A 230686-nucleotide genomic window follows, 5' to 3' on the forward strand; every position below is an offset into this window, starting at 1 on the left:
TCCGGGGCATGACAGCGTGATTGCAGCACAAGGAATTGCAAAATTTTTATATAACCTCAGTACAAAAAATCTACTTATATAACTATTGTGACAATCCATTGTTATTTGTGCAAAACACGCAGCCGTATCCTTATGCCGCTGCAGAAAACCACAGGCGCTTTAAGGCATTGCCCTTTAACGAAGGATATTAAACAAGCAGTGGTCCTATTGGTCTGTGAGTTTTCAGTAACTTAAGACGCGGTAAACCACCTGCAGGGGGGATAGCTGCGACAATTTGGCGTATTTTTTTTCATTTCACCGGAAAAATTAGATCCACGTTGGGTGTGAACACAGATTCTGCGTTGACTGCCAGTATCTGATTTTAGGGCTGAGCCGGGACATGAGGTAACGGTGGGCATGTGCTGTGATGGGATTTTTTGAGAAAGCTGATTTCTTACAAGGGTATTTCCGATACTCAGGATGCCGAATGCGTGTGGTATGGATATTTTTCTGTTTTTGACAGCGAGTGTAAGAGTAAGTAGTTACTTATTCCGATACTTTCCGGGGTGGTTATTGTCCAAAGAACGCCAATAAAGTCAGGTAAGTTCTTTCAGTTTCCCTGGTGTGCAGTGCGTATTGCTTCGATATCTATAGTTAATAGAAATCACACAGCTGAGTGACACAAAGAGTAGTTCCGCTTGGCTGGCCTATCGCAATACCATTACCTGCGGCCAGCCCGGTGTGATTTGTGAAAACAATTTCTACCAGCGCAGTGATTTGTTGTTAGCCGCTGATAATACCCTGAGTGATGCTGGCACTTTTACGGGAGCGCCCATTCCGGGGCCGGAAACTGCCAGACATTTTGTACAGCCATCTGGAAGAGGTTATTGCCGTTATCGAGAGCAACAAATTCCTGTCTGCCGATGGCAGCACCGATAATTTCGCCCTGTTCATCTAATAAAACACAATTGAATTTTATATCTCCCGAAGCGGCGTTAAAAATTGGATCGACGCTTTGAAAGCGAAGATATAGATTCCTGGGGTGATTGATACGAAAGTGATTGGTGCCCTGAACGAGGTAATCGCCGTCCACGGCAACGGTGCCCGGTGGTACTGATATCCCCATGGCCCCACCCCAGGACCCGGTTAAGGTGGAGCTGAGCCCCTGCGCCCCAACAAACATCACAAACTGCCGGTCATATACGATCTGGCCATTCTTTGCGATTTTCCGGTTGTCTCTGCCACTGATCGGTAAGTGGTAGGCACGGTAGTTATTTCTTGGGTCAAATACAGATTCCATCAGCAGGATGTTGCCGAAATCCGCAGAGCCGCTGGTTAAATCGATACCATAGCGCGCCTGAAAATAGTCAATGGCCAATTGCCTGCGCTCAAGTTTTTCTGTTTCACTGCGGCCCATGATCAGAGTGTCAAATTCATCCGGGGTCGGCGGGGTAAAGGATGGGTCGTCCGGGTCATAGATCCCGTTTGCCATCAGTAAAGCCGTGCCACCGGTAGGTGGATTGGGGTTTTCGTCGTTCTTTCCCGGAATGCCGTCGGCGACCGCCAGGGGAGAGAACCCGGTCAGATACAGCGCAAGTGCCAGTGAAGGCAGCAATGGCATGAGAAACTTCTTCATGGTGCACCCCTATCGTTGTTTGTGGTGATTGTGCAGAGGCGGGGGGCTGCCTCATCAACTGGAAAAGCGCATTCATATAGCACTTAGGTGGGGCTTTGTGCAGGCCCACTGTAACATTTTGGTGATGCCTTATGCGACTACTTTAGTCAATTGGAAGTGCATTTTGACGTATGTTCAGTCGTAAACTGACCAGGTTCCGGTTGGAGTTGAGTGGTCGGGCCAGAAGTGATTGCTGGAGATCTTTTGAGGATTATTACCCACCTTTATGTTTGCTGCTCAAAGAAATACATTGATCGTCAATATGGTGCAAATTGATTTTTAGTGGAATGGGGATTTGTTGACATTGGCCACATGGGGAAACACTGGATTTATTGAACACGGATTTACAGGGAGGATTGGCCTGGACACCATGGTTAGGTTCTGAGGTATTTCTGGTCCAGGGGCCTGCTTAGCGGGCTTCTTTACCCGATAATTTACAGGTGCAATAATAGTGCCTAGCAATCACTATTGGGAAATAGTTGTAGTGAGCACTGCTCCACCAAGATTCTAAAGTAGCAGTTTTCCACTCCATTCAATGCCTGTTCGGAGGCACTATGAAAACCGGGTCCCCTGAAATCATTCCCCTCAAGAGGGGGTTGCTCTACGTGGTTCTGGCCACAGCCCTTATCGTGTTAATCCCTTTAATCGCCATGCAGCTCATCCAGGAAATGCAGTGGGATATTGCCGATTTCATGATCCTGGGAGGGATAACCTTTGCCTTGGGCAGTTTATTCATTCTTGTTGCCAGGAAAATGCCGCGCAAAAAGTTGCTTATCGGTGTCATTTTCCTTTTGATTCTCTGCTATCTATGGGCTGAACTGGCAGTTGGGATTTTTACCCGCCTGGGCAGTTAGCGGGTGGTTTTTTACCAGGAGGAATCTGAATATCTGTGTGCCTCACTGAGACTGCGGGGAAAAGTGCTGGAAGAGCATTGAGGAAGATTGGGGTGCCACTCTATCCCAGTAGTGCCCAGTGCGAATTTGCAGGGTACTGTGAACGGCAGCCTGGTATTCTGTGGGTGCTGTGTAATAGCTGTTCCCGGAAAAAAGTAACGGAAACAGAAAACGCCCAAGCTGATGGACATACTGTAGTATTACTCATCGAGTACTCATCAATACAATGCCTGGGTAAGTTTTTCTATCCTGCAGAACACGCACTATTTCCTGCAGATGAAATCAACCTGCTTGCAGGATCGAAAGAAAAAAATTCCTCATGGCTATGCGTTCACATCTGAGCGCCAAAGCCTAGTGCCTGCGGCGCGAATATGCGCTTATTCTTCATCAAGACTTCACAGCCAGTGCTTGTGTTGCCGATCGCGGCTGTTAATATGACGCACGGGGACCGTCCCCCGCTTTTGATGGTAAGTGTCTGGATCCATATCTGGGAATTATTTTCGGAATACATTGTTGAGTAGTTTGAAAGTATAGGCTCTTTATTGTGTTTACCGATATCTGGCTTGTTCGGTTGGTTTTACAGTATTGACCGTTTCTGATTTATATCAATTCTGAAATCAATACATGCCGGAAAATTACTGTGCAGTGTAATACAGGTACCGGTTGCCAGCCCCTGGAGAAGACATAGCTGGCATTGCGGTCGTATTTTCGGAATAACAGCGCAATAACTACCGGAAGTTTTGATTGATAACCCAATAAATACCAAATGCCTGTTTATGCAGCATGGGCTTGATTTGTCCCGGCGTCGGTCCAGCGCTGATCACTCTATGGATTTTTGAGTCACCAATTGACCTACTATAAGGAGATAGTAATGAGGATATTGCGTTTTCTTTCAACAATTGCCACGGGGTTGTTATTGAGCCTGAGTGGTACTTGTATTCTGGCACAGACCTTTCACGCCACCATGGTGATTGACCGCAGTGGCTCCATGACAGCCACAACAATGCGTAATGGTATCGCCAGTACTCGCTGCAAAGATGCCCTGTCTGCTGCCAAGGACAAAATCAACAACAGTCTTGTGGGAGGTACACAGATTAGCGTATGGACCTTCCAAAACAGTACCTATACCAATCGTACCGGTGGCTTTGTTTCCAAGACCAATGCCATACAGGCCATAGACCTGTTGGCCGCACAGAGCTGCTCGGGTACCACGCCACTGGCACACACGGTCTGCTCTGCCATCGATGACCTGGCGCTGGCCACACCGCTGCTCTACCGCACACTGTGGGTCCTCACCGATGGCGAGGAAAATTCCAGCGCGGGGCTCAGTTGTGGGGGATCGAGTGACGCTGACGGTGTGGAGCCCTGGGAGACCCTGAGTTGGCAGGGCAGGGTTTGGCATGAATTATTCCCTTCAGATACACCGCCCTATCAGACCGCGGGAGCCGGCGTAGCGACTGTGCCTATCTATTTCGGGGTTTTTGGCGATTATATCGGCCTGTCCCGTTACAGTGAGCCTGTGGCCCTGGCCGGTGATACACCGGCGGTCTCCTTCAGTCATCAATTCGCACCCGGTGATGCGGGTGGCCTGTTCAACACCATGGCCGCGGCCTCTGGCGGTTACGTTGCACTTATTGATGACTCGGCCAGCATCCCCACGACTTCCCGTTTTGATGTGAATGGGGATGGATGCGTGGACCAGAATGACCTGATAAAAATGCTGCCCTACCTGGGCAAGCGGGTGCCCGATGCTCCCGCATCGCTGGATGTGAATGGGGATTTTGTCGTAAACACCCGCGATTACAATCTGGTCACTGCTAATTCCGGGTTGGGCTGCAAATAGCATGGGTGGCTCACGGGTGTATTCCTGAGCCTGGTTGTGCACCCGGCAGCCAAGCCTGACCGGTTTGGCTGCCGCTTTTCCGCCGGTGCAACTGTGGGTTTGCCCGCTGTTCAGGGGTGTGCGCAGACCGGCGACAGGCATTGCCGTTTCGGGTGTCGTTTAACCCCAGCGTCTATCGGCGTGCGGATAAAGAGTGCCGATTGAAGGCCCACTTTGAGCTTGCGAAAAGCGAAAGACAGTCGGTTGGACTTGTCAGGTTTCCTGCCTGGGCTGCGTTTCCTGCGGCAGATCATTGCAAACAGTACAGTGCATCCCTTTTCGGAAATAGTAAACGCGAATCACGGCAAAGAGTGCGACTGAGGCCAGTGACCACAGGATGCCAAACTCCACTGCATATGCCAGCCCTCTTCCCTTCCAGTATTGAATACCGGCGAGCATAAGAAAGGTCATTGGGATTGCAAAAGCATATTGCACACTCCATTTTTTTACAGGCATGTAACCCCCTGATAGGAATTGATGCATAAAAGCCACAGTGGCAGGTAACCACTAGGCTGCCCAGGGGTGCTTCTGAGCGTGTAGAATGACTGCACCGGTTGGGGTAATCCTACCACACCACTCAAATCACGCCAGTTAACCCGGTTGCGCTGAAAGGGGTGATTGGGCTATAGGTGCAGTCTGTGGGGTATCCTCGAGGGCCATCCATCCGGTCTTTAAACCTGTCTCCTCCCGCCAGTAAAATACCGCCTATCAGAAGGAGTATTTTCTCGGCCGGAGCGGGGATTTGAATACCTGCTCCAGCCCTTTATCGTAGCCGGGATTCACCACTGTGCCGTGGTTCTCACGGTCGAAAATGCGCTTGTGCAGGCTAAGGCTGTTATAGTTGCGGGATTCAAGACGCTGGAGCATATCCCCGAAATCCCGCACGCCACACACGGACATGTCGTCCACGCAAGTCTCTTCGCCGCCGATAAAGAGATACACACTTTTGGGCAGATCAGAATGCCGCTCCGCATACGCCACTTCACTCTCCAGGATTTGCTTCCCGGCCCACCAGATACTGGGACTGCCAATGACATAGCGATCAAAACTGTCGGTGTGATTGAACAGGGTGTGCAGGGCGAACAGCCCCCCCAGGGCATGGCCGGCGACTGTCTCGTCGTTTTCATCCCCCATAAACGCATTATTGATAAAGGGTTTTAACTCTTTCTGGATAAATTCCAGGAAGCGGTCTGCGCCACCACCTAACAGGGCACCCTGAATTTCCCCCGGTACGGGGGTGAAATCGGTCAGGCGCATCCTGAGGCTGCTACTGTCGATTGGGTGGGAAATGCCAACGAGAATCACTGGCGGTATTTTTGCCTTTCCCCGTGCATCCGGTATCTGCTCCTGAATCAGGTTGGGGGCGGTCATCGGGAAGTGCATAAAGCCATCGGTCATATAGATGACCGGGTATCGGGTATTGGCTTCGGGATTATAGGTTAGAGGCAGTAACACATCGATCACGAACCCCCGCTCCAGAAGTTCGGAATGAAAGTGGTAAGACAGGATGCCCTGACGTGTAAACGGGGTGGGTTCGGCAGTACCCGCCTGAACTAATTGTGCTGCCAGGGCCATCAGGACCAGTATCCATAAGCCAATTATTTTCATTTTTATCCCACCATCAGTCAGCATGATGACCTTGGTAATCAGTATGCCGGCCGGGTTTATCCGTGTGCCTACCTGCCTTAGAGGGCTGTCAAGACTCATAAGCCTATCAGATGGACTATGACAACGGCTACCTGGCAGTGTGTTTCCTGTCGCAAAGATGTGTAAATACGTCTCAAGTGGAGAAAAGCCATGTATCGGTGGGCTAAAGGCAGGCTTATGCCTACTTTAATATATGCGGTACCAGCAGGGGGGTACGTTGGTAACTCAGCCATCAGTGTCAAGTCGGGGTGGGGGGCAACAGTAATCCTGTTGCCCGACCAGTCAATACGCGGGGTTTGCACTTTTGCGGCATGCCTTCTTTTTGAAAGGAAACTATTATGGCAGTCACACTGGCTCTCGATGTTTACGGCACGCTGATCAATACCCACGGCGTTGTCGCTATCCTTGCGGAATGGATAGGTCCCAAGGCCAATACGTTTAGCGGTACATGGCGGGAGAAGCAGCTTGAATATGCTTTTCGCCGCGGGCTAATGCAGATCTACGAACCTTTTTCCCGATGTACAAGCGATGCATTGGAATATACCTGCCGGTTTTACCGTATCCAGCTGACAAAAGAACAGAAAAAGAGAATCATCGACAGTTACCTGATGCTGCCCGCCTTTGAGGATGTAGCGCCCGCCCTGGCAGCGCTGGATAAAAGGGGAGTACAGATGACTGCTTTTTCAAATGGAGAGGAAAAAGCAGTGGAATCGCTGCTCAGGCACGCCGGCCTGCGCGATTATTTTCAAGCTATTGTGAGCTGCGATTGTATCAGGACCTTTAAACCCGATCCGGCAGTTTACAGTTACCTTATGCGCAAAACCCGCGTGCTGGCGAAAAATCTCTGGCTGGTCTCTAGCAATCCTTTTGATGTTATTGGAGCTATGTCTGCGGGTCTGCAAGCGGTATGGGTCAAGCGCTCGCCGGAGGCCGTTTTTGATCCCTGGGGATTAGCGCCCACAAAAGTGGTCACGGATTTGTGCGGTCTTGAATCAATCGTTTGAGGTAGTGATTGCCGATTGCAACGCGCTTTCCCTGTCATGATCTCACCGGGGCCGGGGTTTCCCATTTACCCAGAATTCAGTCCCTCTCGCCGACAATGTGTCTGTCGCTTGTTGCAGCTTTGCCGCGAAGGCTGCATTTTCTCGTACTGGCGCTGGTGCTGAAGGTCACAATCCCATGCCCGCCGCATCGACTCGTGGATTGTTGTTTCTGTAACGGAGGCATGCAGTGAGCCCAGCGGCCGAACACCTGAAAGCCTGCCCGTAAGCCGCGTGCTGCCGGTGTCTTGCACTGAGAGAAACGGTTGTTGTGTCGGTGGTAAAAAAACAGTTAGGAGAGACGCGATGCCATTGCCCAGGCGCAAACTTTTGGGGGTATTGTTTTGCAGTGTGATTTTGGCCGGTTGCAAGCACGAAGGGCTGAACCGGACTGAGACGACGACTGCAGCAAATGGCACTGCGTCGGAGATCTCCGTATGGCCTGCGCTGCCACCGGCACTGCCTGCTGACCCGGCGCTGGAGGCGCGCATTTCCGGGTTGATGGCGCAGATGTCCATCGAAGAAAAGGTGGGCCAGCTGATCCAGGCCGAGATCAAATACACCACCCCCGAAGATGTCAGGAAGTACCATCTGGGATCGGTGCTCAATGGCGGCGGCACCTACCCGGACAATAATAAATTCGCTACACCGCAGGACTGGCTCGCATTATCCGCGGCTTTTTTCGCGGCTTCCATGGATACCAGTGATGGCGGGGTTGCTATCCCCATTATTTGGGGCAGCGATGCGGTACACGGGCACAACAATATCGTCGGTGCGACTCTCTTTCCCCACAATATCGGCCTGGGCGCGGCCCGAGATCCGGACCTGATCCGTCGCATCGGTGTGGCCACTGCCCGTGAGGTGGCGGTAACCGGTATCGGCTGGACATTTGCCCCTACGGTTGCGGTGGTGCGCGATGACCGCTGGGGCCGCACTTATGAAAGTTATTCCGAGGATCCGGCGGTGGTGCAGGCTTACGCAGAGGCCATGGTCAAGGGCCTGCAGGGTGAGAAAAGTGATAGCGACTTCCTGCGGGGTGAGCATCTCGTTGCCACCGCCAAACATTTTGTAGGTGACGGCGGTACCATGCGGGGTATTGACCGCGGAGACAACCAGGTGTCCGAGAGCGAGCTGGCCAAGGTGCATGGGGCAGGGTATCTGGGTGCGCTTCCAGCAGGGGTACAGACAGTAATGGCCTCCTTCAACAGCTGGCGAGGCGAGCCTTTGCATGGCCACAGTTACCTGTTGACCGATGTACTGAAAGGACAGCTCGGATTTGATGGATTTGTCGTGGGTGACTGGAATGGCCATCGCTTCGTGCCCGGCTGTACTGTAGACAGTTGCGCGGCAGCGATCAATGCGGGCCTGGATATGTTCATGGTGCCGTCGGATTGGAAAACGCTCTATGAGAACACCCTGGCGCAGGCCAGGCGCGGTGAGATTCGCCCCGAGCGCCTCGATGATGCCGTGCGGCGTATCCTGCGGGTAAAAATCCGCGCAGGCCTGTTCGAGCGCCAGCGACCGTTGGCTGGCAGGAGCGGTGTTCTGGGCAGTGCAGAACATCGCGCAGTGGCCCGCGAGGCGGTGCGCAAATCGCTGGTGCTGTTAAAAAACAACAACAACCTGTTACCACTCTCACCCGCACAGAGCGTGCTGGTAGCCGGTGATGGAGCGCACAACCTGTCCAAACAGACCGGTGGCTGGACTATTTCCTGGCAGGGCACCGGCAATACCCGTGAAGACTTCCCCGGCGCGACCACAATTTTTGAGGGCATCCAGGCACTGGTCAAAGCTGCCGGTGGTGAAGTGGTGCTGAGTGCGCGTGGCGAATTCGACAGCACTACTTTTACCCATGGTGGCAGGCCCGATGTGGCCATTGTCGTATTCGGTGAAGAGCCCTATGCGGAATGGCACGGCGACCTGGCCAGCCTGGAGTATCAGCTCGGCAGCAACAGCGATCTGGCGCTGTTGCAAGCCCTGCGTAAACAGGGGATTCCTGTGGTTAGTATCTTCCTGTCCGGCCGCCCGCTCTGGGTCAATAGGGAGTTGAATGCTTCGGATGCCTTTGTCGCCGCCTGGCTGCCGGGTTCCGAGGGCGCGGGAGTGGCCGATGTGCTGTTCACCGGCCCCGAAGGCGGAAGACCATACGGCTTCAGCGGTACATTGCCGTTCAGCTGGCCGCACTATGTGCACCAGACAGTGCTGAATCCCTATCACCCGGACTACGAGCCGCTGTTCCCATTGGGCTACGGATTGCGGGATGGTGCAGAGTCCCTGGTGAGTAACACCCTCACAGAAGAAGGGGATACCTATCCCGACGGGGCACTGGAAGATGCCTGGCTGATGGTGTCGCGCCCGCGCGCGCCCTGGAAACTGCTGATTGTCGAAGAGCAGCAGGTACCGGTGGCCGTTGCCGGTAACCGGTCCAGCAGTGGCCCTGACACCAATATTACTGTGGCCGCTATCGACCGTGAGTCTCAGGAGGATGCGCGCCAGATTCGCTGGAAAGGCCTGCGCCCGGGGGCGGTATGGCTCGCTGCCGAGAGGCCCCAGGACCTGAGTCATTATCTAAAGGAGCGCGCGGCGCTGATACTGGATGTCCGTGTCGACCGCAAGCCCGAGCACCCGGTGCGCGCTGGTATCGCTTGTGGTCCGGACTGCGCGGCTGAACTGCCATTGCAAACCGCACTGGCAAAACTGCAACCTGGCAGCTGGTCAACGCTCTCCATCGACCTGCAGTGCTTTGCTGCCGAGGGAGCGGATTTCAGCCGGGTTTCGGGTGCTTTATCGATCGCCAGTGAGGGCGCTCTCGAGTTGGCGGTTGCCAACGTCAAATATGTGCCGGGCGCCGCCGACCGTGCAGTGATCTCTTGCGGAGGTTGAAGGTGCTGAGATGCCGGTGTGCCGCTGGCTGTGAACTGGTACGAACTTCTTATAACGCGGCGATGCCTTATCGCGGTGGTAAGGGTGGCAACGATCCGCGGGATGGATTGCCGGGTAAAGAAAAAACGGTTTTGCAGGAAGAAAGTATGAAACAGTCCCGATTGGCCAGCACAACCATCTCGGCCACAGCATTGGCTCTGGCTTTCGCCACAGCGCAGGCGGCGACGTCTGTGGAGGAGAGAGTCCGCGGGCTTGTGCACAAGATGACGCTGGCGGAAAAGATCGGTCAAATGACCCAGGCCGAACGTCAGCACGCCACTCCGGAGGACGTCAAAACCTATTATCTCGGTGCGATTCTCAACGGCGGCGGTTCCATTCCCAAGGAAAACCGTCGCAGTGACTGGGTTGAGATGATCCGGGACTACCAGGCGGCAGCTGGTGGCACCCGCCTTGGCATTCCGATCCTGTATGGTGCCGATGCAGTGCACGGTCATAACAATGTGTTGGGAGCCACCATCTTTCCCCACAATGTTGCCCTGGGTGCAACCCGCAATCCGCAGTTGGCGCGTGCTATTGCCGCGGCCACGGCAAGGGAAGTGGCGGCCACCGGTATTCACTGGACTTTTGCCCCCACCCTGTGTGTGGCCCGTGATGACCGCTGGGGGCGCGCCTATGAGTGCTTTGGTGAGGATCCGGAGCTGGTGTCAGCCTTCGCGGGGCCTTTCATCCGGGGATTACAGGGGGAGCGGCTCGACGGCAACAACCTGGCGGCCGACAAAGTACTCGCCACCGCCAAGCACTGGGTCGCCGATGGCGGTACCACTTACGGTACCGGTGATGAGGGCTATGCGATTGACCGCGGCGATACGCGACTGGGCGCGGACAGTCTGCGCGCAGTGCATATCGCCCCCTACCTGCCGGCACTTAAGGCCGATGTGGGCAGCGTGATGGTGTCTTACAGTAGTGTCAATGGCACCAAGATGCATGAGCACAAGGCGCTGGTAACCGGTACCCTCAAGAGAGAGCTCGGCTTTGCCGGTATCACACTCTCCGACTGGTCGGCACTCGGCGAGATTCCCGCCGAGACCAACCGCGCGCGTATTGTTCGCGCTGTTAATGCCGGCCTGGATATGGTGATGGAGCCGGAGAAATGGCGGGACTTTATCACCGACCTCACCGCAGCGGTCGAAGCCGGTGAAGTGTCCATGGCGCGTATCGACGAGGCGGTAACGCGCATCCTGACCACCAAATTTCGGGCCGGACTGTTCGAATGGCCGCTACCGCCACTGGCCACGGCGCCGGATGCAGACCATCTGATCGGGCATCCGGCACATCGCGACCTGGCGCGACAGGCGGTGCGCGAGTCTCTGGTATTGCTGAAAAATGCAGGCGGGTTGTTGCCGCTGGACAAAAAGGCAAAGATTTTTGTCGCGGGGGATCATGCCGACAACATAGGCCTGCAATCCGGTGGCTGGACCATTGAATGGCAGGGTAAGCGCGGCAGTATCACCCGCGGCACGACTATCCTCGATGGTATCCGCGCGCTGGCGGAGCGGGAAGTCACCTACAGTCCCACGGGGGAGGGGGCTGCCGGGCACGATGTCGCCCTTATTGTAGTGGGGGAGGAGCCCTATGCAGAGGGTATGGGGGATTACCGCCCGCTGCCCTGCAGTAAATGCCAACCCATCACACTCGCGAAATCCCAACGCGAAATGCTTGCGCGGGTGCAGGTCAGTGGGGTTCCCATGGCGGTTGTGATTCTTTCCGGGCGGCCGCTGATGATTGCCGAGGATATTGGGTCCTGGCAGGCTGCGGTTGCCGCCTGGTTACCCGGCAGTGAGGGCGCGGGGGTGGCCGATGTACTCTTTGGCGAGCAGGCGCCATCCGGCAAGCTGCCGGTGACCTGGCCGAAAAGTCTGGCACAGTTGCCCATCAATACCGGGGATGCGAAGTACGATCCGCTGTTTCCCTACGGCTTCGGTCTGACTTACGGCGCCCCAAGCAGTATCCGCTAAGCGGGGGATGCCCGGCAAAAAAATCCTGTGGACTGAAACCCGCACCACCTCCGGAGGCAGGGTTTTGCGGCCGGGTAAACTCGCTTCTTTTGGTTGTAAACACCTTTTGCCTTTGCGAAAAGCTGTCATTGAGTGGATAATTTCTGGGTGTCTGCAGAAGAAGCCACCTGTAGTCTGGAATGGGCAGGCAGAACTATTCTCCGTGGTTAAAACGGGATTCTCGTTTTCAGTAATCGGCTGTATCCTGTGTGGCCACCGGGCAAGTATAAGCCGCATCATTTATCCAAAGAAGAAAGCAAATGCTCCACTCTTTTTCCTGTACAGATTTTACTCTTGGCCATCTTTTTGGTTTCAACTTTTTCTTTCAGTGCTGAAAATCATAAAGATAAAATCATCATAGGGGAAAGTGCCCGTTTACATTCAGATATATTAGGTGAAGAAAGAACAGTATACATTTCTCTGCCATCAAATTATCACCGAAACATACACAGTTATCCTGTGATTATTGTTATGGATGCCGAATATTTGTTTGAAGCTGCAAACGCAATCGTAAAACCCAAAACTAACCACTGGCATTATTGCGGATTCAAACGACACTTTGGGCCAAAATTTTATACCCAGTCTATTTTGTCAATACGCAAGCAGTAGCCAGAAAGTCGCCTCTTACATAATTCTAACGCTTCAATCAATCGGTGCTTTAGCGTTTAACTGCATGGAATTGTTATACCCTTTTATACATATGAAATATGCCCGTACAATTAATATAATTTGTAATGGGCCGCGCGCTAATAGATAAATAGGTCCCCATTGATGCCCGCCAAGACCAGTACCATTTAGTGCTGTATAAATATTTGCTGGAAAAAAACCAACAAAAATTACAATTGCAAGCCTTGCAGCAAGGATTTGATATTTTGGCATAAAAAGAGCAACACCTATCAATAACTCAATCAACCCAGTGAGATAGACTGTCGCTAAACGAAAAGGAACCCAAGACGGTAACATTTCCACCATTCCTTCCGTTTTGACAAGATGCCCTACGAAGAAGAATATAAAGGCTATTCCTAACCTCCAATAGGCATACTTTTTAAAATTTAGAGAATTGTTTCTGGAGTTTGAATAAACAAAGGCTAAACCAAACGGGCTGAACAACTGTAATAGAATGATTGTTGGAGTTACCATGGCTCCCCCATGAGATCATAAATTAAATATTCTCAACTAATGCGCTCAAAATTTCGAAGTGTGGTGAAATGAGGTGTTCAGAGAGTAATTTTTAGAAATGCTCTTTTCTCTATTTGCTATACTTCAAGATTGTTATCAGCACATTCCAGAATGGAGATAAGAATGAGAGAGTATGAGATGATTGTCGACGGTGATATCATGAATTCAGGCATGGCCGGCGCCCTTTATGATGGCGCTTTTCGCATGGCATCCGGGGAGCCGATTCCTATTACAGATAAGGCCACTGGTGACGTACTTTTTGAAGGCGGCATCGCAACGCCAGAAGACGTAACAATTGCCTGTGAAAAAGCCGCAAACGCACAGGAGGCATGGGCGGAAGTACTGCCTGTTAAACGTGGTGACATACTGCGTCGGTTTGCTCAGCTCTGTGAAGAACATGCGGATGAAATCAGCAAATGGATTATCCGTGAAAGCGGAGCGACCCAGGTCAAAGCTCAGTTCGAAGTAACGGCAACGGTGCGTGAAGCGGTCGAAGTCGCTTCATTCACCGGGCAGCCTTCGGGCTATATTCTGGCAAGTGAACATTCCCAGTCCAGTTATGCCCGCCGTGTGCCTTTGGGTGTGGTTGCGGCAATTACACCGTGGAATTCACCGTTCATTTTGGCCGCCCGCGTTGTGCTGCCCGCACTTGCGATGGGCAATGCCTGTGTCTTGAAACCTGACCATCAAACCCCGGTTTGTGGGGGATATCTGATGGCCAAACTGCTCGAAATGGCCGGCGTCCCCCAAGGGGTGCTGGCAGTTTTACCGGGTGGTGGAGATATTGGCGCTGCGATTGTTGAAAACCCCCATGTAAAAATGGTTTCTTTTACAGGCTCTACCGAAACCGGACGTAAGGTTGGCGCAGCGGCCGGGCAGAATCTTAAACGCGTGGCGCTGGAACTGGGTGGTGACAACGCGGCAATTATCTTCGAAGACGCGGATCTTGACGCAGTGGCTTCGGCGGTGGCTTTCGGCGCATTTTTCCATCAGGGTCAGATTTGTTTCACTATCGGGCGTCTGTTTGTGCAGGACACGATTGCAGCAGAATACATCCGCAAACTGACAGAAAAGACCAAAATGCTGAATGTTGGTAATCCCGCCATTGATCGCTGTGATCTCGGCCCGGTCTTCAACGAAACCCAAGCTGCCCGCGCCGAAACCATTATGAATGCGTCGATCAAAATGGGCGCGACAGTGCTTGCAGGCGGTAAACGCGATGGGCTCAATTTCACACCGACAGTGCTGGGCAATGTAACCAGGGATATGCCCATCTACAAGGAAGAGACCTTCGGCCCGATTGCCCCTGTCCTGACGTTTAAAACCGAAGAGGAAGCCATCGCTTTGGCCAATGACTCGGAGTACGGATTGGTCGCATCCATCTTTACCGCAAACCAGGCCCGCGCCATGAACATGAGTAAAAAGCTGAAAACCGGCATTGTTCATATCAACAACCAGACCGTAAATCATGAAGTGTTCGGCCCGATCGGCGGTATGGGTGCTTCGGGTAATGGCGCTCGCTCTGGTGGCCCCGGTGCAATGGAGGAGTTTAGCCAGTGGCAATGGGTAACCGTCCACGACAAGGTGCCGGAATATTCGTTCTTATCGCAGGAAAAACAGGGTAGCTGATATGCAGATAACCGCCGCTGTTGTGCGCAAAAAAAACGGCCCGTTCACCCTTGAACCGTTGGAGCTCGATCCGCCCTCGGAAGGGGAAGTTCTGGTTCGAATCGCAGCCTGCGGTATCTGTCGTGCAGACCTGAGTGTTCGTGATCAGCACTACCCAACCCCTTTGCCGGTTGTACTAGGGCACGAGGGGGCCGGTGTGGTCGAGGGGGTTGGCAAGGGCGTTAAGACGGTTTCTGTGGGAGACCATGTTTTGATGACATTTGCCTTCTGTGGACAATGTCCAAGCTGTGCTCTCGGGGTGATCGCTACGTGCTGGCACCATATGGAAATGAACTTTTCCGGCAAGCGCTATTCCGGCCATGACTGGAGCATCCCTGCCCCATTGTTTCAGTACGATGCGAATGGGGGTGTACGCGAACAAATTAATGGTGCCTTCTTTAATCAGTCGGCTTTTGCCACCCATGCCATTGCAACAGAAGCCAACGTGGTGGTTATAGACAAGAGCGCTGACCTGCAAACACTGGCGCCTTTAGGTTGCGGGTTCCAGACCGGGGCGGGTGCAATCATGAATGTATTGCGTCCGGAAGTCGGTGCATCGCTGCTGGTTACTGGAGCGGGAAGTGCTGGCCTCGCGGCTGTAATGGCTGCAAAAATTATTGGCTGTGACCCGATCATTATTCTGGATACGGTGGATAGCAAACTGAGGCTTGCGCTGGACCTTGGGGCAACGCATGTTATCAATGGGTCCAAAACAAAGGATGCTGTGTCTGCCGTCAAGACGATTTGCCCCCATGGTGTTGCCTATGCAATTGAGGGCACAGGCAATCCCGCTGTATTCAGAAATACTGTGGATGTGTTGCAGCCCACAGGGGTTTGTGGGCTGATAGGCGGTGCGCCACAAGGCACAGAAGTTGCCTTCGATATGACCCATCTGCTCTTCGGACGAACAGTTAAGGGCATTCTTCAAGGTGGCAGCCGACCCAAGTCGTTCTTACCAAAGTTGACCAAATTGCATCAACAGGGTCGCTTTCCGATTGAGAAATTAATTGCGCACTATGAGTTTAGTAATATCGAGGCTGCAGTTGATGCTTTGAGTACAGGGCACGTGATCAAGCCCGTGCTCACCATGCAGTAGGGGGAGTATTTTAAGCATGCGTTATGCGTAAAAACTTAAATGGTGATGGCTGTGTATATCCAGGGGCCTATTCGGCTATCTTTGCCAAGATTGCATGCCGTGAACTCTACACAGCCAAAACGCCAAATATGGAGGCTGGCCTATTGAATGACCGTATGCTCGCATTCTTCACAGATACACCGTTTTCAATATCTTAGGTATTAAAAGTTACTTTCCGAAATAGTTATTAAACAATTTTTAGGTCAGAGTTGATATGAAAGACAAAATTGCGTTGGAAGAGCATATTTCAACAATCGAGAACAATCGTTATTGGGACTCTGAGAGTGAGGGCATACGTAATGGCAAGGAGTATATGGAGTATATAGAAAGGCATTTGCTAGATCCTTTTCTGCGCTTGGATCTTATGGATCAATATGGGATTGAATTGATGATTCTTTCCCTGACGTCACCTGGGGTTCAGTCATTTCTTAATGCAAATGAAGCTACGGAATTTGCAAAGCGTACTAACGATCTTATGGCAAAACAGTTATTAGCTGGTCAATCTCGGTTTATGGGATTTGCGACAGTAGCCTTACAAGATCCTACAGCTGCTGCAGATGAACTTGAACGTGCTGTTACCCAATTAAATATGAAAGGTGCGTTAATTAATGGTTATACCAATGTTGAGGATGATAATACAGGCCAGTATTTAGATGAACCGCCTATTTGGGAGTTTTGGGAGCGCGCCAGCAAGCTTAATGTTCCTATTTATCTTCACCCACGTGAGCCATTACCAACACAAATACGTAACTATGAAAATTACGGATCTTTGATCGGATCTGCGTGGGGTTTTGCTCATGAAACTGCAACTCATGCGATCCGTTTAATGTTAAGTGGTTTATTTGATAAGTATCCACAACTAACTGTGATTCTTGGTCACTTGGGAGAAGGTCTACCTTTTCTTTTGCCTCGGCTACAACACCGTTTACATAAACAGCGTAATGGTGCAGGTCTTGGCCAGGCAACGAAAACGGTAAGTGAATATTTCAGCCAAAATTTCTATATAACGACGAGTGGTCATTTTCATACAAAAGCACTTGTAGATTCCATAGCCGAAATTGGAATAGATAGAGTCATGTTTTCAGTAGATACACCTTATGAGGATGTAGAGGAGGCTGCTACTTGGTTTGATGATGCTGATATTAGCGATAATGATCGGCAAAAAATTGGACGTGAAAATGCTGTTAGACTTTTTTCTCTCTAAGCAGAGCAATTGATCTAACCTTTTCTATTTAGAATTCGGATTTTGAACAGTTTGGCAATTTTATAATGCTCGTGGAGGGTAATGATAGTTGCAGGGCTTCTGGGTGTTATAAAAATATGTAATGATCAATATTAACTCTTGGGTTATCAATGAACTTGAGTTTATGCCCAATGAGACGTCTAACGTTTTTGATCACCATGGGTGATTGCCCTGTCCAATATTCGTGGAACTTGTGCAGAAACAAGTGTGCTATTCGAAGTAGCACAGTACATCCCTAAAGGGAATATATTGGTAATAAATACACTGTCTTTTGAAAAGGGTGAGGCAGTCTGATTTATTATGATTGACAGCCCGCCTGTGGTAGCTGGCGAGAAGTTGTCAGAGCAAATCGGTGTATGCGCGCATTCCGGATGCTTGAGGTACGTCGACAGGATGGGCCGCTTGGCTCGTCAGGACTTGATCACCACCGGGTATGTGTTTCCCCACCTGGCCTCCAACTCTTCCAATGGAGAGTTCCATGCCGTAGGTTTCGGCAAAGGGAGTCCAGTAGTTGAGGCGGAGCGGTTTCAAATTAAGATTCCCTGCTCCGCTGATGAAAACAGTGCAATTCACGCTCTTACCCTTAAGGATAAAAAGCAAAAAACCGGCGCTTCTGGGCGCCGCCATTTTTTGATAAACCACCGAAACCGTCGTACCTGAGTGCTGGATTCTGAAAATATCCAAGCAGGCGTCACCGCGTCTTTGAATTGATCAGAGGTGCGTGCAGTGAATAGTGTGTTTCTCGGTGCCGCTTTTGCCGTGCAACACCAGGTTGAAACTCTGCTCACATGTGGCGCTGAATCGCAGCGCAGCATCGCTGTGTTTGCGGGCTGCGGCGACCAGACTGATCTTATTCCAGCGTCCGCTGGCTGTGCGATAGCGCAGATTTTCAATGCCGTGTCTGCCCAGTTCCCGAGGCCACCAGTGGATGGTATTGTTGGGTGCATCGATGCGGATGCCGATGGCGTATTCGATCAGGTAGGTGATGGGGGCGAGTCCGGACCAGCCGATGAAATCCGGTTTGGCCTTGCGGCCACGGAGGGGTTTTTCCGGGAAGTAGTTTTCCCATGCGGTGCCCGTCTGCTTGTACACCTCAGTAGTGGCATTCAAGTGGTTGAGAGCGATTTCGTGAGCCAGGTCCCTGTGCCCGTATTTTTCCAGCCCCGAGATGACCATGGTATTGGTGGGCGCCCAGACGGCGCCGGCCCAGTAGTCGCCGCTGTAACCCGCTTCATCCTTTGGGTGGGTGGGCACCCGGTGTGCGGTTTTGAAGCTTTTCTCGTCGTTCAGATGCCGGATCAGCCGCTCGACCTGGGTTGCACTGGAAATGCCGCCCAGCATGGGCCAAAAAGCGGCAATGGTGCGCATGGTCATGCGTTTGCCGTTTTTGCCCCAGTCGTAGTAAAAACCGCTCTGTGCATCCCATAGTTTTTTGTTCAGGAATTCACTATAGCGGGCTGCGCGCCGGAGGTAGAAGAGGGCTTCAGAAGGTTTCTCGAGTATGTCTGCCATCTCTGCCAACCAGCGATCAAAGATGGCCATTTGTGCAGAGACATCTACACCTGCCAACAGGGTATCGTTGCGCGGTGAATCATCCATGGCAGCCTTGTCGGTGAGATACAGTCCGGTAGCGGGATGGTAGATCTGCTGGTAACTCTCGCGATAAGCCCGTAATGCCGGATAGATGCGTGCCAGGCGCGTCCGGTCGGCGGTAATGCGGTAGGCACGTAGTTCGGCCCAGGCGAGCATGGGGTGATTCAAGTTACCGGGGGTGCCGGGCTCCGACCAGCCTTTCACACCGAGCCGGCCGTTGCTCTCGCCGATTTCCCGGACGATTTCACCGTTTGGCATCTGAAGGGCATAAAAGTTGTCCAGTCCTTCAATGGCCGGAAACAGATGGTGGGCATAATTACCCCACATGGTGGAAAAACTCATATCCCACAAAAAGATATTTTCGTTAAAGGCCTCGTCGATAAAGTTTTTCACAAGCGGGCTGCCTGTTACTGGTTGGGTGAAATGCCCAAAGCCGATTTCCCAGGCACGGTAATAAAATTCGATATAGTCCGGCCTGCGTGCAAACACGGGGCGGGGTAGCTGATCCCGCACCTGGGAAAATACTGGTAACGGTTTCGGTCTGTAGGGTTCGGTGGGGAAAAAGTGACCACCGTTTTCCAGTCGGGTGCGATAGATCGCCAGGTAGTGATCCAACCCTACTTTGGAAGCGCGTACTGCTGCCAGAGGGCGCATTCCATCGGGGTAGGTTTCCTGTTCAAGGATAATCCAGCGCGTGCCTCCTTTGGAGACATTTGCATGGATAAGCGACAGCCAGTCGATCACATCTTCACCAATAATGGAGCGGGCATTGGGAATATCATCGGGGCAGTGTGCCTTGTAGTGGGTTGTCAGTGTGCGCCCCGGATACTGCATTACCCGGGCTACAGGATCATCCCCGGCGGCAGTTGTCCAGCCCACATCCTGTTGCAGCACGAGCGTGTCGGAGGTATTGGTCGCGATATGATCCCAGAAAGTGGCGTCCCGAAAGGGGGACAGTTCACCCGCGTGGTTGTGGTACCCGAAGCGCAAACCCCGTGCTTCCAGCTGCCGATGAGTGCGATTGAGGTCTGTGACGAGCGCATTGATGCCAACGGTGTCCCAGCCGCGGGTATCCCAGCCGACAATCAGGTATTCGGCACCCAATTCGCGGTAAAAGCCTGCGGTTTGTTCGATGGTGTCTGCAGTGACATCGTTAAAACCAATATGTGCGCCGCTCACCTTCAGGCCCAGCTGATCGAGCAGGCTGCGCAATTCGGGCCCGCGACCGGCATAGGGGCCGAACTCTCCCGCGAACTCCACCGCAGCAAAGCCCATATCAGCCAGTGCTGAAAGGGTACCTTCGAAGTCGCGGTTGAGATCTTCACGCACGGACCAAAGCTGTATACCTATGACGGGCAGATCAGGCGAGCGCAATGTCTCCTTGCTGGGAGGGTTCGCCGCCAGAGTGCCGGTATAGAAAAAAGTCAAAAGACAGAGTGTAATCATTCGCATGGGCTCTTCCTGCAGATAGTTCCGCTGCGGCGGTATGTGCCGGGTACGCTCCTTGGCCCTGCATCACTCTGCAGTTATCAGAAGTTGATGCGGATAACGGCCGCGATGCGACGGTCGTTGATAAACCAGGAGCGATTGAACCTGGTGCCGTCGTCGTTAACCTGCATTTGCGTTTCGGTGACCTGATCCAGAATATTGGTGGCTTCAAGGCCCAGCTTCACATGGTCGTTAACGTTGTAGAAGACAGAGCCGTCCAGCTGGCCACTGTCACCGTTATAGATGGGCAACTTGGTGATCACGTCGCGGGTGGTCAGCAGATACTCGGAGCGCCAGTTCCAGGCCAGCCGTGCACTGACATCAGCGTATTCGTACAGCCCTACCAGGTTGTAGGTGTGTTCGGACATGCCCTGCAATGGCAGGTTTTCAAAAGCGACTGCGACTTCGTTGCCATCATTGGTGCTGATGTTTGGGTTGGGTACACTCTTGGCGTCTACATAGGTGTAGTTGGTCTGAAGACCGAGGCCGCTCCAGGCACCGGGCAGTTGCTCAAAGAACTGCTGATAAGCCAGCTCGAATCCGCGTACAGTGCCGTCGCCGAGATTGACCGGCCCATCCACTTCCACGGTCTTGGTAACGCCGTTGTTGGTCACTGCTCTGGGGAAAGCGCCACTGACAAAGAAATCAGAAATATCCTTGTAGAACAGTGAGGCGGAGAGCGCGCCCACGTCGTTGAAATACCATTCCAGAGACACGTCGTAGTTGTGTGCCGTCATGGGCTTGAGGAAAGGATTGCCGGTACCGGCGCGGTAATCGGAGACCCGCGCGGCGTCGTCAATGCCATCTCCGTCGGTATCCACCTCGGTGACAATGGCGTAAACCCCCATGCTATCGCGCAACATACCCATATCCGGAAAGGCGATCGCCCGGGAGGCCCCAAACCGCATCAGCCATTCATCATTGATCGTGTATTTCACATTCAGGCTGGGCAGCCACTGGGAATGGCTGGCCGCACTGCTGGTCAGGTAGCTGTCGCCGTTGAAGAAGGCGAGGTCATCTGCGGGTAGGGGCAGGCTGGCGTTGATGCTGGAGTAGGAGACGCCACCGGATGTGGTGTAATCCAGGGTGACATAGCGCAGGCCAACATTCCCTGTAAGGGCATCGTCCAGGCTCGTAACCGTTGCCATCACATACGCGGACTGGCGCTCTTCCCTGACCGGGTTGTATTCCGGCTGAGTGAAGATCCCATCCACCAGATCGTTGCGATCTTTCAGACTGTTAAAACCGAAAATACGCCCCAATTCTGAGCGGAATGTGTGGTGATCTGCCAGGAGGTGAGCGCCCGGTGTCAGGATAGTGCCACCTGCAATGCCGGGTGTGTTGCCGCGGAAAAAGTCATTAAAGTGGAAAACATCGTGGGCCGGGGCGGGGTAGGTTCCGGTTCCCGGCTGACCGTCCCAGGGGGTGGAATCGTGAACACCGTTAAAAAACTTCTGGCCGCCGGCCCAGGTTTCCGACAACACCCCCCAATTATAAGTGGACCAGCGGGTAGTCTGTTTCCGCTCCGAGGCACGCAGCCCCCCTTTGAGGGATTGAAACCAACCCCGGTCGATATCGTATTCCATATCCAGTTGCAGCGCTTTTGCTTCTCCTTCACTGTCTTCGATATGATCCATTGCGGCGCGGTAGAAATAATTGGCGGGATCGGTGAAATACGCTGCACTGGATTGTGGTACACCCGCGGGCGCAATAAAGTTCACCTCGGGCAAATCTCCGGAGAAATCCACTTCTACGTCTGCGCGCGTATTACCAAAGATGGACAGGTCCAGCACCTGGGTTTGTGCCTGTACAAACTGGGCATCAAACGCCATCTGAAGTCGGTCGGTGGGGTGCAGTGCCAGATTCAGGGAAAGATCCTCTACCAGTGTGCCTGTTACCGAACGGCGGGCGAAGCTGTTGTAGCGGTCGGCGCCCTGTAGGGTTCCTGAGACGAAACGGTCGTCAGTGTACACACTGTCCGCACTGGGGTTTCCCACAGTGTCGTCTGACTGGAAGGCGTTTTCGTACCAGGTCGTGGATGCATCGGAACGCACATATTCCAGGGTGGCCAGGGTAGTATCGGCCGGATTGGCCCATTGCAAGACCAGGCTGCCGCCGGTGCGGTGACGATCCTGATTTACCATGCGTGCGCCGGCATTGATGGGCACCCAGCGCTCGCCAACGTCGGGAATATCCAGTAATTGAGGTGCACCCTGGCCCACGGAGTTATTGCTGACGCGCAATTCTGAGTCGGCAGCACTGATCAGAAAGCCGAGGCCCCCCACATCGGTTTGCCAGCGGTTACTGTACAGAGCGGAGAAATCCGGCGAGGATTCGCCGCGCATGTCCGTATAGTTCAAGGCTCCACTGAAGGCAATCTGTTGTCCGTCGCTATCGAAAGGCTTGCGGGTTTGCAGATTGATAGTACCGGCGATGCCGCCTTCAATCATGTCTGCCGTCTGATTTTTGTACACAATTACAGACCCCATCAACTCCGGAGGTACATCCTGGAAATTGAGTCCGCTACCGTTGTTGGCAGAGAAACTGTCCCTGCCGTTGAACTCGCTTCGACTCTGAGCCATGCCGCGCAGAGCCGCACCACTGCCTTCTATGGAGAAATGATCCGGGTCTTCCACGGCGGCAAAGCGTTCGATGGAAATGCCGGGCACCCGCTGCAGGGCTTCGAGAACACTTTTGTCCGGCAGGGCATTGATATCCGAAGCGGAGATGGCGTCGGCAACGGTGGCCGCATCCCGTTTGATATCCCGGGCATTTTTCAGTGACCCCCTGACACCCTCTACGGTGACTTCCTCCAAGGGCCCCGCTGTTTGCGTTTCTTGCGCATTGGCACCGAGGGTGGCGGCAGCAATACAGACTGCCAATAGCGTGTGGTTAAAGGAGGTGTCGCTTTTGTTGCTCGAATAATTGGAGCCAGAATCTCTCATCTCACAAATCTCATCAATGACTGTCATTATTGTGTTCGCCCCTCGGGCACCTGGTGAGGCCGGTGCCACTGGACTTTGCGGGCAGCGTACCCACCCTGTCAGATTGGAATCTGTTTTTACCAGGGGGAGCAAGCCTGCCGCTACTTTCTACGATAAGGGGGGCTGAATAAGCGGTAGCAGGGAAGCATCGATCTGACCTGAGGGTGGTTTTGATTTCCGTGTGCCGGAGCGAAGACAACCGGTGGTGTTGGCCCATCCAGTATTGAACAATGTACCGCGACTCATACAAAGCGTTTTTGCACCTGGGGGGTGATGGACTGTGAAAACGCTCTTTTACATCGGCAAATCGCAAAAATACAAATAAGATTGCCCTGCCTATACTGGCTCAAAAGTACGATTTTAGAATGATGCTCAATCAAGCGATTAAACTAACTGTATAGATGGGCGAGCCGCTAGGTTTTCAAGTTTAAATCCCTGCAGCACTTTTGAAAGGCTACCGTTTGTGATGAAAAGAAGGCAAATGCGGAAGTGTCGCGTAAAGGTTCGACAAAAACCCATTTGAAGGAACTTTAGAGTCTGCAATTCGAGTATTTGTATAGTCAACCGACAGTTTTTAATTTTTAATCAAAACAATAATCCCCAGAATTGCACGCACCCGAGCCTGTTGTTGGTCGCCTTTCTGGCATTGCCCGGGCAGTGTCTTTCACACCAGCGGCGCCTGCAGTGGTTTGGGCAGTTATGGCGTTATCCAATTGGCAAGCTAGAGAGCCGCCCTTCCTGTAAAACCCCTGTCAGCTTTTCCGGTCCCGACAGACAACGGCTGCCGGCATGTGCGAGAGTCGATGCTACTGTACTGAAGGTTAGATAATGGCATGGTGAATGACAATAAAAAGAAGACACTTAAGAAGTCGATACCATTTTGATGCCAACAAAAGATAAACGGTCTCTTAGCCAAGTGATTCGTTAAAGAGGGGCGCTGTCGCGTGAAATCCTCTATTAGTCGCAACCCCGGCAGTCAAAGGCGATAACATTGGCCTGTTACGGCCAACTGGGGTTAAACTCTGGCCCCTAAAACTATGACAAGGTACCAATTAGAGGGGTGGCAAATGCGTCAGGCACTGATTGTACTATCCGCAGCCGTGGGTCTGGCGACCCTGGGAGGTTGTGGTGAAAAGGCAGCACAGGAAGGGGTTGCTAAAAATATTGTGAAAGCGGAACACTCTCAAGCTGCAAACGCCCAGCAGGCGGACAATATCCTGTTGGCGGAGTGGGTGGGTCCTTACGGTGGGGTACCCGCGTTCAATAAGATGCGTCTCGAGGATCTCAAACCCGCGATCGAGAAGGGCATTGAGATGAACCTGGCAGAGATCGATGCGATTACTGCCGACCCGGCTGCGCCGACCTTCGCCAATACCATTGTGCCACTGGAGCGTGGCGGTGCCGAGTTGGGGCGTGTGTTCTCCTACTATGGTATCTGGAGTGGCAACCTGTCCTCCCCGGAATTTCGCAAGATCCAGCAGGAATTGGCTCCCCAGTTGGCTGAGTTCGAATCCAAGATCACCCAGAACGCGCAACTGTTCAAGCGTGTTAAGGCGATTTATGACCAGCGCGAATCCATGGATCTGGACGCTGAACAGAAACGCGTTGTCGAGTTGATCTACAACCAGTTTGCCATTAATGGGGCGACCCTGAAAGGTGCATCAAAAGAGCGTTACGCCGAAATCAACCAGCGCCTGGCGGAGCTGTATACCAAGTTTGCCAACAATGTATTGGCGGATGAGGAGGGCTACGATATTTTCCTGAGCAAGGATCAACTTGCTGGTTTGCCCGAGTCCTATATTGCTGCAGCGGCCGCCCTGGCTGAAGAGAAGGGCGAGAAGGGCAAATACGCGATCACCAATACGCGCTCTTCCATGGACCCTTTCCTGACTTATTCCGATAACCGTGCACTGCGTAAGCAGGTATGGACCAACTATTACAGCCGCGGTGATAACGGTGATCTACATGACAATAATGCCATCATTGCCGAAATTCTGAAGCTGCGTGATGAACGGGTCAGCCTGTTGGGCTTTGACAATTATGCCCAATGGCGTTTGCAGGACCGTATGGCCAAATCACCCGAACGCGCTTTGACCCTGATGGAAGCCGTGTGGCCGGCGGCAGTAGCCCGCGTGGAAGAGGAAGTGGCGGATATGCAGGCGGTTGCGGATGCCGAAAAAGCCGGCATTACCATTGAACCCTGGGATTACCGTTACTATGCGGAAAAAGTCCGCAAAGCCAAATACGACCTGGATTCCGATGAAGTGAAACAGTACCTTCAGTTGGACAAGCTGCGCGAAGCCATGTTCTACGTGGCCGGCGAGCTGTTCAATTTCGAGTTTACGCCAGTGGCAGCGGATACCGTACCGGTTTTTCACGAAGATGTGAAAGTCTGGGAAGTAACTGACAAGACCACTGGTGAGCATATCGGGCTCTGGTACCTGGACCCGTTTGCCCGTGCCGGCAAGCGCTCCGGCGCCTGGGCCACCATGTACCGCGATCACTCTACCTTTGACGGCAAAAAGACCGTACTGTCTTCCAACAACTCCAATTTTATCAAAGGGGCGCCCGGCGAGCCGGTGTTGGTGAGCTGGGACGATGCGGAAACCTTCTTCCACGAGTTTGGCCACGCATTGCATTTTCTCGCCTCCAATGTGACATACCCAACCCTCAACAGCGGCGTGCGTGACTATACCGAGTTCCAATCTCAGTTACTGGAGCGCTGGCTGTCTACCGATGCGGTGATCGATAATTATCTGGTGCACTATAAAACCGGAGAGCCGATTCCTGCGGATCTGGTTGCCAAGATCAAAAAGGCAGCCAGGTTTAACCAGGGCTTTGCCACAACGGAGTATCTGGCTTCCGCGCTGATGGATATGAAGCTGCATACGGCCGATCCGGAAGATATGGACCCGGATGTATTCGAACGCGAAACACTGGCAGAGCTGGGCATGCCGAAGGAGCTGGTTATGCGTCACCGCACACCACATTTTGGCCATATCTTTTCCGGTGAGGGCTATTCCGCAGGCTATTACGGCTATATGTGGGCCGACGTCTTGACTTCAGATGCCGCTGAGGCGTTTGCTGAATCCGAGGGGGGATTTTACGACAAGGAAGTGGCCAGCAGGCTGGTGAAGTACCTGTTTGCGCCGCGCAATGCCTTGGACCCCGCCGAGGCCTACCGCGCTTTCCGTGGTCGTGATGCCCATATTGAAGCGCTGATGCGTGATCGCGGCTTTCCGCCACCGGAGAAGAAAGACGCTGCTGCCGCAACCAAAAGCTGATTAACTGATTTATACAGTCACAATAAAAAAGCCGCAGCAGTATCAGCGGCTTTTTTGTCGCGGCCTCTGAAACAGTGATGCTGGCGCACTGATTCTGCCTCAGGGGTAAGCGGGCAGGCTCTGGTGCGCAACTTTGCCGCTTCAGGAGGCGGGATCTTACAGTGGGATACGGATAACAACACCGCCCATGGTCTGCCCGAGTTCAAAGTCATTGCGCGGGCTGTCCACATGATCGTTGTGGCAGCTGATGCAGGCGGGGGAAACACCCACGTCGGCGTACACTGCAGTAAAGTATTCCGTGTCCCCCAGCTTCTCGCGTCCGTAGAAGTTTTTACCGGGATTGTCGATCACATATTGCAGGCCTTGTTTCTCCATTTCGGTGCGCGGCTTGTTCTGTTTGTTGACCGGCCACAGGGATAGGAGGGCGTAGTTGAAACCGGAGTTTCTTTCCGCTACACGCTCCGCCCCCATACGCATCATCTGTGCGGGCAGAGGCAGCAGCTTCTTATCCTGCCAGTGCTCATCAGCATCGAGAATTTTTTCTTCATTTTGCAGACGGTTGACCACCTGGTTGGTGTAGTTGGCCCTGTCTGCTTCGATTACGGCAAAGATGGCATCCGCCATTCGCTCGGGTGCAATTCCCTGATGCTTTTCACAGCCAGTGAGCAGGGCCAGACCGGCGACAAAACAAGCGGCAATACGCATAGTGTTCCCCTCCTATTGGGATTTGGTTTGCTGTTTTTTGTTGTTGGACTTTCTCGCAATGCGGTCGCGAATCAGATCAAAGGTCTGGTGCTTCTTCGCGGGCTTGTGCTTGAAATTCTGTGTTATCAATTTTTTATCAGCCAGGGCGGCCAGGGAAAACTCCGCTCCGTGGCAGTTCAGGCAGACAGGTAACATTTTTTCATTGGGACGCAGATTGTGGTTTTGATTGTGGTTAACAACGATCTGGTTGGCATGGGTTTCCCGTGGAAGGTGGCAGCTGGCACAACTGGGACCGCTTTTGGGATTGTTTTCCCAGATATTGAAATGGGGGGAATCCCGGTAAGCCAGACTGTGTTCGTCGCTGTGACAGCCAAGGCAGGATTCCACTGCGGCATAGTGCACATTGACTGAATGGGCGTCGTGGCAGCTGGTGCAGTTCAATTCCCCCGATGCATCCGCTTGCATGGGGATTCTTGCCTGCAGCGGTGACATGGCACCGATGCGCTCAACAAGCCCGTGTGAAAGTTTGGAGGATAGGCGCATCCCGTGTTTGCCCTGAGTAAAGGATTTTTTTTGTTCGCTGTGACAGCTCGCACACTGTTCCACCACTTCCAGGCTGCTGAACTGCTGTTGGTTGTCGATATGGCACTGACTGCAGTTGACAGTGGCTCTGGCGTGAGCACTTTGCGCCCATGCTGTACGGATCTCTAAAGTTGAATTCAGGTCCAGGTCGGCTTGTTCCGGCTGCAGGGGCTGTTTGTGCGGGTGTTCCCGCAGCCACATCTGCATCGCGGTTCGGGCGGGCAAATGGGCATTCTCCAACAAATCCGGTTGCCCTTCATGGTCAGTCAGAAAATCTTCGTAGAGCGTGCCATTGTCGTGATAGTTATGGCAGCCGGCACTGGCACAGGTTTCGAAACCAAAGTCTCTATGGCTACTGCGCTCCTGTGCAATATCGCTGTGGCAGTGAAAACAGAAGTCCCCGGCCAGGCTGACCCCCATCTCGCGGGTAATTTCCGGTTTGTGCTCGGTGTGACAGCTGACGCACTGGCGCGCATCGAGTGTCTCCAACAGCGGCGCGTTTCTCGGGTCGAGAAATTTTTTTCGCGGGTGGGAGTCGTCTGCCAGTTCCAGTTCCTCGGCATGGCAATTCAGGCACGATTGCTGCATGGCCTCCTCGCCCGCAAAACCATCGGTATGACACGACATACAGTCCAGTTCTATCTGGTGGTGCCCGTGGCTCGTTTCCCCGGTGATGAACAGGGATTTGTCGGCAACCTCCAGGTTATACGCAGCCAGCGACCCCACGGCCAAGGTCAGCAGCAGGCCATAATGCCAGAATTTAAATTGATAGGATTTCATTTAAAAATAGTAAACCGCAAGAATATGGTAGGCGAGCAGTACCGGCAGCGCCCAGAGCAGGGCATAGTGGACACGGGACCACCATTTGCGATGCTCGCGCAGTTTCAGGTCTGTCCAGTGGTGGTTGCGTGCCATAAACACACCGACAAGTGAACCGGTTGCAGTCGCGGTGAGAAAAACAAGCATCAGTGCCAGGTTCAGATTTTCTCCCAGGCGAAACCCCGTGTGCACTACAAGGGCAAGGAGCGATATCAGACCAATCACACTGTGCGCATAGCGCCAGTGATCCATATGGCCAATGGTGAATTTCTTCCACCGCTTTCGTACGCTGAGTGCTGCTGTGAGCAGGCACAGCACGAGAATGGTGTAGCCGGTGACCTGCTTCCAGAAGTTGTCGTACCAGAGTTTTTGCCAGGAAAAGGCTGTTTGCACCGTGTCGGAAACCGGTGCAGCCGGCATCAAAAATGCCAGCGCAATAAGGAGCAGGGACAGTGCGGATGTGATCAATATTCCCCTGGCGTGACGCATCACCAGATTGGGCGCGGGAGCATCCAGTAACTCCGCCATCAGTGGGCGGCAGCTGCCGCATATAGAGCCGGCAGTTGTGGCCTGCTGCAATTCATTCAAGGTACGCTTGCCCTCGGATATGGCCTTGCACAGGTCTCCTTTACTCACGGAGTTGCACTGGCATACCAGGTAGCTATCGGGGAAATGCTTAATAGTGGTGGCCGTCTGTTTTGCAAACAGACGACCTGTAGTTTCAAAGCTCCTGAGGGTGCGCTGGTTGACTTTTTCCTGCCCAGCCACAGCCTGGCGCAGGCCGTTGGCTTCATTCCAGCTGCCAATATAGACTGCGCCGAGGATACGTCCATCCCCGATAAACAGTTTGCGATACACCCCGTTGAAACGATTGCGGTAAGCGTACCTTTGTACATTGTGCTGGTAGTGGATACTGTCCGAAGTAACGTCGCCGATAATGGCACAGGGGATGTGGGCAATCTTGAGCTGGATGTCGGTATAGCTCCCGGTATAGGGGCGCTGTAACCGGGGGGCACCGTGATTGCGACGGATATGGGAGCAGCAGCTCTCCACCTGCTCATATCCGGGACGTACCAATTGGTAAATTTTTTGATCAAATTCGGCACATTCCCCCACTGCGTATATATCGGGGTCGGAAGTTTGCATCCATTCATTGACAACAACGCCGCGCTGTGTTTTCAGCCCGCTCTGTTGCGCAAGCGTCACTTCGGGCTGAATCCCGGTACACAGCACTATAGCGTCGACACTCAGGGTTTTGCCACTGACAAATCGCAGCCTGGATTTTTTGCCATCCGCTTCGATTGCCTGCAACGAGTCGCCGATTTCGAGATTGACACCGAGTGCCGAGAGCGAGGATTTCAGGAACGCTTCGCCCTCTTCCCCAAGCAGACCACTGAGCAAATATCCCCGCGACTGTAAAGTGACTGTGTTCTTTGGAGTTTTTAATGCGGTTGCGGCTTCAAGACCCAATGCACCGGCGCCTACGATACAAATATCGGCGTGCCGCTCGCGCAAGTTGATCAAATCGTGGGTATTGCGCAGGCTGCGAAAGGGGTACACAGTGGGCAGTTCGGTACCTGCGATCTGGGGAATGGCCGGATTGGAGCCAGTGGCCAGAATCAGTTTGGTGTAAGGCTGTGTATTTCCCGCTGCATCAGTCACCGTTTTGTGCGTGCGGTCAATGGAGAGAATTTTTCGGTCGATATACTCGGCCAGCCTGTGGTCACGCTGGCCAAGGATTGGGTTGTCCAGCTCTGCCCGTTCCACATGGCGGGACAGATACTGTGAAAGTTTTACCCGGTTATAGGGTGATTCCGTTTCGGCCCCATAGATAACAACCTGCGCCTCATCACAAAACTCCAACAGCTTTTGGGCACAGCGGACACCAACCGGCCCTGTGCCCACAACAACGTAAATTGGATAGCTGTCATTGCTTGTGTACGTGTTATCTGGTGAATATTGCTGAACAGGTGAACTGTCTAGTTCAGTCATACACCTCCCCCCAAGTCCTTCGGCTTTGCCACCGGCCCGATGGTTATTCTTATTGTTAAGCTACAAATCCCTGAATACCAATTAGACCGACATCCCACAGAAAGATTTTTTTTTAAACTCTACTTCCTCTATATTTAAACAAAATTAAATAAACGTCTAGTGTTGAATGACAACGATGCAGAAAAGGCTGTTGAGGGAGTTTGGTGTGGTCAGTAACGCTATCTGTGGCTGTCACAGCACGCATTGGGGGAAATGGGGATGTCAAGCTGGAGAAAAATATAATCGATTTATTTTGTATAGCGGGATTTTTCGGTTAGTTTGTGAGCGATTCTGAATGGATTTCGCAGGGTGTTGGCAAGGGACTTGAAGGCATGCGGCCCCATCCCTGTGGGCTGCACAAGTTTTAGTGGTCGGGCCCTATATTACACATTGTTGCGTGGCGGCCAGGTTTTGCCTGATTCCAAAAGAGGGTCGGGTGTCCGTTACGGCTCGTCCCGGATTTTGTCACGGACAATCCTCAGGCTGGTTGGTAAAGCACGTAGAGCTCCTTTTCTTCCAGGGCAGTGCGGCGGGTCAGTGCCTCTCCAATTTTCTGGTAGTCCATTTTAAAATCTCGAACCATTTCCGGTGTAAAGGCTTCGTGATTGTACTGTTTGCAGAACTGCACAACCGTATTGGCGATTTCATTCATATCGGAACGAAAATCCTTGATCACCTGCAGTGTGTGGGTATCGCCGGCGAGAGTCTGCTCCAGGTAAACATAGAAGCGCACGTTTTCCTTGATCAGGTGGGCCTGGAAGGTGGATTTGAACTGGGTGAGCAACTGGGACAGCTGGCGATAATTTTGCTGCTCATACCCCTCTGACCAGATGCGCTGGAAAATGCCGACCAGGTTCCGATGGTCGTCTTCCAGGGCCTTGATGAGTGTGGGGTCGTAGGAAATGGTCCGGTTTCCCTTGGCACTGGAGTAGGCGCTGCGTGTGTATCTCTCTTCGAGATCTGCGCTGTCTCTCGACTTGTCACTGCGGAACATACCGGAAAGAAAGCTAAGCATGTGTCATACCCTTGGTGGAGATTATGGATTGGTGAGTTGTGCAAGTGTGTTGTTCCGCGGATCGGGAGAGTACCCTGTGGGCTTGGCACTGTTCCCCCTGGCCGGGAGTGGCGGATTTTACATTGGATGACAGGGGCTTTAAGGTTGAATGGAGACCGGATTTTACTCAGTTGTGAAAGATGAGAGGTGTATCACAACTTCTGCTTGGGAGGTGATTGCTTTCGCAAAAGAGGGCTGGAACCATGGTACTCAGTATTGGCGAAAAAAGAAGAAACCCGGCTCTGCCGGGTTTCTTCTCTGCTTATCTAGCGTTGATCCAGGGGGATATAGTCGCGCTGGGTATAGCCGGTGTAAAGCTGGCGCGGGCGGCCAATCCTGTATGGGTTGGAGATCATTTCATTCCAGTGGGCAATCCAGCCTGCAGTGCGGCCGGTAGCAAAAATAACCGTAAACATATCGGTGGGAATGCCGATCGCTTTCATAATAATGCCGGAGTAGAAATCCACGTTCGGGTAGAGTTTCTTTTCCACAAAGTAGTCGTCCTCAAGGGCGATCTTCTCGAGTTTTCTGGCGATCTTCAGCAATGGGTCATGCTCGACACCCATAGCACCCAGAACCTCGTCACAGATACCCTGCATGACACGGGAGCGCGGGTCGAAATTTTTATAGACACGGTGGCCGAAGCCCATCAGGCGGAAAGGGTCATTCTTGTCTTTGGCGCGTTTCACAAACTCATCGATACGGCTTTCGTCACCGATCTCCTGCAGCATGTTCAGTACCGCTTCGTTGGCACCACCGTGCGCGGGCCCCCACAGGGCGGCAATGCCGGAGGAGATACAGGCGAAGGGGTTGGCGCCGGAGGAGCCGGCCAGGCGCACGGTAGAGGTGGAGGCGTTCTGCTCGTGGTCAGCGTGCAACAGGAAGATGATATCCATCGCCTTGGCCACAATTGGATCGATTCTGCTGGATTCACAGGGATTGCCAAACATCATGTGCAGAAAGTTCTCGGAGTAGCTGCGGCTGTTGTCCGGGTACATGAAGGGCTGACCGTTGGAGTGCTTGAAGCACATGGCAGCCAGTGTGGGCATTTTGGCGATCAGGCGGTGTGCAGAAATTTCTCGGTGCTCCGGATTATTGATATCCAGGGAGTCGTGGTAGAAGGAAGCGAGGGCGCCAACCACACCGCACATCATGGCCATGGGATGGGCATCGTAGCGGAAACCCTTAAAAAAGCTCACCAGGGATTCATGCACCATGGTGTGTGACAAGATGGTGTCAACATATTCTTTTTTCTGCTTGGCGTCGGGCAGTTCTCCATTCATCAGCAGGTAGCAGGTCTCCAGATAATCGGACTGCTCTGCCAGTTGCTCAATAGGGTAACCACGGTGTAGGAGCTGGCCCTTGGCGCCATCGATAAATGTGATTTTGGATTCGCAGGCAGCGGTGGATACGAAACCCGGGTCGTAAGTGAACAGGCCCTTGCCGGTCAGGCTGCTGACATCCACCACCTCGGGGCCGAGGGTGCCGGAGAGAACGGGCATCTCAATAGCGCCGTCAATACCATCAACTGTGAGTAGCGCTTTTTTATCGGACATTGCGGACTCCTAAAAACTGTTCCTTTGGCGGCCTTTGCCCAGGATTCTAGTGTGCTGGCAGCCTTTTGAGCGGGGCCAAACTTAAGTGTCGGGCCGTAAATTGTCAAACCAAAAGGGGTGGACGGCCAGTCTGATTGTGGCAGGATATCCGGTAGCAGGGTGGGCTCCCTGGAGCTTTTATCTAGAGGGAGGCATAAAAGTCTACGGAAATCCTGCGATCCCGGATGGGTGCCTGCAAGGACTCCGAAAGCGGGCCTGTTCCCGGACATTCGTTGTGTTTTGACTATTGAATGCCTATAATCCGCGCGGCTTGCGCCACGGTACAGCTACTTTTGTATAAGACTCACCCGGGTCGAGTGCCAAGTGATCAGCAAGCGGCTCGTCCCTTCTTTGAAAAGCTAACGGGCGCCCGGTCGTTCAGGGCAACAAGGTGTTTTTCCTGTGAACAAAAACAGACCTGTCAATCTAGATCTTTCCACTATTCAGCTTCCCGCTGCCGCTTTGGCTTCCTTTTTGCACCGCGTTTCCGGCGTTGTGCTTTTTGCTGTTGTCGCGCTGTTGCTCTATATGCTCGATGTCAGCCTGAAATCGGAACAGGGCTTTGCCGATGTGGCGGCAGTATTTAACAGCCTCCCTGCCAAGCTCGTGCTGTGGGCCTCACTGGCCGCGCTTATTTACCATCTGCTGGCCGGGGTGCGCCACCTGTTGATGGATATGGGCATTGGTGAAAGCCTGGAAGGTGGCCGCCGCAGCGCTGTCACAGTACTGGTGCTGAGTGTCATCCTGATTCTACTGGCGGGGGTATGGTTGTGGTAAGAACAGTTACAAGTTTTGGCCGTAGCGGCACTTTCGACTGGTTGTACCAGCGCGTTACCGCGGTGGTGCTGATCGTCTATCTCCTGTTTATTGTCGGCTTTATTTTCCTTACAAAAGACTTTGGCTACCAGGCCTGGTCAGAGTTGTTCGCCCAGCGCTGGATGCGTGTGTTCAGTCTGGTGGCCCTGCTGTCGGTCATTATTCACGCCTGGATCGGACTCTGGTCTGTTGTCACCGATTACATCACCAACCGGGTGATGGGGGGCAAAGCCACGGTGCTGCGCCTGTTTGTGGAAGCCGCTCTGGCGGTAGTTGCCGTGTTGTACACGGTGTGGGGCATCGAAATTCTCTGGGGTGTATAAGTGATGGCGAACATGCGTACTATTTCCTTTGACGGGGTTGTCATCGGTGGCGGCGGCTCCGGCATGCGCGCGGCACTGCAGATGGCCCGCTCCGGCTACAAAACCGCAGTCATCAGCAAGGTCTTCCCGACCCGTTCACACACGGTGTCCGCCCAGGGCGGTATCACCTGTGCCATCGCCAGTGCCGACCCGAATGACGACTGGCGCTGGCACATGTACGACACGGTGAAGGGATCCGATTACATCGGTGACCAGGATGCCATCGAATATATGTGCTCTGTGGGCCCCGAGGCGGTGTTTGAACTGGAGCATATGGGACTTCCTTTCTCCCGTACCGAAACGGGCCGTATTTACCAGCGTCCGTTCGGCGGTCAGTCAAAGGACTACGGCCGCGGTGGTCAGGCCGCGCGCACCTGTGCGGCGGCAGACCGCACCGGACACGCCCTGCTGCACACCCTTTACCAGAACAACATCAGGCACGACACGGAGTTCCTGAATGAATGGTTTGCCATTGACCTGGTGAAGAACCAGGACGGCGCGGTTGTGGGTGTGATCGCTTTGTGTATCGAAGATGGCGAGATCGTCTTTATCAAGTCCAGGGCGACGGTGTTCGCCACCGGTGGCGCCGGTCGAATCTACGCCTCCACCACCAATGCCCATATCAATAGCGGTGACGGTGTGGGGATGGCCCTGCGCGCGGGTATGCCGGTGCAGGACATTGAGATGTGGCAGTTTCACCCCACCGGTATCTATGGTGCCGGCGTACTGGTGACCGAAGGCTGTCGCGGCGAGGGCGGTTACCTGATCAACAAGGATGGCGAGCGCTTTATGGAGCGCTACGCACCCAATGCCAAGGATCTCGCCGGCCGCGATGTCGTGGCCCGCTCCATGGTGCTCGAAACGCTCGATGGCCGCGGCTGTGGGCCCGAGGGCGACCACGTACTGTTGAAAATTGACCACCTGGGGGAAGAATTGCTCAACAGCCGCCTGCCGGGTATCTGCGAGCTGTCCAAAACATTTGCCCATGTGGACCCGGTGAAGGAACCGATACCCGTGGCACCCACCTGCCACTATATGATGGGCGGTATCCCCACCAATGTGCACGGCCAGGCCCTGACCCAGGACGCGGCCGGCAATGACCATATCATCGACGGCTTCTACGCTTGTGGTGAGGTGGCCTGTGTCTCGGTGCACGGCGCCAACCGCCTCGGTGGCAACTCCCTGCTGGACCTGGTGGTCTTTGGCCGCGCTTCGGGCCTGTTTATCGAGAAGGCCCTGCGCGAGGGAATTGAGCACCGCGAGGCCTCCGAGTCGGATATCGAAGCGGCCATGGCGCGCCTGAACCGCCTGGAAACCTGCGAGACTGGCGAAAAGGCCGCCGGTCTGCGCAAGGAGCTGCAGGGTGTGATGCAGAACCATTTTGGCGTATTCCGCCGCGGCGACTATATGGCGGAAGGTGTGAAGAAGCTGGCGGGTCTGCGCGAGCGTATCGAGAACGTGCGTCTGGACGACAGGAGCCGCGCCTTCAATACCGCCCGTATCGAAGCGCTGGAACTGCAGAATCTGCTCGAGGTTGCCGAGGCCACTGCGATTGCCGCCGAAGCCCGCACCGAGAGCCGCGGGGCCCATGCGCGCGAAGACTTCCAGGAGCGCGACGACGAGAACTGGCTGTGTCACTCCCTGTATTTCCCGGTGGAAAAACGGGTTGGCAAGCGTGCGGTAAACTTTGCGCCAACCACCATGGAAGCCTTTGAACCAAAAGCTCGCACCTACTGATTCGGGAGCGGAATAGAGTATGTTGAAAGTCAGTATTTACCGTTACAACCCGGAAACCGACAAAGCGCCCTATATGCAGGACTACGAGCTGGATACCCAGGGCAAGGACCTGATGGTTCTGGATGTGCTGGAGCTGCTCAAGGCCGAAGACTCCACTCTGTCCTTTCGCCGTTCCTGTCGCGAGGGTGTGTGCGGTTCCGACGGCATGAATATCTCCGGGCGCAACGGCCTCGCCTGCACCACGCCTCTGTCGGAAGCGGCACCGAAAGGCAAGCTGGTGCTGCGGCCACTGCCGGGCATGCCGGTGATCCGCGATTTGGTGGTGGATATGGAACAGTTTTACGAGCAGTACAGGAAGATCGAGCCATACCTGCAAAATGATACCCCTGCGCCCGCTATTGAGCGCCTGCAGTCCCCGCAAGACCGTGAAAAACTCGATGGCCTGTACGAGTGTATTCTGTGCGCCTGCTGCTCCACTGCCTGTCCATCCTATTGGTGGAACCCCGACAAGTTTATCGGGCCCGCCGGGCTGCTGCAGTCCTACCGCTTTCTGGCGGACAGCCGCGATCTGGCTACTGAGGAGCGGCTCTCCAACCTGGACGACCCCTTCAGCGTGTTCCGTTGCCACAGCATTCAGAACTGTGTGAATGTATGCCCGAAGGGATTGAATCCCACCCGCGCCATCGGCCATATTCGCAACATGTTATTGACTCGTGCGGTATAGGGGGTGCAGGGTCGCCCTGCCAGTACCCGCCCGCTTTAGACCCGGGCCGGGTAATGCACTGATCCAGTGACAGCAAGCCGATAAACCGGCATTCAATTGAAAAGGGGAGGTGGCTTTAGGCGCCTCCCTTTTTGTGACTGAAAGGAAAGGCAGTGATTCACGCGATGAGAAGCCCACTGCAACTGAGGTAGGCATTAACATGCATGAAAGTACCATGGAGCAGCTGTGGCGCAGCTCTCATATCTCCGGGGGCAATGCCACCTATGTGGAGGCGCTGTACGAGACCTATTTGCACGATGCCAACGGGGTGCCGGAGGAGTGGCGCAATTATTTTGACAGTCTCCCCCGTGTGGGGGGGAGTAATGATGTTTCTCACGCCGCAGTGCGCCAGCACTTTGAATTGCTCAGCAGGCACCGCGCGCGCCCGGTTGCGGCGCCCGGCTCCGGTTCCGCCAATATGGAGCACGAGCGCAAACAGATCAAAGTGCTGCAATTGATCGATTCCTACCGCCACCGCGGTCATAAAAAAGCCACTCTGGACCCACTTGGTCTGATGGCCCGTGAGCAGGTGCCCGACCTGCAGCTGAATTACCACGGTCTTACCGAAGGGGATTTCGACACCACCTACAATACCGGCAGCCTCTTTATTGGCAAGGAAGAGGCCACCCTGAGGGAAATTGTCGAGAGCCTGGAGCGTACTTACTGCGGCAACCTGGGTGCTGAGATTATGCACCTGTCCAACCTCGAAGAGCAGCAGTGGCTCCAGCAGCGCCTGGAGCGCAGCCAGTCCAGAGCCAATTTCGGCAATGATATTCGCATCGAAATCCTGCAGCGCCTCTCTGCAGCGGAGGGTCTGGAGCGCCATCTGGACTCCAAGTATCCAGGCACCAAGCGCTTTGGCGTGGAGGGTGGGGAAAGCCTGATTCCCATGATGGATGCGTTGATCCGCCGCTCCGGTACCTATGGTGTGAAGGAAATCGTCATCGGTATGGCCCACCGCGGACGCTTGAATACCCTGGTCAATATTCTCGGCAAGAACCCTGCGGATCTGTTTCAGGAGTTTGAAGGCAAGAAGACCCTGGATACTTCCGGGGATGTCAAGTATCACCAGGGCTTTTCCTCCAACGTGATGACTCCCGGTGGCGAAGTGCATCTGGCACTGGCTTTTAATCCCTCGCATCTGGAAATCTGCGCCCCGGTCGTTGTCGGTTCGGTGCGCGCTCGCCAGGACCGCCGCAAGGATGCCACTGGCGAGAAGGTCATGCCCATCAATATCCACGGTGATGCGGCGTTTGCCGGACAGGGTGTTGTGCAGGAAACCCTGCAGATGTCCCAGACCCGCGGTTTCTACACCGGTGGCACGGTACATATCGTGCTGAATAATCAGGTGGGTTTTACCACCAGCAAGCGCGAGGACGCTCGCTCCACCGAGTACTGTACAGACCCGGCCAAGATGATTGATGCCCCGGTGCTGCACGTTAACGGCGACGACCCGGAAATGGTGGTGTTGGCGGCATTGCTGGCGGTGGATTACCGCTATGAGTTCAAGAAAGACATTGTCATCGACCTGGTGTGCTATCGCCGTCGGGGGCACAATGAAACCGATGATCCCTCCGGCACTCAGCCGCTGATGTATCAGGCGATTCGCAAGCACAAGACCACCCGCACGCTGTTTGCGGAAAAGCTGGTCAGCCAGGGTGTCCTGGACAAACCGACGGCAGACAAGCTGGCCAATGATTACCGCGATAAACTGGACGCGGGCGAAGATGTGGCCACCGGTTTGGTAAAGCAGCCGGATGCTTCCATGTTTGTGGATTGGGGCCCCTACCTGGGTCACGACTGGCAGGAGCCTGCCGATACCGGCTTTGCCCTGCCGAAACTGCAGGATGTGGCCAACCGTATGACCACGGTGCCCGACGGTATCGTGATGCAGCGCCAGGTCTCCAAAATTTACGATGATCGACGCAGAATGGCCGGTGGCGCTCTGCCGTTGAACTGGGGTATGGCGGAAACTTTGGCTTACGGCACCCTGCTGGAGCAGGGCTATATGATCCGCTTTACCGGGGAGGACGTGGGGCGCGGCACCTTCTCCCACCGCCATGCGGTGATTCACAGCCAGAAAGACGGCCAGTGCTATGTGCCATTGCAGCACATGTTTGAAGACCAGCCACCCTTTTATATTTATGACTCCCTGCTGTCGGAAGAGGCGGTACTGGCCTTTGAATACGGCTATTCCACCACCACGCCGAAATCCCTGGTGGTATGGGAAGCGCAGTTCGGGGACTTTGCCAACGGTGCCCAGGTCGTGATCGACCAGTTCATCACCTCCGGTGAGCACAAGTGGGGGCGTATGTGCGGCCTGGTGTTGATGCTGCCACACGGTTACGAGGGCCAGGGTCCGGAACACTCCTCGGCGCGCCTTGAACGCTTTATGCAACTGTGTGCCGAGCACAATATCCAAGTGTGTAATGCCACTACGCCAGCGCAGATCTTCCACCTGTTGCGCCGGCAGGCTATCCGCCCGATGCGCCGTCCATTGGTTATTATGAGTCCGAAGTGGATTTTGCGTCACAAACTGGCCACTTCCAGTCTGGAAGCCCTGGCGGAGGGGCATTTCCACACAGTGATCCAGGATCAGGGCGTTGACCCGGCCAAGGTCAAGCGCCTGGTCCTGTGTTCCGGCAAGGTGTACTACCACCTGCTGGAGGCGCGTCTGGAGCGTACCCAGGAAGACGTGGCCCTGGTGCGTATCGAGCAGCTGTACCCCTTCCCCGACGCAGCATTCGTGGAAGCGGTTTCCGTGTACAAAAATATCAAGAGTGCCGCCTGGTGCCAGGAAGAGCCCATGAACCAGGGCGCCTGGTACCACAGCCAGCACCATCTGCGCCGCCTGCTGGCGGAGACGCACCCCAAGCTGGACCTGGAATATGTAGGGCGTGTGCCCTCAGCGGCACCTGCGGCGGGCTATATGTCCACGCATCTGGAGGAACAGAATAAGTTCATCAACGAGGCGCTGACCGTCAAACAACGGCGGCAGTCAGTAAAGCAGAGTCAATCTCAGGAAACAGGAAAATGACGATCGAGATTAAAGCGCCAACTTTCCCGGAATCCGTCCAGGACGGCACTGTTGCCACCTGGCATAAAAAACCCGGCGAAGCCGTGTCCCGCGATGAACTGATCGTGGATATTGAAACCGATAAGGTAGTACTGGAAGTGGTTGCACCGGCAGATGGCGCCCTTTCCGAGATCCTCAAGAACGAGGGCGACACGGTGCTCTCCAATGAAGTGATCGCCAGGTTTGAGCCGGGAGCCGGCGCCGCAGCTGCTCCGGCGGAGGAGCAGGCCGAGGCGCCTGCCGCCAAAGACGCGGTGCCCGTTACCGATGAAAAAATCACTATGCCCTCTGCCCGCAAGATGGCAGCGGAAAAGGGCCTTGATCTGAGTGGTGTGGAGGGCACCGGCAAAGGCGGGCGGGTCCTCAAGGAAGATGTGATGAAGGCGGGCTCCACACCCGCCGAAGCGGCGCCGGTTGCTGCTGTTGAAGTCGCCGTTGCTGCGGGTGAGCGCGTAGAGAAGCGTGTACCCATGAACCGTATGCGCAAACGTATCGCCGAACGCTTGCTGGACGCGAGTCAGTCCACCGCCATGCTCACGACTTTCAATGAAGTCAATATGCAGCCGGTCATGGACCTGCGCAAAAATTACAAAGTGCTGTTTGAGAAGGTCCACAACGGCACCCGCCTGGGTTTTATGGGCTTTTTTGTCAAGGCGGCAGTGGAGTCGCTGAAGCGCTACCCGGCGGTAAACGCCTCTATCGATGGTGACGATATCGTCTACCACGGCTACCAGGATATCGGTGTGGCAGTCTCCTCCCCAAAAGGGCTGGTGGTTCCTATTCTGCGCAATGCCGGCAACATGGGCCTTGCGGATATGGAAAACAGCATCCGCGATATGGGGACGCGCGCCCGCGACGGCAAGCTGTCCATCGAAGAGATGACCGGGGGCACCTTCACCATTACCAATGGCGGTGTGTTCGGCTCTCTGCTTTCCACCCCGATCCTGAACCCGCCGCAAACTGCAATCCTGGGTATGCATAAAATCCAGGAGCGCCCCATGGCAGTCGATGGTAAGGTGGAAATCCTGCCGATGATGTACTTGGCACTGTCTTACGATCACCGCCTGATCGATGGTAAGGAAGCGGTTGGCTTTCTGGTGGCAATTAAAGAGATGATCGAAGATCCGGCGCGCATTCTGCTGGAAATCTGAGTGCCCTTGTTCAGGGGCCGCTCCGGCGCTTCCCTCGATCACACTGAAATTAGAAAAATCTGGAACTGATCATGTCGGAAAAATTTGACGTAATCGTAATTGGCTCTGGTCCCGGTGGTTATGTCGCTGCCATCCGTGCCGCTCAACTGGGTCTGAAAACCGCCTGTATTGAGAAGTGGAAGAACAGGGAGGGGAAAAACGTAAACGGGGGCACCTGCCTGAATGTGGGGTGTATCCCGTCAAAGGCACTGCTGGACAGCTCGTGGAAATATCACGAGGCCAAGGATGCGCTCGGTGTGCACGGCATTTCGGTTGGCAAGGTCGAGATGGATGTCAGCAAGATGATCGAGCGCAAGGAAGAGATCGTCAAAAAGCTGACCGGTGGTGTGGCCGGCCTGTTTACCGCCAACAAGGTGACCTCTATCTTTGGTACCGGTAAACTGCTGGCCAACAAAAAAGTGGAAGTGACCGACGACGAAGGCAACACCAATGTCTACGAAGCCGAAAACGTCATTTTGGCTTCCGGTTCTGTACCGGTCAATATTCCGCCCGCCCCGGTAGACAACACAATCATAGTCGACTCCACCGGCGCTTTGGAATTCACTGAGGTGCCCAAGCGCCTGGGTGTCATCGGTTCCGGTGTGATCGGTCTGGAGCTGGGTTCCGTCTGGAGCCGTCTGGGTTCCGACGTTGTGGTTCTGGAGGCGCTAGACACATTCCTGCCAATCATGGACCAGCAGATTGCGAAAGAATCCCACAAGATTCTCAAGCGGCAGGGCCTGGATATCCGTCTTGCCTGCCGTGTTACCGGCTCCGAGGTGCAGGGCGGTGCAGTGACTGTTACTTACCAGGATAAAGACGGTAAGGAGCACCGCGAAACCTTCGACAAACTGATTGTTTGCGTCGGTCGTCGCCCCTATACCGAAGGCCTGCTGGCCGAAGATGCCGGTGTAAAGATGGACGAACGTGGATCTATCTACGTCAACGATCTGTGCATGACTTCCGCACCGGGCGTCTGGGCGGTTGGCGATGTGGTGCGCGGCCCCATGCTTGCACACAAGGCCTCTGAGGAAGGGGTTGTGGTTGCCGAGCGCATCGCCGGCCAGAAGCCCATGATGAACTATGATGTGATCCCCAATGTAATTTATACCCACCCGGAAATCGCCTCGGTTGGCCGTACTGAAGAGCAGGTGAAGGCCGATGGCGAACCCTACAACGTGGGCAGCTTCCCGTTTGTGATCAACGGCCGTGCCATGGCAGCCAATGACGCTCAGGGCCTGGTAAAAATCATCGCTCACGGGGAAACTGATCGCGTATTGGGTGCCCATATTGTCGGCCCGTCCGCTGCGGATCTGGTGCAGCAGGTGGCAATTGCGATGGAATTCGGTTCCAGTGCCGAGGATATCGGCATGACCGTATTTGCGCACCCGACCCTTTCCGAGGCCGTGAAGGAAGCGGCCCTTGGTGTGAATGGCCATGCGATTCACGCCGTAAACCGCAAAAGGCGCAAGTAAGCGCAATGTTCGATCGCGGGGCAGCCAATTAAAAGTTAAGAGGCTGCCCCGGTTTCATTTGCGGAATTCAAAATTTGCAGCGATGTAAAGGTTGAATTTTGTCTTCAGGTGCAGAGTAATCTGCAATTAATAAACACATGTGAAATGTGAATTGGTATTGACTATGAACTTGCATGAGTATCAGGGCAAACAACTGTTTGCGGCATACGGATTGCCGGTTTCCAAAGGCATTGCGGCGGAAACCCCGGCAGCGGCTGTAGCGGCGGCTGACGAGATTGGCGGTGATAAGTGGGTGGTTAAGGCCCAGGTACACGCGGGGGGCCGCGGCAAAGCGGGCGGTGTAAAGCTGGTGGACTCCAAGGCGGAAATCGAGGCGTTTGCCCAACAGTGGCTGGGCAAACGCCTGGTCACTTACCAGACGGACGAAAACGGCCAGCCGGTATCCCGCATTCTGGTTGAGAGCTGCACCGATATCGATCAAGAACTGTACCTGGGCGCTGTTGTGGATCGCTCCACCCGGCGCATTGTTTTTATGGCGTCCACCGAAGGCGGCGTTGAAATTGAGAAGGTCGCGGAAGAGACTCCGGAAAAAATCCTGAAAGCAACTATTGATCCGCTGGTGGGCGCCCAGCCGTACCAGGCGCGGGAGCTGGCTTTTAAACTGGGCCTGAACCCGACCCAGGTCAAGCAGTTCACCAAGATTTTCCTGGGTCTGGCGAAAATGTTCCAGGAAAAAGATCTGGCCCTGCTGGAAATCAATCCGCTGGTGATTATCACCGAAGGCAACCTGCACTGCCTGGACGCCAAGGTGGTGATCGACGGAAACGCCCTGTACCGCCACGAGGATTTGCGCGAAATGCACGATCCGTCTCAGGACGATCCACGTGAAGCGCACGCGGCCAAGTGGGACCTGAACTATGTGGCCCTCGATGGCAATATCGGCTGTATGGTCAACGGTGCGGGTCTGGCCATGGGCACCATGGATATTGTCAATCTGTACGGCGGCAGACCGGCCAATTTCCTCGATGTTGGCGGTGGTGCCACCAAAGAGCGGGTTGTCGAGGCGTTCAAGATCATTCTGTCCGACGAGAATGTAAAAGCGGTGCTGATCAATATCTTCGGCGGTATCGTTCGCTGTGACATGATCGCCGAAGGCGTGGTTGGTGCAGTGAAAGAAGTCGGCGTACAGGTACCGGTGGTAGTGCGTTTGGAAGGGAACAACGCAGACCTGGGTGCCAAGGTGTTGAGCGACAGTGGCCTGAATATTATCGCGGCCACCAGCCTGACCGATGCGGCTCAACAAGTGGTCAACGCTGCGGAGGGTAAATAATCATGTCAGTACTGATTAACAAAGATACCAAAGTCATCTGCCAGGGCTTCACCGGTTCCCAGGGGACTTTCCACTCCGAGCAGGCGATTGCGTACGGCACCAAAATGGTGGGTGGTGTGACTCCGGGTAAGGGTGGCCAGACTCACCTGGGCCTGCCGGTATTCAACACCGTGAAAGAAGCGGTGGCAGAGACCGGTGCCGAAGCTTCCGTGATCTACGTCCCTGCGCCTTTCTGTAAGGATTCCATCCTGGAAGCCGCCAACGCTGGAATCAAACTGATTGTCTGTATCACCGAAGGCATCCCGACGCTGGATATGCTCGATGCCAAAGTGAAGTGCGACGAGCTGGGTGTGCGCCTGATCGGCCCCAACTGCCCGGGTGTCATCACGCCGGGCGAGTGCAAGATCGGCATTATGCCGGGCCATATCCACAAGCCCGGCAAGGTGGGTATTGTTTCCCGCTCCGGAACCCTGACCTATGAAGCGGTCAAGCAAACCACCGACTACGGATTCGGCCAGTCCACCTGTGTGGGCATCGGCGGCGATCCCATCCCCGGCTCCAACTTTATCGACATCCTGGAGATGTTCCAGAATGACCCGCAGACCGAAGCGATTGTGATGATCGGTGAGATCGGAGGCACCGCTGAAGAGGAAGCGGCGGCTTACATCAAGGACAATGTCAGCAAGCCGGTGGTTTCCTACATCGCCGGGGTAACCGCGCCTCCGGGCAAGCGCATGGGCCACGCCGGTGCGATTATCTCCGGGGGCAAAGGCACTGCGGATGAGAAGTTTGCCGCTCTGGAAGATGCCGGTGTAAAAACCGTGCGCTCCCTGGCGGATATTGGCAGCGCTCTGAAGGAAATTGCTGGCTGGTAATAACCACCGGGTAATTCCCCACCAGCGAAAAAGCCGTTTCATCCGAAGCGGCTTTTTTTTGCGAAGTCACCGGAACCGGAGGATAAGCGCTTTATTCAATCGGGCCTGACAAAGGCAGCCGGATGCTGGTTACACTCCTGTATTCACAGGGGCCCATCTTCAAATCACCGACTGGAATTTTTGCTTATAAGCATACGTTATTTATTACTGATTCAGGGAATGGAAGAATTTTACTGTTTAAATCCCGTTAATTTCTCATTCGCTGCTGGGCTGCCTGTGGCGGTCTTCAGGATCTGCCTGAGCAAGGGTATAAAACGCCCTCTCAGTCATATGGCCGTATAGATTTCTCCCGGCGATCTGGGCAGTGGATCGTCAGTTGTGACAGTGTCAGGTTTCGGTTTTGAATCGGATTCGGCGGTCTGTCTCTCTATGCGGCAGGGCCTTCTATTAAAAAATGCCGGGCTGCTTATACCAGGTGGGGTGCTGAAGAGTCGAAGAACATGCACCATCGCGCTTACCGCCCCGCAGGGATAGTACGAGAAGGTAAGCGCTGGTGGGGCTTCTTGAGACCGCACAGACCTTTGGGGCGCCCGCTGCGCCTTGCAACGCTACGTCTTTTTATTGGGTGGCGGTTTGAATGGCCTGATGATGGCTGGAGGCTGATCGATTGGGCCCTCCTCCAGTGCAGGGGCTTCGTCCAGCCCCCAGGTCTCATCCAACCATTGCAGGAGGCGCACGGCGCGCATCACCCGGTTGCCCCTGCCGGGCGCAATATGCAGGTCAACCGCGTTCTCTTTGATGGCGACCAGTGTAAAGGTAAAATAATCCCCCAGCTCCACTGGCTGAAATAATCGACAGGGTAATATAGGCATCTTGAATAGGCTCCTTATGTTGCCTGTGACAGAAACGCCGGGCAAAAGCCCATAGCGCTGTTTCTCTCGCCGCAGGCGTGATCCTTGTGGGAAAAAAGTAAAGGGAAAATTGCAGGGTGCGCAACCAGGGAGGCGGTGCGCGGCTGAAGTAAAAGACCACACCAATCATCACGCAACGCCACAGCACACTCCGCCGCCAGGTGCCGGAGTGACTCGGAAAATGCGCCTTCAGGGAGACCTTTATTGAAGACGAACGAGTGTATGGCGTATCATTCAAGACAGCCTCGCTAGATAGGTTATTTATCTATTGGGGTTAGCCATTCCTCGGTGTTCCTGCACCGGGGGGTGGCGTTTTTCTCTCATTTACGCGGTCATGATGCGGTCCTTCTTTGTTCGTTTATTTGTGTCTAGAATACCTGCGGACGCCCCCGATATGGGGTGCCTCGCGGGGAGAAGCATGATGGTTGCGGTATTGCTTATTTATTCTTCTTTTCTTGTACCGTTGAGGCCTTGCGCCATTGAGGCGGCTGGGCGCTAGAGTAGCAGGCCTACGGTATGCGCTTTTTGCAAGGAATTCAATCGAGTAGAAGTTTTAGGCGACACTTAATGCAGTTTTCTACTGGCTGGAGAGTCCCTTTGCCATACATCTGGGTATCAGCAATCCATTTCCGGGCAATCCAGGGGGTGTTTTAGAGAATCGCCGTAGGCCGACCCACTTTTACCCGCCTAGGCTTTTTGCACAATCAGGTAGGTGTGTGATTCAGGATGCTGGCTGTACTCCAGGTGCCTGCAGAGGCAACCCAGGCTGATTAATACTGTAAGGAAGCCATTTGTTCCCAGGGTCGCGTAGTAAACTTCTGGTCCCATAGAGTCATCGGTGTGGTCACTTTTCTCATCTGTACCGCCGAAAGTGAAAATCAGCACGCCACCTTTGTTCAGGCTGAAAACCAGTTTAGCCAAAACAGTTGCCTGCTGTTGCAGGGGGATGTGCCAAATACTATCCCAGGCCGTGATAAAGTCATATTTGTCTTCTATACACCATTCACAGATATCCCGGTGATGAAAAACCACTCCCGGATGGCGACGCCTGGCCAAGCGAATCATTTCCGCAGAGACATCGACGCCCTCTGGCGTAAACCCCTCACTTAACAGAAGATCAATGAATCGGCCAGTAGAGCCGCAGCCAACGTCAAGGGCTTTGCCCTTATTGTTGACGAATGCCAAGGCTCTTTTATGCGCATCGATTCCATTTTTCCTATTGAAGTTCCCGTTCTCCCAAAGGTGGGTAATTTTGTCGTACGCTCTACCAATGTCTTTCGGGTGCATGGTCATTGAGCCTATCGCTTTAAGCCAGACGCAGCCGTCTGGAAGAAAACCGGCAGCAAGGCACCGCTCACAAAAATATTGCCGGGTTGTTGAGTCATGGTAAATCTGTTTTATAAATTACCGCTGTGCATTTCCGCGATTTCGTTAAATTTGGCTAGCAAAATCTGTTTGAGGTCATCCGGCCAGGAATGGATGGCTTTTTCAAAACTGATTTTGCTGTTTCTGACCAGGGCGCGGCTGGCCTCCTCGAAGCCAGGAGCATCTCCTGCAACCAACAGCATCAATCCATCCAGTTGTTGTTGTTTTGTGGTGATACGTTCTTCGAGGGAAACCTGTTTTTGCGCCTGCTCCACCAGCCTGCGAAGAGTGACAGAGGCACCGCCGGGCTGCTGGCCCAGCCACTCCCAATGGCGGGGAAGCAGTGTAACCTCTTTGGGGATAACCCCTAATTTGGGCCGTCCGCGCCTGGTTTTTGGGGTGTGCGTATCAGCTGTTAGCCTGGCCAGTACTTCCTCTGTATCACCGTGCCAATCCACCTCAACCCGTTTACAACTTTCAGATTCAAAGACAATGGGTTCATGAGCCGCCCCCATGTCTTTTACTTGGTGCGCAATCGCCTCCAGTGTTCCCCGCGCGATGACCCTTAGCTGGTCGATAGCGATATAGTCGGTGGCCATCGTATTTCTCCATATTTACCCAGGCTAAATATTTTTATCCGGGTAAATATAGCTGATGCATCAGTCTGTATACAATAGATAATTATCTGATTGGCTCTGGCTTCTTGAGTGTCCTCATTGGGAAGGATTGGGTAGCCCAACACCTTGATCCCCAGGATTGCCACCTTGCCAGATATCTGTGAGGGCCTGATTTTTGTTTACCTGTCAGTGATATACACGGCGTGCGGCTACTCCTATACTGCGGAAAAACCAACTGTTTAGGAGCGGATATGGCCAGAGCACTGATTGGCGTTATCGGGGGCAGCGGTCTTTACGAGATGCCGGGGCTGAGTGAGGTAGAGGCGCTGCGGATAGATACCCCTTTCGGCGCGCCTTCGGACACGATTGTCTGGGGAAAACTACAGGGCATCCCCGTTGCCTTCCTGGCCCGCCATGGGCGCGGCCACCGCCTGATCCCCGGCGAAGTGCCCTACAGGGCCAATATTCACGCCCTGCGCCAGTTGGGTGTGCGCTATATCCTGTCGCTCTCCGCTGTGGGCTCCCTGCGCGAGGAAGTGCGACCGCTGGATATGCTGATTCCGGATCAGTTTATCGATATGACGCGCAAGCGTGACAGCACCTTTTTCGGTGGTGGTGCCGTGGCCCATGTCGCCATGGCGGACCCGGTGTGCCCGTCAGTGGCACGCTGTCTGGCACAAGCTTTTGAGCGCACGCAGGCGGATCAGCCCATCCGCCTGCACAGACAGGGCAGCTATGTCTGTATCGAGGGTCCCCAATTCTCCAGCCGCGCGGAATCCCATTGGTATCGCAGTATGGGGGCCTCCGTGATCGGTATGACCAATATGCCGGAGGCGAAGCTGGCAAGAGAGGCGCAGATTGCCTATGCCACCCTGGCCATGGCCACCGACTATGATTGCTGGCATCCCCGTGAAGCAGCGGTAACTGCAGCGGTGGCCATTGCCAATCTGCAGCAAAATGCCGCCCGTGCCCAGCAGATCGCTGCAGAGGCGATCCGCCTGCTGGGTGAGGAACAGCCACACTCTTTTGCACACTCCGCGCTGGAAAGTGGTCTGGTGACGCCCCTGGAGGCTCTGCCCAAAGACACCCTCGCTGTAATAAAGCCATTGCTTGCTCCGACAGAACCGGTGCCTGAAGAAGTGGAGCGCTGAGGCGTATGCACGAAACACTACCGCTGTTGGAATTATCGGATTTCCCGGCCATTCGTCGCGAAAAAATACAAACCCTGCAGGTGAATATCGGTTATCGCTGCAACCAGAGCTGTGTGCACTGTCATGTGAATGCGGGCCCCAAGCGCACAGAGATGATGTCTGAAGAAAACCTGGCCCTGTTGCTGGAGGTGATGCAAGTGCGGGGTGTCAGCACCCTGGATATCACCGGTGGCGCGCCGGAGCTGCACCGGGGCTTCAGGCCACTGGTGCAGGCTGCCCGCGGGCAGGATGTACAGGTGATAGACCGCTGTAACCTCACGGTGCTGTTCGAGCCGGGTCAGGAGGATACCGCAGAATTTCTCGCGCAACACCAGGTGGAGGTGGTCGCTTCACTGCCGTGCTACTCCATGGAGAATGTGGATAAGCAACGGGGCAAGGGGGTTTTCGATAAAAGCATTCGCGCATTGCAGCAACTGAATGCACTGGGGTACGGCAAGCCGGAAACCGGCCTGCGGCTCAATCTGGTTTACAACCCGCAGGGAGCCTCTTTGCCTCCGGAACAGACCGCCCTGGAAGCGGACTACCGCAGGGAACTGGCCGCGCATTTTGATATCGCGTTTAACAACCTGTTTGCCCTGGCCAATATGCCGATCAAGCGTTTTGGCTCTATGCTGGTGTCCAAGGGCCAGTTTCAGAAGTATATGGCGCTGCTCAAGGACAGTTACAGTTCCGCCAACCTCGAGGGCGTTATGTGTCGCACCCTGGTCAGCGTCGATTGGCAGGGCAATTTATACGACTGCGATTTTAACCAGCAATTGAATATCCCGGTACCGGGCCGTTTACACCTGCGCGATTTGCTCAGGCACGATTTGCAGGATCTTTCCATTTGTGTGGCCGATCACTGTTACGGTTGCACGGCGGGGCAGGGCAGCAGTTGTGGTGGTGCCCTCTAGGGGGCTTGCGGAAACTGAAAGAGACAGGGAAATCGAACCCTGAACAGAGGAGCGAAGGGTTATGGGCAAAAGAATCCTGCTGGTGTCTGCGATACTGGTGCTGGTGATTGCCTTTTATGCGTTCGATCTGGACCAGTGGCTGATGCTGGATAAGCTGCAGGAGGGAACGGATAAATTCATGCAGTGGAAAGACGCCTCGCCACTGCTGGTGGGGCTACTGTTTGCGCTGTTTTATATTCTGGTAACCGGTTTGTCTCTCCCCGGCGCTGCCATTCTCACCATTGCCGCGGGCGCGGTATTCGGTTTGTATTGGGGCACGATCATTGTTTCTTTCTCTTCCAGTATCGGCGCAACCCTGGCTTTCCTGGTGGCCCGTTATCTGCTGCGTGACTATGTGCAGGAGCGTTTTGCCATGCGGCTGAAAATGGTGAATGAGGGTATAGAGCGCGAAGGGGCTTTTTACCTGTTCGCGCTGCGCCTGGTACCGGTTTTCCCCTTTGTCCTGATCAATATCCTGATGGGCCTTACCCATATCCGGGTATGGACCTTTTACTGGGTGAGCCAGCTGGGCATGCTGGCCGCCACTATTGTCTATGTGAATGCAGGTACCCAGTTGGCAAGGATTGATAACCTGAAGGATATTGCCTCCCCGGCACTGTTGCTGTCCTTTGCCCTGCTGGGGGTATTTCCACTGCTGGCAAAATATATCCTCAACTGGGTGAAGCGCCGCCGCGCTGCCAAATGAGTCTTTGCAATGAGTAAACCCAAGAAATTCGACCGCAATCTAATTGTTATTGGTGCCGGTGCTGCGGGGCTGGTTAGCGCCTATATCTCGGCTGCGGTAAAGGCCGAAGTGACTTTAATAGAAGCGGGGAATATGGGGGGTGACTGCCTGAATACCGGCTGTGTGCCCAGCAAGGCGCTTATCCAGTGTGCCCGTATCGCCCACTGGACGCGCCGGGCCGATCAATTCGGGATCTGTGTCGCCGAGCCGGGAGTCGACTTTCCCGGCGTTATGCGCCATGTGCGCGCCTCTATTGAGCGGATTGCCCCTCACGACAGTGTGGAGCGATACACCGAGTTGGGGGTGGAGGTTGTCCAGGGGCAGGCGCGCCTTGTGGATCCCTGGACAGTCACCATTGCGCTGAACAGCGGCGGGGAGCGAACGCTCAGCGCACGGGCAATTGTACTCGCTACCGGTGCCGAACCCATAGTGCCGCCATTGCCCGGTCTGGAAAATGTGCACTACCTGACCAGTGAAACCCTTTGGGACCGGTGCGCAAAGCTGGACCAGGTGCCGCGCAGGCTGTTGCTGCTGGGTGGGGGCAGCATTGGCTGCGAGTTGGCCCAGGCATTTGTGAGACTGGGATCGGATGTCACACTGGTGGAGAAAGAGAGCCGCCTGCTGCCACGAGAGGATCAGGAGGTATCCGAAGCCCTTTCACGCGCCCTTGAGTCCGAGGGCGTAAACCTGCTCACCGGGCACGAGGCCCTGGCTTTTATCGGTAAGCCAAACCGCATAGGCGGCGCCCTGCGTCTGCGCAATGCAGAGGGTGAAACACAGGTCACATTTGACGAGGTGATCCTGGCTCTGGGCAGGCGTGCCCGGACCCAGGGATTTGGGCTTGAGTCATTGGGCCTGGTGCAGGGCGGTAAGTTGGAGGCGGATGCCTACCTGCGTACCCGCTATCCCCATATTCTCGCCGCCGGCGATGTTGTGGGTCCCTACCAGTTTACCCATATGGCCTCGCACCAGGCCTGGTATGCCGCCGTGAATGGCCTCTTTGGGGATATAAAAAAATTCCCGGTGGATTACTCCCTGGTTCCCCGTGCAACCTTCATCGATCCGGAGGTGGCCAGTGTGGGGCTCAGCGAGGGCATGGCCAGTGAACAGGGTATCGCCTATGAGGTTACCCGCTACGCTCTCGACGACCTGGATCGCGCCATAGTCGACGGTGCCGCACAGGGCTTTGTGAAAGTACTCACGGTACCGGGCAAGGATACAATTCTCGGCGTTTCCATTGTGGGCGAAAATGCGGCGGAGCTGATCGCGGAGTTTATTATTGCGATGAAGCATGGACTGGGCCTGAACAAAATTTTATCCACTATTCATACCTACCCCACGATGGCAGAGGCGAATAAATTTGTCGCCGGGAACTGGAAACGGGCGCATGCCCCGGAGTGGGCGTTGCGCTGGCTGAAACTGTTTCACCGGTGGAGGCGGGGTTAGTGCAGTACAGTGTTGTTGTTCCGCTGCTGAATGAACGGGAGCAGCTGCCGGAACTCGCGGTGCAGTTGCGGGAGCTGCAAACCCCCGGCAGTTGCGAAATTATTCTGGTCGATGGCGGCAGTAGCGACAACAGTGTGGAGATTGCCACTGCCGCGGGCTTTCCGGTAATTGTGTCAGAGCGCGGCCGGGCCGCACAGATGAACGCCGGTGCGGCTGCGGCATGCGGGCACTGGCTGCTGTTTCTGCACGCGGATACCCGTTTGCCCCGGGGGGCTCTGGATGCGATTGCTGCGGCTGCGCTACAGGGGGCACAGTGGGGGCGCTTCGATATCCGTATTCGCGGCGACAGTGTCTGGTTTCCCTTGATTGCCACCTTGATCAACTGGCGTTCGCGTCTGAGCGGCATTGCCACAGGCGATCAGGCAATCTTTGTACGCCGCGCACTGTTCGAGCGCCTGGGCAGCTATGCCCGGCAGCCTCTGATGGAGGATATCGAATTGAGCCGGCGGCTGCTGAAGGTGGCGCGGCCGTTTTGTCTGCACCAGCGCAGCACCACCTCCGGGCGTCGCTGGCAGAAGTTTGGTGTTCTGCGCACTGTGCTGCTGATGTGGCGTTTGCGCTTTGACTACTGGCGCGGTGTGCCTGCGGCCTCTTTGGCGAAGCGTTATGAGTAGTGTTACCCACCACACACTGCGCCTGGTTGTGATGGCCAAGGCGCCATTAAGCGGCTATGCCAAAACCCGTTTGATTCCCGCACTGGGTGAGCGCGGTGCTGCTGCACTGGCGGAGAGACTGCTGCACCATACTCTGGAAGCCTGTGTGCGGGCGGACCTGGGGCCTGTGGAATTGCATGTGGTGCCGGACCCCTCGCACGCCTACTGGCGGGATTTCCCGCTGTCGCCCGGTATCAGTCTTTACGGGCAGTCGCAGGGGGATCTCGGCCAGCGCCTGTGGCATGCCAGCAGAAACGCGCGGGCGCTGGGGCAGGGGCTTTTGCTGCTGGGCACCGACTGCCCGGCACTCACCGCGCAGCGTCTGCATACCGCGGCGGAGGTCCTGCAGAGATCCGATGCGGTAATGTACCCGGCAAAAGATGGCGGTTACGCATTACTGGGACTCAAAGAGGTACAGGCGCGGCTGTTTGAAGACATCCACTGGAGTACCGCAGAGGTGGCGCAGCAGACGCTGGACCGATTGTGGGAGTGTGGAATGCACTGCCAGCGCCTGGAGGCACTGACGGATATCGATGAGCCCGGGGATTTAACCGCACTGCCGCAGGCCTGGCGGGAATCTGTCGATGTAGGCTAGAGTGCCGGGGCTGTACCGCTCTCGGCCTCTACCGCGCTGCCATCGGCGAGCACCGTGGGGTTTTCATCGCCAGCGGCCGCCAGGCGCTGCTCCTCGATACGGCTGCTCCAGTTCAGCAGTGCCTGGTAGTGGCGGATATTCTGTACATAGGTCACCGGCTCCCAGCCCCGGGCATAGCCGTGCCTGGTGGTTTTGTAGTACTGGCGCTTGGCCAGCAGGGGCAGGTGATCGCGCACATCGGGCCAGCGGTCCGGGTTGCCGCCCATGCGCTCGGTGAGCACACGGGCATCTTCCAGGTGGCCGTAGCCAACGTTATAGGCCGCCAGTGCCATCCAGGTTCTATCGGGTTCACGAATACGTTCTGGCAGCTTGTTGCGGATCTGTACGATATAGCGGGCGCCACCTTCAATACTCTCCGCCGGATTGAGGCGGTTGACCCCCAGTTCCTTTGCCGTATCCAGGGTCAGCATCATCAGTCCACGCACACCGGTGCGGGAACGGGCACGGGGGTTCCAGTAGGACTCCTGGTAACTGAGTGCCGCCAGCAGATGCCAGTCCAACTGGTACTGATCGGCAACTTTCTGCATGGTGCCCTGCCACTGGGGCAGGCGCTCGCGGCTGCGCCTGGCGAATGCCTGGGCGCCGCCGACATTCAAGCCGCTGACGTGCCCGAAGAATTCCTCGCGCAGTTGTGCAACCATGCCATTGGTATTGGCGCGCAGCATAAACAGGCGCGCGAGGTGATACAGGCTGTCGTCGCTGCTCTTGGGAAACGCCCAGGCCACCGGTTGGAACTGGGTGAGATTGAACGCGACCGCGGTATTCGGGTAGAGGCCGCGGTGCACCGCGTAGGCGTTGGAATCCACTACGGCGTAGTTGTACTTGCCCTGCTGAACCATTTCCACCAGTTCCATGGTGTCCACATCGGAGATGGCCTCCCAGTGCAGCTCTGGATAACGCTTGGAGAGCTTGTTCAATTCCTCCGCGTGGGCACTGCCGGCGATCACCGCGACAGTCTTGTCAGCGAGGTCGCTGATTTTGCGCGGACGCGCCTCGCCCACGCGGTAAATAATCTGTTGGCGGATCTCAAAATAGGACGGGGAGAAGCGTACCTGTTCGCGGCGCTGGGGAGTCACGGTGAGGCCGGCGGCGGCAAAGTGGGCGCCCTCGGCGGGATCGCGCAGGCGCTCGAACAACTCGTCCAGGTCGTGTACATCGCGGATGACCAGCTTGACACCGATTTCCTCGGCAAAAGCGCGCAGCATGCCGTGCTCAAAACCGGTGGGGTTGCCGGAGGCATCCTCGTAATAGGTGGTGGGCCCGTTCTGGGAAAGCACAACCAGCTCCCCTGAGGTCCGGATGCGCTCCAGGGTATCCGGCGCCTTGCTGGCGACCAGCAGTGCGGCACAGCAAAAGAGGGCCAGCCCTTTCAACAGGCGGCGGACATAGCGCAGCAGGCGGCTTGTCATCATCATAGGCTGTCCCCTCTAGCTCGTCCGTTGGTGTTATCGCTGTTATGCCCGGGATCTGATGCCAGTGTTGCGGCCAGGACTTGTGTGGCCAACGCTGTCTCATGCCATCAATTTTACATGATTTGGCGACAGGCTGACCAATTTGGCTTTTGAGCCCTGTGATCTGTGCGCTTGAAAGCCTGCGAAGACTTGTGTACGCAATGCTTGCCCCCGATGCAAAAAAGAAGACTCTGGCGAAAAATGCTATCTACCTTTTGAATACCTTGATGGCGAATTAGTTCATGTGTCTCCAGGTGTCGGACAGGTGTGTTGGAGCGGCGATGCTTCAGGTACAATTGCGCCTCTCAAATTTCCGGGGCCTTGTGCGCTCTTTCTTTCACGCTATTTTTCTCATACAGACAAGAGGCAAACTCCCGCATGCTAGTTCTGCGTGGTGCTCCCGCACTGTCGACATTCCGCCGAAAAAAACTGCTCAATCAGCTCCGTGCACTGCAACCTACGATTGAGGATCTCTACGCCGAGTTTGTGCACTTTGCCGATAGTGAATCACTGGATAACAGGGAGAGCGCGCTGCTCGAGCGGCTGCTCCAGTATGGTCCGACAGAGGAAAAGCGCGAACCTACTGGCGAGTTGATCCTGGTGCTGCCGCGCCTGGGCACGATCTCCCCCTGGTCCTCCAAGGCCACCGATATCGCCCACAATACCGGTCTGGCAAAAATCCACCGCCTGGAGCGGGGGATCGCCTATTACCTTAGCGGCGTGGCATTAACCGAAGCTGAACGCCAGGCCCTGGCATCGCAATTGTACGACCGCATGGTTGAGGTGGCGTTTACGGATTTTGAACAGGCGGAGCAGCTGTTTGTAGAAGAGGCACCCCGTCCGCTACGCGGTGTGGATATCCTCGATGGTGGCCGCGAGGCGCTGGAGGATGCCAACGTCACCCTGGGTCTGGCCCTTGCCGAGGACGAAATGGATTACCTGCTCGCCAGTTTCCAGACGCTGGAGCGCAATCCCACCGATGTGGAGTTGATGATGTTTGCCCAGGCGAACTCCGAGCACTGCCGCCATAAGATCTTCAATGCCTCCTGGACCATCGACGGCGAGGAGATGCCGCACTCCCTGTTTGGCATGATCAAGAACACCTATCAAAAGGGCGGTGACAATGTATTGTCGGCCTATGCGGACAACGCCGCGGTTGTGACTGGCAGTGTGGGCGGACGCTTTTACCCGGACCCGGTCAGTAGGGAATACAGCTTCAGTCACGAAGCCATCCATCTGTTGATGAAGGTGGAGACCCACAACCATCCCACTGCGATCGCGCCGTTTCCCGGCGCCGGCACCGGTGCCGGTGGGGAAATCCGTGATGAGGGCGCGGTGGGTCGCGGCTCCAAGCCAAAAGTGGGCCTGACCGGCTTCACAGTTTCCAATCTGCAGATCCCCGGTTGGGAGCAGCCCTGGGAATCCAATTACGGCAAGCCCGAGCGTATCGTGACCGCTCTGGATATTATGATCGAAGGCCCCATTGGTGGCGCTGCGTTCAACAACGAGTTTGGACGCCCAAATATCTGTGGTTACTTCCGCACCTTTGAGGAGCACTTTGGCGGTGAGCGCCGCGGCTACCACAAGCCGATTATGCTCGCCGGTGGCTACGGGAATATCCGCGCAGAGCATATCGACAAGCCCGAGTTTTCCCCAGGTGCCAAGCTGGTTGTGCTGGGTGGTCCGGCCATGTTGATCGGCCTCGGTGGCGGTGCCGCCTCCAGTATGGCCAGTGGTTCCAGCTCCGAGGATCTGGATTTTGCTTCTGTACAGCGTCAAAACCCAGAAATCGAGCGCCGCTGCCAGGAGGTGATCGACCAGTGCTGGCAGTTGGGTGAGAAAAATCCCATTGCTTTTATTCACGATGTGGGCGCGGGCGGCCTGTCCAATGCCTTCCCCGAACTGGTTAAAGACGGCGGCACCGGCGGTAATTTTGAGTTGCGCAAGATTCCTTGTGATGAGCCGGGCATGAGCCCGCTGGAAATCTGGTGCAATGAGTCCCAGGAGCGCTATGTACTGGCTGTGATGCCGGAAGACCTGCTGTGCTTTAAAGAAATCTGTGTGCGCGAACGCGCACCTTTTGCCGTTGTGGGTGAGGCGACTGCAGACAAGCACCTGCTGCTGAACGACACCAGGTTTGAGTCCAGGCCGGTGGACCTGCCGATGTCTGTGCTGTTCGGCAAACCGCCGCGCATGCACCGCAAGGCGGAAACACATGCGGTTGACACCAGGGCGTTTTCCACTGCGGATATCGACCTCAAGACAGCCGCCGAACGGGTGCTGCGCCTGCCCACTGTGGCGAGCAAGAGTTTTCTGATCACCATTGGCGACCGCTCTGTCACCGGCCAGGTATCCCGCGATCAGATGGTCGGCCCCTGGCAGGTGCCGGTAGCGGATTGTGCCGTGACCACCGTCGCCTACGACAGCTATGCCGGTGAGGCCATGTCCATGGGGGAGCGCACACCTGTGGCCCTGTTGGATGCCCCCGCTTCCGGTCGCCTGGCGGTGGGGGAAGCGATCACCAATATCGCCTGTACCCCGGTGAGGCAGCTCTCCGATATCAAACTCTCCGCCAACTGGATGTGTGCCGCGGGCCACCCGGGCGAAGAGGAAAAACTCTACCGCACCGTGGAGGCGGTGGGCATGGAGCTGTGCCCGGTGCTGGGCATTACCATTCCGGTGGGCAAGGATTCCATGTCCATGCGCACCGCCTGGGAGGACGAAGGCGAGCAGAAAGCGGTGACTGCACCGCTGTCTCTGGTAATCTCCGCCTTTACCCCGGTGACCGATGTGCGCAAAACGGTGACGCCACAGCTGCGCACTGACAAGGGCGATAGCGAGCTACTGTTGATCGACCTGGGGGCGGGTAAAAACCGCCTGGGCGGCTCCTGCCTGGCGCAGGTCTATAACGAACTGGGTGACGAACCTGCCGATCTGGACGACGCCGGAAAACTGAAAAGTTTCTTCGAGGTGGTACAGCAGGCTCTGCAGGAAGGCCTGATCATGGCCTACCACGACCGCGCCGATGGGGGTCTTTTCACCACCCTGGCGGAAATGGGCTTTGCCGGCCGGGTGGGTATGGATGTGGAAATCTACGAACTGGGTGAAGATCCGGTAGCCGCACTGTTCAGTGAAGAGCTGGGTGCCGTGTTACAGGTTCCCGCCTGTGAGGCGGATATGCTGGTGCAGCGCTTTGCCGCTGTCGGTGTGCCCGCCCACCAGATCGGTTACCTGAATCACAGCGAGCACCTGTGTATCACCAATAACGGGGTTGAAATCTTCAGGCGCGCCCGTGCCGAGCTGCAACAGATCTGGTCGGAAACCAGTTTCCGTATCCAGTCCCTGCGTGATAACGCCCACTGCGCTGAGCAGGAATTTGCCGCAATTACCCAGCAAGATCCGGGCCTGTCAGTCAATCTTACCTTTGATATCAACGAAGATATCAGCGCGCCTTATATAGCCAAAGGTGTTCGCCCGAAAGTCGCAATACTGCGCGAGCAGGGGGTAAACAGCCAGGTGGAGATGGCGCACGCTTTCCACCGCGCCGGCTTCAGTGCGGTCGATGTGCATATGAGCGACATCCTCTCTGGTCGTGTAGCGCTGGATGCGTTCAAGGGCCTGGTGGGCTGTGGTGGGTTCTCTTACGGTGACGTACTCGGTGCCGGTGAGGGCTGGGGCAAAACCATCCTGTTTAACGACCGTGCCCGCGACCAGTTTGCAGGTTTTTTCAACCGCACGGATACCTTCGGCCTGGGGGTGTGTAACGGCTGCCAGATGTTCTCCGTGATCAAGGCATTGATCCCCGGAGCAGGCCACTGGCCGCGCTTTGTACGCAACCTGTCCGAGCAGTATGAGGCGCGCTTTGCCCTGGTGGGAATTGAAGACTCTCCTTCAGTACTGTTTAAAGGCATGGCGGGCACTTACATGCCGGTAGCTGTTGCCCACGGCGAAGGCCGTGTGGAATTTGCCAACCAGCAGGCGCTGGAACTGTGTGAAGCTTCCGACACCATCGCCATGCGTTACCTGAATAACAACGGCGAGATTGCCCAGACTTATCCGGCCAACCCCAATGGCTCGGTCAATGGTATTACCGCCCTGTGTTCAGAGGATGGTCGCGTCACCATTATGATGCCACATCCGGAACGCGTTGCCCGTACGGTCAGTAACAGCTGGCATCGGGATGAATGGCAGGAAGATTCCGGTTGGATGCGCCTGTTCCGCAATGCGCGGGTATTTGTCGATTGAGGCGTATCGGTTTGCACCCCAGGCCCAGAGCCAGGGATTTGTGACAGTATTGACAGGAGCTTACCGTTGTTCGGCCATGCCCCTTGCAATGGTCGGTAGTCCTGCGGAATTGTTTGGTGTTTCCGGGGCTTACTATGGCCGGTAACCGGTGCTGGCTTCTGTCCATTATTTCTGGGCCTCTGCCGGGCTCATACTATCAGCTTATGCGAAATCCGTAATTGGAACCGATAAGAATTGACGATCAAGAATACAGAGCAGCTGATTGATTATGTCAATCGCGGAAATAAGGTGAAGTACCTATTCTTCTGGGGACACAGGAAACCGAAGAAAGGCATATCGAAGTCTTGTTTGAGTCAGTGGTATGAATCACCTTTTGAATCTGACGGCAACAGGTTTCACACTGCCGAACATTTCATGATGTATGAAAAAGCAAAACTGTTTGGCGATAATTCCGCTGCAGAAAATTCCCTTGCCGTGGCTGATCCAGGTGCCGCTAAAGCAATTGGCCGTCAGGTTGAAGGATTTGATCAAGAGCTTTGGGATAAGAAAAAATTCGATATCGTTGTGCAGGCAAATTTGGCGAAATTTAAAGGTAACCAAGCGCTGAAAGAATTTTTATTGAATACTGGTGATCGGGTGCTGGTTGAAGCGAGCCCTGTGGATAAGGTTTGGGGCGTAGGTCTGGCTGAAGATGATGACAAATGTCAAAATCCCAAAAAATGGAAAGGCTTAAATCTATTGGGCTTTGCCTTAATGGCCGTTCGCAGCAAACTGAGAGAGAGTGATACATAACAAGTGCCTGCACGATCGCAAATGCTGTGTATCTGCTGGATTTGCACCGCTTTGTGGCTTCGGCCCGTACCGCAGGCGCCTGACTTGCCTATTGGAAAAACCACGCTATGAGCAACCACGACAAGCGTCCGCTTTATATTCCCCACGCAGGGCCCTCCCTGCTGGAGATGCCGCTGTTGAACAAAGGCAGTGCATTCACGCTTGAAGAGCGCCTTGAGTTCAACCTGGCGGGACTTCTGCCGAACACCGTGGAGACCATCGAAGAGCAGGCGCGCCGGGCTTATCACCAGTATCAGCATTGCAAGACAGACCTCGACAAGCATATTTACCTGAGGGCCATTCAGGATGACAACGAAACCCTGTTTTTTTACCTGATTGAGCACCATATCAAGGAAATGCTGCCGATCATTTATACCCCCACGGTTGGTGCCGCCTGTGAGGAGTTTTCCAATATTTACCGCGACCACCGCGGCCTGTTCATCTCCTACCCGGATCGCGAGTATATGGACGATATGCTGCGCAGCGCCACCAAGGAGAACGTCAAGGTGATTGTTGTGACCGATGGCGAACGCATTTTGGGCCTCGGTGACCAGGGTATCGGTGGGATGGGTATTCCTATCGGCAAGTTGTCCCTGTATACCGCCTGTGCCGGCATCAGCCCCGCCTATACCCTGCCTGTGGCGCTGGATGTGGGCACCAACAACCGCAACTTGCTGAGTGATCCCATGTATATGGGATGGCGACATGAACGGGTTTGCCAGGAGGATTACGATGCATTCCTCGAGCAGTTTATCGCTGCGGTAAAACGCCGGTGGCCAAAAGTACTGGTGCAGTTTGAGGACTTTGCCCAGACCAATGCCATGCCGCTGCTGCACCGTTATCGCGAACAGCTGTGCTGTTTTAATGATGATATACAGGGTACTGCATCGGTGGCGCTGGGCACCATTTTGGCGGCTTGCAAGGTCTGGCAGGAATCCGTTGCGGCCCAGCGCGCCGTTATTGTCGGTGCCGGTTCCGCGGGCTGTGGTATTGCCGAGCAGATCGTGCGTGCCATGGTGCAGGCGGGCCTCAGCGATGCGCAAGCGCGCGCGCGTATTTTTATGTACGACCGCTACGGACTGGTGACTGCGGACATGCAGGGGTTGCACGACTTTCAGGCGGCGTTGGCTCAGGACCCGAAAGCCTATGCGGAGGCCCGGGAGTGGGATCTGCAGACCCTGATCGGCAAAGTGGGCCCAAGTATCCTGATAGGCGTCTCGGGACAGGGAGGGCTGTTTACCCAGCAGGTGGTCGAAGCTTTGCACGGGAGTTGTCCCCGCCCCCTGGTGATGCCGTTATCCAACCCCACTTCCCGGGCCGAAGCGACGCCCGCGGAGATTTATACCTGGACCAATGGCGAGGCCCTGGTGGCAACCGGCAGCCCTTTCGCGGCGGTGGAAATAGGGGGGCATTCTATCGCTGTGGCCCAATGCAATAACGTCTATATTTTCCCTGGCATTGGTCTCGGCGTGATTGCCGCCGGTGCAACGCAGGTGACCGACGGCATGTTGATGGCGGCATCCAACGCCCTGGCCGAGCAGGCGCCGGTGGTCAAACACGGCGAGGGTGCGCTGCTGCCGCATTTGAGTACTATCCGCGCGCTGAGCAAGCATATTGCCCGGGCTGTTGCGGCTCAGGCCCAGTTGGATGGGGTTGCGCCAAAAGTCAGTGGAGAAAACCTGGAACGGTCCCTGGCACGCAATTTCTGGCGGGCCGATTACCGCAATTATCGTCGCCGCTCTTTCTAACGAACTTTTTCCACGGTTCACAAACAAGCTGCGCTATGGTGTCCGCTGATGAACAGACGACACGCAGCCGATTTGCTTCTCCTAGGGTTGTTTCTCGCCGGTTTTTGCTGTCTCCCGTTGCCGTAACTGCAGGTAATCCGCCCAAGCAAAGCCCCCGCCCAGGAATTCAGTAGCCGCTTTTGCGCCGGATAAAAACAGGTGCTCACAGTGGTTTTCGGGCATGGAGAAGTCGAGCCAGTGGGGAGACTCGCCACTCGCCATTGGCCCGATGGCAATCTCTTTGACCAGGGTATGATACTCCGCATTGAGATGGGCGCGCATATGGCTGTCGAGGATATTGCGGCAGGTATTGATCAGCCCCATGGTAAAGCGGCCGGCTCGGCTGGATTTTGGCTGGTAGTGATCCACTTCCAGTTTGATGCCGAAGGTGGGCAGTTTCGGTATGCCGCTGGGCTTGTGGAAGATGTCAAAGGGAAAATTGGATACCAGACCGCCGTCCACAAACTGGACATCCCTGGGAAAGCCGTTTTTGAAGAACCGCTCAGGAATACCTTTAATTTTGTGCCAGTTTTCCGCCACGGAAGTGCACTCATGCAACTGCGGGATGTTTTTTACCGTGTGGGGCTGGAAGAAACCGGGCACAGACATGGAGGCGCGCACATATTCGGCAGGGTTGACGGCGCCGGGATTGGCATAATAGAGGGGGGCTTTGGCCGGAAATACCGCCCGCGTTTCTGTTGTGATATCTGCTGCCACCAGTGCTACTTCGGCACTGGCCACCTCGCTGTCGGGATGGCCCCGGTAGTACAGAGCCGGGAACTGGTTGATGCGCTGGGAGAGCTGCGCGGTGTTGGTGATGCCCAACTGACGCAACGCTTCCTGCAGCCAGCGGGTAAAGGCGTCGCCGGGGTTGAGCCCCTTGTGGCGCAGCAGCTGCCTACAGGTGCGCAGGGAATCCAACGGATGCAGGACCAGGCTGCCGAACAGGCCCTTGCCCCTGAGCAGGCGCTGTATGGTTTTACAGGCAAAGGGTTCGCCATCCTCGAAACTGGCAAAATCCGCGCTGCCCATAATGTCCAGCAGCGCTGCACTCTTGCTGACATCGGGTGTGCCGGCGGCGGCCAGAAACAGTGTATTGATGGCACCTGCAGAAGTCCCGGCGATTTTGCGAAAGCGAATACCGGCCCTCTCCAGAATGTAGGTATAGCCTACCAGGACAATCCCCAGCATGCCCCCGCCCTCCATCACCAGATCCACATACTGGAGTCCCTCGTTATCGTACACATCGCTAAATTGTTTGCCTTCGATGTCGGCCCTGGCGTTTTGCCAGTAGGTGTCTGCCTGGGAGATTGCGCTATTGACCCATCCTGTTTTTTCCATGGGAGTTTTCCATATCAGATAATTGTTATTTCACATCCGGAGATTGAGCGTCTGTTTGTAGGGTGGAGACAGGGTACCACCCCGGATCGGCTTCGCCAGCCCTTGCGAGCGGCTTTCTGTGCCCTGGTAAAGCAATTTACACAAAATGCTGGACAATCGCGGCTGAAAAGCGGTCAGTGGGCTATGCGTAAGGTCTGCGCAGGTGGTACCCGGCAAACTGTATTGGATTTTAGCATGGAAGCCGTGATGTCTTTTCCAACTACCCGTCTAGGTATTTTTCGGTGCGATCAAGAAATGAACAAATGCTGGGAAGGGAGAGTGTACTTGCTTTAGCTTCTAGTAGGTTTCAAATATCTGTGCGTGGGTATTGGCGATCAGAAACGACGGTTCATACTCTTTTAGCATAGATAACGGTATCTTGATTGAGGACTCAAGCATCAATGGAGTTTTGGTTTCCCGGACAAGTTGAATTCGTTGTCTGGCGCTTTCACATGCCTGGGTCAGCTCGGCGAATACTGATACAGAGCATAGGCCCAATGCCCCAAACCTTTCCTGAGGACTTAACTTTCGGTGTCGATGATAATTTTTCAGATCAATGAACAACCGCAGTACACACTCCAGAGACTCTTTCGAAGTGAACTGTCCGTTCAAACGCGGAATTTCCAGGGATTTTTTTAGTATTACTGTTGGCGTGGTTTATACACAGAGGCAGTGTGTGCATTCGATGCTCTCGCTACTGTTCGTCTCAATCTTTGGGAAGAATTTCACGCGAAGAATTCGTACAACCCGGTTTGAATCTTTAGAATTAGCGATGGTTTTAACAATAGAGAACCCGATGCATCACTCACTGGGGATCATCGCATGATTTTGCTATCCTCCGGATTTCGAGCGAATATCTTCTCTGCTGCTTCTACTAGCATCTTTACACCGGGGTGCTTGACTTTGCGTTCTGGTGAAATAGCATAAAAACGTTCTGTAACCTGTGTTGTTCTTCCGATAACAGACACGCCATACTGTCTGGAAACATGCTTTTCGATGATCCTTGGCGTACAAAAAACCCCGTAGCCAGATTGACCAAAGTATTTCATCATGGCACTGTCATCGAATTCTGCTGTGATGGCGGGATGAATCTGTTTCTGGTTAAACCAGGATTGCAGGTTGATTTTTTGATTGGATTTATCGCCACATATCAGAAAAGGGTGCTGGTGTAGTGACTCAGGGAAGCCTTTGCGCAGCTTTCTTGCGGACTGTGTATCGGCATAAAAGCTCAGGCCACACTCTCCCAGAAGATGGTTATAAGCTCGAATGGGGACTCCGGGTGCCAGCGGTCGATCCGATAGCACTAGATCCAACTGGTTGAGAGCCAACTCTGACAACAGTGAGTCAAAATCCCCCTCGCGACAGACAAGCTTGATTGGTCCTTCCAGGTCAAAGCTGTTTTTTAAAATGTCCACAGCCAGTATCTTGGGAATGACATCAGTAACGCCCACATTGAATACAAATGGTTGGCTGGAATCGACAGCGTTGATCCTTTGCTGTAACTCAGCGCCCAGGGAAAAAATGTCTTCTGCATAGCCATAGACCATCTTTCCCGATTGATTCATCACCAGCCGCTTACCTTTACGCTCAAATAACTGTACGCCCAGATAGTTTTCAAACACTGTGAGCTGACCGCTGATGGTCTGTGGTGAAAGGTGCAGTACTTTGGCCGCTTTTACGATACTACCCTCGCTGGCAATGGTGTAAAAATAGCGTAAATGATTGTAATTCAACTGCTGGGCCATGGAATGTCCTCCGCTTTCAGAGGTTTTTAATGATACGATTTTTTCGATGAATATGTAAGATATCATCGACTTTTATTGATTCACGGGTAGGTTATAGTGCTGCCCTGTGGTCCCGGGGAAAAGCAACTGTGAGGGGAGTTTTTGATGACTAAGGCATTCAGGGCAATGGTGCACCACGATGCAGCAGGCGGTATTTTATTGGTTGTTGCGGCCGCTCTGGCTATTGTGGTGGCCAACTCCCCGTTAGCCGGTGTCTACGAGCAGTTTCTCGGTGTGCCTGTGCGTATTGTTATAGGGAGCTTTTCCATCGATAAACCGCTATTACTCTGGATAAATGACGGTTTAATGGCCCTGTTCTTCTTTTTGATAGGTCTGGAAGTGAAGCGCGAGCTGGTTGAAGGGCATTTATCCTCCCGCGATCAAATTATTTTGCCCGCCATAGGCGCTGCAGCTGGTGTAATAACACCAGCCATCATCTATTCATTGATCAATAGTGGGGATCTTATTGCTGAGCGGGGTTGGGCGGTGCCCGCTGCAACCGATATTGCCTTTGCACTCGGCGTGTTAAGTCTGTTTGGGCGCAGAGTGCCAGCCAGCCTGAAACTTTTTTTACTGTCTGTTGCTATTTTTGATGATATTGCCGCGATTATCATTATTGCGCTATTTTATTTTGCTGAAGTATCAATGCTCTCCCTGACAGTGGCAGTCACTGGGCTGGCGATTCTCTTTGTACTCAATCGAATGGGTGTTCGCTATCAAAGTGTGTACGTTCTGATTGGCATTGTTGTTTGGGCGTCGGTATTAAAATCCGGTGTGCACGCCACACTGGCTGGTTTTGCTGTCGCTTTGCTGGTGCCGCTGAAAGCTAGAAATGAACACGGGCAACCGATACTGAAAGCCATGGAGCACGGTCTGCAACCATGGGTGGCATTTTTTATTCTGCCGGTATTTGCCTTCAGTAATGCTGGCGTCAATTTGGCGGGCACGACCGTGAATGACTTTTTAAATCCCATTTCTTTAGGTATCGCACTGGGGCTGTTTTTGGGGAACCAGCTAGGTATCTTCACTGTCTGCTGGACCGCAGTCAAGCTGGGGATTTCTAAATTGCCCATGGGGGCAACCTGGCCACAGCTTTACGGGGTGGCCTCCCTTTGCGGCATTGGTTTTACCATGAGCCTGTTCATCGGCTCGCTGGCCTTTGAAGGATTGAGTGAATCCTACCTGCACAGTGTCAAGATCGGCGTGCTAAGTGGTTCTATTTTATCTGTACTGTTTGGCTCTTATATTATTTATAAAGCTACGCAGGAAAACTTGAAAAATACACGCTTTAAATTGGCCAACTCCTAAATTAGCCAGCCGTTTTATTGCGAAACCACTTAAGTAGCAGGAATTAAGTGAAAAAATCAGCTCATGCAGGTAACCAATCACCGCAATGGACCAATTGTGTCGCGGCATAATGGGTTGGAGTCACACCCCATGCTTCTGACAAACGGTGGCACTGGTGCAGAGTTTTTGATTTGCTTGAGAATCGCCATGATCTGGCAGTCGGTAGTGGTCATGATGACTATTTTTAGCTAGCACTTACTACCAGGTCGGAAGGAAAGAATACCCCTCATTCAGGGCACGTTGTGAATACACCCCTGAAAGCTCCTAATCGGCATCCATGTCTCGTACGATTCTGAGACAAGGGTATTCCTCCCGTACTGGTGTGTTCCCAAAACGGGTAACTGCATGGTTGAATGAAGGTTGTCAGAGCGTTGACACAGTATCGCTTTGGAGGTAAAAAATGGGATAATAATCATGGTTGTGTAAATGCTAAGTATCAGGGAGAAAACTCTAAAGCCTGGTATGAATACAGTTTTGCTCGCAGCGGGAATACTTTCCATTGGCGTGGGTCTATTTCATTCATTATTGGGTGAGCTGTTAATTTTCAAAAAAGTCAGAGATGAGATCATGGTTCCCGCTGTTCTAAGCGGGTTGCTTGGTAAAAGCAATATGCGTATATTGTGAGCCACGTGGCATGTTGCAAGTATTTTTGGATGGATTGCCAGCGTCATGCTCATCAGTATCGCACTCAATAGGTTTTCAGGCTCAGCATTATTTATTCAGTATATCTCAGTATCAATGTTTGCTGCGGAGTTGCTGGTCTTTATGGCAACTAAGGTCAGGCATCCTGCTTGGATTGAACTTTGTGATGTTGCTTTTCTGTGTTGGCTGGCATGAAAATTAACAGGTTCATCACAATTCATTCAAAGGTACTCCTGAGGGGAGGGGTCTTTACTCTAAGGGTTCGCCGTTATGGTCTGCCTTTTCCCTTATGGTGGCGATTAATTTCAAGTAAAGAAGAGTTTGCCCGGGAGGCATCGTGATTAAACACTACGGGTTTATCGTCAAGGCTAAAAGTTATGATTATCCTCATGACAAAACGGTGATGGATACAACAGAGTTTTTTACTGAAGTTATTGGTGTCAGTAATGATCATGACGCTGTTTTAGCTGCAAAAGGAATGATAGAGCGTGGTGTGCAGGTCATTGAGCTTTGTGGTGGTTTTGGTTTGGAAAGTGCAGAAGAGATAATCTCACAGTTGGATACAGATATACCTGTTGGTTACGTTACATTTAATGAGAGAGAAAATCAAAAATTGGTGCGTATCATGTCTCAAAGTCCAGATGCATAACAGCCATTTCAAGCTGACTGCCAACGCATGGTATTTTCAGTTTGAGCCAGATTGTGTGTTTGTATTAAAAGAGCGATTTTGAATAGTATAGGGCTCTCGATTTATGCTCGCAATTTGAGCAGAAATTATGCAATAGCGCGCAAAGATCAGGAGATCGCTTCTGAGCTATAAAAACTAAATCAAATGGATTAAAGGCAGAAATACTGAGTTGAGTAAATTCTCAGACAGCGACGTGCTTAATGCATGTTTGGCGTGAGCCGCGCGATCCAGAATTAGGTATTTAGAGTACTTGCAGTCAGCCTTTGAAAAGCACGTCAACTCAGGTATTTGCAAGTTTATGTTGTTTTTGTGAGCGATAGCAAAGAATAGAAAAATTCTGAGATGCGCTTATTGAGTCAAAAGTTAACCGCCCAATCTTTGCCTCTAGAAACACATGATGTGAAAAGTGTTATTATAAAGGCGTGGTTGAAATTTGAGAAATCATAATTTGAAAATAAAAACCTTAAGAAAACAATAGAAAGCGTTTCTCCACAAACTGAAGCGACAGTTTGACGATTATTGGTCGTATTTCGAACATGAGGATGTCATAGCGAAATGTTGGCGTTACGGTTGATAACGGGTTTTTGCAGACCATCAGAAAAAATAAGAGAATGAAGCGGTACACCACAGGCGACGTATGCAAAATTCTGGGAGGGTACACAGACAGTTCTTATTCTAGCGGTGACAGTATGAATAGCCGGTATCCACCTGCCTACAGATAGATACCGGCTTGATGGTGTGACCATTTTATGATCTTGGAGTTGCCCCCTGCTGACAAGCCCCTTCTTTTAGGACCGGATCAAGTAGTCGAAAGCACTGAGCGCTGCGGTAGAACCGGCGCCCATGGAAACCACGATCTGCTTGTAGGGCACGGTAGTGGCGTCGCCGGCGGCATAGACGCCAGGGAGAGAGGTGGTTCCGCGCTCATCGATCACTATTTCGCCCATGGGATTCAATGCCACATCGGTTCTCTGTAGGAACTCTGTGTTGGGCACCAAGCCGATCTGTACAAAAACACCGGCAATCTCAAGAATGTGAGTTTCGCCAGTCGTGCGCTCGGTATAGGTGAGGCCGGTCACTTTCTTGCCGTCACCGAGCACTTCAGTAGTCTGGGCATTCACGATCATTTCGATGTTATCTTTCTGTTTTGCCTTGCGTACCAGAACCTCATCTGCACACAGTCGATCGGCAAATTCCAGTACGGTGACATGCTCGACAATACCGGCCAGGTCGATGGCGGCCTCGATACCGGAGTTGCCGCCGCCGATTACCGCAACACGCTTGCCTTTGAAGAAGGGGCCGTCGCAGTGAGGGCAGTAGGCAACGCCCCTGGTGCGATATTCCGCTTCACCAGGCACGCCCAGCGTTTTCCAGCGGGCACCTGTGGCGAGTACTACCGAGCGGCTGGACAGTGTGGCGCCACTATTGAGTTCCACCTGCAGCATGTCCTTGCGCTGTAAATGCGCGGCGCGCTGCTCTGTAATAATATCCACGCCGTACTCTTTCACGTGTTGTTCCAGGTTGGCAGCGAGTTTGGGACCCTCTGTGTAAGGTACGGAGATTAGGTTTTCAATACCCACGGTGTCCATCACCTGGCCGCCAAAGCGCTCCGCCACCAGTCCGGTGCGAATGCCCTTGCGCGCGGCGTAAATGGCTGCTGCAGCGCCGGCCGGTCCTCCCCCAATGACCAGGAGGTCGTAGGGGGCTTTTGCATTCAGCTTGGCAGCTTTACGCTCGGCGGCACCAGTATCCAGTTTGCCAATGATTTCCTCAATTGACATCCTGCCCTGGCCAAAATGGTCACCGTTTAAGTAAACGGCGGGTACTGCCATCACGTTACGTGCTTCTACCTCTTCCTGGAACAGGCTCCCATCGATCATCTCGTGGGATATATTCGGATTGAGCGTGGCCATCAGGTTCAGTGCCTGCACCACATCCGGACAATTCTGGCAGGACAGGGAGATATAGGTTTCAAAGTGGTATTTGCCCTCCAGGTTGCGCACCTGCTCCAGTAGCTCGGGATCGATTTTGGCGGGATGGCCGCCCGCCTGCAGCAGTGCCAGTACCAGCGAGGTGAATTCGTGGCCCAGGGGAATACCGGCAAAACTGACACGGGGCTTGGTGCCGACAGGTGCAATGGCCATGCTCGGGTTGCGCTTGGCCGGTTCCTGTCGCACGGAGATTTTCCCGCAGAGCGCAGAGATTTCTTCCACCAAAGCGTGCATTTCTTTGGATTTAACACTGTTATCTGTGGATACGTGAATCGCTATCGGTTGAACAATATTTTGCAGGTAGGTGTTCAGTTGGTTTTTCAGGTTTGCATCTAACATCGGTGTTCCTTTACTTTCACATTCTCAATATTTCACCAGCCCGCCTTCTGGCGGGCTCGAGCAGTCAATGGGTTTAAATTTTTCCTACCAAATCCAGGGAGGGTGTCAGGGTTTCTTCGCCCTCTCTCCACTTGGCTGGGCAAACCTCGCGGGGGTGTGCGGCAATGTACTGGGCAGCCTTGATCTTGCGCAGCAATTCACCGGCATTGCGGCCAGTCCCTCCGGCAGTCATCTCTACAACTTGAATACGGCTCTGGGGATCGACGACGAAGGTGCCGCGATCGGCAATGCCTTCCTCTTCAATCATCACACCAAAATTGCGGGCAATGGTGCCGGTGGGGTCGCCGATCATCGGGAACTGGATCTTGCGGATAGTTTCCGAGGCGTCATGCCAGGCTTTGTGAGTGAAGTGGGTATCGGTGGAAACAGAGTAGATTTCCACCCACAGTTTTCGGAAAGCTTGATACTGCTCTGCCAGGTCCCCCAACTCGGTGGGACAGACAAACGTAAAGTCGGCGGGATAGAAGAAAAACACGGCCCAACTGCCTAACATGCCGGTATCGCTGATTTCAAAAAAGTCGCCGTCCTGGGAGGCCCTGGCATTGGAAGGCTTCAACTTGGTTTCTCTATAACGTGACATAGGGAACTACTCAAATCTTCAAAGTCTTGCCGCTAGTGGTTCAAATATGAAATTTATACTATCAAGTAAAATTCACTGATAGAAATTATTTATATAAATATCTTTGATAGTTATTTCATATCAGTGGCTCTTTCTGATACCCATGTGCAAAAGGTGATCTGGCGCAGGGTGGTACCCGGATGTCTCCGTGGCTCCTAACCTCGCAAAGGCAGGGGAGGGGAAGGGGCGGGTTTTGAGCCGGCGCGTTAAACAGGAGGGTGAAGTGTCATATTGGGGAAACAGAGAAAACGTGTGGGTTGGTGACTGTTCTTAATGATGGCCTCAATGGCAGTGCCCGCTAGATAGCGGGCACTGCCAGTTCCAACCCAGTGTGATCCGATTCAGCAATGCCTTAGATTTTGCCAATCAGGTCCAGGGAGGGCGCCAGGGTTTCTTCGCCCTCCTGCCATTTGGCGGGGCAAACCTCGCCGGGATGTGCGGCAATGTACTGGGCAGCCTTGATCTTGCGCAGCAACTCGCCGGCATCTCGGCCAATACCACCGGCAGTAATCTCCACAATCTGGATACGGCCCTGGGGATCGACAACGAAGGTGCCGCGGTCGGCAATACCTTCCTCTTCGATCATTACACCAAAATTGCGGGTGATGGTGCCGGTGGGGTCGCCGATCATCGGGAACTGGATCTTGCGGATAGTTTCCGAGGTGTCATGCCAGGCCTTGTGCGTGAAGTGGGTATCGGTGGATACCGAGTAAACTTCCACACCCAGCTTCTGAAAGGCTTCGTAGTTGTCCGCCAGGTCACCCAGCTCAGTGGGACAGACAAACGTAAAGTCGGCAGGGTAAAAGAAAAACACGGCCCACTTGCCCAGCACGTCGGTGTTGCTGATATCAAGAAAATCGCCGCTCTGGTAGGCTTTGGCGCTGAATGGTTTCAATTCGGAATCGATGTATCGGGACATGAAAAGCTCCTTAGGATGTTTAAGATCTGATGCTGAATAAGCTTGATGGGTTGTATTCTATTTGCGCTTTCTTATTGATAAAAATAAACAATTTAAATGTGCTAAATAGGTTCCTGCTATCGGGTAGTTACCCCTGCCACAGTGTCAGTTTTGCCACCTGCCCCTGTGGATAGGCACCACACTATCAGTACTCCAGCGGTATGGGACATGATCCACCGGTTGCGTCCACAATGGTGTTTTTGTGTAAGGGAATGGTATGCGATTGATTCGGCTGTTAAAGCACGACCTGGCTCGGGAGGCCCGGGAGTGGGTGGCGGATGGTGTGATCAGCGAGGCCCAGGCGAGATTGATCTGTGCCCGCTATGCGGTGGACTACCACGGAGCGCCCCAGCGCGCACTCGGTTACAACCTGCTGGTAGGACTCGGGTATTTATTTGTCGGACTGGCTGTGATCACCTTGCTGGGGGCCAATTGGGAAGAGATTCCTCGCGCCCTGCGCATGATAGGAGTGATTGCCATCACCATTGGGACCCAGGTTTTGGCTTTGCGGGTGTATCTCACCCGCGATCCCCGGGCGGGGGAGGGGCTCTTCCTGTTGGGGAATATCTTTTTTGGTGCGGCGATCATTCTGATCGCACAGATCTACCACCTGGGTGAGCATATGCCCGACGGGGTTTTCTGGTGGGCCCTGGGATGTGTGCCTTTTGCCTTGATTACCCGCAGCCCCTGGCTTGCCATCCAGGCCAATGCACTGGCGCTTATCTGGTTTCTGCTGCAAGTCAACCTGGGCTTTTATCCGGTGCTTTTCCCACTCTTTTTGCTGGTTTCCCTGTATGTACTGATTTGGGGACGGACAAGCATCATCCTGTTGCTGATGACCATACTCAGCGGAGGCCTATGGCTTGAATATTCCCTGGCGGAATTGTGGCGGTCGCAAGCACAGCGTTTTGATTTGAACTTACTCCCGGAAAATCTGGCAGTGGCGGTTGGCCTGCTTATCTTTCTGTATGTATTCGCGCACTGGCTGGCGCGGCGGCTGTCACCGACGGCCAGAGATTATGCCGCTGTGATCTCGGTGTGGTGCCTGCGTTTTGCCCTGATTGCTATGTTGATTTTCAGTTTCGAGCAGCCCTGGAAGCAACTGATTGAGGCGGACTGGCACCACCGCTACGCCATGTGGGTGGTGGTTGCTGTAATAGGGGGCGCAACCCTGATGCTGGCGGTGCCGGCGAGGCGTCTGTTAGCCAGTGCAATCCAACTTCTGACGTTGGTCGCAGTACTGTTTCTGGTGAGTCACAGTGACAGTGCTGCACTGGCTGTCTACCTGCAGGTGGCTACCAATTTTGCCCTGATCGGCAGCGGCATCTGGCTCATTTTACGCGGCATTTACGCCGGTATTTCTCATTATTTTTTCCTGGGGGTAGTGTCTATTTTACTGGTTGCGCTGCTGCGGTATTTCGACCTGATGGGTGATTATGTGGGGGCAGCACTGATCTTTATCCTGTTTGCCGGCCTGCTGATCGGTGTCGCAAAGTACTGGAGGTATCGCCAAGGCAGGGAGGGCTCGCGATGAAACGCACAATCCCGATTGCCCTGGGGATGGCTATTGCCGCGCAGTGTTTAATACTCATCGGGTTGTATGTAGAGGCGCAGGTACCCCTGTGGCTTGGCGAGCCGATTCGGGTAAAGACCGTACCGGTGGATCCCCGCTCCCTGTTCCGCGGCAATTACGCCAGACTCAGTTATGATTTCTCCACTATTGCTCAGTCGGCCTTTCAAGAAGATCAGCCACTGCGCCAGGGAGAAGTGGTGTATGTCTCCCTGAAAAAGCACCCGTCCGGTCTCTATGTATTTTCCTCGGCGAGTCTGGAAAGGCCGCAGAGGGGCATTTTTCTGCGGGGGCGTGTGGTGGGAAATCGCTGGGGCAATACCGGCGATTACCGCATCAAGTACGGTATTGAAGCCTACTTTGCTCCCAGGGAAAAAGCGCTGCAGCTTGAAGACGCGTTGCGGGATGGTGGAGTGGCAGAACTGATGGTGATGTCCAGTGGCAGGGCTGGTCTCAGGAAACTGGCTGGCGATGACTAACACTTGCGGAACCCGTTGAAATGACAGTACCTCAAATGACCAGGACAGGCGTCTTTCCTTTGCTGCTGGCCATACAGGCCGTCTGTCTGCTGGCTGCTGTGGTGGGGGGCTACTTTTCCGGTGTTGAGCTGAATTTGCTGGGTGGTGCTCTCTGGGGCGCGCTTTTTTTTGCGTTGATTGGTGCACTGGCCAGTTTTGTCTCGGTGGTCTGGCTGACCCGTTCCAATACTGCTGTGGGCCGGACTCTGCGCCGGCATTGTACTCAGCTGACACCGGTGTTCGCGGGACTCTCCATCGGCCAGATTGCAGTGATTGCCGCTGTCACGGGTATTTGTGAGGAACTGCTGTTTCGCGGTTTTTTGCAGGTTTGGTGGTCCCAGTTGAGTTCGCCATTGGCCGGGCTGTTGGGTGCCTCGCTGGTATTCGCGTTATTGCACTGGGCATCACGGGTTTATGTTCTGCTGACTTTTGTGTTCGGGTTGATTTTGGGTCTTGCGTACCAGGCAAATGGCAGCTTGTTGGGTGTTATTACCTGGCATGCCATGTACGATCTTCTCGTGTTGGTGACACTCGTTTATCACCCGCACTTGCTCGGTGTGGATGCAGCCGGTATCCACTGAGCAGCTCCGCCTGAAGAATATCAAACTAGAGGAGTGTGCTGACGAGCAATCCCGTTAAAAGTGCGGTAACCGCAAATGCCATCAGGGCCAGCAGGCCGTCGTGGGACACCAGAGCCAGACCGAATATCGTAAGGGCGAACCCCGCGGTAGTCGCGGAAAAAGGCACTGGTTCCATCAAGGGTATGGCCAGTGCGATTAGGGAGCAAATCGCTGCGATGGCATAGGTTCCCCCCCGCCTGACCAAAAAGTCCAGGCGCGGCTGCATCCAGCGGTCGGCGAACTCAGCTGGTTTTTTCATGCCATTGAGGGCCTTGTTGAGCTTGCCTTTGGAGATGGAACGCCGCAGCAGCCACTGGGGCAGCCACACATGCCGGCGCCCCAGCAGCAGTTGAATGGCAACCAGTAGCAGCAGAGCCGCCATGGCACTGGAGACACCGGGTACACCGCTGAGCGGTGAGAACAAAATCAGTCCCACCAGTAACAGGAAGGGGGCAAAAGACCTGAGCCCGATGGCTTCAATTACCAATTGCAGGGAGATGCGTTTCGAATGCCGGCTGCTGGTTTCGATTTGATCCAGCAGCTGGCTCAATCCTGTGATTTCATCCGCCATAGCGATGGTTTGGCTCTGGTAGTTGCTCCCCAGGCATTTGCTCATCCCCTGCCAGCCGTTTGCTGAATGGCCGCCACCCAGCCTGGGGTTACTGATAGTCTGAACTCCATGAGCGGGGATCGCCAGTTTTCTACTAACCAAACAACTTGGGCAAAGCTTCCGCCTCTTCAGCCTCTCCATTATGACCGGCCCTGCGGTCCATCAATCGCTCTACAAGCCCCTGGATTTTCCCCATGGGCAATGGCCTGGGTGGCTGTTGATAGAGAGCGGCACCCAGCAGTTCTTGCAATTCATCAAGCTCTTCAAAGCCGAGCTGGCGGGTGGCATCGGCCAGGGTAGCGCTCTCAACCTGAGGCCAGCGGGTGTGCAGCCAGTTGAGGATGGCTTGCTGGATGTGTCTGGGGTTTCCACTGTCGACAGCCCGCTTCACGGCACTGCTGCCATAGCTTTTGTGCGGCCGCGGGTTTTTAGGCACAGCCTGCCCATTTGCGCGGATGTGCTGGCGGCGCAGGTGGTAAAAATAGAGTAGCCATAACAGGTTCGAGGCAAGTGCGGCTATCGCCAGGTTGCGCCAGAAGTGGTCCTGCACTTCGAGGCTGGGAGTACCTGGCACCAGTGTTTGCAGGGTTCCGGCCTCCTGGCTGGGAGCAGCGGGTGCAGCGCTGCCGCTAACGTTAAAACGGAAGGCGGGCAGTTGCGTAGCCCTTTGTTGATGGTTTTTGGTATCCCACCAGGTGAGGGTTATGGCCGGCAGTTGATAGCTTCCGGGCCGGGTGGCGACAATGGCTGTGGTCTCTATACGACTGCCGGTCACCCCGTCGGGACCGGTCTGGTCTTCCTGTTGGGGTTGATCCGGATAGGTCTTCAGTCCTTCCACATCCAGTTTGGGCAGTGGTGGCAGTTGTGCAGCGCGCAGGCCTTCACCACGCACCGTAAGGATGCGGGTAATGGGCTCCCCAACTGCGAATGTATCGGTGTCCTGGCTCCAGCTCTGTACTATACCCAGGCTCGTAGCTGGCAGCCAGTGTGCACCGCTATAGCGATCGGGTTTGGGCAGCACTTCCACGGTTTTTGCCAGGGAGCGGAGGCGCAGGCGCTGACTGTTGCGGTTGAAAAGGGAAAAGGGGTCCCTGCGCCCGGCCACTGCAGCATAGGCCAGCGCTGGAATGGTGAGTTGTCCCGAGCTGTCTGCAAAGACCGCATAGGTCAATTCGTACACTGCATAACTGGTGCCGTTCAGTTTTCGCTCGTAGCGCTGCTCATTCACTTTCTCGACATGGGCTCCGGTGACCTGCAGGGGCTGAGTGGCAATATCGTGCAGGCCGATTGTGGTATACAGGCGCACATCCACCAATAATTGCTCCTGAACGTAGACTTTGCTTTTATCCAGTTCTACTTCCAGAAAGACTTTGCGCTCGCTATCCTCTGGGCGGCTTTGCGGTTCGCTCACGGCAATGGGGATCGCGTTGGAGACCTGGTCCTTGTAGTGGAGGGATGGAATCATTAATTCACCCTCGCGCTTGGGAGCGAGCGAGAGCGTCCATTCCACAAAGCTTTCCGCTCGACCATTGATCACGCGGTATTGGTTCGACTGTTGCCGTGAAAGAATATCAAAATCTTTTTCCAGCAGTTCAAAATCGGGCTGTCCGCCACTTTCGTCACCGGAGTATCTGAGGCGCAGGTTGACGGTCTCGTCAATAGCGATTTTATCTCTATCAACGCTGGCATTCAGTTCGCTTGCACGGGTGATGGTCGCCAAACCGAGCAGCACAAAAATGAAACACAATCCATAGAGCCCCACCCCCAATCGAATCCCTGGGCCGCGGGTCAACTGTTTTTTATTTGACCGCCTCATAGAATTGTCTGATGCCAGTGCCGTCATAAAATCGTATCACCTCTTTCCCTACCATCTTTGAGTGGCGCCATTTTCCGGGGGCTCCCACTCGCCGCTGCGATAAGCGCGACGCCTTTGCAGACTTTCATATTTGAATTTTTCGCGCATCAGGCCCGCGGGGTCGTCGGGGATCTGCCGTAGCCACTGGTCCAATGCCTGTTGAGTTTCCGGGTCCAGGTCAGATTCCCGGATACCTGTTTCAGCAGGTTCCTGGTCCCCATCCTGATTCTGTTCTTCCCCAATCTGTTGCGCTTTTGGAGATGGCTGTTCTTTTTCCTGTGGCTCGGCACTGGAGGTTTCCTGCGAGGAAGATTGTTCCCGCTTTTGTTCCTGACCGGGCTCCTGCCCGGAGGAGCGCTCTTCACGGTCAGCGGATTGCCGGTTGTCGCCCTGCTGCTGTTGCTGGCTCTGTTGTTGGTTGGCCGATTGCTGCTGTTCTTGTTGTTGTCCCTGTTGTTCTTTTGATTCCTGCTGCTGTGGGGGTTTTTGCAGCTCCTGCAATTGTTTGGCAATGCGCCGATTGTGTTCAGCGTCGGTGAATTGTGGAGCTTGTTGCAGGGCGCGGTCGTAGGCTTCAATGGCCCTGTTGTAATCCCCTTGCTGAACCAGGCTATTGCCCAGGTTGTAGAGACCTTGAGGATCATTGCTGAGGGCAAAATCCTCCTGGGCTGCGGCATAGTCACCGGCGCGATAGTTGGCAGTGCCCCGCCACTGGGGGTTCCTGAATGTCTCTGCCGCCTCCGCAGGCTCACCCTCGGCAAGCAGTTGCTGACCCTGTTGGTCCTTGCGCTGCCAGAGATCTTTCCAATCGAAAGCCCGGCTCTCATTGGGCAGACCCACAAGCAGGACCAGGGGCAGGGTGCAGGCCAGTGTGCCGCGGCGGAATAGAAGGGCGGCAAGGGGCAGGATCAGCAGAATCAGCAAAGGGCCTTCATCGCGCCACTGATCGAACTCTCTCTCGGTTAGTTGCGCCTGCTGTGGGCGCCCGGATTGTGGTAACAAATGATCGATATCGCTGTCGCTTACGGCAATCCTTGCATAGCGGCCGCCACTGCTTCTGGCGAGGTTACGCAGTGCACGGGGATTGAAATTGGATATCACAATCGCCCCTTCCCTGTCTGTGACAAAGCCACCGCTGGTACCCCGGGGTATTGGGCTCCCCTCGCCACTGCCCACGGCGAGAATATTGAGCGCTACATTGGCATCGGCAAGCGACTTGGCCACGGTATCCAGGGCCATTGGGTCAATACCGTCTGTTACCGCGAGAAGCTGACCGCGGCCGGCAGCCCCGTCTTTCAGAAGGCGAATGCCGGTTTCCACGCCCATTTCAATATTGCTGCCGGGTACCGGCATCACAGAGGGGGAGAGTGCGGGAACCAGGTTGGCAATGGTGGCAGTATCCTCGGTGAGCGGTGTCACTACGTGGGCCTCGCCGGCATAGGCCACCAGAGCCGTCAATCCGTCCTTGCGTTCTCGCAGAATATCCAGGACTTTCAGCCGCGCGCGCGTGAGACGGTTGGGGGAGAGATCTGTCGCCATCATGGAGGGGGACAGGTCCAGCAAAATTACCAGGGCGTCCTGATTGCTGTATATCGGTGTGGGCAGTTTCCGCCAGGTGGGGCCGGCCAGGGCGAGAATCATCGCGGCCATCAGGGCAAAAACCAGTGCAAACAGCCAGGGGCGTTTGGCCCCTCCACGCAACAATAGGTGCGGTAACAGGTCTGCATCAATCACTTTTTGCAGTTGTGCGCTGTTGAGAACGGTCTTCCAGAGCCCCCAGCAAAGCAGTGCGGCCGGTATCAGCAGCCACAGCCAGTAGGGGCGCAGAAAGTGAAAGGACTGTAGTAAGTCTGGCATATTCATTGTGCCCGGCCTCCGCGGACAGCCGTGCGGTTAAGACGGCCTCCCGCGTGGCTCAAAGAGGCAGCAAGTGGCGTCAGGGCCCAGATACCCGACAGTAACAGAGCGGTGCCCAGTGGCCAGAAAAAGAGGGATTTCAGCGGTCGATAACTTTCCGCTTCCTGTTCTACCGGCTCAAGGGCATCCAGTTCGGCGTAAATCTCTGCCAGTTCCCGGGGGTTGTGGGCGCGGAAGTAGCGCCCGCCGGTTTCTTCCGCGATGGCTTGCAGTGTCTTGCTGTCCAGGTCCCTGGAGGGATTGATCCTGCGGCTGCCAAAGCGACTGCCCAAAAGCCCTGGCTGCACCATTTCATCAGCGCCCACACCGATGGTATAGACAGTAATTCCGGCCTGTTGTGCCAGTTGTGCCGCTTTGAGTGGAGAGACCTCCCCAGCGGTATTGGCACCATCGGTCAGCAGGATAAGAACCCGCTGTTCGGCGGGGCGCTGGGTGAGCCGCTTCACGGACAGGCCAATGGCGTCGCCGATAGCGGTGCCCTGACCGGCAAACCCAATCTGTGCCTCGCGCAATAATGTACCGACGGTTTCCCGGTCATAGGTGAGCGGTGCCTGAAGATAAGCGCGGGTGCCGAACAGTACCAGCCCCAGCCGATCGCCTTTGCGGCGCTCGACAAAATCCCCGACGACCTGCTTGACGGCATCGATACGCATGGCTGGACGGCCCCCAATCAGCATATCTGGAGTTTCCATACTGCCGGAAATGTCTACGGCCACCAGTAGGTCACGGGCGCTGCCAGCCTGGGTAATGGGCTCGCCGTACCAGCGCGGGCGGGCGGCGGCGCAGATCAGCAACAGCCAGAGGAGGCTGAGTAGCAGCAGGTTGAACAGATTACTTTGACCTCCGCTGTCGCGGTGTGACAAGGCCGCATAAAAAGGGACTTTGAGTGCGCTGTTTAAGGGTTTGGCGCGGGGCAACAACCAGCGCAGCAAAAGTGGCAGCGGGGTGAGAAAAAAAACCCAGAGCCAGGCAAATTCAAACACGGCCGGTCTCCCGGTTTGGCTCGGCAGAAGACATTCCTTGCGCAGGGTGGCCGTGTTGTTCCACCCAGCCAATAGCGTATTCTCGCAACACGTTGTTTTTTTCCGGGTCGTCGGTACCGCGATACAACTGTTCTAGCAGAACCTGCCTTGCATCGGAAGGGCATGGCAATGGGGCGGTATTTTGCAGAAATGTCAACCACTGAGGGCCGGTGAGATTGGCGCACTGCATACGGCCAAAGCTGGTCACGGCGACCCGCTTTAGAATTTCGTTCATCTCGGCACTGGCTGTGGACTGGCTGGTGTCGACCGCTCTCAAAAGGGCCACAGCTTCGACCCGATAGCGATTGCGGCGGGCTTTTATGCGTCGGCGCACGATTCCCAAACAAACGCCCACCAGACAAGCCGAGATCAGTGCCGCGAGCAGCCACCATCCTGGTGCAGGCGGCCACCAACTGACGGAAGCAGGCTCTCGTATGTCGTGTAGTTGCGCCAGCAGTTCCCGGGCTTGCGGGGAAGGCGCTGGTGTTTGTTGCCGTTTGGTCCCTCTCAGCATAACGGCTCCCAGGCGGGTACAGACTTGCCGATGACCGTGCTTTTGAGCGTCTGGCGACAACCGTTGGCAGATATTGAAACGCCCACCTTACCAATCACGGTTGCCCCCTTTTTCTGTTTCTGTAGCAGTTGTTTTTCTGGTGTGACCCATAGAAGGACATCAGCTCCGGCACCAGGGGTTTGGTGTTGTCAAAGTCCAGTAACGGCAGCCGGTGGCGGCGGCAGAGCTGCTCCACTTCGATACGAAGGCGGGCCTGTTTTTTTGCAAAAGCGTCCCGCTGGGAGCGGTTAACGGCATTCAGAAAAGTGCGCTGGAGGCCGTCTGTGATCGTCATCGAGTGTGCCGGAAGTTTTTGCTCCAGAGGATCGGTTACCCGGATTACCTGCAGGTCCGCTTGTCGGGATAGCAGGTATAGGGGTTGCGAACAGGGTTCATTGAGGTCGTGACAGTCGCTGATCAGGAAAAGGGCACTGCCAGGGCGGGCGATGCGGCGGGCCTCTTCCAACAGGGTCTTCAGGGAATGACTGCCATTTTCCGCTATCGGGCTGCTGAGTTCGCCCGCCCTGGCCACCATACTGTGAATCATTGCCAGTACGGCGTGGTGACTGCGCCGCGGACGAACAGTATCAATCTCCCGGTCTGAAAAAAGCAGGGCGCCAATACGATCGCTGTGCAGCAGTCCGGCCCAGCCGAGTGCTGCGGCAATGCCGCTGGCGGCTACAGATTTAAAAGCGCGATGGCTGCCAAAGAACATCGGTGAGCGCAGATCCAGCAGGATAACCACCGGCCTTTCCCGCTCCTCCTGGTAGAGTTTGGTATGGGTTTTGCCAGTACGTGCTGTAACGCGCCAATCAATAGAGCGGACATCGTCACCAGCCTGATAGCCCCTGACCTCCTCAAAGTTCATGCCGCGGCCGCGATAGCGGGTGAGCAGATTGCCGGCCTGGTCGCTGCGCGCCAGGCGCGGTTGAAACAATTGCAGCTGGCGCGCTGCATAGCGCAATTGTACCAGCGGGCCCACTTGTGGATAGGCGCCGCGCAATTCCGAATCTAACTGGGGGGCTGCAGCTTGCATCAAATGGCTGGAACCTGCTGCAGCAATCGCTCTATTACCTGGCCGGTGTTAATGCCGGCGGCTTCGGCTTCAAAACTGAGCAACAGGCGATGGCGTAAAATATCGGGAGCCACATCCATTACGTCGTCTGGGGTCACATAATCACGGCCGGCAAGCCAGGCTCGAGCGCGGGCACAGCGATCCAAGGCAATGGTTGCCCTGGGACTGGCGCCAAAATCTAACCAGGACGCCAACTCGCGGTCATACTTCATTGGCTCACGCGTGGCGATGACAAGTTGCACAGTGTAGGTTTCCACTGCCTCAATCATCTGCATGTCCAAAATTTGCTTGCGGGCCTGAAAGATGGTCTCCTGATTGATCACGTCGTCAGGGCGATTTTCGCCAAGGCTAGCCTCGGATCTGGCCAGACGCAGAATTTTTGCTTCCGCCTCTGCATCCGGGTAGGCAAGATTCACCTGCATTAAGAATCGGTCTAACTGAGCCTCTGGTAGAGGATAGGTGCCCTCCTGCTCAATAGGGTTTTGAGTGGCCATCACCAAGAATAACTGTGGTAGCGGATAGGTTTTCCGCCCTACACTGATTTGTCGCTCTGCCATGGCCTCCAACAGTGCGGACTGCACTTTGGCGGGAGCGCGATTGATCTCATCGGCCAGGATCAGGTTGTGAAAGACCGGCCCTGGCTGGAAGTGGAACTCACCGGTTTCCGGCCGGTAAATATCAGTACCAGTAATATCTGCCGGCAACAGGTCCGGTGTAAATTGAACGCGATGGAAGTCTCCCTCAACAGCTTCGCCCAGTGTTTTAATCGCCTTGGTTTTGGCCAGGCCCGGAGCGCCCTCCACCAACAGGTGGCCGTCTGCAAGCAGGGCGATCAATATGCGGTTGACCAGCGTTTTCTGACCGATAATCTGCTCTTCCAACCAGTCGCCCAGGGCGACAATGCGATCTCTGATATTCCGGTTTGCTTCCATAGCATCTCTTCTTTTGCGAATGTGCCCGCCGAGTCGAATTGGCTGGCTATCTGCGATCTTTTATATATAGTCGCCCCTATTGGGGTTGGCTCCGTTGATTTTAACGGCACCAGAAGAAGAGGCAAGTACGTAACAACGGATCATCGGCAAGACGACAAAAGTTTGAGGTTGTTCTGTCAGACCTCAAAGGGTAACTGAAAGTGAACTTGTAGGACTCACTCCGGCTGCAATCCGAGGATGAGATGACTGTCTTTTCGGATCTACAGTTATTGGATCGGATGAGACAAAAATGCGATTGGGAGGTTCCCCGTGAATATGGCGACGGTGATTACCAATAGCCGTGAAGAGTTGGTAGCACAAATTTGTGAGCTGATTCGCGATAAGCTGGCGAGTGAGGCCGAGCCAGTGGTGGCCTTTGCACAGCAGTTTCTTCACCAGTATCCGTTGGAAGACCTGGCGGGCCGACGACTTGTGGATGTGTACGGTTGCATCTACTCCTGGTGGAACTTTATTCAGCAGCGCCCCAGCGATCTTCCCAAGGTGTGGATCTTCAATCCGCGTCTGGAGGATGATGGCTGGGAATGTACCCATACGGTGATCGGGCTGTTGCAGCGGGATATGCCATTTCTGGTGGATTCCGTGCGAATGGAGGTCAATCGGAGAAATACCGTCATCCATTCCATCAAAAGTACGGTATTGCATCTTGAACGCAATAGCAGTGGTAAGTTGAAACATCTGCTTCCCGCCCCCGGAATGTCGCCGGATTTGTCCTACGAGCATCTCTCGACACGCAGGAGCAAACCTGGCAAAGGAGGGGGAAAGCGGGTCGAAGCCCTGATTTATATCGAGGTGGACCGCGACACCTCGGCGGAGTTCGCCTCTGGATTGACCGCTACCTTGAAAGAGATTCTGGGCGAGGTGGAATTGGTGGTAGATGATTACGCGCCTCTGCTCGAAACCTGCAGCCAGATGGAGGGCCAGTTACAGACCGGGCTTTCGGAAGACGACACCAATCTGCTGGAGGCATGCGCTTTCCTGCAGTGGATGCGCGATGGCAACTTTACTTTCCTGGGCTATCGGGAATACGAGTTCAGCCAGGTGGACGACAAGAAGATCCTGAGCGAGATGGAAGACCGGCGCCTGGGGATTTTCAAGAAGTTGCAGGAGACGGCTGCTCCCATGCCGGAGACCGCTTTCAGCGAGGGCAAGCAGCGCTTTTATCAGGGCCCCAATTATCTGACGTTCGCCAAATCCTCGGTAAAATCCCGTGTGCACCGCAGTGCCTATTCGGATTACGTGATGATCAAGCGCTATAGTGCGGAAGGCGAGGTCATCGGCGAGTCGGCGTTTATGGGGCTTTATACCTCCCCGGTGTATACAGAGAGCCCCGCCAAGATCCCGATTATCCGGCGCAAGATGGCGTCTATCATCGAGTACAGCGGTCTGACAGGCCACGGCCACGATGGCAAGGCGCTGCGCCGTATCCTCGACACCCTGCCCCGCGACGAACTGTTTCAGGGCAGCACACAGGAATTGTTCGACGTGGTGATGGGGGTGCTGAGCCTGAATGAACGCGCGCAGATCCGTCTGTTTATGCGCCGCGACCCGTTTGGCAAGTTTGTCACAGCGACGGTGTATGTGCCGCGGGAACAATTCAGCAGTAGCGTGCGTGAGCTGATTTGTTCCCATATAAGCCGAGCCATAAAGGCCAGGGATTCGGATTTCACCACCTTCTTCTCCGAATCCATTCTCGCGCGGGTGCATTTTGTCTTCCGCGTTTCACCTGAAGAACCTGTGGATATAGATGTAGCGCTGTTGGAGGCGCAGATTGTGGATATAACCCGCTCCTGGGAAGATGTATTTCAAAGATCGCTCATTGAAAGCAGTGGGGAGGAGGAAGGCAACCGGCTCTTTCGTATCTACGGGCGCGCTTTCCCGGCGGGCTATCGTGAAGATTTTGAACCGCGTATCGCGGTACAGGATGTCACCGCCATCCAGGGGTTGGATGAGCACAACCGCGTCGCCATGAGTTTCTACCAGCCTGCCGGTGCAGCCCAGGGCAGCCTCCGTTTCAAAGTCTTTAACTGGGGCAGTGGCCTGACCCTATCAGATATTATCCCGGTACTGGAGAACCTGGGTCTGCGGGTAATCGGTGAGTTCCCCTATACGATCCGCCCCTGTGGCGGCACCGATGTGTGGATGCACGAGTTTTACCTGGAGTTTGGCCTGGCCACCAAAATCGATGCCCAGGCTTCCCGCAACCTGTTCCAGGATGCCTTCTCGGCTATCTGGAGCCAGACCGCCGAGAGCGACGCCTTTAACCGCCTGGTATTGGCCGCCCGCTTGAACTGGCGTGAAGTATCCATGTTGCGCGCCTATGCCCGCTACCTGAAACAAACAACATTCAGTGCCAGCCAGGACTATATCGCAGCAACGCTGGCCAGTCATGTGGAGATTACCCGCAACCTGGTGGCGCTTTTCCGCGCGCTGTTTGATCCGCGCCTGAGCTCCGGCAAGCAGGAGCAGACCCGGGTTGAACGGTTGATTATTAAAATTCACGATGGATTGGATGGGGTCGAAAATCTCAATGAGGACCTGGTGCTGCGTCGCTACCTGGAATTGCTGCTGGCAACCCTGCGCACCAACTTTTTTCAGAGTGATGCCGAGGGGCGCTCCAGAGATTACATCTCAATCAAGTTCAGTCCGCGGGATATTCCAGGTATTCCCGAGCCACGCCCCGAGTTTGAGATTTTTGTCTACTCACCGCGTGTGGAAGGGGTGCACCTGCGCGGCAGTAAGGTGGCCCGGGGTGGCTTGCGCTGGTCGGACCGCCTGGAGGATTTCCGCACCGAGGTATTGGGGCTGGTGAAGGCCCAGGCGGTGAAAAATGCGGTCATCGTTCCCAGCGGTGCAAAAGGGGGGTTTGTGATACGTCGCCCGCCGGCGGGTGGCAGCGGCGAGGCTGTGCTGGAAGCGGGAATTGCCTGCTATAAAACCTTTATCCGCGGCCTGCTGGATATCACCGATAACCTGAGGGATGGTGAGATCGTCCCGCCACCATTGGTCGTGCGCCGGGATGAGGACGACCCCTACCTGGTGGTGGCGGCGGACAAGGGGACCGCCTCCTTCTCCGATATCGCCAATGGCATTGCCAAAGACTATGGTTTCTGGTTGGGCGATGCCTTTGCCTCCGGCGGCAGTCAGGGGTATGACCATAAGAAAATGGGGATTACCGCCCGTGGTGCCTGGGTATCTGTACAGAGACACTTCCGCGAAATGGGGGTGGATGTGCAGAAAGAGGATTTCTCCGTCATTGGTATCGGTGATATGGGTGGCGATGTTTTTGGGAATGGCATGCTGTTATCCGAACATATTCGTCTGAAAGCCGCCTTTAACCATATGCACATCTTTATTGATCCCGATCCGGATGCGTCCAGCAGTTTTGCGGAACGCAAGCGCCTGTTTGACCTGCCCCGCTCCAGTTGGAGAGATTACAACCGCGAGCTGATCTCCGAAGGCGGTGGCGTTTTCGAGCGCCGTGTCAAGGCGATCAGGATCTCCCCGCAGATGAAGAGCACCTTTGATATCCAAGAAGACCAACTCACGCCCAATGCGTTGATCAGTGCACTGCTGCGAGCGCCGGTGGATTTGATCTGGAATGGCGGCATTGGTACCTACGTCAAGGCCGCTACAGAATCCGATGGCGAAGTGGGGGACAAGTCCAATGACCATTTGCGAATCAATGGGCGTGAGCTGCGCGCGAGGGTCTTCGGTGAAGGGGGCAACCTGGGCATGACCCAGCGCGGTCGCATTGAATACGCTCTGAATGGCGGCCGCTGTAATACCGACTTTATCGACAATGCCGCCGGTGTGGATTGTTCCGACCACGAGGTGAATATCAAGATCCTTCTCGATCGGGTGGTGGCAAGTGGGGATCTCACCGACAAGCAGCGCAATCAGCTGTTGGATGGAATGACCCACTCCGTGAGCGATCTCGTACTGCGTAATAACTACGATCAGACCCGCGCATTAAGCATTGCTGAGTATCAGGTTTCCAACCGTCTGGATGAATACCGGCGCACCATTAATGGGCTGGAGGATGACGGCCGCCTCAATAGGGCACTGGAGTTTATCCCCGACAACGAACAGATTTCCGAGCGGCTGCACAAAGGGCAGTGCCTCACCCGTCCGGAATTGTCGGTTTTGATTTCCTATGTGAAAGTGCAGCTCAAAGAAGCGCTGCAAGGCTCAGAGATTACCGATAACCCCCAAGTGCGTCGGGCTGCCGAATCCGCCTTTCCCGCGGAGCTCGTGGCGCAATACCAGGACCAGATATACAGCCACCCGCTGTTGCGTCAGATTGTGGCCACCCAGGTGGCCAATGAAATGGTCAACAGTATGGGGATCACATTCTATAATCGCATCAGCACCGCCACCGGGGGGAATATCGATGATGTCGCAGCGGCCTATGTGAGTGCCCGCGATGTCTACAGCATGCGAGAGTTCCAGGAGCAGGTGGTTCTGCTCGACTACAAGGTACCGGCGGAACTGCAAACCGAGCTGCTGAATTCCATGATTGGCCGGGTGCGCCGTGCCACCCGCTGGTTTCTGCGCAATCGTCGCAGTGATTTGGAGCCGGCGCACAATTGTGCGTTGTTCCAGGAGCCGGTACAGCGCGTCATCCAGGCCCTGCCTAAAATCCTGAGCGGAGATCCACTCAGTGAGTGGGAGCAGCGTTACCAGAAGCTTTTGGAAGCGGGGGTGCCAGAGCCTCTGGCACTTCTGTCAGCCTCCCCAACTTATCTCTATTCGGCGCTTGGTATCTCCGCGTCGGCGCGGGTCAGTGGGAAGTCGGTGGAAGAGGTTGCCATCGTGTATTTTCGGCTTTCCGACGCGTTGAATCTGCACTGGTTCGGCAATCTGATTGTCGATCTGCCGGTCGACAGTTTCTGGCAGGCACAGGCCCGGGAAACCAGCATGGATGATCTGGACAACCAGCTCTCGACCCTTGCGGTCAACATTCTGCGCCTTGCCAGCGGGGAGAAATTGGATGTCGATACTGCGATGAAGCGATGGAGCGCTATTATGGGGCCTGCTATTGCGCGTTGGCACACGATGATTGCCGAGTTAAAAGCAGCCTCTATGGGTGATTTTGCGATGTTTACGGTGGCTTTGCGTGAGTTGATGTACCTGGCACAGGCTACCGCAGACTGCGAATCCCTGGAAGAATAACAAAATCATAAGTTCCAGCCATTGTTTGATTGCCGGATTGGTATGGATAAGAAAGACCCCTGTGGTTGGTCCCGACCAGGTATTTGTGTAACCCGAATGCTTCGTTTGCCCTTCCCGTGGCAGAGAGGTAGTCACCCCCCATTAAGGTAAGGTATGTATTCAGCACTGCGTAAGGCATTGTTCGCGCTCGATCCCGAGCGCGCCCACCATTTCTCACTGGATGCAATCGGGGCCGCCGAGCGCCTCGGTCTGATGTCGCTGTTCACAAAACCCATAGCGCATGATCCTGTCGAATTGATGGGCCTGACGTTACCCAACCCCGTGGGCCTGGCTGCAGGGCTGGACAAGAATGCACAGGCATTCAACGGATTGGGGGCACTGGGTTTTGGTTTTATCGAAGTGGGGACTGTGACACCGCGCCCGCAGCCAGGCAATCCACAACCGCGCCTGTTCCGTGTGGAAGAGGCTGGTGCTCTGATCAATCGTATGGGCTTTAATAACCTCGGTGTCGATTACCTTGTACAGCGGGTGCGACATCGCCGTTACAAAGGGGTACTGGGCATCAATGTGGGCAAGAACTTCGATACGCCGGTTGAGAAAGCGGCGGAGGACTACTGCCTGTGCATGGAAAAAGTTTATCCTTTTGCAGATTACATTACTGCCAACGTGTCCTCTCCCAATACCCGTGGGCTGCGGGATCTGCAGTTTGGCAAAAGCCTGAAACATCTGCTGGAGCGAATCAAGGACAAGCAGCTGCAGCTGGCACAGAAGAGTGACCGCTATGTGCCCGTGGCAGTGAAGATTGCCCCGGATCTGGATGGGGAGGCTATCACCCAGATTGCCGAAGTGTTGTGTGAGTACAGTATCGATGGCGTGATTGCGACCAATACCACCATCGATAAGTCCTCGATGGCCAGTCTGCCCTATGGAAACGAGGAAGGCGGTCTCAGCGGCAAGCCGCTACGACAGCGCTCGACCCAGGTCATTGCGCAATTGGCCAAGGTGTTGCACAAGCAGATCCCCATTATCGGTGTGGGCGGTATTTTTGACGGAACCAGTGCGGTGGAAAAGATTCGTGCCGGTGCCACTGCCGTGCAGATCTATACCGGGTTTATTTATCGGGGACCGGCACTCATTCGCACTGCGGCGCAGGCCCTTGCCCTGGAACGCCGTCGCTCGGTCGGGCATCACTCCCAATAGGCTTGGTAGAGCGCAGACAACCGCTCATTTCGGCACTCTGGCTCCCCGGCCCCGGCCCCGGCCCCGGGCAGGGCCTGAGAGAAAAGCTGCGACGCCATTTGGGTCTATCTAAATGGTGCTCCAGCCGTCCGGGTACTGGATGTCGGTGGAAATAGCGCTATAAATCTCCAATTTTTGCGCCTTGGTGGTTCTGTCAAAGCCATTCCAGTAGTCTTCCCGCCCTTCACGCCAGCCGTTGACCCATTCCTGGTGGGCATTGCTTTCCACAAAGGGGCAGCTGTCAATGGACTTGTTGTTCAGAGCAGCTAAATACCCCCGGTAGAATGCCCTGTCGGTGTGATTGCGTTTTTGGCGTTTCATTGTATCAGGCACCTCTGTTTGTAGATGTACCGGCGGCAGCACGGTATGATGCATACGCTTTACAGTTATATTGCACTGCCTGTTTAAGCTTATTGAATCTCTCCTGCAGGTGACCGCGCTTTCCTTTCCGCCTCCTATTGCAAGAATACTGTCGGGTTTGCCCAATCGGAAAATTCCGGGCGGGCATATAGAGCGTTACTGGCGGGGCGGAAAAATCCAACTTGACTTGCTAGACATGGGGCGAATAAGTGCGTTTTGCCCGGATCGAAACGGCACAGTGCGGAACAATTTGACGGCAGTGCAGTGACCTTCTGGGTGTGTCCGGTATCGAAAGTGGCCATGTGTGGGAGGAATCGGGGGGTATCGAAGCCTCTCTCGGGTCCTTGGCCTCTGAGGGCGGCCTGTCCATTATTGCGACACCAGACAGAAAAGACTGTGGAGAGGCTAACAAGCTTCGACAGGCATGAAATATTCCCCCAAAGGGGCAAATTGGGTAAATATGTTCACAGATTTACAGTGCGAAGTAGTAAATTTTACTGCCACCTGTCCCAGAGGGCTTGAAGGTCTGCTCGCCCGGGAGCTGCAAGCCCTCGGTGCGATTGGGCTACAGGAGCAGCCCGCAGCCGTGCACTTTTGCGGTTCTGTAGCGCTGGCCTACCGCTGTTGTCTCTGGAGCCGCCTTGCCAACCGTATCCTCATGCGCTTGGGTCAGGTGCGTATTGGCAGTGCGGAAGACCTGTACCGGGCAGTTGCCACCCTGCCCTGGGAACAGCACCTCCAGCCATCCGGCAATCTCTGGCTGCATTTCTCCGGTACCAACCGCGAGATTCGCAACAGCCAATTCGGTGCGCAAAAAACAAAGGATGCAATCGTCGATCGCCTGCGCCGGCAAACCGGCGCTAGACCGAACATCGTCAAACACCATCCCGATTTGACCGTGGCATTGCGACTACAGCGGGATAAGCTGGATATTGCGATTGATCTCAGTGGTGACAGCCTGCACAAGCGCGGCTATCGCACCCAAATTGGCGCCGCGCCATTAAAAGAGAATCTCGCCGCCGCACTCTTGCTGCGCGCGCGGTGGCCACAGATTGCTGCAGAGGGTGGTGCACTGCTGGATCCTATGTGTGGCTCGGGCACCATTTTGATTGAAGCGGCCCTGATGGCGGCAGATATCGCCCCGGGCTTGTTGCGTGAACGTTTTGGCTTTGAGAACTGGCTCAATCACCAGAGCGATATCTGGCATACGCTGCAGGCGGAGGCGCTGCAGCGCCGCGCCGTCGGTTTGGGGAAAGAGTTAGCGGAAATTCGCGGCTATGATGCGGATGCCAGAGTACTTTCTGCGGCCGAAGCCAATATTGCCAGGGCGGGACTGGAGGGCCGGGTGCGGGTGCGCTGCCGGCCCGTAGCGGGCTTCAAAGTCCCGAGTCACAAGGTGGTCAAACCGGGCTTGGTACTGACCAACCCTCCCTATGGTGAGCGCCTGGGTGAACAGGAAGCCCTGCGGGAAACCTATGCGGAGCTGGGGCGTCAGTTGAAAGGGAAATTTCCCGGTTGGCAGGTAGGTATTTTTACCGGTAACCCGGAACTTGGCTATTCTACCGGGCTGCGCTCCCACAGGCACTACCAGCTGTACAACGGCAGTATTCCCAGCCAATTGTTATTGTTCCAGATTCACCCGTTGAGCGAGCGGGGAAAAGCGGCAGACAGGGCCTGTAAACTCTCTGCAGAAGCACAAATGGTAGCCAACCGCCTGCGTAAGAATCTGCGCACCACCGGCAAGTGGGCCGATAGAAAGGGTATCGATTGTTACCGCCTCTACGATGCCGATCTGCCGGAATATTCTGCCGCAGTGGATTTGTACCGAACCTGCGGGGGTACGCTGTATGCGCATCTGCAGGAGTACCGCCCGCCGGTTACAATTGATGAGGGTAAAGCACGGAACCGTCTGCGCGACCTGCTCCGTGCCGTGCAATCTGTTCTGGACTTGCCACGGGCAAATATCATCATCAAGGAGCGGCGCCGCCACAGTCACAAGAGCGGGCAGACGGGTGGTGGTCAGTATCAAAAGCAGGCGGAGGCTGGCACCGCTTTGCGGGTGAAGGAGTACGGTGCTGAACTCGAAGTGGATTTGTGGCGTTATCTCGACACCGGGCTGTTTCTCGACCACCGTCCGGTGCGGAAATACCTTCGTGAGTCAGCTTCCGGCAAAACGTTTCTCAATTTATTCTGTTATACCGCCAGTGCGACTGTGCAAGCCGCCCTGGGGGGCTGTGTGCAGAGTACCAGTGTGGATATGTCCCGAACCTATCAGTCCTGGGCCGCGCGCAATTTTCGCATGAATCATTTGGATCCCTACAGACACCAGCTCGTGGAAGCTGACTGTCTGCAGTGGCTTGCCTCTGCCCAACAAAATCGCAAAGGGCAGTATGATTTGATCTTCCTCGATCCCCCGACCTTTTCCAATTCTGTCAAAATGCACAGAGTACTGGATATACAGCGCGATCACGTCGCGCTGATTCACCAGTGCATGACGTTGCTGGCGCCCGGTGGCAGACTGGTATTTTCAAATAATTTGCGCAGTTTCAAAATGGATGGGGAGCTTGGCAAAACCTACCGGGTAAAGCCGCTGCAACTGCTGGACAGGGATTTTCACAGAAACCCGAGGATTCACAATGTCTGGGAATTGAGTGCAGGGTAGGAGACTGGTGGCCGCCCGACAACCCACAATACTGGGGGCTCAGTTGCCGGCGGGGTACGCATTATTCGAGCTCCATCACAATTCGGAAGCCGAGATCCCGCAAGCGGCTATCATCACCGAGACCTTTGCGGTAATCCGCACTGATCTTGCTGGAGGCATCCCGCATTGAGCCACCGCGCACGCTGTGTAGTTTACAGTTCGCTATCAACAGAGGGGTCGCATCGGTGCGGCTGCGGTCATAGCCGGGCTGATAGCAATCCTGCACCCATTCAGCGACGTTACCCGCGGTATCGTAGAGCCCAAAGGGATTGGCCCGGTAGTGGCCCACAGGTGCCGTAGTGACACGAAAGAGACTGTTGAATTCACTGTTACAGCCACGCCGGCAGTTGGCCTTGCCGCGCGCATCGTCATCTCCCCACCAGAAAGGCTCTGCAACGCCTCCGCGGGCCGCGTATTCCCACTCTGCTTCAGTAGCCAGACGGTAGCGCTGGCGGGTTTCTGTGGATAACCACTGGACGTACCGTTGGGCATCTTCCCAGCTGACATGGATAACGGGCCTGTCTCCGCGCCCCCAGCCGGCGTCGTCCGGCAGAGTGCTGCCAGTGGCCAGAGCAAAGCGGTCATAATCATCAAACGTAATTTCATGGGTCGAAATGGCAAAAGCGCGGGTGATGACCACCTTGTGGGCCGGACTGCTGAAAGAGCGCCGGTTACTGCCCATGGTAAACCCGCCCGCTTCAATCACAATCATCTGCGGTCCCCAGCCTCCAGATGGGAGTTTGGAGCGGATTTTTTTCCCGGCAAAGTAAGTCCGTTCCAGCGCGAGTGACAGTGTGAGGTCACTATCTTTGAGAGTGACCCAGCGGCGCACCTTGGTAAAACCGGGCCTGCTGATTTCCAGGTCGTATTTTCCCGGCTCTAGCTTGATGCCCGGTTGATAGCGGGGGGCAATATTCATAATGCGTACACGGGCGTCTTGCGGCGATGTCTTCACATTCAGGGCATAGGTGGGCGGGGTCTCGGGGCTTTCGGATGGCCGAGCCTGATTGGTCCCGGAGTCATTGTTCACTTTTTCCGGGTTTGGTGCGGCCGTTTTGACTATGCCGCTGCCGGGGTCCTGGGGAGGCCGCCCATCTTCTGCGGGGGCAACGGGTTCTGCGGTTGTATGATTCCCACCGCTTATTGCCCCCAAAACTGCCGTTTGCACCCCAGCGGCGGGATGTTTGTCGGGTGCTGTGTCGGGCGTGTGTAAAGGGGAGTCTGCCTGACCCGACAGAAACCCGGCGGTCAAGCGGCTGGCGCTGTCGAGGAGCAGAATGCCGCTGCGCCACTGGGCTTTGGCGCTGATCAGGCTGAACAGACTCCAGGCGAGGAACAGGGACAAGAGCATGAGCCCGCCGGCCAGCCAGGGGCGTTTGTGTTTTGCGGGCTCACGCAGCAGCTGGTGCAGGCGCACGAGCGTGTCCCGTTCTGTTTGCGCCCGTTGCGGCTGCTCGGGGTGTGTTCTCCCCCGCTTCAGCGCGAAGACAAAGCGCTCCTTCGCGCTGCTGTACAAGGTGAGCAACAGGGCGCGGGCCAGGCTGTAAATCCCAACGGATGCGTTGTTGAGCTGGCTGACCTGGTTGCTGGGTTTACCCGCCAGAGCAGAGAACCACTGGTCCATCGCATCACTCACATCCAGTCCGCGCTGAAATCGTTTGTCCGGGTCCTTGGCCAGAAAACGGTCTATCAGTGGCTGGTAGACGGCGCTGCGCGACGGCAGTCGCGGGATGGGGCCGGTCAAATGCTTGATGGCAATTGCCACCGCTTCCTCGGCCTGATAGGGCACGGCACCGGTCAGCATTTCATAGAAGACTACACCGAGGCTGTAGAGGTCGGCGCGACCGTCAATGGCGGCTCCCCGCGCCTGTTCAGGGCTCATGTAGTGGGGGGTCCCCACTACCATGCCACTATTGGTCATGCGGGTGGTGCGCGCGACTGCCCGCGCGACCCCAAAATCGCTGAGCACGGCGGAGCCATCCTCTCGGAACAGAATGTTTTCCGGTTTGAGATCCCGGTGCACATAGCCCTTGCTGTGAGAGTGATCCAATGCCATGGCGATTTGCCGTACGACATGCAGGGCTTCCAGCGGTGCCAGGGGGCCTTTTTCTAGCCGCTCTGATACTGAGCCACCTGGCATAAAATCCATGGCGATATAATTTAAGCTGCGGTAGCGACCGATATCGTGGATACCGACAATATTGGGGTGGGAGAGCTGCCCGACGATATTGGCCTCGCGCTGAAATCGCTCACTGAAGACCGGGTCTGCATTCAAAACCGGCGACATCACTTTGAGGGCCACCTGGCGGCCCACGCTGCGCTGGATTGCCAGGTACACCGTGGACATACCGCCCTGATTGATCTTCTTGAGGATTCGATAGCCCGGAATTTGCAGGGATGAACTACCGCTGGTGACGACTTCCATGATGGGCGGATCCTGTCAGAGCAGCTTGGGAAGCCCGATCACTGCCATCGTAACGGCAGCTAACACAAGAAGCGCCGCAAACGTCCGCTTCGACAGCCTCTGGAACTGCCCCGATAGTGGTTTGTTATGAACAGCTGCGCTGTCCGGAGTCGGGCGAAGGGCAGGTGCCTGGGGCGGGGCGTCGATAATTTGTACGGTAATGTTATCTCTGCCGCCGGCATCGAGTGCTGCCCCGATCAGTAAATCCACTGCGCGGTGATTGTCAGCATTTTCAGCCAGTATTTGCGCAATCTTTTCATTGGGCACTTCGGTGCAGAGGCCATCACTGCACAACAGCAGCTTTTGTCCTGCAGCCCACTGGTAGGAAACCCGATCTATTTCCAGATTTGGGTTTGCACTGCCGCCGATACAGCGGGTAATAACATGCCGATTGGGGTGGCTGGCCGCCTCTTCAGAATTAATGGCACCGGAATCCATTAACATCTGAACGTAGGAATGGTCATTGGTCAGCTGACTGAGCTCGCCGTTCCCGCCGTCCGGGGTCCACAGGTAGGCCCGGCTGTCTCCCACCCAATAGATACGGAAGTAGTCGCCCTCCTCGGCCAGTACGACCGCAGTGGAGCCCATGTTGGCAGTACAGTGTTCGTCTCCGAGCAGGAGGGTATGGGCTTTTCTCAGCGCTTGCTCGTAGTGGCGATCGGTAGCTGAGGAGTGCTGAATCTCTTCGACAACCGTTTTGCTGGCAAGCTCACCGGCATGGTGTCCGCCGAGACCGTCGGCGACCACCCAAACCCCCCTCTGTTCATCGGCCCAGTAGGCATCTTCATTCTGTTCACGCCGGTAGCCGGGATGGGTGGCGCCAGCACTGCGCCTAGCGCCTTGCCTGCACTGAACAACTCCGCTTTGCCGGGACACTTTGGCTTCACTCACGGGCGTGTAACTACCTGTACTCTGTGATGATCATTGTATAGGAGATAGCCAGCCCGGCAGCAGCCGGCCCTCCTCCAGTGGCGCGGCAAATGTACTTTATGTAACCCCACCTACTGCACCCCAGTGGCCATTATTGCACCTTGCGGATACTAGACCTTCGCTTCATTGTAAGCTGCAAACCCAGTCACACGCTAATGGTATTGCCCGTGTTAAACTCAGTTGTAACAATAAAACTGAGCGTTTCGGCAGCTTCTTACCGGTGATCTTCTCAGGCTGGCATTCCGATAGGCCTTCCATTTCTATTGGTTTGCGGTTCTTGGAATGTTGGTGCAGAAGTGCGAAGTTGCCCTTCTATCTGGCGTCTGCGCCAGCCCGGAGTCTGCGGCTGCGGGGCCTGCGTTTATTAGCCCGGAAAGGCATTGGTTTGATTGCCAAGATAAGCGTCGAGCGTTCTATCTCCTGGATGGGGGCTGTTTTTGAATTCCCTTTGGGCTTAGGAGCGACTTCAATGCTCAAACTTTGCGACGTGCAGGACCCAAGTCAGAGTGTCTGGCTGGTTTCACCGGGCGTGACCGTAGGGAGGGCCCAGAGTTGTGACCTGTGCCTACCCGATGACTCTGTGGCCAAGTTGCACCTGAAAATTGTGGTAAAAGAGCATGAGTTGATGCTCGACAGTGTCTCCTCCGGCTCCCAGATTCTGGTCAATGGCAAAGTTGTGGCAATGCCGCATCGGTTGCAGTTGAATGACCAACTGACAGTTGGTACCCGTATACTGAGAATTATCGATCCGAAAGTGACCAGACTCAAAGCGGCACCTGCAAAAAGTGTTGCCTGGGCCTTGAGAGCAAACCATCGGGCCATTGCCGGTAAAGTGTTCCCTGTGAAAGGGGGTGCGGTGGTGGGGCGTTCGGAGGAGTGCGACATCACTTTTTCGCTGTCTCATTTATCGCGCCGCCACGCGCGCCTGGAAGTGCGCGAAGGACTGTTATTTGTCATCGATCTCGGTTCAGCCAATGGCACTTTTGTCAATAATCGGCGGGTTGCGGAGAGCCGCGTGCGACGCGGTGACGAACTGCGTTTCGATACCTTGCGCTTTTCCGTTGTAGGCCCCCCCGATGATATTGACAGAACTGCGGTGCGTCCCGCAGTTTCCATGGCTGAAGTGGAGCGAATGGAGGGGGCAGTCAGTGCGGGAGCGGCGCCAGAGGATATCACCCGGCCTTCTGCGGTTGTTGATGGCCTTCACCTGTCGGGTGGAGTTGGTGCTGTTGAGGTTTCCGGGGCTCGCAAGACCCGTCTGCGCGCCTGGGCGGTGGCTCTTTTGCTGGGAACGGGGGCTGCGGGTCTTTACTGGGCAGACTCGCAGGGATTTTTCGGGTGAAAGAGGGTGGTGAACTCATACTTTACACAACGCTTGGCTGCAGTCTGTGTGAAAAGGCAAAAAAGGAGATCTGGCCCCTTCTGGCCCGATTTGATCTGCGGCTGCATGCAGTGGATATCGCCGATGATGCGTATTTGCTCGAACGCTTTCAGTCGATAATTCCCGCGGTGGGGCTCGGCGACCCTGAAGACGTCTGCCTGTGGCCCTTTGACCGGTTGCAGCTGCAAACCTGGCTGATCCAAAGGTTGGGGTAGTTACAGCTTGCCTGCGACTTCACTCTCCCGCAGTAACTGCATTCTGGCACCATTACGGTAGGCGTAGATGACCGTGTATGCCAGGACATTTTGAACATAGGTACGTGTTTCTTTGTAGGGAATGGTTTCTATCCAGACGTCATAGGGCAGGCGTTTGCGGGTTTCCCTCAGCCATTTCGCTACCCTGGACGGCCCCGCATTATAGGCTGCTGCAGCGAGGATGCGGTTGTTGTCGAAGCGGTTGAGCAGGGTGCTCAAATAGAAACTGCCGAGGATGATATTGGTGTTGGGGCTCAACAGATCCCAGCTGCGGCGGTAGGGCACCCCGGAACGGCGCGCGGTGTCGCGGGCTGTAGAGGGCAATAGCTGCATAATCCCCAGAGCCCCCGCGCTGGATTTGGCATCGTGACTGAAATGGCTCTCCTGGCGTGCGACCGCGTATATCAAATATGGATCCAATGGCGAGTTCTGCCTGCCCACGCGCTCACTGGCATTGTGAATGATATCTGCAAAGGCCAGTGGGAAGCGCAACTCCAGATCGTCCAGATAATCTGCGGCCAGTACAGACTGGATAGATTTGTGATGCCAACCCCAGTGGCTCGCCACCTTACCCGCGGCCAGCAATTCTTCGGGAGTCATTTCTCTGGTGGCGTAATTCCATTCCCTGCGCGCATGAAAGAATTCACCCATGGCCTGTAATTCCCGCGCTCTCTGTAAGGCCGGGCGGCGCGCTATTTTCTGGACCTGGTCCGGTGTGATCGGTGCGGGCCTGTGAACAAAACTGTAGTGCTGCCCCAATACATCTGCGGCGAGAAAGCCGTAGTAGCTACGTTTCTGTGCCAATTGCCGGTAGAGGTGTGCAGAGGCCCCGGTGCGTGACTTGCCGTAGAGCTCTTCCAGTGAGCGGGCTTTCCAATAGAGCCAGCGGTCGAGCTGCTGCTTGGCCGGTGGAAGGCGATCAATCCAGAAGGCAACCTGTTCCCAATCCAGTTCGCGCAGGGACTGGCGCGCCAGCCATTCGATACTATGTCCATTGCGGATTGCACGACCGCGCCCGAGCTGCAACAAGCCCTGCATATTCTCCTGTCGCGCAAATTGTCGTGCCAGGTGGCGCAACATTGCCTCCTGTTCCGTATCGCTGAAGAGAAAATTGGCACTATAGCGCTGCCAGGCCTGTTCGGCACGGGCTGCATCCTGTCGCGCCAATCGATAGAGGCCGTGCAGGATGATTTCCCGGTTTTGATGGGTACCGACTAAAAGGCGGGAATGGTTGAGCAGCAGCTCAGGGGTTTTGTGCACTTGGCGCAAGTGTGCTGCCAGTTCCTTGTAGGGGGCTTGCATTTTCCTGGCAATATAGGCGGCCAGTGCCAGGTTCCCCTCTTTGAGTGCGAGCAGATGGCGTCTCCAGATCATCTGCTGGGTAAGGCCGCCGGCGTCTGCCCATTGGGCAAAAACGGGATCGCATGCCTCCGCTTGGGAATGCCCCACCAGCCAGAGTGCTCTTGCCAGGCGGTAGGCCTGGGCCTTGTCCCCATGACGGAACAGGGCATCGGCATAATAACAGCGCAGGGCAGTGCGGTTGTGTCGCTCTGGCCGGTAATATTCCAAATAGGTTTTAAACTGGCCCAGGCTGCCCAGCTGTGCAAGGAGTTGCATGCGCATCCAGTCGCCGATGGCTGTATTGTCATTCTCGATGAGAAAGCGGTCTATTTCCGCCATGGGCAGCCGGGGCAGCTTTTGGTGAATGATCCAGTAGTCCAGATAGGGGGCTAGCGGATAGTCCCTGAGCTCAGATTTCAGTTTTTTAAGGCGGAGCTGGTCGTTGTGCTCAATGGCGAGTCGTGCCCTGTGCAGTTTATGGCGAAAGACAATCGCTGCTTTGCCCGGCGTTGCCGCTAACTGCTCCGAAAGCTGCACCTGTTGCTGGGCCTTGCACGGGGCACCCAGGCAGATCCAGATCATCAAGAGCGGGGCAATCCCGCTTGTGTCGGTCCACAGTTTATTCATCGCGACTTTGGGTGCATCCCGGCCAGTGTGCAGGACAGCATGGTAAAGATGCTAAAATAGCGGATTTTTCACTGGGCCCGTAGTATCGAGTTCGCTTTTTCATTTGGCGTGAATGCTCTCCGGGTTTGTTAAGTGTAGTGCGTGTTTATGTTGCTTCTATTGGATGGGGTCAGTTTTCGCTACGGAACCCAAGTACTCGCTGAGAAAGTCAGCACAAAAATCGAGCGCGGTGACCGCATATGCCTTGCGGGGCGCAACGGGGAGGGTAAGTCCAGTCTGCTGCGCCTGATTACCGGACAACTCGACCCCGACGGGGGTGAAATTGTTCGTGCAAGCGGCATGGTGATAGCGATGCTTGAACAGGCCTTGCCGTCGGATTGTACAGATTCCGTATATGCCTACGTCGCTGGTGGACTGGGTGAGATTGGCGCCGTATTGGCGGGCTACCGGGATAATCCCACTGCCGAGCTGCAGGCGCAACTGGAAGCTGCACAGGGCTGGGGCCTGCTGCCACGTCTCAGTGGGGTGTTGGACCGTCTCGGCCTCGATGGCGAAGCGCGGGTTGAGGCGCTTTCCGGTGGGTGGCAGCGCCGCGCGGCACTTGCCCGCGCACTGGTGATGGAGCCAGATCTGTTGATCCTCGACGAGCCCACCAATCACCTGGACATCGCTGCAGTGGAATGGCTTGAGGGCTTCCTTGCCGATTATCGTGGCGCACTTTTATTTGTGAGTCACGACCGTGCGCTGGCCCGGCGTCTGACCCGCACCGTATGGGACCTGGACCGGGGCCGTTTACGCGTCTTTCGCTGCCAGTTTGAGTGCTATCAGGAGGAGAAGGAAAAACTGTTGGTGGAGGAGGCCAGAACCGAGGCGCTATTCGACAGGAAGCTGGCCCGGGAAGAGGCTTGGATTCGCCAGGGTATCAAGGCCCGCCGTACCCGCAACGAGGGACGAGTCCGCGCTCTGCAGGCGCTCAGACGTCAGCGGGAGGCGCGCAGGCACCAGCAGTCCATCGCGCGAGTATCAATCGATAACGGGGAAAGATCCGGCAGGCTGGTGGCGGAACTGACCGGTGCCACCTTTGCCTATCCCGGTGAAAAACCGCTGGTTCGCGATCTTTCCTTCACCTTGATGCGCGGTGACAAGATCGGCCTGATTGGTCCCAATGGTGCCGGCAAGAGCACCCTGATCCGCCTGCTGCTGGGAGAATTGCAGCCCCAGCGCGGCCGTGTGCGCCTGGGTACCAAGCAGCAGATAGCCTATTTTGACCAACACCGCGACCAGTTGAATCCCGCACTATCGGTTTTGGATAATGTGGCCGGGGGACGCGATTCGGTACTTATTGGTGGTAAGAGCCGCCACGTGATGTCCTATTTGTCCGATTTTTTGTTCGGTGGCGCCAAGGCATATACTCGGGTTGACGCCCTGAGCGGTGGCGAACGCAATCGTGTTCTGCTGGCCAAGCTGTTCAGTCAGCCCGCGAATATCCTGGTACTCGATGAGCCCACCAACGACCTGGATGCGGAAACCCTGGAGCTACTGGAGAAGCTGCTTCTGGACTTCGGCGGCACCGTGCTGTTGGTGAGTCATGACCGCGCCTTTTTAGACAATGTAGTGGGCGCCTGCCTGGCCTTCGAAGGGGATGGTGACATTCGCGAGTATGTGGGGGTACGACGACTTTCTTCGCCAGGGGGCCGCTTTGTAACAGGGACCAAAGCGCAAAAGCTGCCCCAGCTTGCACCCTCATCCAAGCCCGCGCAACAAGCAAAGCCCCAGGCACTCAAAAAAAAGCTCAGCTACAAGTTACAGAGAGAGCTGGACAGCCTGCCCGAGTTGATTGAGAGCCTCGAAGAGGCAATTGACACTTTGCAAACGGAGGTCGCCGACCCGGCTTTTTTCCGTCAACAGCCGTCCTTGGTACAGGAGCGGTTGCGCTTGCTGACTGAAAAGCAGGCACAACTGGAAGCCGCTTTTGCGCGTTGGTCTGAACTTGAAAGCGGCACTGGATGAGGGTGTTTCTGGTGCTTGAAGAGTAGTGGTTTACCAAACCTTCACCGCTTCCCACCAGCTATTTATCTTCCAGGTGCACGCGGATTGCCAGCACATCGCATTTGGCCCCGTGTAACACCCCATTGGCGGTCGAGCCCAGCAACAGGGCCAGACCGTGGCGGCCGTGGCTGCCGATAACGATCAGGTCTGCCCCCAGGTCCGCGGCCAGGCGATGTATCTCGGTAGAGGGCTGGCCGAGAATGACGTGTTGTCGTTCGGTGGGAATATTCAGCGCATGGGCAGCCTTGCGGAGCTGTTCCTTGGCCTGGGTTTGCAATTGCTCCTGGACTTCGGAAAGGTCCATAGGGATATCTCCGCCATAGGCAAAAGTCAAAGGCTCTATGGCATGTACCAAACTCACCTCTGCGCCAAATGCCCCCGCAAGCGCAGCGGCTTTTTCCAGCACCTGCGAGGACTCCTCGGAGAGATCAAGGCCGACCAAAATCCGTTGATATTCCGCCATAATGTGCTTTCTCCCGTCTCTATTATTGACTCAATGAATACACCCTTTCGACAGTCATTTTCAGTCTACCGTAAAAAAACTGTTTGACACAGATCATACGAAACAGCGCAGAATGGCGGTTTTTGTCTTTCATTGGGGTGATTGGTGATGTCCGAATGGTTACCAGTGATCATTATTGGCCTCGTCATTGGGTTGGTATTGGGGCCGGTGATGTGGCTGAAACCCAACCGTCGAGACCGCCAACTGGCGGACTTGCGCAGTCGGGCTGCGCGGGCGGGCATTACTGTGCAGATTCAGGCCCTTCCGGCCACCGCTGGCAGGGGGACTGCCGCCGTTTATTCCCATCGGTGGCAGGACCGCAAAGGGCTGCGGGTTGGCTGGACGCTCCAGCGCCAGCGGGTGGCGCACGAGTTGAATTTTGCCGGACGCTGGGATTGGGGTAGCGGTCCCGCTGCTCCCAAATCCGCCTGGCATTATCTGCATCAATTACTGGAAAAAGTGCCAGTGAACACCTATGCAGTCGTAGCCACTGATGTGGGATTAGGCATCCAGTGGGAGGAGTCGGGTGGAGGGCAGACCTTTGCACAACTGTTATCGGCACTGGCTGAATTCGGTCCGCTGATAGAGGGGGCCATTCGCAAACCGAGCCCGGTAAGGCCCGTGGAGAACTAGTCTTTCGAGGCCCGATACCCGCAAGAGGAGCCAGGTGCTACGCCTCCTTCCCAGTCCTTTAAAGGGTGGGGATATTTGCTGTCTGGCACAGAAAATTGTCAGCTTTGCTTGACCGCGCACTGGCTGGAGCTTATATATTCGCGCAGCGCAAGCTTGGACTGGCAGCTTGCCGGGCCTTAAACAGCAGTAAATTTTTATTTCAAATCAGAGAGTTATGGGTAAATCACTGGTCATTGTTGAATCACCGGCCAAAGCGAAAACCATCAACAAATACCTCGGCAAGGACTTTGTGGTTAAGTCCAGCGTTGGCCATATTCGCGATTTGCCCACAGGTGGGGGCCGCAAAGGGCCTGTTGATGCTAAGGCGCGGGCGCGACGCGCGGCGGAAACCCGCAGGCTCTCCCCGGAGGCGAAAGCGGCATACAAGCGCAAAAAGAGTCACGAGCAACTGATTAAACGCATGGGCATAGACCCGGATCACGGCTGGTTGGCACATTACGAAATCCTGCCAGGCAAGGAAAAAGTTGTCAGTGAATTGCGCAAGCTCGCCGAAAACGCTGACCATATCTACCTGGCGACGGACCTGGATCGCGAGGGAGAGGCAATCGCCTGGCATTTGCGCGAGGCCATCGGCGGTAGTGACGACCGCTATCGCAGGGTAGTCTTTAACGAAATCACCAAGTCGGCAATTCAGGGCGCCTTCAAAGATCCCGGGCGATTGAATATCAACCGGGTGAATGCCCAGCAGGCACGGCGTTTTCTCGACCGTATTGTCGGGTATATGGTATCGCCGCTACTTTGGGAAAAAGTGGCCAGGGGGTTGTCTGCAGGGCGCGTGCAGTCTGTGGCCGTACGCCTTGTCGTGGAGCGGGAGCGGGAGATCCGTGCCTTTATTCCGGAAGAGTACTGGTCCCTGTTTGCAGACACAAAAACCGATAATGCCGACAAGCTGCGCCTTGAAGTCAAAAAGCAGGCAGGTCAGGTATTCCGGCCCGTCAATGAGGCCCAGGCGAATAGCGCCGTGCGGCAACTGGAGTCCAGTGCGTTTGTTGTTAGCGGGCGGGACGACAAACCGACCAGCTCCAAGCCCGGTGCCCCGTTTATCACCTCGACATTGCAGCAAGCGGCGAGCAACCGCCTCGGTTTCGGTGTGAAGAAGACCATGACCCTGGCTCAGCGTTTGTATGAAGCGGGGCATATTACCTACATGCGTACCGATTCCACTAATCTCAGTGGCGAGGCTGTGGAATCTGCCCGGGAATATATCGGCGAGCACTACGGCGATCCGTATCTGCCGAAGGTGCCTAACACCTACAGCAGCAAGGCAGGGGCCCAGGAGGCCCACGAGGCCATTCGACCCTCCGATGTGCGTGTGGGCCCGAATATGCTATCGGGGGCAGAACGCGATGCGGAAAGGCTCTACAACCTAATCTGGCAACAGTTTGTCGCCTGCCAGATGACGCCAGCACAATTTACCTCTACCTCAATCGTGGTCAGCGCCGGCGAATTTGAACTGCGCGCTCGCGGCCGGGTTATCCGCTTTGACGGGTTCCTCAAAGTGGCGCCTTCCGGGGGCAAAAAGGAGGAGGATCTGGAACTGCCGGACGTAAAAGTCGGCGACAGGCTCGCCCTGCAGAAATTGGACCCGAAACAACATTTCACCAAACCCCCAGCGCGTTTTAGTGAGGCGGCCCTGGTGAGAGAATTGGAAAAACGCGGCATTGGCCGGCCCTCCACCTATGCGTCAATCATTTCCACCATTCAGGACCGCGGCTATGTGCGTTTGGAAAACCGGCGTTTCTACGCGGAAAAGATGGGCGACATTGTTACCGATCGCCTCAGTGAAAGCTTCAAAAATTTAATGGACTATGGTTTTACCGCGAACCTGGAAGAGTCCCTGGATGCGGTGGCCGAGGGGGAGAAAGGTTGGAAACAGTTACTCGATGAGTTCTATCGGGACTTCTCCGCTCGCCTGGAAAAGGCGCAGTCTACCGATAAGGGCATGCGTCGCAATACTCCGACTGACACGGATATTACCTGTAGCAGGTGCGGACGCCATATGCAAATTCGCACGGGTTCCACCGGGGTATTCCTGGGCTGTTCCGGTTATGCTCTGCCCCCGAAGGAGCGCTGCGTCAATACCATGAACCTGGTATCCGGCGATGAGGCGGTGGATGCGGACACAGATGAGGAAGCGGAATCCCGCCTTTTGCGCGAGAAGCGCCGTTGCGCCAAATGTGGCACGGCCATGGACAGCTACCTGCTGGATGAGCACCGCAAGCTCCACATCTGTGGTAACAATCCAGATTGCAGCGGTTATGCAATTGAGCAGGGCACCTTTAAGATCAAAGGGTACGATGGCCCGGTGATCGAGTGTGACAAGTGCGGCAGTGACATGCAACTGAAGTCTGGCCGTTTTGGTAAGTACTTTGGTTGTACCAATGAAGCTTGTAAAAACACCCGTAAGTTATTGAAAAATGGCCAACCGGCGCCGCCGAAAATGGACCCGGTGCCCATGCCGGAGCTGGTGTGCTTGAAAGTGGATGACCACTATATTCTGCGCGATGGTGCCACCGGGCTTTTCCTGGCCGCGAGTCAGTTCCCTAAAAAACGCGAAACACGCGCCCCCCTGGTCAAAGAGTTACTGCCTCACCAGAGCGAAATCGACCCCAAGTACAGCTTCCTTTTTTCTGCCCCGCTCAAAGACAACGAGGGGCGGGACACGGTGGTGCGTTTCAGTCGTAAGATGCAGCAGCAATATGTGCAGTCTGAAGAGGGGGGCAAAGCGACAGGATGGCGTGCTTTCTATCGCGAAGGCACTTGGCAGGTTGAGCCCGGTGGTAAAAGCACCGCTGCCAGACGTAAACCCCCGCGCAAGAAAGCCGCTCAAGGTAATCAATGACGAATCTCTATACGGGTCTGGTTGTCTCTGCGCTGCGCAAATGCCAGCTGTTGTTACAGTTGTCTGGCGAATCTGCCTTGCAAAACAGGGCCCTGCAAGAGGCGGCCCTGTTTCAGTTGTGGAAAGCCTACAAGGCTTACCTCGCTGAGCTGGCAAATGAATTGCAATTGGGTTTCGAGCCCGAGTCATTGCAAGTAGTCCTGGATAGTCTCAAGAGCCGGGGAGTGGTCAGTAGTGAGGCCAGGGAATTGTCCTTGCTCTACGCTGATCCAGATAGCTGGTTGAGCAAGCTGCTTCAATGCTGGAGAAAGCTGCAGCAGTATGCTCCCACACCCACAATGGAATCCGCGCGGAAAGGGGCAAACCTGATCCCACTGTGCAGTATGGCCTCCCCCACATCCGGTGCGCTTTCTGCTGAAATACTGCTGAAGTGGCATGGTGCTCTGAGCGAGTTGGTGCGCAGGCAGCGCGCCAGTTTGGAGGAGTGTTAAGGGTACCTGTGTACCATTTGCTTCGCTTGACTGCGCCCACTGAAACTTATAAATAGCCTGTGTTACACTGGGCGCAAATTGATTTGTGGTGAAGGAAAAGCAAATGTCCTCCGAAACTTTTGAGATTATCGAACTGGCCAATGGCGATGTGGCTTTGCGTCGCAGCGGCCACAAGGAGGACCCTCTGGTGAGTATCCATTTCTCAGCCGAGAGTCTCCAGTTTATGAGAAAACACAAGGTGGCTATTGCCCGGGCTATGCTGGAAGCGGGCATTGAGGCTGTACACAATCTGGATGACCTGGAGCCGGGTTACTTTGAGGAAGACGAGGAATCACTGCCGGTTAACCATACGATCCATTGATCGAGGGGTTACCCCGAAGAGGTTTCAACAGCGGCCAATGGCCGCTGTTTTTCGTATTAAGGCGTGATCAAATCAAGGGGTTTGGCGAATGACGCCCACCGCCAGCCCCTCAATCACAAAGTGGTTGTCCCGCATATCCACCTGAATGATGTCGAAGTCCTCATTTTCAGGCAGCAACTGCACCGCCGCCTGGTTGCCTTTGCGGCGGAAGCGTTTCACGGTGACCTCCTCGTCAATACGTGCCACAACAATCTGCCCATTCCTGACCTGCTCGGTTTTCTGTACCGCGAGCAGATCCCCGTCGAGTATGCCCGCATCGCGCATACTCATCCCGTGTACCCGGAGCAGGTAGTCTGCCGGCGGGCGAAAGAAGTTGGCAGGGAGATGGCAATAGTCCTCGATGTGTTCTGCCGCGAGAATGGGGTGGCCTGCGGCAACACGACCAATGATGGGAAGGCCGGATTGGTGGTCGGGAATCCGAATGCCGCGGGAAGCGCCGGCGACCATCTCAATGGCTCCTTTGCGCGCCAGGGCTTTCAGGTGCTCTTCTGCGGCATTGGGTGACCGGAAGCCCAGCTCCTGGGCAATTTCCGCCCGGGTTGGCGGATAACCAGTTTCTTCCAAATAGGTTTTGATCAGCTCTAGTACTTGGGTTTGTCGGGCAGTGAGATTGGTCATGGGGTTACCTGGTATTCTGTATTTTTATACAGTTGCTGGGATTATATACAGAATTGATGTCTATGCAATCCCAATGCACCCCCGCTGTATATGCTGCTACATTGGTTATGAAAACTGGGAATGAAACACGATTGTTGAAAGGCCTGACAGAGAGGGAACGATGCTGGATGCAAAAATGGCCGAGGCATGGCGGGTGCTGCGTATACAGTCGGAGTTGGTAGATGGCATTGAGCGTTTGATTGCACTCAGTGGCGCGGTTACGGTTTTTGGGGGCGCGCGTTTTACCGAGAGTAGCCCCGAGTACCGGCAGGGTGTGAAGCTCGGTGAGCTATTGGCCGCAGAGGGTATTTCGGTAATCACCGGTGGAGGACCGGGTTTGATGGAGGCGTGTAATCGCGGAGCTTTTGCCCTGCCGGGTACTTCAATTGGGTTGAACATTGAGCTTCCTTTTGAACAGACAGCCAACCCGTATCAGGATATCAGTTTAAATTTCCGTTATTTCTTTGTGCGTAAATTTATGTTTGTCAAACACGCTGTGGGCTTTGTGGGTCTGCCGGGGGGTTACGGTACTTTGGATGAATTGTTTGAGGCATTAACTTTGGTTCAGACACAAAAAGTGCGGCGGTTTCCCATTGTATTAGTGGATAGAAACTACTGGCGTGGTCTCTACAACTGGCTGGTGGATACGGTCTTGGAGCGAGATTGCATTGATGCAGGCGATCTGGATTTATTCCATATCGTGGAAACGGTAGAGGAGGCGGCAGACCTGATACTGCAATTTATGCGGCCCCAGGAGTAAGCGGAATTTTTCCCGTGTGTTGCGCCTGCCTCCTTCTCGTATTTTAATCGGCAAACAAAGCGTCGCATTTAAAAAACAACGCAATTGAACGGGCTGCTTTTGTGACTCGCACCGGCCCGGAGCTGCTGGCTGCGCCGCTTGTGTTGCAATGACCCGGCAATGTATGCCACGGCCGGGTTAGCCATAACTGAGCGAATCATACCTCTCCAAAGGAGCGGTCTGTATCGACAATGTGCTCCCAACCGCTAGCCCCCTGATCACAGCCTCAATGATTGATCGGGATGTGGGAGTAGAATAGGGTGTCGACAGACCGGCGGTGGAGTGTGCTAGTCTGGCCAGAATCAAACACCTGTTTTAAATCCTGGTTGACTGCTTATGAGCCATACGGACACCGTTAGCCGCATACTGGACGCCGCAGAGATCCTGTTTGCGGAGCGCGGCTTTACCGAGACATCCTTAAGGACAATTACCAGCACGGCCGGGGTCAACCTGGCCGCCGTCAATTATCACTTTGGTTCAAAGAAGGCATTGATTCAGGCGGTGTTTGAACGTTTTTTAACCCCGTTCACCTGCGCGCTGGAGTCAGAACTGGACGGGTGTGCTGCATCTGGTCGACACCTGCGTGTGGAAGACCTGCTGGGGAGTCTCTACCGGGTGGGGCTCGGCAGCCTCGGTGAACATGGTCGCGATCCCCAGCGTTTCATGCGCCTTTTAGGGTTGGCCTATACGCAGTTCCAGGGGCATTTGCGCCGTTTTATCGTGTCCCGGTATGGCGATAGCTACCGCCGTTTTGCCGGTCTGCTGGCAGAGGCCCTCCCCGGGATAGACCCCGTCACCTTCTACTGGCGCCTGTACTTCATGCTGGGTGCAACCATCTTTACACTGTCGAGTTTCGATGCCATAGAGGCTATCCTGAGAGAGGATTTTGGTGCGCAGAGCAGTTTGCCAGAGACCCTGGAACGACTGGTGCCTGCTGCCGCTGCCATGCTACAGGTTGTTGAAACATAGCCTCTGAAAGGGGTGTTCAGGCGGCGGAACTATTCAAGGAGCTTATTATGTCCGCACCGCTGGGACCGATTATGGTCGATATCGAGGGACTTGAACTTTCCAGTGAGGATTGTGAATTGCTGCAGCATCCACTCGTGGGAGGGGTGATTTTTTTCGCGCGTAACTACCACAACCGGGCCCAATTGCAGGAGTTGATCGCGGCGATCCGTGCGTTGCGCCCGGAGTTGTTGTTGGCTGTCGATCAGGAAGGGGGCAGGGTCCAGCGTTTTCGCGATGAATTTACCCGTCTGCCATCCCTGCAGTCCCTGTCCGCAAGAGCCTCACAAAAGCAATTGCGGGATGTGGGTTGGCTGTTGGCAGCGGAATTGCTGGCAGTGGGAGTGGATTTCAGTTTTGCGCCGGTTTTGGATGCAGATGATGCCTACAGTCGGGTTATTGGTGACCGCAGTTTTTGCGCAGATCCGAAACGCCTGACGGCATTTGTACGCCCATTTATTCAGGGTATGCGGGAGGCGGGCATGGCGGCTACCGGCAAGCATTTTCCCGGCCACGGCCACGTGCTTGAAGACAGCCATATGGAATTGCCCGAGGATGGGCGCACCCTGGATCAGGTGATGGAGTCCGATGCCTTGCCATTTATTGATTGTATCGGTACCTCGGAGCTGGACGCAGTGATGCCGGCTCATATTCACTTCGTGAATGTCGATGACCGGCCTGTGGGCTTTTCCCGCTACTGGCTACAGGATATCCTGCGGGGACGCCTTGGCTTTGACGGGGTTATCATTAGCGATGACCTTTCCATGAAAGGTGCCGCTATCATTGGCGGCTATGGGGAGAGAATTCGGGCTGCCCTGGAGGCCGGCTGCGATATGGGGGTAGTGTGCAACAATCGTGAGGGGGCCCGGGAAGCCCTCGCCGCCCTGCAGGGGTTTGTGCCACAACCAGAATCCCGTGTGCGCCTGAGCGCCATGCGCGGCAGGCCCTCTATCACTGCCTGGGCTGAACTGGAAACGAATGCCCGTTGGCACAGAACGCGCGACTGGCTTTCAACCTGGCACCATTGACTGCCGCCGGGTGGATCGCTGTGGATTGTTGGTTCTTCAGAGTATCCATGGCACGCGTTTTAGCCTAGAGAATTTCCGGGTATTCAGCGGCCGTGAACCCTCTGCCCTACCTGTCCGATGAGATCGTCAAGACAAATGGGCTGACTCTGCGTTACAGCGCCATCGCGGTTGCGTCTGAGATTGTTGGCTTGGTGCCAATAAGGTATTGAGATTACCTCTGGCTGTGGTGCCAGGGTAGCCCCACCCTAAGGTGGAAGCGTTGAGGAGGTAGGGGGCTGTAACGTTGTTAGCATTTAGGGGGTATTGGTGGAATCTGTAGAGCACTTACTTCTGACCTGGTTTGGTGAGAATCGCGCCTGGATCGTGATCGTCTTCCTGTTCGTGCTGATTGCGGCAGTAGTTGCCTGGATGTATGGCCGTTTCGTCCTGCGGTTCGCAGCTCGGGCTGAAAAGACAGAAAATCCCTGGGATGATGCCCTGGTGCGGGCACTGTCGCCCCCGGGGCAGGTTTTGGCGTGGCTACTGGGACTGACGCTTGCGGCGCAGTATGCCGGACGGGCAACCGGTGCGGAAATCTTCTCTGTGGCAGAACCGGTGCGTGAGATAGGGCTGATCCTGGTTCTGGCCTGGTTTGCCTGGCGCTTCTCCCACAGTATCGAGTGCAACCTGAGCAATCCCCGCTATATCGGCAAGCCGATGGATGCAACCACGGTACGCGCGATCGGCAAGCTTGTCAGGGCCTCTATAGCCGTTACCGCTGGCATTGTGATTATGCAGTTTCTGGGCTACAGCGTGAGTGGCCTGCTGGCGTTTGGTGGGATCGGTGGACTGGCAGTCGGTTTCGCGGCCAAGGACCTGCTGGCGAATTTTTTTGGTGGCCTGATGATCTATCTGGACCGCCCCTTTGCGGTGGGGGACTGGATTCGATCGCCAGATAAGGAGATTGAGGGCACAGTTGAGGATATTGGTTGGCGCCTTACCCGGATACGCACATTCGATCTGCGCCCGGTCTATGTGCCCAATAGCATTTTCACTCAGATCGCAGTAGAAAACCCTTCTCGTATGCTAAACCGAAGGATTTTCGAAACTATTGGAATCCGTTATGAAGACGCGCACTTGATGGCGCCGATTGTTTCAGATGTAAAGGCAATGCTACAGCGACACCCTGAAATAGATGTCAATCGAACACTTATCGTTAACTTCAACAGCTTTGCCGCCTCATCGTTGGATTTCTTTGTATATACGTTTACGCGAACGACGGACTGGATCCGTTTTCACGAGATTAAGCAGGAGATTTTGTTATCAATCTTGAAGATTGTCGAGAGCCACGGCGCTTCCTGTGCATTTCCTACCTCTACCGTGCATATTGCCGATATTCCTTCATTAACGCAGGAAGCGGTGTGTGACAGCTCGCCGCAGGTACAATAAGATACATGGGAGTCATATTAATACTGCCCTTTACTAGGCTTTTGACGGTTAATTACGCGGATAGGTACAAAGCTAGTATTTATTTCACATAGAAAACTAGACACTGGCGCTATTTTATCTAAAAATCAGTTTACGTTCGCTGGATTTCTGTCCAAAGGATGATTCAAGATAGCATTCTGCACTGTGCAGTCTGTTAACAATAGGGTGGCGTTTGTCCCTCTTTACGCATGGGGTAATAGAGGTAGGCGCAATAACAATAATGAGGTTGTCTCAATGAGTGATCGCGTTACAGGTACTGTGAAGTGGTTTAATAACGCAAGGGGTTATGGCTTCATCACCTGTGGAGAAGGAACTGAAGATATTTTTGTTCACTACCGCAGCATCCGCGGTGAGGGTTATAAGACCCTTAATGAGGGGCAGGCGGTTGAGTTCGAAATGCAACAAGGTGACAAAGGACTGCTGGCGGAAGATGTTGTTCCCTGTGAGTGATTCTCGGATTGCTCGTTGAAAGAACTGTTGTCGTGTGGGGTTTGGTGGTTGTTAGCTGCCAGCTCTGCCAGCGCCTCTATAAAAGCGGGTCTTTTGGCCCGCTTTTCTATATTTTGTTCAATGCCCTAGTGGCCGGTTTGCCCGGCAATTTCAATGACGTTAGCGGAAATGTCATTAGCGGCGTTTTTTCAGGACTTTGAAATGCTGACGCAACGAACAGTACTGTTTGTATTTCAGGGGTGATTGCCGGAGGGTTATGCGCACCTCACGGTTTATTGTGATCGTGAATAAACGCGCGCAGAGACTTTGGTGTCAGATTTTTTTCCACTTCACACTATTTTGTGGCAGTGGCGGCAAGGCCCGGCGTAATATGAATCAAACAGGTATCCGGTTGACCCGTGTCTTTTGGATACCATGGTTTGAGTCCTGGCGGTTGGCGCTCTCGAAGAGCTTGGAGATCAACAGCAGTTACACTCTATGCGCTTCTTCAACAGGGAAGTCCCACTATGCACCCCGCTGTCGAGCAGAATACCCGGCCCGATTATGATCCTGTGATCCAGGATATCGCTGACTATGTGCTGAATTACCCGATAGATTCCGATGCAGCCTGGGATGCAGCGCGCTATTGCCTGATGGATGCCCTTGGCTGCGCACTGCTGGCGTTGCGTTTTCCTGAATGTACAAAGTTGCTGGGTCCTGTGGTGGAAGGAACCTGGGTACCTGGTGGCGCGCGAGTGCCGGGCACCCGGTTGCAACTGGATCCAGTGAAAGCGGCCTGGGATATCGGCTGTACAATACGCTGGCTGGATTTCAACGATACCTGGTTGGCCGCGGAATGGTGTCATCCCTCCGATAACCTGGGCGCCATACTCGCGGTGGGCGACTTTCTGTCGCGGGAGCAGTTGGTGCAGGGCGGCCCCCAGATGTCGATGCAAACAGTGCTTGAGGCCATGGTCAAAGCCTACGAGATTCAGGGTGTGCTGGCGATGGCAAACAGCTTTAACCGTGTTGGCCTTGACCATGTAGTCTTGGTGCGGGTAGCTTCAGCGGCGGTCACGGCCTGGATGAAAGGTGGCAGCCGGGCGGAAATAATGTCGGCAGTATCCCTGGCCTGGGTAGATGGCAGCGCCCTGCGTACCTACCGGCACGCCCCCAATACCGGTTCACGCAAGTCCTGGGCAGCGGGAGACGCTGCATCCAGGGGGCTTTGGCTTGCGCAGATGGCACTGCGTGGGGAAATGGGCGTTCCCACCGCACTCAGTGCAAAACAGTGGGGTTTTTACGATGTCTGTTTTAGCAAAACCAATGCGGATCAGAAAGTGAAGGTGGAGGGAGACAGGCAGTTTCTATTTTCCCGCGGCTATGGGTCTTATGTGATAGAGAACATTCTGTTTAAGGTTTCCTTTCCGGCCGAGTTTCACAGCCAGACTGCCTGTGAAGCAGCCATTGTCCTGCACCCACAGGTGGCTGAAAGGCTTTCGGAGGTTGACAGGATTGTGGTGACAACGCAGGAGTCAGCGATTCGTATTATCTCCAAACGTGGCCCATTGACGAATACGGCGGATAGGGACCACTGTCTCCAGTATGTGGTTGCGGTGTCGCTGTTATTGGGCAATCTGCAGGCTGAATACTACGAAGATGATTTCCATAGGGCGCATCCGGAAATTGATGTGCTGCGCGACAAAATGTCGGTGATTGAAGACGGAGGCTACTCAAGGGATTACCTGGACCCGGACAAACGCTCTATTGCCAATGCAGTGCAGGTTTTTTTTCGGGATGGCAGCTCAACAAAAAAGGTCGAGGTGGCATATCCCATTGGACACCGCCGTCGCCGGCAGGAGGGAATTCCCTTGCTGGAGCATAAGTTCCGCCAGAACCTGGCCTCGCGCTTTCCTTCGGGCCAAGTGGAGAAGGTTCTGGCGTTATGCCAGGATCAGCAACGCCTTTGCAGTCTGCCGGTACATCGCTTTATGGATTTGTTGGTGATTTAGTGGCCCGTGTTGTCAGCGGTGAAAGGATTGGCAGGCGAGTCTTCAAACGGCGGCCAGTGGCCGCCTGTTTGAGTACTCACAGGGTAGGGTGATCAGATAGTCCTTCCCACTTGGAGTCGACAGCATGGCAAGCGCGCCTAGAATTTGTACTCGGCGCCGATGCCTGCGTAGTTGCGGTCGTAGCCAGCCTCTGCACTTTCGTCAGTGTAGAAACCAAAAACCTTGGCCGCGCTGCTGAACTTGTAGTCGACCCCAAGGCTATAGGTTTTACCATCCTCTTTGACAATGTCGGACTGGCCGTATTGGGCTTTCAGGGTCCACGGCTCGATCTTGTAGGCAACAGAGCCCATCCAACCTTCCTGGCGGCTACCGTCAGCCTTCTCCTGGTCTTCGAAAAGGGCACCAACCTGCAGGGGGCCAATATTGTATTGGGCGACGAAGCGCTGAACGTCACGGTCATTCTCTTCAACATCCTGGTCAACGGCGTAGGCCAGGTAAACACCGTTGTTGTCGTAAGCAATCGAGACGGAAACACCGTTTTCCCGTGTGATTTCCCTGAGTATTTCATCCCCGGCTTCATCCAGGCCGATTACCTCATAGCCAATGACTGCGTCTTTGTGGCTGAAGTAAGCGGCAGAAGCTTTAAAGCCAGCGAAAGACGGAGTTGTGTACTGAAAGCTGTCTGCTTCGCGGTTGTCGCTCTTGGTAATCAGACTCTTGATGTCGCCCTCCAGGTCGTTGAACAGATCCACTTTCTTTTGGGCAACTTTTAGGGGGGTGTCAAACTTGCCGGCGATAACCTGGCCGAAACCGCCCTCCAGGCCAGCGTAGATATTGCGTTGGGAAAAGGTATCTTCGGCATCGCCGTCCATATCCACTTCGTATTCCATACGGTAGATACCCTTGATACTCTCCGTCAAAGCGATTTCGCCCTTCACGCCCAGGCGGGAGGCATTGCTCTGGACGTCGGTGGCAGAGCCATCTCCCTCGTCGAAGGATTGCAGAGTGACATTGGCTTTGCCGTAAAAACCCACTATTTCGCCTTCGTCCTGAGCAATGACCACAGTGGGGATCAGGGTAACGATGGCCAGAGAGAGCGCGGTCTTGTTCATAATCGTCTCGCACAGTTTATGGTTTTGGGCAGAGGGGGTCTTTTCGTTCACTTGTATTGGCGCCCCCTCAATCTGGTGCGGATTCTGCGTCCTAAATATTACAAAAATGTTAAACATGGCACTTTTTTTAAAATAATATGACCGATAAGTGTCATTCAGAGGTGCTAATGTCGCCGGGCGGCAGTAATAAGCTAACGATACCCCGTTTCTTTTGCCTCGCTTGTACCTGTGTTGGGTTTCTAGCTGTCCCAGGCTTGATGCAAGTGCGCATGGGGGATATCGCCTGTTGATGTGAAGGCATTGAATCGGGCGGGCGCTGCGGGGAAATGGATATGCCTTATTTGTGGAGGGTATCAGGTGAGAAACAACTCTGGGGTCCCACCCTGCTGCTCTGGTTATTTTCACTGTCCATCATAGGCCTTGGTTGCCTTCCTGAACTGCCTGAAACAGGGCTGCTGCTGGGCGCCTATGTGGCATTGGCCCTGGTACTGCTGATATGGCCTCGCTACAGACCCGCACTGATACTGCTGGCAGCTTCCCTTGCCGGTGCCGGCTGGGGCTTGTGGAGCAACCAGAAAGCGCTGCAACAACGCCTGCCCATTGAGAGACATGGCTCCGACCATCTGCTTCGAGTCCAAATCGTATCCCTGCCGGAAATCCGCTCCAGTACCGGCGATCAATGGGGCGGGTCGGTGGCAGGCAGTGTGCGTTTTCAGGCGGTGGTTTTGGGGACCCCTGCGGACACAGGGCGAAGCCCGGTTGCAGCGGGTAGCCTCTTGTATCTCACCTGGTATCGTGTCGACGCCGACACTCTGCCCCGACTGCGCGGCGACAGCCGCTGGTTGTTGCCGGTGCGCCTGATGCGCCCGCGGGGCAGTGTGAACCCTCACAGTTTTGATTTTGAGCAATGGCTTCTGCAACGGGGGATATATGCAACGGGCTATGTGCGCCCTGGAGATGCGACCCCGCTGTGGTTGGGGCGGGGTACGGGAATCGCGTCGCTGCGTGGTGTGCTGCGCGACAGGCTGCACGCACTGCCGGTGGGGCGGACAGCACTGATCAGTGCGCTGTTGCTGGGCGATCGCAGCGGTCTTGTTCAGGCGGATCGAGATCTGCTGAAGCGGACCGGTACTGCGCATCTGCTAGCGATTTCCGGGCTGCATGTGGGAATGGTCGCGGGATTTCTATTGCTTTTCGGTCATGGTATTGCCCGGGGCGTCGGTATTTTGACAGGCACCACCCCCGCTGTCCTGCCTGTGGTATTGGCTCTGGCGGGCACCCTGATCTATACCCTGTTAGCCGGTGCGCCCCTCTCAGCGCAGAGGGCGTTGGTGATGACCTGGGTCTTGCTGCTGGGTTGGCATTGGCGGCGTCGTATTGGTGCCGGCATTGCCTTTGCCCTGGCACTTGCCCTGGTGCTAGCCCTGCAGCCGCTGGCTTTTTACGCAGTGGGATTCTGGTTGTCGTTCAGTGCAGTCGCAGCCCTGCTGTTGGGTTTCAGGGGGCGCTTGGCACTGGGACCTGTGCCGGTATCGACTGCCCAGGTGTCGGAAGCGGAGGCCTATCCCGCAATGCAACCCCTTTGGCTCACCCATATTCTGCAGCTGCTGCGCAGCCAGTGGCTGGTAGCTCTGGGATTGATTCTGCCTTCGGCAGTCTTTTTCTCCGGTTTCAGTGCCGGCGGTATGTTGTTTAACCTGGTAGCGATTCCCTGGTTGGGTGTGCTTATCCTGCCTGTGCTGATGTTGGGCGCTCTGTTGATGGAGACGGCCTTGGGGCTTCTCTGTTTCAGGTTTGCCGGCTGGCAACTGGATCTTTTGATAAGGTGCCTGGAGACAGTGGATCGCCTGCTGCCCAGTTGGCAGACCCTGGCGGCGCCGCACGACCCGGTACTGCTGGCGGTTGCCGCGCTGGGTGTACTGGTGCTGTTGCTACCACGGGGTTGGCCGGGGCGCAAGCTGGGCTGGCTGTTTCTGCTGCCTCTGCTCCAGCCACTGCTGCCTTTGTCGATGCCGGAGCGCCAGGGGTTTCACTTCACCGCCCTGGATGTCGGTCAGGGGCTGGCCCTGGTGTTTTACTCTTCACAAGCCCATGTCGTCTATGACGCGGGTCCCCTGTCTTCAACCGGTTGGAACGCCGGTAGCGCCATAGTCGTCCCTCACCTTGCGGCGGCGCGGGCTACCACCCTGGATGCGCTGATTGTCAGCCATGGGGACAGGGATCACGCCGGTGGTGTACAGGGGGTGCTGAAGACTTTCCTGCCGGAGAGGCTGTTTGCTCCGGGGCGATTGGTATTCAAGCTGGCGGGTAATTCCAGTGTGCCAACGGAACCCTGTGTGGCCGGCAGAAGCGTCAGTATCGGCGATATCACTATTGATTGGCTCTGGCCTCAGGGAGAGGCGCTGAGCGGTACAGAAAATGACCACAGTTGTGTCGCCCTGGTACAGTGGCGCGAGGTTCGATTGTTGCTGACAGGGGATATCAGCAGTGCGGTGGAAAGCCACTTACAGCAGAGGTACCCCGACTTCCCGCCAGTGGATCTACTAGTGGCACCACACCATGGGTCCAGAACTTCGTCATCGACAAGTCTGCTGGTTTGGTCGAAGCCGAAGAGGGTTGTTTTTAGCGCAGGTTTCCGCCATCACTTTGGCCATCCCCATGCCGAAGTGGTCGAGCGTTACCGCACAATGGGCACGCAAATCTTCAATACCGCGCAAAGTGGCGCGGTGGCATTTACTTGGCGGGAAGGCATAGGCCAGCCCCAGGTGAACCTGGCCCGCTCCGCTGCGCGGTTTTGGTATGCGGGTCACAGCGATGGGACAGGACATGGTAGAGGACTTAGCCGCCGGGAGTAGCTGTGATAAAGTGCTGAACCCGTATCTGTTATGCAGTAGATACACTCCCGGAATCCCTCTCGCTGTTTAGGGCTGAGAAACGTGTTAGAAATCATAAAATCCGGTGGCTGGCTGATGCTGCCGATCCTGCTCTGTTCCGTTGCTGTGATTGCGATCTGTATTGAACGCTTGTGGACATTGCACCCTCAGCGCATAGTGCCGCCAACCCTGTTGAGTGAAGTTTGGGGGTGGCTGAAAAACAATCCGGTACAGGCGGAGCAACTCAAAGCGTTGCGGGACTCCAGCCCCCTGGGGCGCATTTTTGCCTCCGGCCTGTCCAGTTCCCGCTATGGTCGCGAGGTGATGAAAGACAGTATTGAGGAGACTGCGAATCAAGTGGTACATGAACTCGAGCGCTATTTGGGTGTGTTGGGCACGATTGCAGCAGTTGCGCCATTGATCGGCCTGCTCGGCACCGTGATTGGCATGATCCAGGTTTTTACCGCCATTATGCTGGAGGGAACCGGTAATGCCGGGGTACTGGCCGGAGGTATCAGCCAGGCCTTGATCACCACCGCTGCAGGCCTGACCGTGGCTATTCCCGCGCTGATGGCGCACAGATATTTCCAGCGCCGGGTGGATTCCATTGTGGTTGCGATGGAACAGGAGGCCGTAAAGCTGGTGGATGTTTTGCACAGTGACCGCAACATCAAAGCTGTAGCCTGAGCGAGGTTGCAGCCGATGCACTTTCGCCGCCAAGCCAAAGAGTCTGATGGAGTGAACCTCACGCCGCTGATTGACGTGGTTTTTCTCCTATTGATTTTCTTTATGGTGTCTACCACTTTTACCAAAGAGAGCCACCTCAAGCTGAATCTGCCGGAAGCCGCTGGACCCCAGGCGGCAGAGGAACCCCGTGCTGTGGAAATTTTGATCAGCGCAGACGGTACTTACGCCGTGGAGGGCCAGGCGTTGATCAACAAAAAGCTGACCACCTTGAAATCCGCACTGTCAGAAGTTTCCGCAGGCGAGTACAATCGCCCGCTTGTGATCACCGCTGACGCCACTGCCCACCATCAGGCCGTGGTTCGGGCACTGGATGCCGCTGGACAGTTGGGCTTTGTCAACCTAAGCATTACTACACGGCAACCGGAACAAAACTAGCGCGCAGAGCCTGTATCTGGCTGCGACAGATGGTGGGCTTCGCGCGTGAATGCACCCCGTTTGGGTGCGTCCATTCATTGGTCTGTATGAAGAGAGTAACCCCGCTCCCCAGCAAACCCCAACACGGGGCGCAAACCTATCGCCGACTACTCATTTACGCCCGGCCGCATATCGCCATTTTTGGTGTTGCAGTCCTGGGGTTTTTGCTGTTTTCTGTGATGGGCGTCAGCCTGATTGCCGTTACCGAGCTGCTGCTCGATGCCGTGGGGGCAGGTATTTCGGAAAAGCGCGGCTTTCTCTCCAAATTTGTGGCTTCCCACTATCCCGGTGGCGTGATGCCCCAGGAAACCGCGCGCTGGCTGGTACCTCTGGCGATGCTGTTGATTATTGTGTTGCGGGCGCTGGGCAACTTTATTGGCAGCTACGGCCTTGCCTACGTGGCACGCGCGGTGATTCATCAGCTTCGCACCGAATTGTTCGAAAAGATCGGTCAGCTCCCCAGTGCCTATTTTGACCGTTATACCGGCGCCTACCTGATTTCCAAAGTTTCCTATAACGTTGAGCAGGTAACCAATGCCATCACCAAGGCGATCAAGGTGCTTTTCCGTGAATCCTTTACCACGCTCGGCTTGTTGATATACCTGCTGTTAGTGAACTGGAAACTCACTTTGACCTTTTTTCTGTTTGCGCCGCTGATCGCTTTTATTGTGCGGGTAGTTGGCAAGCGATTTCGAAAATTGAGTCATCGCATTCAGAACTCCATGGGAGATGTTACCCATGTCACCCAGGAAGCTATCAATGGCTACCAGGTTGTGCGCATGTACGGTGGTCAGGCCTATGAGCGTTCCCGCTTTCTGTCTGCCAGTGACAATAATCGCAGACAATTTATGAAATTGGTGGTGACTAATACTGCCAGTGTGTCGGTTATCCAGATTTTGGTAGGGCTCTCGACGGCCACTATTGTATGGCTGGCCTTGGCACCGGGAATGGTGGAGTCCATGACTGCCGGGGTTTTTGCCGCCTATATCGGTGCTGCGGCCTCCCTGGCAAAACCGGTGCGCAGTCTCTCTGAGGTGTTTGCGGATATTCAAAAAGGCATTGCTGCGGCAGAGAGCATCTTCGAGGTAATGGATGCGCCTAAGGAACCCCAGGGGGGTAACCAGAGATTATCCAGACCGGTGCGTGGGGCGGTCAGTTTTGATGCACTGGAGTTCAGCTATGACGAGGCCGCACCGAAAGTACTTGAAAGGATCAGCTTTTCTGTGGGAGCGGGGGAAACTGTGGCTCTGGTCGGGGCCTCGGGTTCCGGCAAAAGCACCCTGGTAAGCCTGCTGGCCCGTTTTTATGAACCCAGTGGCGGGCGTATTCTGGTGGATGGCACAGATATCTCCACTGTACCTGTCACCGAATTGCGTCGTCATATCAGCATGGTATCGCAGAATATTGTTCTGTTTAACGATACCGTTTACCGCAATATCGCCTATGGCGAACTGGAAAATGCTCCTCGTAAAAATGTACTGCGCGCCATAGAGCAGGCGCATGCGGCTCAGTTTATTGAAGCATTGCCTCAGGGGCTGGAGACCGCTCTGGGTGACAATGCGCAGACACTCTCCGGCGGCCAGCGCCAGCGCCTGTCAATTGCAAGAGCTCTGCTCAAGGATGCCCCCATTCTTATTCTGGATGAGGCGACTTCAGCATTGGATAATGAATCCGAAAGCCATATTCAGGCCGCCCTGAAGGAGGTGATGAAAAACCGCACGACGTTTGTCATTGCCCATCGCCTGAGTACGATTGAAAATGCAGACCGTATCCTGGTGATGGAGAGGGGCCGTATAGTGGAGAGCGGCGATCACTCGGAGTTGCTCGCACGCGGTGGGCATTATGCCGTATTGTTGCAACGGCAGACGATGGGGTAGGGCACGGGGATGTCACTGGAAGACTGGTTCAACAGGCGCTGGTATCCAAAAAAGGGCGGGGGGCGGGCTCTCTATCTGCTCACTCCGCTGGAGATACTCTACCGTCAATTGAGCGAGCGGCGCAGGATCAGGAAGGCCCGCAGGCCGCCACTGCCACTGCCGGTGCCGGTCATTGTAGTGGGTAATATCACCGTTGGTGGTGCCGGCAAAACGCCGTTGGTTGCGGAACTCGCGCGCTGGTTGAAAGAGCGAGGCAGAAACCCCGGTATTGTCAGTCGCGGATATGGCGGGCGGGCCAGGCGCTACCCCTACCAGGTGACGGCTCAATCACACCCGCTGGAATGCGGGGATGAACCTCTGATGTTGCACCTGATTTCCGGCGTGCCGGTGATGGTTTCCCCCAATCGCACAGAGGCAGCCCGGGCACTGATTGATTATCACCAGTGCGATGTCATTTTGTCCGATGATGGTTTGCAGCACTACGGTCTTTGGCGCAGCCTGGAAATTTGTGTGGTGGATGGCCTGCGCGGTCTCGGCAATGGGCATATGTTGCCGTGCGGCCCTCTGAGAGAGCCCCCAACGCGTTTGCGGACTGTGGATATTGTGGTGAGTAGCGGCGAGCCCGATACGTGCGTCAGGCAACAGTGCGGGGAGCTGCTGGATTTCCCGATGACACTGGAGCCCTCTTGTTGGCACCAATTCAACCTCGATCAGACCTCTACACTGCGATTGCCCTCGGGGCCGGAACCCGGTCCCTGCCACGGGGTGGCGGCGATCGGCAATCCCCGGCGCTTTTTTCGCACACTTCGCCAACTGGGCTTTAGGGTGATGGAGCAGCCCTTTGCCGACCACCATCAATTCAGCCCGCAGGAACTGCACTTTGATGGTAAAACACCGGTCATCATGACGATGAAGGATGCGGTAAAATGCCGCGATTTCTGGCAGAGCCACTGGTGGGCGCTGGAGGTGCGCGCCAGGTTACCCGATTTATTCTACCAAAAGGTGCACCGGCACCTGCAGCTGTTTTCTGATGATGAAAAATAATTGCCCTTTCGATGTCATTATCCCCGCCCGTTTCGCCGCCAGTCGATTACCGGGCAAGCCCCTGGCGGATATTGCTGGCAAACCCATGGTGCAGCACGTCTATGAACGAGCGCGGGAAAGCAGCGCCGAAAGGGTGATTGTCGCCACTGATGATATGCGCGTAGCCGAAGTCGTGCGGGCATTTGGTGGGGCGGTGTGTATGACCTCGGCGGATCATGCCTCCGGCACTGATCGCCTGCAGGAAGTGGCAATGAATCTGGGGCTTGCCGACGACCGTATACTGGTGAATGTGCAAGGGGATGAGCCTCTGATCCCGGCCCCGGTTATCAACCAGGTTGCACAAAATCTCGCGGCAAACGCCCGTGTCGGTGTGGCCACCCTGGCGGAGCCTATTCAGACCCTGGATGACTTTCGCAATCCGAATATTGTAAAAGTCGTCGCTGCCAAATCGGGGATGGCGCGCTATTTTTCCCGCGCACCCATACCCTGGCCGAGGGATGCCTTTAGCCTGGAAGCCACGGAACTGCCCGCTGGTCTGGAACCCCGCCGTCATATTGGCATCTATGCCTATCGGGTGGCGCTGCTGACAAGCTTTGTATCCTGGCCCGTGGCCCCGCTTGAGCGGTTCGAAGCTCTGGAACAGCTGCGTTTTTTGTACCACGATGAACATATCCATGTAGCCGATGCCTGTGCGGCAGTGCCTGGTGGTATAGATACGGAGTGGGATCTTCAGCGCGTGCGAGCGTTTTTCGGCTAAAGCTGTTTTCCGATGATAGAATCCGATATCGATTTACAACCCCACAATACCCTGGCAATTTCTGCTCAGAGTGCCCATTTTGCGCGGGTGCAAACCCTGGATCAGTTGCGGGAAGCTCTGACCTTTGCGCGGCAGCGGCGCCTTCCTATTTTACCCTTGGGTGGCGGCAGCAATATCGTCTTGACCGGGGATTTTCCCGGCCTGGCTATCCAGTTGGATCTTCGGGGTCTTTCAGTCAAGTCTGGCGACTTTGGCCACACTGTCTGTGCCGCTGCCGGAGAGAATTGGCATCAATTGGTGATGACGACGGTAGAGAAGGGATTGGGCGGGCTGGAAAATCTTGCCTTGATCCCGGGTAAAGTGGGTGCAGCGCCAATTCAAAATATCGGTGCCTATGGAATCGAGTTGCGCGATCGTTTTAGCAGCCTGCAGGCAATGGAAATTGCCAGCGGGGAAATACATAGATTCGATACTGGAGACTGTGCCTTTGCCTACCGCGATAGCGTATTCAAGGGTTCACTGCGAGACCAGTACATCATCACCCAGGTGAGTCTGGCGCTTCCCGGCGCATGGGAGCCCTGTATCGGCTATCCCGCACTACATGGGTATCTGCGAAAGTGCAATTGGGAGAGTGGCGCGCTGACGCCGGCTGTAGTGGCACAGGCAGTGACGGATATCCGCAATAGCAAATTGCCGTTGCCGGAGATCATTCCCAATGCTGGCAGCTTTTTCAAGAACCCTGTCGTGGAAACCGCGCACTATGAAAGCCTCAAAGCGGCACACCCGGGTTTGGTGGCTTTTGTGGCGGGGGATCGCTGGAAGTTGGCTGCGGCATGGCTGATTGATCGCGCCGGTTGGCGGGGGGTCCGGCGCAATGCTGTGGGGGTTCACGATTCACAGGCTCTGGTGCTGGTCAACCCCGGCAGGGGCAGTGGGGAGGAGCTGACGGGGCTGGCCGAGGAGATCGCCGCTGATGTGTATGCCAAATTTGGCGTGTCACTGGAGCCCGAGCCACGCTATTACCCGTAGCGGAGCGCTCCAGTTGAAAGGCAGCCTGCTAACGGCGCCGATCCAGGGTTTTCAACAGCTCTGTTATTCCCATATCGCTCCCAGTGTTTTATGCAGTTACCGCTCAACACTGGATTTGATAGGAAATTTCAGCGCCTAATTATCTGTATGTCATATAATTCAACAGATATTTGTGACGTGGTAGATGCTCCAGTTTCTATAACTGAAAGAAATTGAATGCGGGAAATATATTTCGAATCCTATTATCCATAGAATCTTCGCTATCTGGCTTTTTGCCGTGCAAATTGTGCGGAATAAAAACCTGTTGATCGCAGGAAAATAACTTGGTACGTTTTTACAGTGTAACGGTTGCCGATAAACGCAGCAGATTTCTTTGCCGATCAGACTTTTTGGCAGCATTTGAAACGGCAGCTTTGCTTTGCGGTAGCGTTTTTGTCTGGTATGTTGTCGTTGGATTCTCGGGGTGGATCTGTGCGGGGCAGTTTCCCCGCAATTAAAAAGAAGAAGGCAGTTTTGAGGGCACTGGCGATGGGGATGAATACGCTGCGCAATCACTGCACTTATCCGTAGTTGGGGATAGCTTGATCAAAGTCTTGGTTGTAGACGATCACGATCTTGTGCGAATGGGGATTTCGCGCATGTTGAGTGACGTCGAGGGAGTGGAGGTCGTTGGCGAGGCAAATTGTGGCGAGGAAGCCCTGGAATTTGTGCGCCAGCGTGAAGTCGACGTGATTCTCATGGATGTAAAAATGCCCGGTATGGGCGGGCTCGAAGCGACCAGAAAACTGCTGCACCGTTGTCCGCAGGCGAAAGTTGTCGCAGTGAGCGCCCTGGATGACGATTTGTTCCCCAATCGCCTGATGGAGGCGGGTGCCCGCGGGTATGTCACCAAAGGTGCTGACCTGGCAGAGATGGTGAAGGCAATTCGGACCGTGGTGTCCGGTAAGGTGCATCTCAGTAAAGCCATGGCGACGAAAATGGCACTGCGCAATGTCTCCGGTCACGCGGGCAACCGCTCTCCGTTCGAAAAACTTTCCAAGCGTGAACTCCAGACCGCTGATATGATCGTCAATGGGGCCAAGGTTGCAGAGATTGCTCAGGCGCTCTCTGTCAGCCCCAAAACAGTAAACAGCTACCGTTACCGGATTTTCGAGAAGCTGAATATCAGCAGTGATGTTGAATTGACCCTGCTTGCAATCAAATACCAGATACTCGATCCCGAGGGGGCCTTTTAATTTCAGCGGGCAGGTGCCAGCCCAGTAAAACTGACTGCCAGATGTTTGACAGCAAGCGTTTTCTTTCCTCCGTTACCCGAAAGCCGGGTGTCTACCAGATGTTTGACGCCGACAACCATATTCTCTATGTGGGCAAGGCGAAAAACCTGCGCAATCGCCTTTCCAGTTATTTTCGCAGTTCCGGTCTCACTGCCAAGACCATGGCATTGGTGCAGCGCATCAACACCATAGAGGTTACGGTTACGCGCAGCGAGACGGAAGCGCTGGTGCTGGAGCAAAGCCTGATCAAGTCGCAGCACCCACCATACAATGTCATGCTGAAAGATGACAAAGGTTATCCTTATATCTTTCTTTCAAGTAGCGATGCTTTCCCTCGCATTGGCTTGCATCGCGGTGCCAAAGGCCGGAAGGGGCGTTATTTTGGCCCTTTTCCCAATGCCTCCTCAGTGCGTGAGAGTCTGAACTTCCTGCAAAAGACCTTTCGTATCCGCTCCTGTGAAGACAGTGTCTTTCACAACCGCTCACGACCTTGTCTGCAATATCAAATACAGCGCTGCACGGCGCCCTGTGTGCATTTCATCGGGGAGAAGGAGTACCGTCAGGATGTGCGTCATGCCGAGATGTTCCTCACTGGTAAGAGCGACAGTATTATTCGGGAGTTGGCTGATGAAATGGACGGTGCCTCCAGAGCCTTGGCCTTCGAGAAAGCCGCGCGCTTGCGCGACCAGATTTCCGCACTGCGACGCCTCCAGGCTGATCAGGTGGCTGAGGGCGACAGCGGTGATGTGGACGTGCTTGGGGTTGCCAGTGAGGCTGGCAGCTGTTGTGTACACGTGCTGTTTATTCGCTTGGGGAGAATATTGGGCAGTCGCAGTTTTTTTCCCAGCGAGCGTCTCGGGCTGAGTCATGCAGCGCTGTTATCCGCCTTTGTGTCGCAGTTCTATATCGGCAGTCCACGGGAAATCCCCCGCGAAATTCTCGTATCCGAAGCCCTGGAGGATGTGGTGCCGCTGCAAGAGGCCCTGGGCGCACAGGGAGGGCACGAGGTTGCTATAGCACACAAATTGCGCGGTAAACGCGCCACCTGGGTGGAGATGGCCGAACAGGCGGCCCGACAGAATTTGAGCAGCCGCACTGCCGCACAGCAGAGACTGTTTGACCGTTTTGAGGCACTGCAGGACGTGTTGGATCTGGAGCAGCTTCCGGAGAGGTTGGAGTGCTTCGATATCAGCCATTCATCAGGTGAAGCGACGGTGGCATCATGTGTTGTATTTGATACCGCTGGCCCGGTCAAATCGGACTACCGCCGGTTCAATATTAAGGGCATCCGGGCCGGAGATGATTATGCGGCCATGGGTCAGGCGCTCAAGCGACGCTATACCCGCTTGTCGGGAGGCGAGGGCAAGTTCCCCAATATTCTGTTGATTGATGGCGGAAAGGGCCAGGTTAACCAAGCGTTAGACGCGCTCAATGCGCTGGGTGTGGTTGGCGTACAGATTATTGGCGTTGCTAAGGGCGCCACGCGCAAAGCGGGCTTTGAGACCCTGTATGTGGTTTCCAGTAACAAAGAGCTTGTACTGTCTGCCGACTCGCCCGCTTTGCATTTGATTCAACGGGTTCGCGACGAGGCACATCGATTTGCCATTGCGGGTCACCGGGCGCGCCGGGACAAAAAGCGGCGGGAGTCACCCCTGGAGGGCATTGCCGGGGTGGGGCCCGCCCGCCGGCGGGCGTTGCTGCGCCATTTTGGTGGCCTGCAGGAGGTCAAACGGGCCACAGCGGCAGAAATTGCCAGTGTGGAGGGAATCAGCCGCAAACTCGCACAAACTATATACTCGGTACTGCATCAGGAATAGTCGGGCGATAAAACTGAAGAACTATTGCCCGGCTATTTCATCGGGCGTTTCATTTTGTGCAACGACTTGTTAACGTACGTTCCCCCACAAGAACAGAGAAAAATATGACACTTGCCAACCAGCTGACATTGCTTCGTGTCGGTTTGATACCTGTCTTGGTGGTGGTTTTCTACCTGCCGTATCAGTGGAGCTATGTGGCATCGGCAGTGATTTTTGCCGCTGCCGCCGCAACCGACTGGCTCGATGGTTACCTGGCAAGAAAACTGAATCAGAGTACGGCATTTGGCGCCTTCCTGGATCCCGTCGCAGACAAACTGATGGTGGCTACCGCCCTGGTGCTACTTGTGGGCCTGCATAAGAATGCCTGGTTCACTATTGCAGCGGCAGTGATTATCTGCCGGGAGATTGCGGTGTCTGGACTGCGGGAATGGATGGCGGAATTCGGCCAACGCAGCAGTGTTGCCGTATCCTATGTGGGCAAGGTCAAGACTACGGCACAGATGGCGGCAATTATTGTGCTGCTTGCCTTCGATGTGCGGGAGTATCCGCTGATGGAAACGCTCGGGTATCTACTACTGTATATTGCCGCTGCCCTGACCTTGTGGACCATGGTTATGTACCTGCGCGCAGCCTGGCCGGCACTAATGGCAAATCATCACAACCCCTCCTAGTCCACTGTCTGATCAAGTCACGGTCGTTACCCATTGGCGCCTGTGGCGAAGGCGGTACTGCAGCCGCAATATGCCCGTCGCCGCCCATTGTGATGATTGAACGGGCGTTTCTCACCTCATCCTTTTGTTGTCAATCTTCTAGAGTTCACATTGAGCCACGAGTATTTGTGTCGTGATGTTGATTCAGGAGCCAGTTAATCGCTGTTGCGCCCGCCATGGAACCCGAGCTTTGCCAGTGAAGGGCAGACTCATTGGGGCTGGACACTGTTTCCCCGGCCTTTGGGCAAACAGGTGGACTGTAAGGGGAGCAATTGAGCTGTTGACACCGAAAAGGCGAGAGATGGCAGATAGTTAGGGCTTCTCCCAGTCAGGGCTTTGAGGAAAAGCGCTAGTCATGTACTGGCATTGCCACCGAGTAAGCGGCAGGGCTGGAGAGGTGATCGGGATATCGTTGTTGCAACCGGTAACCCGGAAGCACAACAGAGCGAGACCGGGTTTGGCTTCAGAGGGAGCAGGTGAAGTAAGAGTGGCATATGGAGTACAGTGCCAAGAGTTTCCTGTCGTTAGTTGTTGTTTTGCTCTCTGCTCTGGGTTCGCTACCCGTTGGAGCGGCCGGCACGGCAAAAGGTCAGCTTCAGATCGAAGTGGCGAACGACGCGCCTTTCCAGACGGATAGAGATTATACCGGCGGGCTCCATTTAGCCTGGAGGCCCGCAAATAGCCCGTTTACGCTGCATTTGGGCCAGGACATCTATACTCCGGAAGATCTTACAACGACCACACCAGTCGATGGTGAGCACCCCTATGGCGGTTGGACCTATTTGGGAGTCAACTACCTCTACCAGATTTCTTCGAACTGGCGCGCTGATGTAACGCTGGATATTGGCAGCACAGGCCCGAGATCCGGCGCGCGGGTGATGCAAGAGTGGATACACAGGGCTACCGGGTCCACGTTCCCCAAAGGTTGGCAGTCCCAAGTGCATAATGAATGGGGATTCATGCCTGAGTTAAAGCTGGACTACAAGCTCCCTCTGTCCGCATTTCAAAAAGGGGGACTGGTATACCGTGTAGTACCTTATCTCCGCTGGAGAAGCGGTAATATTATCAGAGACCACGGGGTAGGAGTTCGCTTGATGTTGGGCAGTCAACTGCCGGCTTTCAGCAACGTCGCAACCCAACCCGATGGTGACTTTTATTGGTTTTTTCGGGTTGGTCTTGAATATACGGCAGTAGCGAGAAATATTCTCCTGGAGGGAAATTCAAAAGTAAGGAACGGGGTAAAGCAATACAGTTATGGCGTAATTCCAGAGAAAGCGCTTGCAGTGGCTAATTTGGGAGTATTTTGGGGTTTTGATTCTTATGAGGCGGGTGTCAAAATACAGTATAATTCCAAAGCCTATGCATCACAAGGCCATATGAATAGCAGCTTTTTAATTGGCGGCACACCCTCGGGAAACTTTGTGATGTCTGTCATTTTTAAAAAATTTTTTTAAAATCGAGCTACTCACAGCCTGCTTGAAAGGCACTTTGAAAAGTCGGTGAACCACAGGTCCGGCCGCCGTTTGCCCTGCCAGCGCAAAAAATTGTGAGTAAAGCCTGGGTATCAAAAAATGCTGTGCTGGCGCAGCCCCTGGGACCCAGCTCGGCTCATGTATTCTTGCCGATCCATTACTGTAGTACTGCTGAACGATTATGGCCAATCCGCACAGGCCTGCAAATAGACCCAGCGCTTCCTGTACAGTTTGAACAGGGAAATCTCGTGAACCTCACACACTTGGTTACCATCCAGGTACAGCGCTTTAAACTCCGCGGCAGAGCGCTTCAGCCCTGGCTTAACCCGGATGATCCGCAGATGTGTCCATTGGGTTGTCAGGTCTTCCGGGTGGAGGTTTGGGCGGCTATCGGGGTGCCAGGTCTTGTGTAAATAGGTCAGATTGCCTGTGGCATAGGCGGTGTAGCGGCTGCGCAACAGAGATACTGCTGTATTTGGGTAGGCTTTGCCGGACAGGTAGAGGCCGCAGCAGGCTCTCAGATTTTTGCCCGAGCCGCAGGGGCAGGGTGGCACCGTCATCAAATACTCCAGATAGGCAGTTGCAGGGCAGTGTCCATTTGGTCACAGAGTGCCCTGGCAAATACTGTTTGACCCAGGATGATTGGGTCATAGAGTACCATGGCTTGACATTGTCCTGGCTTGAGATAATATACCGACCAGTCGGTTTTTATCTGAAGATCCCCAGGAGGCCATGTGCCGAAAGTCGATAAGGCTACGATAGTGCGTGCGGCAGAAGCGGTGGTGCGGGAGCGGGGCGCGCGCAAGCTTACCCTGGATGCAGTGGCCGATCACTGCGGCCTCAGCAAGGGGGGGCTCATCCATCACTTTCCTACCAAGCAGTCGCTGATCAAGGCCATGCTGCAGGCAGCCGTTGACAGGGAGTATGCCAGTACCGAGGCCTTTGTCGCGTCGGGGGCCGATTTGCTGATCGCCCGCCTCAATGCCATTTTTGAACTGATGGAGGATGATGAGTCCCTGCCGCGATCTCTGATAGCGGCTGTGGCAGAGAATCCGGCACTGCTCGACCCCTTCAAAGCCAAGCAGGCGGCGCTGCGCAGTGAACTGACTGAAACCTATCGTGATCCTGAGTTGGCCCAGCTTTTGATCCTGGCGGCCCAGGGGATGTTTCTCGGACGTGTACTGGGGGTTTTGGAGATTGAGGACCCAGTGTTCGAGCGCCTGCGCAAACGCCTGCTGATGCTTTCCACCGATCTCGCCTAAAGCTTTGATTTCCAGTCAACCAAGTTTGTGGATAAGGACTATGAATTTGTCGATACATTGTCGTTGCTCTCTGTTCTTACTGATGGCAGCTGTTGTTCTTTTTGCAGGATGTTCCGGCTCGGAAGCAGATGAGCAACAGATGAAGCACCTGTTGCCGGTCAAGGTGGCCACTGTCACCAGTGGTGCAGAATCTACGGATCGCCAGTTTGCCGGGCGGGTGAAAGCGGTACAGAGTGTGGATCTCTCATTCCAGGTGGGCGGCAAGCTGGACCGGCTAAATTTTCTCGAGGGAGAAATCCTTCCCAAGGGTACTCTGATTGCGGAGTTGGACGATCGGGATTACCGCCGCAGGGTCAAAGAGGCCCGTGTCAATCTAGAGCTACTGGAGAAGACCCTGAAACGGCAGCGTTCTCTGGCGGGATCAAAAGTGGTATCCCAACAACAGCTCGACGAAGTCGAGAGTAATTTCAATCTGGCAAAAGTGGCATTGGAAAAGGCTGAACAGGACTTGGCCTATACCAAATTGCGCGTGCCCTTTGATGCGCTTGCTACCCGTCAGCTTGTGGAAAATTATACCAATGTACAGCCCGGTCAGGCCATTGTTCGGCTGCAAAATATTTCTGAAGTGCGCATACAGATTTCGGTGCCGGAAAAAATGCTGGCAACTGTCAGCAAGGACCGGATCAGTTCGGTGAATGCAGAATTTGAATTCCTGCCGGAACGGGCGTTTGCCCTTGAATACCGGGAGCACCAGGCAGAGGCGGACAGCGTGACCCAGACCTATATCGTTGAACTGGGCATGCCGCGTCCAGAGAATGTGCAAATTCTCCCCGGTATGACGGCACGGGTGAAGGTGAAGCTGAAAGAGGAGAAGGGCGATTTGTGGATTCCGCTGGCGGCGGTACAGACTGGTGCCGATGGCAATCCCTATGTCTGGCAGATCAATGCAGACCAGTCTGTATCCCGGGCTCCCGTCGCCCTCGGGCGCACAGATGGGGAATCGGTACAGGTCGTTGAAGGCCTGTCACCGGCAATGAAACTGGTGGCCGCTGGCGGTCAACATCTCTACGACGGTGCAAAAGTACGCAATTATGCACAGGATTAAAATTCGTTTGATCTGTGGGCCTGGTATGGATGGGGAGGTATCTTGAAAATTTCTGACGTATTTATCCAGCGGCCTGTATACAGCTGGCTGTTGATACTGATTTGCCTTATCGGTGGCCTCTGGGCATTGACAGATATTGGCCGTCTTGAAGATCCTGCCTTTACCATTAAAGAGGCCCGTGTTTTTACCCTGTATCCCGGTGCCAGTGCCCAGCGTGTCGAAGAGGAGGTGACTGAAAAGCTTGAGGTTGCGATCCAGCAGATGGGACAGCTGGATAAGGTGACGTCCACTTCCAGTCCCGGCATGTCGGAAATTCGGGTGCAGATCAAGGATCAGTATAATTCCGAGGAGTTGGCACAGGTTTGGGATGAATTGCGCCGCAAGGTCAACGATGCGCAGAGTGAGCTGCCCAATGGTGCCATGCGATCTGTGGTCAACGACGATTTCGGTGAAGTGTACGGCATTTACTATGCTGTGACCGGTGACGGCTTTTCGCAGGCGGAGATGCGCGAAATCACCAAAGCCATCCGCCGCGAGCTACTGGGTGTTGAAGGGGTGGCCAAGGTATCTCGCTCTGGCATTATTGATGATGTGGCCTACCTGGATATTGATGAATCCCGCCTCGCGCAGTTTGGTTTCTCCCTGGACGATCTGGCCCAGGTGCTTCAGGGGGAAAGCGCCACGCAACAAGAAGGGGAGATTGGGGAACAGGACCTGCGCACCCGTATTGTGGTGGACAATCCGGCCAGTGATCTGGGCGCAGTTCGCAATATTCTGGTGGGTGTTCCCGGTTCCACCGCTATGCTGGCAGTGCGGGATATTGCCGATGTTTCTCTGGGTTACAATGAAAATCCGGATTTTATCGCGCGCTTTAATGGTAAACCGGCCATTTTGATTGGTGTGTCGGGTGCTGTGGACACCAATATCGTCGATGTGGGGATAGCTGTTGGAGCGAAACTGGTTGAACTCAAGCGGAGCTTGCCCCTGGGTGTGGAAATTCACCCGGTTTATGAACAGCACATAGTGGTGGAGGAAAGTGTCAAGGGGTTCCTGTTCAATCTGGTTTCTTCCATAGTGATTGTAACCCTCGTACTCTGTGTGTTTATGGGCTGGCGCTCTGGTGTGGTTGTCGGTGTTGTGCTCGGCCTTACTGTGCTCGGTACCGTACTGATTATGAATCTGTTTGGCTTGAATCTGCAGCGCATTTCTCTCGGTGCCCTGATCATTGCGATGGGGATGCTGGTGGATAATGCCATTGTGGTGGCCGAAGGGATGCTGATGGGAGTGCAGAGGAAGGAGGCCCCCCAAAGTGCTGCCCAGCGTGTGGTACGTCAGACATTCTGGCCGCTACTGGGGGCGACCATCATCGGTATTATGGCTTTTTCCGGAATCGGTTTATCCGATGATGCCACTGGTGAATTTCTCTTCTCTCTGTTTGCAGTGATTGGTATTTCCCTGGTGCTTAGCTGGGTGCTGGCAATCACGATTACGCCATATCTGGGATATCATCTGTTCAGGCCGGTAAAAACTGCCAAAAGTGATGAGGATCTTTACAGTGGGCGCTTTTATCGCATGTATGCGCGGGCATTGACCGGTGCCTTGAATCGACGCGGCCGCACTATTTCCGTGCTGGTTGTGGTGACATTGCTCAGTTATATCGGTTTTGGTTTTGTCAAACAGGGCTTTTTCCCCAACTCCAACGCACCCCTGTTTTATGTGAACTACTTCCTGCCCCAGGGCAGCGATATCAAGCGCACTGAAAGCGCGCTGCAGAAGGCCACCGAGTTTATGTTGGCGCAGGATGAAGTAATTTCCGTAACAGCCGTTGCCGGCAGGGGAGCGGACCGTTTTATGTTGACTTACGCTTCTGAGCCACCCAACTCAGCTTATGGGCAGTTAATCGTGCGTACGGAGAATCGTGAGCAGATTGCGGGGTTGATTCAGCGTGCCAGAACCGCACTGCGCGACACACAACCGGAGGCCTTGATCACTTTCAAACGCCTGGTGTTTGGCCCCGGCGGGGGTGCGGATGTGGAAGTGCGTATCTCGGGTCAGGATTTCAATACCCTGCGTGCTCTGGCTGAGGAGGTGGAGCAGCTTTTCCGGGAAAACGATTTGGAAGATATCCGACATAACTGGCGCAGCAGAGCACCCACTGTACGTGTGCATCTCGACCCTGAGCGGGCGCGTGTAGCAGGGGTGACCAATACGGATATCAGCCGCACTATCCAGTTTGCCACATCTGGCTACCGTGTGGGGGAGTTCGAAAGTGGAGACCGGATTATCCCGATTGTTGCGCGTATGCCGGAGGAAGATCGCAACCGGGTTGGCTCCCTGCCCGACCGGCTTGTATGGAGTCCCAATGAGCAGGGGTATATCCCCGCCGGTCAATTGGTTAAGGAATTTGAGACCACGGCGGAAGAGAGCCTGATACAGCGTCGCAACCGGGTACCCACTATTACAATCAGTGCGGAAGCGCCCGAGGGCGTAACTGCCATGGCCGCATTCAGTAGAATCCAGAAGGGTGTGGAGAGCCTGTCATTGCCCGCGGGTTATGCAGTGGCGTTTGGCGGTGAATATGAAAGTTCCTCTGATGCACAGGAATCCCTCGGCAAGAAGCTGCCACTTGGCTTTCTGGTCATGGTGCTGGTCTCTGTTTTGCTATTTGGCACCGTGCGCGAACCGCTGATCATCTGGCTGGTTGTGCCTATGTCTCTGGTGGGCGTGGTGGTTGGTCTGTTACTGACAGGGCTGCCTTTTGGTTTTATGTCGCTGCTCGGCGTACTGAGCTTGTCCGGCATGTTGATCAAAAATGCCGTGGTACTGGTGGATGAAATTGAGGTGCAGACTGAAATGGGCCTTCCGCGCCTGACGGCAATCCAGAGCGCCAGTGTCAGTCGTTTGCGCCCGGTATTTCTCGCTGCGGTTACGACCATACTGGGTATGTCGCCGCTACTGTTTGACGCATTCTTTGCCGATATGGCAGTGACGATCATGGGTGGACTGGGTTTTGCAACGGTGCTGACTCTGATCGCGGTGCCGGTTTTCTACGCAGTTTTCCACAGGGTAAAACCCACTGAGGTAACCGCTGTTGAAGAGCATTCCAGGCGAGATTTGCAGCGGCAAGCCTTCACAGAACCCGTGTCTGCCTAGACTAGGGGAGGGTCCGGGAAAAAACCGGCATACGGGGTAAATCGGGGGGGAAAGGCTGACTTTTGCTCCCGTTTAATTACAAGGCATATTCCCTGAGCTGAATTTATTCTTTTTGAAATTCCCGCATAAACGATTCCTGCTTTAAGCCTATACTTACCGGTTGAAATTTGAAGTATAAGCGATAGCCTTAAGCAGATATTTCCTCTAAGCTGCTCATTTGGATTTGATTGGTAGTCGTTGTATGAGTGTTCGGTCAATTTCGAAGCCACTGGTGGTTCTGTCTTTCTTTTTATTTGGTTTTTCTACGGCAGCGATACCCTATAAACGCACAGAGTGGCTGCCCCGCTGGTCTGATTTCGACAACGACTGCCAGGATACCCGCCACGAACTGTTAATTCGTTTCTCCCTCTCCCCGGTGCGTTTTACCCACAACAATGGCTGTAAGGTGGATGCTGGATTGTGGTTGGACCCTTATACCGGCAATTTTTACAATAAGGCTTCAGATCTGGATGTGGAGCATATAGTACCTTTGAAATGGGCCCATGACCACGGTGGGGCAGAATGGAGCCGTGAGCGCAAACGGCAATTTGCGGAGGATATGGAAAACCTGTGGTTGGTGGATGATGGACACAACCAGAGCAAGGGGCACAAAGGCCCCGATCAATGGATGCCGCCTTACGCACCGGTGGGAAAAATTTATGTTCGACGTTTTATGGCTATTGTGAAAAAGTATGACTTGCGCCTGAGTGTAGTGGAGTACGAGCATTTTTCGGCACTGGCGGGTGAACCCTGAGGTGCGGAGAGTGGCTATCTGTCCCAGTCTTGTGATTTTAGATGGTATTTTGTTGTAAATTGGGATCAACGGGCGATTATGCGGGCAAGTTTACCAGTCTTTGTTGAATATTTTCGGCGCTGTTATCTGGCGGACAGCCACGACCTGTCACTATCCAATATTATCCGATTGCCCGCTGACCGCCGTTTGTTTTTGGAAGAGCAGGATTACCTCAGCAGCGGCGAACTGCCTCGAATACCATTGATCAGCCCTGTTGCGGCAAAGTTGGCGCAACTGGCCGATACTTATCGAAAAGAGCGCCGCCTGGTTTATGCCTGTTTTTTTATCTGCGGCACGCTTACCACTCAAGGAGGCTTTACCAGCAGGCGCACACTGTGCTCACCACTTCTGTATTTTCCCGCTCGAATTTACCGCGAAGATGACTATTTTGCCGAGATAAATACCACTGATATCCACATTAATCTGCCCCTGCTGCGATTGATTCTGAAGCCGGATATCGACCCGGTGGTGACAAATACTTTTCCATTGCCCCGGTTTCCCATGGATGCTTCCCAGATAGCGGATATGGGGCGTTGGCTGCAGAAATACAGTCTGTTGGCAGAGGTTGAGGAACTGGGCCGCTGGCCAAACTTTCAGCCTGGGACACTGGTGCAGGAACGGATGAAGGCATCACAACTGGGGCCGGTCAGTGCCGGTGCGTTGATTCTGGCTGACAGGTCCAGGGGCTCTCGCGGAGTTCTGCACGAACTTGTTCAATTGGCCCGGGCGCGCAATCTCCCGGCTCCTTTACAGATTGCCTTGGGAGGAGAGCCTGCTCAGGTTATTGAAAGCAACAGCGAGCCTGAAATGTTGCCGGGGCTCTTCAGTGATGCCCAGAAGGGGGCATTGCGCAATGCGGCACGTTTACCGCTCAGCCTTGTGTCAGGCCCTCCGGGTACGGGCAAGAGTTTTACCATTGCCGCTATGGCGATCGACCAAATGCTGCATGGCAACTCAGTGCTGGTTGTCTCAAAAACCTCCGAAGCCATTGATGTTGTCAGAAACAAGTTACAGGAGTCCTATGGGCTGACTGAGGGCTATGTACATGCGGGCGAACAAAGTTTTGTTCGCAGTTTAAGGGCCCGCCTCGATGCCCTGCTCAAGGAGGGGGTTGATTTGTCGGAGGTGAGCGCCGCCAAGTTAAAACGCAACCTGAGAGCTACGAATCAATTATTGCGCAAGGCCGAGCGTCGCTTTGCGCGGGCGCTGTGGCTGGCCAAGGTTCTCGGCCCCGGACGCTGGGTAGCCTGGGTATTGCGTATAGGGGCACCACTGTTTGGCCGGGACCTGCGGACAGAAGACTTGTGGGACTTACAGGATATTATCAGCCAGCTGCGTCATAGTTTTGAACGCCAGGCTGCCCGTTACATCAATGCCTATCGCCAGGAAAAGCTTGCCCGGTTATTAAGTAATGAGCGGCGCAGCCTGGCCAGCTTTCATCAAGCACTGCGGGCCAGGAATTCAAAAACCCAGGCGGAACGATTTGCGCAGACGAATATGCAACTTGTCCTACAAGCCTACCCTGTCTGGCTTGCAAGTCTGGACGAGCTCAATGAAATATTGCCGCTTTCAGGTGGCATGTTTGACCTGGTGATCTTTGACGAATCCACCCAGTGCGATATTGCAAGTGCGCTTCCAGCACTCTACCGGGCAAAACGTGCGGTTGTGGTGGGGGACGGCAAGCAGCTGCGGCATGTCTCCTTTCTTCCGGCAAACCAGCAGCAGCTCCTGTGGAAGGCAGTGGTGCAGTGTGGCGAGTTACCGGAGGTATTTAGTTACCGGGACCAATCCCTGCTGGATTTGGTATCTGATGCCCTTGACAGTCAGGATGCGGTGACCCTGCTCGATGAGCACTACCGAAGCCAACCCGAGCTGATCGCCTTCAGTAACCATGCGTTTTATGCCGATCGTCTCAAAGTTATGCAGGCGCGGCCAGGGAACTCCCGTGCGCCGGCGCTGACTTTTCACAGGCTGGAGGGGCGAAGGGCCAGAAACGGCAGAAACAGGGTTGAGAAAGACTGGGTCATATCGCAGTTGCGGGAGCATTTTAACCGCTACGAAAATGCGCCGCTAAAGCCGTCTGTGGGGGTGTTGTCTCCCTTTCGGGAACAAGCCAACTATCTGGCCGATGAGGTGTCCAGGGTATTTTCCCCTGAGAAGCGGCGCAGCTTTTTGGTACGGGTCGCCACACCCTATGGTTTTCAGGGAGAGGAGCGGGATGTGATGTTGCTCTCAATGACCATTGATAACCAATCCCTGCGGGCGGCAACCTATCTCAATCGTGCCGATATGTTTAATGTGGCGATTACTCGGGCCAAGGAACAGCAACGGGTGGCTTATTCTATCAGTCTCGAGCTGTTGTCATCAGATCACTTGCTGCGCCGTTATGTATCCTACAGTCATGGTGCAGTCTGTAGTTACCAAGAGGGAGATTATTCCTGTAAATTTGCCAGGGCGGTTAGTGTAGGCCTTGAGGCGGCGGGTATCCGGCACTGGGTCGACTTCCCTATCGCAGGCCGGCGTATCGATATCGTGTGTGAGCATCGGGGTTGCGTTCTGGGGGTGGACTTGATTGGCTACCCTGGAGAATATCAACAGCACTTTACGATTCGAAACTACAAGATTCTGCACCGGGCTGGCATCCGGGTTCTGCCGCTGCCCTATCTGCACTGGTCCAGAGATAAGCGGGAGTGCATCGCGCGAATTATCGGGGTTTTGCGGGGGGAGCAGTGCGGAAAAGTGGAGACGGAGGCCTTCACAGAGTGATTGATTCGGCTCCCTGACCTAAAAGATACGCCGGGACTGCTAGGCTTTAAGGGAGTCCAACTGTGACTTTCACCGAGTGCATCTATGAAACTGTGGTTGTTGATTCCCTGTTGTTGGGTATCTGCTGTAGTGGCTATGGATCTCATGGTTGCGGATGCCCAGCAGGAACAGGGCCAGCGAAGTCCGACTTTGAGCTTTTGCCAGGCGCGCTTTTACGAGGAAGATGATGGTCGCCTGTATTGCAACTGGGCGGTCAACTTTCGCTATGCCTGCTTTGCCTGGTGGCCCACAAACAAGATAATTCCGGCCGGGGCAAAACTGTCAGAGCCGAAAGTTGTGGGCAAGTGCGGCAACGGGGAGCCCGTGTACAAACTACACCACTACTAGTGGGGATTTCGGAGCCGCCGGGTGTCTCCCCGCAATGGAATCAATAGCTTTCAAGGCTGAAACAGCCCTGAAATCCCGGCTGGGTATGGGTTTTCTGGCGGCTGCATCGTGTGTGATTCCGTGTACTGGCCCGGGAGAGAAGAAGATGTTAGCTTTCCTTCCGACCGGTGTTGAGTCCCTGATCTCGCAATTCCCGGGCCTGTTTGAGGATTTCAGGCATGGCGCTGTCCGCTAGGGATAAGGCGTCAATGATGGCCGCGAGCAGATCCGCTGAAAACATGCATTTGCTCACTTTGCTGCGCAGGTTTTCCGTGGTCATTGAAATACCCCTTTCGGCCAGGGCTTGGGCCAGATCACCATAGCGCATGCCCTTCAAAGCCATGGAGGCACGCACATAGCGGGCAATGGCCTGCTTGTAGGGAGCCAGTGCCTGCTGATTGCCAAGGCTTTGCTTGTGGTCCATGGGCTTTACTCCATTCTGGTTGAAATCAGATAAGTGGCAAATAGTACCTTTTTGTGTATTATTTGCAATATAAGTTTGAAGCTATCTATTGACTGTTGTCTTTTTGATGCTATATTCGTGACCAATATTCCACAGTAAGGGGGTTGAAATGACCTGGAACAATGAGAGCCTGCGCCAGCTGGCAGAAAGCCATACCGGCTGGGTAGTGGAGCCTGAGGGGGACTGCCTCAGTATTTCCAACGATGAGGGTGTTGATGCCTTTGTCTATGTGGGTGAAAAGCAGATCGTTGTCGAGAGTATTTTGTTTCCGGTGAGCCAGGTTGGCGATGTGGCTGCGCTCAATGAGATGGTGCTACAAACCCATCAGCTGGTTCCCCTGACGGCTATCGCGGTTAAGAATATTGGCGGTGAGCACTATTACGTTGCCTTTGGGGCGCTCTCTGTTTCCAGTAAAGATGAAGTTGTTATCGAGGAGGTGGAGACTCTGTTTTCCAATGTGAGTGACTTCTTGGATTTGTACGCGGAGCATTTTGAAATGGAGGGCGTAGCATGAGCCTGAGAAAAATCTGGACTGCCTTGAAAGGGGCGGTCAATGAAGGCACTGAAGCGGTAGCGGACAGCCAGTCAATCCGTATTCTCGATCAGGAGTTGCGCGAGGCGAAGGCCGAACTGAAAGCCTGTGACGAGAACCTGACCAAGATCATGGCCAAGCGCAAGCTGGCGGAGGGCAAAGTGGAATCCCTGCGTGCGGATATTGAAACTTATAGCGCCCATGCTGTCAGTGCCAGCGAGAAGGGTGATAATAACCTGGCTCTGGAGTGCGCCGAGCGGGTTTCTGAGCTGGAGATGCAGCTCCAGACCGAGCGCAGCCTGCTGGATGGGTTCCTGAACTCAGAGCGTTCCCTGAAGGGCAATATTGCCAAGGCCAAGACCAATGTGCGCCGCATGGAACAGCAGATCGACCAGATCAAGGCCACTGAATCTGTGCAGAAAGCCCAGGTCGCTGTCTCTTCCCGTCACTTGGGGGCCAACAGCAGGATCAAGACCGCTCTGGACAGTCTTGACCGAATCAAGAGCAAGCAGCAGGAACGTGCAGCCGAATTGGAAGCGGCGGAAGAGCTGGCCTCTGAAGAGAGTGGCTCTAGTCTTGATGCCAAGCTGAAGGCAGCGGGTATCAAACCCGGTGGCCAGGTCAGCGGCAGTGACAAACTGGCCCAGTTGCTGGCGAGCCGCGAAAAGGCCTGAACCGGTGCTATTGTTTCGCGTGCGACGCCTTCTGGCGTCGCTATTTGTTAAAGCCAGTACAACGACTGTTTTCGTCGCCGTTTTGAGCTATGTAGCGGGCAGCTACTTGCTGCTGAGTGCCGCTGGGGAAAGCGAGATAATCGCCCCCGATAACTTCCTCTACTGGCTGGTAGTGACCGCATCGACGGTGGGCTACGGCGATTTCTCGCCAGTGACACCGGCGGGAAAAATGGTGGTGGCCGCCTGGGTGATCCCTTTGGGCCTGAGCCTGTTTGCACTGGTGGTTACCCGGGTGGGTTTTGCAGTTTCGGAGTTTGTACACAGGGGAAAAAGAGGGTTGCGCATGACGAATCATGTAAATCACACGGTCATTATCGGCTGGAACGGAACGCGGACCCTGCGCCTAATCGAGCTTCTGTTGGCAAAGACCAATGGAACTGCCTCTGAAATAGTACTCTGCGTAGAGGCCGATATTGAAAACCCCATGCCCGGCAAGATTGATTTTGTGCGGGTTGAATCCTTTTCCCATATCGAGGGTATGCAACGAGCCGGTCTGGCCGATGCAGCACGGATTATTATTGACAACCCGCTTGATGATGTAACGCTTACCACGGCTTTGTTCTGCGACAAGTACAGTCCCAGCAGTCATAAAACTGCCTATTTCCAGGACGAAAATGTTGGTGAATTATTGCGCGCACACTGCCCGAATATTGAATGTATCCCCTCGGTAGCCGTGGAGTTGCTGGCAAAATCCTCTCTGGACCCCGGATCCGCCCGCTTGCACAGGCAATTGCTGGATAGTACTTATGGAATGACGCAGTACAGTGTAGAGTACTGTGGTGAGGAGCCTTTGCCTGTTGCTGCTCTGTTTGATCATTTCAAGCGGGACCTGTCGGCAACCCTGATCGCTGTGCGCCGCAAGGGTGTAGTAATAATTGAGGTGAATCCTGCGCTGACAGATCAGGTGGGCAAAGGGGATATGCTGTATTACATCTCCGCCAAGCGTCTGGATGAGAAGCGCTGTTTCGATATAAAAATGAATGAAGGGGAAGGTGTTGGTACATGTTTGCCAAACTGATCGATCAATTGAAGGGGAAGCGGGACCCGACAGTGAAAACACCGGAGATTATGGGGTTGCGCCTGGGAGCCAGTTTTGAACTGGATCCTCTGGCAATTCGCCTGATACTGGATGAACTCACGATTGAATCCTGCTCCCCCACACAAATCATCAGGGCTGCGGGGGTTGTAGAGCTCGATGGTACCTGGGTTTACCGTTTCTATACAGACGATGATGCCTGGCTTCAGGTGGTGGCTGAAGGTGGCCAGGGAGACGAGCATGTGGTGGATGTCAAGCTGTTCCATTTTTACGACACTCTGGATGTGGCCGATCAACAAGCCTGGGACAACCTTCTGAAACAGGAGATAGGTACTGAATGCTACCAATTGCGGGACCGATCCTACAGTAGAGTCTGGACTTCAGCCGGTGACTACCACAATCCGGTACATATGTCCGAAAAGACCTATGACGTGGGCGGAGACTATTCGGTAACGGATCAATTCACCATGCTGTTCGAGCGTGAATTGTCTGACCAACGCACCGAATCCCTTTTTCTCTCCGCAGAAGAGAAGGAGGAGGCTGCGGGCTATCTGAGCCGCAGCCTGGTGATCAGTACCGGTATTACACTGACATCTTCACAGCTGACTATTCACGGATAATAAGGAGAAGTATCAATGGCCCAGCCCTATGATTTACTGACTGGTATCGTACATTTTGCGGCCTACTTTGGCCTGTCATTAGTATTTTTGATCGTGTTTAAGTTTCTTTACACAATGGTGACGCCCCATGACGAGTGGAAATTAATCCGCGAAAATAAAAATGTGTCAGCAGCTATTGGGTTTGGTGGGGCGATACTGGGCTTTGCCATCGCTGTCGCCGGCGCTGCGAGTAACTCTGTCACTCTTATTGATTTCGCCACCTGGGCTGTGGTGGCGTTAGTTGCCCAGTTACTTGCCTTTGCAATTATCCGCTTTGGTTTTATGCCGCGTATTGTAGAGCGTATTGAAGAGGGCGAAATAAGTGCGGGTATTATGCTGGCCGCAACCACAATCTCTGTTGGTGTGCTCAATGCCGCCTGCATGAGCTACTGACTGGGGGTGGTGATGAAACGTACAAGAACTATTGATCTCTCGCGCATGCGCAAGGGCAGGGGACCAAGCTTTTTATTGCGCCCTTTGGCGATCAGTGTTGCTGCAGTACTCATGGGATGCTCTTCGGATGAGGAGGTTAAGGTTGTTGCCTCGGTAGAGGACTGTGTAGACAATACCCAGCTGGATGAAGCCCAGTGCGAGGCAGCCTATCAGCGTGCTCTCGCGGAGGCCGAACGCACCGGCCCCAAATATGCTTCCCTGGCGCAGTGTGAAGGGGAATTTGAACATTGCCGGGAAAACAGCAGTGGTTTCTGGATGCCGCTGATGACCGGGTTTATGGTTGCCTCCATACTCAATGACAGCGACCGACGCTATCTTTCCCGCGGCTACTATAATCCAGTCTATCGTTACTCCGCGCCTGGCTCCCGCTACCACGATCGCTTGATGACTGCTGATGGTCAGGTTATCGGGCGTTCTGGAAAAACAAGCTATAGGGTTGACAAGAGTACCACCCAGCCCAAGCCCAAGGTTACCAAAACGGTATCCAGGGGCGGCTTTGGTGCAGTGGCCTCAGCCAAGTCCAACTGGGGCGGTGGCCGCTCCAGCAGCCGTTCCCGTGGCTGGGGAGGCTGATTGGTGCTGAGGTTGCCCATTGGTGAACGCCCGCATTGGAAAGCGCGAGCGAAAGAGTTTGGCTTTCATTTTCACACCCTGTACGGTGAGCCTTACTGGGATGAAAGTGCCTATTACCAATTCTCTCTGGAGCAGGTGGAAAAGGATCTTGAAGACCCCACCGAGGAAATTCACCAGATGTGTCTGGAGGTGGTAGCATTGGTGCTTGAGGATGAGGAATTGCTGCGGCGTTTCTGTATTCCTGAACAGCATTGGGATTTTGTGCGCAGTTCCTGGAAGAACGGTGATCCCAGCCTGTATTCCCGCCTGGACTTTGCCTATTCCGGCAAGGGACCCGCCAAACTTTATGAAAACAATGCGGACACTCCAACCAGTTTATACGAGACCGGTTTCTGGCAGTGGCTCTGGTTGCAGGACAATGTAAACAGGCGCGTTTTGCCGCTGCAGTCAGACCAGTTTAACAGTCTGCAGGAAAAGCTGGTGAATCGCTTTTATGACCTGCGGATTCTCACTCCTGATCGCCCATTGCACTTCGCTTGCTGCGAGGATAGCGAAGAGGATTTTGGTACCGTGCAATATCTCAAGGATTGCGCCGGTGAGGCGGGTATTGAGAGCCATTTTGTTTTTATAAACGATATTGGCCGAGATGCTGCAGGGTACTTCACGGATCTGCAGGATCAGGTGATCACCTGGATGTTCAAACTGTATCCCTGGGAATTTATGTTCCGCGAGGACTTTGGTGCGTTACTGGGCACCAACAATGTACGCTGGCTGGAGCCCCCATGGAAGGCTATCGTATCCAACAAGGCACTTCTGCCGATGTTGTGGAGACTGTTTCCCGGTCATCCCAATCTGTTGCCCTCTTTCTTTGAGGATGAGTTGGAGCGGGCCGGAGGCGTGTGCGATCTGGTAAAAAAACCGATTTTTTCCCGTGAAGGTGCCAATATCTCTATCGTGCGCAGCGGAGGAGTCCAACCCCTGTCCGATGGCCCTTATGGTGAGGAGGGGTATATATACCAGGAAATGCACCCTTTACCGAAGTTCGGCAACCATTTTACACTGATTGGCAGTTGGCTGGTGGGCGATATGGCCGCCGGCCTGTCAATCCGGGAGGATCATACCATGGTGACCCAGGATATGAGCCGCTATTTACCTCACATTATTCTCTAGTATTGATCGGTTACAGTCATCAGAATTCCGCTTAAACCGCAGATGCAATCTCAATAGGGCAGATTGAGGCGCTTCTGCTAAGCATGCATTTATCCTGTTGATTAGTTCGATGGGGCCAGTTGACCACTGGCGATCATCTCTTCAATTTTTTTACTGAGCTTTTCGTACGTAAAGGGTTTTTGAATGCAATCGATCACCCCATCCGCAATCACCTCCTGGACTTTGCTGTCGACACTGTAGCCTGTAGAAAGAATGGCTCTGACGTTTGGGTTAATGCGCCTCAGGAATGCAAAGAGCTCCTGTCCGTCCATACCCGGCATAATCATATCGAGTAAGATCAGATCCACATTGTCACAATTCCGTCGATAATAGGTAATTGCCTGCTCCGCTGTAGCAAAGGTTTCCACCCTGTGGCCATGCATTTCAAATATTGCCTTGGAATAACTGCGAACAATGGCTTCATCGTCCACCACCATAATTCGGAGCTTGCGTGCTTTTAAGGATGCAGCCGATGGTTTGGATTGCCTGCATGTGCTGGCTTCTGCAATGGGCAGGAAGAGTTTAAAGCAACTGCCTTCGCCTTCGTGACTGTGACATTGAATGGCGCCTTTGTGCAGATGAATGGTACCGTGCACAGCGGCAAGACCGAGTCCGGCGCCGCGCCCACTCTCCTTGGTTGTGAAAAAGGGCTCGAAAATACGCCGGCATACCTCGGGTGGCATGCCGGTACCACTGTCGCTGACTTCGATGACCAGATATTGGCCCGGTTGGATTTCAAAATCCGCAATAGTGCTGACTTTCTTCACGGAGGTGTTAGCGCTTGCAAAGCGCAGTGTACCGCCATTGGGCATCGCATCTTTTGCATTGATGCCAATATTGAGTAAAGCGCTCTTTAGCTGGGCCGGGTCGCCGATGATATGAGCGCTGCTGGCTACAAGCTGTTGCTCTATGCGGATACGACGGTCGATTGTGCGTCCCAGCATGGCGCAGACATCGCGTATAATTTCATGGGTGTTGCACTCTTTGAGCTGATAGCTGCCTTTGCGTGCGAAGGTAAGCAATTGCTTGGTCAATTCCGCTGCATGACGCGCAGTGGTAAGAATATGTTGACTATATTCACTGATCAGGGGGTCCTGAGAGACTTTCTGGATAACCTCTGCATAGCCGCTGATACCGTGAATCATATTGTTAAAATCGTGGGCGATGCCGCCGGCCAGTTCGCCAATAGCTTGCATTTTTTGTGCCTGGCGTAATTCCTCCTCCAGCAGGCGCTGCCTGGTAATATCGGTACCGATACTGAGAATACCCCCGGTGCGCCCTTTCTCATGGGTTAGGATTTTATTGGTCCAGGCAATCCAAACCCGCTTACCACATTTAGTGATATTTTCATTGATGTTATAGCGGTGTTCCTGGGGATGATTACAAATGTGCTCAATCAGCTTGCGCAGGTCGCGGCCACTGGTTTCGCTGGCCGGTACAATAGTGCCAATCAAATGTTGCCCAATAATCTCGTCTTCCGAGTAGCCAAACAGCTGCTGTGCGTATTCGTTAAAAAAGGTGATCCGCCCGTTTCTGTCGAAGCGCATGATAATCGAGTTTGCATGGGCTACCAGCTCTCGGTAGCGCTCTTCGCTCTTGCGCAGTGCCTCATAAATCTGGTTTGAGTCCATTGTCTGGGCGGAGGCGATGACTGGGGAGGAGGGGAAAACTGGCAAGTTATCTTCCTTGATCATCTGTTCTCCTCCTGAGTAAATGTTGTGTATTTTTTCACCAGAAATTGCACCAGAAAGAGCGGAAAAAGTATATAGGGGACTGCCGTGTTTTTTCAGTCACTACCCAGTTCATGTCGTCAGGCCGCTATTTAGGCTACCGGTTGTCATTGTCTGTGGTCTATCGGTCGCACTTGCGATTCTGGAAGGCCTGGATCGGGGCTCATTGGGAGCAAAGGTTTCGATTTGCATGTTGAAGTAGTGGCGATCACCAGACAACCTGATAGCATGTATCATCCTATTCAAAACACCTGGATGAATTCCTATGCAGCTGTATTCTCGAGTTTTCGGGCGCAGTATCGCGGTTGTGCTTTTTACCTCGGTGCTGCTTTCTGCGTGCGGTGAGAAGAAAAGCGGTGAGCACGGGCAGAGATCCCTGGATTTCGCCCGTCTTGATGCTTTTCCCTCCACCTATGCGATCAACCAGTCTCGCCCTGTCCTGATTCAGGGAGCTACATTACTTACCGGTACCGGTGCGCAAGTGGAAAAAGCGGACCTGTTGCTGGAAGATGGCAAAATTACCCAGATTGGCAAAGTCCTCAAGGCGCCCAAAGGAGTCTTAATCATTGATGGTGAGGGCAAATGGGTCACCCCCGGTATTATCGATGTGCATTCCCACCTGGGGGATTACCCGGTACCGTCCATCGAGTCCTCCCAGGATGGCAACGAAATGACCTCCCCCAACACGGCGCAGGTTTGGGCAGAGCACTCGGTATGGACCCAGGACCCGCAGTTTCCCCTGGCCCTGGCCGGTGGTGTCACCACTCTCCAGGTTCTTCCCGGCTCTGCCAATCTCTTTGGCGGACGCAGTGTCACTCTCAAGAACGTACCGGGCCGCAGCGTACAGGATATGAAATTTCCCGGAGCCCCCTACGGGCTGAAAATGGCCTGTGGTGAAAACCCAAAACGCGTCTACGGTGGCAAGGGGACTTCCCCTGCCACCCGCATGGGGAATGTAGCCGGCTATCGCAGTGCCTGGATAGAGGCGAGTCATTATAAGAAGAAGTGGGAAGACTATGTCGAGAACGGTGGTGAAGAGCCTAAGCGTGATTTGGGGCTCGAGACCCTGGCCGGTGTACTTAATGGCGATATCCTGGTGCACAACCATTGTTATCGCGGAGAAGAAATGGCCGTGATGCTGGATATTGCCGATGAGTTCGATTTCCACATCTCCACATTCCACCATGCTGTCGAGGCCTACAAGGTGGCGGACCTGCTTGCTGAGCACAACGTTTGTGCGGCTATGTGGGCAGATTGGTGGGGTTTCAAGCATGAGGCCTTTGATATGACAGAGGCCAATATCGCCATTGTCGATCAGGCCAGGGCCTGTGCAATGATTCACTCGGACTCCGGTGTGGGTGTGCAGCATCTGAATCAAGAGGTGGCCAAGGCAATGGCTGCTGGCCAGCGAGCGGGCTTCGATATTCAACCCAAAGATGCCGTTGCCTGGATGACACTCAACCCGGCGAGAGCCCTGGGTATCGACGGGCAGACCGGCAGCCTGGAGATGGGCAAGATGGCTGATGTGGTGGTCTGGTCCGGTAACCCCTTTAGTGTCTACACCCAGGTGGAGCAAGTGTTTATCGATGGTGAGCTGATGTACGACCACGCCGATGCTAAGCGTCAACCGCGCAGTGATTTTGAGTTGGGTATTCTCAATGCCGAGGGAGAACGACTGTGAATAAACTAGTTGTTTTTTATATTCTGGCCCTGGGATTATGTTTCGGTAGCGCCCAGGCCGAAACCATCCTGATCAAAGGTGCTAAGGTTCATACCCTGTCCGATAAAGGTAGCCTGGACACCGCCGATATTTTGATTGCGGATGGCCGCATTGTGCAGGTGGGTTCCTCGTTGGATGCCTCTGCTGAGCGGGTAATCAATGCCAGTGGCAAGGTTGTGACTCCGGGGATTATCGCACCGATCTCCGAACTGGGCCTGGTGGAAATCAGTGCCGCCAGCACCACTAATGACCATTCGGTCACTGGCGAGAGTATCGGCAGTGCCTTCAATCCATTACCGGCCTATAATCCCAAGTCTACCTTGATACCGTTTAATCGCGCTGGTGGTGTCACCAGTGCTGTGGTGTTTCCCAGCATTAGTCCCTGGGACGGCGGAGCGGTGGAAGCCCAGCGGGTATTCGCCGGGCGCAGCTTTGCCATCAAGTTAAATAGTGAGTTCGACAGTGTCGAGGCTAGGGATGTTGCCCAGAAGGCCTATCTGGGAGAGGCCGGCGCACAGTTGGCCGGTGGCAGCCGTGCCAGTGCTTATGCCAAGGTGGAGAGCGCTCTGCGTGAGGCCCTGGAGTACCGGGAAAACCGTTCGGCCATTCGCCGTGGCGAGTGGCGTCAGCTGGACTACAATCTGGCCGATCTGGAAGCCCTGCAGCCGGTAGTGGATGGCAAGGCCTCCCTGGTGGTTACTGCGAACCGGGCCAGTGATATTCTCGCAGCCCTAGCGCTGGCAAAAGTCTTTGACGTAAAACTGGTGTTGTTGGGCGCGGCAGAGGGCTGGATGGTGGCGGATCAACTTGCCGAAGCCCAGGTGCCGGTGGTGATTGATGCGATCAACAACCTGCCGATCTCCTTCTCAAGCCTGGGTGCACGCCTGGACAATGCCGCTTTGTTGACCAAAGCTGGAGTCAAGGTGGCGATCAGCGGCCCGGACTATGCCGCCACACACAATCTCTATCTCTCGCGCCAATCCGCAGGTAACGCTGTCGCCCATGGTCTGCCTTACGAGGCAGCACTTAAATCCATCAGCAGCAATGTTGCCGATATCTTCAGCTTGGATGGCGGTACCCTGGAAACGGGCGCTGTTGCGGATATTGTTATCTGGAGCGGTGACCCACTGGAAGTCACCAGTTACCCGGAACAGGTGCTGATTGCCGGGGTTCCCCAGTCTCTGGTGACCCGCTCCACCCGCCTGCGCGACCGTTACTCGAAGCCATCCAAGGGCCACAAGTTTGGCTATCGGCATTGAGTGCACGCAATATCTGATGAAGTGATAGCCAGTAAAGAGAGCGGGCAGTAAATCCGCTCTTTTTACCGAGGTATTTCAAGCCGTGCATGCCGTTTGCCAACGGCATAATGCGCCAAGGGATCATATTCTTTTATACTATCTGTATGGTTGGTGAGCGGATTGAGATAATAAATATTGTTGTGCCCAACTGATGAGTAAAAAAGGAATCACAGGATGGTCAATGTAACAGCTCTTTATACTGGTCTTTGCGCAATTTTAATGATCTATCTTGCCAGCAGGGTGGTGCAGTTTCGCCGCATGAAAAAGGTCGGAATGGGGAGCGGTAATGATCTGTTCAATGAGGTTCGGGTGAGAGTGCATGCCAATGCCAACGAATATATTCCCATAGCACTACTGTTGCTGCTGGTCGCTGAGTTGGGCGGTCTGGCCGCGGTATGGCTACACATATTTGGCATTGCATTTCTTCTGTCCAGGATATGCCACGCCTATGGTCTGACAGCAGGCAAGGGTGGAACTCATATGGGGCGTTTCTGGGGTACGCTGATCAGTTGGCTAGTAATAGTGGCTCTGGCGATCGTCAATATCGTTATGGCTGTGATGACGCTGTAATCGGACATTTTACCATTGTCCGGGATCTGTGGGCGATTGTGCCCGAGTGCTGGCGACACAAGCTGGAGGCCAGCGCTTGTCGGCGATAAAAAAGCCCGGTAGAACCGGGCAGAGTACAGGGATAAAATCCAAGCGCCTACTGATTTGCCGCAAATGGGGTAACGGTTTCCTCCCCGCCTTCCTGCGCACTATTCTCTTTTTGTTCCAGCAGAACCTCCGGTTTGCCCTTGCAGGCCTTGGCCAGTGCGTCGCGATGCCTGGCCAACAATAAGCCTATCTCTTCTCCGGTCTGTTCATTGATGCCGTCAATATGGCGCTCAATCAGCGCGGTAATGTTGGCGGCCAACTCCAGCATTTTGTCGTGTTCTTCAGCCTCTTTTTTGTTGTCGAACATTGCTCCGTCTCGATCACATTTCCAAACAGCTACTACGGCCATGATATGACTCCCACTTGTCCTGCAGACAGTTCAGGTTATTTGTATATGTGTACAGTAACTGTATGAATAATCAGTGTCAATAGTGCATCAAAAAAAGATAGCTGTGTCGGATGCTGTTGCCGCTGCGAAAGCCGATCGCTACCAGAGTGATGGGCTATCATGGTGCTCTGGCAATCCAATGCTCAGAATAAGGCTTTCGGATCTATAAATTTGCGCCGCCGGTGTGTGCGTTCTGTAGGCGCAGGCGGCAAAGGGGCACATGGATTTTGCAGGGCGCATTAACAAGGGGTAATCGGCGTTTTACCAGAAAACTAAACAGACAGCAGGAGCCGTGCGGCAAGGGCAATCAGTAACAAGCCAAACAGTTGTTGTATACGCTGCCCCAGGAGTTTACTCAGCAGTTGCCGCTTGCGGCTGGCGTGAACAGCCAAAACAATCATACAGTACCAAAGTGCATCCACTCCGGACACCAAAGCGGCCATGCCCAGTTTGGTCGCCAGTGCCTGTTGCTCTGACACGAACTGGCTGAACAGGGCGGTGAAGAAGATAGCAACTTTGGGATTAAAAAAGGCAACGCCGAAACCCTGGGCGATCGAGCGCCGAAGACTCTGGTGATTGGCTTCCAGATTGACTGCACGGTAACCCTGAGCGGTGCCGCTCAGAGCTTTCCAGCCCAGATACACCAACATGGCGGCACCAGCCCACTGCAGGATGCCAAATAAAAGCTCAGAGCGGATTATGAGCACTGCCAAGCCAAAAACGGTCAGTGTTGCATAGATTGCGACACCGGCGCCATGGGCAATGGCGCAGGCAAGTCCCTGCCGCCAGCCGGAAGCGGCATTGCGCAACACGATCAGCAGGCTGGGACCGGGCGACATGGCTCCCAGTGCGCAGATACCTGCAAGAGACAACCAACTGAGTAAATCCATGATGTTCACTGTCCTCTGTGCCTGAATTACTGACCGCTTGCAGTAGATTTGCAGTCCCGGGGTCTCATCGCGAATTCAGGTGCTGTTCAACCCCCCTCAATTACTGCCAAGCACTTAATGACGCAAGACCGACAGAGGTGGAACACCGAGAAGCCCTCAGGCCATCTCCAGCCTGCCGCTGCGCATGGGCGAATGATGCCACGGAGGGGGCGTATACAGAGAGGCTCCCACTGTGCTGGCCAGGTATGCCGAGGCAACTGCGTTGAAAGCCCACCGGATAGAGTGCGTTCAGAAGGGGCAGAGGCGACGTTTATACCACTGGATTGCGCCAAACTGGAACAGTATTGCTTATGGGGGATTAAAAGAAAAATTATACCCGCTTGCATCCAAAGCCAAGCCTGATCCCGTCTCAGAAGTGTACAAGAAAAAGCGATCTGGAGGTCACAATGTTCACTGCGGTATCATTCAGGAATGTAAAATTTTGCGCCATTTTGGTATTGGTATTCGGTGCGTTGCCAGTTGCTCAGAGTAGGGCAACGGAATTGGGTTTCTCCATAGAGGAGATCAACCATGAGTTTGCTGAGAAGATTGAGCAACAGGTCCTGCTGAAGCTTGACATGCTTAATCAGTGGCGAGCCAAGCATATCATCCAGGGCAGCAATTTTCCCTATCCAGCGCGAATTGCCGAGGACAAGTCCTCGCGCGGCGCGACACCGGGGCCCTACTCAAAAGGCCGGCTTACGGTAATGTAACGGCAACGGGATTTAACGCTGGTCAGGCGGTGCAACAACGCAGGTAAAGAGAACGATTAGAGAGCAAACAATGAGAGCGAGAACTACCTTTTCAATGCGGGCAGGCGCCCATTGGTTGATGGCTATGGCGGTCTTATTTGTCGTCCCGGGCAGTTGGGCGCAGGGGGAAACCGCCACTATGTCGGAGCCCCCAGCCCCTCCTGCAGCGGACATTGAAGCCCCGGAGGCCCCGTCGCGTGTGCGCATTCTGCGTGATGAAAACGGCGTGCTCACCATCAAAACCCGTGGAGAGGATGGTGAACGCAGTGAGGTTCAGGTCGACCTTGGTGAGGAATTCGGTGGTCCGTTGAGCCAGCGTATCATTGAAAAACTCGAAAGCAAGGGGATTCTCGATGAGCGTGGTCAGGTGGTTGAGGAGGCGCTTGACAGTGTCCCGGAAAATGTGGAAATCGGTTTGTCCCGGCGTTACGACCACTCTGGCAGTCAGTGGTTCAGGGATCATGAGGTTGAGCGGCTCAATGAGCTGTTGATACCAGTTGTTGCCCTGCTCTGTGTATTTGGCATGCCGGTGCTGATCGTATGGCTGGTCACCCATAACAGTTATCGCAAAAAGCAACTGTTGATGGACAACATCAACCGCATGGTGGCTGAGGGCCGGGATGTTCCGCCGGAATTGTTTGATGCTCTGGAGGGCAATGGTCCGAGTAGCTCCAAAGACCGCGGTTTCACCCTGATAGCTGTTGGCGCGGCAGTATTTTTATGGCTCACAGCCCTGGCGGGCATTGAAGTGGGCAGTCTGGGATTAATCCCCCTCTTTATCGGTCTGGCCCGCTTTATCAATTGGAAGCTGGATAAAAAGCAGGCGTAAGGACAGCGAATATGGACCTCGATGATGAGGGGTTGATCAGACGCGCCGTCGAAGATGGGGATCAGCGGGCCTACACCCAGCTGGTACGTCGCTATCAGTCTCAGCTGCGATTCTCGCTCCGTCAGCTGTGTGGTGGTGACCAGGGTCTGGCAGATGATATGGCCCAAGAGGCATTTATCAAGGCCTACAAGGCGTTGCCGGCATTTCGGGGAGATGCCCGTTTCAGCACCTGGCTGTACCGTATTGCCTACAATCTTGTTATGAGTCACAAGCGCAAGAATGCGCCGGAAGTGAACCAGGAGGCGGTGGATAAGGTCCAGGCTGAGGAGCGTGTGGAAGAGGCACAGCAACTGGTTATGGCCAGGGATCTCGATTCCGCCATGGAATCGCTCAGTGATGTGCAACGCCAGGCCATACATTTATGCCTGCAGCGGGGTTTTTCTCATGAAGAAACGGCGAATATCATGAAGTTGCCACTGGGTACGGTAAAATCTCATATCAATCGCGCCAGAGCCAAACTGCGCAGTTTGTTGCAACCCTGGCGTGAGGAGGTGGTCAATGGTTAATTTTAAACAACGTCACACAAAGGGTAACGCTTTGCGCGATACAGCCATAGAGGGCAAAGATCTGATGTTCGATGCCTGGTTGAGTGAACAGCTGCAATTCGGGGAGCCCTACCTGGATGACAATGGCTTCTGTGATCGGGTGATGGCCGAGCTGCCGGTGTCATCAAAGCGGGCTGAACGCCGTGCCAGTGGGTTCCAGTATCTCGCTGTGCTGGCTGCCTCTGGTATTGTTGCCTGGCAGTTTCCCTTTGGAGAGGTATTGAGCGAAGCCGCACGACAATCTATCAGCCTTTACAGCCTGGTTGGTATGGGAATGCTCTCTTCCCTGGTAGCCATGGTCGGCGGTATTCTCGCTGCCCGCCATTAAGCCTTATTTATTGCCAAGATGGTCATGGGGTGAAGGGGGCAAATGTTTTTGCCTTCCCGTTTCACTGAAAAAAATAAAAAAACAGGAAGTATCCATGCAGTGGAAAGTGTTGTTAAGTGTGGCAGTTTTGTCAGTGGCTGCTTATGACTGCTTTGCAGATAACGAAAACGTAAAATCAGATGTAGCGTTTAGGTTAAAAGAACTGGTTGATAACAATAATTTAACTGGCTCATATTTTGTTGCACTTGTAGACCAGAATGGACTTGCTTTTTTCAATGCCTATTCAAAAAGGAGTCGCCAATTAAGTAAAGATACCCCAATTCTTATCGCGTCTCATACTAAGGCGTTGACCGGTACATTACTGGCTGTTCTGCATGATGCTGAAAGAATAGATTTAAACAGGCCCATATCTTATTATGATCCTGCATTCATTTCCAACACAAAAGTTGATACTGACAAGATTACAGTTAAACAACTGCTTACACATACATCCGGTTTTACGAGTATTCCATTTGTTTTTAAGACGGCTTTTCTAGGTTACGCCGATCAGGTTGAATTAATAAGTTCTTTGAATGAGCATATGCTTGTTGCGCCGGACCATCAGTTTAGGTATTCAAATACAGGCCCAATTGTTGCTTCAATGCTTGCGGAGTCTGTTATGAATAAGCAATGGGCTGAACTCATTTCATTGTATATTGCCAATCCATTAGGTATGACTGGTACTACTGCAGATATTGCTGGGGTTAAGAATATATTGCCTGCAATTACCACTGCAAAAGATGGCAGTATTTTTAATTATGGGCATCACAAGACAAATGCCACGATGCATCCGGCAGGTGGGCTGGTTTCTACAGCAAACGATCTTGCTATCTGGCTGAAAACCAATATCAATCGGGATGTATCAAAATTATCCAATGGCGATATCTTTGAAAAACTGCACAAGACACAGGTTGCTCAACAGAAAACCTATTTTACGTATGCACGTTATGGTTATACCCTGGGGTGGGATATTGCGCAATACAATAGTGAAATCCTGTTGACGAGGTTTGGTAATTACGGAGGTTACAGCATTCATGTGTCCTTTATGCCCGAGCGGAAAATTGGGGTCATAGCCTTTACCAATCAGGATGTTGCCTTCACCCTGCCTCATGTGATTGCTAACTACACCTATAATTCTGTACTTGAAAAGGACAATCGAGATGAACTGCTGGAGCGGGAGTCGAAACGGTTAGCGGGATCAATCAGGTCAGAATTGATGAGTGCACCCGACAGTGATCTCATAGTACAAGCTGGGGAGTTGCCGTCTGATCTGTTAGGAACCTACAGAAATAATAAAGGCTGGCCGGAACATGAACTTTATATTGCCAAAGGTCAGGTGAAAATAGACTGGGGTAGTCTTCAGGGTATCCTATTGAAAGATGAGCAGGGTTATAACGCCCATTTTGGGGTGTTCAACAGGAAGATTTCAATTATCCCGGGGCAGAACAATACAGTTATGCTTAAAAATGGCTCACTGATTTATAAAAAGCCAGGCGCTAGTGTTCAGGAGTCCAGTGGGTCAGGCAAAGCTGCAACGCAGGTAAAACTAACTCGCAGGATGTCTGTCTGACGACCAAGAGTACTGCTTCCCTTCCGATACGGATTGCAGGGCGTTGCCATACTAATAGACAATGGGTTTAAGCCGCTCATGTGCAGTTTGTGCAGGTTTCACTGAATCAATCAAGGTCATCATGCCTGTGAGGTCAAGGGTTTGGCACAAGTTCACGCTCCAGGGCAGAGCGATCCCAGCCAGACAGATTGGCGGCCGCCTCATAGGTGCTTTGGAGGAACTCCAGCAGTTTATCGTCAGGTGATTCTGATGTCCGCACGTCGTCGTAGGAGAGAATGAATTCGCCCAACTTGTCCGAGTAATAGGCTTCCGGGGGTGAGATTTGGGCTTTGGAGAATCCATCCGGTGCTGGATAGGCATAGGAGTAAAATGCTGGGGTATCAATCTTTCCGCCACCTGGCCAGAATCCCGCACTGCTCACCTCGTGAGAATAGGCCTCGCGGGCAACCCAATCCGGAAGATGGGGGACACCTCCCGGATGCGGCGGCGCCTCTCTACCCGAAAAGCGTGTCACGGCCAGGTCGAAGCTGCCCCAGAAAAAGTGCACAGGGCTGCATTTTCCTATAAAGCGGGAGCGAAATTCCTTGAACACGCGATCCATCTGCACCAAAGCGCGCCAGAATCGCGTGGCAAACTCGCGATCATAGTGATGGTGCGTACTGTCCTTTTCAAATGGAATGCCATCGGCTACTTCGCTGGGCGTGGTAAAGATCTGGATGTCAAGACCCAGGGTCGCAAGTGCCCTGAGAACATTTTGATAAAAACTGGACACAGGACGGGACTCCAACGCTAGGGATTGTTGGCCGCCGTTGGTTGTCTGGATTACAAGTTGGTGGTTGAGCAGGTTGAAGATGATTTCAAATGCCCTGCCATCATACGGAATCAGCGAGGTGCTTAGACCGCGTGCTGTTATGTAGAAGGGGACATGCCAGGAGTGGTTTGTCCACGGAGTTTGCGCGAGTCGAATCTTTCCGATTATTTGGCTCCACATATGGAGTGTCGCCGCCGTATTCGACCAGTCTTTAAAGGAGAGTTCCGGCCAGTCGGCGGTCTTGGATCGGTTTGGAAAACGCAACATCGATCAGGCCTCCTGCCATTCTAAGCTGCAACAATGCTGTGCAGCCTTTTATCAAATAGATGGATGTATCCCTGCAAAGCCGTACTCAGCCGATTTGCACGCTGGTTTGAGGTATCAGTGAATACCCGCTTTGTGAAATGAGAACCTGGCTGATACATTGGTCACTATCGAAGATAGCACTCTTGTACTGGACCTGCACTTGTCATCTTCCCAGGGGTACCGGCACCGGTATAGCTGGACAAATAGAGGTTGCACTTCCGTTAATAGGGATCGCCATACTTGTGCAACCTATGGTACTGGGCAGTTCACTGAGTGACGCTCAAGAACTTCCCGAACCGCGGGGACAAACGATTTGGCAATGAGAGTGCCGGTCAGTGCCTCCAGGATCTGGAATCTGCTGCAATCGGTGTGCCTTTTTTTGGCGCGCGGACTGTTACGTTTGGAGTGCTGGGCATCTGCTCCGGCAGGTGCAGATCCCCCTTTATATCGGGCTTCTCCCGCCTGGCAAAAGAGGGTGATCCCAGCTCTGCTCAGAGCACTCCGGCTTACACAAGCTGCCGGGCTTACCGCAGACATGGCTGCCCTTCTTATGCTGGGTCGCTATAATCCCGCGCCAAGTGAGTTTCCCTTATTGAAGTGCCCTCTATGAATAGTCAATCCCCCGATCTTTCCGCCATTCACGGGTTTCTACTGTGCCCAACTCCGGAGGCCTGGATTCATGCAGCGCTTGCCGAGCCGGAATTGATGCTGGTGGACCATGCAAACTGTGAGAAGAAGGCGGCGGGTACAGCGCTGAATCTGATGTTTCGTTACCTCAATGACTTCGAGCTGCTCAACAAGATGTCGCGCCTGGCTCGAGAAGAATTGCGCCATTTTGAGCAGGTGCTGGCAATTATGGAGAAGCGTGGCATCGCCTATCCCCATGTCAGTGCCTCCCGTTACGCGGCGAGTCTGCGCGCCGAGGTGCGCACGGCTGAACCGGGGCGATTGGTGGATACCCTGATCTGTGGAGCGATCATTGAAGCGCGCTCTTGTGAACGTTTTGCCCGAATCGCCCCCTTTCTGGATGAAGAACTACAGGGGTTTTACCTTTCTCTTTTGAAATCTGAGGCTCGTCATTTTCGTGACTATCTGTATCTTGCCGAGAAGGCTGCCGGTGAGGACACGGCATCTCGGGTCCAGGCGTTGCTGCAGGTGGAACGGGAGCTGGTAGAGCGCAGTGACAGCATTTTCCGTTTCCACAGCGGAGTCCCGAAGTAATGCCATTGTCAATCCCTGTCCAGGCGGGCAAGCAGGTTCAAAAAATCCTGTAAGTCGTTACTATTCTGATAATCCACCGAGAATTTATTGTGGAAAAAGATCGAGAGCTTCACCTTGTTTGAATGGATAAAGACCGTGTAACCGTCAAAATCGGTGCTCACCGTCAGCCCTTGGTAGTGCCAGCCATCGTGCGTTTTGTGACCATCCCTGGTGACCCGGTTGAATACCCGCAGGGCTTGTTTGACGTCGACTTTGTGCTCCTCTTCCATAGCAACCTCTTTGTGTGGTAAAGCGGGATGTGCGGATAGTGGCAATTTCCTTCCTGGATTGAACGGAAAGCCATGGCAGCGTAAGTACGGATAGTGCTCAGCAGTGGACTTGTGTTTAGTTTACTATTCTATGCCTGCCCGTGGTCAGGTTTGTCGTAACTCCAGCTTGCACACAGGGGGATAGATGCTGAGATGGCAGTAGCAGGCTCCGTAAAGCGGTGGAGCTGATCAATGCGGGGTTTTGGTGTTGGCTTCCTTAGCTCCTTCCCAGAGTTATATGGGGGGTGCGTTGAATTGCTCGGCCCCATGGTGTTCTCTCTCGCTCCACAGTTGCTGCGGATTGCATGTTGTGACGCAATCAAATCATCGAATTCGTATCGCGGATATTTTGAAATTCCCGGTGAATCCCTGCAAGCCTGCCCTGTTTAAAGGGGGGTGAGGCTGTTTTGGGCTGCACCTGTCTCAGGTGGACTTGGCAGGAGGTAGCGATTCATTGGATTTACTGTCTTCGACATTGATCTGGTGGCGACGCAGGGCCAACTCGGCGATATAGGAAGACAGAAAGACCCGTCCACTCAACTCCTGCAGCAGTCTAGAGCGCCCCATGCGGTCCAGCACCGGCCCCTTTACTTCCGCCAGATGCAGGCGGATGTCGTGTTCCTGCAGATCCCGGTTAATCTGCTGTAACCGCTCTATCGCGGTGCTGTCAATACGGTTCACCGAAGAGAGAATAAGTACCAGGTCATGGGGGTTCTGGTGGCGTTTGACCTCAATCAGCAGGCGCTCCTCTACTGCGCTGATATTGCTGAAGAACAGGTTTTCATCAATACGCAGGAACAGGATACCCGGTTGGGTTTTTACTGTGTGGCGCAGCACATTGCGAAAATGCTCGCTGCCCGGCACGCGTCCGACCACGGCAATGTGGGGTCTGCTGGTGCGCCAGATAAGCGTAGCGAAGGACAATCCGATACCCAACCCAATACCGGTTTCGACACCGAACAGCAAAACACCCAGCAGAGTGCCGGCCATAGCGAGACCGTCGGTACGGTCGTAGTGCCAGTGCAGGGCCATAGCGCGGAGATTAATAAGATTGGCGGCCGCTACAATAATGGTCGCGGCAAGTACACACACTGGCAATTCCGTGAATATCCGGGCCGCGTATAACAGGACCAGGGCAATCAGCACGGCAGCGATCACCCCGCTCAATGGAGATTTAGCACCAGCCTCATCGTTCACCGCAGTGCGTGCAAAACTGCCTGTGACTGCGAAACCTCCGGAGAAAGCACTGAGCAGGTTGGCCGCGCCCAGGCCTCGCAGCTCGGCGCTGGCATTGAGTTTTTCCCCCCGGCGCAAGGCGATGGCATGGGCGATGGAGAGGCTTTCCACAAACCCGAGCAGGGCAATAATCAGTGCCGGCAGTATCAATTGGTGGATCAGGCCCAGGCTGAAAGTCGGCATCTTCAATTCTGGCAGGCCGCCCGGAATATCACCAACCACGGGTATCTCTTTCCCCCAATGGAAAAGAATGGTGAACAAAATTGCCAGCAGGACAATTAGCATGGGAGCCAGGCGCGACAGCAGTCTGGCCCTGGGGGGGGTGATACCCATTTTTATCAATACAACGGGCAGGCCCAGCCGCGCACAGATCAGGCTCAGCAGAGCGGCGACCCCAAGGATGGCGGTTTGTGGGTCCGTACTGGAAATGTTGCTAAGGGTGCTTAGCAGTATCTCCAGGGCGGTATCACCACTGTTCTCCACCCCCAGCAAAGGAGCGATTTGACCGACAATAATCAGGATAGCGGCACCGGAGATAAAACCGTCCACAACCGGCAGGCTCAATAGATTGGACAAGCTGCCAAGGCCGAGAAATCCCATCGCCAGGAGTATCAAACCACTCAACAGAGCGAGAAGGATGGCACCGTTGATGTATTCGGCACTGCCCGGTGTGGCGATAGGGCTGAGGGCCGAGGCGGTCATTAGGGCCAGCACAGCCACCGGGCCCACTGACAGTACCGAGCTTGAACCAAACAGGGCGTAACCCACCAGTGGCAGCAGGCCAGCATAGAGCCCCAGGTACGGCGGCAGTCCCGCCAGGGCCGCATAGGCCAGCGCCTGGGGTACAAGCATCATGCTGGCAATAAACGCGGCAATGGCATCACCCGCCAGCCATTCGGGTCGGTATTGCTTGAACCAGGGAGGAATCAGATGGTGCACCCGCATATTGTATCCATTGGGCGTTGGCGGCCCCTAGTAGCGCTGCAGCGAAAAGCCAGGCGGGCGCAATGGGAGGGCCCCGGGCTTCCCCGGATAAACCGGGTGCAGAGTGTTTGTTTTGAGACTCAGTTGAAAATGTTCTCAGTGGTGAGTAGTGCAGTAAAGTGGGTTTTCATCATATCGATCTTTTCAGCTGGTTGGTGAATGGTACAGAATGCAAATGGTGACAAAGCTCGCCAGTTCGCACACCAACAGGGCGGCCACAAATAGCATGGAGAGTGGGTCTGGGCGTTGTCAGAAAGGGCGGTGGGCGTGATCAAGGCCAGCCATTCAATCGACATTGGATGACTCCGCACAGTAGAGGTGGTAGAGGGTTTGCAGCAGGCACAGGGCCTGGGGAGCGGCAACCCGGTAGTAGATATGTTTGCCTTCACGCCGGGTGGCCACCAGGCCCTCGCGGCGCAAAACGCCCAGTTGCTGGGAGAGGCTGGGTTGATGAATGTCCAGCTGCTTTTCGAGTTCGCTGACATTGAGTTCTCCCTGGCTGAGTTGACACAGCAGGAGCAGGCGGTCCCGATTGGCCAGGGAGCGCAGCATGGCGGTGGCCTGGCCGGCGGATTCGCGCATTTTTCTGAGGTCGGGTTTGCCGGTATCTGGCATGGGGTTCAGCTAATGACAGTATTCGCAAGCACAATATATTGTTTTATATATTATCAAATTGTATATTGCTGGGCCAATTGATTTTTGGGGGTTATGTGATGCCGCAGAAAAAGCAGGTCACTCAGGTACAACCGTTTCTTGACAAGGATACGGAGACCTGGAGCTATGTGGTATACGATCGGGAGGGCGGCTCTGCTGCGGTGGTGGATGCCGTACTCAACTACGATGCTGCTTCCGGACGCACCAGTAACCGGGGTGCAGAGGAGATTGTGTCATTTATCCGGCGCAAGCGGCTTGTGCTGGAGTGGATGTTGGAGACCCATGCGCACGCGGATCACCTGTCGGGGGCGCCCTTTCTCAAAAGCCAACTGGGGGGGCGCATTGCCATTGGGGAGCAGATCTGCCAAGTGCAAGAGATTTTTCGCGAGGTGTTTAATCTAGAGCGGGAATTTTTGGCCGATGGTAGTCAGTTTGATCATTTGTTTAAAGACGGTGAGATTTTCCAGTTAGGAGCGCTGGAAGCACGGGTGATTTACACCCCCGGACACACTCCTGCGGATATGGTGTGGCTGATCGGTGACGCCCTGTTTGTCGGCGATACGTTGTTTATGCCGGATGTGGGGAGTGCCCGTTGCGATTTTCCTGGCGGTGATGCCTCTCAGTTGTATCATTCTGCACGAAAAATCCTGGGGCTCAGAGAGGAAATCCGCATGTTTGTGTGCCACGACTATCCGCCCAAAGGCAAGCGCGGCTACCAGTGTGAAACGACTGTGGGTATCCAGCGTCGTGACAATATCCATTTGCGCGAAGGGGTTAGTGAAGCGGAGTTTGTCGAGATTCGCAAGAAGCGCGATGCGGATTTGGCCATGCCAAAGCTGATTATTCCCTCGGTACAGGTCAATATCCGCGCAGGGCAGCTTCCCCCGGCGGAACCCAATGGCGCTGTCTATCTGAAGGTGCCACTCAATCAACTCTAGGATTGTGCTGCAGGGCCGCTGTATCCTCCCAACCGATTGCGGTTATTCCGTTTGTCTGCCCCGGAGGCGGATGAATCCTACAGGTTGGCCTTTGCCCTAATACCGCTAGCCCCGAGTTCATCAGATTCGAGAAGTCTTTGTCACAGGGTATGGCGTGTCCTTGTGATAGAAACGTGATGATTTAGTGATCGCCAGTGGATATTTCCCCTTTAGCCTGAACAAGGTTCTTCGGTCTTTTAATTGTATAACTACAGACTCTGGGGATAGCTATGAAAATCAAACCAATTCTAGGCGCGTTGACGCTGGCTGCTGCTGCGACAGGCGTCCACGCACAAACGGTTTCAGTGGAAGTCACCAATCTGACCCACAGCATTTATTTTACGCCGCTGCTGGTTTCTGCCCACGCGGACGCATTTCACCTGTTTGAAATCGGTACCGCTGCCACGCCTGCGCTGCAAATGATGGCCGAGGGTGGAGATATCAGTGGTTTGGTTGCCGAGGCTGAATCCGTAGGGGCGACCAATGTGGAAAATCCTGCCTCTGGTCTGCTGGGGCCTGGTACCAGTGTCAGCCTGGAGGCATTTGATAGTGGCAACAACGGATTTCTTTCCATAGCCGCCATGCTGCTGCCTACCAATGACGGCTTTGTTGGGCTTGATGCCTGGGAAATCCCCACGGAACCCGGCAGTTATACCCTGTACCTCAACGCCTATGACGCCGGTACCGAAGCCAACGACGAGCGGGTGGTGGCGGGTAGCGGTGCGCCATTTGTCGCGGGAATCCCCGCTAATCCTGGTGGCAATGGGGGAGCCGGTGGCACTGGTGTTACGACCGAAGAAGTCAACCAGAGAGTACATATTCACCGTGGCAATATCGGTGATACCGATCCGGGTGCCGGTGCCAGTGATCTGGATGCGCGTATTCACCGCTGGCTGAACCCCGTGGCCAAGGTTGTAGTGACTATCCAGTAGGGTGGCAAGGGGAGAATTCACCATGAAAAGATTGAAATTGGGCGCTCTGCTGGTGTCTTTGGCTATTTCAGCCCTATTGACCGGCTGCGACAGCGATAACAATGACCGTGTCGATGTGCCGGACAATCCTGTACCTGAGCCTGAACCTGTCACGGTGGGGTTTGAAGTAACGGTTACCAACCTGACTCACGGCCAGCCCCTGTCACCGATAGCGGTGGTGGCCCACGGCAGCACGCTGCAGGGCTGGACTGTCGGCGAACCTTCCAGCAGCGGTCTTGAGCTGCTTGCCGAAGGTGGCGACAACAGCGAATTCCTGATGGCGTTTGAGGATGCCGGCAGCTTTGCCTCAATCAGTGCAGAAGCGCCGCTGGGTCCGGGCGGCACAGATAGCTTTTCTCTGAGCTTTGCCGAAGAGGAGGAAATACTGCTGACGGTCGCCACCATGCTGGTCAATACCAACGATGCATTCAGCGGGGTCACTCGAATCGACGTTTCTGCCCTGGCGGTGGGAGAGTCACTGCAACGATTGGCACCGATATACGATGCAGGCACCGAGTTCAACAGTGAATTGGCCGGCACCATACCCGGTCCCGCTGATGGTGGCGAGGGTTTCAACGCTGAACGGGAGGATACGAATTTTGTTGCACGTCACCCCGGCATTGTCAGTCGGGCGGATGGATACACCGAATCGGTTCTCAACCAGTCCCACCGTTTTGATCAACCAGCCATGCTGCTAAGCATCACCCGGAGCGAGTAATAATTGCGGCGCTGCTGCGACAAACTGTCCAGGACCTGTGCAGCTCATTCCTGGGAGGGAGGGCTGCGACAGGGAAAAGACAGTGAACCGGTGGGTCGCTATGAGCAAGCGTATTCTGATAATCGAGGACGATCACGATATATTGCGCTTGTTGCGCATGCATCTTGAGGCACTGGGTTACTCGGTCACCTCCTGTGACAACGGGGAGCAGGGGCTGATGCGGGCCCTCAACCAGAAATTCAACCTGTTGGTGCTCGATGTGATGCTGCCGGGCCTGGACGGGCTGGAAGTCTGTCGCCGTTTGCGAGATGCCGGCAATGCCCTTCCGATTCTGATGCTGACCGCGCGCAATTCCGAACTGGATCGGGTGCTGGGGCTTGAAATGGGCGCCGATGACTATCTTCCCAAGCCATTTGGCATACGCGAGCTGCAGGCCCGCGTCAAAGCTCTGTTGCGTCGTACCGCACTGAACGCCCAGGTGGAAAACCGGGTGGATCGCGTGATTACCTGTGGCCGCCTGCACATCGACTGTACCAAGCGGCTCGCAACGCTGGATTTGCAGTCACTGGAGCTGACGGCGCGGGAGTTCGACCTGCTTTGTTACCTTGCCAGTCACCCCGGCAGAGTTTTTCGCCGAGCGCAGATTCTGGATGCGGTCTGGGGTTATCAACACAGCGGTTACGAGCACACGGTGAATTCCCATATCAATCGCCTGCGCAGCAAACTGGAGCGGAACCCTTCGCGACCGGAGTATGTGTTGACAGTATGGGGTGTGGGCTATAAGTTCAATGATGCAGTTTCTGCGTGATGCTTTCTTCCGGCGCCTGGCACTGCTGCTGTTGTGCAGTTTTGTTATTGTGGGCGCGCTGTTTCTGCTGCTGATGCGCTATGTAGTCAGCGCCCATCAAAATGAAGTGGCGCAAAACCTGCACCGCGATCTGGCTCGCCATCTAGTCGATCAACATGCATTATTTATTGACGGCCAGCCGGATAAAGAGGGCCTCTATCACCTGTTTCACAACCTGATGGTATTGGGCCCGAACTTTGAATTCTATCTGCTGGACCCACAGGGCGAAGTGCTGGCCTATTCCGCCGATCCGACCCAGATCAAGCGCCGGCATATCGATATCGGACCCATTCGCACGTTTCTCGGCAGTCCCACTGAAATTCAGCGCACAATATATGGTGCGGACCCCCGCGACCGCGAGCGACGTAAGATCTTTTCCGCGGCCCCAGTAAATCGGGATGGCCAGCTTAAAGGCTATATGTATGTGATTATTGGCGGTGAGGTGTTTGATAATGTGGCGCAAGGTGTGTGGCAGAATCAGATCCTGCGCTGGGTGGTGGTGGTTTTCCTCGGTGGCCTGATACTCAGCTTGATGGCTTCTCTATGGGTGTTTGGCCTGCTCACCCGCCCACTGCGGCAACTCACCGGGGATATGCAGCGCTTTCGGGCTGTCGGCCTGCAACGGGAGTTGTCGCCAACGCCCTGGGATGCCAATGCCAATGATGTGGTTCACCGCCTGGGCAGTGCCTTCAATGCATTGACTGCATCGCTGCGGGCCCAGTACCTGCGTATAAAAACCGTTGATGAAATGCGCCGGGAACTGTTGGCCCATATTTCTCACGACCTGCGCACGCCGCTTTCATCCTTGCGGGGGTATCTGGAAACTTGGTTGATCAAGCGCGAAGAATTGAACCCGGACGATAGCCGGCACTATGTGGAGACGGCTTATCGCAATAGCAAAAAAGTGCATCGGTTGGTGGAACAATTGTTCGAACTGGCCTGCCTGGAAAGTGCCGATGTACCCATGCACTTTGAGGAAATTGTGCTGGCAGAACTGATACAGGATGTATTGCAGAAATTTGCCCTGAAAGCCCGCCAGCACTGTGTAAGAATGGATGTAACCCCGCAAGATTCAACCATTGTAGTACACGGCGATATTGAAAAACTCGAACGGGTATTCTCCAACCTGGTGGAAAATGCCCTGCGCCACTGCGGCCGCGGTGATGAGATCATTGTGCAATTGCAGCCCCGCGGTAAAGAAGTGCTGGTCAGTGTGAAAGATAGCGGCTGCGGAATACCCGCTGATGATCTGCCACATATATTCGAGGCCCATTACAGGGCAGCCAACAGCGTACCCGACAACAGTGGGCAGGGTGGGCTGGGGCTTGCAATCACCAAAAGGTTGCTGGCACTGCACCAGGTTGATATCAGTGTGTGCAGCAGGGAAAATCACGGTACCGCCTTTGAGTTTCAACTGCGCTGTAGCTGATGTGCGCTATTCTTGGAGATGGTCGGACATTCCTGCTGTCGGCCTCTGGCTATCCCGGTATTTTTCTGATGCCAGAAAGCATGGTGTGGCACCAGGTCCGGCCAGTCTCCTGCCCGACAGCTCCCTTCAATGGATTCGGTTACAGAGCGAAAGCAGCATCCAGCTGAGTGCAGTGGCTTTGCCCAAGAGACAGGTCCCTCCTTTATGTGGGCGCATGGAGCGTGGATACCAATCCTGTCTCAGAGGGGAGGGACTGATGCTATAGGGAGGCCGTGACATATAGCAGGCCTTGCTGGCCCCGCTTTGGGCCGCCGCATGGCTTCACACCCTGGGGACGCCTCCATAGGGCGTTTCTGATTTGCACGCAGCTTCTTGAAAAATATAAAGAAAATCTTGGACTTTGAGGGCTTCAAACCTATGATAGAAGCCCCGTTTGGGGCCGGTAAATGAGGTCAATTGCGTTAAAAATCCCTGTTATGGTCCGATAAGGCATGGTTCAAGTCAGAAAACATCATTCCTACGGTGTTGAGCGCGAACTCGATCTGGAGTCCTGGCTGCGCCATATGCAGAAACTGGCCGGGCTGAATGGCGCCCAGGTCGTGACGCTGCGCCGCGCTGCTGAGATGAGTGCCGAGGCAGAGCAGCGGGCCATCGCGGTGGAGCACATCTGGGCGGAAGGTGCCAGTAGTTTTGCCACCGGGCTGGAAATGGCCGAGATACTGGCCGACTTGCAAATTGATTCCGAGGCACTGGTTGCCGCTGTACTGTATCGAGCGGTGCGGGAGAAACGCCTGCCACTTGGGGTGGTGGAGGAGGGATTTGGCCCGGTAGTGACCAAGCTGATCCGCGGAGTCCTGCGTATGGCAGCGATCCGCAGTCGCAGTGCAGGTACCGGTGATGAGGATAGAGGCGGTGCTGTAGAAGAGCACTCGGAGAATATTCGCCGCATGCTGGTGGCGCTGGTAGATGATGTGCGGGTGGCGTTAATCAAGCTTGCGGAGCGCACCTGCGCGATTCGCGCGGCAAAGAATGCCGAGCAGCCTAAACGCACACGCGTGGCCCGCGAGGTGGCCGATATTTACGCCCCCCTTGCGCACCGTTTGGGTATTGGCCATATCAAGTGGGAGCTGGAGGATCTTTCGTTCCGCTACTTGGAGCCGGGAGATTACAAACAGATTGCCCACCTGTTGGATGAGAAGCGCCTGGCGCGACAAAAATATATCGATGCGGTATTGGACCTGCTCCGTGGCGAGCTGACGCGTGCAGATATTGAGGGCGATGTTTACGGTCGGGCAAAGCATATCTACAGTATCTGGCGCAAAATGCGCCATAAGAATATTGGCTTCTCACAGGTATACGATATTCGCGCAGTGCGGATACTGGTCCCTACGATACGGGATTGTTATGCGGTGCTGGGGATAGTGCATAATTTATGGCGCAACATACCCAATGAGTTTGACGATTACATCGCCTCCCCCAAGGAAAATGGCTATCGCTCCCTGCACACTGCGGTTATCGGGCCCGAGCGCAAGGTGTTGGAGGTGCAGATTCGCACCTTCGCCATGCACGAGGAGGCCGAGTATGGTGTCTGCGCACACTGGCGTTACAAAGGCACCGATCTCAAGAAAAGTGGCAGCCAGGACAGTTACGAACAGAAAATTTCCTGGCTGCGCCAGGTGCTCGATTGGCACGAGGAAGTGGGCGGAAATCCTCTGCGGGATGACTTGCAAAGCAGTGACGTTGATACACGCATTTACGTGTTCACCCCGGATGGGCACGTAGTGGATTTACCCAGCGGTGCCACACCTCTGGATTTTGCCTACAAGATTCATACTGAAATCGGCCATCGCTGCCGCGGTGCCAAGGTGGATGGGCGCATCGTGCCCCTCAATCACGAATTGCGTACTGCCAATCAGGTGGAAATTCTCACCAGCAAACGGGAGGCACCCAGCCGCGACTGGTTGTCTTCGGGCATGGGCTATATCACAACTTCGCGGGCGCGGGCCAAAATTATCCACTGGTTTAAGCAGCAGGCGCGAGACCAGAATATCGCTGATGGACGCAGCATTCTCGATAGCGAATTCAGGCAACTGGCGCTGACAGAATTCGATTTTGAGAAACTGTCGGCCAAGCTGAATATGTCTTCACTGGAGGATCTCTATGCGGCTGTGGGTGCCGGGGATATTGGTGTTGGCCAGGTCTTGAATGCCGCCCAGCGTATGGTCAGAGTGGTACCTGTGGACAAGGTGCCCTCGCTCACGGCACCGGTTGCCAGGGGGGAGGGCAAGGCAGATGTGTATATCGATGGTGTCGGCAACCTGCTCACCCATATCGCACGCTGCTGCAACCCCTTGCCGGGCGACGATATTATGGGCTATATCACCCTCGGTCGCGGAGTCTCTATTCACCGCAAAGACTGCGCCAATATGCTGCGCATGCAGGCGGAGGAATCCGACCGGGTGCTACAGGTGACTTGGGCTGAGAAGCCACAGGAACTCTATGCGGTGGAGATAGTGATCGAAGCCTACGACCGCCATGGCCTGCTGCGCGATGTAACCATGATGCTGGACAGCCATAAAGTCAATGTCACGGCTATGCAGACCCGCTCCAATAAGCACAGACACACCGTGGAAATGGTGCTCACCGCAGAGATCCACAATTTTGAAGAATTGAGTCGTGTGTTGCACCGCATCAATCGCCTGCCCAATGTCGCTTCGGCGAAGCGGCGTATGCTGCACTGAAAGAGAGGGGCAAGTGCAAGACGAATACTCGCTGGAAGACCTGCTGTACCTGATGGCCCGACTGCGCGATCCCAGGAGCGGCTGTCCTTGGGATTTGAAACAGACGTTTGACAGCATAGCTCCCTGTACGATTGAAGAGGCCTATGAAGTAGCCGAGGCCATCGAGGCCGATGACTACGAACATTTGCGCGAGGAGCTTGGCGATCTGCTGTTTCAGGTAATCTTCTATGCCCAACTGGGCCGGGAGCAGGGCTGTTTCGACTTTCCGCGCATTGTCGATACCCTGGTGCGAAAACTTGTGCGCAGGCACCCCCATGTATTTCCCGATGGTAATCTAGACGGTGAAGCCGACACTGGCGATGTGGATGCGGTACAAGTGAAGCGGAACTGGGAGGCGATCAAGGCCGCCGAGCGCAATGTCAAGGGTGACGCCGGGGTCCTGGCCGGAGTGGCGGTGGGACTACCTGCGATGACGCGTGCGGCCAAATTACAGAAACGTGCTTCGCAAGTTGGCTTCGACTGGCCGGATATTCATGGTGTGCTCGACAAAATCGAGGAAGAGATTGCCGAGCTGCGCGAGGCCGTGGCGCTTGGCGATCGCCGGCACGTAGCGGAAGAACTGGGTGACCTGGTATTTTCCTGTGTAAATGCAGCGCGTCACCTGAAGTTAGATCCCGAGGCGATACTGCGTGGCAGTAATCGCAAATTTGAGCAGCGTTTTGGTGCTGTAGAGTCTGCGCTACAGGCCCGGGGGCGCCGGTTTACGGATGTCAGCCTGCGGGAATTGGACCGGCTTTGGAAGCGGGCGAAAGCGGAGCAGACGCCCAAGCCTCATGATCCCTAACGCAAAACGCAAATGGAGTGCCGGGTTGATGGAAAATCACCGAGCCCTGCACTTGACGGGAGCTGTGTAATTTTACCGGAATGGGGGGTATAAGCAGCAATCTTGCTCAATGTTGGGTCTGCGTGTAAGGTAGCGCTCTTTTGATGCGGCGACTGTTGGACGTCGACAGTTTTGGAGGCTACAGAACATGCGAATTATTCTCTTGGGCCCACCGGGAGCCGGCAAAGGCACTCAGGCACAATTTATCGTAGAGAAGTTCGACATTCCGCAAATCTCCACCGGTGATATGCTTCGTGCAGCGGAGAAATCTGCCACACCTCTTGGCCTGCAGGCGAAAAATATCATGGCGGCAGGCCAACTGGTCTCTGATGATCTGATCATTGCCCTAGTGAAAGAGCGCATTGCAAAGGCTGACTGCGCAGGCGGTTTTCTGTTCGATGGTTTTCCTCGCACTATTCCCCAAGCCCAGGCTCTGCTGGATGCGGATATCCCTATCGACCACGTTGTGGAGATTGCAGTTGACGATGAGGAAATTGTCAAGCGCCTCTCCGGCCGGCGCATACACGAGGGCTCTGGCCGCGTGTATCATATTAATTACAACCCACCCCGGCGCGAAGGATTGGATGATATGACCGGTGAGGCACTGATTCAGCGCAATGATGATAGCGAAGAGACTGTGCGCAAGCGTCTTGCGGTCTATCGTGAGCAGACGGCGCCCCTGGTTGGTTTCTACCGTGAGCTGGAGGCGCGCTCCCCGAAAACAGCCCCCAGATACACGAAAATCTCCGGGGTTGGCAGCATGGAGGAAATTCGCGGTAAGCTACTTGAGGCCCTTTGCTGAGTTGTCGATGCCGATACATCTAAAAAGCTCCCTCTCGGGAGCTTTTTTATATTACCCTCACTGCGCCTTTGGCGGAAGATCAGCATTTCTGTTCCTTGTGAGTGTCCCTTTAACCAGTTATTTTCGGCGGGCTTTACCGACAAATTTACTGATGAGGCGGGTTTGACTATGTCCACGGCAGTAATCTTGATGAATTTGGGCACGCCCGCACAGCCGACTGCAGCTTCGGTGAGGCGATTTTTGCGGGATTTCCTCTCTGATCCCCGTGTTGTGGAAATTCCCCGCCCTCTCTGGCTCACAATATTGAACTGTCTGGTTTTGCCGTTTCGCCCCAGGCGCATCGCGCCCGCCTATGAGGGAATATGGAACCGTGGTGTGGATGGTGCTCGGGTTGCAGGTTCTCCACTTCTCTACTATACACGCACACAGGCTGAGTTATTACAGGAGCATTTTTATAGTAACGGGCGCGATCTTGTGGTTGAGTATGCTATGACCTACGGCGGCCCGCGGCTACACCAGGTGGTGGAGACACTGCGTAAAAAAGGGATTGAATCCTTTGTTGTTTTCCCACTGTATCCACAATATTCAGCTACAACCACAGCGGCAATTTACGATCAAGTGGCGCAGATTTTTCTCAAGAGCCGCGATATTCCAGATATTTCGCTAGTAAGGGATTATTATCATAATCCCCTCTATATCAACGCGCTCGCCAATTCCGTGCGCGAGCACTGGCAGAAGTACGGGCCGGCCGAAAAACTCCTGTTGTCATTTCATGGTATCCCGAAGGCCAATACTGAGAAAGGAGATCCCTATTATCGGCACTGTCTAGAGACTGCGCGTCTGTTGGCGGATCAATTGCAAATTGCCGGGGAATGCTGGCAGGTCAGTTTCCAGTCCCGTTTTGGCAAAGCGGAATGGTTACAGCCCTATACCGATAAAACACTCACGGAATGGGGTGCACGCGGCGTGGCTTCCGTAGATGTCATCTGTCCAGCATTCTCGGCGGACTGCCTGGAGACCCTGGAAGAAATTTCGGTAGAGAATCGCGCTATTTTTCTCGATGCGGGGGGAAGTGAATACCGATATATTCCTGCATTGAACCTGCGCAAAGATCATATTGAGGCGCTAGCTGCAGTGGTTGAGAACCGCTTGCCGGGACCAAAATAATCTCCATCACTGCGCCAAAGAGAGCCTCTGCGGTGAAATTTGATAAAAAAATCTACTTTTTGCCCGAAAAGCCTTTATTTATTTGCTTTTTGACTTGCAATACCGGATATTTTTATTAACTTTGATATGGTTGTATCGAAATAGGCGGTGTGGCGCTATGCATAAGTAATAAAAACAGCCCATTGCAGTTTTTATTCGATAGCAAAAAGGCAATGCTGCCGGCACACTTTCGGAAGTACTTCTTTTTTCAGTGAGGAGACAAGGGATGGCAAGAGTAGCGAAAAAGAGTACGCGGACGACTGGTTCGACCACGGCGTCGCCAATAGTCGCGAGAGCACAGAAGGCGCTGGTTGCAGCGAACAAGTCACTGGCGGCACAGCTGGATCGCGTGGCAAAGGCTAAAGCCCGTGCCAAAAAAAGTAAATCGGTAGCAGTGAAGACCTCGCTGGCCAATGCCAATAGCAAAGCGAAAGCTATGCGCGTCAAGCTGGCTGTGGTCAAGATAGATCTCGCCAAAGCCAAAGCCATGGACGCGGTGCGCGTTGCAGAAGTGGCCGCTAAAGAGAAGGTTGCCGCTTTGTCCGAGAGCCTTTCTGCCAAGGCGAACAAGGACCTGGCGGCGGCCCTGAAAGCGTTTGAAAGCCGCTGGATGAAAACCCGCGCCAAGGTACACGCCAGGAAAATCAAGGCGGCCGAGAAAAAAGCCGAGGCCAAAGTGAAAGCGGCTGCGAAGAAGGCGGCAGCGAAAACCAGAGAGTTAGAGAAGAGGGCGGCAGCGAAGCTCAAGGCGGAGACCAAAAAGTCCACTGCCAAGAAAAAGACCACCGCCAAGAAAGCGGTCAAGGCAAAAAGAGTAGGCCGGCCAAAGAGAGCCACCTCAGCGGCGAAGCCGGCAAAGCGGGCAGGTCGTCCCAAGAGAGCCACCAGGACCACTGCCGCGAAACGGGTAGGCCGCCCCAAAAAGACCGCTGCTAAGGCTACCAGGGCAACGAAGAAAACAGCGGCTCGTCGTGGTCGCCCGCGCAAGAAGGCAGCCTGATACAGCCCAGTTCAGCCCACTGCTGTGCGGTGAAGCTGGATCGGCTATCGTGAACCCCGGCTGCGGCCGGGGTTTTCTGTTTACTGTGGTGGACAGCTATTCCCCGGCAATGCACGAGGTCCTCCTGGGCCCAACTGATTGCCTCTTTTTAAAGACCAGCAGAAGTGGGCGTATCCCATTCCCCAGAAATCATGGCGGCATCACCCCGTGTCGCTTTGGGGCACCATTTCTATAGCTGTGGGGGAGGGAATAAATTACATGACTCCCTGTCATGACCGTGCCACAATGCCCCGCTCGCAATTTCCCGCTTTGAGACAGCTGTGAAGATTCTCGCCTTGGATACTACCTCCAGCGCCTGTTCTGTAGCCTGCTATAGCAATGGCCAGATAACCGCGCGTTTCGTGCAGGCCGAACGCGGCCACACCCACCGGCTGTTGCCAATGGTGGACGAAGTGCTGGCCGATGCTGGTGTTGTCCTCTCTGACCTGGATGCGCTCGCAGTCAGTCGCGGGCCCGGTTCATTCACCGGGCTGCGTATAGCCATCAGCTGCGCCCAGGGCCTGGCATATTCCGCCGATATACCTGTGGTGCCGGTATCCAGCCTATCCGCCCTGGCACTTGGTGCCAGGCGCACACACCCCGAGTGGGGGGGTGCCCCAATTGTGTCGATGCTGGATGCCCGTATGGGGCAGGTTTACTGGGGTGTTTTTACAGCACAGTCGCCCCATCACAGCCTGTTGCCCGAGGCGGTGACAAGCCCTGAGCAGGTGGTATTGTCTCTGCAGAAGGCAACACTTCCCACTCCACTGTATGGGGCCGGCCCCGGTTGGCACTACGAGCGCCTGCGTGTGGTTCCGGTTGCAGGCATTGATCAGAATGTCCCGGTTTGTGCGGAGGATATCCTGCAGTTGGCGATGCCCCTGTGGCAGGCGGGCGCGGCAACAACCGCCGAGGCGCTGGAGCCCAGATATCTGCGCAACGAAATCACTTGGCAAAAACGACAAAAAATTCGATCCCGGTAGTTTATGGAAATTTTTCAGATCGTTGTGTTGGCCTTGATGCAGGGGTTGACTGAATTTCTCCCAATCTCAAGTTCAGCCCATTTGATTCTACCCGCCGAGCTGCTCGGATGGCGGGATCAGGGACTGGCCTTTGATGTGGCTGTGCACCTGGGTTCATTGATTGCGGTGGTTTTTTATTTTCGCAGGGATATCCGGCTGCTGATCAGAGATGGGCTGAGTGGATTTATCGATGGGCATTTTACCGCTGAGGGGCGGCTCGCCTGGCTGCTTGTTCTCGCTACCATTCCGGCTGGTTTGGCCGCCCTGGTATTCGATGACTTCATTGCAACGAACCTGCGCTCCGCAACTGTGATCGCTGCTGCTATGATCGGTTTTGGGATACTGCTCTGGTGGGCGGATGTGCGGGGAGCCAGAAGGGATTCGCTCACACAGCTCAATTGGAAAAAAGCCCTGCTGATCGGGTTGGCGCAGGCGATTGCTCTGATTCCCGGAACCTCCCGTTCCGGTATTACCATGACGGCTGGATTGATGCTGGGCATGAAGCGGGAAGCGGCTGCGCGTTTTTCCTTTCTGATGTCGATCCCGGTCATTACACTGAGTGGTCTGTGGCTTGCCATGGATTTGCTCGCATTGGATACCGTGCCCTGGCGCGACATACTGCTCGGCGCGGTGCTCTCCGGTATCAGCGCGTATTTATGTATTCATTTCTTCCTCAAATTGATCAGTCGTATAGGCATGGCACCTTTCGCAATATATCGCCTGGCGCTGGGGGCACTCCTACTTTGGGTGATCTGGGGGTAGTTTTATGGCAACGGTAGCGTTTATTGGCCTCGGGGTCATGGGATATCCCATGGCAGGCTATCTCTCGAGGGCAGGCCACTGTGTACGGGTATATAATCGCACGCTCAGCCGCAAAGATCAGTGGCTGCGTGCATACACTGGTTGGGGTTTTGCAACCCCGGGCGAAGCCGCGCGCGGTGCAGAGGTGGTTTTTACCTGCGTGGGAAATGACCATGATTTGTCCGAAGTGGTGCGCGGAGAGCAGGGTGCTCTTGCCGCCATGGGGCGGGGTACACTGCTGGTGGATCATACCACTGTATCCGCAGATATCACCCGATCACTCGCCGTTTGCGCCCGCGATCGGGAGATTGGATATCTCGATGCCCCGGTATCCGGTGGCCAGGCAGGTGCGCAAAAGGGAAGCTTAACGGTGATGGTGGGTGGTCAGGAAGCGGATTATCAGCGCGCGCTCCCTTTGATCAATTGCTATGCAGATGCGGTGAAGTTGATGGGCCCGGTAGGCAGTGGGCAACTGTGCAAGATGGTCAATCAGATTTGTATCGCCGGCGTCGTCCAGGGGCTTGCCGAAGGCCTGCACTTTGCCAAGGCAGCGGGACTCGATGCGGAAGAAGTTGTCAGTGTGATTTCCAAGGGCGCCGCGCAGAGCTGGCAGATGGAAAATCGCTCGAAAACCATGCTGGCGGGGGAATACGAGCATGGATTTGCCGTCGACTGGATGCGCAAAGACCTGGCAATTGTCCTGGATGAGGCCCGGCGCAACGGTGCCCTGTTGCCGCTGACCGCCCTGGTGGACCAATTTTACAGTGAGGTACAGGCTATCGGGGGCTCCCGCTGGGATACTTCCAGCCTCTTTGCACGACTGATGAAGATACGCCCCTTCGAATGATCTATTTGTCCTGCCGTTCGTTCCCGGGCCGGGTGTTTGTATGGCCGACCCGGGTTATATACCGCGCAGTTGTTGCTGATTCACGATGAAAACGCTCCTGCTCTCTGCCTACGATGCCCACAGCCATAGGCGCTGGCGCAAGGGTCTGGTTGCTGCCTTTCCCGAATGGCAATGGGTTGTGCTGGCCCTTCCGCCCCGTTACTTCAGTTGGCGTATCCGTGGCAACAGTCTCACCTGGGCCAGAGGGGATGCTGCGCGGACTTTGCGACAGGATTGGGACCTGATAATTGCCACTTCGATGACAGATCTCAGTGCTTTGCGCGGGCTGGTACCGGAATTAGCCGGGGTGCCTGTTGTTGTCTACTTTCATGAAAATCAGTTTGCCTACCCGGCGAGCGCCGATACCACCCGGTCCATAGAGCCACAAATGCTGAATATCTATACGGCGCTGGCCGGAAACCTGTTGCTTTTTAATTCCGAATTTAACCGCCGCACCCTGATCGACGGTGCCGCCAGGCTATTAAAGCGCTTCCCCGATGGTGTGCCGGTGGGCATCTGCGAAGAAATGGAGCGCAAATCCCGGGTACTGCCGGTGCCCCTGGAGGATTCCCTGTTTATCGCTGCCCGCAATGCCACCCCAGAGTCCAGTGTGGCCCGGAAGTATCGCTGGACTCAGGGCTATCAGGGGGCAATTCCCCCAGGGGCTTTGGTTATCAGCTGGGCTGCGCGCTGGGAATATGACAAGGGACCCGAACGCCTGTTGTGTATTCTGCGGGGACTGAAATCGAAAGGGGTGGATTTCCTGCTCAACCTGATGGGCCAGTCCTTCCGCAGCTGCCCCGAGGCACTAACGCGCATTCAGCGGGAATTTGCCCAACACCTGTTGGTAGTGGGCTATGTACAAAACGCGGAGACCTACCGCGATATCCTCAGAAACAGCCACGTATTTCTCTCCACTGCCCACCATGAGTTTCAGGGGCTGGCAGTGATGGAGGCCGCGATAACCGGGTGCACGCCACTGGTTCCGGATGAACAGTGTTACCCTGAGTACTACCCCCACTCCTTGCGCTATACCGGCGTTGCCGATGCGCTTGTCAAGCTGGCATCCCTGGCCGTTCAGGTCAGAGAACACAGGTCTTTGCCAAAGGTGGAGTTTGGGGCGTTTTCCTGGCAACAGCAGCGGCGGGCATACAGCGACTGCCTGTATCGCCTGGCTCGTAAAGAGCACTTACGGAATAAAACAAGAGCACCGCGTACAAGCGCGGAAGGCGATGTGCCGACGCTTGACACAGACTCCCTGGAAGCAAACAATCCCGCTCGGTAGTGCGGGTATCTCAGTGGAAATGGCGCGATCACGGCTGTTGTCACCGGCAGGAGGTAACCGATGCAGGTACCGGCATGGTATGGATGCCTTTGCCTAAGCGGGGTTAGCGCAGAAAATTGTCTTTCAGCAGGTCGACCACTTCGTCCCCGCGTCCACTGAGTATGGCTTTGAGGCCAAATAAAGCTGTGGACGATACCTGCTGTGCTTTGATTGATGGCGGCATAACCAATTCCATACGGTTCACGGTGACATCCAGCAGGGCGGGTCCCTCTGCGGCCAGCCAGCGCTGCATGGCCTCGGACAGGTTCCCGGCTTTGTCCACCTTCTCCCCCCAAAAACCGCAGACTTCCGCCAGGCGGTCGAAGTCCGGATTTTTTAACTCGGTGTAGCTGTCCAGCATTCCCTCGATGCGCTGTTCCATTTCCACGAAACCGAGAGAATGGTTGTTAAATACCAGCAGCTTCACAGGGATCTTTTCCTGCACCAGTGTGAGCAGATCTCCCATCAGCATGGTCAGGCCGCCATCGCCACACAGGGCGATCACCTGGCGACCGGGGTATGCCTTGGCCATACCCAGCGCCTGCGGATAGGCATTGGCCATAGTGCCGTGAGACAGACTGGTGAGGAAGGAGCGCTTACCGTTGGCATGTAGGTGGCGCAGCATCCATACCATTGGTGAACCACCGTCTGCGGTGAAGGCCGCATCTTCACCAGCCAGTTTGTCCAGGGTCTGGGCGACAAACTGGGGATGGATCAAGCTGGGGTCTGGTTCGTTGCCGCGTTTCTGCAACTGCTTCAGATCACTGCTGTAGCGCGCGCGCAGGCTATCCAGAAATGTCTTATCGCTGCGGGGCTTCAGGCGCGGCAGCAGGGCTGACACTGTTGTGTTGATATCGCCTACCAGCCCCATGTCCACGGCAGTGCGGCGGCCGAGGTGGGAGGCCTCGATATCCACCTGGATAATAGTGGCCTTTTCCGGGTAAAACTGCGTGTAGGCGAAGTCGGAGCCAAGGCACAGCAGCAGATCGCAGGTCATCACGGCGCGGTATCCGGCCGGGTTGCCTATGAGACCGTTCATACCCACATTGCAGGGATTGTCGTAGTCCAGGAATTCTTTGGCCCGGGTGGTGTGGACTATGGGCGCTGCCAATTGTTGGCCGAGCTCGACCACGGCATCGTGGGCAAAGCGGCAGCCGATGCCACCATAAATGGTGATATTCTTCGCCCGATTGAGTTTGTCCGCCAGGGCGTCCAGCGCTGCATCTTCCGGACGTGTCAGCCACCGTGGCCTGTGGACCGACCAGGGTATGCTGTCCTTTGATTTTATTTTAAACATGTCGCCATTGACCACCACTACCGCCACACCGCGGTGGTTGAGTGCAGCCTGAGCGGCCTGGCTCACGATTCGCCGAGCCTGATCCGGATGGGCAATGGGCTCACAGAACACGGAGCACTGCTCGTAGAGTTTTTTCTGATCGACTTCCTGCGGGTATCCCAGCCCCTGTTCAGAGCGGTCGATGTTCGAAGCGATCAGTAGCACCGGTGCACCGTTTCTGTGGCTTTCAAAAATGCCGTTGATAAAGTGCAGGCTGCCGGGGCCGGTTGTGCCGGCACAGACGCTTAATTCGCCACTCAGGTAGGATTCGCCCCCGGCGGCGAAAGCGCCCACCTCTTCATGACGGACGTGGATCCATTCGAGTTTGGAGTGTCGCACGGCCGAGGTGAAATGGTTGATGGTATCGCCGACAATACCGTAGCAGCGTTTCGCGCCGGCTTTGACCAGGGTGTCAGCGATGATTTCTGAGACCGTCAGCATAGTGTTCTCCGCAGAAGGGGCAGTTGGAGAGAAATTGTGTTCAGTACGGACTGCGTCGAATCGACTGTTTCAATCCCATGTCGAGCCTGACGGTGGGCAGGAATGAGTCCGCCTGTGCGGCCAGCCACCAGTGTCCGTAGGGCGTTTCCTCGGGCGCCTCGATCAGGGATTTCTCATCGATAAAATGCCAGATATGGTGAATGGGCTTTGAGTCGCCGCTGCTGAGGTTGTGATATAGGTGGTAGGGTTTCAGGTCGCGCGGATTACTCAGGCCGGCGGCAGCGACAATATTGCCCAGGGCCTCCAGTGTTTTAGCCTGAAATGCCGCTGCGCGCTTACTCTGGACTTCCACTACCAGTCCGCGCTGGCGGCGGGGGTCCTGGGTGGTGACGCCGGTGGGGCAGGTGTCGGTGTGGCAGCGCTGTGACTGTATACAGCCAATGGAAAACATGAATGCCCGCGCAGCATTGCACCAGTCGGCGCCGACCGCTAGGCACGCCGCCAGGCCGGAAGCAGAGAACAGTTTGCCGCTGGCAGCGAGACGGACCTTATCGCGCAGGCCCGCCCCTACCAGGGCGTTGCGCATCACGATCAGGCCCTCCAGAAGCGGCATACCCACATGGTTGGAGAGTTCCAGCGGTGCAGCACCTGTGCCACCCTCGGACCCATCGACCACAATAAAGTCGAGTAAAATCCCGGTTTCGCACATGGCTTTCATAATGGCCATCACTTCATAAATATGACCCACACAGAGTTTAATGCCAACCGGTTTGCCTCCGGAGAGTGAGCGCATCTGGTCGGCAAACTGGAGCAGTTCTATGGGGGTGGAAAACATGGAGTGCGCACGCGGAGACACACAATCCATCCCGGGTGTTACTTTTCGCGTGGATGCGATTTCCTGTGTGACCTTTACCCCTGGCAACACCCCACCATGACCGGGTTTGGCACCCTGGCTGAGTTTGATTTCCGTCATCTTCACCTGGTCGTCGCAGGCTTCGCGGAAGAGATCCGGGTTAAAGCTGCCATCGGGATTGCGGGTGCCAAAGTAGCCGGAGCCCAGCTCCCATACCAGATCGCCGCCATGCTTGCGGTGGTAGGGGCTGATGCCCCCCTCACCGGTATCCTGGTAAAAACCGCCAATCGCGGCCCCTTTATTGAGGGCCTCAACGGCGACGGCGGAGAGTGCGCCAAAACTCATCGCAGAGACATTGAGCAGCGAGACATTGTAGGGTTGCGAACACTGCTCTGTCCCAACCTTGATGCACGCTCCCACATCCACTTTGTCTGCCGGGGTAATAGAGTGTGTCAGCCACGTACTCTCGGGGGCCTGGACATCCAGTTCGGTTCCAAAGGGGTGCATATCAGAGTAGCCATCGGCGCGGGCATTGACCAGGCGACGGGCCTCGTAGCTGAACGGCAGGCCCTCCTCATCGCCTTCGACGATATAGGCGCGGAAATAGGGGCGCAAATTCAGGAACATCCAGCGGATACGGGCGGCTACCGGATAGTTGCGGGTCAGTGTCCACTGGCGCTGGAATATATCGTAAATGCCCAGGATCAACAGTGTCAGGCTTCCCCCCAGGGCAATCAGCCACCAACTGCTTACTGTCACCGTGAGTATCAGGAAAAAGGGTGTCAGGAACAGGGCACTCAGTGGAATAATGGCACGTTTGAGTCCGTTCCTGCAGGAGAAGGCCTGCCAAGCATTGGATATCATCATAGGGGGTCAGTTGCCGTGTTGTTGGCGTTACCGAGAGTTCTGATACTGAACCTAGATCATTCGCGACGACTTTGCCGCGATTGCGCTGGGATTTGCTGTCGTTAATCTGGCAGCCACATAGATTGTCGGCCTATGGTGGCACTGACGAGCATCCGCCGGTGTTGAGCTGTTGCGGGCGGCACCGCGCAATTGTGGCGGTGTTTCAAGGCTGTGAATGGCACAGGGGAGGGAATACCAGCTGGGCGGTTGAACAATCCCCTAGCGGGTAAGTGCCGGCAGACGTTCCCGGGTCAAGGTCTCCAGCGCAGTCACCACAGAAAAGCTGTTCAACTCCATCAAGATGTCGTCCAGGTCCAGGAGTTGCCAGCAGGCCTGTGCACCGGCTTTGGGCGCATTTCCCTGTAAAAACTGACGGGATAGAGCCACTGCCGGTGCTGCAGATATCCAGGCACCATCACCGTTTAAGCCGAGAATCTGCCACTGCTTGGTGGTGCTTTCGCCCTGCCTGTTTTCTCCACCGGCACGCACGAGCATACCGCTGTGCGGGCTGCCGCCCGGCCAGTGCGCACTGAGTTTGCACCCGAGTGCGGCCAGTCGAGTAATGGGTAACGGTAGGTGCTGGCGGGTCAGGTGGGCACAGGCAGACAGGCAGACTTGCACAGTGCGCGGTTCCAGGCCGGTTGCGAAACGCGCACTGTGCAGTTGCGGGAAGTGCCGGGGACAGAGTTCGAGATCTGGCGCATCAGAGTCGCTTAGCCAGCGTTTGCCCACCGGGTGCGCCAGGGCCACTGGGCGCAGGTGCTTGCCGCTAAATGACTCGTGCCAGCGGCCTTTTTGCAGCTGTGGAAAGCTCTGCCCCAGGGATTTCAAACCCGTTCCAGCTGTGCCCAACTCGCAGTTTGTGTAGTGTGCCGGTGCGACGGCGATCTCCACCGAGTGGATAATCGGCAATTCCCTCTGTATCTCGGCAAGGGCGGCGGAGCTCAATGCCGGTAGGGTACCGGCCCCGGACACCATGGCAATGCCCGCAGCCTCGGCGGCAGGAGACAAACGGTGAAAATCGCAGACAGAGCGGCGTGCATTGGAGATATCAATGTAAGGCGTGCGAGATTCAATGCAGGCTTTGGCAACGCGGTTGTCGGTGTCATTTTGAATGGGGCCGGCGCAGTGGATCAGCAGGTCCAGGTGCAAGGCTTTAAGCTGTGCAGCGAGGTTGATGGCGTCCCTTTGCAGACGCAGCCCTTCAGCGGTGCCGCCAAGCTTTTTCGCGCATCGGTCGGCCAGCGCTTTGTTGCGACCGGAGATAATCAGTTGTATCTCCGGCTCAACACTCAACATTTGTGCAATGCGTGCGCCAAGCCTGCCGTAGCCGCCGAGTATCAATACACGCTTGTTCAGGTTATTGATCACCTGGGTCGCACTCCTCTCCCCCGAGGTAGGCGTTGATCATGCAATGGTCCAATGGGAAAAATCAAGAAAATCTGTCTTTGTCCCGAACGGCGCTGCTGTCTCTGGCCGATCTTTCCTTTCGGCACGTGAAACCCGTAAATGGGAGCCGATACTCTTTGTGTGGGCTTTGGTGTTGGTTCAGGCGATAGGCCAGCGCATTAACTCAAGGGCGTCTTTGCCCGCCTTCAGGCACCACCCAGACTTATCCCAATCCCCCAACACAATGCGCTCTACCGGCTTGGTGTCAATGGTGAGGAGGTGGCGCCCGGGCCTGTGGGTATGGCCGTGGATCAGTATGTCCACATGGTATTTGCGCATCATTCTTTCCACTTCTTCAGGGGTGACATCCATGATGTCCACGGCCTTTCGACTGTTCATGGCCGTGGAAACCGCGCGGATTTGTGCCGCGATGGCACGGCGCTCTTCCAGCGACTTGGCCAGCAGCGCCTGTTGCCAGTTGGGGTCGCGGGCCTGACGGCGAAATGTCATATATGCCTCGTCCCGGGTACACAGGCTGTCGCCGTGCATCAACAGGACCCGATGGCCGGCGAGGGAGAGTATTGTGGGGTCTTGCAGCAATACCGCACCGACGCGCTGGGCAAAATCGACGCCGAGGAGAAAGTCGCGGTTGCCGTGCATCAGATACACTTCAACACCGCTGCCACTGTAACGGCTGAGTTCAAGCACAACCTCATGGACCAGGGGGGCATCGTCGTCATCGCCGACCCAGGCTTCGAAGAAGTCGCCGAGGATATACAGGGCGCTGGCGCCGGCGGCCGGACCGCGCAGGAAATCAAAGAAGGCCCTGGTGATCCTGGGGCGGCCCGCATCGAGGTGCAGATCAGAAATCAAATAAGTGGACAATGTTCCTCGCCTTAGGGTCCCCGGTGATCGGTAGAATTACTTATCGGTGTAGTCTTCGGAGAGGCTGACACCGGTGATTTCGATGGTTTCAAGCGGTACATCCTGGTGAAAGCCCTTGCTGCCGGTTTTTACGCTCTTGATTTTGTTGACCACGTCCATGCCATCGGCAACTTTACCGAAAACACAATAGCCCCAACCCTGGGCATCTTGACTGCGAAAGTTCAGGAAGTCGTTGTCTTTGACGTTGATAAAGAACTGGGAGCTGGCGGAGTGCGGGTCCATGGTGCGGGCCATGGCCAGGGTACCCACGTCGTTCTTCAGGCCGTTGTTGGCCTCGTTTTCGATGGTTTCTCGGGTTTTCTTCTGCTCCATATCGGGGGTCATACCGCCCCCCTGGATCATAAAGTTGTCGATCACCCGGTGGAAAATGGTCCCCGTATAAAAATCGTCACGACAGTACTGAAGGAAGTTGGCTGCCGTTTTTGGTGCCTTGTCAAAATCCAGTTCGATAGTGATGTCTCCGTGGGTGGTGTGCAGGGTGATCATAAAATGTCCTATAACGGTTGGTTTGGGGCGGCATGATACCCTGTAGTCCGGGGCTGTAAAACGTCGAGCCGAGATATCTGCAAGGGTTGCTTAAAAAGTGTGCACTATCGATGCGTTTCATCGGCACTCGCCCGCTCAAATCAGATATTCTGTGCCACAACTAGGCTATAATGCGCCGCTGACATTTGCACAGTTGTAACGGAAAACCTATGACATCCGAGCGCAAGCCTGCTCACTTTTTACAGAACCTTATCCGCAAAGACCTGGCAGAGGGGCGAGTAACCCAGGTGGCGACCCGCTTTCCGCCGGAACCGAATGGTTATCTGCATATTGGCCATGCCAAATCTATCTGTCTGAATTTCGGTTTGGCGCAGGAGTTTGGCGGCACCTGTAATTTACGTTTTGACGACACTAACCCTGCCAAGGAAGAGGAAGAGTATGTCGACGCCATCAAGCGCGATGTCTCCTGGCTGGGTTTTGAGTGGCACGGCAAGGCCAGGTACTCCTCAGACAATTTTGATCAACTGTACGAGTGGGCGCTGCACCTGATTAAAGAGGGCAAGGCCTACGTCTGCGACCTGTCCGCCGGGGAGGCCCGCGAGTATCGCGGTACCCTGATCGAGCCGGGTAAAACCAGCCCCTACCGCGATCGCACCGTGGAGGAAAATCTGGCGTTATTTGAAAAGATGCGCAACGGTGAGATGGAAGAGGGGCAGTGTAGCCTGCGCGCCAAAATCGATATGGCAGCGCCCAATATCAACCTGCGCGACCCGATCATTTATCGTATAAAGAAAATGGCCCACCACCAGACCGGTGACAAGTGGTGCATTTATCCCAGCTACGATTTTGCCCACGGCCAATGTGATGCGATTGAGGGCATCAGTCACTCTATCTGTACCCTGGAGTTTGAAGATCACAAGCCGCTATACGACTGGTTGATCGAGAATCTGCCGGTGCCTTCACGCCCGCGCCAGTATGAATTTGCACGCCTGCACCTCAACTACACGGTGGTATCCAAGCGCAAACTCAAGCAGCTGGTAGACGAAGGCCATGTAGACGGCTGGGATGATCCCCGTATGCCGACCCTGTCCGGTATGCGCCGTCGCGGCTTTACCCCAGCTTCAATCCGTAATTTCTGCGAGATGATCGGCGTAACCCGCTCCGACTCAGTCGTCGATGTGGGCATGCTGGAATACAGCATTCGCGACGATCTGGATAAAAATGCACCGCGCGCCATGTGTGTGATGGAGCCTTTGAAGGTCACCCTGAAAAATTACCCGGAAGGCCAGGAGGAATTACTGTCAGCACCGGGCCACCCGGTACGCGATGACCTGCCGGCCCGTGAGCTTCCGTTTGGGCGCACCCTCTATATCGAGAAAGACGACTTCCGCGAAGAGGCCAACAAGAAGTACAAGCGCCTGGTGTTGGGCAAAAAGGTACGTTTGCGCAACGCCTATGTGATCTTTGCCGAAGAAGTCGTGAAGAACGATGCCGGTGAAATTGTTGAGGTGATCTGCTCGGTTGATCTGGACACCCTGGGTAAAGACCCGGCCGACGGCATTAAGCCAAAGGGCGTTATTCACTGGGTTTCTGCAGATAAGAATGTCGATTGCGAAGTGCGTCTCTACGATCGTCTGTTCAATGATGCGGCGCCGGATGCCGGCGGTAAGAATTTTCTCGACTGCGTAAACCCGGACAACCTGCAAATCCTAAAAGGCTGTAAGGCGGAAATCGGCCTGGCCAAGGCGGAGCCAGAGCAGGGCTACCAGTTTGAGCGCAAAGGCTACTTTTGTCGCGACAGCAATTATGGCTGCGCGGAAGCGCCGGTGTTTAACCGCACCATTGGCCTGCGCGACAGCTGGGCGAAAGAACAAAGCAAGTAGTAGCAAAACCAGTAACTGTCTAAACGGCAGTTTCGTTGGGTGGGTCAGTGAGCGGCCCGCCCCAGGCAGCAAAAAGAATTCGAGAGAAAAGATGTCTCTACAGGTCTACAACACGTTTTCCGGGAAGAAAGAACCCTTCGTGCCACTGATGCAAGATCAGGTGCGCATGTATGTGTGTGGCCCCACCGTGTACAACCGTGTACACATTGGCAACGCCCGCCCGGTAGTGGTGTTCGACACCCTGTACCGGGTATTGAAAAGAAACTTCAGCGATGTGATCTACGCGCGCAATATCACCGATATTGACGATAAAATCATGAAGACCGCGCGGGATAACGGCGAGGAAATCGGCGTGCTGTCGGCGCGCTATGCCCAGGCCTACTATGAGGATATGGCCGCGCTCAATAACCTGGAACCGGATATCGTCCCCTACGCCACCCAGCACCTGCCGGAAATGATTGCCATGATCGAAAGCCTGCTGGAGAAAGGCCATGCCTACGCCGCCGAGGGTCATGTGCTGTTCGCAGTGGCGTCCATGCAGGAATACGGCCAGCTGTCCAAGCGCTCCCTCGACGATATGCTGGCCGGTGCGCGTGTGGAAGTGGCACCTTACAAAAAATACGCCGGGGACTTCGTACTGTGGAAGCCGTCCGCTGATGACGAGCCCGGCTGGGACAGCCCCTGGGGGCGTGGTCGCCCGGGTTGGCACCTGGAGTGCTCGGCCATGATCAAGAAGCATCTGGGTGACACCATTGATATTCACGGCGGAGGTCGCGACCTGACCTTCCCTCACCACGAGAATGAGAGGGCCCAGAGCTGCTGTGCCAATGGTGTCGACTTTGTGCGTTACTGGATGCACAACGGCTACGTCAATATCGACGGCGAGAAAATGTCCAAGTCTTTGGGCAACTTCCGCATGGTCAAAGATCTGCTTGAGTTGTACCCCGGTGAGGTTCTGCGTTTTGCGCTGCTGTCCGCGCATTATCGCTCTGAACTGAACTTCAGTGGAGACTTACTTGATCAAGCCTGGCGAACCTTGGACACCCTCTACGGTGCCCTGCGTGAAACCGAAGCCGTTGAGGCTGAAGCTGCAGATTTGGGTGGCAGCACCTTTATCAAAGCGCTGGAAGATGATCTGAATACGCCCATTGCTATCAGTGAACTGCATCAGATCGCCCGTGACCTGAACAAGGCTGAAGATGCTGACAAAGCGCGCTTAAAAGGTTTACTGCTGGCTGCCGGTGAAATGCTCGGTATTTTGCAGCAGGACCCGGAAGCCTGGTTCAAGCAGGCCCGTGGTGGAGAGGAGTCTATTTCTGCTGAGGAAATTGAAGCGCTGATTGAAGAGCGTGTACAGAACAAGAAAAATCGAGACTTTGCCCGCGCCGATGAGATTCGAGAGGAGTTAAAATCCAAAGGTGTGGTACTTGAGGATAGCCGCGAGGGCACCAAGTGGCGCCGAGAGTAAATTACTCCTGGTCTCACCTTTAGTGCCTGCCCTTTGCTAACAGGTTACTTGTTGGTGAAGGGTATAAAACCTGTATTTGATTTGTAGAAACTTGCCATGAAAAATGTAATTGTCCTGCTGAGCGTTGTTGCTGCCGTTTTTGTTCTCTCCGCTTGTGAACCCAAGCGCGGCTCCGATGCCTGGTGTGAAAAGATGGATAAAGTGCCCAAGGGTCAATGGACTCTGGATGATGGACGTGACTACACCAAGTACTGTGTCTTCAACCAAAAGCCGGAAGAGGAATAAGCGGGCCTATAGTCGTTGTTCTTCGTCGATTGCTACCAGCACTTTTTCCGCCCGCTGACCGGTAAATACCGTGAGCAGGTGGTCGAGTGCTTGCGTCTTTTGTATGAGCGTCTGTACACCGCCAAGGCTGACTACGGTGAGTCTCTGCTACGCGAACAGATCCTGGAAATTTTTGCCGAGGCCCTGACCCGCGCGCCCCAACTCGATAGCGAGGACGGCGTGCAGGACACCGAGGGCCGCTTCCGCAACCTGCGCGATCAGGCCGTCTGGGTGCTGAACAGCCTGGTGGAATTCAGTTGGCTGGAGAAGCAGGTAGACAGCGCCACCCTCACCGCCACCTATCCGTTTAGCCGCCGGGGCCGCCTTTTTACTCAGCCGCTGGTTGAAGTGAACGGCACTCGCGTGCGCACCCGCCACCGCAACACCCGCAACACCTTAAATGCCCTGGAAGCCTTTGCCAGCCGAGGTGAAATCCACGACTTGATCGATGCCTGGGAGTACTCCGAGCGTATCGTGGCGGATTTCACCGATATGATCGCCGAGCTGGAAGAGCGCAAGCGGGAAATGGTGCGGGAGGTGGAAGCCCAGTTGCTGGTGCAGCAGGCCACCGATGAATTTTTCTCCTTTATGGAGAGCCGCTTCCAACCGGACCTGGCTATCCGCCTGTCTGCGGACAGTGTGGAAAAACACCGCGATGCCATCAACCGGGTGATTGACTGCATTCGCCGCAAGGAGGATGTGCGGAAAGCGCAGTGGGAGAAGCGCCTGCGCCAGCTGCTGCCGGAGTTGTTGCAACCGGGTCAATCCCTGTTGTGGCTGATGCTCGATACCATCGAAGACCGCATGCGCCGCGCCTGCGAGGTAAAACTGCCCGCATTGCGCCGTGCGCTACAGGGCTTTACCAAGCGCGCGGATATTATTATCCGCCAGCTCAGTTACCTGCACAGCCAGGCCGAGGGCGAGTTTGCCGATTTGTGCCAGCGTCTCGGTGAAAGCCAGCAAAAAACACAAATTCTCGAGCAGCTGGGCGAACAGCTGGGCGGTTTCCAGCTGCGCCTGTTTGACCCCAAACAAACCCAGCTGTGGCAGCGCAATCGCCGCCAGCCGGTGAATACCCGGGTCGAAGATGAAACCCCCATCGGTGAAGAGAACCGCCGCGAGATCAAGCTGCAGCAACTGCTCGACCAGGCGTTTAACTTCAACAACAGCAACCTGCGCGATTATCTGCACGATGCCCTCGGCACCGGCCGCCAGATCAACAGCCGCAACCTGCCATTGCGCGATGCACGGGATCTGCTCGCTATGAGCCATGTGATCGAAGCGGCGGCGGTGAACCAGAGCGGCTACGCCGACTTGCAGGTGAAATTTACCGGTGAAATCGCCAGCAATGACTATTTCACCGAATTTGACGAATATATCCTGGAGCTGAAAAACAGTGATTGAACAGGCTTTGGAAGAGGCCCTGGCGCAGTGTCGCCTGAACCGCAGCGAATTTTCCGAGCTGCTGGTGCGCCTGTTGGATTACGGCGTTATCTGCCGGGATGAAAGCGTTATCGAAACCACCCTTTACGATCGCTTCCAACGCTGCGAGCAGCTGTTGCGCGAGTGGTTGGCCCCGCTGGGGTTGCGTTTGCAGCACGACAGCCGTTTCCAGTTTATCCGTGTGTATCCGCCCGGCGCCGAAGTGCCGGGGTTGCCGGATCAGGAAGAGCCGCACCACGGCGGCTTCCGCGCCCGCCTCAGCCAGCAGGAAGTGGCCGCGATTCTCGCCCTGCGCGTGGAATACGATAAAGCGCTGCGGGAAGGGCAGGTGGATGAAAGTGGTTGCGCCGCCCTGTCGCTGGAAGCCCTGGAACTGGGCATACGCAACCTGCTGAAAATGTCCCTGCCGGATAAACACGCCGAGCGTAAAAACCTGCTGAAGAAATTGCGCCAGCTGCGTCTGGTGCAGTTCAGCAGCGAAGAAGTGGAGACCAGTGCGGAAGTCTGGCTGCGCGTGCGCCCGACCATTGCCCACTTTGTCAGCGAGTCGGTATTGCGCCAGCTGATCGACAGCGAAGTCCCGCCTGCGGTGGAGAGCGGGGCCACTCAAACTGATGAAATTGATGAGGTTGAAGAGGTGGAACAAGAGCAAGCGCTCGAACACATCACTCCAGAAGTCGAAGATCACAGCCTGTTTGAGAGTGAAGCCGCTTCCTAGTTGAAAATAGAGGCCGCACTAGCGGCTATAAAAAATCGAAAAACATTCGACCGCCCGGGCCTGCGTAAATCGCGCCCGGGAGCCTCGGAGAAGGGTGTCGGCTTCCCGCCTGTAAAAAGCCCCTGATTTTGAAAAGACCGTTTTTTTGAAAAAACTATGTTCCTAAAAAAACTGATCCTGATTAACTGGGGCAATATCCCGCAGTTGGAATATGATTTCGGCCCGATCAACCTGTTTTCCGGTGGCAACGGTTCCGGTAAAACCACGGCGGCCGATGCTATCCAGGCACTGATGACCGCCGCCCACGATACCCTGTTTACCTTTAACCCGGGGCAGGATGAAACCACCCAGCGCGGGCGCGGTGGCAAGCAGGTGCGGACGCTAGCTTCCTATGTGCTGGGTTGTGACGACGGTAGCTATGCCCGTGTAGAGCCCACCGACTGTTACATCGCCGGTATTTTCCATCCCACCAGTGGTGAAGACGATGCTGCATCTTTTACCGCAGTGATGGGGATTCGCGCCCACCTGGATAACAGCAGCAAGCCCGCCCAGGCCCGCCAAAGTGATTTGCGCTTTTTCGTATTCCCCGGCGAGCAGTTGGTGATGGGGGATTTTGTCCGGGATTACACCGATGGTAAACACCTGCTGCCGCTGGATAAATTCAATCAGGTCCTGAGCAAGCAGTTCGAGAAAGTTGAGCAGTACGACAAGAAAAAGGCCTACTTGCGCCGCCTTTACGGCGCCCTGCGCGGACGCCGCGATGCGGTCTCCGATCGGGAGGCCATGCACGCCGCGCGCACCTTTGCCAACTTTATGGCCTACAAGCCGGTAAAAAGCATCAACGATTTTGTCGCCCAGGAAGTGTTGGAAAAACGCGATCTGGGTGATGCTATCCGCTCCGTCTCCGAGCTGATGAAAACCATTCACAGCATGGAGCAGGAAGCCCGCCAGATTGTGGAGCGAGTCAGTTCCCTGCAGGCCATCGCCCAGTCGGTAGAACTCTACCGAGAGCAGTGGTTGCAGTTGCGGGTACAGGAATATTTGTGCGCGCGCCACCGCCAGCAGCGGGTGCAAAAGAGTTACTTAAGCGGCAAGAACGACCAGAAAAAGCTGCGCAGGGATCTGGACAACAATGAGCGCGAAGTGCGCGTTGCTTCCGAGCGCGTCGAGCAGCTCAATGGCCAGCTGGTAGAGCTTCAGGCCCAGCGCCTGGGTATCGATGCGCTGCGCAATAAGGACGAACTGGAACAGCGCATTAACAATGCCCTGAGCCTGCTGTCCCAGCAGCACACCCCCATGTCTGCTGAAGAGGCCCGCTGGCGCGAGAACCGCGAGGCCGCCGAAGAATTATTAAACCTGCTCAACTCCACCTCCGCCGAGCTGGAAATCCCTGCCTTCTCCGATAAAGCACTGGTGCAGGCGATCAAGCAGGTGGCCCGCGAGGAAGACCTGCCGGATCTGCACAAGCTGTTGGGCAAGGACTGGATTGACCTGGCCGCATTGGAGCCACTGCGCGAGCGCGCCGCCAGCAGTGAGGCCCTACAGAACCGCCTCTTCGACCTGCTGGATAGCAGTGGTAAAGCCGGCGCCAGTGATGAAGTTTCCCCCAAAGAGCAGATTGCCCAGCAGGCTTCCCGCTGGGAGCAAAAAGTGCAGCAACTGCAAAAGCAGCTGCGTACCCAGGAAAGCCGTATTCAGCACCTTCAGGCCAACCGCGTGCGCTACCCCCAATCGGTGGAAGTGGCCCTGGCCGCAATTCGCGAACAGTGCCCGGAGGCAGAGCCCCGCGTCCTGTGTGATTATGTGGAAGTGCTGGATGAGCGCTGGCAGATGGCGATTGAAGGCTATCTGGGCGGCGCGCGCTTCTCGATTATCGTGGAGCCGGAGCACGAGGCCCGCGCGATTCGTATCGTGCGCAGCCTGCCCGGGCGCAACAATCGCGCCCGGGTGATCCAGGGGGACAAAGCCCGCCGCGATGCGGAGCGTCTGGATACGCCGTCGGGCTCCATTATCGAACTGATGGAGTTCACCCATAAAACTGCCGAGCACTATTTGCGCGCCTCTTACGGTGCCGTGGTACAGGTAGAGGATGAGCACGAGCTGCGCGGCACCCGCCGGGGCCTGACCGCCGACGGTATGGCCAGTGGCAACTACAGCATGTGGCGCTGCGATATGGATGATGCCGAGCTGGTCTTCGGCCAGGGCGCCCGCACTCGCGCATTGGCGGCGCAGCAGCGCGCTATGGAGCAATTGCTGGAAGAGGCCGCCCACGTCAACGAGCGCCACCAGCTCTACCGCCGCGTCACCAATGCGGTGCGCGGACTGGCGAATATCAAGCTGCTGTCCATTGTGGATTCCGCCCTGGCGGCCCAGCGCGAATGGCGCAGCGCCGAGCGCGCCCTGGAAAACCTGGACCTGAAGGACTTCGAGCAGTTCGAGCAGCAGGTCGATGAACTCAAGGCCCAGCTCAAAGGCCAGCAGAATCAGTTGTCCGATCTCCAGCGCAAGACCGGCTCCCTGGAAACGAAATTAAAGAGCAACGAGAAGCTCTTGCACGCCCTGTCTGGTGAGCTGGAATCCCTGGATGATGCCGCCAGTGACAGCGAGGAGATGGTAAGGCGTATTACCGCCATCGATCCCACTTTCGATGCCGAGCAGGTGCTCATTGCTGCCGACGAGCAGGTAGAGCGCGCCGCCGACAACTTCGACTTCTCTACGGATATCGAAAGTTGGCAGGGACAGCTGGAGAAATACAGTCGCCAGTTGGATCGCGCGGTGATGGAGTACAACGCCACCTGTGCCAGCGTCGATACCCTGGTGTTTGAGCCGGACTTGAGCGGCGGCCACAAAGATGGCTTGTTCAAGCTGATCAGCGGTCTCGGCGATCAGGTAGAGACCCTGCGCAACCGCCTCAAGAACAACCTGCTGGTGGAGCGCCACGATCAGCTGCTGGGGTTGAAAAAATCCTTTAACACCACTTTTGTAACCCATTTGTGCCACGCTATTTACCAGTCCATTAACGATGGTAAGCGCGTGTTGGATGATCTGAACAAAGAGCTAGAGCACCACCGTTTTGGCGCCGACCGCGAGCGTTTCCGTTTCGACTACCAGTGGGTGGCGGAATTCAAGGAATATTGGAGCTTCTTTAAGGCGGTAATCGAACTGCCGAATCTGGGTGAAGAGCAGAGCCTGTTCGACACGGACTTGGCACCCAAGCACCGCAAGGTGCGGGACCGCCTGTTGAGTATGCTGCTGAGTGAGGACGAGCAGGTAGCGCGGCGCGAATTGGATCGCATCAGCGACTACCGCAACTACCGCAGCTATGAGATTTACAAGGAACCGGAAGGCAAGGAGCCGATTGCGCTTAGCCAGTACGGTACCGGTTCCGGCGGTCAACTGGAAACACCGGCCTATATTATCCGCTCCGCAGCGGTCACTTCGGCCTTCCGCTTTGGTGAAAGTGGCAGCCATTTGCAGATGGTGCTGGTGGATGAGGCCTTCTCCAAAATGGATGAGTCCCGCTCCAAGGAAGTGGTCCGTTACCTGACCGAAACCCTGGGCTTACAGCTACTGTTTATTATGCCCAGCAGTAAGTCCGGACCTTTTATGGATCTGATTTCCAACCAGTTTGTATTCAGCAAATGCCCAAGTGCCAACCCCATCGGGCAGCTGAATACCCGGGTTTATGTCGATCGCAAGGTGTGCAACCAGGAGCGTATCGCCGAGCTCTGGGCCAATCACCGCCGCACGATCCGCCAACAGGCATCGCTGGACTTTATGGACCTGGTAGAAGTAGAGGGATAGGTATTTTCGGGGGAAACACCCCCATTGGCAGGGAGGCAACCGATGGAAAAGACATTGCCCTATTGGGTAGAGGAAAATCCGCTGTTAATCGGCATCCTGAATTTTATTCTGGATCGGCGGGACAGCCAACTGGAGCGTGGCAAGGAAGCCCGCATTAGTTTCAGGCTGGATTTGCGCGCTGGCAGTAAGCGCTGGCAGGAAGTGCTGGAGCCCCTCAGGGACCCCGACCAAGACGAGCAGGAGCTGTGGAATGAATTGCAGCTCTTTGCGCGGGAATACCAGTGTTTTACAGTAAAGCCCAATCCGAAAAGGCGGCCGGGCATTGCCGAGTGGCAGGGGGCCCAATTGATTTTTCGGGATGCCAGCGAGGAGCAGCTGCGCCTGTGGCTCAATCGCCCATCTCCCACCGTTCGCCAGTCCGCCTGGACCAGCCTGCTGGAACCCTACGTCGATCGCTTTGAAAACCCCTCTGCTTTTCCCCTTGAAGGGTTGGAGCTGCAACCGGGGTTTGATTCCGTTGAAGAAATTATTGCCTGCTGGGTTTCTGTCGGCAAAGCGCTGATCTTTGCCGATAAAATTTCCTGGCGACAGCTAGCCGCGCGCTGCTTTAAAGGGGATTCCAAATACCTGGAATTACCCAGCCGTCAATCACTGGTGCGCAATCTTTATCCTGACCTGAGCCGCAAAATTCAGGAGCGCCAGCTTTTACTCCACGCCTACCTGCCCAGGCAATTTGAGCAGGTCATTTTTATCGAAAACCAGGACACTTTTATTAGCCTGGCGGAGCTGCAACCCAGTCGTGCTGCGCTGGTTTATAGCGAGGGCTACCAGGGCGGTGCAGAACGGATTCGCAATGGGGAGAGGGTGCGCTTCAGCACTATCAATGTGGTTGGTGAAAATATCCGGCAGCAATTCCTAAGCTGGTGGCACGATGGGGAGTCCCGAACGGTTTCAACATTTTTCTGGGGGGACTTGGACTATGAGGGATTGCGGATTGCCGCAGCGCTGAGAAAGAGCTTTCCCGACTTGCAGTGCTGGCGCCCGGGCTACGATCTGTTACTGCATTTTCTGCGCACGGGAAAAGCCCATGCTCCAGAGCAGGCGGAAAAGGTGGGGCAAAAGCTGGTGCAAGCGATTGGTTGCCAATACGCAGATAGCACTCTGTTGCCGGCAATTTCAGACAGCAATCGCTATGTGGATCAGGAGGCGGTTGAGATTGGGGAGCTGGCTGGGACATTAGTATGAATATGTCGCTATCCGATAAATTTTAATTGTTCGCTTTTAGGAATGGAGACTATCAAGGCGTCGGCGGGCGTTTGAACGTGTTTTTTATGCGCAATTTCTCGGAAGATGCAGGTAATTTGCTGTAAAAATACCCTTTGAAAATAAAAAGGGATATTCTGGAGATTTTTATGCATCAGTTTTCCATTTTGGCTATCTTCGTTTTGGCCTTTGGCGGCGCCGCTGTTTTATATGAGCAGGAAAGTCGCAAAGTGAAGGGCGTGCTAACCCAGATTACCGAGCTGCAGGCGCAGATGGGCGACTTGCAAGCGGAGGTTAATCGGCTCAATAGCGAGCTGGAGGCAGTGAAACTTGCTGAGCGTCGCCGGCCCAACTTGAACACCATGGCCAACCGTATCCGCCGGGAGGCTCCGATACCTATGGCGTCCAAACCGGTCGTTGAAAAAAAGCGTGAAAATACATCCAGTGGTTTGGTTGCCTCAGATGTCACTATGGCGCCGCCGGCGATCCGGTCCAAGGATGACAGCAGTGAGGAAGACCGAGACTGGTCCCGCTCCAGTGTGGATGCAGACCAATACCAGAAGAAATCTGGGGAGCAAGAAGTACTGGACCCCTACCAGTAATTGCCGGTCATCTATTGATTCCAGCCTTAAAGGCCACAATATACCTGTCCTCTGGTGCGTTCGGCGCCAGGTATCTCGCAGGTCTGCTGCTTGTAGCGGACACTGATTCTAGCCACTGATAGTGAGGGTCGATACGGCAATGTCGTTAAACAAGTTTTACGCATCACTGAATAGTCAACTGGAAGGCCTCCTCTCGGCAGAGCGGGACTGGCTCGCCAATACCGCCAATGCCAGCGCACTGCTGTTTATGGTGATGGAAGATATCAATTGGGCCGGATTCTACCTTCTTCATGGGGATGAGCTGCGCCTGGGACCCTTTCAGGGCAGGCCAGCCTGTACCCGTATTCCTGTGGGTGCAGGTGTCTGTGGTAAAGCGGTTTATAGCGGTGAACCCCAACTGGTTGATGATGTACATCAGTTTCCCGGCCATATCGCCTGCGATGCGGTTTCCGCTTCTGAGGTGGTCATCCCGCTTTACACTGCCGGCGAGCGCTGCCTGGGTGTGCTTGATGTCGACAGTCCCAGGATTGCCCGCTTTACTGAGGCGGATTTGCTGGGCCTGCAGGCTTTCACACAAGTACTACTGAGTGCCTCAGAAATCCCTATGGATTAATTCTCTATGGCATGGATGCTTTGAAGATGGCTGGGTTCCAAGAGTAGAAAAAGGCATTTATCCACATTGATCGCGGTGTTTGCTGATGCCGTATTTTTCAGTCTTGCAAACATTAGGTGCTGAGGCCCCGGTTCTGACAAGGTCATTCTTTAGGTCACAGTTTTTATCTACAGCAGTGATCAAGAATCGATGGGATACCTGACGGAATCTGGATGAAGATGAAATATATGGAGGTTGTGCCCAGCATATACAATTGGATTCTGAAGGGTATATAAAGCCGATGTATACTAATAAAAAGTGGATTCCACTCACTGTTGACTGTGGGGGTAATCATCTAGATATCGATGATGTCCCGGATATCCACGGCGTATCAAGACAGATAATAGCCTTTGGTCGAATCGAAGGTATGAAGTTTTTAATCACAGAAATTTTTTCGGGTTTTATCTCGACAATTATTCGCTCTCTGGAAAAGCGGAGTGGACGGGCGAGGATATCACTGGGGCGTTTTCAACTTTATCCACCTTCGTGAAAAAGCCTAGCAGCTTGATTGTTTGCATATGCCGGCGAAGAAGGGGCCTATAAAACCCTGCAATGAAAGGGTTAACTTTTACAAAGCGGCAATGCCCAATAGTGTCTCTGGAACTCTGGACCAGTTGGAGGTCAAATAGAGCGATAAATATCCACTGGCAATCCAGTTATGGCCAGGCTTGGGCATCTGCTTCAACCTATCCCGAATAGCTCAGTAGGTCAATTTAAACCTCCAAGGCTGGATACTGCCAGCTAATCCGGGCTGTTGGACAGGGTTCAAATAAATCGATATATTATGACTAGTTCAGGAAAAACTTGAACACTGATTCTGAAAATTCTGGGAAATAATAAAATATATCAGAATAGACGATCACATTGGATCAGGTTCCGACTTGTCTGCTAATGACAAAGCGACCAAATCTTCCTTACCTGCTTTTAATGCTTTTTTGGTACTACGTTTTTTTTAGACTATGTCCTGCACTAAATGGTATCCTAATAAAGCTGTAATGGAGGGGCCGTCGTACTGGGGAGGCCATGGAATTTCATTATGAATCTGCTTTACAGATATTTGGCAGTCAGTTCTATTAAGTCTTCTCATTGCTCTCTATTCTAGCAAAACAAAAGCAGTAATTATTCAAACCTAAGGAAAGATAGAGTAATTATAATGAATAGAAAATTTAAAAAGAGTCTGCTTGGGGCAGCGATCAGCTTCACTATCTATTGTGGCAGTGCATTGGCAGATACCGGTTCTCTACGCATCACAGTAACTGATGATGCAGGAAGTCCTATCGCTGGGGCTGAGGTTGATGTCCATACCCCTGAAAGTTTGACCACAAAGAAAGGGGTGACGGACACAAACGGTGAAATCAGGCTGGTGGGGTTGGATCCGTCGTCCAAATACGAGGTTGAAGTTAGAGGAGCCGGTTATCAGCCCGTAAAGAGCGAGAACATATTGGTAGTATCCGGACAAAGTTATGCGCTGAGTTTCGAACTGAGGGCTTCAGATGATGTTATTGAGGAGGTGATTGTCACTGGCCAGCGGGTTCGGCTGGTCGATACCACTTCTACTGTTGTCGGTCAGGACATCACCCTGGATCTGACCGAATCGCTGCCAACTGGACGAAACTATCAATCCTACCTGCAGCTGGCGCCGGGCACAAAGCCCTCCGCCGGCGGCAACCCATCCTCCAAGTCTGGAGTAAATTATAGTGATGTTCCGGATGCCAGAGGCCGGACCTCAGGATTTTCATCCGACAATTTATATTACATCGACAATGTCAATGTAACCGATAATGTAACCGGCACTTTTGGCGGTTCGGTGAACTCCGAGATTATTCAGGAGCAGCATGTTCTCACCGGTGGTCTGCCGGCCGAGTATGAAGGTGGTAGCGGGCTGGTTTCCCGTGTTATTACCAAGTCTGGGGGTAATGAGTTTCACGGCTCGGTCAATTACTATATGCAGGACGACGGTCTGGTCGCCGACAACCGGCATTTGGACGGCAATAAGTTCTCTACCTTCGACAGCGCTTTTACCTTGGGTGGCCCGATCATTCAAGACAAGCTGTGGTTCTTCACTTCCTACCAGATCAAGGAGCGTGAGGACGATGTCTTCTCAGCAGACGGTGATTTTCTGCGCGAGGTGAAAAGATCAGACGACCTGGGCTTCGCCAAGCTATCCTGGCAGATGACAGAAAATGATAAACTCATCGCTACATTCTTTAATGATCCGGTTGATATCAGCGGTTCACGGGACTCCAGTGTGTTGAATAACCGCAATAGAACGCAACGTCAGGGGGGCGACAACTACAAACTTGAGTACTCTCACTCTTGGGACAATATGGTACTGACTCTGGAGGCTGCAAAGCACGAAGCCGAGATCAGTACCTTCGCCGCAGACAAATCCACGCGCAATGATGTCGCTTACCTGGCCGATCTCAGCAACCCGTCCCTTTCAGAGTTGAACCTGGGTGGCAGTGGTTCGGATAGTCTCCAGTTCCGCAATAAAGATACATGGGCGGCCACTTTCGCATACTTTCTGGATACCAATTGGGGAAGCCATGACATCCAGGTTGGCTATTCCTTTACAGAAAATGAACGGGCCCGTCATCTGCAATATACCGGCGACGAAGGCGCTCAGTATAATTCTATCGCTAATATCAATACCGGTGCCACTTTTGGAGATATACTTGATGAACGTTGGCGCGGTGAAGTTCCATTCTCGGGCGGAGATGCCGGGTTTATTATCAATGCGATAAATGCCAGTGCGGATAGCGGTTATTACTACGATTTGTTAGATGTCGATAATGATAATGAGATCTCCTTGGCCGAGCTCAAGACACTGACTTTCTCCAGTACTGCCGGGAATCCAGATGGTACGATCAATGCCTACCGGATTATAGAGGCATCGAACGAACCTTTCACGGTGAAAACCGAAGGTAATGCTTTCTATATTCAGGACAAATGGAGCTACGGCAAGTGGACCGTCAATGCCGGCGTACGTGCCGAGCAATGGGAGCATTTTGCCAGTGATGGCGCCAGTATTTTTACTTTTGACTGGGAGTTCGCTCCGCGCCTCGGTGTGACCTATGACATCAATGGTGATGGGGATCGCAAGATATGGGGTTTCTACGGTCGCTACTATGACCCTATCCGCACAGATATGACTTCGTTCGCGGGCACCGTTACCGGCCTTGTGAGGGACGAACAGGTTTATATTGGTGATCGTTGGCTAACCTTTCGTACTCGTGGTCCAGGCGATGCAAATATCGCCTCCACCACAAAAACACCGTACACAGACGAGTTCATGCTCGGGTATTCGATGTCTTTGGGTGATGATATGAGCGCTGAAGTTACCTATACCAATAGGGTTACCGAGGACCTGCTGGAAGACTATGATTTGGCGTTATACACCGATCCAACTCAGTCGGGCCAATATGCCCTGCCGCTGTCCTACTTTGGCTTGAATGGACTTGAGGATATTCCCAATTACACGATAGCCACACTGAAAGGCGGCAAACGCGAATATGATGGCGTGGAATTCACTTTCCGTAAGCGCCGCAGTGATAATTGGCAGATGCTGGCTTCCTACACCTATAATCTGGCTTCGGGCAATTCCAACTCCGATGGGGATGCGGACTTTCAGGGTGATGTGCTCTGGCTGGATCCCCGTGCACCGGGAGTATATAGCGACCAGCCAGGCAATATTGAACACCTGTTCAAGGTTGCAGGTTCCTATTTCTTTGACAATGGCATTGAATTGGGTCTGGTGTATAACTGGAACTCTGGATTAGTGTATAGCAAGACCTTCAGTATTTCCGGTCGGCACCTGCCTGTACAGGTAGAGGAACCCTATGAAAGTGGCGGTATTGTCGAAAATTGGGTAGATTCTGATGCGGTTGGTAGCCAGGTTGCCAGTTCCTATGGAACCCTGGATGCCCGGGTAAAATACAGTTTTCAGCTTGCAGGGTACGAGGCGGAGTTCTTTCTGGATATATTCAATGTGTTAAATGACCAGGCGGGTATTCGCGAGCAGGATCTGGTATCAGGCGATGGCGAGTATGACTTCGGTCAGGAGGTTGAGTGGGTCGCGCCTCGCCGCTTTTATTTGGGTAGCCGTTTATCCTTTTAATCCTGTTTCTGTGTAATCTGGGAGATAAAAGTGGTGAATAGGGCCTGCTTCAAGGTATCACGACAATATCGGTTTGCAGGCCCTGTCATACGTGTTATCCAGGAATATGGAGGGAAGCATATCTACGAGCAGTGAATACACGAGGGCCACTACCGTTGGCAGTGGGATTTGATATGGCTTATCTGTTCTGTCGCGGAATGTAAAACTATGACCTCTCATGAACTGGGAGGTGCATTTAGTTGGCTATGGGATAAGAGATTTGCAGAGGCCGCATATTTGGAGCAGAGTCTTGTTTGTTGGCGCTGCTGGCTTGGGTGAGCAGATGACTCGAGAAAAAAGCAAGTATGCAGAGAGAGCCATTGATTTGAGCAGCCTCTAGTTGTTCATTACTGAGTAGGCTCGGGTGATGCAGTTCGCCACTTTCAATGCGGAGTTTTCCATTGTGGGTACTTTGCACAGTTTGATGGCTTTGCGAATAATGCAATAAAAGATCCGAGGGTATTTATTCGGTGAATACTCAGGCGGTCTGATCAGGTGTAATTGAGTGCTGTTCCCGCACCTCATTAATCAGACCGCCAACTTCCAGTATTTTGAGTTCATCTTCCGATAGATCGTGCCGCAGGTGAATACTGTCTCCTGATAAATGTATTTTTAATTCTATCGGCTTGTCATTTTTTAGCTGCCCGATCGGCTGGTCAATTTCCAGCATCATATCCTGCTCGAGACGATGATAATCATCTGGCTTATCAAAAAGTAAAGGCAGCACACCAAAGTTTATAAGGTTACGTCGGTGGATCCTGGCCATACTTTTTGCAATGACACAGCGCACTCCCAGATACCGCGAACATATGGCGGCATGCTCGCGACTGGAACCTTGTCCGTAGTTTTCACCGCCGGCCACAAAACAGTCACCGTTCAGCTTCTCCGCGCGTTGATAAAAGTTTTCATCGATTCTGGAAAAGGTATAACGACTGATAGCGGGAATATTGGAACGCAGCGGCAGTATCTCAGCGCCGGCGGGAAGTATTTCATCGGTGGAGACATTGTCCCCGGCTTTGAGTAGCAGTGGACCTGTTAAAGTGTCCGGTAACTTATCAAAGTCCGGTAGAGGTTTAATATTTGGACCCTTGATCAGCTCAATGGCTACGGGGATTTCTTGTGGGGGTTGCAGCTGTGGACGAAAGTCAGGCAGCTGTTCCGGCTCATGGAAAGTCGGGTAGTCCATATCCAGATCGCGGGGATCAGTGATCACGCCTTTCAGTGCACTGGCGGTGGCGACCTCGGGGCTGCATAGATAGACTTGATCCTCTACAGTACCGGAACGGCCGGGGAAATTCCGTGGTACCGTGCGCAAGCTGATGCGACCGCTGGCTGGAGCTTGACCCATACCAATACAACCGCCGCAGCCGGTCTGGTGTAACCGTGCGCCGGCTTCGAGCAGTTTTGTCAAATCTCCCGTGCGGCTCATCTCCTCAAGCAGTTGCCGCGAGGTTGGGTTGATGTCGAAGGAGACATCATCGGCGACGCGGCGACCGGTGACCATACCTGCGGCTATTGCAAAATCCCGCAGGCCAGGATTGGCGGATGAACCGATATAGCTCTGGTAGATGGGGCGGCCTACCACAGCGCGGACTGTGACCACTTTGTCCGGGCTGGATGGACAGGCAATCAGCGGCTCGAGTTTGGATAAATCAATAGTGTCATTTTCATCGTAATGTGCGCCCTCGTCGGCTTTCATTTCAACAAAATCTTGCTCCCGCTGCTGTTGTTTCAGGAATGCTTTTACCGCATCATCGGCTGGAAAAACACTGGCAGTAGCACCCATCTCCTGGCCCATATTGGCGATCACGTGACGATCCATCGCCGTTAATTTAGCGAGGCCGGGGCCGTAGTATTCAACGATCTTGTTCACGCAGCCTTTAACTGTTTGTCGCCGGAGCATTTCCAGAATGATGTCTTTGGCACTGACCCAGGGGGGCAGTTGGCCTTCGAGTTCAACACCTAGTACTTTTGGCATTTTCAGTGGGAAAGCCATACCGGCCATAGCCATGGCCACTTGCAGACCCCCGGCGCCAATGGCCAGCATCCCCATGGAACCGGCCGCACAGGTATGGCTGTCGGAGCCAAGTAATGTCTTGCCGGGAATATCGAAGCAGGCCATATGCACCGGGTGACTGACACCATTACCAGGACGCGAAAACCAAAGCCCGAATTTGCGACAGGCACTCTGTAGAAACAGATGGTCGTCAGCATTTTTGAAATCGGTCTGCAACAGGTTGTGATCTACATATTGGGCAGAGATCTCGGTTTTAATCCGCGGCAATCCCAGCGCTTCAAATTCCAGCATCACCAGGGTGCCGGTGGCATCCTGGGCCAGAGTCTGATCGATCTTGATTGTTATCGGGCTGCCGGGTTCCAGAGTGCCACTGACGAGATGGCTTTGGATTAATTTCTGTGCCAGGTTCATGGTCATAGGAGTACCCCTGAATGCAAATTCTATTGATGAAGAAAGTCACCTGCAGCGTATTACAATCACGCCCATTGTAGCTCAGCGTACAGGAAGCCAATATTTGACTGGGCCTTTTTCAATGTCCTTCTTCAGTAGGGTGGGCATACGCCCTAGACTTGTTGTATGTGACACGAAACAGAAAGACTCAATCGGTGACAAGGGTGAGACCTGTAGCAGTACTTTGGGTGGAGATGTGTTTTGGTAAATCCTGGTTGGCTTTCAGCTTCGAATTATCAAAATTGCTAAAATACGGGGTTTGCAGCACGAGTGTTTGGTCGGTGAAAGCTGGAATCTCTATGCAGAATGTCGTATAAAACATCCAAGAAAATCAATAAGCTGGCTACACTCAATACAGCACCTCTATCGTGGAAGATAATATGAGTTCCATTACTGTGTTAGCCCTGTGTGGCAGTCTTAGGCAGGAGTCCTTTAATAAAAAGTTGATGCAGCAAGCTATCCAACTGGCACCTAAGGAACTGGAATTCTCTCTGGGTAACCTCAGCAAAATACCGCTGTACAATGAAGATACAAAAAATGCCGGCTTTCCTGACTGTGTTGATCGACTCAATCAACTGCTCATTGAGGCCGATGCCACACTAATTGTGACACCAGAGTATAATTACTCGATTCCCGGAGTATTAAAAAATGCCATCGACTGGCTATCCCGTTATCAACCCCAGGGATTCTATAACAAACCGGTTGCCATCATGGGCGCGAGTCCTGGTCGTATGGGTACCTGTCGATGCCAATACCATTTGCGCCAGGTCATGGTATTTTTAAACGCTTGGGTTCTCAATATGCCTGAGATAATGGTCAGTGATGCTTCCAGAGCTTTTGATCACCAGGGACGGCTGAATGATCCAAAGCTGGTGGAACTGGTACAGAAACAGATGCATGGCCTGAAAAGGATGGTGCAAGATTGAAGCGGGTGAGTTGTTTCCCTTATTGATTAATATGATCAAACTGAATAGGCGGGCACATCTACCGCTATCAGCCTCACTCGTTTTCCGAGCCGGTGGCGTTTGATAGGTTCAGGGGGGTGAACATAGCACAATGAACTACCTGTAACTCGGATAGCCCAACATCTATTAAAAAAGCCAATCAGTTGGTTAAACTGATTGGCATCTGGCCATCAGGCTCCGTTAGTATGTGATTACAGTAATCGAACTGTATCCCTATTAACGCAGGTTACCGATACACCTGTGGTATTCTCTGATATAAATCTTGCCTCCTATAGATGGGTTGGCATTAGATTTATCAGCAGCGGCATTACGACAACCTTCTATCTGGTCCTGGGTCAGACCCATTTCTGGACGGTGCCACATACCACGAACCGACATATCTGTTGGTTGCTGGTATCTGGGCAGTACAGTCGGGGGCTGTACTTGATAAAAATACCTGGTATTTTCATCAAAGCGATAAAAAGTGTTGCCACTTTGGTAGTAAGTTTTACCGAGAATCTGCACTGTGGCAGCGTTAGACGGCAGCTGTGTCAAGCGCTCTTGCGCATAGCTGAAGCCAGCAAGAGAGAATAACAATACCAATGAAACTAAATAGCGCATAATGATGTCTCCTTCTCCCAACTTGGCAACAAGTCTACTCAATTGTGTGAGCTGTCCCAACGTACGCTGCTGGATATTTCAGCTGCGATAGTACAAATCTTTAAGAATTCAATGCAATAATGGGGAATTGCCAAGTAGTGATTGCTTATGATCCATCTATAAAAATCAAAGAACGTTCTAAATAATTTCTCAAAGTTAGCACCTGGAACTAGTACCCTAAGCTATTTCGGAATAAGCCAATCCTGCTTGCTGGCGTGCATCAGGTTCACTCTGACGCCTGATTGAATCGATTGTACGGTGACTGCCCTGCCAATTATTTTGCTTTCGGCCAAATCTCATAGGGAAGCAAGCCGGTATCTATACATCGGCCAGATTCGCTATTTCAGCCAACCATCCCAGGCATTGAATATATAGATATATCCTAAGTGCTATTTTCGCCACTACTGAACGCGATTGTTCTCCTTTGCGCTAAATGTTAACCTCGATGTAATTTCCGGTTAACCTGTCTTTTGGGATAACTCAGGATGAAGAAATGCTAACTGACTGAGTCAAAGCAGTATAATGCGTGCGAGAATAGTCAATCGCTTCTCAGGAGTTGCGCTGTGTGTTTTTTATACCTGTTGTTGGAGCAATCAATGGATGCAAATGGCCAGAAGGTTGGTCATGAGCCCCTATATTATTGGCGGGTTAATAACAGTCCGGTTTCAGTATGTTCTGTATAGGGGAATTGATCGAACAGAGCAAACTGTTCGATGCTATGTGTTCTGCTCAGCAGTTTCAGGTTTTCCAGTTGGGTGACCGGGTTGCAGGAAATATAAAGAATCCGTGGAAAACGGGCCACCATTGTGCAGGTATTTTTGTCTAAGCCAGCACGCGGTGGATCCACCAGCACTGTATCAAAATTGTAGGCATCCAGATCAATGCCTGAAAGACGCCGGAAGGGGCGGTCCTTGTCAATGGCCTGGGTAAATTCTTCGCTGGACATGCGCACTATATTTAGGTTGGTGACACCATTTGCGCGAATATTTTCCCAGGCGGATTTTACTGAGACTTTGGATATTTCAGTGGCTAACACCTTTTTGAAACTGTTACTCAGAGGAATAGTGAAATTGCCATTGCCACAGTACAGTTCCAGCAAATCGCTGTTATTGTTTCCGCAAACCCGTTTGGCCCAGTGGATCATAGAACGGCAGATTTCGCCATTGGGCTGGATAAAGCTGCCCTCCACCTGTTTGTACTGGTACTGCTTGCCGTCAATCTCCATTTGTTCAGTTACATAGTCCCGCGCCAGCACCACCTTTTGTTTGCGCGAGCGGCCAAGGACTGGAAAGCCGAGTGTGTCTTGCAGTGCACGGGCTTCTTGCGCCCATGTTTCGTCCAGTTTCCTATGGTAAATCAGGGTGATCAGGGCATCGCCGCTGAGAGTTGTGAGAAACTCGGCTGAGAAGAGACGTTTGCGCAGTATCTCATTGTGATTGATGGCTTTGAGGACTATAGGCATCAGCTGATTCATGAGTTCAGAGCCAATAGTGAAAATGTCTATAATAAAGGGTTTTTTATGTTCCCCCTGACGATACATGGCATAGTGGACCGTGTTGTCCTGGTGCCAGATCTTGAATTCAGCCCGCAAGCGGTAATGGCTGGGAGGAGATGGAAACAGTTCCGGTGTCAATGGGGTAAATTCACTGAAGGCTTCCCTCAGGCGCTGGGCCTTGTTGTACAACTGATCTTGATAGTGATTGGTGTTTACACGATGTAGTGCCATATTAAAATACACTAGCCACAATGACAGGGTGGGTGTGAATTATAAAGGAATCTGTATGGCAATAGGTAAGATTGCGGTCAGAGTACACGGGCAGGGGCTGTATGAGTTTACCCGGCAGGTAGCGGCCTGGTCTGCCCTGCAGGAATTGGACGAGGGACTCTGTACCCTGTTTATTCAGCACACTTCAGCGAGTCTGTTGATTCAGGAAAATGCCGATCCCAGCGCGCGCAGGGATTTGGAGGCTTGGCTCAACCGGTTGGTGCCCGAGCGCGATGGTCTCTATACCCATACCCTGGAGGGCCCAGACGATATGCCAGCCCATATCAAATCGGCACTGACTGCGACGAGTTTGTCTATTCCTGTCCAGAGCGGCCGTTTGATGTTGGGGACCTGGCAGGGTATCTACCTTTGGGAACACCGCCACAAACACGGGGAGCGAGAGGTTATTTTACATTTCTAACAGTGGCTACAGGCAGTTGGTAGGTTTCGGGAGCCCGGCAATTTTACTGGCGATCTTGGCCGGGCTGGGCGGAAACAGCTGCATCAGATAGATACTGCGGCCCTTGTCAGTGCCCAGGTGCTGGCGAATATACTGAACAAGCGGTCGCATTGCGGGGGACAGTTCAAACCGGTGATAAAAATCCTGCAGCAGTAAGATCACTTCCCAGTGGGCCTCCGTCAGTACGATGCCCTCCGCCTGTGCCAGTTGCACTGCAACCGAGGGGTTCCAGTCACTCATTTCACGTAGATAACCCTCCTTATCCAGGGGGATTTGTCGGCCTTCCACTTGCAGATTACGCATAGCAGTGTCAACGAAACCAGCTGACGATGGGATTGTGCTTCGTGCAGAGTTGTACCCAGCGGACATCGTCAATCACCTCCACGTTGGTTTTTGTCGACATGGCGCTTTGGGCGCGCGCGGTTGTATCGGCTTCCAGACAGTAAACCCGTGCGTCAGGGATGGTCTGAAAAAAGTCACCCTGCAGGGCATAAACGCCATCCTCGATCAGGAGCAAGACATCCCCCTGGGCAAAGTTCTCCAGGCAATCCTGTAGCGCATTGGAGCTAAATGGCGATTTGTTAACAATATGCAAGGTCATCCTAAAAGCTCAAAACACATTGGTAGGCGGCGATAAGGGCACCTGGCTGATGGATTGCCTTCACTTCGACACCGGGAATTTGCACCTGATCAGGGGCAATTGTTCGATCTCTGAGGCTTTTGTGACAGACAAAAATCTGCTCAATCCCGAACACAGGCAGTGCGAGCAGGTTACGGCGCAGGCTTTTTTGCCCGATCTCCATTGGTGACTGGTGATCCAGTAGCTGGAAAATACCGTCCCCAAGAAAAAGCAGGTCGATTTCCTGTTCCATAGCCGCAGATGCCAATACGGCTTCGAGGCCCTCTCGGGCAATGGTGCTGCCGTAGGGAGGGGTCCGCAACAGGGCGATTGTGTTTTGGTTCATGATCACCCCCCAAAGGTGACCAGACGTTCGGAATACGCAATGGCGTCCACCAATTGGCCGAGACCAGCCAGTTCAAAACCATTGGCCAGGTTCGCAGCAGGTTTTTCCAGGCGTTTTGCTTCCCGTGCACTGAGTACACCGCGCCTCTGTGCCGCGGCGATACAAATCACCAAGTCCAGGTGGTGTCGGCGCTGCAGATCCTGCCACTGCTCGATCAGGTTCGTTTCGTCTTGGGGAGGAGCAGGGAGGGTGTTGCCGTTTTGCACGCCGTCACAATAGAAGAATACCCGGTAAATTTCGTGTCCCTGTGTCAACAGTACCCTGGCAAACCGCAGGGCGCTGGATGCGGACTGGGAGCTGTGGGGCGCAGAGTAGACTGCCAGGGAAAATTTCATGGGGGGCCATACAGTAAGTGCCCCGCGTTGCGGGGCACTGTCAATAACACAACAGCGGCTGCTTGTCAGTCGTCGGAGGCAAATCCGATAAGATGCAGCAAGGCTGTGAACAGATTCAGGATATCCAGGTACAGGGCTGTAGTCGCCATCAGGTAGTTTGTTTCCCCTCCGTGAATAATGCGGCTGGTGTCGTAGAGGATAAAACCTGAGAACAACAACGCGATAACACCACTTAGGACAACACTGGCCAGGGGTAGGTAAACACCGAAGAAACCGGCGATTAACATGCCCAGAGCGCAAACCAGTACGGCAATCAGACCGACAAACAGGAAGCCGCCCATAAAACTGAAATCCTTGCGGGTAGTCAGTACGTAGGCGGACAGGGCAAAGAAGATCAATGCCGTGGTTCCCAAGGCCTGCATAACAATCTGGCCACCGCCAGCAAGACCCAGATAATGGTTGAGCAGTGGGCCGATAGAAGCGCCCAGCAAACCGGTAAAAGCAAAGACAACGCCAATGCCAGCGCTGGAGTTGGCAGTGCGCGGTAGTACAAACCAGATCAGGGCCAGTGCCGCCAGGGAACAGATAAGGCCGGCGCCGCGCCCCATGTCCAGGGCCATGGCAACTCCGGCGGTAGCGGCACTGAAAAGGACAGTCATAGCCAACAGGGCATAGGTATTGCGCAACACCTTTGTTGATTCCGAGCGCACCTGTGCGCGGGTCTGTGAGTAAGTTTGCGGTTGCATTTAGCGGCTCCTGCTATGAGTGGATATCGGAATCATATCGCTCGCGATAGGGACCATCAAGTCGGGAAATCCCTTATGTTGACCTGGCACCCTGCCAGAAATTCCATGGCCAGTTTGCTTCACGCCCTCGAAACGGCTGGCTCAGTGGGCAGGGCAGTCGGCACTTAAGGGCTTGAAGCGACTTGTAGTGACCTCTCCCCACGCCGGGTTCTGCTGGTTTGCCGAAATAATCGTGGCTATACCGATGGTTTTGCCCGACAAGTCCCTTTTAATAGTAGGGAATTCATCAAATCCTCTGCGTTTATTGTTGGGGGTTGGCTGCCTTTTTTCAAGAGCGCCCGCTTCATCTCGATCTGCATGGCACTTCGATATCGGCGATCAGTGGAAGATGGTCGGAGGCCCTGCGGGTGAGGGCAGTGCGGGGAATACACACCTCCTTCACCGAGAGCCCGGCGCTAAGGAATAAATGATCAATTCGTACTTTGAGAAATGTCCCTGTGGGGGTGTGCTGGGGGGCCTGTTCCTGGGCATCGCGCAAGTAGCCCCCCAGCCGTTTGCATTCGGCGGAATTGGGCAGCGCATTGAAATCGCCCAGTAAAATCCGCTCCCCTTTGCAGCGTGGATTGTTTAACCACTCGGGCCCCAGTAGAGCATCTACCTGCCGCAAGCGCTCGGCACGGGAAAGTCCCAGGTGTGTATTGATGATTTGTAACCTGTTGCCATTATGCTCAATCTCCACCCAGACGGCGCCGCGGGGCTCATGGAAAGCCAGGTTAAAAAGGCGGCCTTTCCCCTTGGGTGGACCCGGTAATATCCCTCGTTTAATGAGCCGGACAGGCAGGTGGGTGAGGATGGCGTCACCGTAACGCTCTTCTTCGAGATTGATGGCCGGCTGGAAGTGCATATCCATTGCCAGCAATCGCGCCAACCGCTCTGCCTGGTCCAATCCTCCACTGCGCTTGCGCATGACATCCAGTTCCTGCAGGGCGACAATATCCGGCCGGTAACGGGCGATCACCCGGGCGATGCGTTGGGGTGAGAGTGTACCGTCCACACCGCGGCAGCCATGCACGTTGTATGTCATCACCCTGAGGACTTCACGTGGTCGCCTGTGTTTGTGCACCTTCATCGGGCGGGCGCCGCGCAGGTAGGCCCTGGCGGCGGAGCGCAGGTCCTGCGGGCGCCAGTATCCCGGGCTTGAGTCTGGTGGCTGGATATCCTCCGGCATTAGGGCAAAGGCCTGGGTTTCGTTGGGTCCCGCACCACCATGACTGCCGTTTTCCATCGCAAAGGTGAGTGGTTGCCGCTCCCCGGCACACCAACCGTACATCATGAAATCACCGGCATCCGGGTGGCCGCACAGGCTGATCATATCGGCGATCACCTGATGGGGGTAGGGGTGTTGATCCCCCATCAGTTTGCGGCCATCCTCCGGCAGGCGCACGGGGCCGTATTTCCACCAGCCGTGCACTGGAGATGAACGGGACTTGGGGTCGACTCGATAGAGCACCAGCGGTACATGGGCCTGTTCAACGATTGTTCTGGCTACCTGCGCCCGGCTGACACCGGTGAGTTCCACATTGTAGAGCATCGCCAGTGGCCCGAGGGCCGTCAGTGCCAGTGGCCGGTTGCCCTCCTTTCGGGTGGCGTCTTCCGGCTCCCAGGCTTTATCCATCCATTCGCTGCCAAACAGGCGCTTTCGTTCCAGTTGGACGCCGCATGAGCCGTGCCCCGGCGGGATTTCCAGTGTTTCACAAAGGCCCGACAGGGCCTCCGACAGGGCGTCCCCCAGGCTGCGACCGTAACGCTCTGCATAGGGTTGCGTCTGCTCCTGGCCATGATCCGAAAAGATCCATACATCGTAATGGCGGCGATCTGCTGCGTGCGCCGCGCGCCAGATGCGCCCCACTGCATCGTCGATGCCTTTTAGTACCCAATGGGCGAAGGCCGAGCGCGGGCCGCGACGGTGGGACTGCTCGTCGTAGCCCAGCAAGTTGACGTAGATAATAGGCAGGCCGCGGGCAATATCGACCTTCACACCCATAGTACAGAATTCCCGGGTGAGGATCGTGATGCCCACCCGCGTGGGAATAAACATCAGCTCTCTCAGCAAGTCCTGGCCCTGGATAACGCCGCGTACGAAGTCCACCAGTGAGAGGATCAATTCGAGCAGAATCAGCGCGCCGGTGCGAAACAGACTCCAGATATTGGTTAATATCAGCATGCAAAGCGTCAGTGGGCTGGAACTGCGCAATGCCGGTCCCCAGCCCTGGTCCGCTGGGCAGAAATGGGCTTCACCGGTCTGCGTGCCTGCGCGGAACAGGCTCAGGTAACAACTGCCGCCGCGCAACAGCGGGTCCCGCTGTTGGGTGTTGATTCTGCTTTCCACCAATGCTGCCACTTCGGGGTCGTACATACGCCCGAGCTTCTGGGTTTCGTGAACCAGAAAACCAAACGCGGGTACGGCCTGGCGCACACCGTAAAAGAGTTCGGCCTGTACGGCGGGTGTTGTTGAGGGTACACCTGGGTACAGGTGCTGCAGGCGATAGTGTTCCCTGCGCATCAGCCGTTTCAGAAAGGGCATGCGGCCCACTCTCAAAGCTTTGCGTAACTCGGGATAGGCGAGGCCATCTATCTGGATAAGAATCAGCCCGGGGGCATGGGGTTGCCGTCTGCTGCTGGGCAGGCCGAGCAGGTGCGCTATCCATTCACTGCGGCTGAAACGGCGGCGCCAGCGCCTGATGGAGAGACCGATTCGGCTTAACATTTGCGCGGTTATGACTCGGGAGTTTGGCTGAGAGCAGCGCCCGCGGCCCCCGTCAGCCCCTCTAGGATTTCCCACTGAGCACCGATCAACTTGCGCAACCGCATCCATTGGGTATACAGGGAGTCATCCATGGGCCAGCCGGACTTGAGCAGGGGCTGATAGAGATCCAGGGCGCGTTGGGCACAACACTTCATGGAGAAATCTTGTGCGGTATTACGGGCTTGGCGTATCAGGGCGTGGCGGTTCTCCTGGGGAAGCTGATGCAGCCAGAGTATTGCCCGAACAAAGCTGCGGGTTTCCCCCTCTGTGACTAAGCGGCCATTGATCCTATCGCGCACTATTTCACGCGTACCATTGGCGTCTAGGGCGATGACTGGAACGCCTGAGGCCATGGCCTCGGATAGAACGAGCCCCTGGGTTTCGGTGGTGGAGGCAAAGACAAAAGTATCCATAGCGTTGTAACTATCCCGGTGCCAACTGCCCAGCACTGTGCCGGGCATGTGCAGGCGTTCAGAGAGACCTCGCCTTACAAAGATCTGTTGTAGCTCTTCCTGCAGCGGGCCGCTGCCGGCGAAAAGGAAGTGGGCGTTTTTCTCGGCCTGCAGAAATTCAGCCACGGCATGACACAAAAAGTGCAGGTTTTTTTCCTGCCCGAGACGGCCGAGATGCCCCACCACAAATGCAGACTCGGGAATATCTAGTTGTCGGCGTACTCTGCCGCCGTCCCCATCGGCATACTGTTCCAGTTGCACACCGGTAGGCACTTCGGCAATGGGTGTTTGCACACCCCGTTGCTGCAACAGCTTGGCAATGCTCAAACTGGGTGCCAGCACCAGATTGGCTAAGTTGGCGTAGCGGGTGGCCAGCTCGATCACAAAGCGCTTGAGTACCTGGGAGTCGGCCGGAACATAGTGCGTGTAGTGCTCATACAAGGTGTGGTGGGTAAACACCAGTGGCAGCTCCCGCTCCCGGGCTACCCGCAGTGCGGTCATACCGAGCAGAAAGGGGTGGTGGGCATGCACTATATCCGGCTGGAACCTATCCAGACGCTCACTCAGATCCGGTGAAAAGGGCAGGGCGACAGAAAAGTCACTGCCGTTGAAATTCTGGATGGCGTGAATCCGCAGGACATGTTGCTCACCAGGTATTTTTTCCGGAAATTCCGGCGCAACCACCAGAACCTCATGGCCGCGCTTGCGGTACTCGGCGCTGAAGGCATCAATCGAATGCGCAACGCCACCGACGTGGGGCAAATAGGTATTGGTGAGCATGACAATATTCACTGGATGCTCAGCTCCACGTGTTGCAAGCCTTCCGTCACCCGTGTGGGCCTGTAGTCGAGGGGATTGACGCAAATCGTTGGCGGCTTGTCATACCAGTCGGCTTCCCAGGATATTGACGGGTTGATGCCGGGATGGATCTCCAAGGTAATGACGCCAAATCGAGTGGGCGCAGGGCCGAAGCGGATGGGTTTTCTGGTGGTGGTGTCGCCGATCCATTCCGGTGGCAGACCTGCGCCTAAAACCAGGATGTCCTGCTCTTCCCGTACAAAACAGTTACGCTGCATGGCAACCCATTCGGCGGCGGCCCAGGCGTGCTGCCCATCTCCCATACAGCCGCCGAGAGAGAGGGGGTGAATCGCCTCCGGCCACTGGCCAGTGGGGGAGGCGAGGCGCGCTACATTTCCCATTAACTCGAGGCAGCGCCGGTCCCCGGCCCGCAACAAGAGCTGAGCAATATGCAAAGTCAGGTAGGCGTTGATCCCCGAGTGGATCATGTCCTGAAAAAAACCGCCGCTGACAAAACAGGTGTCGATCAGGTAGTCAGCCAGGTCGGTAAGGCGGGGATCGTCTGGAGGGTAGAGCTGCAGCGGATAACCGGCGGCTATGGAGCCTATGGCACCCGCGTCCAGCCGCCGGTTGGGAGAGGCGGGCATTGCCGGCCGTCCCAATCTGCGCTCAGCGCTGGCCAGGCTTTTGTTGATGGTGCGCTGAAATGCACTGGCTGCAGCGCTGAAGTGGTGGGCGTTTTCGTCGATTCCTTCCCGTAGGCAGATGGCAGCGGCTGCCTGCAAGCCGGCCACAGCCCAAAAATCATCCCAGTAATAGCAGTCGTTGGGGCCCAGGTGTTCAGCACTGAAACCCGCAGGAAGCAGACCGGCGCAGCGGCTGTCATTCTGAGGCTGTCGTTTGCCAATAATCCATTTTGCCCCCTTGAGCACCGGCTCATACCAGGCCCGCTTGAGGGGTTTGTTGGCCAGTTGGCAGTAGCGGTCAAAAATCCACAGGGCCTCGCCGTTGGAATCCCACTCCCCGTCCTGTGAGTGAAAGAAACCATCGCGCTTTTGTCGTTTGGGAAACTGGTCCAGGGCCCGCTCGGCCCGCTTCGTCAGCCCGGCAAACAACAGCGATTGAATTATAAATGTGGCATCCCGGAACCAGAAGCGTTTGTAGGTATAGGGACCTGGGTATACATCCTTGGGAGAATGCAGGATCAGGGTGCGGATTGCCGCATCATAGAGGAATTGATGATCCTTATCCGGTACCTCAAGGGCGCAGTGCCCTTCCAGGCTTTCTTGCCAGGTTGTGGTAATTGTGTCTTTGTGCGTCTCGGTGACCAGGGGAATAGAGACCTCCAGCTTGCGGGGTTTTTGCCGCTCTATGCGGAACATGGCCGCTGCCGTGGCCATGCCCACGTCACACTCTCCCTGCATGCATCCTTTTTTATCTTTCAGGTGCAGGAAAATATCGCCATTGCGGTAGTCGGACGCCAGGTGCTTGTCTGCAGGGTGTTCGAATTGAACGGCGGGCCGGCCCTCTATCAACCAGTGTCGGCCATTACCCGCCAGGCGCACCTTATGCACAAAACTGACGCCCTCGGGATTGCAGGGGCGCAGTACCACCACTAGCCAGCCACCGCCGTTGCAGCTGGCGGTGAGTGCCATGGTGCAGCAGGGGCCTTCGGGCCCTGCCTGCACCTGTATGCGGTTGCAGAGTTTCAGGTTTTTATGGGCGGTTTCAGTGACTATGGCAATATTGTCCAGATCCAGGTGCTGTTTGCAGTAGGGAAGGGAGGAGGGCGTCAATGTATCGCCGGCGTCATTGATTACCCAGGCATCAATAGACCAACCATCGTAGTGGGGGGTGAGTAGTCCACGGGGATCTACAATCGGCAGCGCCTCGCAGTCCGGCAGCCCTACAGCGGTCCAGTTGCGGTGACTGAGATTGCAATGGGTGATGGAGAAGGCGCGGGGTATAAAGGACTTATCCCGGGGATCAAATTGGCGTTGGATCCAGTAGGGCCAGACCCAGTCCAGATTGTGCTGGATAACTTTACTGTTAATCAATGCACGTGCGTGAAATACCGCTCCGGCCCGCAGCAGTTCAATAGGTTCGCTCACTTCTGAGGGCTCGGCAAAGCGCTGAAGATGCGCCATCAATGTCAAAGGGTCCAGGAAACCATGAGCTGTGGCGAATCGGCGTACGAAGAAGCGCCATGGCAGCCATTTCATCCAGGGCATTATAAATCCTCTTCTCGAACGATTTGTCTGAGGGCGCGGCGCGCCATACGGGTGAGGCCGATCAGGGCCACTACCGCCAGAACAAAGCCCGCGATATATAGGGTCCACTGAAGGGGTGTGCGCTCTTCTACCTTGCCCAGAGAGGTCAGGTCTGCGGCGATGGAGCCGACATAGACGTTGTGAATTGTGAGGGGGATGATGCCCAGCGTGTTTCCCAGCACAAAATCCCGCAGCTTTAGGGGCGTCAACCCAAAAAAGTAATTGGAGAGTTTGAAGGGAAACAGTGGTACCAGGCGCGTTAGCATCACCATCTGCCATCCTTCGCGCCGGATGATTTCGCCGATGGTTGCCGGTTTGATATGGGACATGACCCAGCGTGAAGGCCTTTCACCAAAGAGATAGCGAGCACTGAGGAAGGCGATAGTGGCGCCGAGTACAGTGCCGGCGATTACCAGGAGGGACCCTTTCGGGACCCCGAAAACAAATCCGGCACCCATGGTAAAGATGACACCGGGCAGCAGCAGGATCACCGCCGCTGCGACAATCAGGATAAACAGCAGGCTTGTTTGCCAGCCGCGGTCGTTGAGCCACTGGAGCAGCGCTATCAGTTGTTCATCCAGGTCAAAATAGAATACCAGGCTGAGCGCTCCCGCCACGACGATAAGACACACAGTAAATGCTGCAACTGGTAGGAACTTCGCCGACATAAAACTGCCCGGGAAACCAACATTTGCGAAATTGATCGCCGCCATTTATTAGCCTAGCCAAAGGACAACGGCAGGTGAAACCTCATATTGGCGTTTGGTGAATGTTTAAGGATGAATTTCGCGTTATAGGGGAGAGGTTGCAGAGGCAAAGTATGCCAGCGGCAGAAACAGTAATCCCCAGGTTGTGCTTTCCCAAACTGGTTTTAATAAAACAATAAAAGGCTATAGCAAACGGGAATAGCATGGTGAAATAACAGGCTGGCGTGAGATTGGGCGCAACTGTCTGGTGATGGGCTTGCAGCACATCTACTTACTGGGTCTTAAATATTTTTGCATGGTAGCGAGCCTGTGCCGTTGTTGGGATAGAGGTATTCGTTGTTCAAGGGCGGCTACGTAGTATGAATATTCGCCGGTGCTGCTGTGATTGTTGTATTTATTGGTTTCTCGGACTGGTGGACAGCAGTGTTGTTGATGATCTTCGGTTTTATTCATCTTTTAGGCATCGATATTCAGCAGGTTTCAATTTTCATTCTGACCATCGCCCTGGGGCTTCTGGTGGATGATCCGCTCGTGGCTAATGTTGCTATGCACGACAGATGGCCGCCGGTAATCTCCCCATGGCTGGGGGCGACGATTCTGGCCAAAGCCATATTTTTCGTGACATTTACCAAACAGCACCGGAACCGGTGGTATAGCCCGATTGCCTTGGATTATTATGATTGCGCCGCAGGGGCGAATGGAGGATCCCAGTGAAGAAAAGGCCCTATTTGACCTTGTGTGCCTCCAGTAATTACTGAATGGCAAGTCATGCTACTGCTGTCTAGTATTGAGCCTAGGTGGCGTGAATTTTTCCCACCTGTCTCTTTACTGCCGCTATTGTAACGAGGTTGGTCATGAGAAAGACGGCAAGAGAAACCTTGCATAGCAAAGAACACGCGCGGCTCAATACTCCGACTGATTTGGGTGAACGGGCGCGCGAAGACATTACCGGCTCGGTGAATATGCTGCTGGCGGATACCTTCGGGCTGTTTATGAAAACCAAGAATTTTCACTGGCATGTCAGTGGCCCGCACTTTCGTGATTATCACCTGCTGTTTGATGAACAAGCGGAAGAGATTCTGGGTATGACCGATGTACTAGCCGAGCGGGTGCGCAAGCTAGGTGGCACCACGCTGCATTCCATCGGCCATATCGCCAAACTGCAGCGCGCCTCTGAGAACGATGCGGAGTATGTGGACCCGCAGGACATGTTGGCGGAGCTGCGCGAGGACAATCAGGCAATGATTGCCCGTATGCGTGAGGTGCATGCACTCTGTGATGGGCACCACGATGTTGGAACGAGCAGCCTGCTGGAGGAATTCATTGATCAGGCGGAAAGGCGGGCTTGGTTCCTGTTTGAGGCTAGCCGCAGCTCTGGCTTGATCCGGCACTAGGCTTGAAAGGCATCGTTAATGACCACGTAGTCCATGGATGCTACGTTCAAGCCTCGGAATCAGTGCAAGTTTAATAGGCTTTTGGAATTATCTCTCGCCATCAAAGACTATGGTAAAATCGTGTAAGAAATTATGTTCACAACCACTCATTCTAGATAGATTTATACCCAAGGTCCTTGAATTCGCTCAATCTCAGTTGTTGGGCGAGGCTATATATTGTCGATTGAAAGATGCCTATGTTGAACGGAAACTAATGTCGAGAATTAGTTTTCATTAATCGTTAGGTTGATAGTAATCAAAAGGTTATTTTGTTACTGTAAGCCAGCTTGGTACTTGACACTAAGTATAGAAATTTTTGTCTATTTGAAACTGTTGCTTCAGAAGATGAAATTGGACAGTGCTTTAGATAGTGTCCAAAATTCTCGTATAGTCGATTATTGTAAAGGTCAAGTATTTTGGGCCGCTGTCTTATAGTATTTCAATATTCTCTTTTGCCAATTTCGACGGTAAACTATTGTCGTGTTGATATAGCTGCATTTGGCTATAGTAACCAATAATATAATTATTGATGTCCCGCGTGGTTGCCAAAAAATTTGGTAGTTAACCTCTGGAACCCACTTCGTTTTTAAGCTTTAGAAGATGCTATCAGCCTCCGCATTGTTCAGTAGTTCCCATGGAGACCCAGACTCTGTTTCATTCGATAGTGCCAAGGGAACTGCCGGAATTCCAGGCTGGTGTACCCTGGTAATCACCCCGAAAACCCACTGGAACCAAAAGTAGAATTTTCCCGTAAAATACGCGCAGGAGATTCTGCATGAAAAAATCGAAGTACAGCGACAGCCAGATTCTGGCGATACTCAAGCAGGCCGAAAATGGCGTGCCAGTGCCTGAACTATGCCGAGAACACGGTATGAGCTCAGCGAGCTTCTATAAGTGGCGATCCAAGTACGGCGGCATGGATGCCTCAATGATGGCCCGCCTGAAGGAACTGGAGGATGAAAATCGGCGCCTCAAGAAGATGTATGCCGAAGAGCAGTTGAAGGCTGAAATCGTTCAGGAAGCTCTGCAAAAAAAGTGGTAAAGCCATCTCGGCGAAAGGAGATGGCGCGGCAAGCCGTAGCCACACGGTACATCAGTATTCGAATTGCCTGTGCTGCTTTCGGTGTCAGTGAAAGTTGCTATCGTTATCAGCCTGTTCTCAGCGATGAAAACGAGGAGATTGCCGATTGGCTTATCCGGTTAACAAATGAGCAGAGTGACTGGGGCTTTGGCCAGTGCTTTCATTACCTACGCAACGTGGAGGACGCTCAGTGGAACCACAAGCGCGTTTACCGGATCTACTGTGAGCTGGCGTTAAATATGCGAATAAAGCCAAAACGTCGCCTCAAGCGCCAGGCACCAGAACCTCTGAAAGAACCAACAAAAGCGAACCAAGTATGGTCAATGGACTTTATGCATGACCAGCTAAGCGATGGCCGGAACTTCAGGCTGTTCAATGTCATTGATGATTACAGGCGTGAAGGACTGGCAATCGAGGCCGGTTTTTCACTGCCAACGATACGTGTGACTCGCGCTCTCAACCAGCTACTTGAATGGCGGGGCAAGTCCAGCATTATCCGCTGTGATAATGGCCCTGAGTTCATCAGTCATGAGTTTGTAGCATGGGCGAAAAAGCGGCGAATACGGATCGAGTACATCCAGCCAGGCAAACCACAACAAAATGCTTATATCGAGCGAGCCAACAGAACCATTCGGTATAGTTGGCTCAGCAAGCACCTCTTCGACAGCCTTGAAGAGGTTCAGGATTATGCAACTGAATGGTTATGGTTTTACAATCACCGCCGGCCACACAAAGCAAATGGCGGTAAACCACCGTTGATGGTGGCTTAACCTCTACTTTTGGTTGCGGGTAAAAATGGGGGGATTACCCCCTCTTCACTGGTCTGAAATGAACGTTATACTTTCCAGCTGACTTCTCAAATTATCTGCATCCGTGACTCCTTGGTAGAGTTGCATACTCCCATAGTTTCTCAGGCGACTTTTACCACCTTCCCTTGATCAACAACTAATTGCGCCACCTCCAGCTTGAATACTGGACTAATCCATCTTCTTGCAGTGGTTATTTTTTCACCCAATCTTCGCTGGGCGTGATATTATCGCTCAAAGCTAGGTGGCTAAATTCAGTATGCCACCACAACCGGCTCACTTTGTTGGAGCTGTTCAGATGTTTAGGTACCTATGCCAATTTGCTCAAAGAGAACTCAATGAAGAAAGTCATGGTGACCGGAGCATCGGGCTTTGTCGGCTCTAGTTTACTGAGGAGTCTCGCAGAATCCGGATTTCAGGTGATAGCAGCACTTAGACATTCTTCGAGAAAGGTGTATCTAGGAGTTCCTGATATCCGGGTGGAGGGCTTGCTTTCGGATACTGATTGGACTTTGGCCCTGGAGGAAACCGAGGTTGTGATTCATACAGCGGCTCGCGTACATGTAATGAATGATAAAGCAATGGATCCATTATGTGAATTCCGCAAGATAAATGTTGAAGGTACATTGAACCTGGCTCGGCAAGCTGTCAGGCAGGGTGTGCGTCGCTTTATCTTTATCAGCTCTATTGGCGTGAACGGATTAGAGACTTCCACAAAACCATTTGATGAACAATGTGAAGAGAATCCTCATACAGCTTATGCTGTATCAAAATCAGAAGCAGAGACTGAGCTTAATCGATTGCTGACAGGCACGCAAACGGAGTTGGTCATCATTCGTCCACCGCTGGTTTATGGAGTTGATGCGCCTGGTAATTTTGGCCGTTTGATTCGGCTTGTAGCTTTAGGGGTGCCTATGCCACTTGGTTGTATTAACAATCGCCGCAGTGTTGTATCGCTTGAAAATTTAGTCAGTTTTATTACTTTATGTATTGAGCACCCGCTAGCTGCAGGCCAACTTTTCCTTGTGTCAGATGGTGAAGATATCTCGAGCATGGAAATCGTGGCGGCCCTTGCACGTGGTATGAATAGAAAAATGCTTATCCTCCCTGTACCTGATTTTTTGCTCAAGTTTGGTGCGGAACTGTTTAAAAAGAAGTCCCTATATATACAACTTTGTTGTTCTTTGCAAATAGACTCATCTAAAGCCAGAAATATCCTCGGTTGGCGGCCTAGGAAAAATACTGTTGAAGCGCTAGAAGAAATCGGCCGATTATATGTGAAGTATGTCGCATAAAATTTAGTGAGGTGTTCATGACTGATGAAATTCGAAGTTACTTACTTTCCGCCAAAATGAGCGCTTTTTTATTGTTCCTCCACTCACGCCTTGGAATGTTTTACTAAATGATTATTTGGTTATTGTTGCCTATTGTGGTGGGCATTTCGTTCTTCGCAACTGGTGTGTTGCGTCAGTATGCTTTAGCTCAAGATCTTATAGACATCCCTAACATGCGCAGCTCGCATTCGGTCCCAACACCCCGCGGTGGTGGGGTAGCCATCGTGCTGTCCTTTCTGACGGCTTTACCGGTTTTGGCCTTAACTAATATGCTGCCATGGGTGGTGATGTGGGCGCTGTTGGGGTCGGGGGCTGGAGTAGCTGTGATTGGTTTTCTGGATGACCACGGCCATATACCGGCACCTTGGCGGTTATTGGGGCACTTTACAGCAGCCATTTGGGCTTTGTTCTGGCTGGGTGGGCTGCCGCCACTGAATCTGTTAGGAATGGCACTAGACCTGGGTTGGCTTGGTCATGTGCTAGCAGCGTTCTATCTGGTGTGGCTGCTGAATCTCTATAATTTCATGGATGGCATTGATGGCATCGCCAGTATCGAAGCTATTTGTGTGTGCTTGGGTGGGGCTCTGCTATATGCGATACCGGACTTCTCGGGCTCCTCACAAACCACGGCTTACATCGTGTTGGTACTATTAGCGGCTGCGGTAACAGGGTTTCTGTTTTGGAACTTTCCGCCTGCACGAGTATTTATGGGAGATGCGGGCAGCGGTTTTCTTGGCATTACTCTAGGAATTCTGTCCCTGCAAGCCACTTGGGTGGCACCGCAATTGATGTGGAGTTGGTTGATTCTGCTCGGGGTGTTTATGGTCGATGCTACCTGGACGATGATGCGTCGCTTAATCCATGGTAGCAAGGTCTATGAGGCGCACCGTAGCCATGCCTATCAGTTCGCCTCGCGTCAGTTTGGCAAGCACTTACCGGTGACTTTGGTAGTATTGGGGATCAATATGCTTTGGCTGCTGCCACTTGCATTATCGGTCGGATTGGGAAAGCTCGATGGTTTACTTGGTTTACTGGTTGCTTATCTCCCGCTGGTAGTCCTTGCGGTAAAGTTCAATGCGGGGGGGCGGGAATAGGTAGTAAAGCTCTCAGGGTCTAATATTTTAATGATCCTAGCCTGGGATGGCCTCTTGAAGCAAACTCCCATAATTCCAATGTACTGTCAGGCCCCTAATTGTAATATGAGCTCAAAGAAAAAATAGTGTTAATGCTCGGTGCGGAAGAATGTTACATGATCGAGAATAGAATATTGTCCGACGAGTAGTCTTGGGTTTGTTTTGTGGTTTACCGCTGGCCGGAGCTGGTGAGAATTTTCAGTTACTCTGTAATGACGATTAGCGCCCTCTTGGTTGATGTCTTTCAGATGGTACATGCGGCAATTGTCGTGATAAGTAACAATACCGTTTGCGAGTACTGGCAAGCATTGCTGCGAGATTTGGACTTGTCGTTGACTGCCTAGAAATATCTGGACTCATCAAGAGTGCCAGCTTGGAATTAAAAAGCGAAGAGCACAGAAATGGCGTTGGTCATGGATGGAGTACAGGCATTAATTGTATACTGTGCTATCGTCAGTGACCATGGCGCATATTTGCGAGAGTTGCTCATGTGACGTGCAATCGGGTGTATAAGCTTGGTGGTAGGTGGATGATAGCTCTGTTTATTGTGTAGCGGGATGCTTATATCAGGTACCAAGCTGATTGGGTCAATGGGCGTTTTGAGTTGCGGCGGGGAAGAAATTATGGACAAGTTGCGTAATTGGTTGTTGGGGTTATCGCGTCGCAATAAGCGTATCTTGCAAGTAGCGACCGATATGCTGTTGGTGTGGCTGGCATTGTGGCTGGCGTTTGCTATTCGTTTGGGGTTCGACAAGCCAATTAACCCTCTTGGCGCGTATGCCTGGTTGTTTATTAGTGCGCCGGTAATTACGATACCTATTTTCTTCAAGTTTGGCATGTACCGGGCTGTGATGCGGTATTTCGGTAAGGATGCACTGATTAGCATCTTCAAAGCGGTCACACTCTCGGCTCTGGTGTTAGCTTTGGTGGTCTACTGGTACCGCGATCCTCCGGCCACAATACCGCGCTCAGTTGTGTTCATCTATTGTTGGTTGAGCTTGGTGATGATCGGCGGCTTGCGCTTGGTCTTGCGGCAATACTTTATGGGGGATTGGTATGTGGCGAGTCAACAGGTACCTTTTATCAACCGAGTAGATCATTTACCGAAAGTGGCTATTTACGGCGCTGGAGCGGCAGGTAACCAACTGGTGGCGGCGTTGCGTATAGACCGGGTTATGCTACCGGTGGCTTTTATCGATGATGATGTTGGCATTGCCAACCGAGTGATTGCAGGCTTGCGGGTCTTCAAGTCCAAGCATATCCAGCGAATGATTGATCAGACTGGAACCCAAGAGGTGCTCCTGGCAATTCCGTCGGCCTCCCGTGCACGCCGACGCGAGATACTGGAATTGCTGGAGCGCTTTCCCCTGCATGTACGAAGTGTGCCGGGTTTTATGGACCTGGCGAGTGGTCGAGTCAAAGTTGAAGATATTCAGGAAGTGGATGTAGCCGACCTGCTGGGTCGCGATGCGGTGCCTCCACAGAAGATTCTTTTCGAGCGCTGTATCCGCTGTCATGTGGTAATGGTGACAGGCGCCGGTGGTTCGATTGGTTCGGAACTGTGTCGTCAAATTGTAGCTACTGGTCCAACTACGCTGCTACTGTTTGAGCACAGCGAGTTTAATCTTTACAGTATTCATGCCGAGTTGGAGCAGCGGATCCGACGTGAGTCGCTACCTGTGCGATTAATGCCGATCCTCGGTTCAATCAGAAATCCAAGGCTCTTGCTGGATATAATGCGCTCCTGGGAGGTTAGCACAGTTTATCATGCGGCAGCGTATAAACATGTACCAATGGTCGAGCAAAATATTGCCGAGGGTGTGATGAACAATGTGTTTGGCTCGCTGTATACCGCCCAAGCTGCGGTGAAGGCTGGAGTCGAACATTTTGTTTTGATCTCGACCGACAAGGCAGTGCGCCCGACCAATGTGATGGGTAGTACCAAACGTCTTGCTGAGATGGCGCTGCAGGCTCTAAGCCGGCAGTCGGCACCTACATTGTTCAACGATGGCGAAACGATCAACCAGGTTAACAATACACGTTTCACGATGGTGCGATTTGGCAATGTACTGGGTTCATCGGGTTCGGTGATCCCACGCTTTCACGATCAGATCAAACGCGGTGGCCCGGTGACGGTGACACACCCAAATATTACCCGATATTTTATGACGATCCCTGAGGCTGCACAGCTGGTTATCCAGGCTGGTGCCATGGGGGAGGGCGGCGATGTGTTTGTGTTGGATATGGGCAAGCCGGTGAAAATTGCCGAGTTGGCAGAGAAGATGATTCACCTCAGTGGCTGCAGCGTGCGCTCTGAGAGGGATCCGCATGGTGACATTGCAATTGAGTTCACAGGCTTACGACCCGGTGAGAAACTCTATGAAGAGTTATTGATTGGTGACAACGTCAGCCCAACCGATCATCCGATGATTAGATGTGCTACAGAAGACCACTTGTCTTGGGAAACTTTCAAGATTGTTTTGGCTCAACTGCTACATGCGTTAGAGCGTGATGATTATGAATGCGTGCGTCAGCTGCTGCGGGAAACCGTGAGTGGTTACACCCCGGAAGGGGAAATTATAGACTGGATTCACCAGAGGCGATGTAGAGAGCCTGAGTTGGCCTAATCACAGCGGGGTCACTATAAAGTTCGTTGCGTCTTAGCATGGATTTTGCTGGGATGCAGTCGGTCGCGTGACAATGTCAATGCATTTGACTATGCGTAATGTCACCGCTTGGCGCGGTCCGCTCCAGCTGGATTTATTGCATGCTCGCACCAGTGTGTGGATTCAGTCTCTACCAGCCTGGCGCTGTGCGGCAACGATAATGCTTGCCACTTTAACCTGATATCAGGTTAGCGCACATTGAGTAAATGGCGTGCGATAATCAGGCGCTGGATTTCGCTGGTGCCTTCGTAGATCGTTGTGATACGCACATCGCGACTCATGCGTTCCAGGGGGTATTCACGGGTGTAACCCACGCCCCCGTGAATCTGCAGTGCCAGATAGCAGGCTTCGTTGGCTTTTTCACTGGCAAACAGCTTGCCCATGGAAGCCGCTGGACCAAAGGGCATCTCCGCATCTTTCTGCCAGGCCGCCTGTAGCAGCAGCAGGCGTGCACCTTCCAGTTCGGTATATTTGTCCGCCAGTTGCCATTGCAGCCCCTGGAATTGTGCCAATTTCCTGCCAAATTGCTCCCGCTCATGCATGTAAGCACGGGCACAGTCCAGGGCTTCCAGGCCGATACCGAGCGCCAGGGCACCAATACCAATACGCCCCCCGGCAAGTTCCCCTGCAGCGATGCGGAAACCGCGATGCTCTTCACCCAATAGGTTGTCGGCGGGAATACGGCAATGATCGAAAGAGACCTCGTTGGTGACAGAGGCCTTCTGTCCCATCTTCTCTTCGGCCTTGCCGATAATCAGACCCGGGGTGCCTGCCTCCACCAGAAAGCAGGAAATCCCCTTGCCCTTTGCCGCGCTGGGGTCAGTTACCGCCCAGACAACAAAGACACCCGCAAACTCAGCACTACTGATAAACAGTTTGCTGCCGTTTAATACATATTCATCGCCTTCCTTCACGGCCCGGGTGCGCATGGCCGCGGCATCTGAGCCGGAACCCGGTTCTGTCAGACAAAAGGAACCCGCCGGGTATTCGCCGCTACAAAGCTTCGGGAGGTACTTTTGTCGTTGCGCTTCATTTCCAACTGCCTGGATAACTTCGGCCACCATATTGGTGACAGAGGTGGTGGTTGCCGTAGAGGCACAGCCGCGCGCCAGTTCGGTAATGGCCAGGCAGAAAGCGATAGTTCCTGCGCCAGTGCCGCCATACTCCGGATCTACATTGATGCCCATAAAGCCCAGTTCGGCCAGCTGTTTGAGTTTTTTCAACAGCAACTGGCGGTTACCGGTTCTGTCAAGTTCAGCGGCGATCGGTTTCAGTTCGCTTTCGGCAAACTGTTTCGCTGCTTCCTGAATCATCTGCTGTTCTTCACTCAGTGAAAAATCCATACCGTACCTGCTTTATGGTTATCGCGGTCAGCTCGGCCATATGGGGCGCGCCCAACCTGTGCCAAGGATAATGAAACTCCGGCCAATAATGATTGCCAATTTGTCTTATTCAGGAAAGAAATTCGCAATCGATGGTAAGGGTAGTGCAACAGAGGCGTCAATCGGCACCGGCACAGATCCTGATTGCGCAGTGCATAGGGTTTCCGGTGGTGGCGCTCTCATTGGTTAGGCTAACTTGTTGGCCGGATTCAGTTTTCAATGGCCCGGTATCCGGCACCACCAGGTCCATATGGGTCAGCAGTGCACTTACACGGAACGCCGGCCAGATTTGGTCTTGGGCTCGGGGTCCGGTACGGCTACGGCAGTATCCGTCTTGACTTCTTCCATCACCACATAAGTGTGGGTTTCGCGTACACCTGGCAGTGAGGCAAGCTTTTCGCCAAGAAAGCGGCGATACCCGAGCATGTCCTTAATACGAATTTTCACAAGATAGTCAAAACCACCTGCAACCATATGGCACTCCTGCACTTCCTCCAGACCGGCTACGTGCTGGTTAAAGGCTTCCAAGGCTTCGGAGGCGGTGTTATTCAGTGTGACCTGAATATAGACAACCAGGCCGGCATGGACCTTAAGGGGGTCCAGCAATGCGACATAGTCCCGGATAAAGCCTTCCCGCTCCAGGCGCTTGACTCGCTCCAGGCAGGGGGTGGGGCTGAGATTCACCCTGCGTGCCAGTTCTACATTCGGTAGGCGTCCATGGCGTTGCAGAATGCGCAGTATTTGGCGATCAATACGATCGAGATCTTCCAACTGTCGAGACATTGCAAAATACCCTGCTGGTAATCACGCAATTAGGCGTTATATTTAACCACAACCTGCGCCAAAATGGCGATTAATTCTAAACATTTTCCCACATAATCCGGTCTTTTATGCTGACCGTGGATATAGGCTTGGGAGGTGATATGTCGACAAGCTTCGCCGGAGATCTACACACTGCCCGGAAACGGATACACCAGTATTTGCATGCCGACGAAAACCACTGCGTAAGTGAACTCCTGGCCGGGCCCCGCCCAAATGACGCCCTGCGCAAGAGAATCCTGAGCAACTCCCGCGAGCTGGTGCGCCACTCGCGCAAACAGCGTAGCAAACGCGGTACTCTGGACGCGTTCCTGCAGCAGTTCGGCCTTTCTAACAAGGAAGGCGTGGCCTTGATGTGTCTGGCGGAGTCTTTACTTCGGGTTCCCGATGCGGATACTGCCGACAAACTGATTGCAGAGAAAGTGCATTCCGGCAACTGGGCCAGCCATCGTGGCCAATCTGACTCCCTGTTTGTGAACGCCTCCACCTGGGGTTTAATGCTCACCGGCAGTGTTGTTGAGCTGGATGCGGATATCACCGAGCAACCATCGCACTGGATGAAACGCCTGATCAGCCGCATCGGTGAGCCGATGGTGCGAACTTCCATGATGCAGGCCATGAGGATCATGGGGGGCCAGTATGTTCTGGGGCGCACCATCGAAGAGGCACTGAAGCGTGGGCCCAGGGAAAACCTGCCGGGCACCCGCTTCTCATTTGACATGCTCGGCGAAGGAGCGCGCACCATGGCCGACGCCCAGCGCTATTTCGATGCCTATAGGATGGCGATTGAAGCGATTGGCAAAAGCAACACCAAGTGCGATGTGGTAGAAACCAATGGAATTTCCATCAAATTGTCCGCCCTGCATCCCCGATACACCGCCCTCCAGCGTGAACGTGTCATGGGCGAACTGCTGCCCCAGGTGAAGCGCCTGTGTGTGGCCGCAGCCAAATACGGGATGGGCCTGAATATCGATGCGGAAGAGGCCGAGCGCCTTGAGATTTCTCTGGATATTTTTGAGGCACTGGCGCGAGACCCGGAACTGAAAGACTGGCAGGGGCTGGGCTTTGTTTTGCAGGCCTACCAGAAACGCGCACCATACGTGGCTGACTGGCTGATTGCACTGGGCCGCGATACTGGCCGCAAACTGATGGTGCGACTGGTAAAAGGTGCCTACTGGGACAGCGAGATCAAGCATGCACAGCAACTGGGTCTCACTGATTACCCGGTGTATACCCGCAAGTGCCATACCGACCTGTCTTATCAGGTATGCGCGAAGAAATTGCTGGACGCCGGCAGCGCCATCTACCCCCAGTTCGCCACCCATAATGCCTATACTGTGGGCCTGGTTCTGGCGCTGGCCGGTGACCGTACCGATTTTGAATTCCAGCGTCTGCACGGCATGGGCCATCTACTGTATGCGCAGATTGAAGTGGTCCACGGCCAAGGTGTGCCGGTGCGGGTTTATGCACCCGTGGGTGCACACCGCGACCTGTTGCCTTATCTGGTGCGCCGCCTCCTCGAAAATGGGGCCAACAGTTCATTTGTAAACCGTTTTATGGATGAGGAAACCCCGGTTGAGGCGCTGGTGCAGGATACCCTCGAGCTGAGTGAGGCCTGCACCCCCTATCGCCACCCGCAAATTCCGGTACCCGAAGATATTTATATGGGCGCAGAAGCCCTGCCAAGAAAAAACGCACACGGCATTGAATTGACCGACTCCCTTGCAGTTGCGCCTTTGATGGAAGCACTGGAAAACCAGCGCGGCAAACACTTCCTCGGCGGCCCTATCATAGATGGTGTTATGGGCAATGCGGAAGAACCGGTTTATAACCCCGCTACCGGCGAAGTGATTGGCCACACGGCCAATACCGACAAACACCTGATCGAGCAAGCCTACACTTCCGCGACTGAAGCGCAGATCGGCTGGGATCGCCTGGGCGGCAGCCAGCGTGCGGATATTCTGGACAGAGTCGCTGACTTCTATGAAAAGAAAGCCAGTGAACTTGCCACCATTATCTGCCTGGAAGCGGGGCGCACCCTCAATGACGGCATCAGTGAAGTGCGTGAAGCGGTGGATTTCTGTCGCTACTACGCCAATGCCGCCCGCCAGTATTTCAGTGATCCCACCGAGCTGCCCGGCCCAACCGGTGAGCAGAACCAGCTGTACCTGGGTGGTTGCGGTGTATTTGTAGCGATCAGTCCCTGGAACTTTCCTCTGGCTATCTTTACCGGTCAGGTGGTTGCCGCTCTGGCAGCGGGCAATGCGGTACTGGCTAAGCCCGCTGAGCAGACGCCGATTATCGCTGCCCACGCTGTGCGCATGATGCTCGATGCCGGTGTGCCGGCGAAAGTGCTGCACCTCATTACCGGCAGCGGCGCTGCCGTGGGTAAACTGCTGATCGAAGATCCGCGTCTGGGCGGTGTGGCCTTTACCGGCTCCACCGAAACCGCACGGCTGATTAACCAGCAGCTGGCCGCCAAGGAGGGCCCGATTGTACCGCTGATCGCAGAAACCGGAGGTCAGAATGTCATGATTGTGGACTCCACTGCCCTGCCGGAGCAGGTTGTAGACGACGTGATACAGTCCGCCTTTCTCAGTGCTGGCCAACGCTGCTCCGCTCTGCGTATTCTCTGTGTACAGGATGTCATCGCCGACAATCTGCTGACTATGCTCAAGGGTGCTTGTGAAGAGTTAACCCTGGGTGATCCCGGTAAACTGGAAACCGATATTGGCCCGGTTATCGACGCAAAAGCACAGGGCATGCTGGAGGCGCACCGTGAACGCATGAGCAGGGAAGCCAAGCCACTATTTACTTTTGACGAAGATAAAGTACCTGATAAAGGCACGTTCTTTGGTCCGCAAGTTGTGGAAATCGAGGATTTCTCCATACTTAAGCGCGAGGTGTTCGGCCCTTTCCTGCATGTGATACGTTTTAAGGCGGAGGAACTGGATGAGGTCATCCGCCGTATCAACGCCACCGGCTACGGCCTTACCTTTGGTCTGCATTCGCGCATAGAAGGGCGTGCCCAAGCGGTATTCAAACGTGTGAATGCGGGCAACTGCTATGTGAACCGGGATATGGTGGGTGCAGTCGTGGGGGTAAACCCCTTTGGAGGCCGGGGCCTCTCCGGCACAGGCCCCAAGGCCGGTGGACCACGCTACCTGTTTCGCTTTGGCAGTGAAAAAACCAAGACCATCAATACAGTTGCCACTGGTGGCAATACCCAGTTGTTTACGCTGGGGCAGTGAGCCCAAAAGGGCATGGGCCCCTGTATGTAGCCATTGGTGGCAAGGCCTCATTCACAGTGTCAACCCAGCCAGACGGCCGGGCTGGCAGCTGGTATCCCTGCCAGCTTGTATAAAGCCGGGCTGTGCCGGGTGGCTTTGGGCTTTGATTTCCCGGTTCAAACCTGCCTTCCCGCTACTCTCAATCCATTCTGAACCCCCCTTGGTTTGTCGGAGGCAATTTGATTTGAGTCATGCCGCTTGGGCAGACTCGGTTTGTTGATAATACAGGTTTTCGTATTCGACTGAAGGCATATCGCCAATTGGCCCAAGAATGCGGTGATGGTTAAACCAGTTGACCCAGGTCAAGATTGTATGTTCAACCTCATCCAGCCCTTTCCAGGGACCTGCCCTGTGGATGACCTCCGCCTTGAATAAACCGTTGATGGTTTCTGCCAGTGCGTTGTCGTAGGAGTCGCCGACACTGCCGACTGACGCCTGAAAACCCGCCTCACTAAGCCGCTCGGTATATCGAATCGACAGGTACTGACTACCTCGATCACTGTGATGGGTAACGCCACGGGGCTTACCTCGTGCCCACAGTGCCTGCTCCAGAGCATCAAGCACGATGTCGGTTTGAAGGCTCTTTAACACACGCCAGCCACCAATATAGCGGGAGAATACGTCGACAACGAATGCGACATCAACAAAACCAGACCAAGTTGCAACATAGGTTATGTCGGCCACCCAAAGCTGGTTGGGGTGTTCTGCCGTAAACTAATGCTTGCAGCGGTAAAAGGTCGACGGTGCAATCGGCAGAATCTCACAGATTGACTCGACACCGTGCGCCTCACGCTCCTGGTCAATGAATGCCACCATTACTTCGGTTTGCGGTCGAGCTGCGCCTGGGCGAAAAAAGCGGCAGCCTTGTGCAAGATCTCGTTAGCGCGCTTCAGCTCGCGGACTTCGCGCTCAAGCTCTTTGAGGCGGGCTGCGTCGCTGCTGGTGGTGCCGGGTTTAGTACCATTGTCGACTTCCATCTTGTTGACCCATGATCGTAGGGTCTCGGGTGTGCAGCCGATCTTGGAAGCGATAGATGTGATCGCTGCCCAGCGTGATTGGTGCTCGTGCTCGCCGGTCAACACCATGCGAACTGCACGTTCCCGTACTTCGGGAGAGTATCCAGGTCGTTTGCTCATTGGCTAATTCTCTCAAGAAAGTTAGCCTCCGATGCCTGCATTGCGGGGTAAATCATATACAGAGTCTTTGGTTGCGGGATCTCAGCGGCTCGTGCAATTGTTTCGCCATTCCCAACAGTAGGGATTCGGTGGTTTTCCAGTCGATGCACTTATCGGTTACAGAAACCCCGTATTGCATCTGGTCCAGGTTCGGCAGAAGTTTCTGGTTACCGGCTTTCAGGTTACTCTCTACCATGATGCCGATAATCGACTGGTTGCCGTCGAGAATCTGGTGGGTCACATTGTTCACTACCAATGGCTGCAATTCATGGTTTTTGTTGGAATTGGCGTGGCTGCAATCCACCATGATATTGGGGATGATATTGGCTTTGCGCAGTGCTTGTTCACACATGGTTACGCTGACAGAGTCGTAATTGGGTTTGTTGTTGCCACCCCGCAGCACCATATGGCCGTATTGGTTGCCGCCGGTGTGGATGATGGCGACCTGGCCGCGTTTGTTGATACCCAAAAAGCGGTGTGGATTGGCGACCGATTGCAATGCATTGATGGCCACTTCCAGGCTGCCGTCGGTGCCATTTTTGAATCCCACAGCGGAGGAGAGACCGCTGGCCATTTCCCGGTGAGTCTGGGATTCCGTGGTGCGCGCGCCGATAGCAGACCAGGAAATCAGGTCCTGCAGGTACTGGGGAGAAATAGGATCGAGGGCTTCGGTGGCTGTGGGCAGGCCCAGTTCGGCAATCTCCAGCAGCAGCTTGCGTCCGATATGGAGCCCTTCTTCCATCTTGAAGGAATCATTCAGGTGCGGGTCGTTAATCAGCCCCTTCCAGCCCACTGTGGTGCGGGGCTTCTCAAAATAGACGCGCATCACAATCAGAAGGGTATCGGCGACCTTGTCCGCCACTTCCTTGAGGCGATGGGCATAGTCCAGCGCGGCGTTCACATCGTGGACTGAGCAGGGTCCGATCACCACCATCAGGCGGTGATCTTTGCGGTCCAGAATATTGCGCACTGCGGCGCGCCCTCTGGCAACGGTGGCCTCAGCGGCGTCGCTGATGGGAAGTTCCACCTTGAGGGTTTCCGGGCTGATCAGAACTTCCTGGGAGACAACATTCAAGTCGTCGAACTGCTGTGTGCTCATGGTGCTTACTGGCTACTCTGTTCCCTTGTTGTCCGGCGCAAATACGCGCGCCGATCCCTTATCCTACTGTGCTGCGAAAGCTGGGGCGAGGGTTTCATTTGCAACCAAATACCGGGTGGGCTATCGGAAAATAAGACGGCATTCCCCCTGTAACAGTCTGGCACTTTACCGGGGTTTGGCAGTGATGCCGTGCAAGGGGATGGAACAGGCGGGGAGAGGTGGCGGATAAATCTATAAGCACAGCGGTGAACTGCCACCACCCGGGGGGAGCCGGGAAGTTGTGAGACCTCTCTGGCTGGCTCGCACACCCGCATCGCAGTCAGCCCAGTTCGGCCAGTTGTGGCAGCAGGGGGAAGTAGAGGGCACAGCGAATATTGCGCTCGCCACGGGCATAGAACAGTGTTCGATAGGTTTCCAACTGGGGGCGGTAGTGCTCCAACTGGGCGGCAATAAATGCCGCGCGATCCTCCCCGGTACCGGGCTCGGCGGTCTTGTAGTCCACAATCCAGCGTACACCATGGGCATCGATAAATGTGCGGTCCACGAATGCGCGGCGCAGGTGCCGTCCGCCGCTGTGGAGTTCCAGTTCACTGGCCGCCTCCTGCACCGATGTGCTATCGAGCAGCCAGCGCCCGGTAGGGCAGTTCAGGCTATTGCGCACGGCCACTTCTACT

180 protein-coding genes, 1 pseudogene and 1 other annotated feature (1 of these 182 running past the window's edge) are annotated in these 230686 nt (G+C 54.4%); of the genes and pseudogenes, 115 read left to right on the forward strand and 66 right to left on the reverse strand.

What is annotated here, in order from left to right:
- Positions 1-799: 799 nt before the first annotated feature.
- The gene (locus M8T91_RS07545; protein WP_301418360.1) at positions 800-1615 is read right to left on the reverse strand and encodes a hypothetical protein; all 816 of its coding nucleotides are present in this window, start codon (positions 1613-1615) and stop codon (positions 800-802) included.
- A 593-nt stretch (positions 1616-2208) separates the two neighbouring features.
- On the opposite strand from M8T91_RS07545, the gene M8T91_RS07550 reads away from it, so the two are divergent.
- Entirely contained in the window at positions 2209-2508 is a 300-nt protein-coding gene (locus tag M8T91_RS07550; RefSeq protein ID WP_301418362.1) for a hypothetical protein, read from the forward strand.
- A gap of 910 nt (positions 2509-3418) precedes the next feature.
- Positions 3419-4390 carry a dockerin type I domain-containing protein gene (locus M8T91_RS07555; RefSeq protein ID WP_301418364.1) on the forward strand — a complete coding sequence of 324 codons (972 nt, stop codon included), beginning with the start codon at positions 3419-3421 and terminating at the stop codon, positions 4388-4390.
- 252 nt (positions 4391-4642) lie between these two features.
- Here the strand turns inward: M8T91_RS07555 and M8T91_RS07560 are convergent, their stop codons facing one another.
- Complete coding sequence (locus tag M8T91_RS07560; RefSeq protein WP_301418366.1) at positions 4643-4885, reverse strand: hypothetical protein; 243 nt, start codon at positions 4883-4885, stop codon at positions 4643-4645.
- 252 nt (positions 4886-5137) lie between these two features.
- The gene (locus M8T91_RS07565) at positions 5138-6037 is read right to left on the reverse strand and encodes an alpha/beta hydrolase (protein WP_301418368.1); all 900 of its coding nucleotides are present in this window, start codon (positions 6035-6037) and stop codon (positions 5138-5140) included.
- A 377-nt stretch (positions 6038-6414) separates the two neighbouring features.
- On the opposite strand from M8T91_RS07565, the gene M8T91_RS07570 reads away from it, so the two are divergent.
- The 4 genes from M8T91_RS07570 (at position 6415) to M8T91_RS07585 (ending at position 12662) form a co-directional block, all read left to right on the forward strand.
- On the forward strand, positions 6415-7080 hold the full coding sequence (locus M8T91_RS07570; protein WP_301418370.1) for a haloacid dehalogenase type II: 666 nt from the start codon (positions 6415-6417) through the stop codon (positions 7078-7080).
- Positions 7081-7422: 342 nt separating this feature from the next.
- A complete protein-coding gene (locus M8T91_RS07575; protein WP_301418372.1) occupies positions 7423-9999 on the forward strand; it encodes a glycoside hydrolase family 3 protein in 2577 nt (858 codons plus the stop codon).
- 146 nt (positions 10000-10145) lie between these two features.
- Positions 10146-12014: a glycoside hydrolase family 3 protein gene (locus M8T91_RS07580; RefSeq protein WP_301418374.1), complete on the forward strand. Its 1869-nt coding sequence runs from the start codon at positions 10146-10148 to the stop codon at positions 12012-12014.
- Positions 12015-12260: 246 nt separating this feature from the next.
- Positions 12261-12662, forward strand: a complete 402-nt coding sequence (locus M8T91_RS07585; RefSeq protein ID WP_301418376.1) for an alpha/beta hydrolase — start codon at positions 12261-12263, stop codon at positions 12660-12662.
- A gap of 33 nt (positions 12663-12695) precedes the next feature.
- Here M8T91_RS07585 and M8T91_RS07590 read toward each other — a convergent pair whose 3' ends face one another.
- Positions 12696-13193: a DoxX family protein gene (locus M8T91_RS07590; protein WP_301418378.1), complete on the reverse strand. Its 498-nt coding sequence runs from the start codon at positions 13191-13193 to the stop codon at positions 12696-12698.
- A gap of 162 nt (positions 13194-13355) precedes the next feature.
- Between M8T91_RS07590 and M8T91_RS07595 the strand changes: the two genes are divergently transcribed.
- The 3 genes from M8T91_RS07595 to M8T91_RS07605 all read left to right on the forward strand — a co-directional run bounded on the left by M8T91_RS07595 (position 13356) and on the right by M8T91_RS07605 (position 17239).
- The gene (locus tag M8T91_RS07595) at positions 13356-14861 is read left to right on the forward strand and encodes an aldehyde dehydrogenase family protein (RefSeq protein WP_301418380.1); all 1506 of its coding nucleotides are present in this window, start codon (positions 13356-13358) and stop codon (positions 14859-14861) included.
- A 22-nt stretch (positions 14862-14883) separates the two neighbouring features.
- The gene (locus tag M8T91_RS07600) at positions 14884-15996 is read left to right on the forward strand and encodes an NAD(P)-dependent alcohol dehydrogenase (protein WP_301418382.1); all 1113 of its coding nucleotides are present in this window, start codon (positions 14884-14886) and stop codon (positions 15994-15996) included.
- Between the two features lie 253 nt (positions 15997-16249).
- Positions 16250-17239, forward strand: coding sequence for an amidohydrolase family protein (locus M8T91_RS07605; RefSeq protein WP_301418384.1), 990 nt, complete (start codon positions 16250-16252; stop codon positions 17237-17239).
- A gap of 378 nt (positions 17240-17617) precedes the next feature.
- On the opposite strand, the gene M8T91_RS07610 is transcribed toward M8T91_RS07605, so the two are convergent.
- The 3 genes from M8T91_RS07610 to M8T91_RS07620 all read right to left on the reverse strand — a co-directional run bounded on the left by M8T91_RS07610 (position 17618) and on the right by M8T91_RS07620 (position 23304).
- A complete protein-coding gene (locus M8T91_RS07610; protein ID WP_301418386.1) occupies positions 17618-17962 on the reverse strand; it encodes a hypothetical protein in 345 nt (114 codons plus the stop codon).
- A 27-nt stretch (positions 17963-17989) separates the two neighbouring features.
- Positions 17990-20323 (reverse strand): MGH1-like glycoside hydrolase domain-containing protein, encoded by a 2334-nt coding sequence (locus M8T91_RS07615; RefSeq protein ID WP_301418388.1) that lies wholly within the window; start codon positions 20321-20323, stop codon positions 17990-17992.
- A gap of 77 nt (positions 20324-20400) precedes the next feature.
- Complete coding sequence (locus M8T91_RS07620; protein ID WP_301418390.1) at positions 20401-23304, reverse strand: TonB-dependent receptor; 2904 nt, start codon at positions 23302-23304, stop codon at positions 20401-20403.
- A gap of 1106 nt (positions 23305-24410) precedes the next feature.
- On the opposite strand from M8T91_RS07620, the gene M8T91_RS07625 reads away from it, so the two are divergent.
- The gene (locus M8T91_RS07625) at positions 24411-26627 is read left to right on the forward strand and encodes a M3 family metallopeptidase (RefSeq protein ID WP_301418392.1); all 2217 of its coding nucleotides are present in this window, start codon (positions 24411-24413) and stop codon (positions 26625-26627) included.
- A gap of 156 nt (positions 26628-26783) precedes the next feature.
- Here the strand turns inward: M8T91_RS07625 and M8T91_RS07630 are convergent, their stop codons facing one another.
- The 5 genes from M8T91_RS07630 to gltA form a co-directional block, all read right to left on the reverse strand.
- The gene (locus M8T91_RS07630) at positions 26784-27332 is read right to left on the reverse strand and encodes a Tll0287-like domain-containing protein (protein ID WP_301418394.1); all 549 of its coding nucleotides are present in this window, start codon (positions 27330-27332) and stop codon (positions 26784-26786) included.
- Between the two features lie 12 nt (positions 27333-27344).
- Positions 27345-28694 carry a cytochrome c3 family protein gene (locus M8T91_RS07635; protein ID WP_301418396.1) on the reverse strand — a complete coding sequence of 450 codons (1350 nt, stop codon included), beginning with the start codon at positions 28692-28694 and terminating at the stop codon, positions 27345-27347.
- Positions 28695-30725, reverse strand: a complete 2031-nt coding sequence (locus M8T91_RS07640) for an FAD-dependent oxidoreductase (RefSeq protein ID WP_301418398.1) — start codon at positions 30723-30725, stop codon at positions 28695-28697.
- Between the two features lie 517 nt (positions 30726-31242).
- A complete protein-coding gene (locus tag M8T91_RS07645; RefSeq protein WP_301418400.1) occupies positions 31243-31779 on the reverse strand; it encodes a hemerythrin domain-containing protein in 537 nt (178 codons plus the stop codon).
- Positions 31780-32084: 305 nt separating this feature from the next.
- A complete protein-coding gene (gltA, locus tag M8T91_RS07650) occupies positions 32085-33374 on the reverse strand; it encodes a citrate synthase (RefSeq protein ID WP_301418402.1) in 1290 nt (429 codons plus the stop codon).
- A 441-nt stretch (positions 33375-33815) separates the two neighbouring features.
- On the opposite strand from gltA, the gene sdhC reads away from it, so the two are divergent.
- The 9 genes from sdhC to sucD all read left to right on the forward strand — a co-directional run bounded on the left by sdhC (position 33816) and on the right by sucD (position 45037).
- Positions 33816-34190 (forward strand): succinate dehydrogenase, cytochrome b556 subunit, encoded by a 375-nt coding sequence (gene sdhC, locus M8T91_RS07655; RefSeq protein WP_301418404.1) that lies wholly within the window; start codon positions 33816-33818, stop codon positions 34188-34190.
- A complete protein-coding gene (gene sdhD, locus M8T91_RS07660) occupies positions 34178-34552 on the forward strand; it encodes a succinate dehydrogenase, hydrophobic membrane anchor protein (protein ID WP_436970328.1) in 375 nt (124 codons plus the stop codon). Before sdhC ends, sdhD begins: the two co-directional genes overlap by 13 nt.
- Before the next feature lie 3 nt (positions 34553-34555).
- Entirely contained in the window at positions 34556-36328 is a 1773-nt protein-coding gene (gene sdhA, locus M8T91_RS07665) for a succinate dehydrogenase flavoprotein subunit (protein ID WP_301418407.1), read from the forward strand.
- 19 nt (positions 36329-36347) lie between these two features.
- Positions 36348-37052, forward strand: a complete 705-nt coding sequence (locus tag M8T91_RS07670) for a succinate dehydrogenase iron-sulfur subunit (RefSeq protein WP_301418408.1) — start codon at positions 36348-36350, stop codon at positions 37050-37052.
- Positions 37053-37251: 199 nt separating this feature from the next.
- Entirely contained in the window at positions 37252-40128 is a 2877-nt protein-coding gene (locus tag M8T91_RS07675) for a 2-oxoglutarate dehydrogenase E1 component (protein ID WP_301418410.1), read from the forward strand.
- Positions 40125-41318: a 2-oxoglutarate dehydrogenase complex dihydrolipoyllysine-residue succinyltransferase gene (gene odhB / locus M8T91_RS07680; protein WP_301418412.1), complete on the forward strand. Its 1194-nt coding sequence runs from the start codon at positions 40125-40127 to the stop codon at positions 41316-41318. The genes M8T91_RS07675 and odhB overlap by 4 nt, the downstream gene beginning before the upstream one ends.
- A 71-nt stretch (positions 41319-41389) precedes the next feature.
- Positions 41390-42832: a dihydrolipoyl dehydrogenase gene (gene lpdA, locus M8T91_RS07685; protein WP_301418414.1), complete on the forward strand. Its 1443-nt coding sequence runs from the start codon at positions 41390-41392 to the stop codon at positions 42830-42832.
- Positions 42833-42995: 163 nt separating this feature from the next.
- Positions 42996-44162: an ADP-forming succinate--CoA ligase subunit beta gene (sucC, locus tag M8T91_RS07690; protein WP_301418416.1), complete on the forward strand. Its 1167-nt coding sequence runs from the start codon at positions 42996-42998 to the stop codon at positions 44160-44162.
- Between the two features lie 2 nt (positions 44163-44164).
- Positions 44165-45037, forward strand: a complete 873-nt coding sequence (sucD, locus tag M8T91_RS07695; protein WP_301418418.1) for a succinate--CoA ligase subunit alpha — start codon at positions 44165-44167, stop codon at positions 45035-45037.
- A 608-nt stretch (positions 45038-45645) separates the two neighbouring features.
- Here the strand turns inward: sucD and M8T91_RS07700 are convergent.
- The 3 genes from M8T91_RS07700 to M8T91_RS07710 form a co-directional block, all read right to left on the reverse strand.
- Positions 45646-45909, reverse strand: a complete 264-nt coding sequence (locus M8T91_RS07700; RefSeq protein ID WP_301418420.1) for a hypothetical protein — start codon at positions 45907-45909, stop codon at positions 45646-45648.
- Positions 45910-46635: 726 nt separating this feature from the next.
- Entirely contained in the window at positions 46636-47235 is a 600-nt protein-coding gene (locus M8T91_RS07705) for a class I SAM-dependent methyltransferase (RefSeq protein WP_301418422.1), read from the reverse strand.
- 110 nt (positions 47236-47345) lie between these two features.
- Positions 47346-47912 (reverse strand): DUF2239 family protein, encoded by a 567-nt coding sequence (locus M8T91_RS07710; RefSeq protein ID WP_301418424.1) that lies wholly within the window; start codon positions 47910-47912, stop codon positions 47346-47348.
- A 269-nt stretch (positions 47913-48181) separates the two neighbouring features.
- Between M8T91_RS07710 and mtnP the strand changes: the two genes are divergently transcribed.
- From mtnP to M8T91_RS07740, 6 genes are all read left to right on the forward strand, one after another.
- A complete protein-coding gene (mtnP, locus tag M8T91_RS07715; protein WP_301418426.1) occupies positions 48182-49081 on the forward strand; it encodes an S-methyl-5'-thioadenosine phosphorylase in 900 nt (299 codons plus the stop codon).
- A gap of 5 nt (positions 49082-49086) precedes the next feature.
- Positions 49087-50034 (forward strand): arsenosugar biosynthesis radical SAM (seleno)protein ArsS, encoded by a 948-nt coding sequence (gene arsS / locus M8T91_RS07720; RefSeq protein ID WP_301418428.1) that lies wholly within the window; start codon positions 49087-49089, stop codon positions 50032-50034.
- 61 nt (positions 50035-50095) lie between these two features.
- A complete protein-coding gene (locus M8T91_RS07725) occupies positions 50096-50779 on the forward strand; it encodes a TVP38/TMEM64 family protein (RefSeq protein WP_301418430.1) in 684 nt (227 codons plus the stop codon).
- A 9-nt stretch (positions 50780-50788) separates the two neighbouring features.
- On the forward strand, positions 50789-52264 hold the full coding sequence (locus tag M8T91_RS07730; RefSeq protein WP_301418432.1) for a dihydrolipoyl dehydrogenase family protein: 1476 nt from the start codon (positions 50789-50791) through the stop codon (positions 52262-52264).
- Positions 52264-52938 (forward strand): TIGR04283 family arsenosugar biosynthesis glycosyltransferase, encoded by a 675-nt coding sequence (locus M8T91_RS07735; protein WP_301418434.1) that lies wholly within the window; start codon positions 52264-52266, stop codon positions 52936-52938. The genes M8T91_RS07730 and M8T91_RS07735 overlap by 1 nt, the downstream gene beginning before the upstream one ends.
- Positions 52931-53572 (forward strand): TIGR04282 family arsenosugar biosynthesis glycosyltransferase, encoded by a 642-nt coding sequence (locus M8T91_RS07740; RefSeq protein ID WP_301418436.1) that lies wholly within the window; start codon positions 52931-52933, stop codon positions 53570-53572. Before M8T91_RS07735 ends, M8T91_RS07740 begins: the two co-directional genes overlap by 8 nt.
- Here the strand turns inward: M8T91_RS07740 and mltF are convergent.
- Entirely contained in the window at positions 53569-55047 is a 1479-nt protein-coding gene (gene mltF, locus M8T91_RS07745) for a membrane-bound lytic murein transglycosylase MltF (RefSeq protein WP_301418438.1), read from the reverse strand. The genes M8T91_RS07740 and mltF overlap by 4 nt on opposite strands.
- Before the next feature lie 414 nt (positions 55048-55461).
- Here mltF and purL point away from each other — a divergent pair, with 414 nt between their 5' ends.
- From purL to M8T91_RS07760, 3 genes are all read left to right on the forward strand, one after another.
- Complete coding sequence (gene purL, locus M8T91_RS07750) at positions 55462-59328, forward strand: phosphoribosylformylglycinamidine synthase (protein WP_301418440.1); 3867 nt, start codon at positions 55462-55464, stop codon at positions 59326-59328.
- A gap of 234 nt (positions 59329-59562) precedes the next feature.
- Positions 59563-60120, forward strand: a complete 558-nt coding sequence (gene ybiA, locus M8T91_RS07755) for a riboflavin biosynthesis intermediates N-glycosidase (protein WP_301418442.1) — start codon at positions 59563-59565, stop codon at positions 60118-60120.
- Positions 60121-60227: 107 nt separating this feature from the next.
- Positions 60228-61907 (forward strand): NAD-dependent malic enzyme, encoded by a 1680-nt coding sequence (locus tag M8T91_RS07760; protein WP_301418444.1) that lies wholly within the window; start codon positions 60228-60230, stop codon positions 61905-61907.
- 81 nt (positions 61908-61988) lie between these two features.
- On the opposite strand, the gene M8T91_RS07765 is transcribed toward M8T91_RS07760, so the two are convergent.
- Complete coding sequence (locus M8T91_RS07765; RefSeq protein ID WP_301418446.1) at positions 61989-63287, reverse strand: patatin-like phospholipase family protein; 1299 nt, start codon at positions 63285-63287, stop codon at positions 61989-61991.
- Between the two features lie 854 nt (positions 63288-64141).
- Positions 64142-65071: a transcriptional activator NhaR gene (gene nhaR / locus M8T91_RS07770; protein ID WP_301418448.1), complete on the reverse strand. Its 930-nt coding sequence runs from the start codon at positions 65069-65071 to the stop codon at positions 64142-64144.
- Between the two features lie 165 nt (positions 65072-65236).
- Here nhaR and nhaA point away from each other — a divergent pair, with 165 nt between their 5' ends.
- The gene (nhaA, locus tag M8T91_RS07775) at positions 65237-66418 is read left to right on the forward strand and encodes a Na+/H+ antiporter NhaA (RefSeq protein WP_301419046.1); all 1182 of its coding nucleotides are present in this window, start codon (positions 65237-65239) and stop codon (positions 66416-66418) included.
- 1018 nt (positions 66419-67436) lie between these two features.
- On the forward strand, positions 67437-67748 hold the full coding sequence (locus tag M8T91_RS07780) for a DUF6506 family protein (protein WP_301418450.1): 312 nt from the start codon (positions 67437-67439) through the stop codon (positions 67746-67748).
- An 827-nt stretch (positions 67749-68575) separates the two neighbouring features.
- Here the strand turns inward: M8T91_RS07780 and ahpF are convergent.
- From ahpF to ahpC (M8T91_RS07795), 3 genes are all read right to left on the reverse strand, one after another.
- Positions 68576-70117: an alkyl hydroperoxide reductase subunit F gene (gene ahpF, locus M8T91_RS07785; RefSeq protein ID WP_301418452.1), complete on the reverse strand. Its 1542-nt coding sequence runs from the start codon at positions 70115-70117 to the stop codon at positions 68576-68578.
- Between the two features lie 73 nt (positions 70118-70190).
- Positions 70191-70757 (reverse strand): alkyl hydroperoxide reductase subunit C, encoded by a 567-nt coding sequence (gene ahpC, locus M8T91_RS07790; RefSeq protein WP_301418454.1) that lies wholly within the window; start codon positions 70755-70757, stop codon positions 70191-70193.
- Between the two features lie 391 nt (positions 70758-71148).
- Positions 71149-71715 (reverse strand): alkyl hydroperoxide reductase subunit C, encoded by a 567-nt coding sequence (ahpC, locus tag M8T91_RS07795; RefSeq protein WP_301418456.1) that lies wholly within the window; start codon positions 71713-71715, stop codon positions 71149-71151.
- A 256-nt stretch (positions 71716-71971) separates the two neighbouring features.
- On the opposite strand from ahpC (M8T91_RS07795), the gene M8T91_RS07800 reads away from it, so the two are divergent.
- From M8T91_RS07800 to M8T91_RS07810, 3 genes are read left to right on the forward strand one after another with little or no spacing between them, the layout of a single operon-like run.
- On the forward strand, positions 71972-73288 hold the full coding sequence (locus M8T91_RS07800; RefSeq protein ID WP_301418458.1) for a DUF2157 domain-containing protein: 1317 nt from the start codon (positions 71972-71974) through the stop codon (positions 73286-73288).
- Positions 73285-73803 (forward strand): GDYXXLXY domain-containing protein, encoded by a 519-nt coding sequence (locus tag M8T91_RS07805; protein ID WP_301418460.1) that lies wholly within the window; start codon positions 73285-73287, stop codon positions 73801-73803. Before M8T91_RS07800 ends, M8T91_RS07805 begins: the two co-directional genes overlap by 4 nt.
- A gap of 20 nt (positions 73804-73823) precedes the next feature.
- A complete protein-coding gene (locus tag M8T91_RS07810) occupies positions 73824-74423 on the forward strand; it encodes a CPBP family intramembrane glutamic endopeptidase (RefSeq protein ID WP_301418462.1) in 600 nt (199 codons plus the stop codon).
- 25 nt (positions 74424-74448) lie between these two features.
- Here M8T91_RS07810 and M8T91_RS07815 read toward each other — a convergent pair whose 3' ends face one another.
- From M8T91_RS07815 to M8T91_RS07845, 7 genes are all read right to left on the reverse strand, one after another.
- Positions 74449-75078, reverse strand: coding sequence for an exopolysaccharide biosynthesis protein (locus M8T91_RS07815; RefSeq protein ID WP_301418464.1), 630 nt, complete (start codon positions 75076-75078; stop codon positions 74449-74451).
- Positions 75079-75166: 88 nt separating this feature from the next.
- Positions 75167-76888: a BatD family protein gene (locus M8T91_RS07820; RefSeq protein ID WP_301418466.1), complete on the reverse strand. Its 1722-nt coding sequence runs from the start codon at positions 76886-76888 to the stop codon at positions 75167-75169.
- Between the two features lie 48 nt (positions 76889-76936).
- Positions 76937-78790 (reverse strand): VWA domain-containing protein, encoded by a 1854-nt coding sequence (locus tag M8T91_RS07825; protein WP_301418469.1) that lies wholly within the window; start codon positions 78788-78790, stop codon positions 76937-76939.
- A complete protein-coding gene (locus tag M8T91_RS07830; RefSeq protein WP_301418471.1) occupies positions 78787-79827 on the reverse strand; it encodes a vWA domain-containing protein in 1041 nt (346 codons plus the stop codon). The genes M8T91_RS07825 and M8T91_RS07830 overlap by 4 nt, the downstream gene beginning before the upstream one ends.
- Positions 79820-80380, reverse strand: coding sequence for a DUF4381 domain-containing protein (locus tag M8T91_RS07835; protein WP_301418473.1), 561 nt, complete (start codon positions 80378-80380; stop codon positions 79820-79822). Before M8T91_RS07835 ends, M8T91_RS07830 begins: the two co-directional genes overlap by 8 nt.
- Before the next feature lie 94 nt (positions 80381-80474).
- Positions 80475-81455, reverse strand: a complete 981-nt coding sequence (locus M8T91_RS07840; RefSeq protein WP_301418474.1) for a DUF58 domain-containing protein — start codon at positions 81453-81455, stop codon at positions 80475-80477.
- A complete protein-coding gene (locus M8T91_RS07845; protein ID WP_301418476.1) occupies positions 81455-82426 on the reverse strand; it encodes an AAA family ATPase in 972 nt (323 codons plus the stop codon). The genes M8T91_RS07840 and M8T91_RS07845 overlap by 1 nt, the downstream gene beginning before the upstream one ends.
- Before the next feature lie 315 nt (positions 82427-82741).
- Here M8T91_RS07845 and M8T91_RS07850 point away from each other — a divergent pair, with 315 nt between their 5' ends.
- Both M8T91_RS07850 and M8T91_RS07855 read left to right on the forward strand, forming a co-directional pair.
- A complete protein-coding gene (locus M8T91_RS07850; protein ID WP_301419048.1) occupies positions 82742-87658 on the forward strand; it encodes an NAD-glutamate dehydrogenase in 4917 nt (1638 codons plus the stop codon).
- A gap of 153 nt (positions 87659-87811) precedes the next feature.
- Complete coding sequence (locus M8T91_RS07855) at positions 87812-88858, forward strand: quinone-dependent dihydroorotate dehydrogenase (protein WP_301418478.1); 1047 nt, start codon at positions 87812-87814, stop codon at positions 88856-88858.
- A 108-nt stretch (positions 88859-88966) separates the two neighbouring features.
- Here M8T91_RS07855 and rmf read toward each other — a convergent pair whose 3' ends face one another.
- Positions 88967-89218, reverse strand: a complete 252-nt coding sequence (rmf, locus tag M8T91_RS07860) for a ribosome modulation factor (protein ID WP_301418480.1) — start codon at positions 89216-89218, stop codon at positions 88967-88969.
- Positions 89219-89717: 499 nt separating this feature from the next.
- On the opposite strand from rmf, the gene rlmKL reads away from it, so the two are divergent.
- The gene (gene rlmKL, locus M8T91_RS07865) at positions 89718-91919 is read left to right on the forward strand and encodes a bifunctional 23S rRNA (guanine(2069)-N(7))-methyltransferase RlmK/23S rRNA (guanine(2445)-N(2))-methyltransferase RlmL (protein ID WP_301418482.1); all 2202 of its coding nucleotides are present in this window, start codon (positions 89718-89720) and stop codon (positions 91917-91919) included.
- Between the two features lie 61 nt (positions 91920-91980).
- Here the strand turns inward: rlmKL and M8T91_RS07870 are convergent, their stop codons facing one another.
- Positions 91981-94383 carry a bifunctional serine/threonine-protein kinase/formylglycine-generating enzyme family protein gene (locus tag M8T91_RS07870; protein ID WP_301418484.1) on the reverse strand — a complete coding sequence of 801 codons (2403 nt, stop codon included), beginning with the start codon at positions 94381-94383 and terminating at the stop codon, positions 91981-91983.
- A gap of 15 nt (positions 94384-94398) precedes the next feature.
- Positions 94399-95313: a PP2C family protein-serine/threonine phosphatase gene (locus M8T91_RS07875; protein ID WP_301418486.1), complete on the reverse strand. Its 915-nt coding sequence runs from the start codon at positions 95311-95313 to the stop codon at positions 94399-94401.
- Positions 95314-95821: 508 nt separating this feature from the next.
- Here M8T91_RS07875 and M8T91_RS07880 point away from each other — a divergent pair.
- Positions 95822-96694: an FHA domain-containing protein gene (locus M8T91_RS07880; protein ID WP_301418488.1), complete on the forward strand. Its 873-nt coding sequence runs from the start codon at positions 95822-95824 to the stop codon at positions 96692-96694.
- Positions 96691-96948, forward strand: coding sequence for a glutaredoxin family protein (locus M8T91_RS07885; protein ID WP_301418490.1), 258 nt, complete (start codon positions 96691-96693; stop codon positions 96946-96948). Before M8T91_RS07880 ends, M8T91_RS07885 begins: the two co-directional genes overlap by 4 nt.
- Here M8T91_RS07885 and M8T91_RS07890 read toward each other — a convergent pair whose 3' ends face one another.
- A complete protein-coding gene (locus tag M8T91_RS07890; protein WP_301418491.1) occupies positions 96949-98955 on the reverse strand; it encodes a transglycosylase SLT domain-containing protein in 2007 nt (668 codons plus the stop codon).
- 147 nt (positions 98956-99102) lie between these two features.
- On the opposite strand from M8T91_RS07890, the gene M8T91_RS07895 reads away from it, so the two are divergent.
- Positions 99103-100965, forward strand: coding sequence for an ATP-binding cassette domain-containing protein (locus M8T91_RS07895; RefSeq protein WP_301418493.1), 1863 nt, complete (start codon positions 99103-99105; stop codon positions 100963-100965).
- 58 nt (positions 100966-101023) lie between these two features.
- On the opposite strand, the gene M8T91_RS07900 is transcribed toward M8T91_RS07895, so the two are convergent.
- A complete protein-coding gene (locus M8T91_RS07900; protein WP_301418495.1) occupies positions 101024-101467 on the reverse strand; it encodes a universal stress protein in 444 nt (147 codons plus the stop codon).
- Positions 101468-101614: 147 nt separating this feature from the next.
- Between M8T91_RS07900 and M8T91_RS07905 the strand changes: the two genes are divergently transcribed.
- The 4 genes from M8T91_RS07905 to M8T91_RS07920 all read left to right on the forward strand — a co-directional run bounded on the left by M8T91_RS07905 (position 101615) and on the right by M8T91_RS07920 (position 105893).
- A complete protein-coding gene (locus M8T91_RS07905; protein WP_301418497.1) occupies positions 101615-102139 on the forward strand; it encodes a hypothetical protein in 525 nt (174 codons plus the stop codon).
- 214 nt (positions 102140-102353) lie between these two features.
- A complete protein-coding gene (topA, locus tag M8T91_RS07910; RefSeq protein ID WP_301418499.1) occupies positions 102354-105041 on the forward strand; it encodes a type I DNA topoisomerase in 2688 nt (895 codons plus the stop codon).
- Positions 105038-105532 carry a DUF6586 family protein gene (locus tag M8T91_RS07915; RefSeq protein ID WP_301418501.1) on the forward strand — a complete coding sequence of 165 codons (495 nt, stop codon included), beginning with the start codon at positions 105038-105040 and terminating at the stop codon, positions 105530-105532. The genes topA and M8T91_RS07915 overlap by 4 nt, the downstream gene beginning before the upstream one ends.
- Positions 105533-105635: 103 nt before the next feature.
- On the forward strand, positions 105636-105893 hold the full coding sequence (locus tag M8T91_RS07920; RefSeq protein WP_301418503.1) for a hypothetical protein: 258 nt from the start codon (positions 105636-105638) through the stop codon (positions 105891-105893).
- A gap of 72 nt (positions 105894-105965) precedes the next feature.
- On the opposite strand, the gene lexA is transcribed toward M8T91_RS07920, so the two are convergent.
- On the reverse strand, positions 105966-106571 hold the full coding sequence (lexA, locus tag M8T91_RS07925) for a transcriptional repressor LexA (protein ID WP_301418505.1): 606 nt from the start codon (positions 106569-106571) through the stop codon (positions 105966-105968).
- Positions 106572-106731: 160 nt separating this feature from the next.
- On the opposite strand from lexA, the gene M8T91_RS07930 reads away from it, so the two are divergent.
- The 6 genes from M8T91_RS07930 (at position 106732) to M8T91_RS07955 (ending at position 113350) form a co-directional block, all read left to right on the forward strand.
- The gene (locus M8T91_RS07930) at positions 106732-107370 is read left to right on the forward strand and encodes an LOG family protein (RefSeq protein WP_301418507.1); all 639 of its coding nucleotides are present in this window, start codon (positions 106732-106734) and stop codon (positions 107368-107370) included.
- A 375-nt stretch (positions 107371-107745) separates the two neighbouring features.
- Complete coding sequence (locus tag M8T91_RS07935; RefSeq protein WP_301418509.1) at positions 107746-108378, forward strand: TetR/AcrR family transcriptional regulator; 633 nt, start codon at positions 107746-107748, stop codon at positions 108376-108378.
- Between the two features lie 47 nt (positions 108379-108425).
- Positions 108426-109442, forward strand: coding sequence for a beta-N-acetylhexosaminidase (gene nagZ / locus M8T91_RS07940; RefSeq protein ID WP_301418511.1), 1017 nt, complete (start codon positions 108426-108428; stop codon positions 109440-109442).
- A gap of 306 nt (positions 109443-109748) precedes the next feature.
- Positions 109749-110870 (forward strand): mechanosensitive ion channel family protein, encoded by a 1122-nt coding sequence (locus M8T91_RS07945; protein WP_301418513.1) that lies wholly within the window; start codon positions 109749-109751, stop codon positions 110868-110870.
- Positions 110871-111143: 273 nt separating this feature from the next.
- The gene (locus M8T91_RS07950) at positions 111144-111359 is read left to right on the forward strand and encodes a cold-shock protein (protein ID WP_020413094.1); all 216 of its coding nucleotides are present in this window, start codon (positions 111144-111146) and stop codon (positions 111357-111359) included.
- Positions 111360-111865: 506 nt separating this feature from the next.
- Entirely contained in the window at positions 111866-113350 is a 1485-nt protein-coding gene (locus M8T91_RS07955; protein WP_301418520.1) for a bifunctional 2-methylcitrate dehydratase/aconitate hydratase, read from the forward strand.
- A 137-nt stretch (positions 113351-113487) separates the two neighbouring features.
- On the opposite strand, the gene M8T91_RS07960 is transcribed toward M8T91_RS07955, so the two are convergent.
- Positions 113488-114462, reverse strand: a complete 975-nt coding sequence (locus tag M8T91_RS07960) for a porin (RefSeq protein ID WP_301418522.1) — start codon at positions 114460-114462, stop codon at positions 113488-113490.
- A gap of 332 nt (positions 114463-114794) precedes the next feature.
- Between M8T91_RS07960 and M8T91_RS07965 the strand changes: the two genes are divergently transcribed.
- The 11 genes from M8T91_RS07965 to M8T91_RS08015 all read left to right on the forward strand — a co-directional run bounded on the left by M8T91_RS07965 (position 114795) and on the right by M8T91_RS08015 (position 128458).
- Entirely contained in the window at positions 114795-117317 is a 2523-nt protein-coding gene (locus M8T91_RS07965) for a DNA internalization-related competence protein ComEC/Rec2 (protein ID WP_301418524.1), read from the forward strand.
- Between the two features lie 81 nt (positions 117318-117398).
- On the forward strand, positions 117399-118022 hold the full coding sequence (locus tag M8T91_RS07970; protein WP_301418526.1) for a MotA/TolQ/ExbB proton channel family protein: 624 nt from the start codon (positions 117399-117401) through the stop codon (positions 118020-118022).
- A 15-nt stretch (positions 118023-118037) separates the two neighbouring features.
- Entirely contained in the window at positions 118038-118457 is a 420-nt protein-coding gene (locus tag M8T91_RS07975; protein ID WP_301418527.1) for an ExbD/TolR family protein, read from the forward strand.
- 86 nt (positions 118458-118543) lie between these two features.
- The gene (gene msbA / locus M8T91_RS07980; protein WP_301418529.1) at positions 118544-120373 is read left to right on the forward strand and encodes a lipid A export permease/ATP-binding protein MsbA; all 1830 of its coding nucleotides are present in this window, start codon (positions 118544-118546) and stop codon (positions 120371-120373) included.
- Positions 120374-120382: 9 nt separating this feature from the next.
- Positions 120383-121417, forward strand: a complete 1035-nt coding sequence (gene lpxK, locus M8T91_RS07985) for a tetraacyldisaccharide 4'-kinase (RefSeq protein ID WP_301418531.1) — start codon at positions 120383-120385, stop codon at positions 121415-121417.
- Entirely contained in the window at positions 121407-122174 is a 768-nt protein-coding gene (kdsB, locus tag M8T91_RS07990; protein ID WP_301419050.1) for a 3-deoxy-manno-octulosonate cytidylyltransferase, read from the forward strand. Before lpxK ends, kdsB begins: the two co-directional genes overlap by 11 nt.
- Before the next feature lie 12 nt (positions 122175-122186).
- Positions 122187-123203 carry a UDP-N-acetylmuramate dehydrogenase gene (murB, locus tag M8T91_RS07995; RefSeq protein WP_301418534.1) on the forward strand — a complete coding sequence of 339 codons (1017 nt, stop codon included), beginning with the start codon at positions 122187-122189 and terminating at the stop codon, positions 123201-123203.
- A gap of 581 nt (positions 123204-123784) precedes the next feature.
- Complete coding sequence (locus M8T91_RS08000) at positions 123785-124438, forward strand: response regulator (protein WP_301418536.1); 654 nt, start codon at positions 123785-123787, stop codon at positions 124436-124438.
- A 41-nt stretch (positions 124439-124479) separates the two neighbouring features.
- Positions 124480-126294, forward strand: coding sequence for an excinuclease ABC subunit UvrC (uvrC, locus tag M8T91_RS08005; protein WP_301418538.1), 1815 nt, complete (start codon positions 124480-124482; stop codon positions 126292-126294).
- 104 nt (positions 126295-126398) lie between these two features.
- On the forward strand, positions 126399-126965 hold the full coding sequence (gene pgsA, locus M8T91_RS08010; protein ID WP_301418540.1) for a CDP-diacylglycerol--glycerol-3-phosphate 3-phosphatidyltransferase: 567 nt from the start codon (positions 126399-126401) through the stop codon (positions 126963-126965).
- Between the two features lie 533 nt (positions 126966-127498).
- Positions 127499-128458, forward strand: coding sequence for a lipid A deacylase LpxR family protein (locus tag M8T91_RS08015; RefSeq protein WP_301418542.1), 960 nt, complete (start codon positions 127499-127501; stop codon positions 128456-128458).
- Between the two features lie 197 nt (positions 128459-128655).
- Here the strand turns inward: M8T91_RS08015 and M8T91_RS08020 are convergent, their stop codons facing one another.
- Positions 128656-129036: a YchJ family protein gene (locus M8T91_RS08020; protein ID WP_301418544.1), complete on the reverse strand. Its 381-nt coding sequence runs from the start codon at positions 129034-129036 to the stop codon at positions 128656-128658.
- A 174-nt stretch (positions 129037-129210) separates the two neighbouring features.
- On the opposite strand from M8T91_RS08020, the gene M8T91_RS08025 reads away from it, so the two are divergent.
- The 6 genes from M8T91_RS08025 (at position 129211) to M8T91_RS08050 (ending at position 137981) form a co-directional block, all read left to right on the forward strand.
- The gene (locus M8T91_RS08025; RefSeq protein ID WP_301418546.1) at positions 129211-129738 is read left to right on the forward strand and encodes a TetR/AcrR family transcriptional regulator; all 528 of its coding nucleotides are present in this window, start codon (positions 129211-129213) and stop codon (positions 129736-129738) included.
- Between the two features lie 139 nt (positions 129739-129877).
- Positions 129878-130843 carry an efflux RND transporter periplasmic adaptor subunit gene (locus M8T91_RS08030; protein ID WP_301418548.1) on the forward strand — a complete coding sequence of 322 codons (966 nt, stop codon included), beginning with the start codon at positions 129878-129880 and terminating at the stop codon, positions 130841-130843.
- Between the two features lie 42 nt (positions 130844-130885).
- Entirely contained in the window at positions 130886-133996 is a 3111-nt protein-coding gene (locus M8T91_RS08035; protein WP_301418550.1) for an efflux RND transporter permease subunit, read from the forward strand.
- Positions 133997-134237: 241 nt separating this feature from the next.
- Positions 134238-134789, forward strand: a complete 552-nt coding sequence (locus M8T91_RS08040) for a GmrSD restriction endonuclease domain-containing protein (protein ID WP_301418552.1) — start codon at positions 134238-134240, stop codon at positions 134787-134789.
- A 78-nt stretch (positions 134790-134867) separates the two neighbouring features.
- Positions 134868-137594 carry a DEAD/DEAH box helicase gene (locus tag M8T91_RS08045; RefSeq protein ID WP_301418554.1) on the forward strand — a complete coding sequence of 909 codons (2727 nt, stop codon included), beginning with the start codon at positions 134868-134870 and terminating at the stop codon, positions 137592-137594.
- Between the two features lie 84 nt (positions 137595-137678).
- Positions 137679-137981: a hypothetical protein gene (locus M8T91_RS08050; protein WP_301418556.1), complete on the forward strand. Its 303-nt coding sequence runs from the start codon at positions 137679-137681 to the stop codon at positions 137979-137981.
- 148 nt (positions 137982-138129) lie between these two features.
- On the opposite strand, the gene M8T91_RS08055 is transcribed toward M8T91_RS08050, so the two are convergent.
- Positions 138130-138444: a DUF6471 domain-containing protein gene (locus M8T91_RS08055; protein WP_301418558.1), complete on the reverse strand. Its 315-nt coding sequence runs from the start codon at positions 138442-138444 to the stop codon at positions 138130-138132.
- Between the two features lie 148 nt (positions 138445-138592).
- On the opposite strand from M8T91_RS08055, the gene M8T91_RS08060 reads away from it, so the two are divergent.
- The 7 genes from M8T91_RS08060 to M8T91_RS08090 are packed head-to-tail and all read left to right on the forward strand — an operon-like array spanning position 138593 to position 143640.
- Positions 138593-138997, forward strand: a complete 405-nt coding sequence (locus M8T91_RS08060) for a DUF2170 family protein (protein WP_301418560.1) — start codon at positions 138593-138595, stop codon at positions 138995-138997.
- Complete coding sequence (locus M8T91_RS08065) at positions 138994-139689, forward strand: PspA/IM30 family protein (protein ID WP_301418562.1); 696 nt, start codon at positions 138994-138996, stop codon at positions 139687-139689. Before M8T91_RS08060 ends, M8T91_RS08065 begins: the two co-directional genes overlap by 4 nt.
- A gap of 19 nt (positions 139690-139708) precedes the next feature.
- Positions 139709-140767, forward strand: coding sequence for a potassium channel family protein (locus M8T91_RS08070; RefSeq protein WP_301418564.1), 1059 nt, complete (start codon positions 139709-139711; stop codon positions 140765-140767).
- Positions 140752-141405: a YjfK family protein gene (locus M8T91_RS08075; protein WP_301418565.1), complete on the forward strand. Its 654-nt coding sequence runs from the start codon at positions 140752-140754 to the stop codon at positions 141403-141405. Before M8T91_RS08070 ends, M8T91_RS08075 begins: the two co-directional genes overlap by 16 nt.
- A 15-nt stretch (positions 141406-141420) precedes the next feature.
- Entirely contained in the window at positions 141421-141837 is a 417-nt protein-coding gene (locus M8T91_RS08080) for a DUF350 domain-containing protein (RefSeq protein ID WP_301418567.1), read from the forward strand.
- 12 nt (positions 141838-141849) lie between these two features.
- A complete protein-coding gene (locus M8T91_RS08085) occupies positions 141850-142470 on the forward strand; it encodes a DUF1190 domain-containing protein (protein ID WP_301418569.1) in 621 nt (206 codons plus the stop codon).
- Positions 142471-142473: 3 nt separating this feature from the next.
- Positions 142474-143640 carry a glutathionylspermidine synthase family protein gene (locus M8T91_RS08090; RefSeq protein ID WP_301419052.1) on the forward strand — a complete coding sequence of 389 codons (1167 nt, stop codon included), beginning with the start codon at positions 142474-142476 and terminating at the stop codon, positions 143638-143640.
- A gap of 101 nt (positions 143641-143741) precedes the next feature.
- Here M8T91_RS08090 and M8T91_RS08095 read toward each other — a convergent pair whose 3' ends face one another.
- Entirely contained in the window at positions 143742-145373 is a 1632-nt protein-coding gene (locus M8T91_RS08095; RefSeq protein ID WP_301418571.1) for a hybrid sensor histidine kinase/response regulator, read from the reverse strand.
- A 301-nt stretch (positions 145374-145674) separates the two neighbouring features.
- Between M8T91_RS08095 and M8T91_RS08100 the strand changes: the two genes are divergently transcribed.
- The 3 genes from M8T91_RS08100 (at position 145675) to M8T91_RS08110 (ending at position 148997) form a co-directional block, all read left to right on the forward strand.
- Entirely contained in the window at positions 145675-147090 is a 1416-nt protein-coding gene (locus M8T91_RS08100) for an amidohydrolase (protein WP_301418573.1), read from the forward strand.
- Entirely contained in the window at positions 147087-148388 is a 1302-nt protein-coding gene (locus M8T91_RS08105; protein ID WP_301418575.1) for an amidohydrolase family protein, read from the forward strand. The genes M8T91_RS08100 and M8T91_RS08105 overlap by 4 nt, the downstream gene beginning before the upstream one ends.
- 213 nt (positions 148389-148601) lie before the next feature.
- Positions 148602-148997, forward strand: coding sequence for an MAPEG family protein (locus tag M8T91_RS08110; RefSeq protein WP_301418577.1), 396 nt, complete (start codon positions 148602-148604; stop codon positions 148995-148997).
- A gap of 136 nt (positions 148998-149133) precedes the next feature.
- On the opposite strand, the gene M8T91_RS08115 is transcribed toward M8T91_RS08110, so the two are convergent.
- The gene (locus tag M8T91_RS08115; RefSeq protein WP_301418578.1) at positions 149134-149433 is read right to left on the reverse strand and encodes a YebG family protein; all 300 of its coding nucleotides are present in this window, start codon (positions 149431-149433) and stop codon (positions 149134-149136) included.
- Positions 149434-149744: 311 nt separating this feature from the next.
- A complete protein-coding gene (locus tag M8T91_RS08120) occupies positions 149745-150362 on the reverse strand; it encodes a LysE family translocator (RefSeq protein ID WP_301418581.1) in 618 nt (205 codons plus the stop codon).
- A gap of 446 nt (positions 150363-150808) precedes the next feature.
- Between M8T91_RS08120 and M8T91_RS08125 the strand changes: the two genes are divergently transcribed.
- The 5 genes from M8T91_RS08125 to M8T91_RS08145 all read left to right on the forward strand — a co-directional run bounded on the left by M8T91_RS08125 (position 150809) and on the right by M8T91_RS08145 (position 154524).
- On the forward strand, positions 150809-151114 hold the full coding sequence (locus M8T91_RS08125; protein ID WP_301418583.1) for a hypothetical protein: 306 nt from the start codon (positions 150809-150811) through the stop codon (positions 151112-151114).
- Positions 151115-151184: 70 nt separating this feature from the next.
- Positions 151185-151982, forward strand: coding sequence for a DUF6249 domain-containing protein (locus M8T91_RS08130; protein WP_301418584.1), 798 nt, complete (start codon positions 151185-151187; stop codon positions 151980-151982).
- A gap of 11 nt (positions 151983-151993) precedes the next feature.
- Complete coding sequence (locus M8T91_RS08135; protein ID WP_301418586.1) at positions 151994-152548, forward strand: sigma-70 family RNA polymerase sigma factor; 555 nt, start codon at positions 151994-151996, stop codon at positions 152546-152548.
- Complete coding sequence (locus M8T91_RS08140) at positions 152541-152915, forward strand: hypothetical protein (protein ID WP_301418588.1); 375 nt, start codon at positions 152541-152543, stop codon at positions 152913-152915. Before M8T91_RS08135 ends, M8T91_RS08140 begins: the two co-directional genes overlap by 8 nt.
- Before the next feature lie 94 nt (positions 152916-153009).
- Positions 153010-154524, forward strand: a complete 1515-nt coding sequence (locus M8T91_RS08145) for a serine hydrolase domain-containing protein (protein WP_301418590.1) — start codon at positions 153010-153012, stop codon at positions 154522-154524.
- A 133-nt stretch (positions 154525-154657) separates the two neighbouring features.
- On the opposite strand, the gene M8T91_RS08150 is transcribed toward M8T91_RS08145, so the two are convergent.
- A complete protein-coding gene (locus tag M8T91_RS08150) occupies positions 154658-155602 on the reverse strand; it encodes a DUF5996 family protein (protein WP_301418592.1) in 945 nt (314 codons plus the stop codon).
- Positions 155603-156247: 645 nt separating this feature from the next.
- Here M8T91_RS08150 and M8T91_RS08155 point away from each other — a divergent pair.
- Positions 156248-156862 carry a MiaE family protein gene (locus tag M8T91_RS08155; protein ID WP_301418593.1) on the forward strand — a complete coding sequence of 205 codons (615 nt, stop codon included), beginning with the start codon at positions 156248-156250 and terminating at the stop codon, positions 156860-156862.
- An 8-nt stretch (positions 156863-156870) separates the two neighbouring features.
- Here M8T91_RS08155 and M8T91_RS08160 read toward each other — a convergent pair whose 3' ends face one another.
- The 3 genes from M8T91_RS08160 to M8T91_RS08170 form a co-directional block, all read right to left on the reverse strand.
- Entirely contained in the window at positions 156871-157131 is a 261-nt protein-coding gene (locus M8T91_RS08160) for a DUF3081 family protein (RefSeq protein WP_301418595.1), read from the reverse strand.
- 462 nt (positions 157132-157593) lie between these two features.
- Positions 157594-159351: a SulP family inorganic anion transporter gene (locus M8T91_RS08165; protein ID WP_301418597.1), complete on the reverse strand. Its 1758-nt coding sequence runs from the start codon at positions 159349-159351 to the stop codon at positions 157594-157596.
- A gap of 324 nt (positions 159352-159675) precedes the next feature.
- Complete coding sequence (locus M8T91_RS08170) at positions 159676-160005, reverse strand: ArsR/SmtB family transcription factor (protein ID WP_301418599.1); 330 nt, start codon at positions 160003-160005, stop codon at positions 159676-159678.
- 98 nt (positions 160006-160103) lie between these two features.
- Between M8T91_RS08170 and M8T91_RS08175 the strand changes: the two genes are divergently transcribed.
- The 14 genes from M8T91_RS08175 to M8T91_RS08240 all read left to right on the forward strand — a co-directional run bounded on the left by M8T91_RS08175 (position 160104) and on the right by M8T91_RS08240 (position 175651).
- A complete protein-coding gene (locus tag M8T91_RS08175) occupies positions 160104-160982 on the forward strand; it encodes an MBL fold metallo-hydrolase (RefSeq protein ID WP_301418601.1) in 879 nt (292 codons plus the stop codon).
- A gap of 269 nt (positions 160983-161251) precedes the next feature.
- Positions 161252-161953, forward strand: a complete 702-nt coding sequence (locus tag M8T91_RS08180) for a spondin domain-containing protein (RefSeq protein ID WP_301418603.1) — start codon at positions 161252-161254, stop codon at positions 161951-161953.
- 22 nt (positions 161954-161975) lie between these two features.
- Positions 161976-162710 carry a spondin domain-containing protein gene (locus M8T91_RS08185; RefSeq protein WP_301418606.1) on the forward strand — a complete coding sequence of 245 codons (735 nt, stop codon included), beginning with the start codon at positions 161976-161978 and terminating at the stop codon, positions 162708-162710.
- Positions 162711-162810: 100 nt separating this feature from the next.
- The gene (locus tag M8T91_RS08190) at positions 162811-163518 is read left to right on the forward strand and encodes a response regulator transcription factor (protein WP_301418608.1); all 708 of its coding nucleotides are present in this window, start codon (positions 162811-162813) and stop codon (positions 163516-163518) included.
- Positions 163499-164986 (forward strand): ATP-binding protein, encoded by a 1488-nt coding sequence (locus M8T91_RS08195; protein WP_301418610.1) that lies wholly within the window; start codon positions 163499-163501, stop codon positions 164984-164986. Before M8T91_RS08190 ends, M8T91_RS08195 begins: the two co-directional genes overlap by 20 nt.
- A 491-nt stretch (positions 164987-165477) precedes the next feature.
- The gene (gene relA, locus M8T91_RS08200) at positions 165478-167727 is read left to right on the forward strand and encodes a GTP diphosphokinase (protein WP_301418612.1); all 2250 of its coding nucleotides are present in this window, start codon (positions 165478-165480) and stop codon (positions 167725-167727) included.
- Positions 167728-167740: 13 nt separating this feature from the next.
- Positions 167741-168571, forward strand: a complete 831-nt coding sequence (gene mazG / locus M8T91_RS08205) for a nucleoside triphosphate pyrophosphohydrolase (protein ID WP_301418614.1) — start codon at positions 167741-167743, stop codon at positions 168569-168571.
- A gap of 187 nt (positions 168572-168758) precedes the next feature.
- Positions 168759-169412 carry an adenylate kinase gene (gene adk, locus M8T91_RS08210; protein ID WP_301418616.1) on the forward strand — a complete coding sequence of 218 codons (654 nt, stop codon included), beginning with the start codon at positions 168759-168761 and terminating at the stop codon, positions 169410-169412.
- Between the two features lie 168 nt (positions 169413-169580).
- Positions 169581-170579 carry a ferrochelatase gene (gene hemH, locus M8T91_RS08215; RefSeq protein WP_301418618.1) on the forward strand — a complete coding sequence of 333 codons (999 nt, stop codon included), beginning with the start codon at positions 169581-169583 and terminating at the stop codon, positions 170577-170579.
- 265 nt (positions 170580-170844) lie between these two features.
- On the forward strand, positions 170845-171618 hold the full coding sequence (locus M8T91_RS08220) for a hypothetical protein (protein ID WP_301418620.1): 774 nt from the start codon (positions 170845-170847) through the stop codon (positions 171616-171618).
- A 320-nt stretch (positions 171619-171938) separates the two neighbouring features.
- The gene (gene tsaB / locus M8T91_RS08225; RefSeq protein WP_301418622.1) at positions 171939-172640 is read left to right on the forward strand and encodes a tRNA (adenosine(37)-N6)-threonylcarbamoyltransferase complex dimerization subunit type 1 TsaB; all 702 of its coding nucleotides are present in this window, start codon (positions 171939-171941) and stop codon (positions 172638-172640) included.
- A 3-nt stretch (positions 172641-172643) separates the two neighbouring features.
- Positions 172644-173441, forward strand: coding sequence for an undecaprenyl-diphosphate phosphatase (locus M8T91_RS08230; RefSeq protein ID WP_301418624.1), 798 nt, complete (start codon positions 172644-172646; stop codon positions 173439-173441).
- Between the two features lie 4 nt (positions 173442-173445).
- Positions 173446-174327, forward strand: a complete 882-nt coding sequence (locus tag M8T91_RS08235) for an NAD(P)-dependent oxidoreductase (protein ID WP_301418626.1) — start codon at positions 173446-173448, stop codon at positions 174325-174327.
- An 85-nt stretch (positions 174328-174412) separates the two neighbouring features.
- The gene (locus tag M8T91_RS08240; protein WP_301418628.1) at positions 174413-175651 is read left to right on the forward strand and encodes a tRNA-queuosine alpha-mannosyltransferase domain-containing protein; all 1239 of its coding nucleotides are present in this window, start codon (positions 174413-174415) and stop codon (positions 175649-175651) included.
- A gap of 103 nt (positions 175652-175754) precedes the next feature.
- Here M8T91_RS08240 and M8T91_RS08245 read toward each other — a convergent pair whose 3' ends face one another.
- The 5 genes from M8T91_RS08245 to M8T91_RS08265 form a co-directional block, all read right to left on the reverse strand.
- Positions 175755-177467, reverse strand: a complete 1713-nt coding sequence (locus M8T91_RS08245) for a thiamine pyrophosphate-dependent enzyme (RefSeq protein ID WP_301418630.1) — start codon at positions 177465-177467, stop codon at positions 175755-175757.
- Between the two features lie 40 nt (positions 177468-177507).
- A complete protein-coding gene (locus M8T91_RS08250) occupies positions 177508-179187 on the reverse strand; it encodes an FMN-binding glutamate synthase family protein (protein WP_301418632.1) in 1680 nt (559 codons plus the stop codon).
- A gap of 258 nt (positions 179188-179445) precedes the next feature.
- Positions 179446-180597 (reverse strand): saccharopine dehydrogenase family protein, encoded by a 1152-nt coding sequence (locus M8T91_RS08255; protein ID WP_301418634.1) that lies wholly within the window; start codon positions 180595-180597, stop codon positions 179446-179448.
- Between the two features lie 177 nt (positions 180598-180774).
- Entirely contained in the window at positions 180775-181500 is a 726-nt protein-coding gene (locus M8T91_RS08260) for a UDP-2,3-diacylglucosamine diphosphatase (RefSeq protein ID WP_301418636.1), read from the reverse strand.
- 36 nt (positions 181501-181536) lie between these two features.
- On the reverse strand, positions 181537-182046 hold the full coding sequence (locus M8T91_RS08265) for a peptidylprolyl isomerase (protein WP_301418638.1): 510 nt from the start codon (positions 182044-182046) through the stop codon (positions 181537-181539).
- Positions 182047-182255: 209 nt separating this feature from the next.
- On the opposite strand from M8T91_RS08265, the gene M8T91_RS08270 reads away from it, so the two are divergent.
- The 10 genes from M8T91_RS08270 to M8T91_RS08315 all read left to right on the forward strand — a co-directional run bounded on the left by M8T91_RS08270 (position 182256) and on the right by M8T91_RS08315 (position 198320).
- A complete protein-coding gene (locus M8T91_RS08270) occupies positions 182256-183929 on the forward strand; it encodes a glutamine--tRNA ligase/YqeY domain fusion protein (protein WP_301418639.1) in 1674 nt (557 codons plus the stop codon).
- Positions 183930-184020: 91 nt separating this feature from the next.
- Positions 184021-185397: a cysteine--tRNA ligase gene (gene cysS, locus M8T91_RS08275; protein ID WP_301418641.1), complete on the forward strand. Its 1377-nt coding sequence runs from the start codon at positions 184021-184023 to the stop codon at positions 185395-185397.
- 96 nt (positions 185398-185493) lie between these two features.
- On the forward strand, positions 185494-185682 hold the full coding sequence (locus M8T91_RS08280) for a DUF3012 domain-containing protein (RefSeq protein ID WP_301418643.1): 189 nt from the start codon (positions 185494-185496) through the stop codon (positions 185680-185682).
- A 15-nt stretch (positions 185683-185697) separates the two neighbouring features.
- A complete protein-coding gene (locus tag M8T91_RS08285) occupies positions 185698-187125 on the forward strand; it encodes a Wadjet anti-phage system protein JetA family protein (protein WP_301418645.1) in 1428 nt (475 codons plus the stop codon).
- The gene (locus M8T91_RS08290; protein ID WP_301418647.1) at positions 187118-187882 is read left to right on the forward strand and encodes a DUF4194 domain-containing protein; all 765 of its coding nucleotides are present in this window, start codon (positions 187118-187120) and stop codon (positions 187880-187882) included. Before M8T91_RS08285 ends, M8T91_RS08290 begins: the two co-directional genes overlap by 8 nt.
- A gap of 156 nt (positions 187883-188038) precedes the next feature.
- A complete protein-coding gene (locus M8T91_RS08295; protein WP_301418649.1) occupies positions 188039-191686 on the forward strand; it encodes an ATP-binding protein in 3648 nt (1215 codons plus the stop codon).
- Positions 191687-191728: 42 nt separating this feature from the next.
- A complete protein-coding gene (locus M8T91_RS08300; protein ID WP_301418651.1) occupies positions 191729-192931 on the forward strand; it encodes a Wadjet anti-phage system protein JetD domain-containing protein in 1203 nt (400 codons plus the stop codon).
- A 167-nt stretch (positions 192932-193098) separates the two neighbouring features.
- Positions 193099-193551 (forward strand): hypothetical protein, encoded by a 453-nt coding sequence (locus tag M8T91_RS08305; protein WP_301418653.1) that lies wholly within the window; start codon positions 193099-193101, stop codon positions 193549-193551.
- A gap of 139 nt (positions 193552-193690) precedes the next feature.
- Complete coding sequence (locus M8T91_RS08310) at positions 193691-194164, forward strand: free L-methionine (R)-S-oxide reductase MsrC (protein ID WP_301418655.1); 474 nt, start codon at positions 193691-193693, stop codon at positions 194162-194164.
- A 1192-nt stretch (positions 194165-195356) separates the two neighbouring features.
- Positions 195357-198320, forward strand: coding sequence for a TonB-dependent receptor (locus M8T91_RS08315; RefSeq protein ID WP_301418657.1), 2964 nt, complete (start codon positions 195357-195359; stop codon positions 198318-198320).
- Positions 198321-198837: 517 nt separating this feature from the next.
- Here the strand turns inward: M8T91_RS08315 and M8T91_RS08320 are convergent.
- Entirely contained in the window at positions 198838-200793 is a 1956-nt protein-coding gene (locus tag M8T91_RS08320) for an aconitate hydratase (RefSeq protein ID WP_301418659.1), read from the reverse strand.
- Between the two features lie 413 nt (positions 200794-201206).
- On the opposite strand from M8T91_RS08320, the gene M8T91_RS08325 reads away from it, so the two are divergent.
- Positions 201207-201752, forward strand: coding sequence for an NADPH-dependent FMN reductase (locus tag M8T91_RS08325; RefSeq protein ID WP_301418661.1), 546 nt, complete (start codon positions 201207-201209; stop codon positions 201750-201752).
- Positions 201753-202007: 255 nt separating this feature from the next.
- On the opposite strand, the gene M8T91_RS08330 is transcribed toward M8T91_RS08325, so the two are convergent.
- Both M8T91_RS08330 and trmA read right to left on the reverse strand, forming a co-directional pair.
- Positions 202008-202391 carry a hypothetical protein gene (locus M8T91_RS08330; protein WP_301418663.1) on the reverse strand — a complete coding sequence of 128 codons (384 nt, stop codon included), beginning with the start codon at positions 202389-202391 and terminating at the stop codon, positions 202008-202010.
- Between the two features lie 676 nt (positions 202392-203067).
- Complete coding sequence (gene trmA / locus M8T91_RS08335; RefSeq protein ID WP_301418665.1) at positions 203068-204156, reverse strand: tRNA (uridine(54)-C5)-methyltransferase TrmA; 1089 nt, start codon at positions 204154-204156, stop codon at positions 203068-203070.
- Positions 204157-204211: 55 nt separating this feature from the next.
- On the opposite strand from trmA, the gene M8T91_RS08340 reads away from it, so the two are divergent.
- Positions 204212-204616: a secondary thiamine-phosphate synthase enzyme YjbQ gene (locus tag M8T91_RS08340; RefSeq protein ID WP_301418667.1), complete on the forward strand. Its 405-nt coding sequence runs from the start codon at positions 204212-204214 to the stop codon at positions 204614-204616.
- A 6-nt stretch (positions 204617-204622) separates the two neighbouring features.
- Here M8T91_RS08340 and M8T91_RS08345 read toward each other — a convergent pair whose 3' ends face one another.
- From M8T91_RS08345 to M8T91_RS08385, 9 genes are all read right to left on the reverse strand, one after another.
- Positions 204623-204958: a TusE/DsrC/DsvC family sulfur relay protein gene (locus M8T91_RS08345; protein ID WP_301418669.1), complete on the reverse strand. Its 336-nt coding sequence runs from the start codon at positions 204956-204958 to the stop codon at positions 204623-204625.
- A 7-nt stretch (positions 204959-204965) separates the two neighbouring features.
- Positions 204966-205256: a sulfurtransferase complex subunit TusB gene (tusB, locus tag M8T91_RS08350; protein WP_301418671.1), complete on the reverse strand. Its 291-nt coding sequence runs from the start codon at positions 205254-205256 to the stop codon at positions 204966-204968.
- A 1-nt stretch (position 205257) separates the two neighbouring features.
- A complete protein-coding gene (gene tusC, locus M8T91_RS08355; RefSeq protein WP_301418673.1) occupies positions 205258-205620 on the reverse strand; it encodes a sulfurtransferase complex subunit TusC in 363 nt (120 codons plus the stop codon).
- Positions 205621-205622: 2 nt separating this feature from the next.
- Positions 205623-206015 carry a sulfurtransferase complex subunit TusD gene (gene tusD, locus M8T91_RS08360; RefSeq protein ID WP_301418675.1) on the reverse strand — a complete coding sequence of 131 codons (393 nt, stop codon included), beginning with the start codon at positions 206013-206015 and terminating at the stop codon, positions 205623-205625.
- A gap of 65 nt (positions 206016-206080) precedes the next feature.
- Positions 206081-206761, reverse strand: a complete 681-nt coding sequence (locus M8T91_RS08365) for a Bax inhibitor-1/YccA family protein (RefSeq protein ID WP_301418677.1) — start codon at positions 206759-206761, stop codon at positions 206081-206083.
- 343 nt (positions 206762-207104) lie between these two features.
- Complete coding sequence (locus M8T91_RS08370; RefSeq protein ID WP_301418679.1) at positions 207105-209528, reverse strand: endonuclease/exonuclease/phosphatase family protein; 2424 nt, start codon at positions 209526-209528, stop codon at positions 207105-207107.
- Positions 209529-209536: 8 nt separating this feature from the next.
- The gene (locus M8T91_RS08375) at positions 209537-210811 is read right to left on the reverse strand and encodes a glycosyltransferase (RefSeq protein ID WP_301418682.1); all 1275 of its coding nucleotides are present in this window, start codon (positions 210809-210811) and stop codon (positions 209537-209539) included.
- Positions 210808-213048 (reverse strand): hypothetical protein, encoded by a 2241-nt coding sequence (locus M8T91_RS08380; RefSeq protein ID WP_301418684.1) that lies wholly within the window; start codon positions 213046-213048, stop codon positions 210808-210810. The genes M8T91_RS08375 and M8T91_RS08380 overlap by 4 nt, the downstream gene beginning before the upstream one ends.
- Entirely contained in the window at positions 213048-213755 is a 708-nt protein-coding gene (locus M8T91_RS08385; protein ID WP_301418686.1) for a TVP38/TMEM64 family protein, read from the reverse strand. Before M8T91_RS08385 ends, M8T91_RS08380 begins: the two co-directional genes overlap by 1 nt.
- A 420-nt stretch (positions 213756-214175) precedes the next feature.
- Between M8T91_RS08385 and M8T91_RS08390 the strand changes: the two genes are divergently transcribed.
- From M8T91_RS08390 to M8T91_RS08415, 6 genes are all read left to right on the forward strand, one after another.
- A complete protein-coding gene (locus M8T91_RS08390; protein ID WP_301418688.1) occupies positions 214176-214508 on the forward strand; it encodes a hypothetical protein in 333 nt (110 codons plus the stop codon).
- 164 nt (positions 214509-214672) lie between these two features.
- Positions 214673-215188: a Dps family protein gene (locus tag M8T91_RS08395; protein ID WP_301418690.1), complete on the forward strand. Its 516-nt coding sequence runs from the start codon at positions 214673-214675 to the stop codon at positions 215186-215188.
- 814 nt (positions 215189-216002) lie between these two features.
- Positions 216003-217078, forward strand: a protein-coding gene (locus M8T91_RS08400) for an IS3 family transposase (RefSeq protein WP_301418692.1) whose coding sequence is annotated in 2 segments (ribosomal slippage) — positions 216003-216252 and positions 216252-217078 — 1077 coding nt in all. Because the reading frame shifts where the segments join, the coding sequence is not laid out codon by codon here.
- Positions 217079-217452: 374 nt separating this feature from the next.
- Entirely contained in the window at positions 217453-218409 is a 957-nt protein-coding gene (locus tag M8T91_RS08405) for a UDP-glucose 4-epimerase family protein (RefSeq protein WP_301418694.1), read from the forward strand.
- A gap of 107 nt (positions 218410-218516) precedes the next feature.
- Positions 218517-219542, forward strand: coding sequence for an MraY family glycosyltransferase (locus tag M8T91_RS08410; protein ID WP_301418696.1), 1026 nt, complete (start codon positions 218517-218519; stop codon positions 219540-219542).
- 662 nt (positions 219543-220204) lie between these two features.
- The gene (locus tag M8T91_RS08415; RefSeq protein WP_301418698.1) at positions 220205-222208 is read left to right on the forward strand and encodes a polysaccharide biosynthesis protein; all 2004 of its coding nucleotides are present in this window, start codon (positions 220205-220207) and stop codon (positions 222206-222208) included.
- A 227-nt stretch (positions 222209-222435) separates the two neighbouring features.
- Here M8T91_RS08415 and M8T91_RS08420 read toward each other — a convergent pair whose 3' ends face one another.
- Both M8T91_RS08420 and M8T91_RS08425 read right to left on the reverse strand, forming a co-directional pair.
- Positions 222436-223590 (reverse strand): acyl-CoA dehydrogenase family protein, encoded by a 1155-nt coding sequence (locus M8T91_RS08420; RefSeq protein WP_301418699.1) that lies wholly within the window; start codon positions 223588-223590, stop codon positions 222436-222438.
- A 306-nt stretch (positions 223591-223896) separates the two neighbouring features.
- Complete coding sequence (locus M8T91_RS08425; protein ID WP_301418700.1) at positions 223897-224412, reverse strand: Lrp/AsnC ligand binding domain-containing protein; 516 nt, start codon at positions 224410-224412, stop codon at positions 223897-223899.
- A gap of 140 nt (positions 224413-224552) precedes the next feature.
- Between M8T91_RS08425 and putA the strand changes: the two genes are divergently transcribed.
- Complete coding sequence (gene putA / locus M8T91_RS08430) at positions 224553-227699, forward strand: bifunctional proline dehydrogenase/L-glutamate gamma-semialdehyde dehydrogenase PutA (protein ID WP_301418701.1); 3147 nt, start codon at positions 224553-224555, stop codon at positions 227697-227699.
- A gap of 228 nt (positions 227700-227927) precedes the next feature.
- Here the strand turns inward: putA and M8T91_RS08435 are convergent.
- The 3 genes and pseudogenes from M8T91_RS08435 to M8T91_RS08445 form a co-directional block, all read right to left on the reverse strand.
- Positions 227928-228874 (reverse strand): annotated as a pseudogene (locus M8T91_RS08435) (IS3 family transposase).
- Positions 228480-228596 (reverse strand) — a sequence feature (AL1L pseudoknot). (Overlaps the previous pseudogene by 117 nt.)
- Positions 228875-228926: 52 nt before the next feature.
- Positions 228927-230012: a 3-deoxy-7-phosphoheptulonate synthase gene (locus tag M8T91_RS08440; RefSeq protein WP_301418702.1), complete on the reverse strand. Its 1086-nt coding sequence runs from the start codon at positions 230010-230012 to the stop codon at positions 228927-228929.
- A gap of 319 nt (positions 230013-230331) precedes the next feature.
- Positions 230332-230686, reverse strand: the end of a protein-coding gene (locus M8T91_RS08445) for a UvrD-helicase domain-containing protein (protein ID WP_301418704.1). Its footprint extends 3104 nt past the window's final position; the window shows 355 of its 3459 coding nt (coding positions 3105-3459); the start codon falls outside the window, past its right edge — the gene reads right to left on this strand; its stop codon occupies positions 230332-230334.

The sequence above is a fragment of the Microbulbifer sp. MI-G genome (assembly GCF_030440425.1).
GTDB lineage: Bacteria > Pseudomonadota > Gammaproteobacteria > Pseudomonadales > Cellvibrionaceae > Microbulbifer > Microbulbifer spongiae.

Coding starts and splice junctions, on each gene's coding strand:
- M8T91_RS08385 (WP_301418686.1), bottom strand. CDS start 213,755: ATGTCGGCGAAGTTCCTACCAGTTGCAGCATTTACTGTGTGTCTTATC.
- M8T91_RS07805 (WP_301418460.1), top strand. CDS start 73,285: ATGAAACGCACAATCCCGATTGCCCTGGGGATGGCTATTGCCGCGCAG.
- rmf (WP_301418480.1), bottom strand. CDS start 89,218: ATGAAACGCCAAAAACGCAATCACACCGACAGGGCATTCTACCGGGGG.
- M8T91_RS07960 (WP_301418522.1), bottom strand. CDS start 114,462: ATGAACAAGACCGCGCTCTCTCTGGCCATCGTTACCCTGATCCCCACT.
- nagZ (WP_301418511.1), top strand. CDS start 108,426: ATGTCCGCACCGCTGGGACCGATTATGGTCGATATCGAGGGACTTGAA.
- mtnP (WP_301418426.1), top strand. CDS start 48,182: ATGGCCAGAGCACTGATTGGCGTTATCGGGGGCAGCGGTCTTTACGAG.
- M8T91_RS08425 (WP_301418700.1), bottom strand. CDS start 224,412: ATGTCTCGACAGTTGGAAGATCTCGATCGTATTGATCGCCAAATACTG.
- M8T91_RS08190 (WP_301418608.1), top strand. CDS start 162,811: ATGAGCAAGCGTATTCTGATAATCGAGGACGATCACGATATATTGCGC.
- M8T91_RS07605 (WP_301418384.1), top strand. CDS start 16,250: ATGAAAGACAAAATTGCGTTGGAAGAGCATATTTCAACAATCGAGAAC.
- M8T91_RS08270 (WP_301418639.1), top strand. CDS start 182,256: ATGACATCCGAGCGCAAGCCTGCTCACTTTTTACAGAACCTTATCCGC.
- M8T91_RS08235 (WP_301418626.1), top strand. CDS start 173,446: ATGGCAACGGTAGCGTTTATTGGCCTCGGGGTCATGGGATATCCCATG.
- M8T91_RS08415 (WP_301418698.1), top strand. CDS start 220,205: ATGGACAAGTTGCGTAATTGGTTGTTGGGGTTATCGCGTCGCAATAAG.
- M8T91_RS07920 (WP_301418503.1), top strand. CDS start 105,636: ATGTCCTCCGAAACTTTTGAGATTATCGAACTGGCCAATGGCGATGTG.
- M8T91_RS08175 (WP_301418601.1), top strand. CDS start 160,104: ATGCCGCAGAAAAAGCAGGTCACTCAGGTACAACCGTTTCTTGACAAG.
- M8T91_RS07850 (WP_301419048.1), top strand. CDS start 82,742: ATGGCGACGGTGATTACCAATAGCCGTGAAGAGTTGGTAGCACAAATT.
- M8T91_RS07590 (WP_301418378.1), bottom strand. CDS start 13,193: ATGGTAACTCCAACAATCATTCTATTACAGTTGTTCAGCCCGTTTGGT.
- M8T91_RS08150 (WP_301418592.1), bottom strand. CDS start 155,602: ATGTTGCGTTTTCCAAACCGATCCAAGACCGCCGACTGGCCGGAACTC.
- M8T91_RS07760 (WP_301418444.1), top strand. CDS start 60,228: ATGAGCAACCACGACAAGCGTCCGCTTTATATTCCCCACGCAGGGCCC.
- M8T91_RS08080 (WP_301418567.1), top strand. CDS start 141,421: ATGGCCCAGCCCTATGATTTACTGACTGGTATCGTACATTTTGCGGCC.
- msbA (WP_301418529.1), top strand. CDS start 118,544: ATGAAGAGAGTAACCCCGCTCCCCAGCAAACCCCAACACGGGGCGCAA.
- M8T91_RS08125 (WP_301418583.1), top strand. CDS start 150,809: ATGTTCACTGCGGTATCATTCAGGAATGTAAAATTTTGCGCCATTTTG.
- M8T91_RS07810 (WP_301418462.1), top strand. CDS start 73,824: ATGACAGTACCTCAAATGACCAGGACAGGCGTCTTTCCTTTGCTGCTG.
- sdhA (WP_301418407.1), top strand. CDS start 34,556: ATGGCGAACATGCGTACTATTTCCTTTGACGGGGTTGTCATCGGTGGC.
- M8T91_RS07895 (WP_301418493.1), top strand. CDS start 99,103: ATGTTGCTTCTATTGGATGGGGTCAGTTTTCGCTACGGAACCCAAGTA.
- relA (WP_301418612.1), top strand. CDS start 165,478: ATGGTTCAAGTCAGAAAACATCATTCCTACGGTGTTGAGCGCGAACTC.
- M8T91_RS07645 (WP_301418400.1), bottom strand. CDS start 31,779: ATGCTTAGCTTTCTTTCCGGTATGTTCCGCAGTGACAAGTCGAGAGAC.
- M8T91_RS07580 (WP_301418374.1), top strand. CDS start 10,146: ATGAAACAGTCCCGATTGGCCAGCACAACCATCTCGGCCACAGCATTG.
- M8T91_RS07630 (WP_301418394.1), bottom strand. CDS start 27,332: ATGCGTATTGCCGCTTGTTTTGTCGCCGGTCTGGCCCTGCTCACTGGC.
- M8T91_RS07620 (WP_301418390.1), bottom strand. CDS start 23,304: ATGAGAGATTCTGGCTCCAATTATTCGAGCAACAAAAGCGACACCTCC.
- M8T91_RS08135 (WP_301418586.1), top strand. CDS start 151,994: ATGGACCTCGATGATGAGGGGTTGATCAGACGCGCCGTCGAAGATGGG.
- M8T91_RS07555 (WP_301418364.1), top strand. CDS start 3,419: ATGAGGATATTGCGTTTTCTTTCAACAATTGCCACGGGGTTGTTATTG.
- M8T91_RS08170 (WP_301418599.1), bottom strand. CDS start 160,005: ATGCCAGATACCGGCAAACCCGACCTCAGAAAAATGCGCGAATCCGCC.
- M8T91_RS07975 (WP_301418527.1), top strand. CDS start 118,038: ATGCACTTTCGCCGCCAAGCCAAAGAGTCTGATGGAGTGAACCTCACG.
- putA (WP_301418701.1), top strand. CDS start 224,553: ATGTCGACAAGCTTCGCCGGAGATCTACACACTGCCCGGAAACGGATA.
- M8T91_RS07710 (WP_301418424.1), bottom strand. CDS start 47,912: ATGGCCACCGACTATATCGCTATCGACCAGCTAAGGGTCATCGCGCGG.
- M8T91_RS08165 (WP_301418597.1), bottom strand. CDS start 159,351: ATGCGGGTGCACCATCTGATTCCTCCCTGGTTCAAGCAATACCGACCC.
- lpdA (WP_301418414.1), top strand. CDS start 41,390: ATGTCGGAAAAATTTGACGTAATCGTAATTGGCTCTGGTCCCGGTGGT.
- M8T91_RS07675 (WP_301418410.1), top strand. CDS start 37,252: ATGCATGAAAGTACCATGGAGCAGCTGTGGCGCAGCTCTCATATCTCC.
- ahpC (WP_301418454.1), bottom strand. CDS start 70,757: ATGTCACGTTATAGAGAAACCAAGTTGAAGCCTTCCAATGCCAGGGCC.
- odhB (WP_301418412.1), top strand. CDS start 40,125: ATGACGATCGAGATTAAAGCGCCAACTTTCCCGGAATCCGTCCAGGAC.
- M8T91_RS07880 (WP_301418488.1), top strand. CDS start 95,822: ATGCTCAAACTTTGCGACGTGCAGGACCCAAGTCAGAGTGTCTGGCTG.
- M8T91_RS08330 (WP_301418663.1), bottom strand. CDS start 202,391: ATGCGCTATTTAGTTTCATTGGTATTGTTATTCTCTCTTGCTGGCTTC.
- M8T91_RS08045 (WP_301418554.1), top strand. CDS start 134,868: ATGCGGGCAAGTTTACCAGTCTTTGTTGAATATTTTCGGCGCTGTTAT.
- pgsA (WP_301418540.1), top strand. CDS start 126,399: ATGACACTTGCCAACCAGCTGACATTGCTTCGTGTCGGTTTGATACCT.
- M8T91_RS08305 (WP_301418653.1), top strand. CDS start 193,099: ATGCATCAGTTTTCCATTTTGGCTATCTTCGTTTTGGCCTTTGGCGGC.
- M8T91_RS08320 (WP_301418659.1), bottom strand. CDS start 200,793: ATGACCATGAACCTGGCACAGAAATTAATCCAAAGCCATCTCGTCAGT.
- M8T91_RS08075 (WP_301418565.1), top strand. CDS start 140,752: ATGTTTGCCAAACTGATCGATCAATTGAAGGGGAAGCGGGACCCGACA.
- M8T91_RS07550 (WP_301418362.1), top strand. CDS start 2,209: ATGAAAACCGGGTCCCCTGAAATCATTCCCCTCAAGAGGGGGTTGCTC.
- rlmKL (WP_301418482.1), top strand. CDS start 89,718: ATGTTCACAGATTTACAGTGCGAAGTAGTAAATTTTACTGCCACCTGT.
- M8T91_RS08020 (WP_301418544.1), bottom strand. CDS start 129,036: ATGACGGTGCCACCCTGCCCCTGCGGCTCGGGCAAAAATCTGAGAGCC.
- M8T91_RS07560 (WP_301418366.1), bottom strand. CDS start 4,885: ATGCCTGTAAAAAAATGGAGTGTGCAATATGCTTTTGCAATCCCAATG.
- M8T91_RS07635 (WP_301418396.1), bottom strand. CDS start 28,694: ATGAAATCCTATCAATTTAAATTCTGGCATTATGGCCTGCTGCTGACC.
- M8T91_RS08180 (WP_301418603.1), top strand. CDS start 161,252: ATGAAAATCAAACCAATTCTAGGCGCGTTGACGCTGGCTGCTGCTGCG.
- M8T91_RS07825 (WP_301418469.1), bottom strand. CDS start 78,790: ATGAATATGCCAGACTTACTACAGTCCTTTCACTTTCTGCGCCCCTAC.
- M8T91_RS08140 (WP_301418588.1), top strand. CDS start 152,541: ATGGTTAATTTTAAACAACGTCACACAAAGGGTAACGCTTTGCGCGAT.
- nhaA (WP_301419046.1), top strand. CDS start 65,237: ATGGTGCACCACGATGCAGCAGGCGGTATTTTATTGGTTGTTGCGGCC.
- trmA (WP_301418665.1), bottom strand. CDS start 204,156: ATGGCACTACATCGTGTAAACACCAATCACTATCAAGATCAGTTGTAC.
- M8T91_RS08130 (WP_301418584.1), top strand. CDS start 151,185: ATGAGAGCGAGAACTACCTTTTCAATGCGGGCAGGCGCCCATTGGTTG.
- M8T91_RS08220 (WP_301418620.1), top strand. CDS start 170,845: ATGGCAAGAGTAGCGAAAAAGAGTACGCGGACGACTGGTTCGACCACG.
- topA (WP_301418499.1), top strand. CDS start 102,354: ATGGGTAAATCACTGGTCATTGTTGAATCACCGGCCAAAGCGAAAACC.
- M8T91_RS08315 (WP_301418657.1), top strand. CDS start 195,357: ATGAATAGAAAATTTAAAAAGAGTCTGCTTGGGGCAGCGATCAGCTTC.
- M8T91_RS07740 (WP_301418436.1), top strand. CDS start 52,931: ATGAGTAGTGTTACCCACCACACACTGCGCCTGGTTGTGATGGCCAAG.
- uvrC (WP_301418538.1), top strand. CDS start 124,480: ATGTTTGACAGCAAGCGTTTTCTTTCCTCCGTTACCCGAAAGCCGGGT.
- hemH (WP_301418618.1), top strand. CDS start 169,581: ATGTCCACGGCAGTAATCTTGATGAATTTGGGCACGCCCGCACAGCCG.
- M8T91_RS08340 (WP_301418667.1), top strand. CDS start 204,212: ATGGCAATAGGTAAGATTGCGGTCAGAGTACACGGGCAGGGGCTGTAT.
- M8T91_RS07615 (WP_301418388.1), bottom strand. CDS start 20,323: ATGCGAATGATTACACTCTGTCTTTTGACTTTTTTCTATACCGGCACT.
- mltF (WP_301418438.1), bottom strand. CDS start 55,047: ATGATGATGACAAGCCGCCTGCTGCGCTATGTCCGCCGCCTGTTGAAA.
- M8T91_RS08345 (WP_301418669.1), bottom strand. CDS start 204,958: ATGCGTAATCTGCAAGTGGAAGGCCGACAAATCCCCCTGGATAAGGAG.
- ahpC (WP_301418456.1), bottom strand. CDS start 71,715: ATGTCCCGATACATCGATTCCGAATTGAAACCATTCAGCGCCAAAGCC.
- M8T91_RS08365 (WP_301418677.1), bottom strand. CDS start 206,761: ATGCAACCGCAAACTTACTCACAGACCCGCGCACAGGTGCGCTCGGAA.
- M8T91_RS08420 (WP_301418699.1), bottom strand. CDS start 223,590: ATGGATTTTTCACTGAGTGAAGAACAGCAGATGATTCAGGAAGCAGCG.
- M8T91_RS08230 (WP_301418624.1), top strand. CDS start 172,644: ATGGAAATTTTTCAGATCGTTGTGTTGGCCTTGATGCAGGGGTTGACT.
- M8T91_RS07840 (WP_301418474.1), bottom strand. CDS start 81,455: ATGCAAGCTGCAGCCCCCCAGTTAGATTCGGAATTGCGCGGCGCCTAT.
- M8T91_RS07800 (WP_301418458.1), top strand. CDS start 71,972: ATGCGATTGATTCGGCTGTTAAAGCACGACCTGGCTCGGGAGGCCCGG.
- M8T91_RS08155 (WP_301418593.1), top strand. CDS start 156,248: ATGAATAGTCAATCCCCCGATCTTTCCGCCATTCACGGGTTTCTACTG.
- M8T91_RS07730 (WP_301418432.1), top strand. CDS start 50,789: ATGAGTAAACCCAAGAAATTCGACCGCAATCTAATTGTTATTGGTGCC.
- M8T91_RS08055 (WP_301418558.1), bottom strand. CDS start 138,444: ATGGACCACAAGCAAAGCCTTGGCAATCAGCAGGCACTGGCTCCCTAC.
- M8T91_RS07870 (WP_301418484.1), bottom strand. CDS start 94,383: ATGGAAGTCGTCACCAGCGGTAGTTCATCCCTGCAAATTCCGGGCTAT.
- M8T91_RS07640 (WP_301418398.1), bottom strand. CDS start 30,725: ATGACTGAACTAGACAGTTCACCTGTTCAGCAATATTCACCAGATAAC.
- M8T91_RS07855 (WP_301418478.1), top strand. CDS start 87,812: ATGTATTCAGCACTGCGTAAGGCATTGTTCGCGCTCGATCCCGAGCGC.
- M8T91_RS07820 (WP_301418466.1), bottom strand. CDS start 76,888: ATGAGGCGGTCAAATAAAAAACAGTTGACCCGCGGCCCAGGGATTCGA.
- M8T91_RS07900 (WP_301418495.1), bottom strand. CDS start 101,467: ATGGCGGAATATCAACGGATTTTGGTCGGCCTTGATCTCTCCGAGGAG.
- M8T91_RS07845 (WP_301418476.1), bottom strand. CDS start 82,426: ATGGAAGCAAACCGGAATATCAGAGATCGCATTGTCGCCCTGGGCGAC.
- M8T91_RS08120 (WP_301418581.1), bottom strand. CDS start 150,362: ATGGATTTACTCAGTTGGTTGTCTCTTGCAGGTATCTGCGCACTGGGA.
- M8T91_RS07765 (WP_301418446.1), bottom strand. CDS start 63,287: ATGGAAAAAACAGGATGGGTCAATAGCGCAATCTCCCAGGCAGACACC.
- M8T91_RS08095 (WP_301418571.1), bottom strand. CDS start 145,373: ATGATCAAGGAAGATAACTTGCCAGTTTTCCCCTCCTCCCCAGTCATC.
- M8T91_RS08380 (WP_301418684.1), bottom strand. CDS start 213,048: ATGCCCTGGATGAAATGGCTGCCATGGCGCTTCTTCGTACGCCGATTC.
- M8T91_RS08110 (WP_301418577.1), top strand. CDS start 148,602: ATGGTCAATGTAACAGCTCTTTATACTGGTCTTTGCGCAATTTTAATG.
- M8T91_RS07570 (WP_301418370.1), top strand. CDS start 6,415: ATGGCAGTCACACTGGCTCTCGATGTTTACGGCACGCTGATCAATACC.
- M8T91_RS07625 (WP_301418392.1), top strand. CDS start 24,411: ATGCGTCAGGCACTGATTGTACTATCCGCAGCCGTGGGTCTGGCGACC.
- M8T91_RS08195 (WP_301418610.1), top strand. CDS start 163,499: ATGATGCAGTTTCTGCGTGATGCTTTCTTCCGGCGCCTGGCACTGCTG.
- nhaR (WP_301418448.1), bottom strand. CDS start 65,071: ATGGCCCAGCAGTTGAATTACAATCATTTACGCTATTTTTACACCATT.
- M8T91_RS07705 (WP_301418422.1), bottom strand. CDS start 47,235: ATGCACCCGAAAGACATTGGTAGAGCGTACGACAAAATTACCCACCTT.
- lpxK (WP_301418531.1), top strand. CDS start 120,383: ATGTCACTGGAAGACTGGTTCAACAGGCGCTGGTATCCAAAAAAGGGC.
- M8T91_RS08060 (WP_301418560.1), top strand. CDS start 138,593: ATGACCTGGAACAATGAGAGCCTGCGCCAGCTGGCAGAAAGCCATACC.
- M8T91_RS08100 (WP_301418573.1), top strand. CDS start 145,675: ATGCAGCTGTATTCTCGAGTTTTCGGGCGCAGTATCGCGGTTGTGCTT.
- M8T91_RS07955 (WP_301418520.1), top strand. CDS start 111,866: ATGCACCCCGCTGTCGAGCAGAATACCCGGCCCGATTATGATCCTGTG.
- M8T91_RS08280 (WP_301418643.1), top strand. CDS start 185,494: ATGAAAAATGTAATTGTCCTGCTGAGCGTTGTTGCTGCCGTTTTTGTT.
- M8T91_RS08240 (WP_301418628.1), top strand. CDS start 174,413: ATGAAAACGCTCCTGCTCTCTGCCTACGATGCCCACAGCCATAGGCGC.
- murB (WP_301418534.1), top strand. CDS start 122,187: ATGATAGAATCCGATATCGATTTACAACCCCACAATACCCTGGCAATT.
- kdsB (WP_301419050.1), top strand. CDS start 121,407: ATGAAAAATAATTGCCCTTTCGATGTCATTATCCCCGCCCGTTTCGCC.
- sdhD (WP_436970328.1), top strand. CDS start 34,178: ATGGTTGTGGTAAGAACAGTTACAAGTTTTGGCCGTAGCGGCACTTTC.
- M8T91_RS08405 (WP_301418694.1), top strand. CDS start 217,453: ATGAAGAAAGTCATGGTGACCGGAGCATCGGGCTTTGTCGGCTCTAGT.
- tusD (WP_301418675.1), bottom strand. CDS start 206,015: ATGAAATTTTCCCTGGCAGTCTACTCTGCGCCCCACAGCTCCCAGTCC.
- M8T91_RS08325 (WP_301418661.1), top strand. CDS start 201,207: ATGAGTTCCATTACTGTGTTAGCCCTGTGTGGCAGTCTTAGGCAGGAG.
- sucD (WP_301418418.1), top strand. CDS start 44,165: ATGTCAGTACTGATTAACAAAGATACCAAAGTCATCTGCCAGGGCTTC.
- M8T91_RS08015 (WP_301418542.1), top strand. CDS start 127,499: ATGGAGTACAGTGCCAAGAGTTTCCTGTCGTTAGTTGTTGTTTTGCTC.
- M8T91_RS08185 (WP_301418606.1), top strand. CDS start 161,976: ATGAAAAGATTGAAATTGGGCGCTCTGCTGGTGTCTTTGGCTATTTCA.
- M8T91_RS08040 (WP_301418552.1), top strand. CDS start 134,238: ATGAGTGTTCGGTCAATTTCGAAGCCACTGGTGGTTCTGTCTTTCTTT.
- M8T91_RS08030 (WP_301418548.1), top strand. CDS start 129,878: ATGAAGCACCTGTTGCCGGTCAAGGTGGCCACTGTCACCAGTGGTGCA.
- M8T91_RS08410 (WP_301418696.1), top strand. CDS start 218,517: ATGATTATTTGGTTATTGTTGCCTATTGTGGTGGGCATTTCGTTCTTC.
- M8T91_RS08440 (WP_301418702.1), bottom strand. CDS start 230,012: ATGAGCACACAGCAGTTCGACGACTTGAATGTTGTCTCCCAGGAAGTT.
- M8T91_RS07950 (WP_020413094.1), top strand. CDS start 111,144: ATGAGTGATCGCGTTACAGGTACTGTGAAGTGGTTTAATAACGCAAGG.
- arsS (WP_301418428.1), top strand. CDS start 49,087: ATGCACGAAACACTACCGCTGTTGGAATTATCGGATTTCCCGGCCATT.
- ahpF (WP_301418452.1), bottom strand. CDS start 70,117: ATGTTAGATGCAAACCTGAAAAACCAACTGAACACCTACCTGCAAAAT.
- tusC (WP_301418673.1), bottom strand. CDS start 205,620: ATGAACCAAAACACAATCGCCCTGTTGCGGACCCCTCCCTACGGCAGC.
- M8T91_RS07835 (WP_301418473.1), bottom strand. CDS start 80,380: ATGCTGAGAGGGACCAAACGGCAACAAACACCAGCGCCTTCCCCGCAA.
- M8T91_RS08145 (WP_301418590.1), top strand. CDS start 153,010: ATGCAGTGGAAAGTGTTGTTAAGTGTGGCAGTTTTGTCAGTGGCTGCT.
- M8T91_RS08245 (WP_301418630.1), bottom strand. CDS start 177,467: ATGCTGACGGTCTCAGAAATCATCGCTGACACCCTGGTCAAAGCCGGC.
- M8T91_RS07905 (WP_301418497.1), top strand. CDS start 101,615: ATGTCCGAATGGTTACCAGTGATCATTATTGGCCTCGTCATTGGGTTG.
- M8T91_RS07930 (WP_301418507.1), top strand. CDS start 106,732: ATGCTGGATGCAAAAATGGCCGAGGCATGGCGGGTGCTGCGTATACAG.
- M8T91_RS07595 (WP_301418380.1), top strand. CDS start 13,356: ATGAGAGAGTATGAGATGATTGTCGACGGTGATATCATGAATTCAGGC.
- M8T91_RS07575 (WP_301418372.1), top strand. CDS start 7,423: ATGCCATTGCCCAGGCGCAAACTTTTGGGGGTATTGTTTTGCAGTGTG.
- M8T91_RS08050 (WP_301418556.1), top strand. CDS start 137,679: ATGAAACTGTGGTTGTTGATTCCCTGTTGTTGGGTATCTGCTGTAGTG.
- M8T91_RS08085 (WP_301418569.1), top strand. CDS start 141,850: ATGAAACGTACAAGAACTATTGATCTCTCGCGCATGCGCAAGGGCAGG.
- M8T91_RS08160 (WP_301418595.1), bottom strand. CDS start 157,131: ATGGAAGAGGAGCACAAAGTCGACGTCAAACAAGCCCTGCGGGTATTC.
- M8T91_RS07565 (WP_301418368.1), bottom strand. CDS start 6,037: ATGAAAATAATTGGCTTATGGATACTGGTCCTGATGGCCCTGGCAGCA.
- M8T91_RS07725 (WP_301418430.1), top strand. CDS start 50,096: ATGGGCAAAAGAATCCTGCTGGTGTCTGCGATACTGGTGCTGGTGATT.
- tusB (WP_301418671.1), bottom strand. CDS start 205,256: ATGACCTTGCATATTGTTAACAAATCGCCATTTAGCTCCAATGCGCTA.
- M8T91_RS08250 (WP_301418632.1), bottom strand. CDS start 179,187: ATGATGATATCCAATGCTTGGCAGGCCTTCTCCTGCAGGAACGGACTC.
- M8T91_RS07935 (WP_301418509.1), top strand. CDS start 107,746: ATGAGCCATACGGACACCGTTAGCCGCATACTGGACGCCGCAGAGATC.
- M8T91_RS07915 (WP_301418501.1), top strand. CDS start 105,038: ATGACGAATCTCTATACGGGTCTGGTTGTCTCTGCGCTGCGCAAATGC.
- M8T91_RS07890 (WP_301418491.1), bottom strand. CDS start 98,955: ATGAATAAACTGTGGACCGACACAAGCGGGATTGCCCCGCTCTTGATG.
- M8T91_RS08115 (WP_301418578.1), bottom strand. CDS start 149,433: ATGGCCGTAGTAGCTGTTTGGAAATGTGATCGAGACGGAGCAATGTTC.
- M8T91_RS07815 (WP_301418464.1), bottom strand. CDS start 75,078: ATGAGCAAATGCCTGGGGAGCAACTACCAGAGCCAAACCATCGCTATG.
- M8T91_RS07700 (WP_301418420.1), bottom strand. CDS start 45,909: ATGCCTATATTACCCTGTCGATTATTTCAGCCAGTGGAGCTGGGGGAT.
- M8T91_RS08370 (WP_301418679.1), bottom strand. CDS start 209,528: ATGTTAAGCCGAATCGGTCTCTCCATCAGGCGCTGGCGCCGCCGTTTC.
- purL (WP_301418440.1), top strand. CDS start 55,462: ATGCTAGTTCTGCGTGGTGCTCCCGCACTGTCGACATTCCGCCGAAAA.
- M8T91_RS08065 (WP_301418562.1), top strand. CDS start 138,994: ATGAGCCTGAGAAAAATCTGGACTGCCTTGAAAGGGGCGGTCAATGAA.
- M8T91_RS08295 (WP_301418649.1), top strand. CDS start 188,039: ATGTTCCTAAAAAAACTGATCCTGATTAACTGGGGCAATATCCCGCAG.
- M8T91_RS08265 (WP_301418638.1), bottom strand. CDS start 182,046: ATGATCACCCTGCACACCACCCACGGAGACATCACTATCGAACTGGAT.
- gltA (WP_301418402.1), bottom strand. CDS start 33,374: ATGTCCGATAAAAAAGCGCTACTCACAGTTGATGGTATTGACGGCGCT.
- adk (WP_301418616.1), top strand. CDS start 168,759: ATGCGAATTATTCTCTTGGGCCCACCGGGAGCCGGCAAAGGCACTCAG.
- M8T91_RS07965 (WP_301418524.1), top strand. CDS start 114,795: ATGCCTTATTTGTGGAGGGTATCAGGTGAGAAACAACTCTGGGGTCCC.
- sucC (WP_301418416.1), top strand. CDS start 42,996: ATGAACTTGCATGAGTATCAGGGCAAACAACTGTTTGCGGCATACGGA.
- M8T91_RS08300 (WP_301418651.1), top strand. CDS start 191,729: ATGGAAAAGACATTGCCCTATTGGGTAGAGGAAAATCCGCTGTTAATC.
- M8T91_RS07670 (WP_301418408.1), top strand. CDS start 36,348: ATGTTGAAAGTCAGTATTTACCGTTACAACCCGGAAACCGACAAAGCG.
- M8T91_RS07545 (WP_301418360.1), bottom strand. CDS start 1,615: ATGAAGAAGTTTCTCATGCCATTGCTGCCTTCACTGGCACTTGCGCTG.
- M8T91_RS08310 (WP_301418655.1), top strand. CDS start 193,691: ATGTCGTTAAACAAGTTTTACGCATCACTGAATAGTCAACTGGAAGGC.
- lexA (WP_301418505.1), bottom strand. CDS start 106,571: ATGACCAATCTCACTGCCCGACAAACCCAAGTACTAGAGCTGATCAAA.
- cysS (WP_301418641.1), top strand. CDS start 184,021: ATGTCTCTACAGGTCTACAACACGTTTTCCGGGAAGAAAGAACCCTTC.